This window comes from Kitasatospora sp. NPDC101108, from assembly GCF_055584725.1.
This window is the reverse complement of the sequence record NZ_JBVJLM010000001.1, coordinates 263893-494578: the sequence shown is the minus strand read 5'-3', so window position 1 is coordinate 494578 and position 230686 is coordinate 263893. Positions and strand designations below refer to the sequence as shown.

The window sequence follows — 230686 nt, the reverse complement described above, 5'->3', positions numbered from 1 at the left end:
GTGCGGCTGGCGTCGAAGGCCTCGGCCGTCCGCTCCAGCGGGAAGGTCCGGGCGACCTCCACGGTCAGCGCGCCGCGGTCCACGAGCGCCGCCAGTTCGGCCAGCTCGGCGCCGTCCGGGCGGACCCAGATCCAGTGGCCGCCGTGCCGGGACACCTCGGGATCGGCGACCGAGACGTGCCGTCCGCCCTCGGCGAGTACGGCCAGGGTCGTCTCCAGTTGGCCGCCGACGAAGTCCGCGACGGTCGACACGCCGCCGGGTGCCAGTGCGCGCACCCGCTCGGTCAGGCCGTCGCCGTACGTCACCGGCTCGGCGCCGAGGCCGCGGACGAACGCGTGGTTGCGCTCGGAGGCGGTGCCGATCACCCGGGCCCCGCGGTCGCGGCCGAGCTGCACCGCAAGGCTGCCCACGCCGCCGGCGGCGCCGTGAACCAGGAGGACGTCGGAGGGACCGACGTCGAGCCGGTCCAGGCTGCGCAACGCGGTGAGGCCGGCCAGCGGGAGTCCGGCCGCCTGGGCCCAGTCGAGCCCGGACGGCTTGCGTGCCACCGCGGGCGCGGCGACCGCGACGTACTCGGCGAAGGTGCCGGCCTGCACCACGTCCTTGCGGGCGTAGGCCATCACCTCGTCCCCCGGGGCGAACTCGGGCGTGTCCGGCCCGGTGCGGGTGACGACGCCGGCCACGTCCCAGCCGGGGATGACGGGGAAGACCGCGTCCATCATGCCGTCCAGGCCACCCGCCATGACCTTCCAGTCGACCGGGTTGACGGAGGCGGCCCGGACCTGGATCAGCACCTGCCCGGGGCCGACCTTGGGGTCGGGCACCTCGCCGTACTTCAGCCGGGAGTTGTCCCGGGCGTACGAGTCGTAGGTCACGGCGCGCATGAACTGACCTCCAGGGAAGCGGGATTGCGGCCTCACGAACCGCCACCGGGGCGGGTGCCGTCGCCCACGCTATGCCGGGGCGCTGCGCCCGGCATCCTCGAAGCGCCGGACGGGGCCGGCGCGCACCGGGGTCCGTCCGGAGGGCGCCTCCAGCTTCGGACAAAGTCTGTTAGCGCTCACAGGATCTTTGGCCGAAACCCGGCGAGGTGTCATGAAATAGCGGGTCAGAACGATCGTGAGCGTTCACCGGCGATGTTGACGCTCACAAAATCCGCTCATACGCTCCGGCACCGGATCCCCGTGGCCGTACTCCGAACGGAGCGTTGATGTCCAAGCCCCGCCCCCGTCCCCCCTTCCTCCGGTCAGCCCTCGTGGGTGCGCTCGGCGCGGCCACCGCGCTGGGCGGCCTGCTCGGTGCGCCCGCTGCGCAAGCCGCCGCCGACGCGCCGGTCGCGCAAGCCGCTGCCGGCGCGCCGGTCGTCCAAGTCGCTGCCGCGGGCGGATCGTTCTCCGCGCTCACGTACAACGTGGCCGGCCTTCCGCAGGTCTTGTCCAGCGCCTCCACCGACCGGCAGAGCAGCACCACCGCCATCGGCGGCCGGCTCGCGCCGTACGACGTGGTGAACGTCCAGGAGGACTTCAACTACCACGCCGCGCTGTACGCCGCCGACTCCCACCCGTACCGGACCGCCACCAGCGGCGGGGCGGGCATCGGCAGCGGCCTCAACACCCTCTCCGACCTCAGCTACGACACCGACGACTTCCAGCGGGTCAAGTGGAACGACTGCCAGCTGGACTCCGGGGACTGCCTCACGCCCAAGGGTTTCACCTTCATGCGGACCCGGCTGGCCGAAGGCGTGTACGTGGACTTCTACAACCTCCACGCGAACGCGGGCACCGAGCCCGGTGACGAGGCCGCCCGCGCCGCCAACCTGGCCCAGCTCACCGGCTTCATCAGGACCCACTCGGCCGGGAACGCCGTCGTCGTCATGGGTGACACCAACACGCGCTACACCCGCGCCGACGACACCATCGCCGGCTTCGCCGCCGACAACGGGCTGACCGACGCGTGGGTGCAACTGGAACGCGGCGGAGTAGCGCCGACCCGCGGCGCGGACCCGCTGCTGTGCGACCAGAACGCGCCCACCGACACCTGCGAGATCGTCGACAAGGTCCTGTACCGCAGCAGCGCCCTGGTCTCGCTCACCGCGACCTCGTACGCGAACAAGCACGCCGACTTCCTCGACGGCTCCGGCAGCATGCTCTCCGACCACGACCCGGTCGCCGTGGGCTTCACCTGGACCCGGAACCCGGCCTACCTGGCGAGTGACCAGTTCGGCGGCCCGCACGGCGACTTCTACGACGACATCGACCGCCTCCCGGCCGGTGCGCGGGCCACCACGGTCGGTCTGCGGGCCGGCACCCGGGTCGACCAGGTCGGCCTCACCCTCGCCGACGGCACCTCCCTCACTCATGGCGGCTCCGGCGGCACCGCCTCCTCGCTCACCCTGGGCAGCGGCGAGTACGTGAACTCGGCAACTCTCTGCCAGGGCTCGTACAACGGACACACCCGCATCTTCTACGCCTCGTTCGGCACCAATCTGGGCCGCACCCTGTCCGGTGGCACCACCACCGGCGACTGCGTGACCCGCACCGCGCCGGACGGCTGGCAGTTCGCCGGGTTCCACGGACGCGCCGGCGACGAGGTCGACAAGCTCGGCTTCCTGTTCACCCGTCTCTGAAACGCGCCGGTGTGCCGCCCCGGAACCGGGAAGGCACACCGGGCCCGCGGCGGACGGAACCCCGGCCGCTACGGCGGCCGGGGTTCCTCGTGCCTCGTCGTGACGGATCGGGTCAGCGTTGCAGGGTGAGGAGGCCCGGCCGCCAGGGGAGCTGGTCGTAGGGGCCGGTGGCGGTGGGGGACTTGCCCTGGTACAAAAGCTGCAGGTTGCAGGGGTCGATGGTCATGGTCTGGTCGGGGTTGTTGCGGACCAGGTCGCCGTGGCTGATGTCGTCGGTCCAGGTGGCACCGCTGTTGGCCTTGCCGGCGAAGGGGTTGTTCTCGCTGGCGGCCTGCGGGGTCCAGGAGCCGTTCAGGCTGGTGGCGGTGAAGGAGCGGAAGTAGCGCTGCTCGTTCGCGCCGCGGGCCTCGACGATCATCAGGTACTGGTTCCGGTCCTTGACCTTGTAGACCTGCGGGGCCTCGAAGAGGTTCTTCACCGAGTCGCTCATGACCGTGGTGTACGAGGAGCCGAAGTTACCGGGGAAGTTGCCGATCGGCATGCTCGCCCGGTAGATGCTGCCGTTGTCGCCGGCGAAGAACAGGTACATGTTCTGGTCGTCACCGATCAGCGTCTGGTCGATCGGGCCGGTGCCGGAGTTGGGGATGCTGCCGGTGAACAGCGGCTGGGGCGCGGACCAGCCGTTGGGGTTGGTCGGGTCGCTGGAGGTGCGGTAGATGAAGGGCCACTGGCCCCACTGGTAGGCCAGCACCCAGATGTTCTTGGGCGCGAAGTAGAACAGGGTGGGCGCCACCGCGGCCTGGTTCATCCCGGTCTGGGGGGTCGAGGCCATGTCGGACCAGTTGGTGAAGGGGGCGAAGGCCATCGAGCCGTACGAGGACCCCGAGACGTTCGACGCGTAGACCAGGTGCTTGCCGTTGTAGACCACGTCGGTGAAGTCCTTCACCGCGGCCCACCCGTTCGCCGGCTGGGCCAGCGCGCCCGTCGAGGACCACCGGTACGTCGACGGAAGCGCGCACGAGCCGCCCGGCGGGGCGGAGGAGGACAGGCCGGTCCAGTTCTGATTGCTGCCGCCGTTGCACGGCCAGATGTCCACCGCCGTGCCGTTGGCCGTGCCGGCGCCCTCGACGTCCAGGCAGAGCCCGGACTCCACGCCGACCACCGTGCCGTCGGCGTTCACCCGCCACTGCTGGTTCGCGGCTCCGGTGCAGGTCCAGATCTGCACCCGGGTACCGGCGGTGGTGGCGTGGCCGGGAACGTCCAGGCACTTGTCGCCGTACACGGTCAGCCGGTTGTCGGGGGTCGACGTCCACTGCTGGTTGGTCCCGTTCCAGCAGTCGTAGATCTGGAGGGGAGCGCCGTCCGTCCGGCTGGCGTTCGCCACGTCGAGGCACCGGCCGGAACCGGTGCCTCGGAGGGCGCCGCTGGTGGCGGCCTGCGCCGGGCCGGCGACCAGTACGGCCGCCAACGCCGCCACGGCCGCGACCACGGCGACGAGCATCGTGTGCGGTCGCCGGCGATCGGACCTTCGTTCACGCATGGGGATACTCCTTCACGGCCGGGTGGGGCCGACAGACGGACATGTGAGCGCTAACAAAGACTGGCGCTGAGGGCGACGCCTGCCCCGGGGCCCGGCTCAACCGAAGTTCCAGTGCTGGTTGGCGCCGCCGTTGGAGTCCCAGACCTGGACGGGCGTGCCGTTGGCGGTCTGACCGCCGGGGAGCTCCAGCGCCCGGCCGGAGGCGACGTTGGTCAGGGTGTAGGAGCCGTCGCCGTTCCGGTCGGCCCGCCAGTGCTGGTTGGCGGCGCCGCTGGAGTCCCAGACCTGGACGGGCGTGCCGTTGGCCGTCCGGCCGCTCGGCTCGTCCAGCGCCCGGCCGGAGGCGACGTTGGTGAGCGTGTAGGAGCCGTCGTCGTTCCGGTCGGCCCGCCACTTCTGGTTGGCGGCACCGCCGCCGGCGTCCCACACCTGGAGCGGAGTTCCGTTGCCGTTCTGCCCCGCGGGCTCGTCGAGCACGCGACCGGCGGCAGCGTCCGTGAGCGTGTAGACGGTGCCGGAGGCGATGCCCCCGCCAGGCGTGCCGCCGCCGCCCCCGCCGGGGGCGCTGCCCACCGTGAGGTCGGAGCTGCCGCTGCTCCGGTAGCCCTCGGTGGCCAGGATCTCGTAGTTCAGGGTGCCGAGGTTCATGCCGTGCCCGGCCCAGGCGTCGAAGTGGTTCCCGAGGGTGATGGTCCCGCCGGTCCGCCTGTCCCGGCGGACGCTCCAGTACTGGTTGAAGGTCCTGATCCCCTCGATCGAGGGGGCGTTGTAGCGGGTCGTCTCGTAGATGTCGTAGGTGCCGCCGTCACTGGTGACGGTGCCCTTGTACGTGCCGGTGGGCTTGTAGGAGCCGTAGTTGTCGACGACGTAGTACTCGACGAGCGGATTGGTGCTCCAGCCGTAGAGCGAGAGGTAGGCGTTGCCGTTGGTGCTCCAGGTGCCCGAGTACGTCACCGGATTGCGGGATCCGGTGCTCCAGCCCTTGCCGGCGACGAAGTTGCCGGCGTTGGTCCAGGACGTGCCGTAGTGACCGCCGCCGTTCAGCGACATCGAGACCGAGCCGGTGCCCTCGGTCCAGAACGAGTAGAAGTATCCGCCGTCGGTGCCGGTCCGGTTCGTGGTCACGGTGTCGGCGTCGGCGGTGCCGGGCAGGAGCAGGACGACCGCCAGGGCCGGTGCGAGAACGGGTACCTTGCCGACGGACCGCCGGAGGCGGCCGACCTTGCGGCTCTTGAGGTGGGAAGGATTCACAGGGTGATCCGTTCTGCCGATGGGTGGGGTTTGGGGAGCGGCGGCCCTGCGCCACCCCGGTGACCGCCGACGGAAGGGTGGGTCGAACGGCATCGAACGGCGGCGCAGGGAGCCGACGGGCCGTCACCGCCGCTCCGGCGAACGGCGAGAGGTGATCGGCGGCACGCGACATGTGACCCGGATCCTGGGCCACGGCGGTGCACAGGTGTCGACGGCGACAGTGTTGGCCTGCTCCCGACAAGCTGTCAACTCTTTCGGCGGAGAAGGCGAAAGAGTCGGCCAGGGAGCGGTCCCGCCTCTTTCTTCAAAGGCCATGGTCACGCCCCTGGTGACCGAGCAGGCCGACGGGGATCCCGGCCGCCCCGCGCAGGGCAAGCGGTGGGTCGCAGGAACAGAAAGCTCGAAAGTTTCGGGCGGTACGGACGACCGCTCCGCGGCGCGCTCAGCCGGATGCCCGGACGACCAGCCGCGTGGGGAGCACCACCGAGTCGCCGCGCGCCGGGTTCCCCAGCAGCAACTCCAGGGCGCGCGAGCCGAGTTCCTCGACCGGCTGGCGGACGGTGGTCAGGGCCGGCCGGCAGCGCGCCGCGACGGGGGCGTCGTCGAAGCCGATCAGCGCGACGTCCTCCGGAACCCGCAGGCCGTGCCGCCGCAGGGTCCGGAGGGCGCCCGCGGCCATCTGGTCGGAGGCGGCGAACACCGCGTTCACCTCGGGGTACTGGTCCAGCAGCCGCTGCATCGCGTGCTCACCCGAGGCACTGCTGAAGTCGCCGTAGACCACGGCGGGCCGGACCGCGGCCACCGCGGCCGTCACCTGGCGGTAGCCGGCCAGCCGGTCCGCGCCGGCCGCGGTGTCCGGCGGTCCGGCGATGGTGGCCACCGAGCGGCGCCCGGACGCGCACAGCCGCCGCACCGCGTCCCTGGCGCCGGCGAGGTTGTCCGCGTCCACGAACGCCACGGTGCCCGGCTCCGGCGGCCGGCCCAGCGACACCACGGGCACCCTGGCCGCGTGCAGCAGCCTGACGAGCGCGGTGTCCCCCCAGGGGCCGACCAGCAGCACGCCGTCGACGTGACCACCGCACAGGTAGCGGACCAGTGGTGGCCGCCGGGAGCGTCTCGGCACCGTGAAGACGGCCAGCTCCCGCTCCGCGCCCGGCAGGGAGCGTCGCAGCCCGGACAGCAACCGCGCAGGGAAGGCGTCGGCGTGGTACCGCGCCGGATCGGCGAAGACCACGACGGCCACCACGCCGGTCCCCCGGGCACTGGCCGCCCGGAGGCGGACGTACGCCAACTCGCGGGCCGCCCGTTCCACCCGGGCCGCCACGTCGGTGGACACCGGGGCGGAACGGTTCAGCACCCGGGAGGCGGTCGCGGTGGAGACACCGGCGCGCCGGGCGACCTCGGCCAGTGTCGGAGCGGGGTCGTTGCTGCGCAAGGGCTGGGGCATGGGGGCCGTCCTGGATCGATCCTCGACACGGGAACCGCACCCCGAACCGGTCGTGCTCCGGTCCACCCACCGGCTGCCAGCTTGGAGGGTTGAACGGTCTGCGTCAAGGGATCCGGCACCCTCAGCCGGGCAGGTCGGGCAGTGTGTTCCGGCGGATCACCTCCGCGTACCACCGGGCGCTGTCCTTGGCGGTCCGGGCCTGGGTGGCGTAGTCCACGTAGTACAGACCGAACCGTTTGCCGTAGCCCCACGCCCACTCGAAGTTGTCCATCAGCGACCAGAGGAAGTAGCCCCGCACGTCCGCTCCGGCGGCGATCGCCCGCCGGACGGCGTCGAGGTGTCCGTGCAGGTAGTCGACGCGCTGCGGGTCGTGCACCGTGCCCTCCGGCGTCAGCCGGTCGTCGAAGGCGGCACCGTTCTCGGTGACCATCAGCGGCAGTCCGGGGTGTTCGCGGTGGAGGCGCAGCAGCAGGTCGGTCAGGCCGGAGGGGTCGATCGGCCAGCCCATGACGGTGCGCGGGCCGGGCGCGCGGTGGAAGAGCACGTCGGCACAGCCGGCGAAGGGGGACTGGGCACTGTCGCCGTGACCCGCCTCGCCCGCGGTCGCGGGGTCCGGGTCCTGGCCGTGCGGGAGGGCCGAAACGACCGTCGGAGTATAGTAGTTGACGCCCAGCAGGTCGACCGGCCGGGCGATCGCGGCCGGGTCGCCGTCGTGGACCAGGGCCTGCCAGTCGACCAGGTGTTCCGTGTCGGTGAGCAGGTCGTCGGGGTAGGCGCCGTTCAGCATCGGTCCGGTGAAGACCCGGTTGCCCACCGCGTCGATCCGGCGGGCGGCCTCGCGGTCCGCGGCGGACGCGGTGAGCGGCCGCACCTCGTGCAGGTTGAGCGACACCGCGACCCGCGCGTCCCGGGGCAGCGCCGCGCGCAGCGCCTCGACCGCGAGTCCGTGGCCGAGGTTGAGGTGGTGGGCCGCGCGCAGGGCGGCCGTCCAGTCGGTACGGCCCGGGGCGTGCACCCCGGAGCCGTACCCGAGGAAGGCCGAGCACCAGGGTTCGTTGAGGGTGGTCCAGAGACCGACCCGGTCGCCGAGGGCGTCGGCGACCAGCGCGGTGTAGTCCGCGAAACGCTCCGCGGTGCTGCGGGCCGGCCACCCTCCGAGGTCCTCCAGCTCCTGTGGCAGGTCCCAGTGATAGAGCGTCACGGCGGGCTGGATGCCGTGGTCCAGCAGCTCGTCCACCAGGCGCCGGTAGAAGTCCAGGCCCCGTTCGACGGCCGGCCCGCGGCCGGTCGGCTGGACCCGGGGCCAGGAGACCGAGAACCGGTAGGCGCCCAGGCCCAGTTCGCTCATCAGCCGGACGTCCTGCCGGTAGCGGCGGTAGTGCTCGGTGGCGCGGTCACCGGTGTCGCCACCGGCCGTCCGGCCCGGGGTACGGCTGAAGGTGTCCCAGATCGAAGGGGTCCGGCCGTCGACGTCGACGGCTCCCTCGATCTGGTAGGCCGCCGTTGCGGCTCCCCAGAGGAAGCCGGCGGGGAAGGCGGAGGGGGAGGCGTCGACCGGGGCCGACCCGGTCCGTACGGAAGTCATCGCTGGATTCTCCGTTTCTGGCGGGGTTCATCGACTGACGATCAGTTCTTGACTGCGCCGGCGGTGATGCCGCCGACGACCTGCCTGCCCAGCAGGGCGAACACCAGCAGCAGCGGTGCGGTCCCGAGCAGCGCGCCGGTGAGGATGACGGCCTGGTCGGAGTCGTACGATCCGCCGCCGAGACCGGCCAGCGCGACCTGCACGGTGGGATTGCTCTGGCTCAGTGCGATCAGCGGCCAGAAGAAGTCGTTCCAGGACTGCACGAAGACCAGCATGCCGAGTACGGCCATGCCGGGCCGGGCGATCGGCAGCACCACGCTCCACAGGATCCGCAAACTGCTCGCGCCGTCCATCCGGGCCGCCTCGACCAGTTCGATCGGCAACGCCTCCGACAGGAACTGCCGCATGAAGAACACCCCGAACGCGGCCACCAGGTTGGGCAGGATCACCGACTGCAGCCGGTCGGTCCAGTGCAGCCGCGCCATGATCTGGTACAGCGGGATGACGCTCAGCTGGGCGGGCACCGTCATGGTCGCCACCACCAGGCTCAGCAGGGCGTTGCGGCCGCGGAAGGGCAGTTTGGCGAAGGCGAAGCCGGCCAGTGTCGCGAACAGCACGGTGCTGGCGGTCACGCAGCCCGCCACCACCACCGAGTTGAGCAGCGCCCGGCCCATGTGGACCTCGTTCCAGGCGATGTCGAGGTTGTGCCACAGGTTCCCGCCGGGCAGCAGCGGGGGCGGGGTCTGCGCGATCCTGCTGCCGGAGGTCGAGGCGCCGACCAGCGTCCAGTACAGCGGGAACAGGGAGAGGACGGCGACGAGGATCAGCACCGCGTACGTGAACGGCCCGGCTCCGGTGAGGCCGCGGGCTCCCGCGCGCCGTCGTCCCGGGTTGACGGTCATCGTTCTCAACCTCCGTTCCGGGCGCGGCGGATGCGGACCAGGGCGAGGTTGAGCGCGCCGATGGCCAGCAGGATCAGCAGCATCGTCCAGGCCACGGCGGCGGCCCGGCCGAGGTGGAAGGCGTACCAGCCCTGGTCGTACAGGTACAGCCCGAGGGTCTGGTACTGGTGGGCCGAGCCGCCGCTGTGGCCGGTCGCCCCGCCGCCGAACAGCAGCGGCTCGCCGAAGAGCTGGGTGGCCCCGATGCTGGAGACCACGACGGTGAACAGGATGGTGGGCCGGATGGACGGCACCGTGACGTGCCGGAACTGCTGCCACCGGTTGGCGCCGTCGAGCGCCGCCGCCTCGTACAGGTCGTGCGGGACGGTCTGCATGGCGGCGAGGTAGATCAGGGCGTTGTAGCCCGTCCAGCGCCAGGTGACGATCGTGGAGATGGCGATCCGGGAGGTCCATGTGCCGCCCTCCCAGTCGACGTGGCCCAGGCCGAGGTTGCCCAGCAGCCAGTTGACCATCCCGTAGTCACGCCCGAACAGCAGTGTGAACACCAGGGTCGCGGCCGCGATCGAGGTGGCGTACGGCGCGAGCATCACGATCCGGAAGAAGCCGCGGCCGCGCAGGCGGTAGTTCAGCAGGTGCGCCAGACCGAGGGCCATCAGCAGCTGCGGCACGGTGGACAGCAGGCCGATGGTGACGGTGTTGCGCAGGGCGTTCCAGAACAGGTCGTCGTGGAGCAGCCGGGTGTAGTTGTCGAAGCCGCGCCACTGCATCTGGTCGGAGGTCTGCAGGTCGACGCTGTGCAGCGAGACCCAGCCGGTGTAGAGCAGCGGGAACAGCCCGAAGGCGAGGAAGCAGAGGAAGAACGGTGTGACGTACAGGTACGGCGAGGCCTTGAGGTCCCACCGGTAGAGCCGGGCGCGCCAGGGGCGCGGCGGCGGGGGAGCGGGGCGTGGCCTGCCGAGGGGATTGGCCGGGACGGCCTCGTCGAGCATGGGTGAGGACCTCTCTGGTGGGTGGCGCCGTCCCGGCCCGGCCGGGGCGGCGGGGGCCGGGACGGGCGGACGGCGGGAGACCGGGTGTCAGTCGCTGACCTTGTCGTCGATCTCCTTGACCGCGTTGCTCCACGCGTTGGCGGGGTCGCTCTGGTGCTGCTCGATGCTGAGCAGGGCGCCGTTGGTCAGGGTGTCCTTGACCAGGCCGTCCCACTCGCCGATCACGGTCGGCTGGATGGACTGCGCGGTGGCGGCGTAGATCCGGCCGGTGGGCGTGTCGCCGAAGAAGTCGAGTGTGGCGTTCTGCACCTCCGGCTGACTCAGCGCCTTGGTGTTGGACGGCAGGTTGCCGACCGTGGTGAAGACCTTGGCCTGCTGCGCGGGTGCGGTGAGCCAGGCGACGAGCGCCTCGGCCTCCTTCTGGTGCTTGCCGGCCTTCGGTACGGTGAGGAAGGAACCGCCCCAGTTTCCGGCGGCCGGCGCCGTGGCGATGTCCCACTTGCCCTTGTTGGCGCTCCCGGACTTGTCGGCGACGATGGCGGTCATCCAGGACGGGCAGGCGACCGTGGCGAACTTGGAGTTGGCGAACGCCTGGTACCACGGTGTGTCGAACTGCTTGAGGCCGGCGCTGATCCCGGCCTGGACCGCGCCGGTGGCCAGGTTCCAGGCGTTCTTGACGCTGGGGCTGTTCTTGTAGTCCAGCTGGCCGTTGCTGTTGTCGTACTGGGTGGTGCTGGAGGACACCACGGCGTTGAACAGGCCGCCGGCGGAGTCGGTGAAGAAGGTGCCGCCGGGTGCCTTGGCCTGGTACTGCTTGCCCGTCTCGACGAACTTGGCCCAGTCGCCCTGCCAGAGCTTGGCCACCTCCTGGCGGTCGGTGGGCAGCCCGGCCTGCTGGAACAGGTCCTTGCGGTAGCAGATCGCCATCGGGCCGATGTCGGTGCCCAGGCCGATGGTGCGGCCGTCCGTCGTGCTGGCCTGCTGCGACTTCCACGGCAGGAAGGCGCTCCTGTCGACCCCGTCCGCCTTGCCGAGGTCGACGAACTTGGTCGCCTGCTTCTTCACCACCTGGGCGATCCGGCCGACCTCGACCGCCTGGATGTCGTCCAGGCCGCTGCCGGAGGCGAGGTGGGTCTGCAGGGCGGGGTAGTAGTCGGTCTCCTGCTCGACGGTGTGCTCGACGATGGTGATGCCGGGGTGTTCCCGCATGTAGGCGTCGAACAGGCCGGCCTGCTTGAAGCCGAAGGTGCCGTAGTCGCCGACGGTCAGGGTGATCTTGGCGTCCGAGGCCGCGGCGCCGCCCGAGCCGGAGCCCGAGCTGCTGCACCCGGCGACCAGCAGGGCGCACAGGGCGGCGGTCGCGGCGCTCAGCAGCGGCTTGGGGATCTTGCGCAGGGGGAGGCGGGCGGTGGCTCTGCCGCCGTGGGGTGTACCGGGGTTCCGCATGGCCGAATCTCCTTGTCCAGGCTGGGTGCGTGGCTGTGCCACGCCACGGGGGGCGGCACGGCCGTCGTGCTCGGAACTGGTGGGAGTGCGAGGGTGCGCGATCGCGAGGGCAGCAATGTGGGAGCGCTCCCACGTCGATGTGGGAAGATTGCTTCGCCGCGGGAGGCGTGTCAAGGGCGGGCAACGGCTCCGTTACCGGACCGTGTCGTCCGCACGCCCCGCCGCGGTCGTCGCCGTCCACCGTCCGTCCACCGCCCGCGGGGAGAACGATCATGAGTCGAGCCGAGCAGCCGCCGTCCGCTGCCCGTCCCACCCTGGAGGCGGTGGCAGCGCGGGCCGGAGTGGGCCGGGGCACCGTCTCCAGGGTCGTCAACGGCTCGTCCAAGGTGAGCGCCAAGGCCCGCGCGGCGGTGGAACAGGCCATCGCCGAGCTCGGCTACGTCCCCAACCAGGCGGCGCGCTCCCTGGTCACCTCCCGGACCGACGCGGTCGCCCTGGTCGTCCCGGAGAGCGTCGCGAAACTGAGCTCGGAGCCCTACTTCTCCGACATCATCACCGGAGTCTCCGCCGAACTCGCCGACTCCGACCTGCAGTTGCTGCTGGTGCTGGTCCGTGACGAGCACGAGCGGGAGCGGCTGACGCGCTACCTCACCGCCCGCCGGGTGGACGGCGTCCTCCTGGTCTCGGTCCACCAGGACGATCCGCTCCCCGAACTGCTGGAGCGACTGGAGCTGCCCGCCGTGCTCGGCGGCCGCCGCTCGGAGCAGGAACCGCTGAGCTACGTCCACGCCGACAACGCGGGCGGCGCCCGCGCGGCCGTCCGGCACCTGCTGTCCCGGGGCAGGACGGCCGTCGGGACCGTCACCGGGCCGCTCGACATCGAGGGCGCCGCGGCGCGCCTGGCCGGCTACCGGCAGGCGCTCGCCGAGGCCGGGGTGCCGGCGGACGAGGGGCTCGTGGCCCACGGGGACTTCACCGAGCGCGGCGGCCGCGAGGGCATGCGGGAACTGCTCGCCCGCCGGCCCGGTCTGGACGCGGTGTTCTGCGCCTCGGACCTGATGGCGGCGGGCGCTTTGCAGGCGCTGCGCGAGGCGGGCCGGCGGGTGCCGCAGGACGTCGCCGTGGTGGGTTTCGACGACTCCGTGGTGGCCCGGCACACCGAGCCGCCGCTCACCAGCGTCCGCCAACCCATCGAGGAGATGGGGCGGTTGATGGTCCGGTCGTTGCTCAAGGAGATCGCCCAGCCCGGCCGGTTCCGCCGGCAGACGGTCCTGCCGACGGAACTGGTGGTGCGGGAGTCCTCTTGACCGGGGCCGGTCCGGCGGCGTTACAAGCCGGCCAGGTGGGCGCGGTAGCCTGCGCCGAAGGCCGTCGGAGTGCCGTCGTAGGAACTGATCAGCGCCGGTCCGTTGCCGCAGTCCCAGGTGTTCCACGTCCAGGCGAGGTAGGAGACGCCGTGCCGGTCCAGCCAGGGCAGCAGGGTGTCCAGATAGCCGTGCGCACAGTCGTTCTCGCCCAACTCGCCCGCCACGACCGGCACCTGGGCGGCGAGCGGGGCGATCTGGGCGTCCCAGCAGGAAGCGGTGCTGCAGGCGTTGAAGTTGTACGAGTGCCAGGACGCGGCCAGGTTGTGCAGCGGGTCGGCGGGCTGGTGCGCGGCCCACTGGGTGAGGTCGTTGGCGTACTCCTGGCCGCCCAGCATCAGGACGTTGTCCGCGCCGGTCGAGCGCACCGCGTCGACCATCGCCTGCATCCCGGCGACCTGGTAGCCGATTCCGGGACAGCTGCCGCCGTCGCGCCAGCAGGTCCAGCCGCTGTCCTCGCTCCCGGTGGCGCGTGACGGGTACGGCTCGTTGAACAGGTCGAAGACCACCGCGTCGTCGCCCTTGAAGGTCTGCGCCACCGAGGTCCAGAACGGGACGGCACCGGCCGCGTCCGGCATGGGCTTCTGGCAGGTGGCGTTGGCGTCCGGGCAGCCGGCGGAGGGTCCGGTGTACACCCCGTCGGTCCAGTGCAGGTCCAGGACCGCCACCAGGCCGTTCCGCTCCAGCAGGTCGACGTAGCTGCGCACCGCACCGATGTAGGCCGCACCGGCGTAGGCGGGGTCGACGTTGGAATGGCCGAGCCAGCAGTCCTCGTTGAGCGGTACCCGGACGGAGTTGATGTGCCAGGACTTCATCGTGGTGACGGAGGCCTGGTCGGCCGGGCCGTCGAAGAAGCCGTGGCCCTGGACGCACATGAACTCGGCCCCGGAGCGGTCGACCCCGTGCAGGGTGATCGGGGTGCCGTCGGCCCTCGCCAGCGTCCGGCCCGCGACGTGCACGGCCGGGGCCGGTCCGTTCGGGGGCGGCGTGGTCGGCGGGGTGCCGGTCGGTGTGGGGGAGGGGCTCGGCGACGGGCTCGACCGCGGACCGCAGGGGATGCCGTTGAGGGTGAAGGCGGTGGGGGCGGTGTTGGTGCCGGTGTAGGAGAAGTTGGCGCTGGTGGTGTAGCCGGCGCCGGGGTTGATGGTGGGGGCGTAACCGGGGTTGGTGACGGTGACGGTGCGTCCGGTCTGGCTCCAGGTGCCGTTCCAGCCGTTCTGGAGGGTCTGGTTGCCGGTGTAGGAGTAGCCGAGGGTCCAGCCGTCGATGGGGGTGGTGCCGGTGTCGGTGATGGTGAGGTTGGCGGTGAACCCGCTGCCCCAGTCGTTGACGGCGTAACTCACGTCGCAGGAGACGCCGGAGGCGGGGGCCGGGGCGGAGGTGGTCGCGGAGGCGGTGAGGGGGAGCACGGCCAGGGCGGTGCAGGCGGCGGTGGCGGCCGCCAGTGCGGCCGTGCGGGGTGTGGCGTTCAGGGGCATGCCGGGTCCTCGTGGGTGGGGGCCGGGGCCGCCGGTGCGGCCCCGGCCGGGTGAGGTCAGCTGGCGGTGCGGGTCAGCTGGCGGTGCAGGTCAGCGTCGGAGCGGTGTTGCCGCCCGAGTAGCTCGCCTGGAAGCCGAAGCCGGTGGTGCCGTTGGGCGCCAGCGCGCCGTTGTAGCTCTGGCTGGCGGCCGTCACCGCGCTGCCGCTCTGGGCAGTGGTGGCGTTCCAGCTGTTGCCGATCTGCTGGTTGCCGCCCCACGTCCAGGTGACCGTCCAGGACTTCGTCGGCGTGGTGCCCGTGTTGGTGACCGTGACGTTGGCGGTGAAGCCGCTGCCCCAGTCGTTGGCGACCGCGTAGCCGGCGGAGCAGCCGGTGCTGCCGCCACCCCCGCCCGACGCCGTCGTGGTGGCGGTCACCGCGGCGGAGGCGGCGGAGACGTTCCCGGCGGCGTCCTGCGCCGTGACGGTGTACTGGTAGGCGGTGGCGGGGGAGAGCCCGGAGTCGGTGTAGCCGGTGGTGGTCACGGTGGCGACCTTGGCTCCGTTCCGGTACACCGAGTAGCCGGTCACGCCGGCCGGGTCGGTGGAGGCCGTCCAGCTGAGCGACACGCTGCTGCTGGTGGTGCCGGTGACGGTCAGTCCGCTCGGCACGCTCGGGCCGGTGTTGCCGCCGGAGCCGCCGCCGAACGCGGGGTAGGCGTTCTGCACCAGCTGCCGGAACTGGGCCGGGAACCACTGTCCGGCCGGGATGTTGCTGCCGGGGATGGCGTCCGTCGGGTAGGTGTTCCCGTTGCCGTCGCTCTGGGTGCCGTTCGGGTCGCAGTGCGGGTCGCCGTGGGGGTGGGAGGCGTCGGGGTAGTCGCCGTCCGACTCGCCCGGCGGCTTGACCCAGAGGAACGCGATGATCGGGCTGCCCGTGCCGTACGGCAGGGACTGCGGACGTTCCCCGATGCCCGCGCCGTTGACGTTGCACCAGTCGCCGCGGAAGGGCTTCCGGTCGACCTTGTTGGCCGCGACGTAGGCGTCCACCGTGGTCGGGGCGGAGTTGAGGGCGGTGGGCCGGCCGGAGCCGCCCCAGCCGTTGCGCGAGGTGTCGACCAGCATGCCGATGCTGCTCGGGAACCCGTTGGACACCAGGGTGGAGTACATCGCGGTGTCGTAGTGGTACTCGTCGAACGCGGGGTTGTACTGGTAGAAGTTCGCCGACTTGAGCGGCTGGCCGCCGACCGTCAGGTCGGGGTCGGTGAGGAACGGCTCGGTGAGCGGCGTGGTGTTGGCGGTGTCGCTGATGAAGCCGTCGATGCTGGCGAACCCGGCCGTGGTGGCCTGGGCGACCTTGGCGTACTCCTTGCCCGCCGGGACCATGTTGTTGGACCAGCCGAGCCAGCCCGCGTGGCCGATGTCCAGGTAGTTGTACACGTTGGGGATCGCGTGCAGCTTGTTGAGCGTGTACTCGATGCCCGACTCGTAGTACGGGGTCGCGGTGGCGCAGGGCGGCTTGGACTGGTTGGTCACGGCGTTGGGCAGCGAGTCCGGCTCGATGACGGCCGCGATCCGGAGACCGGCGTACTTCGGGTTGGCCAGCACGGCCGCGATCGGGTCGATGTACTGTGCCTCGTACGTGGCCAGTCCGGCCGCGGTGGCGGGGAGTTCGCCGTTGGAGGCGATCGCGGCGCAGTCCCGGCCCGGCAGGTCGTAGATCACGACCTGGAAGACCACCGGCGTGCCGCCCTGCTGTTGCTGGCTGAGTGCGTGGTCGAGGTGGGCCTGGAGGCCGAGGTGGGTGGCGTCGCCGGCGATCGCGCCGATGCGGTCCATCCAGACCGCGGTGGGGTTGGCGGCGACCTGGGTTTCGAGAGCGCCCAGGCTGCCGCCGTCGGCCGCGGCCTGGGCCTTGACCTCCGCCGCGAAGTCGGGGTTGAGGTAGCCGGTCGCACCGGCGAACGGGTTGGTGAGGTGAACGGCGGCCGCGGGCGCCGCGTGGGCGGGGGCGGCGGCGCCGATGCTCGGTAGCAGGCCGGTGGCGCCGAACAGCGTGGCGGCCGCTGCCGTGCGGAGCCGACGCAGGACGGGATGAGGCACGTCCGGGTCCTTTCCGATGGGTGGGGATTCCTGACGGGGGTCGCGGACATCGCGTGGGAACGCGCCCAAATGAGGCGCGGTGACCCCCGTCACATCAAGCCAGGGCCTGAGAATCGGCGTCAATAGGCGCGGGAGCGCTCCCAGAAGAGGCTGTAACTTACATGCCGCCGCACCGGGGAGGGCGCCTTGCCCGGGCCGCCAGGGCAGCCGGCAGCCTCCGGGGCCGCCGGTGCTCCGGGCGTCGGGCGGTGATTTCCGAAACATTGTCGAAACTTTCAACCACGTATTGACGGGTCTCGCGCACTCCGAGTTACCTAGCCCCGGGAGCGCAACCCACCCGGGCGCCGTCCGCCGGACGGTCGCCGCAGCGCTCCCGTTCCCCGAACCGACGGCCCCACCGCCGTCATTCGCTCGTGCGCCACGACCCGCCGTCAGCGCGGGTGTGCACCTTCCCTGGAGCGACGCTGGAGGGCGACCATGCCTCTTCGAAGGATACTGAACGGAATTCACCATGCCTGGACCGCCGTGGTGGTCCTGACGCTGGTGCTCGCGACCGGCGCGCTGGCCGCGACGACCCCGGCCGCGGCGGCCGGCAGCACGTTGAAGGCGGCCGCGGAGGCGAACGGCCGGTACTTCGGCACCGCCCTGTCGGACGGCGACCTGGGTGTCGGCGGGGAAACCGCCGTCGTCGGGGCGCAGTTCGACGCGCTGACCCCGACCAACGAGATGAAGTGGGAGACCACCGAGCCGTCGCCCGGCTCGTACAACTTCGGCCCGGGCGACCAGCTCGTGCAGTTCGCCCGGGCGCACGGCATGCGGGTGCGCGGCCACAACCTGGTGTGGCAGAACCAGCTCCCCGGCTGGATGTCGAACCTGCCGCTGAACCAGGCGCGTTCCGCCATGGAGGCGCACATCACCGCCGAGGCCGGCCACTACAAGGGGCAGGTCTACGCCTGGGACGTGATCAACGAGCCGTTCAACGGCGACGGTTCCCTCGTCCCGGACGTGTTCTACCGGGCGATGGGAGCGGACTACCTCGCCGACGCGCTGCGCACCGCGCACGCCGCCGACCCGGGCGCGAAGCTCTACATCAACGACTACAACATCGAGGGTGTGAACGCGAAGAGCAACGCCCTCTACAGCCTCGCCCGGTCGCTGCTCGCCCAGGGCGTGCCGCTGGGCGGCATCGGGCTGGAGAGCCACTTCGTCGTCGGCCAGGTCCCCGCCGATCTGCAGGCCAACATCCAGCGGTTCGCCGACCTGGGCCTGGACGTGGCCGTCACCGAACTGGACGACCGGATCCAGCTGCCCGCCTCCGCAGGCGCCCTCCAGCAGCAGGCCGCCGACTACGCCGCCGTGGTGCGGGCCTGCCTGGCCGTCTCCCGCTGCGTGGGCGTGAGCCAGTGGGGCGTGGACGACGCGCACTCCTGGATCCCCGGCACCTTCCCCGGGTACGGCGCCGCCACGATGTACGACGACAACGACCGGCCCAAGCCGGCCTTCTCCGCGACGCTCTCCGCCCTCGGCGGGTCGAGCACCGGTGGCGGTGGTGGCGGCGGCACGACGGGCGAGCTGCACGCGGTCGGTGCCGGCAAGTGCCTCGACGTGCCGAACGGTTCGACCACGGCCGGCACCCAGGTCCAGGTCTACAGCTGCTGGGGCGGCACCAACCAGATCTGGACGCACACCTCCGCCGACCAGTTGAGCGTGTACGGCGACGCGAGCCGGATGTGCCTGGACGCCTCCGGGCAGGGCACGGCGCCCGGCACCAGGGTGGTCGTCTGGCCGTGCAACGGACAGGCCAACCAGCAGTGGCACCTGAACGCCGACGGCACCGTCACGGGCGTCCAGTCCGGTCTGTGCCTGGATGTCGCCGGCAGCTCCACCGCCGACGGCGCCCCGGCGCAGCTGTGGACCTGCAGCGGCCGGAGCAACCAGCAGTGGAGCCTCGGCTGACGGATTGGTGCGGTGCGGTGCGGCCGGACGTCGCCGGGTTCCCCGGCCGTCCGGCCGCACCGCTTTCCGCGGTCCCACGGACCGCGAGGTCCGACGGCTCGGACGGTCCGACGGCCCGACGGTCCGGACCGGCGGCCCGCCCGGACGCCCGTCAACCGCGCTCCACCTGGCCGGGCAGGGCCGTTCGCGGCGGGGCGGTGCTGCTGCGCTGGACCAGGCTGGTGGCCAGGTCCACCCGGAGCGTGCCGGGCTGCACCCCGCGGGCCAGGTCGATCACCAGACGGGTCGCCACCTCGGCCATCTCGGTCAGCGGCTGGCGCACGGTGGTCAGCGGCGGCCCGACCCAGCGGGCCAGCGGCAGGTCGTCGAAGCCGACCACGCTGAGGTCCTCCGGAATGCGCAGTCCCAGCTCGCGGGCGGCCTCGTACAGGCCGAGCGCCTGGAGGTCGTTCCCCGCGAACACGGCGGTCGGCCGCTGCGGCAGACCGAGCAGTTCCAGTCCGAGCAGGCGTCCGGACTCGTGGTGGAAGGAGCCCTCGCGGACCAGGTCCGCGTCGTACGGGATGCCCGCCATGTCGAGCGCCGCCCGGTAGCCGTCGGCCCGGGCGCGGCTGCACATCATCCGGGCGGGGCCGCCGATCAGGCCGATCCGGCGGTGTCCGAGGTCGAGCAGGTGCCGGGTGGCGGCGAGACCGCCGTCCCAGTTGGTGGTGCCGACGGCGGGCACGTCCTGGCCGGGGTCGCCGGCCGGGTCCAGCACCACGAACGGGATGTCCCGGCGGGCCAGTTGCTCGCGCAGCGAGCGGTCCAGGTCGGACAGTACCAGCACCACGCCGGTGGGGCGGCGCGCCAGCACCCCGTCCACCCAGGACTGGCCGGGACCGTGCCGTTCGGCGGACTCGGAGAGCACGATGCTCAGCCCCTCCTCCCGGACGGCGTTCTCGACACCCCGGATCACCTCCACCGCCCAGGCGCTCTCCAGCTCGTGGAAGACCAGCTCCAGCAGCGGGCTGGACCGGCGGTTGCCGCGCCGCCGCCGGTAGCCGTACCGCTGCAGCAGCTCCTCCACCCGCTCGCGCGTGGCCGGCGCGACGTCGGCGCGCCCGTTCAGGACTTTCGAAACAGTCGGCGCGGAGACTCCGGCCTCCTGCGCGATCTCGGCGAGCGTGGCCGCTCTGGTCACGGGTTCCTCCTGCACTGCCCCTGCTGGGCGAACTCCGTCGTGGATGGCTGTACGGGACGACCGCGGGTGGCCGTACCGCACGGATGCTAGCCCCCCGGACGAGTCGCGGGCCGATCCCGTCGGGGCTCTTGACGGTCGGTCAGCGCGGATCTAGGTTTCCCACAACATTCGGCAACTTGCTCGAAACATTCGAAACAGAGGGCAGGATATGCGATCGAGAGTCGCCGCGATCACCGCGGTCACCGCACTCGTCCTGGGAACGTCCGCCGCCTGCGGCTCGGGGGATTCCTCCTCCGCCTCCGGCGACGGCACGATCCACGTACTGGTCTACGGGGACGCCGCCAACAAGGTCGAGAAGCAACTCGTCGACACCTTCAACAAGACCTCCAAGGTCAAGGCCGTGCTGGACACCATCCCCGGCGCGGACTACCAGCAGAAGCTCCAGACCGTGATCAACACGCCGCGGGCCCCCGACGTCTTCTTCAACTGGGGCGGCGGCTCCATCCAGCCGTTCGTCAAGGCAGGCCTGCTGCTGCCGCTGGACGACTTCGTCGCCAAGGACCCGGGCCTGAAGGACAACTTCCTGCCCTCGGTCTTCAACTCGGCGGTGGTGGACGGCAAACCGTACGGGGTTCCGATGCGCGGCACCCAGCCGGTGCTGCTGTTCCACAACAAGCAGGTGCTCGCGGACGCCGGGCTCACCCCGCCGAAGACCTGGGACGACCTGGTCGCCGCCACCAGGACCCTGAAGGCCAAGGGCGTCACCCCGATCGCGCTCGGCGGCGGCGACCAGTGGCCCACCCTGATGTGGTTCGAGTACCTCTACGACCGGATCGCCGGCCCCGGCCTGTTCCAGCGGGCGCTGGGCGGCGACCGCGAGGCCTGGGCGAGCGAGGACAGCCGCAGGGCGCTGACCACCCTCAAGCAGCTGGTCGACGCCGGCGCCTTCGGCAGCAACTACGACTCCGTCAAGTTCACCGACGGCGGATCCCCGGCCCTGGTCGCCAAGGGCAAGGCCGCCTTCGAGCTGATGGGCTCCTGGTACTACTCCACCCAGCAGGACGCCAACCCCGACTTCGCCAGGTCCGGCCTCGGCTACACCGGCTTCCCGGCCCTGAACGGCGGCAAGGGCGACCCGGCCGACGTCGTCGGCAACACCAACAACTTCTACTCCGTGCTCAAGAGGACCAAGCACCCGGAGGCCGTCGCGGCCTTCCTCCAACTGATGTACTCCGACGAGTTCGTGAAGGCCCAACTGGCCATCGGCAACCTGCCGACCACCACCAGCACCGTCAAGTTCCTGGACCTCTCGGCCAGCCCCGGGTACTCCAAGGACCAGTACGAGCTGGTCAAGGCCGCGCCGTCCTTCCAGCTCTCCTGGGACCAGGCCTACCCGCCGGGCGCCATGACCCCCATGCACACCGCCGTCCAGCAGTTCTTCGACGGCAGGCTCGACACCGACGGCTTCATCAAGGCCATGCAGGCCTTGCCGACGTCATGACGCGCGCCGCGCGCCCGGGCGCGGCGGCGACCCGCCCGGGCTTCGTCTGGGCGCTCCCCGCCGCGGTGTTCTTCCTGATGTTCGCGCTCACACCACTGCTGCTGGTCGTCGTGCTCTCCTTCACCAGCTGGGACGGCATCGGCGAACCGCGCTTCAACGGCCTGGACAACTGGACCGCCCTGCTCCACGACCCGGTGATGCTCCAGTCCGTCTGGACCACCCTCCTGCTCACCGCCCTCGGCGTGGTGACCCAGACGCCGGTCAGCATCCTGCTCGGCGTCTGGGCCGCCGGACAGCAGCGCAACCGGGCCGTCCTCTCGGCGGTCTACTTCGTGCCGCTGCTGCTCTCGGCCACCGCCGTCTCGGTGGTGTGGCGGGCCGTCCTCGACCCCAACTTCGGCGTGCCGGCCCAGCTCACCTGGCTGTTCGGCGACGGCAACCTGCTCGGCAGCAAGGGCGGCGCGATCGGCGTACTGACCTTCGTCGGCGTGTGGCAGTTCACCCCGCTGCACGCGCTGATCTACCAGGGCGGCGCCCGGGCGATCCCCCAGGTTCTCTACCAGGCCGCCGCCGTCGACGGCGCGGGCCGGGTGCGGCAGTTCCTCCACGTCACCCTGCCGCAGCTGCGCAACACGATCATCACCTCGGTGATCCTCATGGTGGTCGGCGGTCTGACCACCTTCGACACGGTGCTGATCCTCACCCAGGGCGGCCCCGGCACCGACACCACCGTCACCGCCTACTACATGTACCAAAAGGCCTTCAAGGGCTTCGACTTCGGTGTCAGCTCGGCCATCGCGCTGGTCCTCGTGGTGGTCGCCACCCTGATCTCGCTCGCGGTCGTCCGGCTCTCCGGCTACGACCGGATGCGCGGCACGGCGGAGGGCCTGTGATGCGACGACGCCCCAACGTCCTGGCCGGGTTCGGCTCCCTGGTGTGGCTGGTGCTGGTGGGCCTGCCGCTGTACGTCCTGCTGATCGCCACCTTCCGCACCCGCTCCGACTACTCCACCGAGGGCCCGCTGAAGCCGCCCGCGCAGTGGACCGTGCAGAACTACCTGACCGACCTGTCGAACGGCTTCGGCCAGGACTTCCTCAACACCCTGACCGTCACCGCCGGTGTGGTGGCCATCGTGCTGCTGGTCGTCCCCCCGCTCGCCTACGCCATCGTGCGCGCCCGCGGCCGGGCGACCGGCTGGGTGTTCCGGCTGTTCCTGCTGGGCCTGGCGATCCCCGCCCAGGCGGTGATCGTGCCGATGTTCTACGTCATCAGCCAGACCGGCCTGTACGACCACCTGATCGGCGTCATCCTCCCGACCGCGGCCTTCTGCCTGCCGGTCTGCACCCTGGTGCTGACCGGTGCGATGCGCGACATCGGCCCCGAGCTGTACGAGGCGATGGCGATGGACGGCGCGTCCCCGGCGCGGGTGTTCCGGCAGCTGGTGCTCCCGCTGTCCAAGGGCGGACTGGCCTCGATCACGGTCTTCGCCGCCCTCCAGGCCTGGAACGGCTTCCTCTTCCCGCTGATCCTCACCCAGTCCGACTCCACCAAGGTCATCACCCTCGGCCTGTACGACTTCCAGACCGAACACGGTGTGGACGTGCCCGGACTGCTCAGCGCCGTGGTGCTGTCCATGCTCCCCGTCCTCATCGTCTACCTGTTCGCCCGCCGCGCCCTGGTCCAGGGCCTGACGGGGGTCGGAGGAAAGTGAACGACCACCGGAACCCCGAGCCCGTACCCGCCTGGCAGGACACCTCGCTCACCCCCGAGGCCAGGGCCGACGCCCTGATCGCCGCGATGACGCTGCGGGAGAAGACCGCCCAACTGGTCGGCGTCTGGGTCGGCGCCGACGCCGACGGCGAGGAAGTCGCCCCGCACCAGCACGAGATGGAGCCGCCACCCGACCTCGACACCCTCCTGCCCTTCGGGCTGGGCCAGCTGACCCGGTCGTTCGGCACCGCCCCGGTCGACCCGGCGCTCGGCGCGCTCTCGCTGCTGCGCACCCAGCAGCGGATCGCCGCCGCCAACCGCTTCGGCATCCCGGCCCTCGCCCACGAGGAGTGCCTGGCCGGCTTCGCCGCCTGGGGTGCCACGGCGTACCCCGTCCCGCTGTCCTGGGGCGCCACCTTCAACCCGGAGCTGGTCCGGACGATGGCCGCCGCCATCGGGCGCGACCTGCGGTCCGTCGGCGTGCACCAGGGCCTGGCGCCGGTGCTCGACGTGGTCCGCGACGCCCGCTGGGGACGCGTCGAGGAGACGATCGGCGAGGACCCGTACCTGGTCGGCACCGTCGGGACCGCCTACGTCCAGGGGCTGGAGTCGGCCGGGATCGTCGCCACGCTCAAGCACTTCGCCGGGTACTCGGCCTCCCGCGCCGGCCGCAACCTCGCCCCCGTCTCGATGGGCCCGCGCGAGCGCGCCGACGTGATCCTGCCACCCTTCGAGATGGCCGTGCGGGAGGGCCGCCCCCGGTCCGTCATGCACGCCTACACCGACACCGACGGCCTGCCCTCCGCCGCCGACCGGGACCTGCTCACCGGGCTGCTGCGGGGCACCTGGGGCTTCACCGGCACGGTCGTCGCCGACTACTTCGGCATCGCCTTCCTCCACACCCTGCACGGCGTGGCGGAGGACCGGTCCGCCGCCGCCGCACTGGCCCTGGAGAGCGGGGTCGACGTCGAACTGCCCACCGTCGACACCTTCGGACAGCCGTTGTTCGACGCGGTCGTCTCGGGCACCGTCCCGGAGCGGCTGATCGACCGGGCGCTGCGCCGCGTCCTCGTCCAGAAGGCCGAACTCGGGCTGCTGGACGCCGACTGGTCGCCCGTACCGGCCGCCCTCGCCGACGTGGACCCGAGCGAACCGCGGGCGCTGCGCGGCCTGGTCGACCTGGACCGGCCCGCCAACCGGGCGCTCGCCGCCGAACTCGCCGAGCAGGCCGTGGTACTGCTGCGCAACGACGGCCTGCTGCCGCTGCGCGAGCCCGGCCGGATCGCGCTGATCGGTCCGAACGCCGACGAACCCACGGCGGTCCTCGGCTGCTACTCCTTCCCCGTGCACGTCGGCAGCCGGCACCCGGACATCCCGCTCGGCATCGGACTCCCCACCCTGCGCGAGGCGCTGGCGGCGGAGTTCCCCGACAGCGAGCTGTGCACGGTGCGGGGCGTGACGGTCGACGGCGAGGTCGACGGCAAGGTCGACGGCGAGGACACCGCCGGCATCGCCGAAGCTGTGCGCGCCGCCGAGCGGGCCGACGTGGTGGTGCTCGCCCTCGGCGACCGGGCGGGGCTGTTCGGCCGCGGCACCAGCGGCGAGGGCTGCGACGTCGCCTCCCTCGAACTGCCCGGCAGACAGGGGCAGTTGCTGGACGCGGTGCTGGACACCGGGAAGCCCGTGGTGGTCACCCTGCTGGCCGGGCGCCCCTACGCCCTCGGGCGGGCCGTCACCGAGGCGGCCGGGATCGTCCAGTGCTTCTTCCCCGGGGAGGCCGGGACGGAGGCGCTCGCCGGCGTGCTCAGCGGACGGGTCAACCCGTCCGGGAGGCTGCCCGTCTCCGTCCCCGCCCACCCGGGGGTCCAGCCCTCGACCTACCTGGCCGCGAGGCTGGCCCAGGCGGGCGGGGTCTCCAGCACCGACCCGACACCCGCCTACGGTTTCGGACACGGGCTCGGATACAGCGAGTTCGCGTGGTCCGGCCCGGACGTGCAGGTGGCCGAGACCGGCACCGACGGCGCCTTCCGGCTCTCCTTCGAGCTGCGCAACACCGGCCCGCGGGCGGGCACCGAGGTGGTGCAGCTGTACCTCCACGACCCGGTGGCCTCCGTCGTCCAGCCGGTTCAGCGGCTGGTCGGCTACCGGCGGATCCCGCTGGACGCCGGGGCGGGCTGCCGGGTGGAGCTGACCCTCCCCGCCGACCTGGCCTCCTTCACCGGCCGCGACGGCCGCCGGATCGTCGAACCCGGCGCCCTGGAACTGCGGATCTCCGCCTCCAGCACCGACCCCCGCCTCACCGTGCCGCTGCGCCTCACCGGCCAGGTCCGCCCGCTCGACCACACCCGCCGCCTGCACCCGACCGTCACCGTCCACGGCCTCCCGCCGGCGGTCACCTCGTAAGGGCGGAAGCCCCCGCTCCCGCCGACTTCCCCCGGCGGGCGGATGCTCCGGGGCCGGTCCCGCGGCGGCGGCGACCGGCCCCGAAGCGCTGTTCAGCTGCGGTCCAGCCCCATGAAGTGAACGGCGTAGGCGGCCATCGGCGTGCCCTGGACCGGCAGCTGGTGGCCGGCGCCGGTGACGCTGTACGCCTCGACCTGCGTGACACCGGAGCGGTCGGCGTACCGGGCGCGGTTCCAGTCGGCGGCCGGGGTGTCCGTGGACGACGGGGTCTGGCGCACCCCGAGGACGTTCGTCCACTGCTTGGTCTCCTCGCCCAGGTTGCGGTGGTTCAGGATCGGGTCGGCGGTGCCGTGCCACAACTGCACCCGGGGGCGCGGCCCGGTGTAGCCGGGGTCGGCGCGGCGCACCAGGTCGCCCCACTGCTGCGCCGTCATGGAGACCTGGCCCCCGGCGCAGGGGCCGTTCCAGCCGCGCACGGTGCCCGTGTGGAAGCAGTGGTAGGGCACGCCCATGAACGCGGAACCCGCCTTGAAGACGTCCGGGTAGTCCGCGAGCATGACGTTGGTCATCATCCCTCCCGAGGACTCGCCGGTGACGTACACGGCGTCGGGGTTCGCGCCGTAGTGCTGCTCGGTGTACCTGATCATCGACATCAGCCCGACCGGGTCACTGCCGCCGTTGCGCGTCAGCGCCTGGTCGGACGAGACGTCCCAGCAACTGCCGCCGGGGCTGGTCGAGGGGTAGACGACGATGAACCCGTACCGGTCGGCCAGCGCTCCGAAGTCGGTGCTGGAGTACAGGTAGGGCCCGGAGCCCTGGCAGCCGTGCAGCGCCAGCAGGACCGGTGGACGTGCCTTGGCACTGTTCGGCACGTACACGTACATCTGCAGGCCGGTCGGATTGTCGCCGAATCCGGTGATCCGGGTCAACGAGGCGGCGCCGGCCTGGGGCGCGGCGGACAGGCTCACCCCGAACGCGGCGCCGACCGCCAGCAGTACGGCGAGCAGGCGGGACTTCGAGTACCGGGAACGCAGCATGGGACCCCTTTCCGCGGACGTGGACGCCGGTGCGTTGAGCAGGCGACCAGGTTGCCCCGGAAGGGCCTGCCGCTCATGTGAGCGCTCACATTCACGGCGGCGTTCCCGGCACCTGCTCCTGTTCCGGTGTCGCTTTCGCTTGCTGACGCTGCAGCAGTGGCCTTCGGCTGTCAAGGAGTGACCGGGCCGCCTCACGATCTCCCTGCGGACACGGCCGGCGGGTCCGGTCGCACCGGTGAAAGTTTCACGGTGGCGGCGTTCGCCCCTCGTCCGGTCCGTGGCGCCGCCACCGCCGGTGTGCCGGTGGCCCGGAGGGTCAGGCGCACCAGAAGAGGAACGGCTTGCAGGACGGCGTCGCCGTTGCCGTGGGGGTGGTCGGGCCGGGGGAGTGCCGGGTGGGCGTCGGCGTGGTGGGCGTCGTGGGCTGGGAAGGGATGGCCTCGGTCGGGGCGGCATGTGACGGCGTGGCCGTCCTTGACGCGCTGGGCCGGGTGCTGGTGACCGACGGCTGGGCCGGAGGACTCGCCGTACTCGGTGCGGCCGTCGCCGTGGTGGGTAGGCTCGCGGGCCCGTGGGTGGACGGCGCGGCCGTCGAGGTGGCCGCCGCCGTACCGCCCGACGGGACCGGGAGCGCCTCGCCATCGCCCTGCCCGAGGGCCACCACCGCGGTGGCCAGTCCGCCCGCCGCCACGCCGAGCACGGCCAGGGCGAGCCGGGCGCCGCGCCGACGGGCGGTTCGCCGCCGGGCCCTGCGGGGTGGGGGAGCAGCGGTGGGCGGGTGCGCGACCGGGTATTCGGGCTCGTGCTGGGGGAGCGCCTCTTGCGGCCGCCCGCAGCCGGGGCAGGAGAGTGCGCCGTTGAGATGCCGTTGGCAGAGCGTGCAGTAACTCATTCGATCTTCCGTAGGTGCCCGCATGCCGCGACGGGCGGTCTGCGGAGCCTATGCAGATCCGCCCCGCTCGCGACACCGGCCCGGAGCGAGGCTTCTGCGGAGATCACGTGTGGTTCGCGTGAGGAGCACTCGGCCGTCCGCGCGGACGGGCGGCCTTCCGACGGCAACGTCGTCGGCCGCGAGTGCGCGGCCGGCCCTGGTCCGCTCACCGTCACCTCGGCGGTCGATCGATGGGATTGATCCGGTTTCGGTGGCCCGGATGTGTCCGGAAGACGATCGGCGAACCCAGGCCGGACAGGCCAGTCGGCGGGGGAGGAGGTCGGCGGCGGCGGTGCGCGGAGGCGATGCACCGCGGAGAGGCACGGCACCGGCCGCGTGGGCGGGGGATCACTCCTGCGCGGCGGGCGGCTGCGCCTGTGCTTCGATCACCAGCGCGTGGCCGGGGCGGTCGGCCAGGTTCGGAGCGGCCAGACCGAGGTGGTCCAGGTAGCGGCCGGTCAGGGTGAGGGCGGTGGTCCGCCGTGCCCAGGCGGGCCAGGTCTCCTCGGGGGAGGAGACCTCGGGGCGCACGCGCACGGCGTAGCGGGTCGCGGGGTCCAGGCCCGGGAGACGTACGGGCGCCCCGTTCTCGGCGACGGAGGTGTCCAACTGGACGTAGGCGAAGACGGCGTGGGCGCGGTCCCGGGAGACGACGCCGTGGACCCAGGCAGCGGGGTCGGGGTGGTCGGTGCGGACGACGTCGCCGCCGTGGAGCAGCGGCCGCAGCTGCTTGTAGGCGCTGACCCAGGCGGTGAGCGCGGTCAGGTCGTCCTTCGACCAGCCCGAGAGGTCGGACTCGATGCCGGCATGGCCGAACAGCGCGGTGGCGCAGCGGAAGGCGAGTCCGGTGTCGCGGCGGCTGATGTGGGCGGGCGCGGAGCCGACGTGGGAGCCGATCAGCTCGTAGGGCAGCAGCAGGCCGGTCCAACGCTGGATGGCCTGGCGTTCGATCGGGTCGATGTTGTCCGATCCCCAGATCCGGTCGGTGCGGTCGAGGATGCCGAGGTCGGCGCGGGCGCCGCCGGAGGAGCAGGACTCGATCTCCAGCTCGGGGTGGCGGGCGCGCAGTTCGTCCAGGAGCCGGTAGACCGCCGTGGTCTGCGCGTGCACGCCGGGCCGGCCGTCGTGGACGGCGTCGGCGAGGTCGCGGTTGTGGTCCCACTTGAGGTAGTCGACGCCCACTTCCCCGACCACGGAGCTGATCCGCTCCAGCAGGTAGGCGTGGGCGTCGGGGTGCGCGACGTCCAGGACGTGCTGGCTGCGCTGCTCGAACGGGAGGCGTTCGGGGTCGGCGAGGAGCCAGTCGGGGTGGGCGCGGGCCAGGTCGGAGTCGGGGTTGACCATCTCGGGCTCGAACCAGAGACCGAACTGCATGCCGAGCCGGTGGACGTGGTCGGCGAGCGGACGGAGACCGTCGGGCCACACCTCCTCGTCGACGTACCAGTCGCCGAGGCCGGCCCGGTCGTGGCGGCGGTGCCGGAACCAGCCGTCGTCCACGACGAACCGTTCCACGCCGACGGCGGCCGCGGTCTGCGCGAGGGCGTGCAACCGCTCGGGATCGTGGTCGAAGTAGACCGCCTCCCAGATGTTCAGGGTGACCGGCCGGGCGGTGGCCGGGTGCCCGGGCCGGGCCCGGAGCATGTCGTGGAAGCCGTGGCTGATCCCGTCCAGGCCCGCCCCGGAGGTCGCGAAGTACACCCACGGGGTCCGGTAGGACTCGCCCTCGGCCAGTCGGATCTCACCGGCCGCCAGGAGCTCTCCGCCGCCGAGGACGGTCGTTCCGTCGGCCAGCCGTTCCGCGTAGTGGACGTGGTTGCCGCTCCAGGCGGCGTGCACGCCCCAGACCTGGCCGTGCCGGAAGCCGAAGCCCGCGGTGCCGGCGAGCAGGAGCCCGGCGTCGAAGCCGGTGCGGCCCCGGCGGCTCTCCCGCGACCACACGCCCTGCCGCAGCGGGGCGCGCTGCGGGGAGCGTTCGCGGGCCCAGCGGCCGGCGAAGTCCAGCAGCTCCACGGCCTGGGCGGGGACCGGCAGCACGCACGCCAGCACGTCCAGGGTGTAGGTGTCCGTCGCCGTGTTGGTCAGGGCGTGGCGCAGCCGCAGCACGCCGTGCTCCGTCATCTGCAGCTCGGTGTCCAGCGCGAGTCCCGCGCCACGGTCCAGGGCCCGCGCGTGGACGGTGCCGCCGCGGCCGTCCACGGCGCGCACGGCGACCGGTTCGACGAGCTCGAAACGCGGGGGGCGGACCCGGCCGTCGCGGTGCCCGGTCAGGGCCGGACGTCCGAACCAGCCCTGCCCCTGGGAGGGCATCAGACTCCCGGCCTGCTGGCCCGGGGTCCGGCCCATGGCATCGAGCAGCTGGGCGGCCCCGTCGGCGCGGAGGCCGGGATCGGCGCCCCAGTGCAGCACCCGGGGCACCTCGGGTCCGGTGGTGTCGAGCGCGATGGCCGCGTCACCGGCCGACAGCACGACGAGGTTCGACTCTGTCATGGGGTCCTCGTTCGGGGGTGAAGCGGTCAACGTTGCGGTCAACGAGCCTTGCCGGGCGCTGCCTTGCCGTGCCGGCCAGGGGCGCCGCCGCTGGGCATCCTATGCTTCTGTTAGCGCTCACAAAACGGTTTCCCCGGCAGTGTCCTCAAACAGTCGGCCCTGGGGTCGCGGCCGCCACCTGCACGCACCCTCGACAGCACCTGGAGTGCGAGGCTAGGCTCTCGCGCAGGAAGATATTCAATTTGTTGACTATGGAGCCCGCCGTGCACCCCTTCCGCGCAGCCGTCGAGGCCGGTGACCACGACGCCATCGAGGCCCTCCTGGCCGAGGACGTCGTCTTCACCAGCCCCGTCGTCTTCAAGCCCTACCCCGGCAAGGCCATCACCGCCGCGATCCTGCGCGGTGCCGGTCGGGTCTTCGAGGACTTCCACTACGTCCGCGAGATCAACGGCGCCGACGGCCGCGACCGCGCCTTCGTCTTCAAGGCCGTCGTCGACGGCCTTGAGGTGCACGGCTGCGACTTCCTCCACTTCGACGAGGACGGGCTGATCGACGAGTTCACGGTGATGGTCCGCCCCCTCTCCGGCGCGCAGGCACTCGCCGCCGCGATGGGCGCGCAGTTCGAGCGGATCACCGCCGAGGCGCTGGGCGTGTCCGAGGCGTGAGTGCGACGACGGGCTTCCGCCGCTACGTCGCGGTCGGCGACAGCCAGACCGAGGGCCTGGGCGACGGTGACGGGACGACCGGCTGGCGTGGCTGGGCGGACCGACTGGCCGAGACGATCTCCGAGCGGGAACCCGGCCTGCTCTACGCCAACCTCGCCGTCCGCGGCCGGCTCGCCGGCCAGGTACGGGCCGAACAGCTCGCGCCGGCCCTCGCGTTGCGGCCGGACCTGGTCACCGTGGTCGCCGGGATGAACGACCTGATGCGGCCGGGCTTCGACGCGGGCGCGGTCGTGGCGGAGCTGGACGCGATGTTCGCCGCCTTCACGGCCACCGGGGCGCGGGTGCTCACCTTCACCTTCCCCGACATCGGGCGGATCGCGCCGTTGGCCCGCGGGCTGCGACCCCGGGTCCTGGACCTCAACGCACGCATCCGGGCCGCGGCCGACCACCGCGGCGTCGTGGTCGTCGACTTCTTCCCGCACCTGGTGACGACCGATCCACGCATGTGGAGCGCGGACCGGCTGCACGCCAGCCCGCTCGGCCACGCCGGGATCGCCGCCGCGGCGGCCCACGCGCTCGCGGTGCCGGGCAGCGACGACGGGTGGGCGGAACCGCTGCCGCCGCTCCCGGCGGCGGGAATCCGGCAGCGGGCCACCGAGGAGGCCGCCTGGATCGGCACCTTCCTCGGACCGTGGCTGCTGCGCCGGCTGCGCGGCCGCTCCTCCGGCGACGGGCGGGTCGCGAAGCGCCCCGAACTGCGGCCCGTCGAGGGTTCCCGCCGGCCGCACTGACCGGCCGGCCCCGGCGACCGTCAGGCCGGCTCCTCCGCGGGGGCCGGCGTGGCGGCCCGCCGCTCCAGGACCGCGAGCGCCTGCTCGCACCAGCGCCGGTTCTCGTGCTCGAACGACAGGCCGCGCATCAGCGTCAGGTACGGCCCGATCCGTTCGGCCGTGGCGAGGTACTCGTCCTCGAAACGCCCGTCCAGCAGTCGCGCCCGCAGGCGCTCGTAGCGGTCGATCTTGGCCTGCGCCCACGTCAGGCGTTCCAGCAGCGCCGCGCGCACGGCGTCCGGGTCGCCCGCGTCCACGGCCTGCACCTGGACGAGGAGCTCGTCCCGGATCGCGGACGGCCGCGGCGGCGTGGCCGTGAACGCGCGCAGCGCGGCGCGGCCCGCCGAGGTGAGCGAGAACAGCCGCTTGTTCGGCCGGCGCTCCTGCTCGACGACCCGGGCGCTGATCAGCCCCTCGGCCTCCATCCGGTCCAGCTCCCGGTAGAGCTGTTGCGGTGTGGCCATCCAGAAGTTCGCCACCGACGCGTCGAACGCCTTCGCCAGGTCGTAGCCGGACGCCTCGCCCTCCAGCAGGGTCGACATGATCGCGTTGCGCAGTGCCATGCCGCCAGCCTAGCGAGCGCCCTTCACGACGGCCACTGATGCGATTAATCAAGAAGTTGCCTGTCGACCGGACCGGCGCGGCGAGCAGGGACGGACCAGGGCGTTCGCCCCCTACCGGGCGAATCCCCGAGGTTTACCGATCTTTCAAGGAACGGATCTTCTCCTAGTGTTCCGAAAGATCCGACCGGGACGGCCGATCCGCCCGTCCTGTCGTCACCGAGCAGAGGGGCCACCGGAGTTGAAGAGCGACGACAGCCCGCCCCACCCGGACCGGGCCGCCGGTGCCGTCCGGCTCGAAGGGCTGGCGAAGTCCTTCGACGGCCAGGTCCGCGCGGTCGACGGGGTGGACCTGGAGATCGGCGAGGGCGAGTTCTTCGCGATGCTCGGACCGTCCGGCTCCGGGAAGACCACGGTGCTGCGCATGATCGCCGGCTTCGAGCGGCCGACCGCCGGCCGGGTGCTGCTCGGCGGGGCCGACGTCACCGGGCTCCCGCCGTTCGACCGGGACGTCAACACGGTGTTCCAGGACTACGCCCTGTTCCCGCACATGACGATCGAACGGAACGTCGGCTACGGCCTGATGGTCCGCCGGGTGCCGAAGGCCGAACGGGCGGAGCGGGTGCGTGCGGCGCTCGCCATGGTCCGCCTGGAGGGCTTCGAGCGCCGCCGGCCGGCCCAGCTCTCCGGCGGCCAGCGCCAGCGGGTGGCCCTGGCCCGGGCGCTGGTGAACCGCCCGAAGGTGCTGCTGCTCGACGAGCCGCTCGGCGCGCTCGACCTGAAGCTGCGGCACGAGATGCAGGCGGAGCTCAAGCGGATCCAGCGCGAGGTCGGGATCACCTTCGTGTTCGTCACCCACGACCAGGACGAGGCGCTGACGATGAGCGACCGGGTGGCGGTGTTCAACGCGGGGCGGATCGAGCAGGTCGGCTCTCCCGCCGAGGTGTACGAGCACCCGGCCACCGCCTTCGTCGCCGGTTTCGTCGGCACCTCCAACCTGCTGGACGGCGCGGCGGCCGAGCGGGTCGTGGGCGAGGCCGGGCTGTTCAGCGTCCGGCCGGAGAAGATCCGGATAGCGCACCCGGACGACCCCGCGGGGCCCGACGAGCTGTCCGCCCCCGGGCGGGTCGCCGAGGTCGTCTACGCGGGCGGCCACACCCGGTTCCTGGTGGACCTGGAGGCCGGCGGGCGGCTGACCGCCGTCCGGCAGAACCGCGACGAGGGCTCCGCCGACGTCCAGCGCCACCGCGGTACGGACGTCGTCCTGGCCTGGCACCGCAAGCACACCGTCCGCGTCGGCGGGTAGCCCGAACAACCCTCACCACCCTCACCACCCTCACCCCCCGAAGACCCGAAGACCCGAAGACCCGAAGATCGGAACACCTCGCATGCGTATCTCCCGGATCGCCCGCACCGCGGCCGCCGCCACCGCCGCCGCCCTGCTCGCCGCAGGGTGCGGCAGCGGCGGCACGGCCGGAACGACCGGCGGCCACGGCGGCCTGAACCCGCCGAAACTGCCGGTGCTCCAGTCCCTCGGCCCCGGCGAGGGCCAGGTGAACCTGGTCGCCTGGGCCGGCTACGCCGAGGACGGCTCGGACGACAAGTCCGTCGACTGGGTCCACCCCTTCGAGCAGCAGACCGGCTGCAAGGTCAACACGAAGATCGCCGGGACCTCGGACGAGATGGTCTCGCTGATGAAAACCGGCCAGTACGATGCCGTCTCGGCCTCCGGCGACGCGACCCTGCGGCTGATCGCGGCCGGCGACGTCGCCCCCGTCAACACCGCCCTGGTCCAGAACTACGCCGACGTCTTCGACGGTCTGAAGAACCAGCCGTGGAACTCGGTGAACGGCCAGATGTACGGCATCCCGCACGGCCGCGGCGCCAACCTGCTGATGTACCGCACCGACAAGGTCACCCCGGCCCCGGACTCCTGGAGCGTGGTCTTCGACGGCGCCTCGCCCTACAGCGGCCACGTCACCGCCTACGACTCCCCGATCTACATCGCCGACGCCGCGCTGTACCTGATGAAGTCCAGGCCGGAGCTCGGAATCAAGAACCCCTACGCCCTGGACCAGGACCAACTCAAGGCCGCCGTCGACCTGTTGAAGACCCAGCACAAGGCGGTCGGCGAGTACTGGAGCGACTTCCAGAAGTCGGAGAACTCCTTCAGGACCGGTGACACCGTGGTCGGTACCACCTGGCAGGTGATCGCCAACATGGCGCAGGCCGACCACGCCCCGGTCAAGGCCGTGCTGCCGAAGGAGGGCGCCACCGGCTGGTCGGACACCTGGATGGTGTCGGCGAAGGCCGCGCACCCCAACTGCGCCTACCAGTGGATGAACTGGATCGTCTCACCGACCGCCAACGCCCAGGTCGCCCAGTGGTTCGGCGAGGCCCCGGCCAACGCCAAGGCCTGCGACCGGACCACGGACAAGGACTTCTGCACCACCTTCCACGCCGCCGACGAGGCCTACTGGAAGGACGTCCACTACTGGACCACCCCCGTGAAGACCTGCCTGGACGGCCGTACGGTGGCCTGCACCGACTACGCCGCCTGGACGGCGGCCTGGACCGAGATCAAGGGCTGATGGTCCAGCCCCTCACGGCCGCCCGGCCGCTGCGCCGGGCGGCCTCCGTCCTGCACCGGTACGCCGGACTGCGGCTGGCGCTGCTGCTGTCGGCGCCGATGGCCTGGCTGGTGCTCGCCTACCTGGGCTCGCTCGCCGTCCTGCTGCTGTCCGCCTTCTGGGCCGTCGACGACTTCACCTACGAGGTCGAACGGGTTTGGAACACCGCCAACTTCACCACCGTCCTCACCGAGCCGGTCTACCGGGCGATCGCCCTGCGCACGCTGGGCATCGCCGTCGCGGTCACCGTGATCGACGCCGTGGTGGCCTTCCCGATGGCCTTCTACATGGCCCGGGTCGCCCGGCCGCGCACCCGCAAGCTGCTGGTGGTCGCGGTGCTGACCCCGCTGTGGGCCAGCTACCTGGTGAAGGCCTACGCCTGGCGGGTCATCCTCAGCCAGGGCGGCTTACTCGACTGGCTGGGCCGCCCGTTGGGGCTCTCCAGTCCTGGGTACGGCACCACGGCGGTGATCGTCGTCCTCGCCTACCTGTGGCTGCCGTACATGATCCTTCCGATCTACTCGGGCCTGGAGCACCTGCCCGCCAACCTGCTCGACGCCTCGGCCGACCTGGGCGCCTCCGCCGGACGGACCTTCCGCTCGGTGGTCCTCCCGCAGGTGCTGCCCTCGGTGTTCGCCGGGTCGGTGTTCACCTTCTCGCTCAGCCTGGGCGACTACGTCACCGTGCGGATCGTCGGCGGGAAGACCCAGGTGCTGGGCACGGCGATCGCCGACAACGTGACGCTGAACCTGCCGCTGGCCGCCGCGCTGTCCTGCGTACCGGTGGCGCTGATCGTCGGCTACCTGCTCGCCGTGCGCCGCACCGGCGCCCTGGACTCCCTGTAGGGGGGGCGACTTCCGTGATCCTCTCCCGCCGTGCCCGGATCGCGCTGCGCCTGGCCATGGTCGCGGGCCTCGCCGTGGTCTACCTGCCGCTGCTGCTGGTCCTGCTCAACTCGCTGAACCGGGACCGCTCCTTCGCCTGGCCGCCGGCCGGGCTGACCGCCGAGTGGTGGGTACGGGCCTGGCGGTCCGAGGGCGCGCGCAGCGCCGTCCTCACCTCGCTGCAGGCCGGGGCCGGTGCCACCCTGGTGGCCCTGGTGCTGGGCACCATGACCGCCTTCGCGGTCCAGCGTCACCGGTTCTTCGGCCGGCAGACGGTGTCGTTCCTGGTGATCCTGCCGATCGCGCTGCCCGGCATCGTCACCGGCATCGCGCTGAACGCCGCGTTCCGGACCGTCCTCGGGCCCGCGGGCATCGGCTTCGGCCTGCTCACCGTGGTCATCGGCCACGCGACGTTCTGCATCGTCGTGGTCTTCAACAACGTCGTCGCCCGGCTGCGCCGGATGTCCCCCTCGGCCGAGGAGGCCTCGGCGGACCTCGGCGCCCACACCTTCCAGACCTTCCGGTACGTCACCTTCCCGGCCGTCCGGTCGGCGCTGCTGGCCGGCGCGCTGCTGGCCTTCGCGCTGTCCTTCGACGAGATCGTGGTGACCACCTTCACGGCCGGCCCGGGCGTCCAGACCCTGCCGGTCTGGATCTACGCCAACCTGGCACGGCCCAACCAGGCCCCGGTGGTCAACGTGGTGGCCGCGGTGCTGGTGCTGCTCTCCGTCGTCCCGGTGTACCTGGCCCAGCGGCTCTCGGCGGACAGCCCCGGCGGGCGGCTGTAAGGGGAGGCGGTAACGGGCGGTCGCGGCGGGCGGTCGCCCGGTCGTAGCCGAACCGACCGTTCCCACTCGTGAAGAAATGTTGAAACAGCGACGTTTTCACTGAATGCGGAAACAGTGTTCTGACTGTTATTCAGTGAATGTCGGACTCTTCGGAAGGGTTCTGGATCAGGGGCTTCAGCTGCGCGAACTCCGTTCTTAATATTTCCTTACCCCTGGCCGTTGACCTGCGTTCATCAACTCTGCTTTCCTCATGCCCAGCAGGCAGCTCCGCCGAAAGACAGTCAATTCCGGTTGCCCGGAAGAAATGACCGGATTTGGCGTTCGGGTGGATTCCGCCGTCTGCTCCTTCCCCACAAAGGGATCGTTCGCGGCCCCCCATGGCCGTGCGGGCGATCGGTAGAGAGAGGCACCCTCACCTCATGGGTCACTCCCACAGATTGCGGCGTGCGAAGTACGCGGCGCTCACCGGCATGGCGTCCCTCGCCCTCGCCGCCGCCGGCCTGGCCGGTGCGGCCGGCCCGGCCGCCGCGCAGGACACCCCCAGTTCCTCGGGCAGCATCGGCAACGAGTTCAACCCCTGGAGCCCGCAGAACGGCCACCCGTACCGCCACGGCGCGGTCCCGGGCAAGCAGCAGCAGGAGAAGTACAAGAAGTGGCTCGCCGCCAAGAACCAGGCGGCGGCCACCGGCCAGGAGACGCTGTCCTACGGTGGCGGCGTCGACGGCATCGGCGTGCAGAGCGGCCACTCCAAGGTCTACCTGGTCTTCTACGGCACCCAGTGGGGCACCCAGACCACCGACGCCAACGGGAACGCGAAGTTCTCCGGCGACTCGGCCGGCGCCGCCGGTGCCACCCAGCAGATGTTCAAGGGCATCGGCACCAACGGTGAGACCTGGTCGGCCGACCTGACCCAGTGGTGCGACGGCCCCAACGTCGCCACCGGTGCCACCAGCTGCCCGTCCAACGCCAACTTCATCCCGTACCAGAGCGGCGGCGTGCTGTCCGGCGTCTGGTACGACAACGCGGCCGCCTCGCCCGCCCAGGCCACCGGCAACCAGCTGGCCCAGGAGGCCGTCAAGGCCGCCGGCCACTTCGGCAACACCACGGCCGCCGCCAACCGCGACGCGTACTACGTCATCCTGTCGCCGCACGGCACCAACCCGGACGACTACCAGAACCCGACCACCGGGTACTGCGCCTGGCACGACTGGAACGGCGACACCACCCTCACCGGTGGCGCGGCCAGCTCGCCCTACGGCGACATCGCCTTCTCCAACCAGCCGTACAACATCGACCAGGGCAGCACCTGCGGCGTCGGCTTCGTCAACTCGCCCGGCACGCTGGACGGTTACACGATGACCCTCGGCCACGAGTGGCACGAGATGATGTCGGACCAGAACCCGGCCGGCGGCTGGACCAACCACGTGAGCGGCAGCTCGTACAACGGCCAGGAGAACTCGGACGAGTGCGCCTGGATCCAGCCGGGCTCGGTCGGCGGCGCCGCGAACATCTCCTTCGGCTCCTACGGCACCTTCGCCGAGCAGGCCAGCTGGTCGAACGACACCAACTCCTGCGCGATCTCGCACGCCATCCTGACCCACGGCAACACGGTCACCGTCACCAACCCGGGCAACCAGTCCGGCACCGTCGGCACCGCGGCCAGCCTGCAGATCCACGCCACCGACTCGGCCTCCGGCCAGACCCTGAGCTACTCGGCCACCGGCCTGCCCGCCGGCCTGTCGATCAACTCCTCGACCGGTCTGATCTCCGGCACCCCGACCGCCGTCGGCACCTCCAGCGTGACGGTCACCGCGACCGACTCCACCGGCGCCGCGGGCAACACCACCTTCACCTGGACCGAGTCGTCCACCTCCGGCGGCGGCAACGCCGTCACCAACGGCGGCTTCGAGAACGGCAACGCGACCGGCTGGACCACCAGCGGCAGCGCCTCCGTCCTCGGTGCGGCCGCGCACAGCGGCAGCTACGGCCTGCAGCTCGGCTCCAGCAGCCCGAGCACGGACTCCTCCGCCGCCCAGACCTTCACCGCGCCGACCGGCTCCAGCAAGCTGTCCTTCTGGTACAGCAACACCTGCCCGGACACCGTGACCTACGACTGGGCCACCGCGACGCTGAAGGACAACACCACCGGCACGACCACCACGGTCCTCGCCAAGACCTGCTCCTCCGCCGCGACCTGGACCAACCAGAGCGCGACCGTCACCCCCGGTCACTCGTACACGCTCACCCTGAGCAACCACGACGACAACTACGCGGGTGACCCGACCTACACCTACTACGACGACGTGACCGTCTCCTGACGATCGCCTCGGCTCGACGCACCGGGGTGGGCCTCGCGCCCGCCCCGGTGTGTTTCTTCGGTTTCGGGGGGATCCGATCCGGCCGCCGGTGCGTCGAACCGGTACCGCTCCCACCTCTGCACCAAGGAACCACCGTGAACCTGAGAAGACCCGCTGTTTTTGTTTTGACCTGCGCCGCCGCCCTGCTGGCCCTGACCGGCTGCGGCTCCAAGGGGGCCGCGACGGCCGCGTCCGCCCCGGCGCCCACCACCACGGCCCTGACCACCCCGGCCGCCGTGACCGCCGACGAACACGCCAACCACACCACCCTGAAGGTCGCCGTCGGCGCGACCCTCTCGGTCCAACTGCACGGCACCTACTGGTCCGCCGTCACCAGCTCGGCCACCGACGTCCTCGCCCCGGCCGGCGCCCCGACCACCGCACCCGCCCCGTCCTGCCACCCGGGCGGCGGCTGCGGCACCGTCACCACCTCCTTCGCCGCCCGGACAGCGGGCACGGCGCACCTCACCACCTCGCGCACCTCCTGCGGTGAGGCCGTCAACTGCGCGCCGGACCAGCGCAGTTACGACGTCACCATCGAGGTCACCGGCTGAGCGCAGCCCGTGGGCCCCCCCCCCGGACCGTGAGCCGGGACACACTTGAGCCCTCCCCTGGGGCAGGGTGGAGATTCGTCGCACCAGCCGGACACCGATCCGGACCCGACGGACTCCGAGGAACACCATGTCCACCACCCTCCCCACCGCCACCACCTCCTCCGGCCAGGACCGCCCGGAACTGCGCCGGGCGATCGAGGATCTCGCCGGATCCGGCTTCCTCGGCGTGCAGCTGCGGGTGACCGACGAACGGGGGGAGTGGGTCGGCAGCGCCGGGGCCCGCGAGCTGGGCTCCGGCGCCGAGCCGCTGACCGACGGGCACTTCCGCATCGGCAGCAGCACCAAGAGCTTCGTCGCGAGCACGGTGCTGCTGCTGGTGGCGGAGGGCCTCGTCACGCTGGACGCCCCGGCCGACGACTACCTGCCCGAGTTCGGCCTCGACCGGCGGATCACCGTGCGGATGCTGCTGCAGCACACCAGCGGGATCTTCAACCACACCGGCGAGCTCTACGAGGACGGGACGATCGTGCTGGGGGTCCCCTGGCAGGGCAAGGAGTGGGTGGACAACCGGTTCAGGACCTACCTGCCCGAGGAACTGGTTCGGCTTTCGCTGTCCAAGCCGGCCCGGTTCGCGCCGGGTGCGGGCTGGAGCTACGCGAACACCAACTACGTGCTGGCCCGGCTGGTGGTCGAGAGGGTCACGGGCCGTCCGTTCGCCGAGGAGTTGCAGCGGCTGATCCTGGGGCCGCTGGGGATGACCGGCACCGTGGCGCCGGGCTCCTCGCCGGAGATCCCCGAGCCGCACAACCACGGCTACTACCGCTACCAGGACGCCGGGCAGGAGCGGACGGTCGACGTCACCCGGCAGAACCCGTCCTGGGTCGGAGCCGGTGGCGACATGATCTCGACCACCCGGGACCTGCACACGTACTTCTCCGCCCTGATGGGCGGCAGGCTGCTGCCGGCCGGGCTGCTGGACGAGATGCGCACGCCGGAGGCGACCGTCGGCTACGGCCTGGGGCTCTTCGCGCAGGAGACGGAGAGCGGCACCGTCTTCCACCACAACGGCGCCACCATGGGCTCGGCGGCGCTGATGTACGGCACCCCCGACGGCAGCAGGACCCTGACCGCAGGGCTGACCTGGGTGGACGACGCGGAGCTCACCATCGCCGGGGCCTTCCAGAAGGCCCAACAGCTGCTCGTCGCCGAGGTGTTCTGCGGTGCCACGCCGAAGTAGGGGGGCGCGTCCCCGGTCGGTCCGCACGCACGAGAGGGTGGGCGGATGATGAGCGGAGTCACGATCGGTCAGGCCGCGGGGTTCCTCGGCGTCTCGGTGAAGACGGTGCGGCACTACCACGAGCACGGCCTGGTCGACGAACCACGGCGCGACGCCTCCGGCTACCGGCGGTACGGCTCGGACGAGTTGCTGCGGCTGGTGCAGGTCCGGACCCTGGCCACCGCCGGGGTGCCGCTGGCCGAGATCGGGCCCCTGCTCGACGCCGACGCCGAGGAGTTCGCCGCCGCCCTGGCCGACGTCGAACGGCGGCTCGCCGAACGGATCGCCGAACTGGCGGTGCGCCGGGAGACGCTGCACCGGCTCGCCGAGGGCGACCGGGCCCTGCTGCCCGACCGCGCCTGCGTGATCCTCGACCGGATGCCCGCCCTCGGCTTCGAGCCGGACTACGTGGCCGCGCAGCGCGAGGCGCTGGTGCTGGCCCGGGTGCTGGTGCCCGACGGCTTCGACGGCTTCCTGACCCAGCTGGAACACCAGCTCGACGACCCCGGCTTCGTCGAGCTGGCCCAGCGCGGCTGGGAGGCCCGGAACTGGGACCCGGACGATCCGAGGATCGAGGAACTCGCCACGGCCATGGCCGACCGCTACCTCGCCAACCCCGGACTGCTGGGGGACCGGGACAGCCTGGAGGCCTGGAGCAGGGCCGCCACCCAGTACCGGCTGATCGACCGGCACCGCGAGGAGCAGGCGCCGGTCGCCGCCCGGCTGACCGCGCTGACCGAGGCGAAGCTCCGGTCCGCCGGCGTGGCAGGACCACGCCTGCCACGCCGGTGAACCGGAGCCGCACGGTTCACGCGCTCGGGGCCGTCCACTGCGCCGGGCGCCGCCCATTCTTCCGCCCCGGGTTCGGGCCCCGCGCGGTGAACGGAACGGCCCCGGCCCGGTGGGCTCCGGCGTCACGAGCGGTCGGCGTCAGGGGTGGTCGGCGGCAGAGGTGGTCGGCGGCAGTAGCGGTTGGTGTCAGAGGTGGTCGGCGTCAGAGGTGGTCGGCGTCGACGACGGCCTGGGCGAAGGCGGTCGGCGCCTCCTGGGGGAGGTTGTGGCCGATGCCGGGCAGCGTCCGGTGCTCGTACCGGCCGGTGAACATGGCGCGGTAGCCGGAGCCGTCGCCGGGCGCCGGGGTGAACGGGTCCAGCGCGGGGTCGAGGGTGACGGTCGGCACGCCGATGGTCGGCTTGCGGGCCAGCAGGTGCTCGACGTGGTCGTAGCGGCGCTCGCCGTCGGCGATGCTGAGCCGCCAGCGGTAGTTGTGGAGGACGACCGCCGCGTAGTCGGGGTTGTCGAAGGCGGCCGCGGTGCGCTCGAAGGTGGCGTCGTCGAACCTCCAGGTGGGGGAGACGGACTGCCAGACGAAGCGGGCCAGTTCGCGCCTCAGGTCCTTGTCGCGCAGGGCCGCCGCACCGCGCTCGGTGGCGAAGTAGTACTGGTACCACCAGGTGTGCTCACCGGCCGGGGCGATCGGCTTCAACTGGGCGTCGCGGTTGGTGACGAGGTAGCCGCTGACCGACACCAGCGCCTTGACGCGCTCGGGCCACAGGGCGGCCAGGATGTCGCCGGTGCGCGAGCCCCAGTCGAAGCCGGCCACCACGGCGCGGTCGATCCGCAGCGCGTCCAGCAGGGCCACGGCGTCCTGGGCGACGGCCGCCTGCTGGCCGTTGCGGAAGGTGCGCGGGGACAGGAAGCGGGTGCTGCCGTGGCCGCGCAGGTAGGGGACGATCACCCGGTATCCGAGGTCGGCGAGCAGCGGGGCCACGTCCACGAAGCTGTGGATGTCGTAGGGCCAGCCGTGCAGGCAGAGCACCACCGGGCCGTCGGCCGGGCCGAGTTCGGCGTAGCCGACGTCAAGCAGGCCGGCCGTGACCTGCTTCAGCACCGGGAAGGAAGTGTGGGTGCCGGGGGCGATGACGGGCACCACCGGTGCCGGGCCGTCGGGAACGGGCGCGGCGGCGGCGGTGCCCTGGAGGCCGGTCAGCGAGAGGGCGGCCGCCCCGGCGCCGAATCCCAGGGTCTTGTGGAAGCTACGCCTGTCGATCATGAGATGCCTTCCGGAAGTGCGGAGCCCGGTCCGCGGACCGAGCCGGGCAGAACGTTACTGGTCTGGGAAGTGACGGAAGCCGCAACACGGCGGCCCGTCGGCGGAGTCTTCAGCGGGAGCTCCGGGCGTTGCGCTTCGGGCAGTGACTGGCCAGTATGGTGACGTGATACACGCCTTTCCCTGCGGGACCCTGCCCCTCGACTTCGTCGGCACGCTGCGCGCCCGGCGCAACGCCGCGCCGCTGGAGAAGCTGGCCTCGCCCGAGCAACTGGACGCCTGGTTCCTGGAGTCCGGGATGCTCGACAGCGCGCCCGGCGCCGACGAGACCGACCTCGACATCGCGGTGGACCTGCGCGAGGCGATCTACTCCCTGGTCGCCGCCCGGCTCGACGGGCAGCCGATGCCGGCCCGGGCGATCGCCGAGCTGAACCGGCACGCGGCCGGGCTGCCGGTGACGCTGCGGCTGCGCCCCGAGGGCGCGTCCAGGACCGGATCCGTCTCCCAGGGCCTCGCCGCGCTCGCCCGCGAGGCCGTCGAGATCCTCGGTGGCGACGACGCCGCCCTGCTCCGCGAGTGCGCCCGCCCGGAGTGCACCCAGGTCTACCTCGACCGCTCGCGCGGCCACCGGCGCGAATGGTGCGCCATGCGGACCTGCGGCAACCGGGTCAAGGCCGCCACCTACCGGGCCCGCCAGCATGGGAGCGCCGACGACAACTGACCTGTCCGCCAACCTGGCTGACGCCCCCGCCCCGGTCGCTGCCGCGCCCGTCGGGCGGGGGTTCCGCGTTTCTGCGACCCCGCGGGGCGCGCCGTCGCGTCAGCCGTTCACCGCGGTGGCGTTGACCGTGATTGGGACGCGGCGCTCCGGCCGAACTCCTCGCCGTCGCCGTGGGGCAGGGTCAGGGCCGGTGGCTGTCGCCGGAGGCGACGTGCCCGCCGTTCCGGCCCTCGCCCGCCACGACGACCGTTCCGGTGCAGCTGACTTCCATGGCCGTCTCTCCTCATGAGTGCCGGTCCGATGAGCCGCCGTTGTGGTCACCGCTCTAACTGGTGACGAGTATGGGCAGGAGTTTTCGACTGCGTCAAGGTTGATCCGCCGGCCCCGGTGGCAATATGCCGGATCTGTCAGGGAATTGACCCTCTCGCTCCCCGAGATTCGTCACCGTCTTGATCGGTTATCTGAATGAGTGTCACACTCATCGGCCCGATGATCCGGCGGACCAGCAGGAGCAGGTCCGCCGGTACATCGCCCTCGGCCTGGACGAAGGGCGCCCGGCTGGTCACCGGTGGCCCCCATGTCCCCGCGGGCCGACGAGGAGCACGCCCTGGCGGTCGCCCGGCGCCTGCGCACCGGCACGGTCACCGTCAACGGCGCCCCCGTCGGCTTCGACGGCCCCTTCGGCGGCTTCAAGGCCAGCGGCATCGGGCGCGAGTTCGGTTCCGTCGGCCTCGGCACCTCCACCGAGTACCAGACCGTCACCGTCTGAGCCGTCAGCAGCCTCCGAGACGACCGTCAGCTGTTCCATCGGTGTTCAACCACGCGGTCTCGACTCCGTACCGTCAACCCCCTAACTTCCCTGGGGGACTGCGAGAAGGAGCCATGGAAGACACGCAACCTGCCGTACGGGCACGCGGACTGACGAAGTGCTTCGGTGATGTCATGGCGCTCGACGAGGTCGGACTGGAGCTGGTGCCCGGGCGGATCCACGGGCTGGCCGGGCCGAACGGCGCCGGGAAGACCACCCTGCTGGGACTGCTGCTCGGGCTGGCCGTCGCCGACAGCGGCGAGCTGGAGGTGCTGGGCACACCCGTCGGACGGGCCCTGGCCGCACCGGACGGGGTCGCCGGATTCGTCGACGGCCCCGGCCTGTACCCGTCGCTGACCGCCCGGAAGAACCTGGCGGCACTGGCGGCGCTGCGCGGTCAGGACACCGGGGCCCGGCGGGTCGACGAGGTGCTGGCCGAGGTCGGGCTCACCGACGTCGCCGACGACCGGGTGCGGGGCTTCTCGCTGGGCATGCGCCAGCGCCTCGGACTGGCCGCCGCGCTGCTCACCGAACCGCGGCTGCTGGTGCTCGACGAGCCCTCCAACGGCCTGGACCCGGCGGGCAAGCAGCACGTCCACGGGGCGCTGCGCCGGCTCGCGGACGGCGGCGTGACGGTCGTGCTGTCCAGCCACCGGATGGACGACCTGGAGGCGCTCTGCTCCGAGGTGACGATCCTCGCCACCGGGCGGGTGCGCTTCTCCGGCCCGCTGGGCGGCCTGGCGGCCGAGAGTCGCGAACTGGACCACCGCCTGCTCACCTCCGACCCGCCGACCGCCCACCGGGTGGCCGCCGGGACGGCGGGAGTGCGAGTGGTGGACGGCGCCGGGGCGTGGCGCGGCACCGAGGCGCTGGTGGTGCGCGCCTCCGGGCCCGCCGTCGAGCAGTTGGTGGCCGCGCTGGTGCGGGAGGACGTCCGGGTACGGGAGGTCGCCCCCGTGGTGTCGCCGCTGGAGGCCGCGTACCTCGCCCTCATCCAGGAGCAGCTCACGGCGGAACAGCGGGAGGGCGGGCGATGAGCACGGTCACGGCCGGAAGGGCGGTGGCCGGAACCGGCTCCGCCGCCGCAGTCGGGGCACGCCGGGTGCCGGTGGGCCGGGTGTACCGATTCGAGCTGGTCAAACTCGTCTCGCAGTGGCGGATCCGCCTGCTGGCACTGGCCTGTTGGACGCTGCCCGGGCTGTTCGTGGCGGCCGTGGCCCAGCAGGGGACGCTGCCCTCCGATACCCTGTTCGGCCGCTGGATGCACGCCAGCGGCTGGGCCGGCCCGCTGGTGGTGCTGGGCTTCGCCGGCTCCTGGGCGCTGCCGCTGCTGACCTCGGTGGTCGCGGGTGACGTGTTCGCCGCCGAGGACCGCCTCGGGACGTGGCGGCACCTGCTGGTCGCGGTCCGCTCGCCGCGGCGGATCTTCCTGGCCAAGATCCTGGCGGGCGCGACCGTGCTCGCGCTGCTGGTGGCCGGACTGGTGGCCTCCGGCACCGTCGGCGGACTGGCGGCGGTCGGAGACCAGCCGCTGGTCGGCGTCGACGGGCACCGGCTGGCGCCGTCCGACGCGGCCGCGGGCGTCCTGCTGGCCTGGGCCTGCGCGCTGGCGCCCACCCTGGCACTGGCGGCGCTCGGGCTGCTCGGCTCCGTCATCCTGGGCCGCTCCCCGATGGGGCTGCTCGTTCCCGCGCTGTCGGCCGTCGCGATGCAGCTGGCCCAGATGCTGCCGCTGCCGGTGGCGCTGCGCCTCGCCCTGCCCGGCTACGCCTTCGTCTCCTGGAACGGGCTGTTCGCCGATCCGGCGCGGCTGACCGAGCTGCTGATCGCCGTCGCGGTGAGCCTGGTGTGGGCCGTGGTGGCGACCACCGCGGCGTACCTGCTGTTCGTCCGGCGGGACTTCACCAACGGCAGTGAGGACGGAGGCGGACGCCGGGCGCTCGCCTTCGGGGTGGCGCCGCTGGCCGGGCTGCTGGTGCTGACCTTCGGCGCGGTCGCCGTGGCCACGCCCTCGACCGGGTCGGGGATCACCCAGGCGAAGGTTCAGCGCACCGTGGCCACCGTGTTCGCGCACCTGTACCGGCTGCAGACCGAGCAGTTGCACCGCCCCGCCGTCACCGAGGCCGACCTGCGGGTCACGGCCGACTGCGGCCGGGGCGACGGCCAGGTCGACCCGGAGGGCCCGGGCAACGACTGGCGCTGCGCCGTCACCTGGCACCTGCCCGGTACGGCGGCGCCGGGGACGGCGGTCTACCAGCTGGACGTCGCCTCGGACGGGCGGGTGATGGCGGACGGCGACGGCCCGAAGGAAGTGAACGGCTACTTCCTGGTGCACACCGGGGCCGGCGACGCGCCGAACCCGCTGTGGCAGTTCGACGGCCAGATCGATCTGCTCGCCCCCGAGACCGGCTGACCGGGCCCGTCGCCCGAAGCCCCCCGCACCCCCACATCCCCAGGCGCAACCGCGCACTCACAACGAAGGGCTGAGGCCATGCAGGTAACGCGTCGTCGACGTGTCCAGAAGGAGCAGCCGGTGCTGCCCGCCCGGCGGGTGGGCCGCCGGGCCACCCTGGCCACGGCGTGCATCACGGCGGTGGCCGTGGCCACCGGCACGGCCTTCGCGGCCACCCACCAGTTCGGCACCGACCAGGTCGGCCAGGTCACCGCCGACGGCCAGGTGATCTCCAGCGACCAGTACATCGCCCCGTACGGCGACCGGCTGGTGATCAACAACGGCAAGCTGATGGGTTCCCGGGTCAGCCCGGACGGCACCCACCTGGCCGCCTCGCTCGCCGACGGCGACGCCTCGCTGGTCGTGGTGGACCTGAGGACCGGTCAGGTGCAGCAGCGGGCCGGCAAGGCCAAGACGGCCGACCTCAAGCTGACCGACGGCTCGGTCGGCCAGGAGGCCCCGGTCTACTCGCCGGACGGCAAGCAGCTGTGGCTCGGCCAGCTCAACGGCTACACCCGGTTCACCGTCAAGGCCGACGGCTCGCTCGCCGACCCGGTGAAGGTGGCGATCCCGGCCGACGGCGACAAGCACGCGCTGGCCTCGGGCGCGGTGTTCTCCGCCGACGGCTCGACGCTGTACGCGGCCGTCAACGGCCAGAACCGGGTGGTCGCGATCAACACGGCCACCGGCGCGCTCGGGCAGAGCTGGACGGTGGGCAACGCGCCGCGCGGCATCGTGCAGGTCGGGCACAAGCTGTACGTCAGCAACGAGGGCGGGCGCCCGGCGACCGCCGACGACGACACCCTCAACTCCTACGGCACCCAGGTCCCGGCCGACCCGGACACCGGCGCCGCGACCTCGGGCACCGTCAGCGTGATCGACCTCTCCGCCCCGTCCGCCGCCGTCGGCTCGATCGACGTCGGCCTGCACCCGACCGCGGTGTACGCCAAGAACGGAACGGTCTTCGTCGCCGACACCGCCTCCGACCAGGTGTCGGTCATCGACACCAAGCACGACAAGGTCGTCCAGCGGATCTCCACCAAGCCGTGGCCGGAGGCCTCGGTGGGCTACGAGCCGACCTCGGTGACGCTCACCGACGACGGCCGCCTGCTGGTCACCCTCGGCCGTGCCAACGCGGTGGCCGTCTACCGCTTCACCAGCGCCCAGGAGCCGGTGAGCTACGTCGGTCTGCTGCCCACCGACTACTTCCCGGCCGAGGTCACCACGGTCGGCTCGAAGGTGGTCGTCTCCAACACCCGCGGCATCGACGCCCGGCGCCCCAACTCCACGGGCGCCCACAACACCCACGACACCACCTCCAGCCTGACCCGGTTCACCCTGCCGGGTGACAAGGAGATCCGTTCCCTGACCGACAAGGTCTTCCAGCAGAACGGCTGGACCAAGAACGCGGTCCGGACCGCCGACCGGCGCGGGGCGAAGCCCGTCGCCGTACCGGCCCGGATCGGCGACCCGTCGACCATCAAGCACGTCTTCCTGATCGTCAAGGAGAACCGGACCTACGACCAGGTCTTCGGCGACATCGGCAAGGGCAACGGCGACCCGAAGCTGGCCCAGTTCGGCGCCGACGTGACGCCCAACCAGCAGGCGCTGGCCAAGCAGTTCGGGCTCTACGACAACACCTACGACATCGGCACCAACTCCGCCGAGGGCCACAACTGGCTGATGCAGGCGGACAACCCGGAGTACACCGAGTCCTCGGCGGGCGAGTACGAGCGCAGCTACGACACCGAGGACGACGCCCTGGGCCACCAGCGCTCGGGCTTCCTGTGGACGGGCGCCCAGGCGGCCGGCAAGGACGTGCGCGACTTCGGCGAGTTCCACCAGTTCCTGACCAAGCCCGCCGGCGCGAACTGGCAGAACCTGTACTGCGATGCCAAGCACATGGAGGCGACCGGCGACGGCACCGCCTACCCGCTCAACTCCTCCTCGCCGATCCCCTCGCTCAACGACGTGTCGGTGCCCGGCTTCCCCAAGTTCGACCTCGATGTGCCGGACCAGTACCGGTACCAGATCTGGAAGCAGGACTTCGAGCAGAACGGCCCGGCGGCGCTCAACATGCTCTGGCTGTCCAGCGACCACACCGGCGGCCCGGCCGGCCCGGCCGCGCAGGTCGCCGACAACGACCTGGCGGTCGGCAGGATCGTCCAGGAGATCTCGCACAGCGAGTACTGGAAGGACTCCGCGATCTTCGTGGTCGAGGACGACTCCCAGGCCGGCCTGGACCACGTGGACGGCCACCGCGCCCCGATCCAGATCATCAGCCCCTGGGCCCAGCACGGCGCCGTCGACAGCCGCTACTACTCGCAGATCACCATGGTCCGCACCATCGAGCAGATCCTCGGGATCCACCCGATGAACCAGAAGGACAGCGCGGCCACCCCGATGGCCACCGCCTTCACCGACAAGCCCGACTACACCCCGTTCACCGCGGTGCCCAACCGGACCTCGCTGACCGACGGCCTGAAGACCCCGCCCTCCTGCGGCGTCGACGTCCCCGGTGCCCAGGACCGCAGCGCGGCGGCGGCGCCGGTGACCACCGCCCCGCCGGCGGCCGAGCAGGGCGTCGCCGCCCAGTGGGACACCTGGAAGTCCCAGCAGCACCTGACCGGCCCCAACGCCGCCCCGGACCGCGCGAACCCGGCCCAGATGAACCACCTGACCTGGTACCAGACCCACAACTGGACCACCCCCTACCCGGGCGAGGACGAGATCCACGCCCCGAACGACGTCCCCGGCGCCTACATCCCCTCCGCCGAGAACGACGGCTGAGGCGGCTGACCCCTCGCCCCGAGGACCCGTTGAACAGGCCCCGGACCGGCTGCGGCCGGTCCGGGGCCCGTTCGTCCCGTCACGGGAGTCCGAGGACGAGGCCCTACGAGCGGACCGCCGCCCCCGTCCAGGCCCGGTTGCCGAGGAGGGTCTTGATGTCCGAGGCGAGCCCGTTGTCGGGGTTCACCAGGAAGCCCAGCTCGTAGAGGGTGTTCTTGTCCCAGTTGGTGGTGAGCAGCCGGATCGGGACGTCTCCGGGGTGGGCCTGGAGGGCGAGCTTGAGCTCGGCGACCATCTGGGGGGTGATCCGGTGGACCGGCACGGTGATCTGGACCGGTGGCTTGGTGCCCAGTTCGGCGGAGGAGACGTCGAGCGTGGAGATCTCCTGGCCGAAGATGCTCAGCGAGCCGTCGCGCTCGTTGAGCCGGCCGCGGACGGAGATCACGTTGTCCTCGACCATCTGGTCGGCCATCAGGTTGTAGGTCGCGGGGAAGAACAGCACCTCGACCGAGCCGTCGCGGTCGGCGAGGGTGATGATCGCCCAGGCGTTGCCCGCCTTGTTGATCCGCCGGTCGACGGCGGTGATCAGCCCGGAGAGCCGGACCTCGCCCTCGGAGCGGCCGGAGCCGAGGAGTTCGGCGATCGAGGTGTCGCGGTTCTGGGAGAGGATGTGCTCGGCGCCGTCGAGCGGGTGGCTGGAGACGTACAGGCCGAGCATCTCCCGTTCCAGGGCGAGGAGTTGGCGCCGGGGCCACTCGTTGTCGGTGAGCTGGAAGTCCAGTCCGATGCCGGGCCCGCCGCCGTCGCCGGGGTCGAGGGCGCCGAACAGGTCGTCCTGGCCGATGGCCTGCTGCTTCTTGAGTCCGGTGACGGAGTCGATCGCGCTCTCGTGCACGCTGCTGAGCGAGAGCCGGGTGTGGCCCAGTGAGTCGAAGGCGCCGGCCTTGATCAGGGAGTCGACGGTGCGCTTGTTGCAGACCACCAGTTCGACCTTGTCCAGGAAGTCGGCGAAGGAGGTGTACTTGCCCTTCTCCTCCCGGGTGCCGACCAGCGACTCGATCACCGGCACGCCGACGTTGCGCACGGCCTTGAGGCCGAAGCGGACGTCGCTGCCGACGGCGGTGAAGTCGACCACCGACTCGTTGACGTCCGGCGAGAGGATCTTGATGCCCATCTGCCGGCACTCGGCCAGGTAGACGGCCATCTTGTCCTTGTCGTCGGCGACGGAGGTCAGCAGCGCGGCCATGTACTCGGCCGGGTAGTTGGCCTTCAGGTAGGCGGTCTGGTACGAGACCAGGCCGTACGCGGCGGAGTGCGATTTGTTGAAGGCGTAGCCGGCGAACGGGACCAGGACGTCCCACACCGCCTGGATGGCCTCGTCGGAGTAGCCGCGCTCCTTGCAGCCCGCGTGGAAGGGCACGAACTCCTTCTCCAGCACCTCCTTCTTCTTCTTGCCCATCGCGCGGCGCAGCAGGTCTGCTTGGCCGAGCGAGTAGCCGGCCAGCACCTGGGCCGCTCGCTGGACCTGCTCCTGGTAGACGATCAGGCCGTAGGTGGGGCCGAGGACGTCCTTGAGCGGCTCCTCCAGCTCGGGGTGGATCGGGATGATCTCCTGCTGGCCGTTCTTGCGCAGCGCGTAGTTGGTGTGGGAGTTCATGCCCATCGGGCCGGGCCGGTACAGCGCGGAGACGGCGGAGATGTCGGCGAACTCGGTGGGCTTCATCAGCTTGAGCAGGGCGCGCATGGGCCCGCCGTCGAGCTGGAAGACGCCCAGGGTGTCGCCGCGGGCGAGCAGTTGGTAGGTGGTGGGGTCGTCGATCGGGATCTTCTCGATGTCGACGTCGATGCCCCGGTTGGCCTTCACGATCTTGATGCAGTGGTCGATGATGCCCAGGTTCCGCAGACCCAGGAAGTCCATCTTGATCAGGCCCATGGCTTCGCACGACGGATAGTCGAAGCCGGTGATGATCACGCCGTCCTTGTCCCGCATGTGCAGCGGGATCAGGTCGAGCAGCGGGGTGGAGGAGAGGATGACGGCGGCCGCGTGCACACCGGTGCCGCGGATCAGGCCCTCGATGCCGCGCCCGGTGTCGATGATCTTCTTGACGTCCGGTTCGTTCTGGTAGAGCGCCCGGATCTCGGTGCCCTCGTTGTACCGGGCGTGCTTCTCGTCGAAAAGGTCGGCCAGCGGCACGCCCTTGCCCATGACGTCCGGCGGCATCGCCTTGGTGATCCGGTCGCCCATCGAGAACGGGTAGCCGAGGATGCGGTTGGCGTCCTTGACGGCGGCCTTGGCCTTGATCGTGCCGAAGGTGTTGACCTGGGCGGTGTACGCGGCGCCGTACTTCTCGGTCACGTAGCGGACCATCTGGTCGCGCTGGCGGTCGTCGAAGTCGATGTCGACGTCCGGGGGGTTGATGCGCTCGGGGTTGAGGAAGCGCTCGAACAGCAGGTCGTGCTCCAGCGGGTCCAGCTGGGTGATCCCGGTGAGGTAGGCGACCATCGAGCCCGCCGCCGAGCCACGGCCCGGGCCGACCGGGATGCCGTTGTCCCGGCCGTACTGGCAGATGTCGGCGACCACGAGGAAGTAGGCGTCGAACCCCATCGGGGTGATCACGCCCATCTCCAGCTCGATCCGGTCCAGCACCTCCTGGCTGGGGTTGTCGCCGTAGCGGTGCTTCAGCCCGATCTCGATCTTCTTGCGCAGGTAGGAGGCCTGGGTCTCGCCCTCGGGCACGTCGAACTGGGGCATCCGGTCGACGTAGGTGAAGACCTCCTCGTACGACTCGACCCGCTCGGCGATCGCCAGGGTGTTGTCGCAGGCCTCCGGCAGCTCGCGGAAGAGCTCGCGCATCTCCTCGGCGGTCTTCACGTAGTAGCCGGTGCCCTGGAACTTGAAGCGGTTCGGGTCGTCCTTGTTCTTGCCCACGCCGACGCAGAGCAGGCTGTCGTGGGCGTCGGCCTGGTCGGCGGTGACGTAGTGGGAGTCGTTGGTGGCCAGCAGCGGGATGTTCAGCTGCTTGGCCAGCCGCAGCAGGTCCTCGCGGACGTCGCGCTCGATGTCCAGGCCGTGGTCCATCAGCTCCAGGAAGTAGTTCTCCTTGCCGAAGATGTCCTGGTACGCGCCCGCGGCCTTGACCGCCTCCTCGTACTGGCCCAGCCGCAGCCGGGTCTGCACCTCGCCGGAGGGGCAGCCGGTGGTGGCGATGATGCCGCCGGCGTTGGCGGCGATCAGCTCGCGGTCCATCCGGGGCTTCATGTAGTAGCCCTCCATCGACGCGAGCGAGGAGAGCTTGAAGAGGTTGCGCAGGCCGGTCGCGTTCTGCGCCCACATCGTCATGTGGGTGTAGCGGCCGCCGCCGGAGACGTCCTTGCCGCCCTCGCCGTCGGCGCCGGTCGGGCGCTGGCCGCCCGGCGACCAGAACACCTGCTTCTTCAGGAAGCGCGAGGCCGGCGCGACGTACGCCTCGATGCCGATGATCGGCTTCACCCCGGTCTTCGCCGCCGCGTGGAAGAACTCGTACGCGCCGAACATGTTGCCGTGGTCGCTCATCGCGATGGCGGGCATGCCCTGTCTCTCCGCCTCGGCGAAGAGCTTGCCGTTCTTCGCCGCCCCGTCCAGCATCGAGTACTCGGTGTGGACGTGCAGGTGCGCGAAGCTGTCGGACACGGCGCTGCTCTCCTCGGTGGACCTCGGTGGGGGCGAAGCGGTCCACGCTAGCGGGTCGGCGCGCGCGGCGCACAACGGGCCGGCGGACCGCGCCGCGACGGCCCGGCAGCCCGTGCGGGGGAGCCGTCAGGCGCCCGGCCGGGCCTCGGCGAGGGCGGGGATCTCGGCGGCGCTGGCCAGCACGTGGGTCTGCGGGTGCCCCTCGAAGTCGGCGCGGGTGAGCTCCCCGGTCAGCACCCCGACGACCACGCCGGCCCCGGCGTTGCGGCCGGCCTCCACGTCGACCACGGTGTCGCCGGCGGTCAGCACCCGGCGGGTGTCGATGACCCCGGTCTTCTGCATCGCCCGGTGGATCATGTACGGCGCCGGGCGGCCGCGCGGGACCTCGTCCGAGGTGACCACCGCGTCCAGGTTGCCGCCCTCGCCGGTGGACCAGCCGAGCGACTCCAGCAGCGGGTACGCGACGTCGTCGCTGAAGCCGGTGGTGAGCGCGACCCTGATCCCGCGCCGCCGCAGTTCGGCCAGCGCCTCCTCGACCCCGGGGATGGCCTGCGGGGGAGTGGTCCGGTAGGCCTCGCGCAGGTACTCCGCGAAGGCCGCGTAGCTCTCCTCGACCAGCTCCGGGGTCGGGGTGCCGCCGCCGAGGCGGACCAGGGCGGCGATCGCCTCGCGCTTGTCGGTGCCCATCCAGGTCTGGAGGTCGGCCTCGGCGACGGCCACCCCGTTCCGCTCGACGGCGGTGCGCAGCGCGCGGTAGACGGCGCCGGACTCGTTGATGGTGGTCCCGGCCATGTCCAGGGCGGCGAGCTCGATCACGGTGTCAGTCCTCTTCGGTGCGGTAGCGGCCGATGACGGTACGGCCTTCGATGGTGTTCTCGATGGTGAAGGTGGCCATGGCGGGCAGGTAGCGGTCGTCGGCGTCCTCCAGCGGCACGCCCAGGCGTGAGGTGGTGAGCCGGCGCACCCGCAGCAGCGGCGCTCCGGCGTCGACCCGCAGGAGTTCGGCGTCGCGCGGCCCGGCGGCGACGGCGTCGATGGTGTGCCGGGCGCGGTGCAGGTCGACCTCCCGGCGCAGCAGTTCCTGGTAGACGGAGCCGGTGTCCGGGTCGAAGTCGAACAGGATGCGGCCGACCTCGTGGACGAAGGTGGAGCGCTCCAGCATGGCCGGGACACCGTCCAGCAGCCGCAGCCGGACGAGTTGGACGACCGGCTCGCCCTCCGCCAGGCCCAGCCGGGCCGCCGCCTCCGGGGACGCCGGCCGGCGGGCGACCTCGACGGTCTGCTGCCCGGGTTCGCGGCCGATGCCGCGGGCCCACTGGGTGAAGGACAGGAAGGTGTCGAAGGGCTGGGAGGGCGCGGTGCGAACGGCGACGGGTGGCTTGCCGCGCCCGCCGACCAGGCTGCCCGCGGTGCGCAGCATGGCCAGGGCCTGGCGGACCGGCCCGCGGGAGGTGCCGAACTCGGCGCAGAGCTGCGACTCGCTGGGCACCGGCTCGCCCTCGGGCCACTCGCCGGACTCGATCCGGCGCTGGAACTCGGCGCCGAGCCGTTGGTGGAGAGGGAGGTCCTCACTTGTCTTCACAAGTCGACTATGACACCCGGGCCCGGAACTTCTCAAGGCCGGTCCAGCTGCGGTTTCTCCTGTTCACCAGCTGATCCCGGTGATCGTCGGACGGATGAACAGCCGGTGACTTGTACATACAGGTCTTGACCGCAGGGCCCGGAAGTCCGGAAGCTTGACCCATGAGCAGCAGCACCCCACCCGTGTCCCCCTCCACCACCCCCCGCAGCGACGTGGTGATCGTCGGCGCCGGCATCATCGGCCTGGCCCACGCCTTCGAGGCGCTGAGCAACGGACTCTCCGTCACCGTCGTCGACCGCGACCGGCGTCCGGTCGGCGCCTCGGTCCGCAACTTCGGCCACTGCTGCATCAGCGCCCAGGACGGCGAACTGCTCGCCCTCGCCCAGCGCTCCAGGCCGGGCTGGCTGCGCGCCGCCGAGGCGGCCGGCATCTGGGCCGCGGAGGCGGGCACCCTGGTGGTCGCCCGCTCGGCGACCGAGGCGGCCGTCCTGGAGGAGCTTCGCGCCGAACGCGGGGGCGACGCCGTCCAGCTGCGCAGCGCCGCGCAGACGGCCGAGGCGCTCGGCCGGGCGGCGGGCCGGGACGGCGATCTGGTGGGCGGCGCGGTGCTGCCCGCCGACCTGCGGGTCGACCCGCGCGAGGCGGCGCCCGGCCTGGCCCGCTGGGTGGCCGAGCAGCCGCGTGGCCGCGTCCTGTGGGGCACCGCCGTCACCGGCGTCGAGTCCGGCACCGTGCACACCACGCGCGGCCCGGTCCACGGCGAGCGCGTCCTGGTCTGCGTCGGCCACGACCTGGACCACCTGCTCCCCGACATCGCCGAGGACCACGGGATCGAGCGCTGCCGGCTGACCATGGCCCGGGCCGCCGCCCCGGAGGGCTTCCACACCGACTCCGCGGTGCTGACCGCCACCTCGATGCTGCGCTACGACGCCTTCACCGCCCGGCCGTCGGCCGCCCGGCTGCGGGAGGAGGTGCTCGGCCACAGCGCGGAGCTGCTGGAGATCGGCGCCAACGTGATGTTCACCCGCCAGCCGGACGGCACCCTGCTGATCGGCGACTCGCACCACTACGACGCCACCACCCCGCCGTTCGTCGACGAGCGCACGTACGAGCTGCTGATCGACGCCGTCGCCCGGGTGCTGGGCGTGCCGCGCCTGCGGATCCTGGAGCGCTGGCAGGGCGTCTACGCCAGCAGCCCGCGCGGTCCGCTGCTGGTGCGCGACCTCGCCCCGGGCGTCCGGGCCATCTCGGTCACCTCCGGCATCGGGATGACCCTCTCCTTCGGCCTCGCGGCCGCCACCTTCGACGGCACCCTCGCCGCGACGGCCTGAGCCGCTGCCCGCCGGGGGCTCAGAAGGACGAGTGGGCGAACCAGTGCGCCAGCAGCTCCTGGTCGCCGGAGAGCTCGATGCCGGCGGTGTTGCGGTCGAGGCGCCCGTACAGCATGAGCAGCAGTTCGGCGGCGGAGGCCCGGACGGTGGCGTCGGCATTCCCGTCGGCGCCCCCGTCGGCATCGCCCTCGGCGTCGTCGAGGCCGAAGCCGTCGGGGCGCAGCCGGACCAGCCAGTCGCCCTCGCCGTCGGTACGGGCGAAGCGGATGGTCCGGTTCTCCGCGCGCAGTTCCGCGGTCCCGGGGGCGAAGAAGGCCGCGAAGGGCAGGTTGGTCAGGAACTCGTCCACCCCGTCGGCCGCGAGGGCCGGGTCGAGGTCCGGCTCCAGACCGAGCGCGAGTTCGGCGTCGACCCGGTGGACGAGGGTCTCGAACAGCATCCGGCGCACCCAGAACCGGGCGTGCTGGTCGGCGCCCCAGGCCCACATCGGCGCGCCGAGGTCGCCCTCGGCGAAGGCCGCGGCGGCCTCTTCGGCGGCCTCGGCCAGCCAGGCGGGGTAGTCCTCGGGCCGCTCGGGGAGCCGCAGGTCGACGTCCCGGCTGCGCGGCGGCTCCTGGATCCGCTGCCGCAGCAGCACGGTGAACCAGCGCTGCACGCTGCCGGTGTGGCGGACCAGGTCGGCCAGCGTCCACCCCGGGCAGCCGGGCACCGGGAGGGCGGGGTCGGCCTGCCGTACGGCGGCGACGAAGCGGGCGGTCTCGGCGGCGACGGCGGTGCCGTGGTCCTGCGGGGTCATCAGGGCTGTTCCTCAATCCTTCATCAGGTGAAGCAATTGGCGACGACGCTAGGCCTGAAAGGTTGAGACTGTCAAGTAACTCGCCCCGGGCGCCCGAGGGACCCCGTCCGCCGTGGGGCCTACCCGAGCGGCGCCGAGCGGATGGACAGGCCGGGCCGGCGGCGGTGGACGGTGAGGTAGACCAGCCCGTTCCCGCCCGCCGAGACCGACCGCCGCGCGCCGTGCGGCAGCCAGGCCGTGCACCCCGCGGAGAGCTCCTGCCGGCCGTTGTCGGTCTCCAGGAGGCCGCTCCCGTCGAGCACCTGGACCAGGACGTCCAGGTCGGGCTCCACGTGGGCGGCCACCTCGGCGTTCGCCGACAGGCGGATGATGTTCGCGTCCAGCTGCCGGCCCTCCTCCTGGAGGCGCCACAGCGCTCCGCCGCGGTCGGCGGGAGCCTGGTGGAGCAGGGACTCCAGGTGGGTGAGCACACCGGGTCCGGGGTGGGACGTCAACGCGGCCTCCTGCGGGGGAGTGGGATCGGCCCGTGGATTCTACGGAGGACCGCGTGCGATCGAGGGGTCGGCCGGAGGGATGGGCCGACGGGCTCGGCCGGTGGGCTCAGCCGCTGGTCAGGAGTCTGGTCAGGGCCGCGTCGATGTCCAGGTGCTCGGGCTCGGATCCGGCGGGCACCAGGGTGAAGGAGTCCGAGAGGAAGGCCGTGACGAGGTCCTCCGGCGCGCTGACCAGGGACCCGCCGCCGGGCCCCCGAAGGGTGATCAGGACCTCGCCCGCCGACCCCGGACGGACCTTCACGTCACCGCTGCCCACCGGGCCGAGCCGGCCCTCGTTCAGCAGCTCCCGGCTGAAGTACCAGCACACCCGGGCGGCGTCCCCGGTGCACTGGCACGGGGTCAGCGGAAAGGCCAGGCAGGCCGCGTACGGGAGGCTCGCGTCGAAGCGGAGTTCCGCCTGGACCGGGACGTCGGGCGCCGCGCTCTCGGGGAAGGTCACGGGCACCGGGCGGACGGTGGACAACTGCATCGGTACGGCCTCCTGTGATCGCCACGCGCTGGACCGGGACGGCCCGGCGTGCCCGGGGCGTCTACCCGGCGCGTCCACAGGCAGCCAGGGGCGGACGAATCTCCACAATTCCCTTGCATCCGCTGCCTGCACCGCCCGCCGGCACCCGTCAACTCCTGGCCTTCGCTTTCACTCCTACGAAGGAAATGGCGGGCTGTCCGGAGCCCTGGACCAGGTCGCGACGGTCACCCGCCGGAGGAGGCTGGGGTGCGGGCCGCTCCCGCCGCCCCCCTCCCGAACGGAGCCCGAACGTGACCAGACCCCGGCCCCTCCAGGCAGCCGCCGCACTGCTGCTCCCCGCCGTCCTCGCGGCCTGCTCCAGCTCGGGTTCCGGCTCCGGTACGCCGACGACCGCCGCGACGAGCCCCGCGCAGGCCAGCACGATCGTGACGAGCCCCACGCAGAGCAGCGCCGCCGCCCTCCAGGTCACCATCAAGGACTTCGCGTTCACGCCCGCGACCCTGAAGGCGGGCCCCGGCCAGACCGTCACCGTGACCAACCAGGACACCACCGCCCACACCCTCACCGCCGCCGACAAGTCCTTCGACACCGGCACGATCGCGCCCGGCGCCACCGCGACCTTCACCGCGCCCCAGCAGACCGGCGACCACCCGTACATCTGCACCATCCACCCGTTCATGCACGGCACCCTCACCGTGGGCTGAGGCCCTGTGGCCACCCCCGCACCCGCCCGCCGCCACGGCCCGGTCCACCTCCTGCTGCGCGTGGTGGCCGCCGCCGGCCTCGCCGTGGACGCCGTCGTCCACGCCCGGCTCGCCGACCGCTACGACGCCGTCGGTGACAGCCTCAGCCAGGGCACCCTGTTCCGCGCCGAAGCCGCCGCCGCGAGCCTCGCCGTCCTGGTGGTGCTCCTCTGGCGCCACCGCACCGGCGACCTCTACGCCTGGCTCGTCGCCGCCTCCGGTCTCGGCGCGCTGCTGCTCTACCGCTACGTCGACGTCGGCACCCTCGGCCCGCTGCCGAACATGTACGAGCCGGTCTGGTTCGCCGAGAAGGCCCTCGCCGTCTGGGCCGAGGGCATCGCCATCGCCGCGCTCACCGTCCTGCTGCTCGACCACCGCCGTCGCCGTATCCAGGGAACGCCGGCACCGGTCCCCGCCGCCCGGGTGAACGGGCGGCGCGGCGGGCTTGGGCGGGCCGGGTGACGGGCGGGCCGGAGGCGATGATCGCCGGAATCCCGGGCCCTCACCGTCGGAGGCGGACATGCGGATCCTGCTCCTCGCCAGCGCGTTCAACAGCCTCAGCCAGCGGCTGCACGCCGAACTGCGCGACCGACGCCATCAGGTGGAGTTCCAACTCGCCGGTGACGACGAGGAGTTGTCCGCCACGCTGGACCGGTTCCGGCCGGACGTGCTGCTCGCGCCGATGCTGCGCACCGCGATCCCCGAGGAGGTCTGGTCCCGGCTCACCTGCCTGATCGTCCACCCCGGCCCGCCCGGCGACCGCGGCCCCTCCTCGCTCGACCGGGCGATCCAGGAGGGCCGCACCGAATGGGGCGTCACCGTGCTCCAGGCCGAGGCGGAGCTGGACGCCGGGCCGGTCTGGGCCGCGGAGCCCTGCGGGCTGCCCGAGCGCGGCAAGAGCGACCTCTACCGCAACGAGGTCTCCGACGCCGCCGTGGCCGCCGCCCTGCTCGCCGTGGAGCGCGTCGCCTCCGGCACGTACGCGCCGCAGCCGCAGCACGGCCCGGGCTGGCGCGAGGCCGTCCGCACCCGGCCCTTCCTGCGCCAGGAGGACCGCCGGATCGACTGGGCGACCGACCCCACCGAGACGGTGCTGCGCAGGCTCCGCGCGGCGGACTCCCAGCCCGGGGTACTGGACGAGCTGTGCGGCGCCGAGTGGTACCTGCACGGCGGCCACCACGAGCCGCGGTTGCGCGGCCGGGCCGGCGAACTGCTCGCCACCCGGGCCGGCGCCGTCTGCCGGGCCACCTCGGACGGCGCGGTGTGGATCCCCGAACTGCGCCGCCGCCGCGCCCCGGGCGGTCCGGCGACCTTCAAGCTCCCGGCGGTCACCGCGCTCGGCCCCCTGCTCCCGCCGCTGCCCGAGGACCCCGCGCCGCTGATGCCGGACGAGGGCGGCCAACTCGGGTGGTCGGACATCCGCTACCGCGAGGACGGCCCGGTGGGCCTGCTGCGGTTCGCCTTCCCCGGCGGGGCGATGTCCACCGAGCACTGCCGCCGGCTGCTGGCGGCGTACCGCTTCGCGCTCGGCCGCCCGACCACGGTGCTGGTGCTCGGCGGCGGCCGGGACTTCTTCTCCAACGGCATCCACCTCAACGTCATCGAGGCCGCGCCGGACCCGGCCGCCGAGTCCTGGGCCAACATCACCGCGATGGACGACCTGGTCGCCGAGGTGCTCACCACCACCGACCGGCTGGTGGTGGCCGCCCTCGGCGGCAACGCCGCGGCCGGCGGGGTGATGCTGGCGCTGGCCGCCGACGAGGTGTGGTGCCGCGGCGGCTCCGTGCTCAACCCGCACTACCGGCTGATGGGCCTGTACGGGTCGGAGTACTGGACGTACACCCTGCCGCGCCGGGTGGGCGCGGCCGAGGCCGGACGGCTGACCGACCGGGCCCTCCCGGTGTCCGCGGCGGCGGCCGAGCGGATCGGCCTGGTCGACCGGGTGCTGGACTGCGGGCCGGGCGAGTTCGGGGCGAACGCGGCCCACCTGGCCGGGCTGCTCGCCGCCTCGCCCGCCGCCCAGCAGCGGATCGCGGCGAAGAAGGCCGCGCGCGAGGCCGACGAGCGGGCGAAGCCGCTCGCCGCGTACCGGGAGGAGGAGCTCGCGGTGATGCGCGGACAGTTCTTCACACCCGAATCGCCGTACCACGCGCTGCGGTCCGCGTTCGTCCGCAAACGCCCGGTGCCCGCCGGGCTCCTCGCCCGGACGTGACCCGAACGGCCGCGCCCGGCTCGCGCGCTCCGGGCGGTCCGCCGGGCCCGCGGACGGGCGGGCGGTCCGGACCGTTGTTATGACTGGATCCGAGCCATTTCCTCCGGCTCCCATCCCCGAGGAGGCATCCTCATGGGTGCTGCAACCGCTGCCAACGCCGCAACTGCCGCAACCGCCGCGACAACCGACACCGACGTGGTGCACATTCTCTGGATCAACGCCGGCCTCAGCTGCGACGGCGACTCCGTCTCGCTGACCGCCGCGATGCAGCCGAGCATCGAGGAGATCGTCACCGGCGCGCTGCCCGGCCTGCCCAGGGTCGCGGTGCACTGGCCGCTGATCGACTTCGAGTGCGGCCCGGTCCAGGGCGCGGACAACTTCATCGAGTGGTTCTTCAAGGCCGACCGCGGCGAACTCGAACCGTTCGTCCTGGTCGTCGAGGGGTCCATCCCCAACGAGAAGATCAAGAAGGAGGGCTACTGGTGCGGCTTCGGCGACGACCCCGCCACCGGACAGCCCATCACCACCAGTGAGTGGCTGGACCGGCTCGCCCCCAAGGCGACGGCCGTGGTGGCGATCGGAACCTGCGCCACGTACGGCGGCATCCACGCGATGGCCGGCAACCCGACCGGCGCGATGGGCGTGCCGGACCACCTCGGCTGGGACTGGAAGTCCAAGGCCGGGCTGCCGATCGTCTGCGTGCCCGGCTGCCCGATCCAGCCCGACAACTTCGCCGAGACGCTGGCCTACCTGCTGTACCAGCTGGCCGGCTCCGCGCCGATGATCCCGCTGGACGACAAGCTGCGGCCCGCCTGGCTGTTCGGCGCCACGGTGCACGAGGGCTGCGACCGCGGCGGCTACTACGAACAGGGCCAGTTCGCCACCGACTACGGCACCCCCGAGTGCCTGGTGCGGCTCGGCTGCTGGGGCCCGGTCGTCAAGTGCAACGTCACCAAGCGCGGCTGGATCAACGGCGTCGGCGGCTGCCCGAACGTGGGCGGCATCTGCATCGCCTGCACCATGCCGGGCTTCCCGGACAAGTTCATGCCCTTCATGGACCCGCCGCCCGGCTCGCGCGTGTCCACCGGCGTCAGCGGCACCTACGGCTCGCTGATCCGCCGGCTGCGCGCGATCACGCTGAACACCGTCGACAAGGAACCGAAGTGGCGCCACACCGGCCGCCACCTGACCACGGGCTACCGCCCGCCCTGGTGACAGGGAAGGGCCGCACACCGCCCCGGTGTGCGGCCCGTCGATCTCGCAGAGAAGGACACGCGGACACGATGGCAACACCGACCACCAGGGCGACCGGCGACGGCAGCGGTCTGACCGAGATGTCCTGGGACCCGATCACCCGGATCGTGGGCAGCCTGGGCATCCACACGAAGATCGACTTCAAGCAGAAGAGGGTCGCGGAGTGCTACAGCACCTCCTCGGTCTTCCGCGGCTACAGCGTCTTCATGCGCGGCAAGGACCCGCGCGACGCCCACTTCATCACCAGCCGGATCTGCGGGATCTGCGGCGACAACCACGCCACCTGCTCGGTCTACACCCAGAACATGGCGTACGGCGTGAAGCCCCCGCACCTGGGGGAGTGGATCATCAACCTCGGCGAGGCCGCCGAGTACATGTTCGACCACAACATCTTCCAGGAGAACCTGGTCGGGGTCGACTACTGCGAGAAGATGGTCAGTGAGACCAACCCGGGTGTCCTGGAACTCGCCGAGCGCACCGAGGCCCCGCACGCCGGCGACCACGGGTACAAGACCATCGCCGACATCATGCGCTCGCTCAACCCGATCGAGGGCGAGTTCTACCGCGAGGCGCTCCAGGTCAGCCGGTACACCCGGGAGATGTTCTGCCTGATGGAGGGCCGCCACGTGCACCCCTCCACGCTCTACCCGGGCGGCGTCGGCACCGTCGCGACGGTGCAGCTGTTCACCGACTACCTGACCCGGCTGATGCGCTACGTCGAGTTCATGAAGAAGGTCGTGCCGCTGCACGACGACCTCTTCGACTTCTTCTACCAGGCGCTGCCCGGCTACGAGGAGGTCGGCCGGCGCCGCGTCCTGCTCGGCTGCTGGGGCAGCCTCAACGACCCGGACCACTGCGACTTCACGTACCGCAACATGACGGACTGGGGCCGGCGGATGTTCGTCACCCCCGGGGTCGTCGTGGACGGCAAGCTCGTCACCAACGACCTGACGCAGATCAACCTCGGCATCCGCATCCTGCTCGGCTCCTCCTACTACGAGGACTGGGAGGGCAAGGAGCTGTTCGTCACCCACGACCCGCTGGGCAACCCCGTCGACCCCCGGCACCCGTGGAACCAGCACACCATCCCCCAGCCGCAGAAGCGGAACTTCGACGACAAGTACAGCTGGGTGATGTCCCCGCGCTGGTTCGACGGCAAGGAACACCTCGCCCTCGACACCGGCGGCGGCCCGATCGCCCGGCTGTGGTCCACGGCGCTGTCCGGCCTGGTCGACATCGGCTACGTCAAGGCCACCGGCCACAGCGTGCAGATCAACCTGCCCCGCTCGATGACCAAGCCCGAGGTCACCTTCGAGTGGAAGATCCCGCAGTGGAGCAACGCGATCGAACGCAACCGCGCCCGCACCTACTTCCAGGCCTACGCGGCCGCCGCCGCCCTGCACTTCGCCGAGAAGGCGCTCGACGAGGTCCGCGCCGGGCGCAGCCAGACCTGGGAGCGCTTCGAGGTGCCGGACGAGTCGATCGGCTGCGGCTTCACCGAGGCCGTGCGCGGGGTGCTCTCGCACCACATGGTGATCCGCGACGGCAAGATCGCCAACTACCACCCGTACCCGCCCACCCCCTGGAACGCCAGCGTGCGCGACAGCTACGGCACGCCCGGCCCGTACGAGGACGCGGTGCAGAACACGCCGATCTTCGAGGAGAACTCCCCGGAGAACTTCAAGGGCATCGACATCATGCGCGCCGTGCGCAGCTTCGACCCCTGTCTGCCCTGCGGCGTCCACATGTACGTGGGCAACGGGCGGACCCTGAAGACCATGCACGTGCCCACCGGCCTGAGCGGGCTCACCGCATGACGGCCGAGCAGACCGGGCTGCGGATCCAGCAGGCCCTGGACGCCCTGGCCGGCAGCGGTGCCGAGCAGACGGGCGAGCAACTCGTCCGCGACCTCATGGAGTTCTACGGCGAGGGCCTGGCCAGGCTCGTCCCCGCGCTGCCCCCGCCCGCCCTGGAACGGATGCTGGACGACCCGGTGGTGGCCGGGCTGCTGCTCCTGCACGACCTGCACCCCGAGGACGTGAGCGCCAGGATCGACCGGGCGCTCGCCACCCTGCCCGAGCGGGTCGAGGTGCTCGGCTTCGCGCCGGAGACCGGCACCCTGCGGCTGTGCCGCACGGCCAGCGGCTGCGGCTGCGGGGAGCAGGAGGTGGAGGCCGCCCTCGCCTGCCACGCGCCCGAGGTGACGGCCCTGGAACTGGAGCGCGCCCCCCAACTGCTCCAGATCGGCACCCGCCCGCCGCGGCCCGCGGAGGTGCGATGAACACCCGACGGGTCTCCCGGGACGGCACCGCCCTGCTGCGCCGGCTGCGCGAACCGGCCCCGCCGCGGCCCGAGCAGTGCGCCCTCTGCGGCCACGACCTGCCGCCCGGCCACCGCCACCTGGTGGACGTCGAGGAACGCGCCCTGGCCTGCACCTGCACCGCCTGCGGCCTGCTGTTCCGGCAGCCGGGCGCGGCCGGAGGCCGCTACCGCGCCGTCCCGGACCGCTACCTGAGCGACCCGGACGGCGAACCGGACGAGCGCGCCTGGTCGGTGCTGGGCGTCCCGGTCGGCACCGTGTTCCTGTTCCGCAACGCCGTGCTGGACCGGCTGCTCGCCTTCTACCCCGGGCCGGCCGGCGCCACCGAGAGCGAGCTGGACCAGGAGGCCTGGGAGCGCGCCCTCGGCACCAGCCGGCTGGCCGGCGCCCTGGAGCCGGACGTGGAGGCGCTGCTGCTGCGCCGCGCCGAGGGACGGGTCGAGTGCTTCCTGGTGCCGATCGACGTCTGCTACGAGCTGGTGGGCCGGCTGCGGCGGTGCTGGCACGGCTTCGACGGCGGCGCCGAGGCCAGGGCCGAACTCGACGCCTTCTTCGAGCAGTTGGCCGTCCGGACCCGCCCGCTGCCCGCGGAGGTGAGGGCGTGACCACGCTTGCCTTCGCCTGCACCGGCGTGCGCTCCGACCCGTACGCGGCCGTGCCCACCCTGGTGTTCCGGCTGCGGATCACCGCTCCCGCCGACACCCGGGTGCACGCCCTCGCGCTGCAGTGCCAGCTGCGGATCGAACCCGGCCGCCGGTCCTACGGCGACGCCGAGGGAGAGCGGCTCGGCGACCTCTTCGGCGAGCGGGAGCGCTGGGCCACCACGCTCAACCCGATCCAGTTCGCGACCGTGCCGCTGCTGGTGCCCGGATTCACCGGGGAGACCGAGGCCGACCTCGCGGTGCCGTGCAGCTACGACCTGGAGGTGGCCTGCGCCCGGTACTTCCGGGCACTGGAGGGCGGCGAGGTGCCGTTGCTGCTGCTCTTCTCCGGCACCGCCTTCGCCGGGCCGGGCGGCTTCCAGGTCACGCCGGTGCCGTGGGACAAGGAGGCCAGGGTGCGGATGCCGGTGGCGGTCTGGCGGGAGGCGGTCGACCGGCACTTCCCCGGCTGCGGCTGGCTGCGGCTGCCCGAGGACCTGATGGACGAGCTGCTGGCCTACCGCTCCCGGCGGGCGCTGCCCTCCTGGGAGGCGACGGTGCGCGAGCTGCTCGCCTCGGCGACGGTCGGAGAGGGGGTCGGATGAGCGAGCAGAGCTTCCCCGAGGGGATCGAGCGGGGCTTCGCGGCCGCCCGGCATATCGCCGACGCGGTGCTGATGGAGGGCTACGTGCTCTACCCGTACCGCGCCTCCGCGGCCAAGAACCGGCTGCGCTGGCAGTTCGGCGTCCTGGTGCCGCCCGAGTACACCAGGCAGGGCGGCGAACACTCCCACCAGCGCACCGAGTGCGTGATGGAGGCGCGGCGCGACGACCGGCTGGCGGTCGAGCTGCGCTTCCTGCGGGTCCAGCGGCGCACCGTCGAACGGGCCGTCGAGGAGGGCGGGTTCGAGCCGGTGGAGGAGCTGGAGCTCGCCGACCGGGTGCTCGTCGAGTGGGACGAGGCCGTCGAGGAGCGGGTCGAACTGCTGCTGGACGTCGAGGAGTTGACCCGCGAGGGGCTGCAGCACGGGTTCCGGCTGCCGGGCGTCGGCAGTACGGAGCTGCTGCACGAGCACGGCAGCGCGGTCGGACGGCTGGTGCGCCGGCGCGAACAGCTCGACGGGGTGGTGCGGTTGCGGGTCGAGGAACTGCCCGGCCCGTACCGGGCGCAGCGCCTGACGGTCGAGGTGGAGAACGCCTCCGACTGGACGCCGGGCCGCGGGGCCGGCCGCGACGAGGCGCTGCCGCGCTCGCTGGTCTCCACCCATCTGCTGCTCGGGCTGGAGCACGGCCGCTTCCTGTCGGTCGCCGACCCGCCCGAGTGGGCCCGGGCGGCCGTCAAGCGCTGCCGCAACGAGCGCACCTGGCCCGTGCCCGCCGGGCCGGACGGCGGGTACCAGGTGGTGCTGTCCTCGCCGATCATCCTGGAGGACCACCCGCGGATCGCCCCGGAGAGCCTCGGGGCCCTGTACGACGCCACCGAGATCGACGAGATCCTGGCCCTGCGGACGGCGGCCCTGACCGACCGGGAGAAGCGGGAGGCCCGGGGCACCGACGAGCGGGCCGGCGCGGTGATCGACCTGGCCGAGTCGATGCCGCCCGAGGTGCTGGAGCGGCTGCACGGCGCGATCCGCGGGCTGCGCGAGATCACCGGCTGCGGCCCGGACCCGCAACAGCCCTGGTGGGACCCGGGCAACGACCCCGAGGTCGACCCCGAGCACGACCGGGTGCTGGTCGACGGCCGGCAGGTCGGCGCGGGCAGCCGGGTGCTGCTGCGGCCCGGACGGCGGCGCACCGACGCCCAGGACCTCTTCCTGGACGGGCGCACCGCCGTGGTGGAGGCCGTGCTGCACGACCTCGACGGCTCGGTGCACCTCGCCGTCACGGTGGAGGACGACCCGGGCGCGGACCTGTGGCGCGCCCAGGGGCGCTTCCGGTACTTCCAGCCCGACGAGATCACCCCGCTGGAGGAGTCGTGACCCGGCCGACGGTGCTGGTCGCCGGGGTGGGCAACATCTTCCTCGGCGACGACGGGTTCGGGGTGGAGACCGTCCGGCGCCTCGCCGCCCACCCGCTGCCGGAGGGCGTCGAGCTGGTCGACGTCGGCGTGCGCGGCGTCGACCTGGCGTACCGGCTGCTCGACGGCTACCGCACCGCCGTCCTGGTCGACGCCACCTGCCGCGGCGGCCCGCCCGGCACGGTGTACCTCATCGAGGCGGCCGCCGAGCCGCTGGAGGTGCCCGTCCTGGACGGGCACCGGATGGGGCCGGACGCCGTGCTCGGACTGCTCGCCACGCTCGCGGCCGGCACCGGCGGCGAGCCGCCCGGGCGGGTGCTGGTGGTCGGCTGCGAGCCGGCGTCGCTGGAGGAGGGCATCGGGCTGAGCGAGCCCGTCGCCGCCGCCGTGGAGGAGGCCGTCCGCGTGGTCCTGGGGGCCGTGGCGGAGGCGCTGCCGGTGGCGGAGACCCTGTCGGTGGAGGAGACCCGGTCGCCGGAGAGGAGGACGACACCATGCTGAGGAAGCTCATCGGCGCGGCCCTGCTGGCGGGGATCGGCGCGCTGGTCTGGCAGAGCCTGCCCGACCTCAAGCGGTACCTGAAGATCTCGCGGATGTGAGCCGCGGATTGCTGCGAACGGTGCAGCCCCGGACACGGTGGCGGCGCGGCTTCGAGCCGCCGCCGCCACCGCGCCCTGTAATGGGGCGCGTCGCCGGCCGCCGTGGAGAGGGACCGATGCACGAGATGTCGATCGCCGCCGCCGTCGTCGAGCAGGTGGACACGGCCGCGCGCGAACACGGGGCCGCCGCGGTGGCACGAGTACGGCTGCGGGTCGGCGAGTTGGCGGGCGTCGTCCCCGAAGCCCTGGACTTCTGCTTCGAACTCGCCTGCGCCGGCACGCTGGTGGCGGGCGCGGCGCTGGAGACCGAGTCCGTCCCGGCACGGGCCCGCTGCGCGCCCTGCGGCGTCGAGTGGGCCGTCGGCATGCCGCCGGACCTCGCCTGCCCCGGCTGCCGCACCGGCGGCGGCGTCGAGCTGCTGTCCGGGCGCGAACTCCAGATCCTCGACGTCGAGTGGGCCGAACGCCCCGGCGTCCCGGCCGAACGGAAGGGCTGAAAGCCGATGTGCCAGAGCGGACACGCGGGCCGGACGGCCGACCTGCGGCGGGCGGTGCTCGCCCGCAACGACGACGGCGCCCGCGAGCTGCGCGCCGCGCTGACCGCCCGCGGGACGGTCGCGGTGAACCTGCTCTCCAGCCCCGGCAGCGGCAAGACCGCCCTGCTGGAGGCGGAGCTGGGGCTCGCCCGACGGCGCGGGGTGTCCGTCGCCGCGCTCACCGCCGACCTCGCCACCGAGAACGACGCGCTGCGGCTGGCCCGTTCGGGCGCGCCGGTGAAGCAGGTGCTCACCGACGGGCTGTGCCACCTGGAGGCGCGGATGCTCGCCGGGCACCTGGACGGCTGGCTGCCCGGGGACTGCCGGCTGCTGTTCGTGGAGAACGTCGGCAACCTGGTCTGCCCGGCCTCCTACGACCTCGGCGAATCGCTGCGGGTCGTGCTGGCCTCGGTGACCGAGGGCGAGGACAAGCCGCTCAAGTACCCGACCGCGTTCGGGCTGGCCAACCTCGTCCTGGTGACCAAGGCGGACCTCGCCGCGGCGGCCGAATTCGACGAGGCGGCGTTCCTCGCCAACGTCCAGCGGGTCAACCCCGGCGTGGAGGTGGTGACCACCTCGGCCCGCACCGGCAACGGCGTGGGCGCGCTGCTGGAGCGGGCGCTCGCCGTGCTGGACGGCGCCGCGCCGCACCGGCCGGTGATGGCTGCACAGGTTCGTGAGGGAGACCAGGGCCACCACCACCCCGTGCCGGAGCCGTCGTGACGGCGCTCGGCGTCGAACGGCGCAGGGTCGCCGTCCGGGGCCTGGTGCAGGGCGTCGGCTTCCGGCCGTTCGTCTACGCGCTGGCCGGGGAACTCGGACTGGCCGGCAGCGTCACCAACACCGGCGAGGGCGTGCTCGCCGAGGTCGAGGGCAGCCCGGAGGCCCTGGACGCCTTCTGCCGGCGGGTGGCTGGCGACGCCCCGCCGCTCGCCCGGGTCGCCTCCGTCGAGCACCAGCCGCTCGCCGCCACCGGCGCCACCGGCTTCACCATCACGGCCTCCCGCACCGACGGCCCGCGCGCCACCCTGATCCCGCCCGACGTCGCGGTCTGCGCCGACTGCCTGGCCGAACTCACCGACCCCGCCGACCGGCGCCACCGGCACCCCTTCATCAGCTGCACCAACTGCGGCCCCCGGCACACCATCGTCACCGGCCTGCCCTACGACCGGGCCAACACCACGATGGCCGGCTTCCCGATGTGCGCCGACTGCGCCCGGGAGTACACCGACCCCGCCGACCGCCGCTTCCACGCCCAGCCCGTCGCCTGCCACGGCTGCGGACCACGGCTCACCCTGACCGTCCCCGGGCACGCCGACCGCCGGGACGAGGACGCCCTCGACGGGGCCCGGCGGCTGCTCGCGGACGGGGCGATCCTCGCCGTCAAGGGCATCGGCGGCTACCACCTGGCCTGCGACGCCCGCGACCGCGAGGCCGTCGCCCTGCTGCGCCGCCGCAAGCGGCGTGGCGACAAGCCCTTCGCCCTGATGGCCCGTGACCTCGCGACCGTCGAGGCACTGCTGCCGATCGGGCCCGTCGAACGGGAACTGCTCATCGGACCGGTCCGGCCGATCGTCCTGCTGCGCCGCCCCGGCGGGTTCGCCGCGGAACTCCCGGCTGTCGCCCCGGGCAGCCCCGACCTCGGGGTGATGCTCCCGTACACCCCGCTGCACCACCTGCTGCTCGCCGCGCCCGGGCCGGACCTGCTGGTGATGACCAGTGCCAACCTCTCCGGAGAGCCGATCGTCACCGACGACCGGGAGGCGCTGGACGCACTCGCCCCGCTGGTCGACGGCTGGCTCGGCCACGACCGGCCGATCCGGGTGCCCTGCGAGGACTCCGTGGTGCGGGTGGTCGACGGCGAACAGCTGCCGCTGCGCCGCTCGCGCGGGTACGCCCCGCTGCCGCTCCCGCTGCCGGTGCCCGTCCGGCCGGTGCTGGCCGTCGGCGGGGACCTGAAGAACACCTTCGCGCTGGCCGCGGACGGCTACGCCTGGCTGTCCGGCCACGTCGGCGACATGGACGACCTGGCCACGCTGCGCGCCTTCGACCGGGCGGTGGACCAGCTCGGCACGGTCACCGGGGTGCGGCCCGAACTGCTGGTCGCCGACCGACACCCGGGCTACCGCTCGCTCCACCACGCCGAGCGCACCGCCGCCGGCCGACCGGTGCGCCGGGTGCAGCACCACCACGCCCACATCGCGGCGGTGATGGCCGAACACGGCCTGGACGGCGGCCGGCCCGTCCTCGGGGTGGCCTTCGACGGGACCGGCTACGGCGAGGACGGTGCGATCTGGGGCGGCGAGGTGCTGCTCGCCGACTACGACGGATTCCGCCGGCTCGCCCACCTGGGGTACGTGCCGCTGCCGGGCGGCGACGCGGCCGTCGAGCGCCCGTACCGCACGGCGCTGGCGCACCTGCGCGCGGCCGGGCTGCCCTGGACCGCCGGGCTGCCGCCGGTCGGGGCCTGTCCCTCTGAGGAACTGCGGCTGCTGGAGCGGCAGTTGCAGCGCGGACTGAACTGCGTGCCGACCTCCAGCATGGGCCGGCTGTTCGACGCGGTCTCCTCGCTCGCCGGGATCTGCCACCGGGCCGGGTACGAGGCCCAGGCGGCGATCGAACTGGAGGCCGCCGCAGTGGAGTTCGGCCCGGCGGGGGGCTACGGCTTCGGGCTCGCGGAGCGGGCGGGCGGCTGGGTCGTCGAACCCGGGCCGGTGCTGGCCGGGGCGGTGGCGGATCTGGCCGCGGGTGCCCCGGCCGGGCTGGTCGCCGCGCGCTTCCACGCCGGGGTGGCGGAGGCGGTGCGGCAGGTCTGCGCGGCCGTCCGGGACCGGTACGGCATCACCACGGTGGCGCTCAGCGGCGGGGTGTTCGCCAACGCGCTGCTCTCCTCGGCCTGCGCCGGTGGCCTCGGGGAGGACGGCTTCACCGTGCTTCGGCACCGCCGGGTGCCGCCCAACGACGGAGGGCTGGCGCTTGGCCAGCTGATGGTGGCCGGCCGCGCGTCGGCCGACCGGGAGGAGTGAGAGCGGATGTGCCTGGCGGTGCCCGGCAGGGTGACGGAGATCGGGGAACGCGACGGGACCAGGATGGCGGTGATGGACTTCGGCGGGGTGGTCAAGGACGTCTGCCTGGAGTACCTGCCCGACCTGGCGGTGGGGGAGTACGCGATCGTCCACGTGGGGTTCGCACTGCAGCGTCTGGACGAGGAGTCGGCCCGGCGGACCCTCCGGCTGTTCGAGGAACTCGGGCTGCTGCAGGAGGAGTTCGGCGACCCGTGGGAGGCGGCCGAGGCGGCAGGAACGGCTGAGGAGGCCGAGCGGTGAAGTACCTGGAGGAGTTCCGCAACCCCGAGCTGGCCGAGGGCCTGCTCGCCGACATCAGGGCGACGGTCACCCGCCCGTGTGCGCTGATGGAGGTGTGCGGCGGCCAGACGCACAGCATCATCCGGCACGCCATCGACCAACTCCTGCCGGACGAGGTCGAGTTGATCCACGGCCCGGGGTGTCCGGTGTGCGTCACCCCGCTGGAGGTGATCGACCGGGCGCTCGCCATCGCCGCCCGCCCTGAAGTGATCTTCTGCTCCTTCGGGGACATGCTGCGGGTGCCCGGCACCGACCGCGACCTGTTCCGGGTGCGGGGCGAGGGCGGCGACGTCCGGGTGGTGTACTCGCCGCTGGACGCGCTGAGGATCGCCCGGGAGAACCCGGACCGGGAGGTGGTCTTCTTCGGCATCGGCTTCGAGACCACCGCCCCGCCGAACGCGATGGCCGTCCACCTCGCCCGGAAGCAGGGCGTGCGCAACTTCAGCATGCTGGTCTCGCACGTCCGGGTGCCCCCGGCCATCGAGGCGATCATGGCCTCGCCGGACTGCCGCGTCCAGGGCTTCCTGGCCGCCGGGCACGTGTGCAGCGTGATGGGCACCGCCGAGTACCCGGAGCTCGCGGAGCGCCACCGGGTGCCGATCGTGGTCACCGGCTTCGAGCCGCTGGACATCCTGGAGGGCATCCGGCGGACCGTACGGCAGTTGGAGCGCGGTGAGCACACCGTCGAGAACGCCTACGCCCGGGCCGTCCGGCCGGAGGGCAACCCGGCGGCCCGCGCCATGCTGGAGGACGTCTTCGAGGTGACCGACAGCGCCTGGCGGGGCATCGGCGTGATCCCGCGGAGCGGCTGGCGGCTCTCGCCGCGCTACCGGGAGCACGACGCCGCGCACCGCTTCGACGTCACGGGCATCCGCACCCGGGAACCCGCCCAGTGCCGGGCCGGCGAGGTGCTGCAGGGGTTGCTGAAGCCCCACGAGTGCGAGGCCTTCGGCACGGTCTGCACCCCGCGCACCCCGCTGGGCGCCACCATGGTCTCCAGCGAGGGCGCCTGCGCCGCGTACTACCTCTACCGGCGGCTGAGCACGCCGAACCCGGCCCAGGAGGCGAGCCCCGTTGGCTGACACCGAACTGCTCACCGACCCCGCCGCGCCCGACTTCTCCGGCTGGAGCTGCCCGCTGCCGCTGCGCGACCACCCCCGGGTGGTGATGGGCCACGGCGGCGGCGGGGCACTCTCCGCCGAACTGGTGCAGAACCTCTTCGCGCCCGCGTTCGGCGGCCCGGTGCTGGCCGGGCTCGGCGACTCGGCGGTGCTCGAACTCGGCGGCGCGCGACTGGCGTTCTCCACCGACTCCTACGTGGTGCGGCCGCTGTTCTTCCCCGGGGGCTGCATCGGCGACCTCGCCGTCAACGGCACGGTCAACGACCTCGCCATGAGCGGGGCCCGGGCGGCCTACCTGTCCTGCGGCTTCATCCTGGAGGAGGGGGTGGAGCTGGCCGCCGTCGACCGGATCGCCCGGGCGCTCGGCGAGGCCGCCCGCACCGCCGGGGTCGAGGTGGCCACCGGGGACACCAAGGTGGTCGAGGCCGGGCACGGGGACGGCGTCTACCTGAACACCGCCGGGATCGGGCTCGTCCCGGCCGGGGTCGACATCCGGCCGCAGCGGGCCCACCCGGGCGACGTGGTGATCGTCAGCGGACCGATCGGGCTGCACGGGGTGGCGATCCTGAGCGTCCGGGAGGGCCTGGAGTTCGGGGTCGAGGTGCGCAGCGACTGCGCGGCCCTCGGCGGCCTGGTCGAGGCGATGCTCGGCGCCACCCGCGACCTGCACGTGCTGCGCGACCCCACCCGGGGCGGGCTGGCGGCGGCGCTCAACGAGATCGCGTCGGCGGCCGGGGTCGGCGTGGTGCTGAGCGAACGCGCCGTCCCCGTCCCGGACCCGGTGGCCAACGCGTGCGCCGTGCTGGGCCTGGACCCGATGTACATCGCCAACGAGGGCAAGCTGGTCGCCTTCGTCCCGCGCACCGAGGCCGACGCCGTGCTCGCCGCGATGCGCGCCCACCCGCTCGGCGCGGAGGCGGCGGTGATCGGCGAGTGCGTCGAGGACCACCCCGGCATGGTCGTCGCCCGCACCGGCTTCGGCGGCACCCGCGTGGTCGACCTGCCGATGGGCGAACAACTGCCCCGGATCTGCTGACCCGCGCCGTCTCCGGGGCGTTGGGGGTGTGCGGGGAAACCGATTTCCGTTTCGGCGGGGTCATCGCCTATGGTGGTCTCACCGACGCGGGGTGGAGCAGCTCGGTAGCTCGCTGGGCTCATAACCCAGAGGTCGCAGGTTCAAATCCTGTCCCCGCTACCAACGGAAGCCGGGGTCGACACGATGATCGTGTCGACCCCGGCTTCTTCGCGTTCCGGCGCGCGCGGCGTTGTCGATGTGCGCATCGGCCCGGGACTCGTCGGCCTTTGCGGCGGCGAGTGGCAGCAGGACGTGACCGGCACCTGCCCGCCGATGCCCCGCTACGACGTGCGGCTCTTCGACCTGCTCGCAGGCAAGCTCGCGGACGGCGTGAAGGTGCGCATCGTGGTCAGCGACCCCGGCAACCGGGGCGCCGTCGGCAGCGGCGGCTACTCGCAGATCAAGTCCCTGAACGAGATCAGCGACACCCTGGCCGCCCGCCTCACCGCCCGCCTCGGGGACCCGGGCAAGGCCAAGACGGCGATGTGCCAGAACCTGCAGCTCGCGCCGTTCCGCGCCTCCTCGGCCCCGACCTGGGCCGACGGCCACCCGTACGCGCTGCACCACAAGGTGGTCTCGGTCGACGGATCCGCCTTCTTCATCGGCTCCAAGAACCTCTACCCGGCCTGGCTGCAGGACTTCGGCTACGTCGTGGAGAACCGGGCCGCCGCCGGGCAGCTCGACCAGCAGCTGCTCACCCCGCAGTGGCAGTACTCGCAGGCCGCCGCGACCTTCGACTACAGCCGGGGCCTTTGCAAGGGCTGACGGATCGTCAAGTGAGCCGTGGTGAGAGCCGGGCGCCGAGCCCGCCTGTCCTCCGCGGCAGCCGCTGACTGCCGTCCGGGGCCCGGCGCCCTGGACGGCAGGTCAGCGGCTGCGCCAGCATGGGGCGCATGCCCGAGACGCCGAAGTCCCCCCGCAGGATCGCCGACGACCACGTCGCCCGGGTCGCGGAACTCGACCCGGCGACCTCGACCAGACTCGGCCTCCATCCCGAGGACGACCGGCAGCCGGACCTGTCACCGGAGGGCTTCGAGGCACTCGCCGAACTCGCCCGGCGGACCCTGACCGCCCTCGGCACCGCGGCGCCCGTCGACGACCCCGCCGAACTGGACTGCGCCCGTCTGCTGCGCGAGCGGCTCACCGCCGAACTCGCCGTCCACGAAGCCGGGGACCACTACCGCCAGCTGCGCAACGTCAACTCGCCCCTGCACAAGGTCCGCGGCGTCCTCACCATGATGCCCACCGACACCCCCGAGCAGTGGGCGGCCGTCGCCGGACGGCTGCGCAACATCCCCGGCGCCCTGGACGGCTACCGGGCGACCCTGGCCGAGGGCATCGGCCGCGGACTGCTCAGCGCACCCCGGCAGGCCCGCGCCGCCATCGCCCAACTCGACGCCTGGACCGGGCGATCAGGCGGCGGAACGAGCTGGTTCACCGGCTTCGTCGCGGACGGCCCGGCCGCGCTGCGCCCCGAGCTGGATGTCGCCGCCGAGCGGGCGACCGCCGCCGCTGCCGCCTTCCGCGACTGGCTCGCCGACACCTACCTGCCCGCTGCCGAGGGCACCCCGGACGCCGTCGGCCGCGAGCACTACCTGCGCTCCGCCCGCTGGGCCAACGGCGCCGAGATCGACCCGGCCGAGGCCTACGCCTGGGCCTGGGAGGAGTTCCACCGGACGGCCGCCGAGATGCGGGCCGAGGCCGGGCGCATCCTCCCCGGCGCCGGCGTCCGGGCCACCATGGACCACCTCAACGCCCACGGCCACGCCGTCGACGGCGAGGAGAACGTCCGCGCCTGGCTGCAGCAGATCATGGACGAGGCGATCGACGCCCTCGACGGCACCCACTTCGACATCGCCGGGCCGATGCGCCGGGTCGAGACCCTGATCGCGCCGCCGGGAAGCTCGGGCGCGCCCTACTACAACGGCCCCAGCCTCGACTTCAGCCGCCCCGGCCGCACCTACCTGCCCGCCCTCGGCCGACGCACCTTCCCCACCTGGCAGCTCGTCAGCACCTGGTACCACGAGGGCGTCCCCGGCCACCACCTGCAGACCGCCCGCTGGACCGCCTGCGCCGACCGGCTCAGCACCTACCAGATCACCCTCGGCGCGGTCAGCGCCAACAAGGAGGGCTGGGCGCTGTACGCCGAGCGCCTGATGGACGAACTGGGCTTCCTCACCGATCCCGCCCGGCGCCTCGGCTACCTGGACAAGCAGATGCTGCGGATCATCCGGGTGATCGTCGACATCGGCATGCACCTCGAACTCGCCATCCCGGCGGACTCCGGCTTCCACCCGGGCGAACGCTGGTCCCCGGCCCTCGCCCTCGACTTCATGGCCGCCCACCACGGCAGCGAACTCCCGCGCCGCACCAGCGAGATCGACCGCTACCTCGGCTGGCCGGGCCAGGCCATCGGCTACAAGCTGGGCGAACGGGCCTGGCTCCAGGGCCGGGAGGCCGCCCGGCGCCGCCAGGGCGCCGCCTTCGACCTCCGGACCTGGCACACCGCCGTCCTCGCCCAGGGCTCCCTCGGCCTCGACGACCTGGCCACCCGCCTCGCCGAGGCGTAGCCGACGATCCGTACTGAGAACGGGAGCCCCGCCCCTGCCCGCGGGGGCCGGGAGTAGCGAGGGGCGAGGCGGGTAGCAGAGGGATCTCCGCGGGTTCCGGACGGCGGTCCGGGCAGGTGGTGCGGGAGGGAGCGCAACGGGAGGGGACGGGTCGACGTGCTGGGTCAGTCGCATGCGATCAGCGGGGCACTGCTCTACGCGGCGACCGCGCCGTTCCTGCCGGAGGCCCTGTTCGGGGTGCAGCCGCGGCCGAGCGAGATCCTGGTCGGCACGCTGCTCTGTGCCGGGGCCGCGCTGCTGCCGGACCTCGACCACCACGACGCGACGCCCGCGCACCTGCTGGGCCCGCTGTCGAAGGGGTTGTGCCGCCTGGTGGGCAGGTTGTGCGGGGGGCACCGCCATGCGACGCACTCCCTGCTCTTCGTGGCGCTCACCGGCTGGGGCACCTGGATGGGCGTCACCCGCCTCGGCGGTGGCTTCACCCTGGGCCTCACCTTCGTGCTCTTCGGTCTCGCGGCGCGGGCCCTGCACCTGCACCCGCCGGGGAACGGGCTGACGGCGTGGGTGACCTCCGTCGGCCTGGCCGGTGTCGGGACGGCGACGGTGGCCGCCTGGTTCACCGGTGTCGCCGTCTGGCTGCCCTACACGGTCTGCCTGGGGACCCTGTCCCACCTGCTCGGCGACTGCCTGACCCGCCGGGGCGCGCCCCTCCTTTGGCCCTGTCCCAAGCGCTTCGAACTCGTGCTGATCCGGCGCACCGGCGGGAAGCTGGAAACCCGGCTCCTCGTGCCCGCGATGACCGTCGCCACGTTCGCGGCCCTGTGGTTCTCGGCCTTCGCCCCGCGCCTGGCCGCGAACTGAGCACCACCACGACGCCGCCGGGCCGACCGGGGGGCCACGCCCTGTACGAGGCCGGGTCCTCCGGTGGCACGCCCGGCGTGATTCGCATGCGATCGGCCGGGGTAGTCGTGCGGCATGACGACTCCCACCCGACCCCTCGCCGTGGTGACCGGCGCCTCCAGCGGCATCGGCTACGAACTGGCCCGCCAGTTCGCGGACCACGGCTTCGACCTCCTGATCAACGCGGAGGACGGCGGCCTCGCCGCGGCCGCCGAGAGCCTGCGCGCCGACGGCGCCGTCGTGACGGACGTCCACGCGGACCTGCGCACCCGCCACGGAGTGGAGACCCTGTGGTCGGCGATCGCCGCCACCGGCAGACCCGTCTCGGCGGTCGCCCTCAACGCCGGTGTCGGCCGGGGCGGCGCCTTCGTCGACACCGACCTGTGCGACGAACTGGAGATCATCGACCTCAACATCACCTCGACCGTCCGCCTGGCCAAGCACCTCCTGCGCGACATGACCGCCCGCGGCGAGGGCCGGGTCCTCATCACCTCCTCCATCGCCGCGACCATGCCCGGCCCGTTCCAGGCCGTCTACAACGCCTCCAAGTCCTTCCTCCAGTCCTTCGCCCAGGCCCTGCAGAACGAGCTGAAGGACACCGGCGTCACCGTGACCGCGCTGATGCCCGGCCCCACCGAAACCGACTTCTTCCACCGCGCCGACATGACCGACACCGAGCTCGGCCAACAGGACAAGGACGACCCGGCCCAGGTCGCCCGGCAGGGCTTCGAGGCCCTCATGGCCGGCAAGGACAAGGTGACCGCCGGCTCCCTGAAGACCCGCGCCCAGGCCGCGGCCAACAAGGTGCTGCCCGACAGCACCAAGGCGGAGATCCACCGCAGGATGGCCGAGCCCGGCTCGGGCGACGACTGACACCCCTCGGCGAGGTCCTGACCCGAACCGGAGTCCACCGGCGTGCGACTGCTCCTCACCTCCGACACCCACGTCCCCACCCGGGCGCGCTCCCTGCCCGCCCCGCTGCTGCGCGCCCTCGACGAGGCCGACGCGGTGTTCCACGCCGGGGACTGGGTCGACACGGCCACACTCGACCTGTTCGAGGCCCGGGCCCGGCGGCTGGTCGCCGTCCACGGCAACAACGACGGGCAGGCGCTGCGCGACCGGCTGCCCGAAGTGGCCCGGGTCGAACTGGCGGGCCTGCGCTTCGCGGTCGTCCACGAGACCGGCCCCGCCCCGGGGCGCGAACAGCGGTGCCGGTCGCGCTTCCCCGACACGGACGTTCTGGTCTTCGGGCACAGCCACATCCCGTGGGACAGCCACGCCCCCGGCGGCCTGCGGCTGCTCAACCCCGGCTCCCCGACCGACCGGCGCCGCCAGCCCTTCGCGACCTACCTGACCGCCCGCGCGGACGACGGCCGCCTCACCGAGGTACGGCTCCACCGGCTGCCCCCGCGTTCCTGACCCCGGCCCTGGCCCTGCCCAGGTGGGGCCGGGGCCGGGGTCCGGGCAGGGCCCGGATGGGGGTCAGCCGCTGGAGTCGGCCCGCAGACGGACCTGCTCCTCCAGCCGGGCCAGGCTGTCGTCCAGCGCCTGCTCGACCTCTTCGCGCGGCGGGGCCGACCGCGGGTCGAAGAACGACAGGTGGACGGTCACCTGGCTGGTGCCGGTGTCCAGGCCCGCCACCTGGAGCCAGCCGGCGTACCGGCCGTTCTCCCGGGTCCCCCACTCCATCCGCATCTGGTCCTTCTGCGCCCGCAGGAGTCCGCGTTGGTCCTCGCCGGTGCGGTCCTCGTGCACGGTCACCGCGGGCGGATCGTCGACCCGCACGTGCAGATCACGGGGCATCCACGCGTCGAACCGCCCAGGGTCGGAGGCCTGGTCGAAGACCAGTTCCGGCAGGGCCGGCATGGTGCGGGTGCGCTCGTACTCGGTCATCGGCCACTCCTCGGGTCCTGTCCGCGCCGGCAGCGGGCCGAGCGGTCCGCTGCCCACCCTCGGCCCCGCCCGGCGATACCGCGACCAGGGGGCCGCCGGCCGACGGACGCCGGGGTCCGGTCCGGTCGCAGCCGGTCCCGGGTGGCCGGGGCGCCACGGGCGGGACAGAATCGTCGGGGTGGCGCGACATCCGCCATGCCGCCGGTGGGGCGGGTACGGACCGGGAGGCGACTGTGACCGGCGTGACCAGCACCGATCTTCTCGTGGACGCGTTCGACAGGATCCGTGAAACGGTCGCCGACGTGGTCGAGGGCCTGACCCCCGAGCAGCTGGCGTTCCGGGTGCGGGACTCGGCCAACTCGATCGCCTGGCTGGTCTGGCACCTCACCCGGGTGCAGGACGACCACCTCGCCGACGCGGCCGACCGCGAACAGGTGTGGACCGCCGACGGCTGGGCGGGCCGGTTCGGGCTGCCGTTTACCGCGTCCTCGACCGGCTACGGGCACCGGCCCGCGCAGGTCGCCAAGGTCACCGCCACCGCCGACCTCCTCGTGGGCTACCACGAGGCCGTCCACGCCCGGACCGTCGCCTACGTGCGCGGCCTCGACAACCGCTCCCTCGCCAGGATCGTCGACGAGTCGTGGCAGCCTCCGGTCACCCTGGGCGTACGTCTTGTCAGTGTGATCGCCGACGACCTCCAGCACGCCGGCCAGGCGGCCTACGTACGGGGCCTGCTGGCCCGGCGGTGACGGGGGCCGCAGCCGACCGGGGCCGTTCCGGAGGAGCCCGCCCCGGTTCCGCCTTCAAGAGGCGACCCCGGCGAGGGCTCCGCCTACTCCACGTGGGTGGCGATCACGGTCCAGGCTCCGGTCGACGTGTCGTCCCTGCGGAGGTCGAACGCGAAGCTGATCGGCCTGCGCCGGCGTGCGTCGCCGCGGAGCACCTGCTCGCTGCGCCGGTCGACCTCGTAGTAGACGCCCTCCGCGTCGACCGCGACACGGAAGACGATCGGGTCACGTGAGACCAGCGAGCGCACCATGACCGACCTGACGACGGCGTCACGCATGACGGTTCGATCGACCGTGCGCACGGACGTGAAGTCCAGACTGCCGTCGTTCATGACCCACTCCTCCAGGAACCGCTCGACGGCGACCTCCAGAACCGCCTTGTCGAACCGGCCGTCGAGCACGCTCAGATCGCCGACGGCGGCGTCGGCATCCGTGCTCCACGAAATGTTGGTGAGCGACAGGATGTCGCTCACCCCCTTGACCGCGGTCTTCCCGGCGACTTCGAGCACCGCCTCGCGAGCGACCTCCTTCTGGTCCCAGCCGTCCGTCTCGATGGCGCTGGTCAGGTGGTGCGCACCCTCGGCCGCCTGCTCCACCGAGGACACGATCCACTCTCCGTCCCGGCTCTTGCGCAGCGTCCAGTACTCGACCGGGCGTGTCGAACCGTCCTTGCGCACGGCATCCGGGCCGTGGCTGCGGCGGACGTAGTCGTTGAGCGTCGCGGTGACCCGGAAGGTGACGGTGTCGTTCACCTCGCCCGCGCGGTTCGCGACGTCGACCAGCTCGACCACCGGGCCGGAGACGATCTCCACGACGTTGACCTCGCCGCGTGATTCGTAGTCGCGCAGCTCGTCGGCCCACTTGCCGTAGAGCACCGGGGACAGGATCTGCCGCAGGGTGGCGTGATCGTGTTGGGTCCAGGCACGCTGGGCGGTCACGTACAGCCAGACGGCTCGGCGCTCGATCGCGGCGCGATCGAAGCTCGGATCCGTGTCGGCAATGGCATCGACCCGGGCCCCGACCTGGGCGGCGCGCTCACGCGCCTGCGCGTCCGCGCGGTGCGCCGTACGGTCCGACACGGTGTTCAGACCGACTGTCTGCCCCGCTTTCCGGCGCCGGTACACGAGCCACAGGATGAGGAGGACGACGACCACGATCACCAACAGGGGGACGATCTCACCGCCACCGGATCCGTAACCGAAACCGGAGCCGCCGCCGGTCGAACCGTGGAAGCCGCCACCATGGCTACCCCCGCCACCATGGCTGCCGCCGCTGCCCCCGAACCCGTGGCTACCGCCCCCGCCGCGGGCGTACGCGACGGTCGGGCTGCTCAGCGCGACGACTCCAGCGACCACAGTTGTCCACCGACGGGCGCGCACCGGGCTCCCCCTTCAAGAAACAGAGCTTTTCGGACGCGAGCCTACAAGCCTGGTCACCCGGGCGGCCCAGGGGTCGGCCGGTGGCCCGACAGGGCGATGGCCTCGGGGGCTGCGGAGACGGCGGGACGGGAGCTGTCGCCGAACTGGGCGGTGTGTGGGGCGAGCGCGGTCGGCCGGTGGGTCGAGGCGCCCGAGAACGGGCCCGAGCCGCCGTCGACGGTCAGCCGGGCCGGTCGGACCGGCGGCCGCCCCAGGGGCAGTTGCCGGCCGGCCCGGGCGTGCGAGCATGACCGGATGACTGCGAGTTCCCACGAGCTGTACGAGCTGCACCGGGTGACGACACCGGTTCTGGAGATCGCCTACCACCGGACCGGCCGGCGGCGCCGGAAGGCCGACGCCCCGGTGATCCTGCTGCACGGTTTCCCCTACGACGTGCGGGCCTACGACGAGGTGGCGCGGCTGCTCGCCGAGGCCGGGCGGGAGGTGCTGGTGCCGTACCTGCGCGGTTACGGGCCGACCCGGTTCCGGGAGGCGACGACGATGCGCAGCGGCCAGCAGGCCGCGCTCGGCCAGGACCTGGTGGACTTCATGGACGCGCTGGGGATTGACCGGGCCGTGGTGGCGGGCTACGACTGGGGCGGGCGGGCGGCCTGCGTCGTCGCGGCGACCGGTCCCGAGCGGGTCCAGGGGCTGGTGACGGCGGGCGGCTACAACATCCAGGACATCGCCCGCGCGATGGAACCTGCCGCCCCCGAGGCGGAGTTCAACTTCTGGTACCAGTACTACTTCCACTCCGAGCGGGGCCGCCTGGGGCTGGAGCGCAACCGTGAGGAGCTGTGCGGGCTGCTCTGGCGGTTGTGGTCGCCGACCTGGGCGGATGCCGGGAAGGCGTTCGCCGCGTCCGCGCCCAGCCTGCACAATCCGGACTTCGTGGAGGTCGCGATCCACTCCTACCGGCACCGGTACGGGCTGGTGGACGGGGATCCGCGCTACCGGGCGCTGGAGGAGCGGCTCGCCGGTCAGCCGCCGATCGGGGTGCCGACGGTGGTGCTGGTGGGTGAGGAGAACGGGGTGATCCCCGCCGCGGACCAGACCGGCACCGAGCGGTTCACCGGGCCGTGCGAGGTGCGGACGCTGCCCGGGGTGGGGCACAACGTGCCGCAGGAGGCGCCGGAGGCGTTCGTCGAGGCGGTGCTGGGTCTGGTGGGGTGAGCGGCGGCGGGGCCGCCGGGAGGGCGGCGGCCCCGCGCAGGACACTAGCCGTGCGTGACGCACTTGTTGGCGCTGTTGGACCACAGGCCCTGGAGGTCGAAGGTGCCGGTGCTCAGGGTGACGTAGGCGTCGAGGTTCTCGCACTCGTCGCCGATCTCCCCGCCGCCGCCGTTCCAGCCGATGCTGGGCCAGAAGTCGGTGACCGTCTCGGCGTACTCGTGGGTCTCGGTGGACTCGATGCCGGAGAGCATCCGGCCGTCGGTGAAGGTGGTGCAGGCGCCCGCGCCCATGTCCGGGATGTACGGCAGGTTGGTGTAGGCCAGCGTGCCGTAGGAACTGCTGGTCTTGTCGTGCCAGGCGCAGAAGCCGCTGTTGGGGAAGCCGTCCGGGTGGGTGCCGGTGGGGGAGAGGACCACGTACTGGGCGTTGAGGTTGGGCGCCTGGGTGGTGTTGCCGAAGTGGGCGGCGGCCTTGCCGGCCTCGGCGCCGAGCTGGGTGCTGGTGGCGCTCGCGGGCGCGGCGGCGGAGTTGTCGAACCACACGCCCGCCAGCGGGGTCGAGGCCGGGTGCTGGACGTGGACGCCCTTGGTGCCGCAGCTGGTGGTGCCCTTGGCGACGCCCTCGCAGTACTGGTCGAGCACGGTGCCCCAGGTGTCCTGGCTGCCGTAGAGGCCCTTGAACATGTTCTGCATGTCGGCCGCCACCCCGGCCGGGTCGGAGGACCACTGGCTTCCCCAGAAGACCAGGTACACCTTCGGGGTGGGGGACACCACGCCCTGGGTCGCGGAGGAGCGGACCGAGAGGGTGTTGTTGGTGGTCGCGGCCGGGTGCGGGGCGGTGCTCGGGCGGAGCGGCTTGGTCCCGAAGTGGGCGGTGGCCGGGGCGGGTTGCGCCTCGGCTCCGTTGGCCAGTGCGGTGGTGCCGAGGGCGGCCAGGGCCAGCGCGGTGAGGGTGTGCGCGGCGGCCTTGAGCGGTGTGCGCATGCGTCTGCTCCCGGGTGTGAGGGTGTGGGAGGTTTGTCGGTGCTCGTCGAGCCCGGACACCACATCAACTCGGCGGCGGTGCCGTCCAGATGGCGGACGCAGCGGTGCGAAGCCTTTGCCGTGGTCATACCAAGTCCTTGTCGCCGAAAGGCCGGTGGACATGTTCGATGGGGCACCGAGGGGGAACGATGGAGAAGCGGCAGCACGCCGAGCCCTGGTACGCCACCGCGCTGCGGGCCGGGCTGGAGCTGGTCGGCTGGATCGGCCTGCCGATCGCGCTGTGGCCGCACTCGGTGGTGCTGGCGATCGGCGTGGACGTGCTGCTGATCGGCCTCCCGGCGGTCCTGCAGACGCCCGGGGACAAGCCGGGGACGGTCGTCGCGGTGCCCGGCTGGGTCACGGTCCTGATGGTGCTCGCCGAACTCGCCGGTGCCGTCACCGCCGCCGGGCTGCTCCTCCCGGGCTGGGCGGCGGTGCTGGTCGGGCTCCTCGCCCTCGTCTGCTGCGGCACCGAACTGCCGCGCTGGCGGCGGCTGTTGCGCACGTAGACGGGCCCCGGCGGTACCGCCGGGGCCCGTTCGACGGGGCTGCCGTCAGTGCAGGGCGTGCAGGGAGTCGGTGCGGCTCAGGTCGCTGCGTGCCGGAACATCCGGCGTAGGGGGGACGGCCGACGGTGGGTCATCGGCCCTGGACCGTGGGCGGTGGACCGTGGTTGACGGCGCGCCGGTCAGCCCGCGGCGTCGTGCGGGCCGTGCCGGCGCAGCAGGACGGCCGCCTCCCGGTCGGTGACCTCGTGGAACTCGCCGTACCACGGCCCGGCGGCGTGGGCGTAGGGCGGCAGGTGGAGGCAGACCAGGGCGTCGACGTCCCGGCGCAGCTCGTCGGCGAGCCGGGCGTCGCACAGCGGCGCCGCGAGGACCAGCCGGTCCGGGCGGTCCGGGCGGTCGCGGAGCAGGGCGCGGACGGCGGTGTGCGCGGTGAGGGCGTCGGTGAGACCGTCCGAGACCAGGACGACGGTGCGGCCCCGGAGGCACAGCGGGGCCCGCCCGTCGCGGTAGAGCGCCTCGCGGCGGTGCACCTCGGCGCGCTCGCGCTTGACGCTCTCGCCGACCTCGACCGGGGTGACGCCGAGGATCTTGAGCGACTCCCGGTCGAACAGCGGCGGGTTGCGGTCGGCGATCGCCCCCACCGGGCGGTCGTAGCCGGGCACGTTCAGCTGCCGGACCACGGTGGCGTCGAGCGGGGCGTCCAGGGTCTCGGCGACCTCGGCGGCGACCGGCAGCCCGCCGGGGGCCAGGCCGAGCACGACCACCCGGTCGTCGGTCCGGTCGCCGACGAACGGCAGGACCGCCCGGGCGAGTTGGTGCCCGGCGGCGCTTCGGTCGAGGAATCTCACGGGGGCATCCTTGTCATCGGCCGCCCGGAGTTCCCGGGTGGTGTTGCCGACGGTGAGGTGCCCGTCCGTGTCGTCGGCGAGTGCTCGGCATGCCGGTCAGCGGTTGGGGCGGCGGCTCGGGGCAGCGGCTGGGATCAGCGGTTGGGGTCGCGATCGGGTGCACGGCCCCGCGGGCGGCCCGCGCGAGGACGCGTCTGCCCGACGGCGGCGCGGGGAAACGGCTGCCGTGGTCACCGGGGCGTGGCTCCGGGGCCGCAGGACGTCCCGCAGGAGTGCGGGGCGAGCGGCGGCCGGGAAGGGGGCCTTCCGGCCGCCGCGGGACGTCGAGGGATCGGGCCGTGGCGAGCGCCACCTCGGTCGACTCGATCAAGGCGGGCCGGTCGGGCCGACGCGCTGATGTTTGAGCCGGCGCTGGTGGGCAGACGCAGGGGTGGACACGTGGACCCGCGGGTCGTGCGCGCGTACGCGCGCGGCAGGCCCGGGGCCGGAAACAAGCGCGATCGGAAGCGGCCATGAACGACCAGGAATCGACTTCATCAGCTCCGTCGACGGGCCCGGCCCGATTGCTGCGCCCGGTGGAGTCCGCCGCCTCCGCCGTGCGGCGCGTGCCGGGTGTCGGGGCCGTGGGCGGAATGGTCGACGGAGTGCTCGACACTGTGGGACTGGTGTCGCCGCGGACCCGCCGGATCGCCGCCTACACCGGCGCCGGACTGCTGGGAGCGCTGGGCGCGGTCGAGTGGCCGGTGGCCGCGGCCGGTGCCGCGGCCGTGTGGCTGACCCAGGCGCGGCCGAGGAGTTCCACGGGGTCCGCCGCCTCAACCGCTCGGACGGGAGATCCGGGAGGTGGGAGCGGAGCGGCCAGGACGGCGAAGCCGCGCACCCGGGGCACTCCGAGCCGCCGCCGGACCACCGTCGCCGCGTCCGCCGGGTCGTCCCGGCGGAAGAGCGGCTGACCCGGCGGATCGGGGCCGAGCCGTGGTGCTGCGCCGACTGACCCGACTACCGGCGACGGGCCTGGGACTGACCCTGGCCGTACCGGTGGTCCTCGCACGCTCCGCCGTGCCCACGGCCCGCGCCGCCGCCCGGGTGGCCGCCGAGGCCGGGCGCGTCGGGGCCCGCACCACCGTCCGCAGCACCGTCCGGACCGCCTCCTCGGCCGCCGGGACGGCGATCCGGGTGGGCAGGGTCGCCCGGAGCGCGGCCGAGGCCGGCACCGGCTACTGGCACGCGGGCTCGCGGATCCAGCTGCCGCTGCGCCCCCGGGGCGCCGGCACGGCGCGCAACGTCGAGGCGGCGGCCCGGCGGGTGGCGCTGGGGCTGGCCCGCCGACCGGACGTGATCGCCGCCTACTGGGACGGCGGCCTCGCCCGGCTGGTGGTGCAGCTGACCCAGGACGCGGCCACCGACCGCGTGGTGGAGCGGGCCACCGAACTCGCCGCCGGACAGCGCCTGGAACGGGTGGACGAGGACGTCCTGGAGACCGCCCACCCCGGGCGGACCGGCGGCGTCCGCGCCCAGGCGGTCGCGCTGGCCTGCGACGCCGTCGGATTCGTCACCGCCGTGGGAGCCCGGGCGGTTCCGCTGCGCACCGGGCCCCGGCTGGCCACCGCCCTGGTCTCCCTGGTCCGCGAGGACCCGGACGTCCGCGCCCTGCTGCGCCGCCGGCTCGGCGAGGCCGGCGCCGACCTGGCGATGGCGGCCGCGGGCGCCGCGGCGTACGGCGCCGGGCAGTCTCCCGGCGCGCTCGCCCTGGACGCGCTGCTGCGCACCGGGCGGCTGATGGAGACGATCGCCGGCGCCGCCGCCTTCGACGCCGCGCACGACACGGTCTGCGCGCCCGGACGGCTGAGCGTCGCGGGTGCCGGAACCGCCCGGCCCGCGCTGCGCCCGCTGCCCGGCGAGGAGTTCGCGGACCAGGCGGTCGGCAGCACCCTGCTCGGCACCGCCGCGGCCCTGCTGTTCACCCGCGACGTGGCGGAGGCCGCCGAGGGGCTGGTGGCGGGCAACCCGAAGGCCGCGCGTTACGGCCCCGCCGCGTTCACCTCCGCGCTGGGCACCGCGCTCGCCCGCGAGGGCGTCCTGGTCCGCAACCTGGAGCGGCTGCGCCGACTGGAGCTCGTGGACACCGTGGTGCTGCACCCCGACTCGCTGCGCGGCACGGGCAGAACGGTCCTGGAGGCCCATCCCACCGTGCCCGACTGGGACCACGACCGGCTGTGGCAGGCGGCCGTCGCCGCCCTGGACCGGCCCGGGGCGGACCTCGAACTCCGGCCGGTGCCGGACCGGGCCGGCCGGCCGGACGCCGGGACGGGGCTGCTGGTCGCGTCCGCCGGGGGCGTGGACGTCGGTACGGTCCTGGTCGGCCGGGAGATCGCCCCGGTGGCCGAGGCCGCGCTGGACGCCGCCCGCCGGGCCGGCCTGCACGTCGTGGTGGCCGACGACGGGACGCTCGGCGACTTCGGTGCCCTGGCCGACCAACTGGTCGGCGCCGAAAGGCCGTTGGCTGACGTGGTGCGTGAACTCCAGCGTGAGGGAAGGGTGGTGCTCACCATCGCCCGCGTTCCGGCGCACGGGGCAGCGGAGTTGACGGAGGAGGCCCGCGAACTCCTCGCCGGACTGCTGCGCGGCGACCTCGCGGTCGCGGTGACCGACCCGGACAGCGCGGTGGTGTGGGGCGCGGACCTCCTCCTGCTGAACGGCCGGAGCGGCCGGAGCGGCCGGAACAGCCCCAACGGGCAGGAGGACCCGACCGGCCAGGAGCACCCGCACGGCCCGGACGGCCTGACCGGTCTCGACGCCGCCTGGCGGCTGCTGGCCGCGATCCCCGCCGCCCGTACCGTCGCCCGCCACTCCAAGACCCTGGCCGAGGCGAGCGCCGCGCTGTCCGGTCTCCTGGTCGTCACCCGGGGCCGGCGCCCGCACGGCACCCTCCCGCTCGCCGCCCGGCTCTCGCCGGTCAACGTCGCCACCGCCGCGGCCCTGCTCTCGGGCTGGCGGGCCGCCCTGCGGGTCAGCACCCGCCGGGCGCCCCACCCGCCGCCGCGCGTCCCCTGGCACGCGCTCGCGCCCAAGGAGGCGCTGGCGCGGCTCACGGCCGCCCGACGTCCGGCTCACCGCGACGCGCCGTGGGTTCGGCGGCTCACCGCCCACCCGCCGCTGCGCCGTGTCGGCCGGATGGTCGGCGCGGTGCACTCCGAGCTCGACGATCCGCTGACGCCGGTCCTGCTCGTCGGGGCGACGGCCTCCGCCCTGCTGGGATCGACCGTGGACGCGGCGCTGGTCGCCGGAGCCCTCACGATGAACGCGCTGATCGGCGCGTTCCAGCGGCTACGCTCCGAACGGGCGCTGTCCGCCCTGGAAGTGACGCAGCATCAGCGCGTCACGGTGGTCGACGGCGAGCGGACCCGGAGGATCGGCGCCGCCGACCTGAGGCCGGGTCAGCTCATCGACCTGAGCACCGGAGAGGTGGTGCCCGCCGACGCCCGGCTGATCGAGGTGGACGAGCTGGAGGTGGACGAGTCCGCGCTGACCGGTGAGTCCCTCCCGGTCGCGAAGCAGCTGGACGCCACCCCCGAGGCGACGGTCGCCGACCGTCGCTGCATGGTCTTCGAGGGCACCACCGTGGTGGCCGGACACGCCCGGGCCGTCGTCGTCGGCACCGGAGAGGACACCGAGGCCGGACGGGCCGCCCACCTCGCCGCCCGCACCCCGCCCGCCGGGGGAGTCCAGGCCCGGCTGCGCGAACTGACCGACCGCAGCCTGCCGTTCACCCTGCTCGGCGGAGCCGCCGTCGCGGGAATCGCGGTGCTGCGCGGCAGCCCGGTGCGCGAGGCCGTCCGGGGCGGGCTGGCCGTGGCGGTGGCCGCCGTACCCGAGGGCCTGCCGCTGGTGGCCACCGTCGCCCAGCTGGCCGCGGCCCGCCGGCTCAGCCGTCAGGGCGTGCTGGTCCGCACCCCGCGCGCCCTGGAGGCGCTCGGCCGGATGGACACCGTCTGCTTCGACAAGACCGGCACCCTGACCGAGAACCGGCTGCGGGTGACCCGCGTCGCCACGGCCGACGGCACCCGCCACCCGGCCGACGACCCCACGGCCGTCGACGTCCTGCGGACGGCTGCCCGGGCCTGCCCGCCCGCCGACGAGGGTGAGGCCGTGCACGCTCACTCCACCGACGAGGCGGTGCTCGCCGCCGCACCGGACGACCTCGGCTGGACGCCCGCCCAGACGCTGCCCTTCGAGGCCAGCCGCGGCTACGCGGCCGCGACCGGGACGGCGGACGACGGACGGGCGCTGCTGGTGGTCAAGGGCGCGCCCGAAGCCGTGCTGCCGGCCTGCGCGGGCGCGGCGGAGACCGGGGAAGCGACCGTGGCGGCCCTGGGCGCCGAGGGCCTGCGGGTCCTCGCCGTCGCGCTGCGACCGCTTCCCGACGCCGACGACGCGGCGCTCGACCGGCCGTTGGAGGGGCTGGAACTGGTCGGCTTCGTCGCTCTGGCCGACACCCCGCGATCCGGATCCGCGGCGCTGATCGAGGGGCTTCGCGCCACCGGCGTACGGCCCGTGATGCTCACCGGCGACCACCCGGCCACGGCCCGCGCGGTCGCCCTCGCCCTCGGCTGGCCCGAGGACCTCACCCTGGCGACCGGCGACGAGCTGGCCGGCCTCGACCGGACCGGCCGCGCCCGGGCGCTGGGCGACTGCGACGTCGTCGCCCGGGTCGCCCCCGAGCAGAAGGTGCTGGTGGTCGAGGCGCTCCGGGAATCCGGGCGGGTGGTGGCGATGGTCGGGGACGGCGCCAACGACGCCGCCGCCATCCGCTCGGCCGACGTCGGGATCGGGATCGCCGCCCGGGGTTCGGCGGCCGCCCGCAATGCGGCCGACCTGGTGATCACCGACGACGAACTGACCGTGCTGACCGACGCCGTGGACGAGGGCCGGGCGCTGTGGCGCAGCGTCGCGGACGCGATCACCATCCTGATCGGCGGCAACGCCGGCGAGATCGGCTTCTCCCTGCTGGGCACCCTGCTGTCCGGGCGCGCCCCGATGTCCACCCGGCAGATCCTGCTGGTCAACCTGCTCACCGACATGTTCCCGGCGATGGCCGTCGCGGTCACCCCGCGGGACGATGCCCCGGACGGCGAAGCCGCCCAGCGGGTCGGTACCGCCGCGCTGGACGCCCCGCTCGCCCGGCAGATCCGCCACCGCGGCCTGGTCACCGCCCTCGGCGCGGCCACCGCCTGGCTGATCGGGACCGCGACCCCCGGCTCGGTCCGGCGCACCAGCACGATGGCCCTGTGCGGCGTTGTCGGCGCCCAGCTGGCCCAGACCCTGACCGGGCGGGCCCGCAGCCCGCTGGTGCTGGCGACGGTGCTGGGTTCCGCGGCCGCGCTGGCGCTGATCGTGCAGACGCCGGGCGTCAGCCGGTTCTTCGGCTGCACCCCGCTCGGCCCGGTGGCCTGGGCGGGCGTGGCGGCCTCGATCGCGGTCGCCGTCGCCGCGCCGCCGCTGATCCCGCAGGCCGAGCGGCTGGTGCTGGTGGCACTGGCCCGCGCGGTGTCGGCCGTACGGGGCAAGCGGTCGTGAGCGGGGCCGGGCGGCCCGGTCGAGCGTTCCGTTCACGTATCAGTGCCGACGGGCGTCGCGCCCCTGCCCGGCGGCCAGGCGGCGGCGGATCACCCTCAGGTCGAGCGCGCTGATCCCCGCGAAGGCCAGGCACACGGCGGCGAGGACGGCGTACAGGCCCCGGTTGGGCGGCGGGCCCGGGGCGGCGAGTGCGGCCAGTACGGCGAAGGCCACCGTCCCGCAGAGGAACAGCACCAGGGAGATCCGGGACAGCAGCCGTCGCAGCTCCAGGTTGGACCGGGCGTTCACCGGCTCGGTGCCCCGGCGCACCCCGGGCTGGGGCCGCAGTTCGGGCGTCGTCCGGCCGGGGCCGCTCGGGGTGTGCGGGAAGTCGTGGCGCTCACCTGCCCCGCGTCGCGTGTGTCGTCCGGCCATGGTGGCTCCCGTGGATGTGTCCGGCCAGTGGTTCCGTCGCCGTGCGCCTACCCGGCATCGTCCGCGGGACACCCGAGCCGCAGGCGGACGGTCAGCTGTGGGCCCTGCTCCTGGCGGTCCTCCTCGTCCACCCGGCAGAGCGCGGAGAGCGCCCGCAGCATCGTCTCGACGTGCTCGGGCGCGCCGAGCAGCTCGGCCGTGGCCTCGCCGGTCAGAGCGGGCGGCCCCGGTGGCGGGGCCGGGCTCTGGACGTCGAAGGCCTGCGAGGTGCTCACCGCCGGCCCCGGCCCGGGGATCGCCTCGGTGCCCTCGGGCCCGGCCTCGGCGACCGTCCAGGTGCTCTCCGAGGTCAGGGTGGGCGGTACGTCCCACGCGTTGCCGATCCGGGTCCGGCCCCGGCCGGTGTGCGTCGGGAAGGCCGCCTCCAGGGCGTCGAGGACGGCCCCGGCGACCTCCGGCGCGCCGTCCGTGAGGCGAACGAGGACATGGCCGGCGAGCAGGGGCAGGCCCATCGACTTCTCCGTTCTGTCCGCTGCGTCTGTTCTGTCCGAGATCGGTTCTGTCCGGTCCGTTCGAGGACCAGGGACGCACACCGGGCGGGCCGCCGCACCTTCAGCGTTCCCGCCGGAGCCGGGACAGCAGCTCCGGCAGGTCCGCCACCGAGTCGAGGACGTGGTCCGGGTCGCCGTCGCCGCGGCGCGGGGCGCCCGGGGCGGCCTTGCCGGTGCGCACCAGGACGCCGGTGATCCCGTACCGCTGGGCGGCGAGCACATCGGACTCGATGTCGTCGCCGACCATCAGCGCCCGGTCCGCGGCGAGCCCGAGCCGGTCCAGGGCGGCGGTGAAGAACGCCTCGGCCGGTTTGCCGAGCACCTCGGCCCGCACCCCGGCCGCGTACTCCAGCGCGGCGACGAAGGCACCGCCGTCCAGCCGCAGCCCGTCCCCGGTCCGCCAGTAGGCGTTGCGGTGCATGGCGACCAGTCGGGCGCCGCGCTGGAGGGCCGTGAAGGCGCGGTCGAGCGCCGGGTAGTCGAACTCGGGACCCGCGCCACCGGTCAGGACCACCTCGGCCTCGGCCGGGTCGTCGACCAGGGAGACGGGCTCCAGGTCCGCCCGGATGTCGCCGCTGTTGAGCAGCAGGCAGCGGGAGCCCGCCAGCCGGGCGGCGGTGGCGGCGGGCGCGGTGAGCACGGACTCGACGCCGACCGGGAACCCGGCCGCGGCGAGGGCCTCGGCGACGGACCGCCGGGTGCGGGAGGTGGTGTTGGTCAGCAGCACGTACGGCAGGCCCTCGGTGTGCAGCCGGCGCAGCGCCGCCACGGCTCCGGGGAGCGGCTGCCAGTCCACCGTGAGCACGCCGTCGATGTCGAGCAGCACGCCTTCGGGTCGTCCCATGACCCGAACATAGCGCCGCCGCGGGCGGGGGGCCCGGCGTCCGTCCGTCAGCCGATGAGGCCGAGGCGCGGTCCGCCCCGGTCGTGCAGCCGCCGCAGGAAGCCGAGGACCCCGGCGGAGCCGCCCGCCCAGGTGGCGCTCGCCCGGGCGAGACCCGGGTCCGGGAAGACCGGGCGGGCCGGGGCGCCGCCGCTGCGGCTGAGGATGACGGCCGCGACGGCCCGGGCGGCGTCCCAGAACTCCTCGGAGGCGGAGGATCCCGGGGTTCCGGAGGCGACCGCGACGTCCACCAGGAGGTCGCCGACGCCCGCGAGCCCGCAGCACTGGCCGACCAGCGGCATCCGCGGCGCGAGCGCGGCGCAGGTGCGGGCGGCCTGCTGGGCGAGGGCGAGGTACCCGGGCTCGCCCAGTCGGTCGGCGGCCCGGACGAGCACCGTCCCGACCCCGGCGAGTCCCCGGCACCAGGAGCCGTAGCGGCGGGTCGCCCCCGGGGCGGTGGCCCGGGCGAGGAGCTCCGGGGTGACGGCGGCGAGCTCCGCGCAGGCCTGCCCCGCCCGGCGCAGGTCGGCCGGATCTCCGCTCGAACTCCCGTATTCCAGAAGGAAGTAGGCGACACCCGCGGTGCCGTGCGCGAGCCCCTCGCGCAGGGCGGCCCGGCCGACGGTGTCGGCGCCCGCGGGCGACAGCCGGGCCCGGCCGGAGGCCAGCATCCGGGCGCACTCGGCGGCGACGGCGAGGTGCCGGGCGCGGTCCGCCGGGGAGCACCGGGCGAGCAGCAGGCGGCCGATGCCGATCCCGGCGACGCCCTCGATCAGGTCCGCCTCGGGCGGCCCGCCGTCCGGGCCCCGCGTCGGCAGGTCCTCGGCCCTGTTCACGACGGCGCCACGCACGGCGGCCCCGTCCGGGCTGGCCCCGCCCGTGCCGATCCCGGCCGTGCCGATCCCGCCCGTGCCGATCCCGGCCTCGGCGAGGAACAGGTCGACGCCGGTACGGCCTGAGTAGAAGCCCGGCGACAGGCTGCGGGACCGACCCGCCGTCCACCGCGCCAGCGCCTCGACGGCCTCCGGCACCCCGGGCCGGTGGAGGTGGTGGAGGAGCTCCAGGCCGAGGCCCGCACTCCCGCCGTAGACGTCGACCGGGGTCGGCACGGCCGTGCGCGCGGAGAGCACCGGGTCGACGATCCGCCCGGCCTCGGCGACGCAGTACCCGGTGGTGTGCTCGACGATCTCCCGGAGCAGGTCGGCGTCGACCCGCGGCGGCTCGGCCTCCCGGGACGCCGCCCGGGGCTTCCCAGTGCGCAGCCGGTCGGCGCCGGCGGTCCGTACGGCCGGATCGAGGCTCGTCAGCTCGGCGATCAGCTCGCGGAACCGGCGGTGGTCGTCGCCGGGGAGCGCCCGGGCCAGCCCGGCCAGGGTGCGGTCCCGGTTGACGGCGGGGTCGGCGTCGACGATGACCGGGTCCAGGCCGGTGGCGGCGAAGCCGAGGGTCGCGCCCAGCGCGTAGTAGTCGTCGGCGGGCCGGGCCGGCTGCCCGGCCGGGCGCCGTACCGGTTCGCTGTAGCCGGGCGTCGCCCCGTCCGGGGCGGCGCCGTCGATGGCGCTGATCCCGAAGTCGACCAGCCGGCACCGGCCTTCGGCGTCGAGTGCCACGTTGTCGGGCTTCAGGTCGCGGACCACCACGCCCCGGCGGTGGATGGCGTCCAGCAGCCGCAGCAGCCGGGCGGCCAGTCCGGCCAGCCGGTCGGCCTCGTACGGGCCGCGCTCCAGGACCTCCCGCCGCAGGTCCCGGTCGCCGCAGCTGCTCATCACCAGGTACTCGTCCGCGCGGTGCCGGAAGGAGTCGATGACCCGGGGCACCCCGGGGAGGCCGTCGAGCGCGGTGAGCACCGCCCGCTCGTTGCGCAGCCGGTCCCGGGCGTCCGCCCCGGACTCCTCCTCGGCGACGAAGGCCCGGGCCTGCTTGACCACCACCGGCAGTCCGGTGGTCAGGTCGACCGCCCGGTAGACGTTGCCCTGCGGCTTGCGCGCGATGCCGGCGGTGACCCGGTAGCGTCCGCCGCCGAGTCGGGGGGAGGCCTGCGGTCGGGCCGCCGCGGCCGCCCGCCGTTCGAAGGGGTCCTCGGCCCACGGCGGGCACCGGTAGGAACCGGCCGCCAGGCCGTCGAAGACCCGGCCGTCCGGGCCGACCATGACGGATTCCAGCCGCCCGCTCCGGCCGGTCCGGTAGTCGCCGGTGAAGGGCCCGTAGCGGTAGTGGACCGGCGCGTCCGGATCGACCCGCCGGTCGCTCACCACCGTCGGCCCCTCGCGCCCGCGCAGCACCGCGACCAGCTCCTCGGCGAGCGCGACCACCGTGCCGGGCGCCGGGTACACCGTGATCGCCTTCCCGACCGAACCCGCGCCGCGCGTCCCGGAGTTGAGCTCCCGCAGGACCTCCGGGCCGCTCGCCCACTTGGCGTGGCAGACGTACCGCAGCAGCACCGGCCGGACGAGTCCGATCACGGCCGCCAGCTCGCCGGGCCGCGCCGAGACGTGCAGCTTCCATCCGTGTTCCACCGCCGGCATCCGCGGATCGTTCAGGTAGGTCCAGGTGTCATCGGACCACCCGCGGCGGCCGGCGGCGGAACCGGTCACGTCAGGAGTTGAAGTCGCAGGCGAACCGGGTGGTCGCCGTCACCCACGGGTCGGCCAGACACGCCGTGGCCTCGCGGTCGGTGCGGTCGTCGTCCTCGAACGCGATGGTCTCGTCATCGACCAGCAGCGGACCCGCGTCGCGGATCTCCTCGATCATGGTTCCGGGCATGGGAAACCTCCAGATCTTGTCGTGCCTCCGGTGATGGTGCGGGCCGCGGCCCGTGCGACTGGCGCAGTGGGCCGGGATCCCGATCCACGAAGGTAGGGAGGAAGGTTCCGCCTGACAAGGGGTCAGGACGCATCAACTCCACTTCCTGAGCACATCCGTGGAGGAACCGTAAACATGCCTCTGGGCGCGGCGGCCGCCCGGCTCAGGAGCTGACGCCGACCGCGTGCCGGAAGCTCGTCCGGTCGGGGACCAGGTCCAGCATGGCCCGGGCCACGTCGGCGCGCGGGATGCTGGAGCCGGCCGGTCCGGCCTCGACGGCGTGCCGGTAGCGGCCCCGGCCCGGCCGGTCGGTCAGCCGCGGCGGGCGGACGGCCGTCCAGTCCAGGTCGCTCTCCCGCAGTACCCGTTCCATCGCCTCCAGGTCGGTGTACACGTCCCGGAGCACCGCCCAGAGCAGCGGGCTGAAGGCCTTCGCGGTGAGGAAGGGCTGCCCGGCCCCGGAGCGGTTGAGCGGTGCGGCGCTGACCACCAGGATGCGGCGCACCCCGACGGCCGCCATGGCGGTGGCCGCCGCGCGGGCCGAGTTCGAGGCCGGCTTGAGCGGGTCGGTCCGGCCGGCCTGGCCGATGCCGGACAGGACCGCGTCGGCGCCGTCGATCACGGGTTCCAGTGAGGCGGGGTCGAGCGCGTCGGCCCGCACCACGGTCAGCCGCTCGTGCTGGACGGGCAGCCGGGCCGGGTCGCGGACGGCGGCCGTGACGTGGTGCCCGTCGGCGAGGGCGAGGGTCACCAGGTGGCGGCCGATGCCGCCGGTGGCGCCCAGAACGGCGAGTTTCATGACCCCTCCAGGGGGTGGGCGGGTGTGAGGTGGGTGAGTGCTCACTTCCTTCTCGCCTCCAGGGTGGGTGAGTGCTCACTCACCTGTCAAGGTAGGCTGGTGCGCATGACCGAGGACGGGGCACACGAGGAAGACCGGCCGCTCACCGGAGCGGCGCTGACCAGGGCGCGGGTGCTGGACGCCGCCGCCCGGCTGATCGGCACCGTCGGGTTGGTCCGGGCCACCACCAAGGAGATCGCCCGGGAGGCCGGCTGCTCGGAGGCGGCGCTGTACAAGCACTTCCGGGACAAGGAGGAGATCTTCGTCCGTGTGCTGCGCGAACGCGCCCCGCGACTGGCCGCCGCCGTCGCCGAGCTCCCCGACCGGGCCGGACAGGGCACCGTGCGCGAGCACCTGGAGGCCGTGGTGGTGGTCGCCGTGCCGTTCTACCGGCAGTCCTTCCCGATGGCCGGCGGGCTGCTCGCGAGCCCCGAGCTGCTCGCCGCCCACCGCCGCAAGCTCGACAACGCCGGTCCGCACCACGTCAGTTCGCACCTGGCCGACTACCTGCGCGCCGAACGGGGGCTCGGCCGGGTCGCCGCCGACGTCGACCCGGACGCCGCCGCGATGCTGCTGATCGGCGCCTGCTTCCACCGTGCCTTCCTGGAGGTCTTCTACGCCGGCGAGGCCCCGCCCGGGGCCCTGCGCCCCGCCGCCCTGGAGGACTTCGCCCGCACGACGGTCCGCGCCCTGCTCGGCGGCATCGAGGCCGGGGACGCCTGAGCACCCGGCGCCTCCGCCGGGACGGGGTGCGCAGCCCGGGCCGGCCGGGTCGATCGCCCGCTGTCCGAAGGCGGCCGAGGCGGCTGGTCAGCGCCCCAGGTAACGGCGGCCCGGTATCTGTTCGAAGATCAGGTTGGTGCGGGTCTGGGCCACCGCCGGGTGGGTGGTGAGGTGGTCCACGACGAAGTCGCGCAGTTCCTCGGGCCCGGCGACGCCGACGTGCAGCAGGTAGTCGTCCGAGCCGGCCATGTGGAAGACGGCCAGCACGCCGGGCAGGTCGGGGGCGGTGCTGCGGAAGCTCTCGTTCTGCTCGCGGGTGTGGGCGCGCAGCCGTACCGAGATCATCGCCTGGAGCGGCAGCCCGATCGCGGCCGGGTCGAGTTCGGCCCGGAAGCCGCGGATGATGCCGCGCTCCTGGAGCGCCCGGACGCGGGCCAGGCAGGTGGAGGGGGCGATGCCGACGGCGGCCGCGAGGGCGTTGTTCGGGAGGCGGGCGTTCTCGGCCAGGGCGCGGACGATCGCCCGGTCCACGTCGTCGAGCGGCGCCCGGCGGGCCTGCGGATTGTTCGGCATGCCCGCCAGGATGGCAGTCCGTTCCGCAGATCCGCAAACCTGATCGGGCCTGGACCGAATGTTCTTCGGACAGGCTTCCGGAGAGCGCCCAGAAGTTCCATCCTTGCGGACGGTCCTCACCGACCACCGTCGTCGACGCAGACGACGGCCCGTCGCCCCACCGCACCCCCGGAGCGCCCCGCCCATGAGCCCGACCGCCTTCCCCTCCGCCGAGACCGAGACCGCGACCGCGCGCGCGACCGCGATCGCCGTCGATCCCGGTCCGGAGCTGGACGGCGGCGACTTCACGCTTCCCGAGGGCGGACTGGACGACGACCGGCGGCTGCGCGCGCTCGACGCCGTGGACGAGTACCTGACCCGCAAGCGCAAGCACCTGGTCGGCTACCAGGCCACCCAGGACATGCAGGGCACCGCGCTGGACCTCGCCCGGTTCATGCCGAACAACATCAACAACCTTGGCGACCCGTTCCAGAGCGGCGGCTACAAGCCCAACACCAAGGTCGTCGAGCGGGCCGTGCTCGACTACTACGCCAAGCTCTGGCACGCCGAGCGCCCGCACGACCCGGCCGACCCGGAGTCCTACTGGGGCTACATGCTGTCCATGGGCTCGACCGAGGGCAACATGTACGCCCTCTGGAACGCCCGGGACTACCTGAGCGGCAAGGCGCTGATCCAGCCGCCGGCCGCCCCCTTCGACGCGGTGCGCTACGTCAAGGCCGACCCCGACCGGCGGAACCCCAACGCCCACCACCCGGTGGCCTTCTACTCCGAGGACACCCACTACTCCTTCGCCAAGGCCGTCGCCGTCCTCGGCGTGGAGACCTTCCACGCCGTCGGCCTGGAGAAGTACGCCGACGAGTGCCCGCTGGTCGACCCGGTGACCGGCCTGAACACCTGGCCCACCGAGGTGCCCTCCCGCCCGGGCCCGTCCGGCCTGTCCTGGGACGGCCCCGGCGAGATAGACGTCGACGCCCTCGCCGTACTCGTCGAGTTCTTCGCCGCGAAGGGCCACCCGGTCTTCGTCAACCTCAACCTCGGCAGCACCTTCAAGGGCGCCCACGACGACGTCCGCGCGGTCTGCGAGCGGCTGCTGCCGATCTTCGAGCGGCACGGGCTGGTCCGGCGCGAGGTGGTGTACGGCAGCTGCCCGCGGACCGGCCGGCCGCTGGTGGACGTGCGCCGCGGTTTCTGGATCCACGTGGACGGCGCGCTCGGCGCGGGCTACGCGCCGTTCCTGCGGCTGGCCGCCGAGGACCCCGAGCAGTACGGCTGGACGCCGGAGGCGGAGCTGCCCGAGTTCGACTTCGGCCTGCGGCTTCCCACCGCCGGGCACGGTGAGGTCGACATGGTCTCGTCGATCGCGATGAGCGGCCACAAGTGGGCCGGCGCGCCGTGGCCGTGCGGCATCTACATGACCAAGGTGAAGTACCAGATCTCGCCGCCGTCCCAGCCGGACTACATCGGCGCCCCGGACACCACCTTCGCCGGCTCCCGCAACGGCTTCTCCCCGCTGATCCTCTGGGACCACCTGTCCCGGTACTCCTACCGGGACCAGGTGCACCGGATCCGCGAGGCCCAGGAGCTGGCCGCCTACCTGGAGCGGCGGCTGACCGCGATGGAGCGCGAACTCGGCGTCGAGCTCTGGCCGGCCCGCACCCCGGGCGCCGTCACCGTGCGGTTCCGCAAGCCGAGCCCGGAGCTGGTGGCCAAGTGGTCACTGTCCTCCCAGGACGTGCTGATGGTCCCGGGCGACGAGGCCACCCGGCGCAGCTACGTGCACGTCTTCGTGATGCCCTCGGTCGACCGGGCCAAGCTGGACGCCCTGCTGGCCGAACTCGCCGAGGACCCGGCGATTCTGGGCGCGTCCTGACCGTCGTCAGAGGTTGGTCAGCCGGTCGCCCTTGGCGTCCTGGAGCACGTGGTCCACGCAGACCGCGAGGATGACCAGGATCAGGGCGTCCTGCTGGCTCATCACGTCCACGGCGTAGGCGTCGCGGACGGTGAACCAGCGGCGGGAGACGTGCGCCAGAGTGGTGCCCTCGTGGCGTATGTCGAACTCGCGGTCCCACAGGTTGCCGTTGATCCTCAGCTTGCGGCCGTCGCCGAGGCGGACCTTGAAGCGGTCGCCGAAGAGCTTGAACAGCTTCTTGCTGACCTTCGCGGTGGGCTGCCCCTCCTGCTTGATCAGCAGGGTGTGGTGGAAGGTGAAGGCCTTGCGGACGATGCTCGCGACGTGCTCGCCGCGGGTGTCGACCAGGCGGAAGGTTCGGCGCAGCCGGAAGAACTTCCGGTTCACGCGGTAGAGCTTCTCCCGCTGCTCGGTCTCGATCCAGGCCTCCTCGTGGAAGGCGAACATGCGGTCGCGGACCAGGTAGCGCACTGTGGTTCCCCCGTGGTGGATCCGCCGGCCCCCGTGGCGCGGCGCGGCCCAGAGCGTAGCGGCTGGTCAGCGAGGGGGAGGGGCAGGGGGTGGTGCTCTTTACCGGTCCGCGACCTTCCGCCGGCCGGACGCGGAACGCGGGACGGCGGGGCTCATTCGAGCAGCCCGTAGACGTTCAGCGTCCCGGAGGCGGTCGCCAGGTACACCTTGCCGTTCGCAACGGTCGGCGGCACGAACTTGGCGAACAGGCCGACGTCGTCCCGGGCGGCGTTCATCTTGCTGTTCCACAGCTCCTTGGTCAGGTCGGAGGCCTGGTAGACGCGGAAGACGCCTTCCACCACCGCATGGTTGGCATCGTCCTTGAGCACGTGCGAGGCCCACAGCAGTCCGGAGGCGGGATCGCTGCCGTCGGCGGAGAGGGAGAGGAATCCGCCGGGCATGATGAGCCTGGGCGGCTCGGGGGTGGTGCTGGTGGAGGCGGGGACCGTCTGCAGCAGCCCGCCGGAGAGGCGGTAGGCGCGCAGCGGCACGTTCTCCGGCCAGACGTAGACCCACGGGCCGTCCTGGAAGTTCCAGTACACCGGCCCGCCGTGGATGTGGTTGTTGGTGTGGTTCTGGGTCAGCCAGAAGCTCTGCACGATCTGACTGTCGGAGCCGGCCTGGAAGTGGCCCATCGCGCCGGTGTTCAGCAGGTAGAACTTCGCCTCCTTGCCGCCGCCCAGCAGGAGGTTGGTGTTCGGGATCAGCAGCGGACCGGCCGAGCCCAGGTCCAGATCGGCGGGGCCGTTCAGGTAGGCCTGGTTGAACGGGGCGAACCAGTCCAGGAGTTGGAGGTCGGGGCTCAGCTTCACGATGCTGCAGGAGAGGTTCGACCCGTCGGCGCGGAAGCCGCCGTTGCCGGTCATGAAGTACAGGTCGCCGTTCTCGTCCGCGGCCAGCCCCTGTCCCGCCTGCCAGATCCCGCCCATGCCGGTGTCGGGTGTGGTGACGTACACGCCGGTCTGCCGCAGGTCGTCGGCGTCGAAGCCGAACACCCAACCGTGGTAAGGGCCCTGGTCGCCGTAGGCCGCGAAGGCGACGTACAGCCGGTTGTTCACCAGGGTCAGCGCGGCCCGTTGGATCTGGCGGTTGCTGGTGAAGGTGATGGTGCCGTTGACACTGCCGTCGCCCGTTCCCGGGATTGTGGCGGCGATCCGCACCGGACCGCCGAGGGCTTCCTGCCCCGACCGCAGGTCGAGGGCGTGCAGGGTGTGGTGGTAGGTGTTGCCCTCCTTGGTGAAGGCGACGACGTAGATGAGGTTCCGGTCGGCGCGGATCACGGGTGTGCTGAGGATGCCGATCTCGACGGCGATGTCCGCGTACCCGGGCGGGCCGATGTTGGGATCGGGCACCGCGACCGACGGGCCCAGCTGGGCGTGCCACAGCGGCGCCGAGGCGTTCGGGTCGTCCGCGTCGAAGGCGTACACGCTGTTGTGCATGGTCGCCACGTAGACGACGTTGCGCTGCCCGACGCCGGCCACGTCGACCTGGCAGAGGTAGAGCGGCTGGCCGTAGATCTCGCCGTCCACCGCCCTGGTGAAGAGCTTGCCGAAGGTCTGCGGGCCGACGTTCGACTGTCGCAGCGTCACCTCCAGCAGATTGGCTCCGGTACGCCGGTTGTCGTTGTGCTGGGTGGTGACCGACACCGGGCCGAAGGCCACCGTCGCGGACGGGCCGAACCCGGTCACGGTGGTGCAGATGCGCTGACGGGCACTCACCTTGTCGTACAGCCGCAGCGGTCCGGAGACGCCCACCTGGACGCTGGGGGTCGTCGAGGTCGCCGTCCCCTGCCACTGGCCGTTGACGTAGACGTCCACGTCGGCGCCCGGGACCACACCGTCCACCCGCACCCAGCGGGTGCACTCGGTGAGCGGGGTGCGCACGGTGGGCGGCTCGACGGCGCCCAGCTTCTGCACCGTCACCAGGGCCGACCTGGGGCTGGTCCGGCCGCAGCCGAGCTGCACCGCGTAGACCTGGTCCCCGGCGGTGAGCAGCGGTGCCACCGGGATGTCCGCCTGTCCCGCGTAGACGTACTGGAGGCCGATCGGCGCGCCGAGTGCCGCGGAGCAGACGAGGACCAGGGCGCCCGGGTGCACGTTGGCGACCCGGACCCGGGAGGCGCACTCGAACAGCGGTGGGACCACGGCCGGGGCGGGCAGTCCCGCGGGCTGCGGGTCGACCCCCACCTTCGCGGACTCGGGGCCGGTGTACCCGCAGAGCTCCTGGCGCGCGGTGACGGTGCCGCCGCCGATCAGCGCGGGGACGTCGAGGTCGGCGCTCGACTCGAAGGCCTGCGCCGTGCCGAGCACGACGCCGTTCTCCAGGACCGTGACCAGCGCGCCCACCACCAGCCCGGTGACCCGGACCGAGGTGGCGCCGGCGCACAGCGGAGCGACGACGGCCGGCGCGGGAACCTGGTCGGCGGCCCCGACCTCCACGCCGGCCGAGGTCCCGCCGAGCGCCTGGCACGTGGCGAAGGCCTGGTCGGCGGTGACCAGCTCGCCCTGCACCAGCGGCGGGACCCGGAACGTCAACGCGCCGAGGTCGAAGCAGCCGCGCGTCGTGTTGGGCACGCCGGTGCGGTGCAGGGTGACCTCTGCTCCCTCGGACACGCCGCTCACCGGCACGCCGGTCTGGCAGGCCAGCAGCGGACCGTGGACGACCGGTGGTGGCAGCTGCTGGGGCGGAGCGTCCGGCACCGGGCTGGGCGTGGCCGTGCCGGAGTCGCCGCAGGCCTGCTGCTCGGCCGTCAGCGCCTGACCGGCGGCGATCGCGGTACCGAGCTGGACGCGGGCGGTGCCGTCCGGGGCGGTGGCGCTGCCCAGGAACTTCGCGCCCTGCATCACGGTGACGGTGGCACCGGGCACCGCGCCGTCGATCCACAGGCACTGTCCGCACACGTACTGGTGGCCGCCGTAGTGCACGGTGCCGATGACGGCCGGCTTCTTCTGGACGGCGACCGGCTGCGCGGAGGCGGCGCTGACCTCGCCACCGAGCAGCTGGGTCGCGGCGACCTGGTCGCCGGCCTGGAGGGCGACACCGGGGTTGAGCGGGAACTCCTGGTCGGGCCAGGTCGCGACGCCGCCGCCGACCAGCCGGTCGCCGACCGTGTGCGAGCCGTTCACGAGCAGGGTGACGGTGGAGCCGACGAGCTGGTTGCGGACACGGACCGAGGTGCTGCACTCGGACAGCGGTCCGACGACGGTGGGGGGCAGCAGGGGCACGCTACGACCTCCGGAGGATCGGACGGCGACGGGGCAGGCCGGACGGGCGGCGGGCCAGGACTAGGCGGTGGTTCCGGCGGCTTCTTCGGAAGCGTGTTCGATGGCGTCGAGCATCGACCAGAGGACATCGCACTTGAACGACAGCGCGGCGAGGGCGGAGTCCTGCTCCGCCCGCGTCACGCAGTAGGTGGTGACCAGGCCCAGCGCGTGCTCGGCGTCCTCGGCGGCGACCGGCGGTCGGGCCGTGAAGTAGGCGTGGCCGGAGGGGTCGATCCAGGTGTAGTGGGTCTTGATGGCGTCGAGCCGCCGGCGCATCAGGTCCGGGGAGAACAGCTCGGTCAGCGAGGCGGCGACCGACTCGGTCCACGGACGGGTGCGGGCGAAGTCCACGTACGCGTCGGTGGCGAAGCGGACCCCGGGCAGCAGCAGGCTCCCGTCCAGTACGGCGCTCCGCTTGAGCCCGGCGGCCTCGGCGAGCCTGAGCCACTCCTCGTGGCCGCCCTGACCGTCGGCCGCCCCGTCCTGGTAGACGATCCGCTGGGTCCAGCGCCGCCGCACCTCGGCCACAGGGCAGTTGGCGATCACGGCCGCGTCCTTCCGTGGGAGGCAGGCCTGGTAGTACCAGCGGTTCGCGATCCAGAGCCGGAGCTGACCGGGGGGCAGCCTGCCCTCGTGGAGCTTGAGGTGGAAGGGGTGGCGGTGCCAGTACTTCTCGGCGTAGGCGTGCAGGTCCGCGGTGAACTGTGCTGGGGTCCGTGCTGGGGCGGTCATGCGCACAGCTTCGTTTGCGTACGGTGTTTTTTCAATCACTGAGCGTGCCCGTTCCGCTACTCGGGCGGACTCTAGGCGATGCCCTGTCCGTCGATGTCCGCACCCCATTCGTCCTCGCCGGTGGCGCCCACGCAGTACCCGCCGCCCTGGACGGTGCCGCCGTTCTCCTGGCACTGCTCGGCGGTGACGTCGTGGGGGAGGGCCCGGGCCGGGGCGGAGCCGACGAGGACGAGGACGGCGGTGGTGGCGAGCGGGACGGCCAGGCGGGCCAGCGATGAAGTGATCATGTGCCTTACGAGAGCACGCGCCCGCTGCGGCGGCGAGCCGGACGCGTCCGTTCGCAGGCCACGACCCGTCAGCGCGGGCCGGCGGCCTCCGGGGGCCAGGTGTCGGGGGCGAGGACGCCGAGGGCGTAGGCGCGGGCCACCAGGGCGGTGCGGTTGGGCAGGTGCCAGCGGCGGGAGAGCCGGCTGAGGTGGTAGTTGACGCCGTCCGTGGTGAGCCCGACCTCCTTGGCGATCCGGGCGGTGGTGGCGCCCCGGGCGGCCGCGGCGAGGATGCGGGCCTCGATCGGACTGACCTCGGCGCCCGGGCCGGGCTGCCGGGGGACGGGCGGGGCGGGGGGCTCGGCGAGGGTGCGCAGCGAGATCAGCAGGTTCGGGGTCTCCTCCGGGGAGTCGCTGATCAGCTCGACGGTCATCTCGCCCTGCCGTTCGCGGCCGTCGGCGGGCGTCCAGGAGACCTTGGCCGGGTACTGCGAGCGGCGGTGGAGCCGGACGGCCTCGGTGAGCGCCTGGAGGGTGGCGCGGTCCCGGAGGGTGAAGAACTCCAGGATCCGCTGGTGGCGCAACTGGCCGGGAAGCAGGCCGAACTCGGCGGCCATCGCGCGGTTGACGATCAGGATCCGGCCGCCGTACTCGCACACCGCGATGGGCAGCGGCACGTGGTCCATGAGCCGCAGGGCGCGGTTGCGCCAGATCACCGCCGGGTCCTGCCTGGTCACCGGCGCGGGGCGGCGGCCCTCGATCGGTCGCATGCGTCGTTCTCCTCCTGTCGCACCGGGCCGCAACTGATGGGGCGTAGGCAAGTCTCCGGACGGTGCGAGCACTACACAATCATGTAGTGATCACTGTCGGGCGGCGGCCGCGGGGGCTCAGAGTGGAGGAACCGAGAAGTTTTTCCGCCGTGGGAGGGACCCACCGATGACCGACACCACGACCGAGGCAGCGAGCAGCGCCGGTACCACCACCGCGGGACCGACCGTCCCCCTGGTGGACATCTCCGCGGCGCCGGTCAGCGTCCCCGTGCTGCGGAGCATGGAGCTGGCCAGAGAGCACGGCCCGGCCTTCGTCCAGCGCCTGCACGGCCGCGAGGTGCTGATGGTCAGCAGCCTGGAGCTGGTCGAGGAACTGGCCGACGAGGAGCGCTTCACCAAGGCGATCGGCCCGGCGTTGGAGAACGTCCGCGAGTTCACCGGGGACGGCCTGTTCACCGCCTACAACGACGAGCCGAACTGGGCCAGGGCGCACGACATCCTGATGCCCGCCTTCGCGCTCGGCTCGATGCGCACCTACCACCCGGTGATGCTGAAGGTCGCCCGCCGGGTCATCGAGGCCTGGGACCGCCGCTCGGCCGCCGGGCTGACGGTGGACGTGCCCGGCGACATGACCCGGATGACCCTGGACACCATCGGTCTGGCCGGGTTCGGCTTCGACTTCGGCTCCTTCGAGCGGGACGAGCCGCACCCCTTCGTCGAGGCCATGGTGCGCTGCCTGGACTGGGCGATGACCAGGCTGACCCGCAACCCGGCGCTCGACCACGGCGAGCGCGACGCCGCCTTCCGCCGGGACGCCGACTACCTGGCCGGCGTGGTGGACGAGGTGATCGCCGCCCGGGTGGAGAGCGGCGCCGGGGACGGCCCGGCCGAGGACCTGCTCGGCCTGATGCTCGGCGCGGTCCACCCCGTCGACGGCACCCGGCTGGACATCGAGAACATCCGCAACCAGGTGATCACCTTCCTGATCGCCGGCCACGAGACCACCTCGGGTGCGCTCTCCTTCGCGCTGCACTACCTCAGCAAGCACCCCTCCGAACTCCGGCGCGTTCAGGAGGAGGTGGACGCGCTCTGGGGCGACCAGTCCGACCCGGAGCCCTCGTACGAGGACGTCGGCCGGCTGCGCCACACCCGTCAGGTGCTCAACGAGGCGCTGCGGCTGTGGCCGACGGCGCCCCTGTTCAGCCGGGAGGCGCGGGCGGAGACCCTGCTCGGCGGGCGCATCCCGGTCCGTCCGGGGATGCCGATCTTCGTGCTGACCCCGATGCTGCACCGCGACCCGGCCTGGGGCGACAACCCGGAGCTCTTCGACTCCTCCCGGTTCGACCCCGAGCGCGAGGCGGCCCGCTCCCCGCACGCCTTCAAGCCCTTCGGGACCGGCGAACGCGCCTGCATCGGACGGCAGTTCGCGCTGCACGAGGCGACCATGCTGCTCGGCATGCTGGTCCACCGCTACCGGCTCATCGACCACGCCGACTACCAGCTGACCCTCAAGCAGACGCTCACCATCAAGCCCGACGGCTTCACCCTCGCCCTCGCCCCGCGCACCCCCGCCCCGCCGGCCCGGTACGCCCCGCCCGTGCAGCCGGTCGTGCCGCGGCAGGCCACCGGCGCCGCCGAGCGCCCCGACGGCCCCGGCCGGGTCCGCCAGGGCACCGGCCTGCTGCTCCTGCACGGCTCCAACTACGGCGCCTGCCGCGACTTCAGCCGCCAACTCGCCGAAGTCGCCGCCGGACTGGGCTGCGACACCGAGACCGCTCCGCTGGACGCGTACGCCGACGGCCTGCCCACCGACCGCCCGGTGGTGATCACCGCCGCCTCGTACAACGGCCAACCGACCGACGACGCTGCCGAGTTCGTCCGCCGCCTGGCCGAGGCCCCGGACGGCGCGGCCGACGGCGTCCAGTACGCGGTGCTCGGCATCGGCGACCGCACCTACGCCGCCACCTACCAGCGCATCCCCACCCTGATCGACGACCGGCTCGCCGCCCTCGGCGGCACCCGGCTGCTCACCCGCGCCGGGGCCGACGCCTCCGGCGATCTGGCCGGTACCGTACGGGAGTTCACCGAGGCACTGGCCGACCTCCTGCTGACGCGCCACGGCGACGCCGACGCCGAGGCCGCGGCCGCCCCGCAGGAGGAGGCCGGGTACACCGTCACCGAGCTGACCGGCGGCCCGCTGGACGCGCTCGCCGCCCGGCACGGCATGAGCGAACTGACCGTCACCGCCGTCGGCAGCCTGACGGACCCCGACTACCACCGGGTGAAGCGGCTCGTCCGGCTCGCCCTGCCGGCCGGCGCCGAGTACCGGACCGCCGACCACCTGACCGTGCTGCCCGCCAACGACCCGGTCCTGGTCGAGCGCGCCGCCAAGCTGCTCGGCGCCGACCTCGACACGGTGCTGAGCATCGTCGCCCACCGGCGCACCGGCCTCGCCGTCGACCGCCCGCTGACCGTACGGGAACTGCTCACCCGCCACGTCGAGTTGCAGGACCGCCCGACCGCCGAGCAGCGCGCCTCGCTGGCCGCGCTCAACCCCTGCCCGCCCGAGCAGGCCGCGCTGCGGGCGCTGCCCGAGGACGACCCGCGCACCCTGCTCGACCTGGTCGAGGACTTCCCGGCCCTGCGGGAGGCGCTCGGTTGGCCGGTACTGCTGGAGCTGCTGCCGCCGATCCGGCCCCGCCACTACTCGATCTCCTCCTCGCCCGCGAGCGCCGCGCCCGCGGCCGGGGGCGTACAGGAGGTCGACCTGATGGTCTCGGTGCTCAGCGCCCCGGCACGCTCGGGCCGGGGCACCTTCCGGGGCACCGGTTCCGGCTACCTCGACCGGGTGGGCGTCGGCGACACCGTGCTGGCCCGGGTCCAGCCGTGCCGGGAGGCGTTCCGGATCGGGCACCGCACCCCGGTGATCATGATCGCGGCCGGGACCGGACTGGCGCCCTTCCGCGGCGCCGTCGCCGACCGCCGGGCGCTGCTGGCCTCGGCCGCCGAGGGAGCCGAACTCGCCCCGGCGCTGCTGTACTTCGGCTGCGACGCCCCGCAGGCGGACTACCTGCACCGGGCCGAGCTGGAGGAGGCCGAGCGGGCGGGGGCGGTCTCGATGCGGCCCGCCTTCAGTGAGCAGCCCGAGGGCGGGCGGCGGTTCGTCCAGGACCGCATCGCGGCCGAGGCCTCGGAGGTCTGGGCGCTGCTGGAGGCCGGTGCGGAGGTGTACGTGTGCGGCGACGGCGCCCGGATGGCGCCCGGCGTGCGGGAGGCCTTCCGGACGCTCTACCGGGAGCGCACGCCGGGGGCCGACGAACAGCGGGCGCAGGAGTGGCTGCGGGGCCTGATCGAGGCCGGGCGCTACGTCGAGGACGTGTACGCGGGCTGAGGGCCCGGCCGGTGGCGTCCGGCCGCTGAGGAACGCCTGCCCGCCCGCCGCTCACGTCGAGTGGCGGGCGGGCGGCCGGTGCGTCGGTGTGGGCAGGGCGTGGCCTTCGACGGCGGGGCGGGCGTGCCGCTACGGGCCCGGAGGCCGTCGACGACGGACCCTACGGCCGGGCGTGGACCTGGATGACGGCGTGGCGGCCGCTGACGCGCCACCCCGTCCCGGTCCCGTCGAGCCGGGCGACGGTGGCGGCGTCCAGGCCGACGATCACGTCCGACTTCAGCGTCCGCAGGGCGGCGACGCTCGACGGGAAGTGCCCGGCCGTCTCGGCGAAGGGGGTGGTCGGGGGCCAGAGCCGGTCGCCGACCAGGCGGCGGTAGTTGAGGTCGCCCTTGAGGATCGTCAGCGCCGCGCCCGCGAGTTCGGCCCGGAGGTCGGCGGGCAGGTCGTGGTACGGAAGCGGCGCGCAGAAGAACGGATGGGTGCGGATCACCAGCGTGCCGAGGTTCAGCGCCCGCCACAGCCGCTCGCCGACGGCCCCGGCCGCCGGTGACGGCGCGGTGCGCAGCCGCTCGACCGAGGCGAGGACGTCGGCGGTCGTGGCGTCCGACACGTAGTACGGCTGGGGCTTCACGTACAGGGCCACTTCGGCGGCCCGGCCCTCGGCCAGCAGATGGTCGATCAGAACGAGGTCCGACAGCAGCTCCCGGCCCGCGTTGTCCGCGACGAGGCAGACCAGCCCGCCGCCGGCCCGCTCCAGCTCGGAACGGAGCAGTGCGCTGTCGTCGGCGAGCAGATCGGAGGAGGCGCGGCCACCGGGCCCGGCGGTGAGCTGGAAGCTGAGGTCCGCCCGGTTGCCCCACAGCGCCGACGAGAGCAGTGGGTCCGCCCGTCGGGACGGCGGCAGGCCGTCGAGCCGGTCGAGCGCCGCCAGCTCCTCGTCCACCGCCGCTCCGGCCAGTTCGGCGTCCTTGAACGGCGCGAACGGGTCGATGCCCTGCCAGGCGCCGGGCCGGAAGTACCCGGTGGCGTCGAGCAGTCGGCGGTAGAAGTAGCTCTCCGCCCACAGGAACGGCGCCTCGCCCCAGGGCCTGCCCCACACGGGTCCGCCCCACTCCCGCCACCGGGCAGCGTCCGGGGTGTCCTCCTCCGGCGGCTCCAGCAGGCCGGTGGTGCTCTCCACCAGCAGCGCCTCGATCGCCGCCCGCTCGGCCGGGCCGTACGGCAGGGCGTCGAGGACCCGCCGGACCAGCACGGGGTGGCGCTCGTGGAAGACGGCCCAGGGGAAGGAACCGGGGACGTCACTGCGGATCACGGGTGCGTGCGGCACGGTGGGGCCTCTCGGCGGGAGCTGCTGGCTGGACCGGGGGCTCAGGCCTGTCCCCGTCGGCTTCAGCCGAGACTAGACGATCACCGGCGCGGCGGCGGGTGGGGAGAGAGCGAGCGGAAAAGTGTTATCCGGCCGCCGGTCAGGCGGTCTCCTGGGCATGGGAACGAACGCGGGAGGCCGTGGCAGAGGGTGCGCGGCCGGCACGCGGGGTTCGAGATGGGGCGCTCCGCGCGGGGACGGCAGTCCCCGGCCCGCGTTCGTTCCCACGGCGCCCGGCCGGATCGTCCCGTCCGTCCGGCGTCGCCCGGCGGTCCGCACGCACCCCACGGCGGCGGACCGTCGGGCACCGTTCGTCAGCCGCGCCGGAGCCGCCAGATCTGCTCCTCGCCGGTCTCCGCCGGGGCGAGCGCCTCGGCGGGGCGGCGCCGGTACTCGGTGAAGCCGAGCCGGGCCGGGACGGCGGCGCCGGCGAGGTTCGCGGGGTCGTGCACGATCTCCACGAAGTCCACGCCGGGGAGGCGGAAGGCCTGTTCGGCCAGCGCCCGGGCCGTCCGGGTGGCGATGCCGCGGCCGGTGGCGGCGGGGTGCAGCCAGTAGCCGATCTCCCGGCCGTTCTCCTCGGTGTCCTCGCGCCGGAACAGCCCGCAGGTGCCCACGATCGCGCCGTCCAGCAGGATCGCGTAGGTGAAGTCCTTCCCGCTCTCCCACAGCTCCGGCCGCTCCGCCAGGAAAGCGGCGGTCTTGGCCTCGCTGTGCTCGGCGACCCACGGCATCCAGGGCCGCAGGTGCTCCAGCGACTCCTCGATGACCCGGAAGAACTCGGGGAAGTCCGCCTCGCCGCGGAAACGGCGCAGCGTCACCTCACCCAGAACGATTTCCTGCTCTGCCAGCTCCATCCAGGGATGATGTCCGTCACCCCGCCGCCGGCGCAACGGGATAACGGCGCCTCCGCAGCAGGTGGAGCAGCGCGCCGAGGCCGGCGGTGGCGGCGGTAACGGTGAGCAGGCAGACGTCGGCGAGGCCGGCCATCGCCAGGTCGAACCGGGGGTTCTCGGCCGCCGCGGTGAACTCCGGTTCCACCAGGCCGTCCGGGTCCTCGGTGACGCTCACCCGCTCGCCGGTCGTGTCACCGCTGCCGCAGGTGACGGACCGGGTGCGCCCCGGGGCCTCGTCGTAGCGCACCGCGCAGCTGTAGCTGGTGCTCTTGCCGTGGGTCACCGTGATGTCGGTGACGGTACCCGGGTGGATGGTGCCGCGCATGGACAGCACCGTGGCCTGGACGGTGTTCATGCTCATCATCGGGACGGCGATCACCGGGGCGATCATCAGGAGCATTGCGGTGGTCTGCAGCGCCCTGAACTGGCAGAGGCACAACACGGCGTAGATCAGCCCGACCACCCCGGTCAGGATCAGCGCCGCCGCGGGGACGAGGAACCACGTGCCGAGCGCCCCGAGCGCCCCGCCGAGCGGGAGCAGCACGGCGGCGGCCGGGATCCACAGGGCCGTCAGCAGCGGCCGTCTCGGCCACGGCGTGTCGTTTTTCCCGGACTTCCTCCCGGACCTGGCGGGTTCGCCGGACTCGCCGGGTCGTCCGTCCGGGCCGGGTCGCCGCCCCGGCCCGGACGTCTCGTAGTGCGTCATGGCGGGAGATCCTCTCAGGTCGAACCGGGGACGGGCAGCGGAGGGGGCGGACCCTTTGCCGGGCCGGGCGGCTTGTGGAGGCCGGCGGCAGGAGTGGTGGACGTTGCCCAGGCTTCGGGTGGCAGGCCCGTTGGCCCGCCACGGATCCATCACGGCGCCGCGGTGTCGGAGGCACCGGGCATGATCAGGGGACAGGGCCGGGAACGAGGAGGTCGGGTTGAGCGCCACGGGGTTGTGGGTCATCGGTACGGTGTCGGACGAGGAGTTGCGGCAGCTGCTGGGTGCGGCGGCCGAGGCCGGCCCCGCCGCCGCCGCCGCGTCCGCGCCCGGGCCGGCGGCGCCCGGGGTGGCCGAGGAGCTGGCCTGGTGGCGCGGGGTGGCGGGCGAGTCCCTGTTCGGCGAGCCGGCCGCCGGTGACGGGAGCGCCGGGGAGGACGCCCTCCGGCTGTGCGCGTTCTTCGACAGCTGCCGGGACGGCTCCGACGCGGTGGAGGACCTCCGGGAGGCCGTCATGGGCCGGTTCCGGCCGGAGGAGAAGGAGGGCCTGTTCTCGGCCGCGGCACGCAAGGCCAACCCGTTCTGGGCCCTCGCCTACGCCCTCGGACCGGACGCGACGCTCCAACTGCCCGGCTGGTTCGGCGACTTCCTGCTCGACTCCCGGCAGGTCCGCGCCTGCCTCCCCGACGCCGAGGAGGCACTGACCCTGACCGGGGCCCGCCGGACCGAGGCGGTCCAGCGCATCCACGCCTGGATGACCGGCCTCGGCGACGACCCGTACCACGACGCCGACGCCCTCCTCGACGGCCCACTGCGCGTGCTCCGCCACGCCGCCCGCACCGGCCGGGGCGTGGCCGGGCACACCCTCTGGTACTGACGACGGGCCGGGGTGGAAGAACCACGGCCCGCTGACCGGCAAGGGCCGCGACTCCACCGACCTCAGCCGGTCCGCCGCACCGCTGCTCCTGCTGCTGCGCCTCCGACCACTTTGGCGACCGGCCGGCTGACCAGGCATGATCGGGGCATGGTCGAACGAGTCATTGCAGCGTGTGACGGAGCAGCCAAGGGCAACCCGGGGCCGGCGGCCTGGGCCTACGTGGTGGCGGACGGCGCCGGGGTGCCCCAGCGCTGGGAGGCCGGGCCGCTCGGGCACAGCACCAACAACATCGGCGAGCTGACGGCGCTTCAGCAGCTGCTGTCCGCGACCGATCCGGCCGTCCCGCTGGAGGTGCGGCTCGACAGCACCTACACCCGCGACTCGGTCACCAAGTGGCTCAAGGGCTGGAAGCGCAACGGCTGGAAGACCGCCGCGGGCAAGCCGGTGGCCAACCGCGAACTGATCCAGCGGATCGACGAACTTCTGGAGGGCCGGGACGTCACCTTCGTGTACGTCCCCGCCCACCAGGTGGACGGCGACCCGCTGAACGCCATCGCGGACAAGGCCGCCAGCGACGCCGCCCGCACCCAGCAGGCCGCCGCCGGGACGGCCGCGGACCTGCCGGTGCCCGACCCGGCCGCGGCCGCGAAGACGCCGAAGGCGCCCAAGGCGCGCAGCACCGGGTCCGCCGCCACCGGCACCGCCAAGCGCAGCGGCGGATCGCGCACCCTGAACGCCCGCTTCCCCGGGACCTGCCCGTGCAGCCGCCCGTACGCCAAGGGCGACAAGATCACCAAGGTGGGCGGCAGCTGGGGCCACCCGGAGTGCGCCGCCGCCCACGCCTGAGCCCCGATCGCCCGCGCCTGAGCCCCCGCACGCCGCCGCCTGAGTACCCGTACTCAGGCGGCGGTGCCGCGCGGCGGTGCACGATGACGATCATGAGGAAGAACAGGCAGAGCCGCCGGAAGGCCGTGCGGGTCGGGATGATCACGGCGGCCGCCGCGGGAGCGATGGTGCTCGGCACGGTCGGCTACGACGCGGCCGCGACGCTGGCGGATGCGCTGCCCCGGGCCTGGTCGGGGACGCCGTACCCGGTGGCCGACCCGGCAGCCGTCGCCAGGCATCTGGACACCCGGGCCCAGGCCGTCTACGACGCCCTCGCCCTGCCGCCGGGCGCCACGCTGACCAGCGGGAGCGACGGCGACGGCATCACGGCCCGCAGCTACGGCGCCTGCCGCGCCCGGGGCCTCACCCACCTTCTGGAGCGCATGGGCGACACCGGCGCCGACCAGCCCCGCACGGCCGCCCTCGGCGCCCGCTTCACCCTGGCCGGGGTCAGCCGGCCGCAGTGGCAGCAGGCCCGGCAGCGGGCCCGGCGGGCCCTGACCGACCAGGGCTGGACGGTCGCCGCCGACGACGAGTCCGCCCCCGCCCCCGGCCTGACGCTGACCCCACCGGCCACCGGACCCGGCTCCCTGGTCGAGAGCGTCTCGATCAGCTTCGACCCGGTGGCCGGCACCCTCGCGGTCGCGGCCGCCACCGAGTGCGCCCACTACCCGGACAGCACTCCGACGGGCCCGCTCGGGGAGCCCACCGATCTGCCGGCCATCACCGCGCCGACCCAATTGCGCATCCGGTGAGTCCGGAGCCGCTCCCGCCCGTACAGACAAGTGGGCCTGCCGGAGCGGAGGTGAGTGCGGTGATCGTGTCCGAGACGCTGGAGTTCCACGTCGGCGACCAGGTGTGGGTCTACCGCGACTCCTCCTTCGGCACGGTCGAGAGCGCGGTCGTCGTGGACGCCCCGGCGGACCACAGTCTCCGGCTGGAGTTCACCGACGGCCACCGCAGCCACCTGCGGGACGGCCGGGTCGAGTTGCACGTCGGACCGCCTGACTGAGCGGTGCCGGACGAGCGCGACCGGACGAGCGCGACCGGCCGACCGCGGGTGCGGCCGGCCGGTCGGTGGGCGACGACAATCAGGAGGGGATCACTTCTCCTGCGCCATGGACTTGATGTCCTCGAAGCCCATGCCGACCTTGTTGAGGGCACGAGCCTGGTCCTCCGGCACGCCGAGCGCGGTCAGCTCCTTGAGCTGGGCGTCGGTCAGCGGGGCCGCGTCGGTGCTGAACGGCGGGACGGCGCCCGGGCCGGTGCCGTCGCCGAGGCCGGAGTCCGCGCCACCGGCGGCCACCATGAAGAAGGTCTTCATGAGGTCCTCGGCGGTCATCTTGTTCGGTACGGGCGACGGGGCCTCGACCTTGGGCGCGTCCTGGTCGAAGGTCAGCTTCACCGGGAACTCGACGCCCGGCTCGACCTTCTTCGCCAGCTGCGCCAGGTCGAAGGTGGCCGAGGAGAGCGAGCCGTCCTTGAGGTAGAGGTCGGCGCCGACCTGGCGGTCCGGGACGCCGGTCGGGGCCTCGGTCGGGAACTTCTTGAACTGCTGGGGGAACTTGGTCGAGAGCGGCTTGAGGGCCTTGTAGAGCTCGTCCACGGCCTGGCGGGCCGGGGCGCTCATCCAGATGTGCTCGGTGCCGTCCTTCTTGCCCTTGTCCTCGAAGGTGACCGTGCGGTTGAAGACGTCCTTCAGCGAGTTGAAGAGCTCCTGGCCGGTCTGCGGGTCGACCGAGGGCACCGCCTCCGGCTTGCCGCCCTTGGCGCCGTCGTCCTTCTTGGCCGCGTCGGCGAGCTCCTGGAGGTCGAAGGACGTCCAGTTGCCGCTCAGCAGGCTCTTGGCGGGGGCCATGTCGGACGGGAGGCCCTCGGTGACGTCGTCGACCTCGGCGGCGTCCTGGCCGGTGAGCTTCAGGGCGGTCTTCAGGTCGATCCGCAGGTATCCCTTGGCCTCGACCTGGCGGTACTCCAGGAGCGGGGTGCCCTTCTTGTCGGCGATGCGGTAGGAGACCCGCACCGACTTGTCGAGCGTGACGTCCTTCTGGGCCTGCTGGTCCTTGGCGGTCGCGTTCTTGAAGGCGTCGACGTCCTTGAGCGGCTTGTCGGCCGAGACCGCCACGGCTATGGAGAGGCCGGACAGCGCCTTCGCGCTCTTCTCGTCGGCGGCCTCGTCGCCGGTGGCCTTGCTGAAGGCGACGATCTGCTCGGGGGTGGCGTCCACGGAGAGCGTGAAGCCGGCCGACTTGCCGTCACCGATCTTGCCGAAGGCCTTGGACACCTTCTGGCCGGCCGAGATCTGCTCGGCGGTCCCGCAGGCGGTGAGGCCGGCGGCGAGGACGGAAGCGGTGACCGCGACGGGCAGCGCACCGCGCGCGGCCTTGCGGATGGCGGTGTTGATGGTGCATCTCCTGCGTGACAGGGCCTGAACGAACGACGTCAGGCCGACCCTCCCCTGCGGCGAAGTGCACCGCAGCGCATACACATGTGAGCACAGTATCAGCAAGGACGCACACGATTTTTTGACCCCGGCTTTAACGGATCTGTCCGGGACGATGGCTCTTTGGCCGGATTTCGCCCCCGCCGGACCCATCGGACTACCCCTTGGACGACCCGGAGTTGGCCCCGCGCACGAAGTGACGCTGGAACAGGAAGAACAGCACCGCCACCGGCACGGTCGACACCAGCGCCGCCGCCAGCTTGAGCGGGTACTGCGTCCCCGAGCCGAGGCCGCCGGAGACGAGGTGCGCGAGACCGGTGGTCAGGGTGTCGTGGTCGCTGGACTGGGTGGCGACCAGGAAGTGGGTGAACTCGTTCCAGGAGCCCTGGAAGGAGAGCACGGTGAGGGTGATCAGCGAGGGCCGGGACATCGGCAGCACGACCGACCGGAAGATCCGGAACGTCCCCGCCCCGTCGATCCGCGCCGCCTCCTCGATCTCTCGCGGCACCGACTCGAAGAACTGCTTCATGATGAAGATCCCGGCGGCGTCGACCAGCAGCGGCAGGATCATCCCGCCGTAGGTGTCGAACATCCCGAAACTCTTCAGCACCAGGAACTTCGGGATCAGCAGCACCACGCCCGGCACCGCCATCACCGCCAGCACGAAGCCGAACAGCAGCCGCCGGCCGGGGAAGCGGATCCGGGCCAGGGCGTAGCCCGCCATCGAGTCGAACAGCACCCGCCCGGCCGTGACCAGGACGGTCACCAGCACGCTGTTGCCCAGCCAGCTCAGGAACGGGACGCTCTCCACGCCCCGCGCCAGGCCGAGCAACCGCCGGTAGGAGTCGAGCGTGCCGCCGTCCGGCAGCAGGGCCATCGGGTGGGCGGCCGCGTCCGGGTCGGTCTTGAAGCTGTTCGCCAGCTGCAGCAGGAACGGCAGCACGTAGACCAGCGCGAAGCCGAGCAGCGCGGTGTACCCGAGGAGGCGCAGCGGGCGGGGGAAGCGGCCGAGCACGGGCTTGTCCGGGCCGGCACGGCCGGCCCTGTCCGGTCCGGCGGAGCGGTCAGCGTGCCGCACGGCGGCCTCCCTTCGGGTACCGCCGCTGCTTGTCGTCCCGTTCCCGCAGGACGAACCGCTGCACGGCGGTGAGCAGCAGGATCAGGCCGAGCAGGACGAACGCGATGGCGGCGCCCTGCCCGTAGTCGGCGTTGTCGAAGCCGGCCGTGTAGGAGAGGTAGGCGGGCGTGAGGGTGGTGTTGCCGGGGGCGCCCCTGCCCATCACGTAGACCTGGTCGAAGACCTGCCAGGTGGATATCAGGCCGAGCGTCAGCACCAGGAACAGGACGGGCCGCAGGGCGGGAAGCGTGACGTGGCGCAGCAGTTGGCGCCGGTTGGCGCCGTCGAGGGCGGCGGCCTCCTCCAGTTCGCGCGGGACGTCCTGGAGCGCGGCCAGGAAGATCAGCATGAAGGTGCCGGAGGTGGTCCACACCGCCATCAGGATCAGGGTGCACATCGCGACCGAGGGCCCGGCGAACCACTCCGACCAGGGCAGTCCGAGCGGGCCGCCGCCCGACGGCGCGGGCCGGTCGACGCCGAACCGGGCGAGGACCAGCCAGACCAGGCCGCGCGGATCGGCGAACCAGTTGGGGCCCTCGACCCCGAACCGGGCGAGCGCCCGGTTGACGGCTCCGCTGCCCTGGAACAGGAACAGGAAGACCGTGGAGACGGCGATCGAGCTGGTGACGGAGGGGAAGTAGAAGACGGTGCGCAGGGCGCTCCGGCCGCGCAGCATCCGCTGGTTGACGGCGATGGCGAGGAACAGCGCCAGTGCGGTCTGGAGGGGGACGGTCAGCAGCACGTAGTAGAGGGTGTTGCGCAGCGAGGTGGCGAACAGCGTGCGGTCCAGGCCGTCCTCGGTGAACAGCCGGCGGTAGTTGTCCAGGCCGACGAAGTCCGCGTCGCCGTTGAACGGGTCGGACTGGCCGTTCCAGTGCAGCAGGCTGACCCACAGGGCCATCGCGATCGGCAGGACCAGGAAGAGGCCGAGGACCAGGACCATCGGGCCGGTGAACAGCCAGCCCCAGGCCCCCTCGCGCAGCCCGCGCCCGGCCCTGGTACGGGCGTCACCCGGCATTCTTGAGGGCCTGCTCGCCGTTGCGCTGGAGGGCGGCCAGGACGGCGGCCGGGTCGCCGGTGCGCAGGGACTGGAGGTCGGTGTCGAACTGGGTCAGCACCCGGTTGAACCCGGGCACGGTGACCGGCGGTTGGGCGTGGGCGACGCCGTCGACCCAGGCCTTGGACTCGGGGTACGTCGCGGCGTAGGTCGCCAGGGCGCTGGTGCGTGAGGGCATCACGCCGAAGGCCTTGGCGAACTCCAGCTGCTGGTCGGCCGAGGTGAGGTGCTTGACCAGGTCGATGCCGGCCGCCCGGTGGGAGCTCTTGGCGGCGATGCCCCAGCAGTTGCTGAAGGAGAGGGTGCCGGGCCCGGCCGGTCCGGCGGGCAGCGGGAGCACCTTGTACGGGACGTTCGGGTAGTCCTTGGCCATCGCGCCCTTGAGCCAGTTGCCCTCGATGGTCATGGCCGCCCTGCCCTTGCCGAGCGCCTCGCCGCCCCAGCCGGCGTCGACCTCGGAGACGTACTTGGCGGAGCCGGCCTTCAGCAGGCCCTGAAGGTACTCCAGGGCCTGCCGGTTGGCGGGGCTGTCGGCGGTCATCGTGCTCTGCGCGGGGTCGGTGATCCAGCCGCCGGCCTGCTTGAGCAGGGCGCCGAGACGCTGGTGGTCGGGGGCGGTGACCAGGCCGGTCACGCCGTCCTGGGTGAGTTTGCCGGCGTCGTCGGAGAGTTGCTGCCAGGTGGTGGGGTAGTCGGCCTCGGTCAGGCCGGCCTTCTTCCACAGGTCGGTGTTGACCGCCAGGGCCAGGGTGGAGCTGTCCTTGGGCAGGCAGGTGAGCTTGCCCCGGTAGCTGAAGGCCGTGCGCAGCTGCTCGGAGAAGTCGGCGGCGTCGGGTATCTGGTCGCCGTAGGCGTACAGCGAGCCGCCCTTGGCGTAGTTGGCGAACTGGTCGGAGTTGACGTAGAAGAGGTCCGGCGGGTTGCCGCCGGCGAAGGCCTGGCCCAGTTGCTGGTTGATGTCGGCGGCGATCTGCACGGTGACGGTGTTGCCGGTCCTCCCGGCCCAGTCGGCGGTGGCGGCCTTGACCGCGGCGGTCTCGGCCTCGCCGGAGCTGGCGATGAGCACGGTGAGGTTCTGGTTCGCGCCGGAGGACTGCTCGGCCGATGAGTCGCCGAAGCCGCCGGAGGAGGAGCAGCCGGTGGCGGCGCCGAGGGCGAGGGCCGCGCAGACGGCGGCCGCGGCGAGGGTGCGGGAGGTGGCCATGCGGATCTCCTTGCGAGGGGCGGGTTTGGCGGAGGACCTTCGGGGAGCGGTGTCACACGCTTTCGCGGAGGACCAGCTCCGGTTCCAGCAGGATGTGTTCGGTGGGCCGGTCGCGGTCGCCGAGGCGATCCAGCAGCAGCCGCATGCAGGCACGGCCGACGGCGTCGAGCGGCTGGGCGAGGCTGGACAGCGAGGGGAACAGCAGCGGGGCGATGGGGGAGTCGTCGAAGCCGATGACGGCGGCCTCCGGGCCGGGGCCGCGGCCGGCCCGGCGCAGCGCCTGGTACCAGCCGAGGGCGAGGGTGTCGCTGGCGGCGACGACGGCGGTGGCGCCGGTGGCGAGCAGTTTCTCGGCGGCCTCGGTGGCCTGCTCGGGGTCGTCCGGGCTGGCGACCCGGCGGCCGCGGGTGGGCAGGCCCAGTTCACGCATCGCGCTCTGCCAGCCGCGGGCCCGGTCGTCGCCGACGCCGGAGCCCCTGGGCCAGCCGAGGAAGCCGATCCGGCGGTGGCCGAGGCCGGCGAGGTGGCGGACGGCCGCGGAGGTGCCGGCGGCGCCGTCCACGTCGACCCAGTCGCCGACGTCCTTGCCGGACCAGGTGCGGCCGAAGGCGACGAACGGAACGCCTCGCTCGTGCAGCCAGCCCTGGCGGCGGTCGCCGCGGTCGGTGCCGCTGAGCACGAAGCCGTCCGCGCCGTGCTCGTCCAGCAGCTGCTGGTAGCTGGTGAGTTCGTCGTCCCCGGGGGCGACGGCGAACAGCACCACCCGGTAGCCGGCCCGGTCGGCGGCCTCGGAGAGCGAGTGGAGGAACTGGTCCAGGACCGGGGTGGGCACGCCGGTGCTGCTGGAGCGGATGCCGTAGCCGATCAGCCGGCTGGCCCGGGTCTTGAGCGCCTGCGCGGCCCGGTGCGGGCGGTAGCCGAGTTCGTCGATGGCGCGCCGGACCCGCTCCAGTGTCTGCGGGCGCAGCAGCTCGGGCGAGTTGATCGCGTTGGACACCGTCTGACGGCCCACGCCGGCCCGGGCGGCGACCATTTCGAGGGTCACGGCGGACCCCGTCCTGGGCCTGGGCGATGAGTGTGGATGCATGACGGTGATCCTAGGTTCTGTCGTCATCGAGACGGTGTTGGAGCGTTCCAAGCGGGGGTTCCATCAATCCCACCAGGAGAGTTAATGTCTTGGAACGCTCCAACCGCAGAAAGGTTGCGCCCGGGGGGAAGCAACTGTCAAGCCCCGCACCGAGAACGAGGAGACCATGCCAGCGACCGAGCTGCAGCCCTTCCTGCACGACGCCCGGCTCTCCGTGGCCGCCCCCAGCTTCTGCGCCGCCCGCCCCGACGGCCGGATCTCCGAGGGCGCCGACGGCTTCTACCACGGCGACCGCCGGATCCTCTCCCGCCTGGAGGTCGGCGCCCCCGGCGTCCCCAACGCCCCCGTGGCCACCACCGACGGCGCCGACGGGCACACCGCCTTCGTCACCGTGCTGCGCGGCCTCGCCGAGAGCACCGCCGACCCCGCCACCACCCTGGAGCGCCGCCGCGAACTCCACCCCGGCCGCCTGGTCGAGCGCTACACCGTCCGCAACGCCGGCGGCCGAACCGCCCGACTGCGCCTGGAGGTCCGCGCCGAGAGCGACTTCGCCGCCATGGACACCGTCAAGGCCGGCCGCAGCGGTACCGCCGCCGTCCCCGAGGCGGAACCGGACGGACTGCGCTGGAGCCGCGGCCCGCTCACCGCCCGCCTCACCCTCACCCCGGCGCCCGACCACCTCGACCCCGGCACCGGCACCCTCGGCTACGACCTCGAACTCGCCCCCGGCCGGAGCTGGCAGGCCGTCCTGGAGTGCACCGCCGACCACCGCGACGGCGACCTCTTCCCCGCCGCCCCCAGCACCCCCTGGACCACCCCCAGGATCACCGGCCGCGACCACGACCTCGCCCGCTGGATCACCCGCTCCCACCAGGACCTGCGCGGCCTGCTGCTCACCGACCCGCTGCACCCCGCCGACACCTTCCTCGCCGCCGGAGCGCCCTGGTTCCTCACCCTCTTCGGCCGCGACTCGCTCTGGGCGGCCCGGATGCTGCTCCCGCTCGGCACCGACCTCGCCGCCGGCACCCTGCGCACCCTGGCCCGCCGTCAGGGACGTGCCGTCGACCCGGCCACCGAGGAACAGCCCGGCAGGATCCTGCACGAGGTCCGCCGCGCCGAACAGCACCTCGACACCGGCTCCAGCCTTCCGCCCAGCTACTACGGCACCGCCGACGCCACGCCGCTGTGGCTGGTCCTGCTGCACGACGCCTGGCGCTGGGGCCTGGCCGCCGAGCAGGTCGAGGAACTGCTGCCGAACGCCGAGGCCGCGCTCGGCTGGCTGGAGCGGTACGCCGACGCGGACGGCGACGGCTTCCTGGAGTACGTCGACGGCACCGGCCGCGGCCTGTCCAACCAGGGCTGGAAGGACTCCTCGGACGGCATCCGCTTCCGCGACGGCCGGATCGCCCAGGCCCCGATCGCGCTCAGCGAGGTCCAGGCCTACGCCCACGAAGCGGCCGTCGGCGCCGCCGCCCTGCTGGAGGCCTTCGGCCGCCCCGGCGCCGCCCACTGGCGCCACTGGGCGCACGGCCTGCGACAGCGCTTCCGCGCGCGCTTCTGGACCGGGGACGGCGACGGCCGGTACCCGGTGGTCGCCCTCGACCGCGACAAGCGCCCGGTCGACTCGATCGCCTCCAACCTGGGCCACCTGCTCGGCACCGGTCTGCTCGACCAGGCGGAGAGCGCGCTGGTCGCCGAGCGGCTCACCGCCCCCGGCATGGACAGCGGCTTCGGCCTGCGCACCCTGGACGCCGCCACCGCCGGCTTCAACCCGCTGGGCTATCACACCGGTTCGGTCTGGCCGCACGACACCGCCGTCGCCGTGCACGGCCTGGCCCGCGCCGGACTGCACGGCGCCGTCGCGCCGCTGGCCGCGGGGCTGGTGCGGGCCGCCGCCGCCTTCGACCACCGGCTGCCCGAGCTCTTCGCCGGCCACCCGCGCGAGCGGTACGCCCGCCCCGTCCCGTACCCGGCCTCCTGCCGTCCCCAGGCCTGGGCGGCCGCGTCCTCCGTGCTCGTCCTCCAGTCGCTGCTCGGGCTGACGGCGGACGCCCCCAACCGCCGTCTGCGGGTGCGCGACCGGGTCCCGGCCGGCTACGAGTCGCTGCGGATCGACGGGCTGACGGTGGCCGGGCTGCCGATCGAGGTGGAGACCGACCACACCGGGGCCGTCCGGCTGCGGGCGCCGGAGGGCTTCACGGTCACCACCGTGCGCTGATCCGCGCGCCGGGCGGCTGTCACCCGGGCCGCCCTTGGACGGTCCGTGTGCCGACTCCGTCCCACCGGGCCGCGGGCCCGGCGGGACCCAGGGGTCGGCGGGGACGGGGGTGTTCGAATTGTCATCACCACCTGCTAACCTCAGCCGATTTCCCGCCACACCGAGTCGGCGGACAAGACGGGGTAAGAGGTACAGAAGACATGGCATTCCTCCGGGCCAAGCAGAAGGCCCAGGTCATCGAGAAGCTCTCGCAGGTGGCGCCTCCCGGCGAGACCTTCATCGCCTGCGTGCACGCGGAGAGCGGGCCCAGCCCGTGGCTCGCCGCGGCGCTCGGTGAGATTCCGCTCGTCGGCCTGATCATCGTGCTGACCCGCAGGTACTACTTCCTGACGCTCACCAACAGCCACGTGGTGATCAACTCGGCGAACCGCTGGAACAACCGCCCCGGCGACGTCGTCGCGGCGTTCCCGCGGCACGCCTTCCCGGTCAACCGGGTCAAGCGGGCGAGCATCTGGAGCTCGATGTACATCCAGATGCCGGGCAACAGCAGTCCGACGCGCCTGAACATCCACCGCATCTGGCGCGCCGAGATGGACCAGCTGAGCGCCGCCTTCCCGCCCGGGTCGATCGACCCGAGCTCGCAGCCGTTCGACACCCCGCAGGGCCAGGGCTACCCGATGCCGGGTCAGCCGATGCCCGGTCAGCCGGTGCCGGGCCAGCCCGGTGTCCCGCCGCAGCAGGGCTTCGGCGCGCCCCAGGGCCAGCCGTACCCGCCGCAGCAGCCGTACCCGGCCCCGCACGCGGCCCCGCAGGGCCAGCCGTACCCGGCTCCGCAGGCCTATCCGCCGGCCCAGCCCTACCCGGCGGCCCAGCCCTACCCGCAGCAGCCGGGTGCCCCGGTGCCGCCGCAGGGCCAGCCGTACCCGCCGCAGGTCCCGAACGTGCCCTACCCGGGTCAGTCGGGCCAGCAGGGCTACCCCGGCCAGCGCTGACCACGCCGTTCGGCCCCGGCTCCCGCCCGTGCGGGAGCCGGGGCCGAGGCCGTTCCCGGTCACCCGCGGTGACCGTCCGGTGGTCGTGCGTGGCCCCCACGGGCTCGGCGCGCTGGCGGCGGTGGACTCTGCCAGGCTGGGAGGGAAGCTACCTCGACCGGAGGAGGCCCGCAGCCATGTCAGCGCAGAAGCCCGGGCCGTCCGGGCGGCGGGCCCGCGTCGCCGCGCTCCGGGCGGCGGAGGTCCGGCACGCGCGGGCCCGGCGGTGGCTGGTGGGCGGCCTGATCAGCCTGCTCGTGCTCGTCGTGATCGGCGGGATCGCCGTGGTGATCGCCACCAACCAGGAGTCCACCGCGCCCAGTGGCGTCCCGGCGCACCCGCGGACCACCGCCGAGGGCCGCACCACCCCGCCGCCCTGGGACGCACCCGCCGACGCCGCCGCGGCCGTCAAGGCGGCCGGCCTGCCGATGCTCGGCGCCGAGGGCACGGCCCTGCACATCCACGCCCACCTCGACGTCTACGCCGACGGACGGGCCGTGACGGTGCCCGCGCTGGTCGGCATCGACGAGAGCGCCCAGAAGATCAGCCCGCTGCACACCCACGACACCACCGGCGTCATCCACGTCGAGTCGCCGGTGAACGCCGGTTTCACCCTGGGCCAGTTCCTGACCGAATGGCAGGTCTCCGCCTCCGCCGACCACCTCGGCGGACTGCGCACCGACGCCACCCACACCCTGACCGCGTACGTCGACGGCAAGGCGGTGAGCGGGGACCCGGCGGCGATCCCGCTGAACGCCCACGACGAGATCGCCCTGGTCTACGGCACGGCCGCCGAGAACGCCGCAGTCCCGGTGCCGAGCGGCTACAACTGGCCGGCCGGGCTCTGACCGCCGCGGCGGCGCGCGGTGAGCCCGTGGGCGGGGCCCCCACCGCGCCCCGCCCGTACAGAAGACCGCCGGCACTCAGGCCAGTTCGCGCATCCGCCGCACCGGGCCGGCCAGCAGGATCGCCGGGCTCGCCACGCTCACGATCGCGACCAGCAGCAGCGCCGTTCGCGGCCCCCAGGCCGCGGCGGCGGCGCCCGCGGCGAGGGCGCCGACCGGGATGGCACCCCAGGAGACGAAGCGGACCGTGGCCATCACCCGGGAGAGCAGCTCCGGCGGGGTGTGGGTCTGCCGGTGGGTGCGGGTCACGATGCTGGTGACCACGACCCCGGCCGAGAACCCGGCGTTGCCGAGCGCGAAGACCAGCGTCCCCCAGCCGGACCCGGCCGCCGGGAGCAGCAGGGCGAAGACGGTGGAGACCGCGGCCGCCCAGCGCAAGGAGGGGCCGCCGCCGAAGCGGGACACCAGGCGCGGCGTGGCGGCCGCGCCGAGCAGGCTGCCGAGGCCGCCGGTGGCCATCAGGGCGCCCACGGCGGCGGCCGGGGCGTCGAGGGTGCGGACCAGGAAGACCGGGGTGAGCGTCATCAGGCCGCCGCAGACGAAGTTCACGGCGGTCGCGTCGGCGACGCACGGCCGGATCACCGGGTGCCGGGCGACGAAGCGCCAGCCCTCGCGGATCTGCTCGCGCATCCCGGCGCCGCCGGTCGGCCGGGCAGCGGGCTGCCCGGCCTGCGGGAGGCTGCCGAGCAGCGAGGCCGAGACCAGGTAGCTGACCGAGTCCAGCAGCATCGAGGCCGCGCCGCCGAGGAGTTGCACCAGCACGCCGCCCAGCGAGGGCCCGGCCAGGTCGGTGGCCGCGATGCTGCCGGAGACCAGGCTGTTGCGGGCGGTCAGCTGCTCCTTGGGGACGACGGTGGGCAGGAAGGTGGAGTTGCCCACGTCGAAGAGGACGCTCGCGAAGCCGACCACCAGGGCCACCACGACGAGCTGCGGCAGGCCGAGCACCCCGAGGGCGGCCGCCAGCGGGACGGAGGCGACGGCGGCCGCGCGGACCAGGTCCATCGCGACCTGGGTGCCGCGCAGCGGCAGGCGCTGGACCAGGACGCCGGCCGGCAGTCCGATCACCAGCCAGGCGACGTACGCGGCGCCGGTGATCAGTCCGACCTCGAAGGCCGAGGCGTGCAGGGTGACCACCGCGATCAGCGGCAGCGCCACCGTGGTCACCTGGTCGCCGAGCCGGCTGACCGTCGAGGCCGTCCAGTAGCGCCAGAAAGCCGCCGCCCCGCCGCCCCCGCGTCGCCCGGGCCGCACCGCGCCCGCCTCTGCCGCCGTGTCCGCTGTCCGCGTCGTCACGCCCACCCCTTCGCCACCGGTCCGCTTGCGACCTAGTGAGTTCCTTTTGGGAACTCACTATAATGGGTGATCATGCGGCACACGGAAGCGGCTGACCCCGACTGCGCGATCTCCCAGGCCCTGGCGGTGGTCGGGGACACCTGGACCCTGCTCCTGATCAGGGACGTCGCCGGTGGCACCCACCAGTTCGACGCCCTGCAGAACGGACTCGGCATCAGCCGCAAGGTGCTCACCGAACGCCTCAAGGCACTGGTCGCCGACGGCGTCCTGGAGAAGCGGCTCTACCACCCCCACCCGCCGCGCTACGAGTACCACCTGACCGACCGGGGCCGTGGTCTGCTGCCCGTGCTGGTCGCCCTCCAGGACTGGGGCGGGCGCTACGTCCTCGGCGACGGCACGCTCAGCGGTACCAGCACCCCCGACTCCGCCGAGACCCGCCGGGTACTGGCGCTCACCGGCCACCGGCTGCCCGCCCTGGAACTCGACGCCGCCGCCGGTGGACACGCCGACCCGGTCGCCGCGGACCGCGCCTGGACGGTGCTCTACTGCTACCCCGGCGCCTACGCCCCGGGCGGCCTGGACTACCCGCCCGGCTGGGGAGAGGTCCCGGGCGCGCCCGGCTGCACCCTGGAGTCCTGCACCTACCGCGACCGGATGGGCGAGTTCGCCGCCCGCGACGCCGCCGTCCACGGCGTCAGCACCCAGCGCCCCGACCAGCTGGCGGCGTTCGCCGACCACGCGCGGATCCCGTTCCCGCTGCTCTCCGACGCGGGACTCGAACTCGCCGCCGCCCTGCGGCTGCCCACCTTCCGCGCCGCCGGAGTCGAACGCCTCAAGCGGCTCACCCTGGTCCTCGACGCCGACCGCACCGTCCGCGGCGCGCTCTACCCGGTCCTCGACCCCGCGGGCTCGGTCGAGGACGTCCTCGCCCTGCTCGACGGCCTGCGCGGCGACTGACCGCACCCCGGACCTGCCGGCCCGTCACCTGCCGCCGCGCCGAAGCCTCAGCGGCGGCCCCGTCCGCGCAGGGAGCGGCGGGCCGCGCCGAAGGTGAGGGCGGCCCACAGGACGGCCGCGGCACCGGTGACGTAGACCCCGGCGCCGCGGAAGGACAGGTCGTCGTCCAGGGTGGCCGGCGGTGCCCAGCCGTCCGGGTCGGCCAGCACCGTCGTGGTCCGGCCGACGGAGCCGCCCGAGCAGCCGGTGCCGCCGATGGTGCCGTGCGGCAGCGGGCGGCCGTCCTCGCGCCGGACGCCGCAGGTCCAGCTCACCTTGCCCATCCGGTCCTTGCCGCTGTGCGCGGAGGTGATCACGACCCGGGTCTCCACCCCGCGGTGGGCGATCAGCTGGGCGCGCAGCGAGGCGGTGGGGATCACCAGCAGCAGCACACCCAGGAACACGGCCGGCCAGATCACCCACCCGGTGCTGCGGATCATCATCAGCCCGACCACGGCCGCCATCAGCACCAGCACGGCGAGGATGGTGCAGGCGGCCTGGTAGTCCGGATCGGTGGCGAGCGCGAGCAGGCCGACGATCAGCAGCGGCGCGAGCAGCCCGACCAGGAGCGCCGTACGGCGCACCGTGCGCGGCGCGAGCTGGATGTCCTTGCCCGGGCGGCGCCGGCGGACCGGCTTCGGCGGCCGGCCGGCGCCCGCGGCGAGCGGTCTCTTCTTTTTCTTGTTCGGACGACTGGCCATGCTGCCCCCGTTTTCCGGTGCTTCCGTTCGTGCTCGCGCCAGTGTGACGGCAGCCCCGGAGCCGGGGAAGACCGGGGTGGCCGGCCGGGCAAGGACATCCAACTCGCGCCGCGCACGGGGAGCAGTACGCCCTCCATCGAGGTGCGGGCGGGCGGCACGTCCGGTGCTTGCTTCCGGCCGGAGGCGCGGATGCCGTGATGATCCGCGCCTCCGGCCGGAAGGCGGGGCTCACGTCCCGGCGTTCGGGGCCTCGCGGGCGAAGTCGGGCAGGAGCCGCAGGAGCGCGCGGTTGACCCGGAGGCGGTTGCGGGCCTGCTGCAGCACGCGGCTGCGGGAGGAGTCGAGGAGGGCGCTGGTGACCTCCTCGTCGCGGCGGGCCGGGAGGCAGTGCAGGAAGACGGCGTCCGGGTCGGCGTGGGCGAAGAGCTTCTCGTTCACCTGGTAGTCGGCGAACTCGGCGAAGCGTTCCTCCTGTTCGTGCTGGTCGTCGGGGACCATCGAGCGCCAGACGTCGGTGTAGACGGCCTTGGTGCCGGAGACCGCCTCGGCCGGATCGGTGAGCAGTGTCAGGGAGCCGCCTGACAGTTCGCAGGCGTGCCGGGCCCGTTCGACGGCGAATCCCGCGGGGCGGTGGTCCGGCGGAGTGGCCACCCGGACCTGGAGCCCCAGGGCACAGGCGCCGAGCATGACCGAGTTGCAGATGTCGTTCCCGTCACCGACGAAGCTGATCGGCAGGCCCCGCAGGTCTCCGAACTCCTGCTGGAGGGTGAGCAGGTCGGCGAGGATCTGGGTGGGATGCCACAGGTCGCTGCCGGCACTGACGGTGGTCCTGCCGAACCCGGTCGCGAACGCGTCGATGTCGTCCTGGTAGGCGCGGATGAAGGCCAGATCGGTGTACTGGGCCATGACCCGGCCGGTGTCGGCCAGGGTTTCCCCGTCGGCGAGCCGGCTGCGGAGGTTGTCGAGGAGGACGGGCGAGCCTCCCATGCTGCTCACGGCGACCTCCAGCGAGACCCGGGTGCGGGTGGAGCGTTCGAGGAAGACCAGCAGCACACTCCGGCCGGCGAGGGCGTGTCCGGCGGGTTCGTCCGCCGTGGCCAGGCCCAGCACCCTGGTCATCTGCTCAGCGGTCAGGTCGTCGTCCTTCAGCAGGTTGAACATGATTCCTCCTGGTGGGGGTTCAGGCGGGGGACAGGGCCGAGTGGAGGACGAGCCAGGCGGCGAGCGGCTCCGCGCCGTCCGGGACGGTGGTCGTGGCGCCGACCGGCAGGGCCGCGAACTCCCGTAGCCACGGGGCGTTCCGGGCCGGGAAGCGGCGGGCGCGGCCGTGGGTGGCGACCAGCAGTTCGTCGCCGTCACGGCACCAGAGCAGCGGTGCGTGGGTGGTGGCGGTCACCCGGGTCGGCGACGGGAGGTCGGCGACGGCGCGGTCCGGGTCGGCGCCGGGGATGCCGTAGGCGGAGGCGGCGGCGAGGGCGGAGTCGGCGGTCAGGTCGTCGGTGCGGTAGGCGCGGTAGGCGGCCAGCCAGTCGGGGACGACCTCGCCGTCCGGCCCGGCGTCGAGGCGGAACGCGCTCTCACCGGGGTCGAAGGAGGACATGTAGCGGGCGAGGTTGATGGCGAGGGCCGGACCGGCGTCGGTCTCGCCGACGTGCCAGACGCCGTTGTCCCATGCGAACAGCTCGCCGGGGCCGGCCGGCAGCGCGGTGCCGTGCGCGGACACCGACTCGACGCCGAGCGAGGGCAGGTACTCCTCCTCGCTGTCACCGACCGGTCCGCCGGCGTGGTCGCGCTCGGTGCCCGCCGGTATCCATGCGTCCCCGTTCCAGAAGTGCATGAACTTCCTTCCGGCGAGGACGAAGTGGCTGTTGGCGCAGTACTCGCGGTGGATCCCGCCGGGGGTCGCCCGGTACTCCCCGTAGAACAGCTCCACGTCGACGTCGCGCCGGGACAGGCCGGAATCGGCGAAGACCGGGCCCGCGGCGGACAGCAGGATCTCGAACAGGGCCCGGTCGTGGCGGGGGAGGTCACGGGCGTAGAAGAGCACCGACGCGCCGGGAGCGTGCGCGGCCCGGATCCGGCGGAGCCACGTCTCGGGGCTCTCCGGACCGGTGGCGCCCGGCATGGCCGAGGGGTCCGGGAGGATCTCACCGGCGACCATGACCTTCGCCAGGTCCGGCGGCCCGCCGGCCGCTCGGGCGGCGACCGTGGCCAGGCCGCCGCGCCAGGCGGCTTCCGGCGTGAGGGAGCCGCAGCTCCAGGCGGCTTTGCCGAACCGGGGGGAGGCGGAGGGGGCGGGGCGCAGGGTCAGAGTGGGCAGGGTCAGAGTGGGCAGGGGCATGGGGGCGTCCCTCCTGATGGGATGCGGGGGGTCATCTCGTCGGAAGCGCGGTGGACGGGCGGTCAGTCGCAGGGATCGGGGGCGACGGCCGCCTGCGCGGCGCGCTCGGTCAGCGGCTTGAGGTAGAGGTACTGGGGCATGGCCCTGGTGCCGCGCAGCAGCTTCGCCTCGTCGGTGCTGATGCCGTACTCCAGCACCGTGACATCCGGGTCGTCGCAGCCGTGGGCGATGGGCAGGTGGTAGCCCAGTACGGAGTACATGGGAAGTCCCGCGCCGAGCTCGTAGTCGAAGCCGGCATGGAATCCGTACATGCGGCCCTGATGGTGCAGCCACATGCTCATGGCGAAGTCCCGCCCGTCCAGCCGGGCCGTGAACACGGTGGTCGGAACGTGTTCGGCGATGGCGGCGAACCACGGGGTCAGCTGTTCGGCGGTGGTCGTCTGGTCGTACCTGTGCTCCAGGCGCCAGGCGAGATGGGCGATGCGCTCCACGTTGGAGGCGTCCAGCGGCTGGTGCGAGGTGACCGCCCCCGCCTGCTCGAACTTGCGCAGCTCCCCGCGGATGCGGACGCGGCGCCGGGAGGGGAGCGAGGCCAGGTAGTCGGCGTGGCTGGGGTAGTCGCAGTCGAGGACGTGCCGGGCCAGGGCGGGGAAGCGGATGAAGCCGGCCTCCTCCAGGGCCGAACGCAGCGCGGTCTCCTCGGCGTTGACGTACGGGAAGAACACGCAGGCGCTGCCCTGCCGCCGCCCCGTGGCGACGGCCCGGGCGACGAGCGCCCGGAGGACCGCGGGGTCCGCCCGGGTCGCCGTCGGGTCTGCCGTGAGCACCCGCGAGTTGAACCAGCCGCCGCACATCAGGGAGGGCAGCAGGGCGTCGGCGAGCCCGTCCCCGTCGCGGCCGGCGTGGTCGGGGAGGGCGAGCAGCATCTTGTCGACCCGGACGGTCACGTCGTCCACCCCACGGTCGAACTGCTGGAGGGTGAGCCCGGCGGTGATCCGGCCGGCCTCGTCCGTGTGGACCAGGCACGCGCTGTCGGCGGGTACCCACGGCCCGCGGCGGTCGAGTTCCACCTCCAGCCAGGCCGGGGTGCAGAACAGGTCCGCGGGGCCGCAGAGCCGGGACCAGTCCTCGCGGGCGGCCGCTTCCGGGAGGGCGAGCGTGCGGACACCGGTCATGGTCGTCACGGGATCACTCATCGGCGGCCTCCGTCGGATCGACCTCGACCGTGCGGCCGAACCAGTCGGCGACGGCGGCGAGTTGTTCGCGCGCGACGGCTTCGCTGGGCGCCCGCACCAGGGCCTTGGCGACCAGCAGGTGTGAGCCCAGGCGGTGGTCACCGATGGTGTCACCGGGTTTGGCCCACACCTGGCCCTCGACCACCCCGGGCCGCGCCTCGATCTCCTCCCGGCCCGGAAGGACGCGCAGCCGGCCCTGGCGGGCGGGCAGGTTGACCCACCCGAAGGAGTCCTTCAGCGCGCGGACCTCCCGGGCGGCGGCGGGGGACGGCAGCCCGAGCGCGGCCGCCGCCCACTCGTCGTAGAGGTCGACGCCGTACTTGGCGAGGACCGTCTCGTGGATCAGACCGCCGCCGATGCGGCCGGCGCACTCGCCGAACGTCAGCCGACCGTCCTCGTGGAAGGCCTCCAGGTGGTAGACCCCGTCCCGGTGGCCCAGAGCCGCGAGCACGCGTTCGGTCAGGGCGGCCACCTCGGCCGCGAGGGCGGAGTCGGTGTCGTCCAGGGTGGCCGAGGCGACCAGCCGGCCGTCGTGGACCTCGATGACGTTGTGCAGGTAGCGGCTGACGGAGGCCAGCAGCAGCCGCCCCTCGCGCACCACGCCGTCGACGTGCAACTCCTCGCCCGGGACGAAGCGTTCGACCAGCCACGGACCGCTCCGCGGCTCCTCGACGTCCAGGTCCGCGGGCCCGTGCACGATCCAGGTCTGCTGCGATCCCGCACCGGCGGGAGGCTTCACGACGAAGGGCGGCTCGACGGGGCACGCACGGACGGCGTCGAGGTCGGGGCAGCGGAACCAGTCGGCCACCGGAACACCGGCCGCGCGGGCCCGCTGCTTCTGGTAGGCCTTGTCCCGTAGGGCGAGTGCGGTCGGCACCGCCGCCTCCCGCGCGCCGCTCAGCGAGCTGAGCACCGCGGCGGCGACGACGGCGAACTCGTCCTCGGTGCAGACGACCGCGAAGTCGGCCGGTTCCAGGCCGAGTTCGGCGAGGGCACCGAGCGCATCCTCGGTGTCGGTGTGGTCCCGGGCGACGGCCAGCGGCCCCTCGAAGCCCTGCTCCTGTGCGGTGCACCGGAGTTCCGGGGTGACGAGGCAGGTGACATCGGCGCCGAGGCGTCGCAGCGACTCGACCGGCTCGCGCTGCCAGCCGAGGTACAGAACGGCCCGGCCGGCCGGTGCCGACGGGCCGGGGAAACGGTCACGGGTCACGTCGCTCCTTTGTTCTGAGGTGGAACCAAGGGAGGGAACCTGAGGCGCGCGCACCGGGCGCGGCCCCCGTCCGATCGCGGCGTCAACTCGCTTTCGGCGGGGGGATATGCGGTGCGGCAAGGTGCTGATCTGTGCCTGTCACAAGACCCTTCCATAGATCGACTTGATATGGCAACATCGGGATCACGCTGACCCAGACCGTCATGACCTGACAGGAGTTGATTCAGTGTGAGGCCGATTTCCGAACCGGCCGGTGAGTGCCGGACATGACTGTTTCCGGGATGGTCGAGGAATCGGGTGCGACTGTTCCCCTGACCTACCGTCAGGTCCTGACCAGTCGAAACGTCCCGCAACTCCTGCTGGCGGCATCGCTATCGCGGCTGGCCGGCAGCATGCTCCTTTTCGTCACCGTTCTCTACGTCCTCGCGGAGTTCGACTCCGCGTCCGTGGCAGGTCTGAGCGGTCTCTTCCTGACGCTGCCCGGCTTCCTGATCAGCCCGGTCGCCGGGGCCGTTCTGGACCGGCTCGGTGCCGTTCGGGCGGTGGCCCTGGACACCCTGTCCAGCGCCGTCTTCATCGGCGGCATCGCCGTGCTCTCGGTGAGCGACGCGCTGACCGAACCCGCGCTGTTCTGCCTGCTCGCGCTCTACTCGCTGACCAGCCCGCTCACCGCGGGCGGTGTCCGCACGCTCTTCCCCCGGTTCGTGCCGGAAGCCGCGTACGACAAGGCCAACGCCCTGGACCTGAGCACCTTCTCGGTGATCGACGTGGTCGGCCCGCTGCTGGCGGGCACACTGTTCGCCGCGATCGGCCCCAACCCCACCCTGTTCAGCGTCGCGAGCATGTACGGCCTCGCCGCGCTCAGCCTGACCATGCTGCGCGGCGGCACCGCCGCAGAGCCGGCCGCCCCCCGCACGCAGCTGCTGCGCTCGGCCTGGGAGGGCATCGCCTACCTGTTCCGCAGTCCCACCCTGCGTGGCCTCGCCGCCTCGTACGCCTTGTACCAGGCCGCCGCGGGCATGCTGATCGTGATCGTGCCCGTCGCCGTGGCCGACCGGTACGGCGAGGGCGGTACGGCGCAGCGCTACGTCGGAGCGATGTGGGCGATCATGGGCCTGGCCGGAGCGGTCGGCGCGCTCTTCGCCGGCAAGGTGCTGCGGGCGGGGGTCGAACGCCGCTACATGGTCGGCGCGACGCTGGTCTGCGCGGTCGCGATCTTCCCGGTGACCGCGCTCGGGTCCCTGGTCACCCTGGGCCTGGGGCTGGCGCTGGTGGGCCTGGCCGAGGGCACGGTCAACGTCAGCCTGCTGTCGCTGCGCCAGCGCCGGACCGAACCGGCGTGGCTCGGCCGCATCATGACCGTCTCGATCAGTGTCAACCTGATCGGCTTCCCGGTCGGAACGGCGCTGGGCGGTGCGCTCGTCACCCACTCGGTGACCACGGCGCTCGCCACCGCGGGAGTCCTGGCGGGCTGTTCGGCGCTGCTGGGCCGGCTGCTGATCCCCCGGGAGGCCTGATGGCCCTGCCACTCGCCGACACCCGCTACGGCGCCGGCCGGACCCTGGTCTGCCACCCGGGCGGTCCCGGCATGCACCCCCACTACATCGACCAGCTCGCCGCGCTCGCCGGCGACGACCGCCGTGTGGTGCTGCTGCACCCGCGCGGCACCGGGGACAGCCCCCGGCCCGCCGACCCGCTGGCGTACGCCGTCCAGGACTACGCGGACGACCTCGCGCACTGGATCCGGCGGGAGGCGGACGGGCCGGTCGACCTCCTCGGGCACTCGCACGGCGGGGTGGTGGTGGCCCGGGTAGCCGCCCGGTACCCCGAACTGGTCCGCAGCGTCGTCCTGCTGGCCACGCCGGCCTACGGTGGCGACCGCGCGGTGCAGGAGGCCCAGGCGCTCCAGCGGGCCCGCGCCGGTGAACCGGACTGCGCCGACGCGCTGCGCGCCCTGGAGGAACAGGGCGACGACTACCCCTTGGAGGAAGGGCTGGGCCGGCTGATCGCCCGGGTCGTCCCGCTCTGGGTCGCCCCGATGACCGGACGGCTGCGCCGCTGGCAGGCGCGGGTTGCCGCGCAGCCCGCCAACGTCGATGCGCTCAGGTACTTCAACGAACGGGTCTTCCCCGTCCTGGACGGGGTGCCCGCGGACGTCGCCCAGGCCCGCTGCCCGGTGCTCGTCCTCACGGGCGAGCTGGACGGCTGGGCCGGCCCCGGCCACCTGGCCCTGCTCGGGAAGTCCGCTCGTGACGCCGTATCGGTGACGATCCCGAACTCCGGCCACATGTGCCAGGCGGACGCCCCCGGGGCCGTCGTGACGGCAGTCGCGGAATTCCTGGACGGCCTTTCCCCCCTGCGGTAATCCGCTGCGGTGACCCGCTCCGGCGCGACCCCTTTTCCGGTCGGCCGGAGGACATCAGCACGTACCCGAAAGAGACCCCCTTCGGCATGCCCGGAATCGGCCGCCGAACGGTTTTCCACGCGCATTTTCGGATTCCCCCACGAAAGAACCGATTCGAAAGGACGAACAATCCCGTGAACGACCAGCAGGAATGGCAGGAGCAGGATTCCGACGACTTCATCGAGCTCGGCGAGTACTTCGTGCCCGAGCGCCAGGTGCAGATGGACGTCATCACCTCCGTCATCCCCGAACCGCAGGAGCCGGGGGAGATCCTCGACCTCTGCTGCGGCCAGGGCCGTCTGAGCGAGGCACTGCTCAAGGCCTTCCCCAAGTCCACCGTCGTCGGGCTCGACCTCAGCACCGCCATGCTCGGCACGGCCAGCCGGGAGCTCGCCGGTCACGGCACCCGCTTCCGCACCGAGCAGTTCGACCTGGCCGAGCGGAACTGGCGCACCCGGGCCGAGGCGCCGGTCGCCGTGGTGTCCTCCCTGGCCGTCCACCACCTCGACGGCCCCGGCAAGCGCGAGCTGTTCCGGGACGTCCACGCCATGCTGCGCCCCGGCGGCAGCCTGGTCATCGCCGACCTCGTCCAGCCGGTCGGCGCACGGGGACTGGAGCTGACCCGCCGGATGTGGGACGAGTCGGTCCGCGACCAGAGCCTCGCCGGAACGGGCGGCCTGAGGCCGTACGAGCGCTTCCACGAGCTGGAGTGGAGCTGCTACCAGTACCCCGACGAGCTGGACAAGCCCTCCCCCGTCCTCGATCAGCTGAACTGGCTGCGCGAGGCCGGGTTCATCGAGGTCGACCTGTACTGGATGAAGGCCGGGCACGCCATCTTCGGCGGCGTCAAGGCCGGGAAGTGAGGAACCCGATCATGAAGCGCGACTACCCGCTGGTGATCTTCGGCAACTTCGTCAACGAGTTGATGGTCACCGTCCCCGTTCCCCGGCACAGTGCCGCCCTGGTAGCCGTCTCCCCGCGCAAGATCTGGCTGACCCAGCCGGGCGACGTCCTGGTCATCCCCACGCAGATGTCGCAGCCGCTGCGCACCTACGCCTGCGAGCTGCTCGGCATCGACCCGGGCGAGGTCGAGGTGCTGGCCGCCCCGACCGAGGGGCTGGCCACGCTCACCGAGGCCGTCCGGAAGAACGGCCTGGTCGAGCGGCTCCGTGAGCTCGCCGCTGAGCGGCCCGGTATCCGCCTGCAGCCCTTCGCCCAGGACCGACCGGCTCTGGAGACGGCCGCCGAACTCGGCCTGGCCTTCGAGGGGTACGACTCCGGGACCGTCCCGCAGAGCGCCACCGAAGCGGCCTACCGGATCAACACCAAGCCCGGATTCCGCTCGGTGGCGGCCGAGTTGGGCATCCGCACCGCCGAGGGACGCTCCTGCGGGACACCGGAGGAGCTCGCCGCGGCCGTTCGGGAGCTCGTCACCGCCCACGGCGGCGCCGTCGTCAAGCCCGCCCGCGGCTCCAACGGCTACGGCGTCGTCTTCCTCGGCCCGCAGGACCTGCCGGAACTCGACAGCCGGCTCGACGCCTACCTGCCGACCGTCGCCGAGCAGCCGCCGGGCTGGGTCGTCGAAGAACGCCTCGACTTCGCCCGCGTGGTGACCGTCGAGATGGCCGTCGGCGAGGCCGGACCGTACATCCTGCACGTCGGTGAGATGCGCACCCCCAACGGCGCCTTCAGCGGCCAGATCACGCCCCTGGTGGCCACCACCGGCGCGGTCCGGGAACTGAAGGCCGCGGGCATGGCGCTCGGGGCGTACCTGCACCGGGCCGGCTACCGCGGGCCGTTCGACATCGACGGCGGCATCACCGCCGATGACGTGCTGTACGCCACCGAGAGCAACGTCCGCAAGACCGGTGCCACGTACCTCGATCTGATGGTCCACCGCCTGCTGGGAGACGAGCAGGCGGAGCGGGCGGTCTGGCTCGCCGACTCCCGGGTCGGCGGTGTGGAACGGGACTTCGACGCCGGCCTGGCCCGCGTCCGGGCTGCCGGGCTGGCCTTCGAGCCCGGCGGCACCGAGGGCGTGGTCCTCACCTCCGACACCCTGGCCTTCGACGGCAAGTGGCGCTACCTCGTGCTCGCGGAGAGCCACGCCCGGGCCGAGGAGATCGAGGCCGGCCTGGCCGCCGCCCTGAAGCTGGCGTGATCCCGTGCTAGCCGGAGGAATCGACGTCCAGGCGAGCTCGACCCACAACGTCGGGCTGTTCTCCGTCCGGCCGATCCCGGCCGGCACGGTGATCTGGCTGCCGTGCCCCAAGTGCTCCCGCTGGTCGACGGAGGAGATCGCCGAACTGCCCGAGGAGCGCTTCGCCGCGCTCGACAAGTACGGCCACCTGCTGGCCGACGGCAGCCTGCTGCTGCCCTGTCTCGGCGCCTACCTGATGAACCACTCCTGCGAGGCCAACGTCCTCGACCTCGGCCTCGACTTCGGGCTGGCCGTGCGGGACATCGCCGCGGGTGAGGAGGTGACCTGCGACTACGCCACCTTCGTCGAGGACGAGGGCTGGTCGATGGAGTGCAACTGCCGCACCGCCTCGTGCCGTGGCCAGGTCACCACCGCCCAAGGGGCGGATCAGCGGCTCAGGGACCTGTGGCGCGACCGGATCGACGCCGTGCTCCCGCTGGTCGCGTCCGTGGAGCAGCCGCTCCACGACGTCCTGGACGGGCTGAGCACGCCCTACCGCCGCATTCTGCGGGGCGGCAGCGCGATCGCCGAGGTGACGAGCGGAGCCAGCGTGTGCGCGCCGGCCTTCCTGACGCTCTGACACAGCGGCCGGGCCGACCCCACGAACACCGTGGCAGCGGGACCTTCCGCTCGCGAGAAGCCCCGCTGCCACGGCCGGAGCCCGACAGCCGAGGCTCCCCTGTACGAGAGGAAGCACGTGCATTCCGACCTACAGCAGCCCTACCACTACCGTTACCGCGAACCCGTCGAGCCGGACTGGCGTCGGCTGCCCGGCTGGCGCGAGGTGACCGAGCAGGACTGGCGCTCGGTGCAGTGGCAGCGCTCCCACTGCGTCAAGAACGTCCGCCAACTGCGTGCCGTGCTGGGCACGTCGGTGTCCGACACGTTCTACGCGGACCTGGAACGCGATCAGCGCGAGACCGCGACCATGCCCCTGCTGATCACCCCCCACATGATCAACACCATGGTCCCCGAAGAACGTTGGGACGGGCGGCCGGACACCCTGACCGACGCGTACTACGCCGATCCGATCCGCCGCTACATGCTGCCGGTGCGCTCCGACCGGCTCGCCGACTTCCCGTCGCACCCGTACGCGGAGCGCGACTCCCTCCACGAGCGCGACATGTGGGCCACCGAGGGGCTGACCCACCGCTATCCCACCAAGGTCCTCGCCGAACTGGTCGCCACCTGCCCGCAGTACTGCGGGCACTGCACCCGGATGGACCTGGTCGGGAACTCCACCACGCAGGTCACCAAGACCAGGTTCCTGCTGCGCCCGGACGCCCGCTACCAGGCCATGCTCGACTACCTGCGCAAGAGTCCCGGCGTGCGCGACGTCGTGGTCTCCGGCGGCGACGTGGCGAACGTGCCGTGGCCCCGGCTGGAGTCCTTCGTCTCGGAGCTCCTGGACATCGAGTCGATCCGGGACATCCGGCTGGCCAGCAAGGCACTGATCGGCCTTCCCCAGCACTGGGGGTCCGACGAGGCACTGGCGGTCGTGGAGCGGCTCAGCGCCAAGGCCCGCTCCCGCGGCGTCCAGATCGCCCTGCACACGCACGCCAACACCGCCCAGCAGATCACCCCGCTGGTGTGCGAGGCCTCCTCGCGGCTGCTGTCGGCCGGGCTGCGTGACATCCGCAACCAGGCGGTCCTGATGCGCACCGTGAACGACACCCCCGCCGCGCTGCTCGACCTGTGCTTCGACCTGCTCGACGGCGCCGGGATCATGCCCTACTACTTCTACCTCTGCGACATGATCCCCTTCAGCGAGCACTGGCGCACCTCCGTCGCCCAGGCGCAGGACCTCCAGCACGCGATCATGGGCTACCTCCCCGGGTTCGCCACCCCGCGGATCGTGTGCGACGTCCCCTTCGTCGGCAAGCGCTGGGTGCACCAGCTCAGCAGCTACGACAGGGTCCGCGGCATCTCGTACTGGTCGAAGAACTACCGGACCGGCTTCGACGACACCGCGCCGGAGGACCTGTCCCGGACCTACGAGTACTACGACCCCATCGACACCCTCCCGCCCGACGGACAGCAGTGGTGGCGCGACCACGCTCCGGCGGCGCAGGAACACCACGCCGGCCCCAGGAGCCCGAAAGAGGTCCCGTCATGATGAACGTGCTCGTCACCGCGACCCCGCCCACGCCCAACGGAGAACTCCACCTGGGGCACCTCTCCGGCCCGTACCTGGCCGGTGACGTCCACCGCCGGCACCGGTCCAGGTCCGGCGAACCGGTGGCCTACCTGTCCGGGATCGACGACCACCAGAGCTACACCGAGGCCCGGGCCGTCCGCGACGGCCACACCGCGGAGCACGTCGCCGACCACTACGGCGAGCGGATCGAACGGGCCTGGGCCGACACCGGGATCGGCTTCGACCTGATCGGCCACCCCCGCCGCTCGCCCCGCCACGCCGAGCTGACCCGGGAGGTGTTCGCCGCACTGCACGAGCGCGGTGACATCGTCGCCCGCACCCGCCCGTTGCCGTACTGCCCGACCTGCGACCGCTGGGCGTACGAGGCGTACGTGACGGGTGCCTGCCCGCACTGCGGCACCGCCTCCTGCGGAAACGCCTGTGAGGTGTGCGGGCTGCCCAACGACTGCGCCGACCTGGCCGATCCGCACTGCACCGTCTGCGGCGACCCGTGCGAACTGCGCGACTGCGAACGGCTCTACCTGCAACTCGAACCCCAGCGCAAGACCTTGGAACTCTTCTGGGAGCAGGTGCGGATGGGCGGGCACCTGCGCGCGCTCTGCCACCGCATCGCCGACGGCGGGCTGCCCGAGATCGCGGTCTCGCACCCGGCGGACTGGGGCCTCACCGTCCCGGTGCCCGGCTTCACCGAGCAGCGCATCTACGTGTGGTTCGAGATGGCGACCGGATACCTCGCCGCCGCGGAGGAACTGGAGCGCCTCCGGCCGGGCAGCGACACCTGGCGCGGTGGCGGTCGGACCGTCCAGTTCTTCGGCTACGACAACGGGTGGTTCCACGCGGTCCTGTTCCCGGCGGTCATGAAGGCGTACGACCCGGAGATCACACTCCCGGCCGCCTTCGTCTCCAACGAGTTCTACCGCCTGGACGGCCTCAAGTTCTCCACCAGCCGCCGCCACGCCATCTGGCTGCTCGACGCGCTCCGCGACGTTCCCGCCGACCACCTGCGCCTCCACCTCTGCTGGGACCGGCCCTCCGCCACCCAGACCAGCTTCACGTGGTCGCGGTTCACCACCTTCCTGCGCGACGACCTGCTGGCACGCTGGCACGGCTGGCTGGCCGACCTCGGCAGGCGCCGGGCAGCCGCGGCGAACCGGCCGGGCGAGCCCGACGGGGCGCGGCAGCCCGTCCCGCTCGCGCCGTCCGCCGCCGGGCTGCGGGAGCGGGCCGCGGACACGCTCCGGCGGATCGACGCCGCCTACTCCGCCGAGGAGTTCTCGCCGCGGCGCGCCCTGCAACTGCTCGACCAACTGGTCCGGGACGCGGCCGAACTGGGCGACCACCACGAGCACCTGCGAGGACTCGACGGGCTGCACGCCGAGTTCGTCGCGGGCGTCCGCGCCGAGCTCGCCGCCGCGGCGGCCCTCGCCGCCGGGCTCTACCCCGTTGCCCCGACGATGGCCCAGCAGCTCTGGTCGGCGCTCGGCCTGCCCGGCGCCGTCGCGGAGCACGACTGGCGCGAGGCCGTCGCCGTCCCCCTCGCGGCGGGCGAACTCGCCGACGCCTGCCCGCTGTTCGACCCTGCCGCCGTTGTGCAGAAAGGCCAGTGATGGGACCCACCGACGTCCTCGGTCTCGGGCTCGGCCCGGCCAACCTGAGCCTGGCCGCGCTGGCAGCCCCCGTCGCCGGTCTGCGGACGAGGTTCCTGGAGGCCAAACCCCACTTCCAGTGGCACAGCGGCATCATGCTCCCCGACGCCCAGCTCCAGGTCTCCCACCTCAAGGACCTGGTCAGCCTCGTCGACCCCACGAGCCGCTACTCCTTCCTCAACTTCCTGGTCCGGACCGGCCGGATCTACCGTGCGCTGGTCGCGAACGGGATCAGCTGCTCACGGCAGGAGTTCGAGCAGTACTACCAGTGGGCCGCCGACCAGCTGGACAGTGTCCACTGGAAGCAGCGGGTGGAGTCCGTGTGCCTCGCCGGGAACCGCTTCGAGGTCTGCACCTCGACCGGCGAACGACACACCGCCCGAGCGCTCGTCCTCGGCACCGGGCGGACGCCGAAGCTGCCGGAGTTCGCCGTGCCGCTGCGGGGGCGGCAGGTGCTGCACGGGGCCGAGTTCCTCCACGTCTCTCCCGAGACCCGGGGCAAGGACGTGATCGTGGTCGGCGGCGGCCAGAGCGGCGCCGAGATCGTCAACCACCTGCTCGCCGACGACCAGGACCTGCCCGCCTCGCTCACCTGGCTCTCCAGCCGGGCCGGCTTCCTGCCCATGGACGACTCACCGTTCACCAACGAGTGGTTCACGCCCTCGTACGTCGAGTACTTCCACGAGCTGCCCGCCGACCGCCGGACCAGTCTGCTGGCGCAGCACAGGCTGGCCAGCGACGGCATCTCCGAGTCCCTGCTCCGGGAAATCTACCAGCGGCTCTACCACCTGGACATGGTCGTCGGCGCCCCGGTACGGCACCAGCTGCTCGCCGGCCGCCGCGTGGTCGACCTCACCCGCGACGGCGGCCGGATCACCGCGAAGCTGCACGACGAGGACGGCGACCGGATCGAGTCCCGCACGGCCGACGTGGTCGTCTTCTGCACCGGATACCGCAGTTCCCTGCCCGAGTTCCTGGAACTGCTGCGGCCCAGGCTGGTCGACGAGCACGGCGCGCTGCGGATCCGGCGCGACTACTCGCTCGACTGGGACGGCCCGCAGGAACTGCGCATCTACGTGCAGAACGCGGCCGAGACCACCCACGGCATCGCCGACCCCAACCTGAGCCTGGCCGCCTGGCGCAGCGCCCGGATCGTGAACTCGCTCGTCGGGCGCGAGGTCTACCGACTCGGCCACTTCTCCACGACGGTCGCCTGGGACCGGTCATCCGAGCACGACAAGAACCCCGCCTACGTCACACCGTGAGTCCGCCGGCGCGGACATCCGGCGGGGCGGCCGCGGATGTCCGCGACGGGCCGCCACGACCGTGTCAGCGGTCCGCGGCCGGGTCGGTCCGGGACCGCTCGGATCGACACCGTCACCGGACCAGCTCCCGACTCTTCGAAGGCAGGCACCGATGAACGAAGCCACGAAAGCGCAGTACCTGGACGGCGAGGTGATGCCGTCCGGGATGGTGGTCGAGGAGGTGGCCGGCGGCCCCGGAACGCCGCTCGCCGGCTGGCCGTTCGAGGCCTCCCGGTTCACCGTCCCCCCGGGCGCCACCAGCGAGCTCGACCGGCACCGGGTGGCCGAGGTCTGGATGGTTCGTGCGGGTACCGGGACCGTCCGGAGCGAGGACAGGAGCATCGAGCTGGCCGCCGGGGACTGCGTGTACTTCCCGTCCTTCGTGCCGCACCAGGTCACCAACTCCGGTGACGGCCCGCTCGATGTGTTCAGCCTCTGGTGGTCGGAGGAGGAGCGGTGATCGTCGACCTCGCCGTGGTCGGCAGCGGCATCATCGGCTCATTCGTCGCCCACGAGGCCCGGCGGCTGCGTCCCGACTGGGAGATCCTCGTCCTGGACAAGGGGGCCGTCGCCGGGGGCGCCACCACCTGGTCGGCCGGCGCGAGCTTCCCGATCGCGCCCACCCCGGACCACCGCGAGCTCCACCGGGTCAGCGCCGAGCGCTTCGCCGCATTGGCGGGCACCCGCAACGAGGTGTTCCTGCGGACCGTACCGATGGTCTACGTCCTGAGGCAGGAACGGATCGCCGCGTTCCAGGACCGGGTCGTCGCACCGCTGCGCGCGCTGGAGCCGTCCGGCCAGGACCGGATCCGCGAGTACCTGCCCGACCTGGTGGTCGGAGCGGACGAACGGTTCGTCACCCACGACGGAGAGGGCTTCGCCGTCTGGGCACGGCCGCTGGCCGACTCGCTCCTCGTCGACCTGATCGCCGACGGGCACCTGCGGGTCGAGACCGGTCAGCACATCGACCGGGTCGTCCGTGCGGACGGCGACTACCTGCTGGAGGCCGGGGACGTCACCTGGAGGTCGCGGCGGGTGGTGCTCGCCACCGGCCCGTGGCAGCCGCCGCTGACCGAGCTGCCGCCCGGCGGCGATGCGCCGGCCCGGGTCAAGCGGGTGGCGGCGCTGCACGCCGACCTGCCCGTCCGGGTCGGTGATCCGCTCGTCTACTTCGTCGACGACGACCTGTTCCTGCTTCCCCTCGCCACGGGCTCGGCCCTGGTCAGCTTCCGCAGCGAGGTCTGGGACGCGGTGCCGGACACCCTCGACGGCCGCCTGGACGACGGGGACCTGCGTGACGGCACGGCCGCGCTGGCGGCCCGCAGCCACCTGGCCGCGGCGTCGGTCACCGGCGGCCGGGCGTTCTGCGACCTCTACACCCCGGACCGCCTCCCGCTCGTGCACACCGATCCCGGCCTGCCCGGGCTGGCCGCCGTCCTGGGCGGCTCCGGCTCGGGTGTCCGGCTGGCCCCCGGCCTCGCCGCCAGGGCGGTCCGCGCGGTCATGGGCTGAGTCCGGACCGTACGGGGCGACCGCTCGTCCCCGGTGCCGCCGTCCGGTCCGACTCCGGGCGGCGGCACCGGCACGTGATCGGCCGTCCGGACCTCGGCACCGGCACGTGACCGGCCGGCCCGGCCGCGGCCGGAGGTGTGTGGGGCGCATCACAGCTCCGGGGGCCGTTCGGACTCCTACGATCGTGATCGCGGACGCCCGCCACGAGCCCGGCGTCCGCTGTACCACCGCGATCCGGCCCGAGGAGAAGCGCACCTTGACCACCCCCACCGCCGCGCCCGACAGCTACTACCAGCGCACCGGCGAACACAGCTACAAGCCGACCGCCCACGCGCAGGGCGCCTGGCACCCCGACGAGCAGCACTTCAGCCCGGTGGGCGGCCTGATCGCCCACGCGATCGACCGCCACCGGGCCGACCGCCCTGCCGACGGGCTCGCCCTGGCCCGGATCAGCTACGACATACTCGGCCTGATCGCCCTGGACGAGCTGGAGATCACGGTGGAGACCCTCCGCCCCGGCCGCACCATCGAACTGGTGGAGGCGGTGGCCTCGGTCAACGGCCGGGCGGTGGTCCGGGCCCGGGCCTGGTTCCTGGCCGAGCAGGACACCAGCGCCGTCGCCGGCACCCACGACGAACGGCTGCCCGCACCGGAGGAGTTCGAGCCGTGGCCGATGGGCGACCAGTGGGGCGGCGGCTACATCGCCTCGGTCGAGGTCCGCCGCCGGTCCACCGCCCCCGGCCGCGCCGCCGCCTGGCTGTCCACCCCGCTGGAGATCGTCGCGGGGGAGGGGAGCAGCCCGCACGCCGCCTTCATCGCCCTGGTCGACACCGCCAACGGCATCGCCGTGCGGGAGCAGCCCACCGCGTGGATGTTCCCCAACACCGACCTGACCATCCACTTCCACCGCCGCCCCGAGGGCCGCTGGACCGGCCTGGACACCGCCGTCAGCTTCGGCCCGTCCGGGCACGGCGTCACCAGCACCGTGCTGCACGACGTCCACGGGCCGGTCGGCCGGGCCGAGCAGATCCTCACCGTCCGCCCGATGCCCGGCAGTTGACGCCCGCCGGCGGACCGGCGGCGCCACCCCGAGCCCGGGACGGCGCCGTCGTACCGGCTCAGCCCGGCAGCGAGTCCATGAAGGAGCTCACCGAGAACACCGCCCTGCCCGGCCCGGCCGGCCCGTAGCCGGGCGGGGAGGACAGGCCGAACTCCTCCAGGGTGGCCCGGTAGGTCTGCAGCAGCCGGATGTGGTACTCCAGCGGCGCGCCCTGCGGATTGGCCTTGCCCAGCGGGGTGGTGGGCTCGGGGCACCAGGTGGTGAAGCGCGGCACCACGCCGTGGGACATGAAGAAGCGCAGCCCCTCCCGGGTGGAGGCGATCGCCTCGTCGACCGTGGTGAAGCCGAAGGGCTCGGCCATCTCCACGCCCGCCACGAAGTTGGGGATCACGTTCTCCGCGCCGAACACCTCGGTGGAGTCGAGGATCCGGCGGTGCCACTCGTCCCGGCCGACGTAGCGCTCCTTGCCGGGGCAGTAGAGCTCGAACAGCCGCTTGTCCCACACCTCGAAGTTGGGGTGGTAGATCTTCACGCCGTGGTCGCGGAAGCGCTGGACGTCATCGCGCGGCAGTGCCTGGGCGACCACCTTGCCGATCCACCGGTCGGGGAAGCGCTCCTCGATGGCCTTGGCGTACTGGCCGTAGAAGTCCGCCTCGTCCCGCCCGCCGACCTGCGAGGTGATCGCCCCGCCGGTGAGGGTGTACGCCCGGGAGGCCCGGGCCGTGTCGTGCCGGTCGATGATCTCCAGCGCCTCCAGCACCTCCTCGACCGGCTTGACCCCGGTGTACGGGCGCCCGGCGGCCTTGTGCTGGCGCCAGTTGTGGTTGATGTCGCAGTACTGGCACTCCTCCTTGGCGCCGAAGTACTGGCAGACCCGGAACACCGTGAGGTAGATCAGGTAACCCCACTGGATGGTCGGCGCGACCTCCATCACCGACTTCCCGTTGGCCAGCGTGTGCCGGTAGTAGTCGGGCATCGGCGGCAGGCCCACGTCGGCGATCCGCGCGCCGTCCAGGTAGAGGCCGAGCGAGCCGTCCTCGCCCGCGCGCACCCGGTACGGCGAGTCCGGGTTGACCCGCACCGACACCACCGTGCGGCGCAGCCCGTACGGCCCGCCGGTCAGCACGATCTCCTCCGGCGGCCGGTTCAGCGCGGCCGCGCCGAGCTCGGGCAGGGTGCGGTGGTCGAAGGAGAAGATGAAGTACGACTTCGGCTTGACCTCGCCACCCCCGTCGGCGCCGGTGCTGCCGCTGAGGGCGGACTCGTCGAAGGCCATCCCGCCGCGCAGCAGGTCCTCCTTGATCACCGCCTCCCGGGGCACGTCGGGGAAGCGCTCCATGAGGTCCTCGACGACTGCGGTCCGGCTGCGGGCCTGGCTCTCCATGCGCTGCTCTTCCTTCCTGGCCCCGTTCCTCGCACGGCGCTGCGCCCAGTTTCCTCCCCCTTACGCGGGTGGCGCGGACAGGCCCGCCCGGCGGGAACGATCGGGGGCGCAACGCCGGTGGGCGGACCGGGACACGGGTGGGGTTCACCGGGTTGACGCGGCGGCGGAGCGGGGAGGGGTGACCGGTTCGGGAACGGGCGCCGAACAGCGGGGTTGATCGATGCATGACTCGGGAGCGGGCAAACGCCGTCAGTCTGAACGTTCACCCTATCGGGTGTAGAAGATCGCCCGTTGCGATCCGGAACGGGCTTTCGCGCCTACGGTTGGGAACCGAGCGAGACGGGGCCCGCGGCGTGGAGTTCCCCATCGCGTCAGGCGGGATGACGACCCGTCACATCATGCGATCCCTCTCAGAGGAGGCTCCATGCCCCTGCGCACCAGAACGGGCACCCGGCCCGGGCCCGCACCCGCCCCGGCGGTGGGCCCATGAGCTCCCCGTCGATCGAACGGATTCTCCGCGGTCCCACCGGACTGGGCACCTCCGGGCTGCAGTTGAGGCCTCAGGCGCCGACGCCCGAGACCGCCGGGCCCACGGTTCACGCCCCCGGGGTCCCGACCGCGGAGACCGCGGACACGGTGGTGGTCGAGACCAGGCTGGTCGAGACCATGGCACTGGAGGCCGTCGTGACCGAGACGGCGGCCCTCGGGGCAGCGGCTCCGGACGTCCAGAAGTCGTCCCTGCCCGTCCCCTCGCTGCCTGTGCCGTCCCTGCCCGGTCCCTCGCTGCCCGTGCCGTCCCTGCCCGTGCCGTCCCTCGCCGCCGCGCTGACCGCGCCGCGGGCCGCCGCGGCGCCGAGCGGCGGGAAGCCGAAGCTCGGCGACCCGATCCCCGGCCTCTACCACCACCCGATCGCCGAGCCCGACCCCGTCCGGGTGGAGGAGCTCAGCCTCAAGCTCAAGGCCTGGGCGGTCGACGAGATCGAGCTCTACCCGCCGGAGTGGGAGAAGGACTTCGACGGGTTCTCCACCGGGCGCTACATGGTGGCCTGCCACCCCGACGCGCCGAGCACCGACCACCTGATGCTCGCGGCCCGCCTGATGGTCGCCGAGAACGCGGTGGACGACTGCTACTGCGAGGACCTCGGCGGCTCGCCGATCGGTCTGGGCAGCCGCCTGCTGCTCGCCCACACCGCGCTGGACCCGCTGCACACCACCCCGGAGTACCACCCGGCCTGGGAGGCCTCGCTCTCCGAGGACGCGCCCCGGCGCTCGTACCGCTCGGCGATGGACTACTTCGTCCGCGCCGCCACGCCCTCCCAGTCGGACCGCTTCCGGCACGACATGGCGCGGCTGCACATGGGGTACCTGGCCGAGGCCGCCTGGGCCGAGACCGACCACGTCCCGGAGGTGTGGGAGTACCTGGCGATGCGCCAGTTCAACAACTTCCGCCCCTGCCCGACGATCACCGACACCGTCGGCGGCTACGAACTGCCCGCCGAGCTGCACGCGCTGCCCGCCATGCAGCGGGTGATCGCCCTGGCCGGCAACGCCACCACGATCGTCAACGACCTGTACTCGTACACCAAGGAGCTCGCCAGCCCCGGGCTCCACCTGAACCTGCCGGTGGTGATCTCCGAGCGCGAGGGTGTCTCCCGCAAGGAGGGCTACCTGAAGGCGGTCGAGGTCCACAACGAGCTGATGCACGCCTTCGAGGCCGAGTCGGCCGCGCTGGCGCTCGCCTGCCCGGTGCCGACGCTGGTGCGGTTCCTGCGCGGGGTGGCCGCGTGGCTCGACGGCAACCACTACTGGCACCAGACCAATACCCACCGTTACAGCCTGCCGGACTTCTGGTAACCACCAGGCCCTACCAGGCCGCAAGCCGCTATTGCCCGATGTCCCGACAACCGCCCATGAGAAACCTGGAGTTGACCCCCATGTCCCTGACCGACGACATCACCACCCCCGGCAGCGCCATCCCCGGCCCGGCGACTCCGTACCAGGGCGACATCGCGCGCTACTGGGACCACGAGGCACGTCCGGTCAACCTGCGCCTGGGCGACGTCGACGGCCTCTACCACCACCACTACGGCATCGGCGAGATCGACCAGGAGGCGATCGGCGACCCGGCGGACAGCGAGCGCGAGAAGAAGGTCATCGCCGAGCTGCACCGCCTGGAGTCCGCCCAGGCCGACGTCCTGCTCGACCACCTCGGCGACATCCGGGCCGAGTCCACCCTGCTCGACGCGGGCTGCGGCCGCGGCGGCTCGATGGTCATGGCCCACCAGCGCTTCGGCTGCCGGGTCGAGGGCCTGACCCTCTCCACCCAGCAGGCCGACTTCGGCAACAAGCGCGCCGCCGAGCTGGGCATCGGCGAGTTCGTCCGCTCCCGGGTCGCCAACATGCTGGACATGCCCCTGGAGAACGGTTCCATTGCCGGTTCCTGGAACAACGAGTCCAGCATGTACGTCGACCTGCACGACCTGTTCGCCGAGCACTCCCGGGTGCTGGCGGTCGGCGGCCGGTACGTGACCATCACCGGCTGCTGGAACCCGAAGTACGGCCAGCCGTCCAAGTGGGTCTCGCAGATCAACGCGCACTTCGAGTGCAACATCCACTCCCGCCGCGAGTACCTGCGGGCGATGGCCGACAACCGCCTGGTGCCGCAGGCCGTCATCGACCTGACCCCGGACACCCTGCCCTACTGGGAGCTGCGGAACACCACCTCGCTGGTCACCGGCATCGAGGAGGCGTTCATCGAGTCCTACAAGGACGGCTCCTTCCAGTACGTGCTGATCGCGGCCGACCGGGTCTGACCGGATCAGCCCGGGCCGGACGGGCCTGAACCGCGTCCGACCGGCCCCCGGACCGACGGGCGGCCTCCTCGTGTGGGTGCGAGGAGGCCGCCCGTCTGCCGTCGCGCGGTGCCGTCTGCCGTCTGCCGTCAGCGGTCGGCGGTCAGCGGTCAGCGGTCAGCGGTCAGCGGTCAGCCGCCACCGGCGCCGGTGACCGTCATGTAGTGCCGCGGCGGGTGAAGGTGAGGTGGGTGACGCCGCTCGGGCCGGTCACCGCCTCGGTGTCGAAGCGCTCCTCCAGCCCTTCGAGCCCGGCCCAGAGCGACTCGCCCCGCCCGAGCACGATCGGCACCACGACCACGTGCAGGTGGTCGATCAGGTCGGCCTCCAGGAAGGCCCGGACGGTACGCGGGCCGCCGCCGATCCGGACGTCCTTGCCGCCGGCCGCCTCCCGGGCCTGCCGCAGGGCCTCCTCGGGGGTGGCGTCGATGAAGTGGAAGACCGTCCCGCCCTCCATCTCCAGGCTGGGGCGCGGGTGGTGGGTGAGCACGAAGACCGGCGTGTGGAAGGGCGGGTTCGCGCCCCACCAGCCCTGCCAGTCCTCGTCCTCCCAGGGCCCGCGCTGCGGGCCGAACTTGTTGCGGCCCATGATCTCCGCGCCGATGTCCTCGCCCCAGGTGCGGGCCATCACGTCGTCCAGCCCGGTGCTGCCGCCCTCCTTGCCGTGCATCCGCCGGAAGGTGCGGGTGCCGAAGAACCACCTGTGCAGCCGGTCGGTGGCGTGCCCGAAGGGGCTCTCCAGGCTCTGGCCCTCGCCGGTGCCGTAGCCGTCGAGGGAGATCGAGAAGTTGTGGACCCGGACCAGGGACACGGTGCTGCCTCCACTGCTCTTCGTTGAATGCGGCCGCTCGCGACCGTCCACCACACCACCGCTTCCGGCCGTCCGCTCGCGGGCCACGCTAGCGCCCGGGTCCGACAAATCTGACGTTGCGTCACCGGTGGGGCGTGGCGGCCGCCGGCAGGGGAGGGGCGGGGCAGGGGTGGAGAAGTCGTCACGCTATTGTCGTGCCTTCTTCACGAGGTGCACGCTCCGCCGGGCGATGCTGCCTCCGGCGGCGCGCACGGGCGGCCGCCACGACCGACCCCGGGGGGAACGATTCCGATGACCGCACGCCGTACGACCGCACGCCGCATGACCTCGGGCCGTACGACCGCCCGCCGTACCACCGCGCGCAGCACGACTTCCGGCCGCGCCCTGGCCGGCCTCCTGGCCGCGGGCCTGCTCGCCGGTGCCGCCGCCCTGGTCCCGACCGCGGCCCCGGCGGCCGCCGACACCGGCACGGACGACCTGCCGTTCGGCTCGGCCACCACCGTCGGCCTGCACAACACCTACGACCCGGCCGCCTACCAGTACCTCGCCCAGAGCCTGGACACCCGCACCGGCATGATCGAGCTCGACCTCTGGACCGACGTCATCACCAAGGAGTGGAAGGTCAGCCACTCCAACCCGCTCGGCAACTCCAACAACTGCACCGCCGCCGACAACCCGGGCCAGCTCTACGGTGGCGGCACCAACAAGAACCTGGAGCACTGCCTCGACGACATCCGGGTCTGGCTCGGCGCCCACCCGGCCGCCGGACCGCTGGTGGTCAAGCTGGAGCTGAAGGGCGGCTTCGCGGCCAACATGGGGATGGGCCCCGACCAGCTCGACGCACTGATCGCCGCGCACCTCGGCGACGCGGTGCTGCGCCCGGCCGACCTGCTGGCCAAGCCCGGCGGCGGCTCGTACGCCACCGTCGACGAGGCGGTGCGGGCGGGCAACTGGCCGAGCCGCTCCGCCCTCGCCGGGCGGGTGCTGCTCTACGCGATACCGGGGACGGTCGAGGAGAACAACCCCTTCGACACCCTGCACACCGACGTCGAGTACGGGCGGCACCTGCGCGACCTCGCCGCCGCCGGGCGGATCGGCCAGGCCCAGCTGTTCCCGGCCGTGCACGGCGCGGCGGCCGGTGACCCGCGCAGCAAGTACACCGGCGCGGACGCCGGGATCCGCCCCTGGTTCGTGGTCTTCGACGGCGACGCCGCCGCCTATCTCAACGGCATCGACACCGCCTGGTACGACCGCTCCCACTACCTGGTGGTGATGACGGACGCCCAGAACGTCGCGCCGCAGATCAGCGCCACCGACCCGACCGCCGACCAGGCGAGGGCCCGGACCGAGCAGCTGGCCCGGGCGCACGCCAGCATCGTGTCCAGCGACTGGCGCAAGCTGCCGACGGTGCAGTCCCTGGTGCTGCCCCGCGGCTGACGCTCCGCGGCGGCCCGACCCGACCCGATCCCGGCCGGACCGGCCGGGCTCAGCGGCGACGGCCCCCGCCGAGCCGGTCGACGTGGGCGAGGACGGCCCCGGCGCCGTCCTCGCCCGCGACGAGCCCGGCGAGCTCGGCCGCCCGTCGGCGGACCGGCCCGGCCAGCGCGGCCGTGACGGCGGCGGCGAGGCGCTCGGCGGTGAGTTCCGAGAAGGGCACGGTCTGCGGCGCGACCCCCAGCCGGTGCAGCCGCGCCGCCCAGAACGGCTGGTCGATCATCACGGGCACCGGCACGGCGGGGACCCCGGCACGCAGCGCGGCGCCGGTGGTCCCGGCCCCGGCGTGGTGGACGACGGCGGCCGTACGGGGGAACAGCCAGTCGTGGGGCAGGTCGCCGACGGAGAGGACGCCGTCACCCGCCGCCGTCAGCCCGGCCCAGCCCGCCTGGACCACCGCGCGCACACCCGCCCGCCGCACCGCCGCCGTCACCAGCTCACCGAGCCGCTCGCCCTCCTCCGGCGCCATGCTGCCGAAACCGATGAACACCGGAGCGGGCCCGGCCTGGAGGAAGTCGACCAGTTCGGCCGGCGGCCGCCAGTCCAGCGGCCGGGCGGGCCACCAGAAGCCCGCCACCTCCACCGGTGCCGGCCAGTCCGCCGGGCGCGGCTCCAGCAGCGGGCTGTAGCCGTGGACGACCGGCCGGGTGTGCCCGAGCGGTTCCGGCGCGGCCGCGCCGGGCAGGCCGAGGCGCTCGCGCAGCCGCGCCACGGCCCCCGAGAACAGCCGCTCCGCACTGCGCAGCCGCTCCCGGCCGGCGGCGAGGTTGCCCGCCGGACCGAGGTCATCGGTGCCGGCGGGGCCGGGCAGGGGGAACCGCGCGGTGGCGAAGGCGGGTGTGAGGTAGGTGCCGAGCACGGGCACGCCGAGGGCCTCGCCCGCGGTGAGGGCCAGCGGCGCCGGGGCGAAGGCGGTGAGCAGGAGGTCGGCCCCGCCCGCCACGGCCTCCGCCACGCCGTCGGCGAGCCCGTTCACGAACGCGGTCACCAGTGCCCGGGTCTCCTCCGGGGAGGTCGCCCGCGACCGGCCGAGGACGAACTCCCTGGGGTCCCCGGGGAGCGAGCGGAACTCCAGGCCGCAGGACTCGATCAGGGTGGCGAAGGTCGGGTGGGCGAGCACCGAGACCCGGTGCCCGGCCTGCACCAGTCGCCGGCCCAGGCCGGTGAACGGTGCGACGTCTCCGCGGGAGCCGGTGGTGACGATCAGGATGCGCATGGGGCCGATTCTGCCGCCGACCCGGTGCGGCCCGGCCTGCTTCCGCCTTGTGGCGCCGATCAGTTGGGGCCTTCCCCGGGCGCGGCGCTGCTTCGCCGGACCGCGACGGCGGCCGGCCTGCCGGTTGAAGTCATCGACGGGTACGGCGAGTTGACCGGAGATGAAGACTCCGAACGGGGCTTCCGGGGAGCCCCGGGGCTCGCCATCCTGGTTGGCATGACCCGAACTCTACGCGCGTGGAAGTCCCGTGCCGTCGCCGTCGCCGTCCTCTCCCTGGCCACCCTCGCGCCCGTCGCCGTCGCCACCGAGGCGCAGGCCGCGGTGAGCGGCAAGGTGTGCGTCTCCGCCCTGCCGTCCCAGGCCCGGACCACCCTCGGCCTGATCGCCAGGGGCGGGCCGTTCCCGTACCGCCAGGACGGCGTGGTGTTCACCAACAAGGAGGGCGTGCTGCCCGCCCAGCGCTCCGGCTACTACCACGAGTACACCGTGGTGACCCCCGGTGCGCCGACCCGCGGCACCCGCCGGATCGTCACCGGCCAGCGGTCCCAGGAGGACTACTACACCAGCGACCACTACGCGACCTTCCGTCTGATCGACTTCGGCTGCTGACCGCACCCACCGCCCCGCCGGGCCCCGGCCGCCGGAACCCACGGCGTGCCGGGGCCCGCTCGCGTTCCGGGTGGTGCCGGTGGAGATCAAGATCCTGGCCGGCCGGAGCACCGCCCGGCGCGCAGAACCGACCGCCCGGGTGCGCGACGTGCCGGGCGCGCACATCGCCGTCCCGGCCGCGATCGGCGTCCAGGTCACCGAACTCGACCGCGACACGTACCGCTTCGTCCACCACCCGGGCCGTTGACGGCCGCTGACCTCCCGCGTCCTCCCGGGCCGCCACCGCCCCGCGCCGCTCGGCTACCGTCCGGTCGAGCACCGACGGTAAAGTGGCAGGCCGCGGAGGGGGGCGCAGATGGCGAAGGCGGCAGTGGGCGACGGAACGGGCGGGCCGGAGCAGCCGGGGGAGCCGGGGGAGCGCGCCTCGGCCATCGCCCGCCGACTGGACCGGCTGATGGCCCGTGAGGCGGCGAGGTCCGGCGGACGCCCCCCGGCCTACCGTGAACTCGCCGACCGGATCAACCGCCTGGCCGGCCGGGACGTCATCTCCCGCGACACCGTCCGCAACCTCCACCTCGGTCTGAACCAGAAGGGCCAGGCCTGCAACCCGACCGTGGACACCCTCGACTGGCTGGGCCGGGGCTTCGGGATCGGTGCCGGTGCGAGCTACTTCCTGGACGACGCGAAGGCCGCCGTGGTCGACGAGCAGCTCGAACAGCTCGAACGGGTCGCCGAGTTGAGGCAGGCGCTGGGCAATGACGGAGTGGTCAGCCTGGTCAGGCGGGCCTCGGCGCTCTCCGACGGAAGCCTGCGGGTGCTGCTCTCGCTCGCCGACAACCTCCGGAAGCTCGAACAGGACGCCGCGGGGGAGGGGGCCCCGTGAGCCAGGACGGCCGGCCCGAGGGCCCCGTGGGCCACGACGGCCGGCACGCCACCCCAGCCGACGGAAGATGACGGGTGCGCGCCGTGCACCCCTCGGATCCGCACCCGTAGAACGCCCCCGCCCCTAAGGAACACCCTCGCCTTGGTCTTCCCCCGTGGCCTGCGCCGACGCTGCGAACAGCGGCTCTCCGGCCTGAGCCTGCCCGTCCCCTTCACCGTCGAGGGCTTCCGCGCCGCGCTGGAACGCGAGCGGGGCCGACGCATCGTCATGGAGCCGCTGCCCGCGCTCGGCCCCGACCTCCCCTGCGGCCTGTGGATCGCGCTGCCCAGCATCGACGTCGTCTACTACGAGGAGCGCACCAGCCCGGCCCACCAGGACCTGATCAAACTGCACGAACTCGGCCACGTCCTGTGCGGCCACACCGGCACCCTGGAACTCACCCGGCTGGCCGCCCTGTTGCCCGACCTGACGCCCGAACTGATCGCCCAGCTGATGGGCGCGGGCCGGACGAGCTACCAGACCGCCGACGAGCAGGAGGCCGAGATGATCGCCCTGCTGCTGGCTGACCTGGTCGACGCCACCACCGACCCGAGCCCCGACTCCGACCGCCTTGCCGCGAGCCTGCTGCACCCGATCCGCCGGCCCCGGTGGAGGAGGCCCTGATGCGCCCCCTGTTCACCTGGCTGATGCCCGCGCTGATCTGGGCCGTCGTCATCTGGCGGGCGCCCTCGGCCTTCACCTCCCGGGCGAACCGCGCGCTGTGGGCGGCCTTCACCGCGATCGCCCTCGGGCTCAGCTGCCGGCCGGCGTTCGTCGAGCGGGCGCTCGGCGAGGTCACCGGCATCCGGGACGTCACCCAGCTGCTCAAGCACCTCGCCGGGGTCGCCGCGGCGTACTTCCTGCTGGAATACGTCCAGGCGGTCCGGCGGCGCCCGGAGCGGCCGGGCGCCGCCCGCGTGCGACTGCTGCTCACCGTGGCCGCGGGCCTCGCCCTGACCCTGCTGTTCGTCTTCGCCCTCCCGCACGACGCCGACGGCGCCTTCGGCATCGACGCACACTTCGGCGAACCAGGGGTCAAGGTCTACCTCTGCGTCTTCGACACCGTCTTCGCGCTGGCCAGCGCCCGGGCGATGATGCTGTTCTGGTCGAGCCGGGAGGCCGTCCCGCCCGGGGCGCTGCGGGCCGGGCTGACCTGCCTGGCCGCGTCCGGGGCCACCGGCCTGGCCTACGCGCTCTACCGCTACCACTTCATCATCACCAGCGGCAACGCGAAGGAGTTCGACGCCGACGGCAAGCCCGTACCGCTGCAGGACACGCTCAGCGAGCTGCTGCCCGCGCTCATGCTGGTGCTGCTCGTCCTCGGGGTCACCGTTCCGCCCGCCCGGACCCTGGTGGGCTACCTGCGCGACCAGTACGCGCTGTGGCGGCTGCACCCGCTCTGGGCGGACGTGGTGGCCGCCGTCCCGCAGGTGGTGCTCGGCACCCCGAGCAGCCGGTTGCGCGACCTGCTGACCGTCCGCGACCGCTCGGTCGAACTCGCCCACCGGGCCTTCGCCATCCGGGACGCGGCCCTGGTGCTGCGCGAGGACACCCCGGTGCCCGAGGCCGCCTCGACGGCCGGCGACGGTCCGGCGGCCGGGATCGCCTCGACGGCGGGGGACGGTGCGACGTCGGCCGGCGACGAGGACCTCGCCCGGGTCGAGGCCCGCTGGTTGCGCACCGCCGTCCGGCACCGGGCCCGGGCCCTCCCCGCCCCAGCCCCGCCCGCGGCCCTGGCCGCCACCACCGGCGGCCGCACGCCGCGCGAGGAGATCGCCTGGATGCTCAGCGTGGCCGCCGCCTACCGGCAGCTCGGTACGACCGAGGACGACCGACACTCCACCCCCTGACGCGAAGTCACTTCCCTGCCGCTGACCGTCCGCGCCGTCCGGCCCCGGACGGGAGGTGCCGTTTTCCCTCCGTGGCGATTATGATCGTCGCGCGGTGGGGGAGCCCGCCGCTACCAACCTGGGGGCGGGGATGTGCGGTTCGGGAAGCGGACGTGGCGGACGCCGATCCCGTGACACCGGTTGGAGCTAGCGGGCCGTAAGCGCCCGAAGAGTACGGCGGCCCCGGGGAACCGGGCCGACCGGCGGGGCGCTCCCGACCTACGGGGGTGGGCGGGAGCGCCGGCCGTCGGTCCGTCGAGGACTTGTCAAGGACCGGACAAACGATCAGGCTGTGTGGCCGGTTCCACCAACCCTCACGGACACCATGAACATCGGAGACCTGATGTCCCACGACATCGAAGCCCCGACCGACCCTCATCGGCAGCAGATACGCCGCACCCGGCGGATCCTCCACGCGATGACGGCGGTGGCGGTGCTGATCTCGGCCGCCCTCGGCGCCGAGGCGATGGCGGCCTCGCCCGCCGACGCCCCGCAGCCGCCCTCGACGGCCGACCAGGAGCACGGCATGCGGGCAGGCACGCCGTTCCAGGACCCGCCCGTCGCGGACACCACCGGCCACGGCGACCAGAACGTGACGATCACTCTGGACGCCACCCGCGGCCGGTTCGACGTCTCCGGGCGGGAGGCCTACGGCGCCTCCTACACCGGCTCGTACGTCGCCCCCACCCTCCACGTGAACCCCGGCTCGACCGTCACCATCCACCTGGTCAACCACCTTCCGGTGGCCACCAACCTGCACTTCCACGGGCTGCACGTCTCACCGGAGGGCCAGTCCGACGACCCGTTCCTGTGCGTCGCGCCCGGCGCCGACACCACCTACCGGCTGACGATCCCCGCTGACCACGCCCAGGGCACCTTCTGGTACCACAGCCACGCCATGGGCACCGCATGCCCGGGGCCGGGAGCCCAGGGCGTGCCGGGCACGACCGGGATGACGGGGCCGGGCATGGCGGGCATGACGGGCGACGTGGAGAACCAGATCTTCGCCGGCCTCTCCGGCGCCCTGGTCGTCGGCGACGACCGTACCCTGCTCCCGCCGGACCTGCGTCACATCACCGCGCACACCGTCGTCCTCAAGGACGTCCAACTGGACCGGGCCGGGAACATCCGGCAGAACGCCGGCACGACGTCGATCGACTCGAACAACCCGACCGTGCGCCTGGTCAACGGCCGACTGTGGCCGGTGCTGTCGATGCGGCCGAACGAGACCCAGCTGTGGCGCCTGGTCAACGCCGGGGCCGACATCTTCTACCGGCTCCGGCTCGACGGCTACCACTTCACCGTCGTGGGGGAGGACGGTACCCCGGTCGCCCGGGTGACCACCGCGGACGACCTGCTGCTGCCTCCGGGCAAGCGCTACGACGTCCTGGTCACCGCCGGCCCCCGCCCCGCCAGGACGAAGCTGCGCACCCTCGCCTACAGCAACGGCCCCCAGGGCGACGGCTACCCCGACACCGAGCTGGCGACGATCAGGATCGCCGGAGACCCGACCCACCGCCTCCCGGATCCCACCGGCAGCCTCCCGACCGCCCCCGCCGACCTCGCCGCCGCGCCCGTCGCCCAACGCCGCACCGTCGACCTGTCCGAGAGCGCCGACGGCGACACCTTCTACATCAACGGCCGGCAGTTCGCGGCGGGCGACTCCGTCTTCACCACCCCGGCGAAGCTCGGCACCGTCGAGGAGTGGACCATCGTCAACCACTCCGGCGAGGACCATCCCTTCCACCTCCACACCACCGCCTTCCAGGTCCTCTCCGTCAACGGCAGCCCCCGCCCCTACACCGCCCGCCAGGACACCGTCCCCGTCCCCCACGCCGTCGACGGCACCCCCGGCACAGTGGTCATCCGCATCCCCTTCGCCGACCACCCCGGGAAGTGGATGTTCCACTGCCACATCGCCGCCCACGAGGACCACGGCATGATGAGCTTCATCGACGTGGTCCGCTAGACGGCCTCTGACCTGCGGAAACGCCCGCAGGCCGAGCCGGCGGCGCGGTTGGCGAGTACGGCGGCGGTGACCTCCGGCACGGTAGGGCGCGCACCGAGGGGCAGAGGGTCAGGACCTCTCAAGGCGGCTGGACCCGACACGGTCGAGCCGGTCGCTCATGGCAGTGTTGCCGCCGCCGAAACGCCCGGGCCGTCCGCTGGGTGCACCTCCTCGTCGGCCGGGCCAGGCCAGATGGCCGAGATGTCGTCGCGGTGCTCGTGCGGCAGCAGTACCGGGCGTACGGGCACCGGCGCGGTCACGCCGCGTCGGGTCGCGGTCCAGGGGCGGCAGCGACCGGTGTAGCTCATGGTGACCAGGACGAAGACCTCGTCCGCGTACACCTCGACGTACTCGCCGATCGTCAGGATCCGCAACGAGCTCGGCTCACGGCCGAGTTCGGCTTCGTTGAGCAGGCTGCCGCCGGGGCCGTGCACCTGGACCCGGCCGTCCGTGCAGTCCACGGTCAGCGCCGGCTCGCCATCCTCGGACCGCAGGACGACGGAAGTCGGCCCGTCGATCGCCACGTCCCCGACCGCGTGCAACACCGGTCGGTCGGTGGGCCGGCCGAGCCAGTGGTCCAGGCCGTGCCACCACTGCAGTCGAGGAGCAGCGCCGTCCGGAAGCACCAGGGCCTTCGGCTGGGCGAGCATGCCACGGCAGGACGCCCCCTTGTCCTGCAGTCCAACCCGGCGGGGCACGGTGTGCAGCACCACCCGGGCCCCGTCCGGAGCGCCCACCACGCGTGGGGCGTAGGCGCCGGACGGGCCGACGGGGCCTCGGCGCTCCCAAGGGCCGTCCAGGCGCGGCGCGGTCCAGGCTTCGACCTGCCGGGTGGCGCCGATGCTGCCGAGCAGCAGCCAGCCGTCGTCCACCCGTTCCAGCACCGGGCACTCCAGCTCGTCCACGTCCCCCGGAGAGATCAACGGCGGGTGCACCTCCCAGTGTTCGAGGTCCGTGGAGGTGGCCAGCCCGACGCAGCCGCTGCGCGCCACGGGGAGGGAGGCGTCGCTGGCGCAGACCACCATGGTCCAGCCGGTGCCGTCGTCGTTGCGGACCACGAACGGGTCGCGCCAGGCCATGCCCTCGCCGGTGCGGTACCAGCGCGCATCGGCGCGGACCACCGGCTCGGCGCCGTGCCGCCGCCACCCGGTGCCGTCCGTACGGTCCGACCAGGCCAGGCCCACCGCCTGGAGAGGCCAGTTGGCGGGCGTGAGTCCTGAGACGCCGGTGTAGAACATCGCCATCCCGTCCCCGTGCGGGAGGGGATGCATGGTCCACACGGCCTGCTGGTCGAAGCGGCCGGGCAGGCCGGCGCCGAACGCCGTGCCCTGGGCCTGCCACCGCACCAGGTCGCGGGAGGTGGCCCGGCCGTAGGAGGTCTCCATCCGGGCGGCGTCGAAGTGCTCCGTCCACGGGCCCTGGAGGTGCAGGACGGTGTAGCCGTCACCGTCGGGGAGCACGGCGAAGTCGTTGAGGCAGAGGCCGGGCGGTGCGTAGCGCAAGGAACAGCTCCTGTCGGGCGATGGAAGCAAGCGCGTGCGTACGGAATTACCTCGCATCCTTGCCTCCGGCGAAGTGCCCTTAGTAGAGCCCAACGCAAACGCTTGCGCAACTGCCTTGCCCGGTTTACGGTCTGGTGACCTGCGGATCACAGCGATGTGTCCGAGCCGAAAGGAGCCAGAACCGTGACGGTGAGCATCACCGATGTCGCGAAGGCGATGGGAGTCTCCGCCTCGACCGTCTCCCGCGCGCTGCGCGGACGAGAGGGCGTGTCGGAGGAACTCCGCGCGCGGATCGTGGCCGTGGCCGCCGAACTCGGCTACACGGCCTCGCACAGCGCGTCGAGCCTGGCAAGCGGCCGGACGTCCAGCATCGCCGTCCTCGCGCCGTACGTCGGCCGATGGTTCTTCGGCACGGTGCTGGACGCGGCCGAGCGGGTGTTCAGCGCCGCCGGGTACGACGTGGTGCTGTACAACCTGGGCTCGGCGGAGACCCGCAACCGGTTCTTCGCCGAACTCCCGCTCCGCAAGCGGGTGGACGCGGTGCTGTCGATGCTGCTCCCGACGGAGGACGAGGCCGAGCGGCTACGCTCCCTCGGCATCCCGCTGGCGATCACCGTCGGCGGCCCCCGGCCCGGCTTCACCACCGTCGGCATCGACGACCGCGCGAGCGCCGAACTCGCCGTCCGGCACCTGGTCAACCTCGGCCATCGCCGGATCGGCCTGATCGGCACCCGTTCGACCGCCCCGCTGCACTGGACCACCCCCGACCTGCGCCGCCGCGCCTACCTGGACGTTCTCGCCGATGCCGGCATCGAGTACGACCCCGCCCTGGAGGCGGACGGGCAGTACACGGTCGACGGCGGCGAGCGCGCGATGACCGATCTGCTCGCCGCCACCCGGCAGCCACCGACCGCCGTGTTCGCCGAGTCCGACGAGATGGCCATGGGCGCGTTGCGCGCCCTGCGCGCGCACCGGCTCCTCGTACCGGACGACATCTCGATCGTCGGCTTCGACGGCCACGAACTCGCCGACGTCGTCGGTCTCACCACCGTCGCTCAGCCGGTCGCCGACCACGGCACCGAGGCCGCCGGTCTGCTGCTGCGGCGGCTCCAGGCCGCCGACGACGTCCCCGACTACCTCGAACTCCCCACCCGTCTGATCGTCCGCAACACCACCGCCCCCCACCGCAACTCCCTTGACGGAGGAACCTCATGACCGATTCCGGACGAACCGTCCGGCTGGGCCTGCTGCTCACCCTCACCGCCGTCACCCTCACCGCCTGCGGCGGCACCGGCACCGCGGTCAGGACCAGCGCGGGCAGCGGCACCGGCACCATCAGCATCTGGGCGCACCAGGGCCAGGACAGCGAGAACACCGCCCTGCAGAACGCGGTCGCCTCCTTCAACAGCTCGCAGAGCGAGGTCAAGGCGACCCTCAAGTTCGTTCCCGAGAAGGACTACACCAAGACGCTGACCGCCACCAGCGCCTCCGCCCTCCCGGACGTCCTGGAGTTCGACGGTCCGACCATGGCCAGCTTCGTCTACGACCACAAGCTCGCCCCCGTCGCCGACTTCCTCTCGCCCGGCACCGTCGCCAACGCCACCGACGCGGTGAAGGCCCAGTCCACCCTGGACGGCAAGCTCTACGGCCTCGGCATATACGACTCCGGTCTCGGCATCTACGGCAACAAGAAGCTGCTCGACGCCGCAGGGGTCAAGTACCCCACGGGACTTGACGACGCCTGGACCGCCGCCGACTTCACCGCCGCACTGCAGAAAATCGCCGCCGCCGACCCCGGACACAAGGCGCTCGACGTCAAGGAGGACTACGGCCTGGCCACCGAGTGGGGCAGCTACGGCTTCTCCCCGATCGTCTGGTCCGCCGGCGGCGCGCTGATCAAGCAGGGCAAGGCCGCGGGCGCTCTCGACGCCCCGGCCGTGGCAGGCGCGTTCAAGACCTTCCAGTCCTGGAAGCCGGTCATCGACCCCGACACCGACGGCAACGCCTTCGCCAACGGCCGGGTCGCCCTCAGCTGGTCCGGCCACTGGAGCTACCCCGCCTACAGCAAGGCGATCGGCTCCGACCTGGTGGTACTGCCGCTGCCCGACTTCGGAAGCGGCCCCAAGACCGGCCAGGGTTCCTGGGCCTGGGGAATAGGTGCCGGATCGAAGAACGCCAAGGCCGCCGGCAAGTTCCTGGACTACCTGATGGGCGACGCCACCATCAGCGCCATGACCGACGCCAACGGCGCGGTGCCCGCCACCAAGACCGTGCTGTCCAGCAGCCCGCTGTACAAGCCCGGTGGCCCGCTCCACCTGTTCGCCCAGGGCCTCTCCCAGCCCTGCGGCGACAGCACCATCAGCAAGTCCTGCGTCGCGGTCACCCGGCCCGTCACCGCCGGATACCCGGTCATCACCGCCCAGTTCAGCCAGGCGCTCAACGCCGTCTACGGCGGCGCGGACCCGCAGAGCGCCCTGACCAAGGCCGCCCGGGCGATCGACCAGGACTTCAGCGACAACAACGGATACTCCCTCAGCAAGTAGCCTCACGCGGCCGGGCGGCCCGTCCCCTCGGGCCGGCTGCCCGCCGGGAACAGGACCCTGTCCATGTCCATCACCGCCAGATCCCGAACCGTGCCGACACCGGCACCCGCCGCCGTTCCCGAATCGACCGCCCGGCGCCGGGCGGGCCGGGACGGACTGCACGGCCTGCTGATGTCGGTCCCCGCCCTGGCCGGACTGATCGCCTTCGTCGCCGTCCCCTTCGGCTACGCCGTCGTGCTCTCCCTCTACAACGCCCGGCTCGGCTCCGACCGCCCGCCCGTCTTCCTCGGCCTGGAGCAGTACCGCCGGATCCTCACCGACCCGGACCTCTCCGGCCAGTTCCTGCACGCCCTGCTCAACAACCTCACCTTCGCCCTGGCCGTCGTCCCGCTCCAGACCGGCCTCGCCCTGGCCCTCGCCGTGCTGCTCAACCGCAAGCTCAAGGGGATCGGCCTGTTCCGCTCGGTGTTCTTCCTGCCGGTGGTCTTCCCCATGGCCCTGGTGGCCGTCATCTGGCGGCTCATCCTCGCCCGCAGCGACCAGGGCATGCTCAACTCCCTGCTCCAGCACCTGAGTCTGGGCCACTGGGGGGCCTTCGACTGGCTGGGGTCCTCGCTGACCGCCATGGCCTCGGTCGCCGTCCTGTCCATCTGGCAGGGCGTCGGCTTCCAGATGGTCATCCTGCTGGCCGGGCTCCAGTCCATCCCCGGCGAACTCTACGAGGCCGCCACCCTCGACCGGGCGTCCCGCTGGCAGCAGTTCCGGCACGTCACCCTGCCCGGCATCCGCAACACCCTGGTGTTCGTCGCGCTGCTCACCTCGGTGCTGTCCTTCCGGGTGTTCGACCAGATCTACATCCTGGTCCGCGGCGGCGGCCTCAACGAGAACGCCACCCGGACCGTGATGTACGAGGCGGTGAGCACCGCCTTCGACGAGAACAACATCGGCCGGGCATCCGCCGTCACGGTCGTCTTCTTCCTGATCGTCCTGGCGCTGACCCTCGTCCAGCGCCGCCTCGTCCGACCCGAACAGGAGGACGCATGAACCCGCCGATCGGTGGCGGCTCCACCGCGGGCAGGACGGCCCGCCGGATCGCCGACTACACCGTCCTGAGCGCGCTCAGCCTGGTCTTCGCCCTGCCCGTGCTCTACCTGCTCATCGGCAGCTTCAAGCCGTCCGACCAGGTGCTCGCCGGCCTGTCCGGCTTCCTGCCGACCCACCTGTCCTTCCACAACTACGCGGCCGTGCTGCACAGCCTGTCCTCGGACAGCACCGGGTACTTCTGGCAGTTCATGGCCGTCTCGCTGATCGTGGCGTGCATCGTGGTGGCGGGCGGACTGGTCGTCAACTCGATGGCCGCGTACGCGCTGTCCAGGCTGCGCTGGCGCGGCCGGAGGCTGGTGCTCACGCTGGTCCTGCTGCTGATGCTGATCCCGTTCGAGTCGGTGGCCGTGCCGCTGTTCTACCTGTTCGACGGCCGGCGGAACACGGTGTGGATCCAGGCCATGCCGTTCATCGCCAACGCCTTCTCGATCTACCAGTTCCACACGTTCTTCCGGGCCATCCCGGCCAGCATCGAGGAGGCGGCGCGGATCGACGGCGCGGGACCGTGGCGCATCCTCTTCCGGATCGTCTACCCCATGAGCAAGCCCGCCTTCGCTTCGGTCGCGATCCTCACCTTCCTCACGCAGTGGGGCTCGTTCCTGTGGCCGGTGCTCATGGTGGACGACCCGGCCGTACGGCCCCTGCCGCTGGAGATGAGCGTGTTCCAGGGCCAGCAACCACCGGACTGGGGACAGATCCTGGCCTTCGGCGTCCTGCTCGTACTGCCCGTGCTGATCGTGTTCGCCTTCTTCCAGCGCTGGTTCATCCAGGGCGTCGCCAGCTCGGCCGTCAAGGGCTGACCGGCGGTTCCGGACGCGGCTGTCTCATCGACCGTTCGGCTATGGTCACCGGTTGGTTGACGTATCGTCAGTGCACGAGAGCCGTTCCGGCCATGGTGGACAACCGGGCCGGTCGGCCCTCGAACAAGGCCGTGGCGATGACGGGCAGGATCGACGGCCGGCCGGCCGGCCGGCGCGGCAGCGGACGGCATGGCGGCAGCTACGTGCCGCATGTCTGGCGGAGGTGTCCCGGGTTGCCCTCGGGCACGAGGTTCTTGTCCCGGCGCACGATGCTGACCTTGTCTCCCCAGCCTCGGCACGCGGTCTTCATACCGGAGTCGGTGTACTCGATGACGATCACGTTGTCGCCGAACGCGGCGGTGTAGTCGCCGCATTCGTTGTACTGGCCGCACTCCTCCACCACGGCGAAGTCGACGCCGACCTCCTTGCGGACCGGGGCGAGCTCCGGCGTGTTCTTCTGGCCGATGGCCAGGCCCTTCTCGTGCGCGTGGGCCGCGAGCAGGGAGAGGAACGCCTTGGCGTCGTCCGCGGTCAGCAGCCCGCCCGGCACCCGGGTGTAACTGTCGTAGTTGTCGGGATCGACGGCCCGGTATCCCTTGGCCGCGCACTCGTCGATCCAGGTGTTCACCTTCTGCGCGATCCGCTTGCGCTTGGCATCGGTGTGGACGTCCAGCACCGCCTCCCCCCACTCCTTGTCCATCACGACCGCGTCCGCCGCGTCACGGAGCAGCAGGTCGGCGTCCCACTCCTTCTCCGCACCGGGCTGGGCCTGGAAGCCGTTGACGTAGCAGATGTTGTAGAGGCCCTGCGCGGGCGGCGCCGTGTGGTCACGGGCGACGACGGTCACGCCCGGCGCAGGGGTGGAGGGACCACCGAGCTGGTAGTCGAAGCCCGCGTGTACCGGGGGAAGCGTCACCTGGGACGGTCGCCCGCCGGGTTCACCCGACGGCGTGCCGGGCGCAGTCGGCGCCCCCTGGGACGACGAGGGCGCCTCCTCGGGACTCCCGCCGCTCGAACAAGCGGTGGTGAGAAACGAGGTGAGGACGGCCGACAGCGTCAGCGCCACGACCGAGCGCGGGGAGAGAACCCTGTTCACATGCATGATCGATATTCCGGTTGTAGGGGGACCGAGTCTGCTTCGGACGCCGCGACCGGCCGGTGCACAGCCGCTGCCACCTGGCGCGTCATCGCCTCCTCCGATCCCTTGGAACGAGTGGACGGCTCTACTGTGTCCGACGCCGGATGAGCGGAGGATGAGGTACCGGAACGGGAGTCACCGGCGCCCGGCCGGCCCTCACGGTTCAGCCGCTCGTCCGCTCCGGCAGGAACAACTCGGCCACGGTCCCGCCTCCGGGGGCTTCGGACAGCCGAGCGGTGCCACCGTGGAGTTCGGCCACCCAGCGCACGATGGCCAGTCCCGTGCCGGTGCCGGTGCTCCCCGCTCCGGCGACCCTGCGCTCGAAGACCCGCTCGTGCTTCCCTGCCGGCACGCCGGGGCCGTGGTCGCGCACCGCGACCCGGCCGGCGGTGACCGTGACCTCGACCGGAGTGCCGCCGCCGTGGCGGAGGGCGTTCTCGACGAGGTTGCGGACCGCCTGGGCCAGCAGTTCGGGATCTCCCTCGACGACGACCGCCTCGGCGCTGACCGTCACTCCGTCCGTGTCCGGCAGCTCCTCCACGGTCTGCTCGACCAGTTGGTCCAGACGCAGTGGGGTGCGTTCGATCTCCTGGGTGCCCGCCTCGACCCTGGCCCGGGCCAGCAGTCCGGTGACCAGGCGCCCCAGCCGGTCGACCAGCCGGGTCGCCTCGTCCAGGGCTGCCGGTGCCCCACCCTCGGCGGTGTTGCCCTGCTCCACCACCACGCGCAGGGTGGCGAGCGGCGTGCGCAGTTCGTGTGCGGCTTCGGCGAGGAACTGTTCCTGCTGTTCGAGTCCGCGCAGGGCGGGTCGCATGGCGCGCCCGGTCAGCAGGTGGCCCACCGCGGCCGCCACCAGCACGAGCACGGCGCAGCCGGCGGCCAGCCACTCGACCAGCCGTACATGGTCCGCCTCGCTGCGCGCGGGGTCGGTCCCCACCAGGACGGCGGAGCCGAGGACCTTGCCGTCCCAGACCGGGGCCACGGCCCAGCGGTACGAACGGCCGTCGGCGGCGGGGGCGGTGACCACCACGGTTTCCTGCTCGTGCTGGACCGTCCGCCAGAGCTCCTCCAGCCGGGGCTGGTCCGGCAGGGCGGTTCGTGCGGGCTGGGCGTGGCGGAGCTGCGGAGCCGCGCCCGGGGCGGCCTGGATCACGCCGAGGGCCATGGCGTCGTCGGCGAGGCTGTCGTCGTAGATCCCGTCGAGGCGCAGTGCCCCGCCGTCGTCGTAGTAGAGCACTCGCGCCAGGCCGTCGGCGCCGTGGCTCACCGTGTCGTCCAGGCCACGGGCACGGGACCGGCCGTCGGCGTGGACGGCGATGGCGGCGAGCACCACCAGGCAGGCCGCGGTCGTGGTGGCGAAGAGCAGGGTCATCGCCCACCGGACGCGGTACAGGCGTGCGACGGCGGGCGTACGCCCGGTCACGGGCGATCGGCCGGATCGGCGAGGCGGTACCCGGCACCGCGGACCGTCTCGATGAGTTCGGGCGGCCCGAGCCGGCGGCGCAGTTGGCCGATGAGGACGTCGACGACGTTGGAGAGCGGCTCGGTGTGCTCGTCCCAGCAGCGCTCGATGAGCTCGCTGCGGGTGACCACCTCGCCGGCCCGCAGCATCAGCACCTCCAGCACCGCGAACTCCTTCGCGGTCAGGGTGAGCAGCACACCGGCGCGGCGCACCCGACGGCGGGGGAAGTCGAGTTCCAGGTCGCCGACCCGCAACTCGGGCAGCCGCGCGGGCTGGTCCCGGCGGCACAGCGTCCGCACCCGGGCGTTCAGTTCGGCGAACGCGAACGGCTTGACGAGGTAGTCGTCAGCGCCGTGCTCGAAGCCGGCCACCCGGTCGGCGACGGCATCGAGCGCGGTGAGCAGGAGCACCGGAAGGCGGGAGCCCGCCCTGCGCAGTGCGGCGACCAGTGTGAGCGCGTCCCCGTCCGGCAGGGAGCGGTCGGCCACCACGCAGTCGTAGGCGTTGACGGCCAGTTTGAGGTCGGCCTCGGCGAGATCACCGGCCAGGTCGACGGCGAATCCTGCCTCCCGCAGCCCCCGCACAAGCACCGGGGCCAGCCCCGCATCGTCCTCGATCACCAGTACGCGCACGACAGGTGAGCCTACCGGGTGAAGATCGGCCGCACGCTCGGCCGGGCGGTCCGCACCCGTGGAACGGACCCGGACCAGCGGCACCGCCCCAGCGGCACCGTCCCGGCGGCCGTTGCGATGGCGGCCACCCTCCTCGTCGCACTTCCCCTGGGCGGGGCGGTCGCCGTCCCAGGACGTTGCTCAGGGTTCGGCCCCGCCCGGCCTCTCCGTCGGGAGGCCGGGCGGAACCTTACCGGGCGGGGGCGAAGCCGCCCGAGACGGACGCGGTGCCGCCGGCCGACTGACTGTCGACGCGGTAGGCGTCGCCGCCGGCCGCGCGCACGCCGGTGGCGTGGTTGAACTGACTCGCGAACTCATACTGACCCGCCGGTACCGTGCGGCCCGGCTTGAGGACCCAGCGGTAGACCACCGCGCCGCCGGACTCCTGCACGGTGACGGTGAAGTCGTCGTTCGGCAGGGTCAGCCAGCTGCCCGTGCTCCGCACGTCCCCGGTCTGGGCGACGCGCATCTCCACGGTGAGCGAGGTGATCGGCTGGCCGGTCCTGAGGAGGAGGTTGTCCTGGCCCCAGTAGACGGTGCTGTGCGAGTCGACCGATCCCTCCGACCAGAGCGGCCCGTTCTGGGTCCGTCCGGTGGCCGACGGCCTCGGGGTCGGCCGCGCGGTCGGGGTGGAGGGTGCCGGGGCCGGTGCCTGGGTGGTGGCGGCCGGGGGCTCCGACGGGGTCGGCGTCGGGGTGCCCGTGGGGGTGGCCGGCACGGCGGTGGGTTCCGGCGACGCCGGGAACGTGCCGATTCCCGCCATGGCGAGACCACCGGTGGCCAGGATGCCGGCTGCCGCCAGGGCGGCGATCGCGGCCTTGGGCCAGGATCGCAGGCCCGAACGCGTGCGGTGGCGGCCGGCGGGGCCGGCCATGCCGCGCTGGACACGGGCCAGCATCCTCGCGCGGTCGGGCTGGTGGGCCCCGGCGGCCTCGCGCAGTTGCTGGGAGATGTAGTCGTTCACCGGTTCCTCCTTCCTGTGATCAGTTCGCCGACCGATCGCACTCCGAGTGCGCGTTGCAACTCGGCCATCCCCTTCGAGGTCTGACTCTTCACCGTACCGACCGATATGCCGAGCGCCGCGGCGGTGTCCTTCTCCGACAGGTCGAAGGCGTGGCGCAGCAGCACGCAGGCCCGCTTGCGGAACGGCAACCGGTCGAGCGCCGCGCGGACGTCGAGCACGGCCGCCGTGTCCGGTCCCGAGGTCTTCTCCGGGGTGCGGGACCAGAACAGCAGGACCCGGCGGCGCTCGCGGACCGCGCTTCGGATCCGGGCCCGGGCCATGTTGGCGACCACCCCGCGCGCGTAGGCCAGCGGGTGGTCGGCCGCACGGAGCCGGTCCCAGCGTTGCCACAGCGCGATCAGTGCGTCCGCGGCGATGTCGTCGGCCGCATCCGCCTCGCCGGTCAAGAGGTAGGCGAGACGGGCGAGTTCGGCGTAGTGGCGTTCGAAGAAGTCGTTGAACTCCGCGGACGCATCATTGAACGCATCATCGAGGAGCATGCCCCCTGACCGCCCTCTCCCTGCAATGTGATCGTTAACAAGCGGCATGAGCCTAGCAGTGCTCCGATCTGGGGCGGGGTGATGGTCACCCCCGTCGGCGACCACCCGCCGCCGGGCGAGCGGCGTGGTCAATGCCGGGCGAACTGGACGCGGGTCGGCTGGACGACGTCCGGTTTCACCGCGATCCCGTCGACGGTCACCTGCTCCCCGTAGATGTCGGTGACCCTGAGCGGTCCGCCGCACCCGGTGCCGTCGGGGGAGAGGAAGTAGTTGTAGTCGGTGCGGGTCAACTGCCGCCAGCCGCCGCCGGCCTGGACCTCCAGGGCGGCCACCGGGTTCCGGTGACCGATCACCTGGATCCCGCACCACCACTGGGAGGAGCCGGCCTTGTACCGGACCGACATGGTGGCGGGCGCCGTGCCCGGGCTCAGCAGACTCCAGGTGATGGGCAGGCGGCCCACCGAGAGGTCCGCGAGCTTGCTGAACGCCTCGTGGCTCAGGTCGAGCTGCCCGGGTGCGCAGGGCAGTGGGCACTCGTTGACGATCCGCACCGTGATGCTCGCCCCGTTGGCGGCCCGCACCAGCACGGAGGCCCCGCAGGCCTTGGACGTCTCGTAGTCGGTGAAGTTCATCGCCGCGATCATCATGTCGCCGGACGGCCCGAACGAGCAGGCGCCGTTGCCGTCGGCGGCGTCGTAGGAGGTCGCGACGCCCTGGTAGCTCGCTCCGGGCTTGATCCGCCCGGCCGGCGACACCGTGGCTGGGACGCTGCGGGCCTTGCCGGTGTCGGGGGACGGGGACGGGGTGGCTGTGGTGGCCGAGGGCTTCGGCGTCGGGGTGGTGACCGACGGCGAGGGAGTCGCCGTCGGCGAGGCCGTGGGGGTGGTGGCCGACGGCGTCGAGGGCGTCGGGTCGGCCGAGGCGCTGACGGCGGGCGGTGCGCTCGCCTCAGTGGCGGCGACGGAGGCGGCGGCCGGCTCGGCGGAGACGGCGCCGCCCCCGCTGCTCGGCAGCAGTGCGAAGGCCAGGAAGACCAGCACACCGACCGCCACCAGCGCCAACGGTATGCCCATGATCAGCCCACGCCTGGGGTACGGCTGTGGGGCGGCATGCTTCGTTGCCTTCATTCCCGTCCGTTCGTTCGACTCGGTGTTGCGCTGGTCAGTGGTCGCCGGAGCGGGAAAGGTTGCCGCTCCGGCGAAGGTTTTTTCCGGGCCCCGTGGGCGCCTCGCCCTCGGTGCCACCCGTCGGTTGCCGCCGTCGGCGGAAAGGTTGCCGCGTTCCCTGCGGGAGATGCGGGAGGGGTGCCTCTCGGGAGAGAGGCACCCCTCGACGGGTGGTTCCGGGCGGTTCCGGGCTCAGCGGGCCAGCAGCACCAGGACGAGTACGACCAGGGCCGGCACGGTCTGCACGAAGAGGATCTTCCGAGAGGAGGTCACGGCGCCGTACACCCCCGCGACGGCGACACAGGACGTGAAGAAGACCCGCGTCTGGAATCCGATCGGGTCGTCGGCGAACGCCCCCCAGAGCAGCCCGGCCGCCAGGAAGCCGTTGTACAGGCCCTGGTTGGCGGCCATCGCCTTGGTCGAGACCGCGAACTCCTGTGTCGTCCCGAAGGAGGCCCGGGCCTTGGGAGTGGTCCAGAGGAACATCTCCAGGACCAGGATGTAGACGTGCAGGAGGGCGAGCGCGACAACCGCAATCACGGCAACTGTGGACATAGCGGGCATACTATGCGTCAGCGCGGGCCGGAACCGGCCACGATCGGAATCCGCCCGGAACCACTCCGCATCGGATCCCGTACGGCCGCGTTCCCGCCACGTTCACGCGGGGCCGAGGGAACGCGGCAGGACGGGCGCGGTGTGGGAACACCGCGCCCGTCCGCTTCTCACTACCGGAGCCGGGTCAGGAACCGGCCCGGCGCTTGTTGTAGACGTCGAAGCCCACGGCCGCGAGCAGCACCAGGCCCTTGATCACCTGCTGGTAGTCGGTGCCGACGCCGACCAGCGACATGCCGTTGTTCAGCACGCCGAGCACCAGGCCGCCGATGATCGCGCCCATCACGGTGCCGACACCGCCACTGGCGGAGGCGCCGCCGATGAAGGCGGCCGCGATGGCCTCCAGCTCGAAGTTGATGCCGGCCTGCGGGGTGCCGGCATTGAGTCGAGCCGCGAAGACCAGACCGGCCAGCGCCGCGAGGACGCCCATGTTGGTGAAGGCGAGGAAGACCACCCGCTTGCTCTTCACGCCGGACAGCTTGGCCGCCGCCTCGTTGCCGCCGATGGCGTAGGTGTGCCGGCCGATGATCGAGTTGCGCATCAGGTAGCCGAAGCCGACCAGCAGGGCGCCGAGGATCAGCAGGACGATCGGCACGCCGTGGTAGCTGGCGAGCAGCAGGGTGAACACCAGCACGGCCGCCGTGATCACCGCGAGCTTGGCGAGGAACAGCCCGAGCGGGAGCACCTCCAGGCCGTACGAGGCGGTCTGCCGCCGCCCGCGCAGCTCCTGGACGACCGCGACGACCAGCACCGCGAGACCGATCAGCAGGGTGAGGTTGTGGTAGTTGGTGTGCGGGCCGACCTCGGGGAGGAAGCCGCTGCTGATGTTCTGGAAGCCCTTGGGGAACGGCGCCACCGACTGGCCCTGGAGCAGGATCTGGGTGCCGCCGCGGAACAGCAGCATGCCCGCCAGGGTGACGATGAACGACGGGATCCCGAGGTAGGCGATGAAGAAGCCCTGCCAGGCGCCGGCGAGGGCGCCGATCACCAGCGCAGCCAGTGCGGCCACCGGCCACGACACATGGTGCTCGACCATCATCACCGCGGCGGCGGCCCCGACGAAGGCGGCCAGCGACCCGACCGAGAGGTCGATGTGCCCGGCGATGATGACGATCATCATGCCGATCGCCAGGATCAGGATGTAACTGTTCTGCTGGATCAGGTTGGTGATGTTGAGCGGCTGGAGCAGGATGCCGTCGGTCCAGATCTGGAACAGCACCACGATCAGCGCGAGGGCGACCAGCATGCCGTACTGGCGCACGTTGCCGCGCAGCGCGCGGGTCAGTACGGCGCCGATGGACGGACTGGGGGCCGACTCGGGCCCCTTCTGGGTGGAGTCCGGGATGATGTCGGTCTGGGCCATGCCTCACACCTGCTCGTTGCTGGATGCGGCGCTCATGGTCATGAGCCGCATGAGGGATTCCTGGGTGGCGTCGGCGCGGGCGACCTCGCCGGTGATCCGGCCTTCGGCCATGGTGTAGATCCGGTCGCACAGACCCAGGAGTTCGGGGAGTTCGGACGAGATGACGAGCACGGCCTTGCCCTGGGCGGCCAGCTCGGCGATCACGGTGTAGATCTCCGCCTTGGCGCCGATGTCGATGCCCCGGGTGGGCTCGTCGAGGATCAGCACCTCGGGTTCGGCGAAGATCCACTTGCTGAGGACGACCTTCTGCTGGTTGCCGCCGCTGAGCGTGCCGGTCCGGGTGAACACCGTCGGGGCCTTGATGTTCATGGTCCGCCGGAACGATTCGGCGACCTTGCTCTCCTCGTGCCGGTCGACCTTGCCGAACCGGGCGACCTTGCCGAGCGCACTCAGCGAGATGTTCCGGCTGATGTCGTCGATCAGGTTGAGACCGAAGTGCTTGCGGTCCTCGGTGACGTAGGCGATGCCGTGCCCGATGGCCTCCGGCACCGTCCGGGTGCGGATCTCCTGGCCGTGCATCAGCACCCGTCCGCCGCTCCAACGCCCGTACGAGCGGCCGAAGACGCTCATCGCGAGCTCTGTGCGGCCGGCGCCCATCAGGCCGGCGACGCCGACGATCTCGCCGCGCCGCACGTTCAGCGAGGCGCCGTCCACGACGGTGCGCTGCTGGTCGATCGGGTGCCGGACGGTCCAGTCCTCGATCTCGAAGGCGACCTCGCCGATCTCGGGGGTGCGCTCGGGATAGCGGTGCTCAAGGTCCCGGCCGACCATGCCGCGGATGATCCGGTCCTCGGAGATGCCCTCCGGGCCGATCGCGATGGTCTCGATGGTCTGTCCGTCGCGCAGGATGGTGACGGCGTCGGCGACCCGGGCGATCTCGTTGAGCTTGTGCGAGATGATGATGCAGGAGATGCCCTGCGCCTTGAGCTCCAGGATGAGGTCGAGGAGCTTGCGGCTGTCCTCGTCGTTGAGCGCGGCGGTCGGCTCGTCCAGGATGAGCAGCTTGACCTTCTTGGCCAGCGCCTTGGCGATCTCGACCAGCTGCTGCTTGCCCACGCCGAGGTCGGCGATCCTGGTGTGGGGGCTCTCCTCAAGGCCGACCTGCCGGAGCAGTTCGGCGGCGTGGGTGAGGGTCTTGTGCCAGCTGATGATGCCCCGGGAGGCGTGCTCGTTGCCGAGGAAGACGTTCTCGGCGATGGAGAGGTAGGGCACCAGGGCGAGTTCCTGGTGGATGATGACGATGCCGCGCTGTTCGCTGGCGCGGATGTCCTTGAAGCGGCAGGGCTCGCCCTCGAAGAGGATCTCGCCCTCGTAGCTTCCGTGCGGGTAGACGCCGCTGAGCACCTTCATCAGGGTGGACTTGCCGGCGCCGTTCTCACCGCAGATGGCGTGCACCTCGCCGGCCGCCACGGTCAGGTTGACCTCGGAGAGCGCCTTGACGCCGGGGAACGACTTGCTGATAGACCGCATTTCGAGAACGGGTCCAGCCATGGTTCTGCGTCCGTATCGTTCGGGGCGGTGCGTTGGGGAACCCGTTGGGCGCCCGGGGGTTCGTCCGGGCGCCCGACACACCGCCGGTTCGGCTCGGGGCCCGTCGGGCGGGCCCCACGGGCTACTTGAGCTGGTCCGCGGTGTACTGACCGCTGTCGACCAGGACCTTCTGGTAGTTGTCCTTGTCGACGCTGACCGGCTGGAGCAGCTGGGCAGGGACCACCTTCACGCCGTTGTTGTACTGGGTGGTGTCGTTCACCTCGGGCTTGCCGCCGGTCAGCAGTGCGTCACCCATCTGGACGGTGACCTTGGAGAGCTGGCGGGTGTCCTTGTAGACGGTCTGGGTCTGCTCGCCCGCGATGATCGACTTCACCGAGGCCAGCTCGGCGTCCTGGCCGGTGACGATGGGCAGGGACTTGGCGGAGCCGTAGCCGACGCCCTTGAGCGAGGAGAGGATGCCGATCGAGATGCCGTCGTACGGCGAGAGCACGGCGTCGACGTGGGCGTTGGTGTAGGCCTTGCTCAGCAGGTTGTCCATCCGGGACTGGGCGACGCCGCCGTCCCAGCGCAGCGTGGCGACCTGGTTGAAGTCGGTCTGCCCGCTCTGCACGACCAGCTTCTTCTGGTCGATGTACGGCTTGAGGACGCTCATCGCGCCGTTGAAGAAGAAGCCCGCGTTGTTGTCGTCCGGCGAGCCGGCGAACAGCTCGATGTTGAACGGGCCCTTGCCGTCCTTGAGGCCGAGCTTGTCGGCGATGTACTGGCCCTGCAGGACGCCGACCTTGAAGTTGTCGAAGGTCGCGTAGTAGTCGACGTTCTGGGTGCCGCGGATCAGCCGGTCGTAGGAGATGACCGGGATGTGGGCGTCGGCCGCCTTCTGCAGCACGTTCGTGAGGGAGGAGCCGTCGATCGCGGCGATCACCAGCAGCTTGGCGCCCTTGGTGATCATGTTCTCGACCTGGGAGACCTGGTTCTCCACGACGTTGTCGCCGTACTGGAGGTCGGTCTTGTAGCCCTTGGCCTGGAACTCCTTGACGATGTTGTTGCCGTCGTCGATCCACCGCGCCGACGACTTGGTCGGCATCGCGATGCCGATGAGTCCGCCCTTGGCGTCGCCCTTGGCGGCCCCGTCGCCGACTCCGTTGGAGCTCTGGCCGCAGGCCGCCAACGAGAGCGTCAGGCCCACCGCGACGAGACCCGCTGAAAGCTTCCGCACGTGATTCCTCCATGGTGATGATCCGCGACCGGGACAGCACACCCCTGACTGGGAGACTGGGAGTGGTCGGGCAGGGCCGGTCGGAGCGGTCTCCTCACGCTGTTGGGCGTCGGGGTGGCGATACCTCTGACCTGGCGTGAAATGAAGTGTTAACGCTCACAAGAGCGGCGTCAAGGGTCCTTGGGTCACCGTTGGATCGCGATGTACCGACAGCCGGTCAATCGGGGTGCGCGCCGGCTGCGCCGGGTGCTCCGGAGCGGTCCCGGGGTGAACGTTCGGTGAATGACGCTTGAAGATCGAGGCCGGCAAGGCGAGGCGTCCGCCTCCCGTCGAGGTCGGGAAACGGGCGTTCGCCTGCCGGTCCGGGGGGCCAGCCGGTGGCGAGGGTCAAGCCGCAGGCGCCGAGGGTGGGGTTGACGGGCCGGAAGGAGCTGGTGCCGCCGGAGGTGCGGTCGCCGGAGCCGCCGGAGGTGACCCCCGAGGCCTGGCTGCCCGAGATGCACGAACCGCCGGAGCCGCCCCGACCCTCAGGGTCTGCCGGCCGCGCGTCGGGACTGTGGGGGGTGATCCCGGTCGTCGTCAATCTCCTTGCCTGGCCAGGTATCTGCCGGAACATCGGAGCGCGGCTTTCCGGAGCGCGGCCTTCCGGGGGCGGCGTCCGGCGTGATGTGTCGGAGGTCTTGACGGGGCGCGGTCCGGGCGGGCACTGTCCCGGCCAGGAACCTCCACCTCCCGCCATGGCCGCCACCCGCTGCCGTGGCGCGGATTGTTAGCGCTCACTTCCCTTCGGCCGCGTTCGACGATGAGCAGGGAGACACCATGAGTGAGAACAACGGGACGACCCGGAGGCGCGGCGCGCTGCGCAGCCTCGCCCGGGCCGGGGCGGCGCTGGCCGTCCTGGTCGGCGCCCTGGCCGGCACCACCGCGACGAGCGGCGTGGCCCAGGCGGCCGCCCAGGGGCCGTGCGACCTCTACGCCGCCGGCGGCACGCCCTGTGTGGCCGCGCACAGCACCACCCGCGCGCTGTACGGCGGCTACAGCGGGGCGCTGTACCAGGTCCGGCGTGCGTCGGACCAGGCGGTCCGGGACATCAAGCCGCTGAGCGCCGGCGGCTACGCCGACGCCGCCGCGCAGGACGCCTTCTGCGCCGGAACCACGTGCCTGATCACCGTGATCTACGACCAGAGCGGTCGGAACAACCACCTCACCCAGGCGCCCGGCGGCGGGGCCGCGGGCGGCCCGGACAACCTCGCCGACGCGACCCTGGCGCCCACCACGCTGAACGGCCACCGCGCCTACGGCGTGTACGTCGCACCGGGCACCGGCTATCGCAACAACCACACCTCGGGCGTCGCCACCGGGGACCAGCCCGAGGGGATGTACGCGATCCTCGACGGCACCCACTACAACGGCGGTTGCTGCTTCGACTACGGCAACGCCGAGACCAGCAGCAACGACACCGGCAACGGCCACATGGAGGCGATCTACTTCGGCAACATCAAGGTCTGGGGCTACGGCTCCGGACCCGGCCCCTGGGTGATGGCCGACCTGGAGAACGGCCTGTTCTCCGGCGCCGACCCGCACTACAACGCCAACGACCCGACGGTGAACCACCGCTACCTGACGGCCATGGTCAAGGGCGCGCCCAACCAGTGGGCGATCCGGGCCGGCGACGCCCAGTCCGGCGGACTGTCGACCTTCTACTCCGGGCCGCGCCCGAACGCCTCGGGCTACAACCCGATGCACAAGGAGGGTGCGATCATCCTCGGCATCGGTGGTGACAACAGCAAGGGCGCCCGCGGCACCTTCTACGAGGGCGTGATGACCTCCGGCTACCCGACGGAGGCCACCGAGAACGCCGTCCAGGCCAACGTCGTCGCCGCCGGGTACGCCAACGCCCCGGCGGTGGGCACGGGGGCGCTGCGGGGCACCGGGTCGGGCAAGTGCCTGGACGTCCCGGGCGCCTCCACCACGCCCGGAGTGCAGGCGCAGATCTACGGCTGCTCCGGCGGGGCGAACCAGACCTGGACCCGCACCGCCGCCGGACAGCTCACGGTGAACATCTCCGGCACCACGCTGTGCCTGGACGCCTACGGCGGCGGGACGGCCGACGGCACCAAGGTGGTCACCTGGCCGTGCAACGGCGGCGCCAACCAGCAGTGGCAGGTCAACTCGGACGGCAGCGTCACCGGCGTCCAGTCCGGCCGCTGCCTGGACGTCGCCGGTGCGCTCACCGCCGACGCCACACCCGTTCAGCTGTGGAGCTGCTGGGGCGGCGACAACCAGAAGTGGACCCTCGGCTAGAGCACATCAGACCCTGCCCGGGTCGGCCCCGGCCCTGGCCCCGGCTCCGCGCGCTCGCGGAGCCGGGGCCAGGGCCCGTCTTCGAACTCCCGCCTGCGGGGCGACGTCGGGGGCACTCGCCTCGCCGTGTTGTCGTCGGCCGCTGATGGCCCCCGGCCTCCGGCCGGGAGGTGCCCACCGCATGGACTTCCTCCTCCGCCGTGCGACGCACGCACCCCGACGCCGCCCCGCCCGCCCTCCGCGCGGACGACGGGAGTTTTGAAAGACGGGCCCTGGACTGCCGGGACGGCCATGAACGAGGGAACAGCCTGCTACCCGGGCGACTTCCACGTGCCCGCCGCCGCCTCGAACGGTGGGAGCTGACGCCGCGACAGCCGTTGGTCGCCGTACGCGGGCGGGGCTCGACTTCGTCGTCGTCACCGAGTACAACTCCTCGTGTTCGCAGGCTGGTTGGAATCAGAGCGTGGACGGCGACCCGCTGGTGGTACCGGGCCAGGAGGTGACCACTCGGGACGGGCGTCGGCTCGCCCTCGGGCTCCGGTCGGGGCAGGCGGCCGACCGGAGGTACGGCGCCGAGGACGGCGCGATCGAGCGGCAGCTGGCGGAGGTCCGCCGGGGCGGCGGGCTGTGTGGGGCCGCGCACCCGTTCGCGCCGTACGACTCGGGCACCTTCCGGTGCCCGTACCACGGGTTCGAGCCGGTCGAGGTGCGGAACGGCCGTGGCGCTCGGACCCGCTCCGGCAGGTGGACAACGAGGCGGCGATCGCGGAGTGGGGGGCGAAGCCTGGCCGCCGCCCTCCAGAGGGGCGGCGGGCGCCGGCGGCCGGCGATCGGGAGCAGTGACACCCACCTCGCGGGCCGGATCGGGATCCCGCACACCGTGGTCCTGCCGCACGGGCCGGAGCCGGCGGCGATCCTCGCCGGGCTCCCGGGCGGGCCCCAGCCGGATCGCCGCGGGGAGTGCCGTCGACCTGTCCTGCACGCTCAGCGGCGGTGGCCGGACGGTAGGGATCGGTGAAGCGCCGGCGGTCGGCGACAGGCCGGGCGTCGTCGTACGGGCCGAGCTGCGGGGCGTGCCCGCCGGCACGGTGAGCCCGCGCACCGCGAGGGGCCGGGTGCACGATGCCGCACGGCCCCGCACCGGCGCGGGCACCGTCGAATGGCGGCTCGGCGCGGCGGGGCGGCGGAAGCACTCTCCGTCCGCGGCGAGGTCCGTAAAGCCGAAGGCGCCGTGGCGGCCCTCAGCCACCCCGCTCCGCTCGACCCACGCCCGTGAACCGAGCGGCACCGAGCGGCACCGACCGGCACCGACCGGCACCGAGTGCATCGAGTGCGCTGCGTTCCGGGCCAGGGGTCCGGACATGCACCCCCGCGGATGAGCCAGGAGCGTCAACTTGGCGGTATTGGCACATGTCACCGCCCTGAGAGACTGGTATGAAGAGAAACCGCAGGTTGAACCGAGGGTGACGGATTGGCCCGGACCTGGTCGCGTACTGTGGTCAACAGCCTAGGAGGGGACGACGAGTGGGAACCGAAAGCACCGGGGCGGAACAGCGCCAGCCCGTGATGGCGGACGTGGCGAAACTGGCGGGTGTCTCCCACCAGACGGTGTCCCGGGTGCTCAACGGCGCCCCGCACGTCCGGCCGGACACCCGGGACCGGGTGCTGGCCGCCATACGGGAACTGGACTACCGGCCGAACTCCGCGGCCCGGGCCCTGGTCACCCGCCGGTCGCAGACCCTCGGGGTGATCAGCTTCGACTCGACCCTCTACGGTCCCGCCTCGATGCTGGACGGCATCGAGCGGGCCGCGCGCAGCGCCGGGTACTTCGTGAGCGTGAGCAGTCTGCGCTCCCTGGACGGCCGTTCGGTCCAGGAGGCCGTCGACCGGCTGCGCGACCAGGGGGTGGAGGGCGTCGTGGTGATCGCCCCGCAGATCTCGTCGGTCAGCGCGGTGGCCCGGCTCTCCAGTTCGGTGCCGATCGTCGCGGTCGGGTCGGGCGACCAGACCCGGGTGCCCATGGTCTCGGTGGGCAACCGGTACGGCGCGGGAGAGGCTACCGGGTACCTGCTGGACCTGGGCCACCGCACCGTGCACCACGTGGCGGGGCCGGCCAACTGGCTGGAGAGCCAGGACCGGGAGGAGGGCTGGCGCCTCACCCTGCGGGCGGCCGGAGCCCCCGTACCCGAGGTGGAGCGGGGTGACTGGAGCGCCCGCTCGGGTTACCAGGCGGGGCTGCGGATCGCCCGGCTGCGCGACGTCACCGCCGTCTTCTGCGCCAACGACCACATGGCCCTCGGCCTGCTGCGGGCCTTCCACGAGGCCGGCCGGCACGTCCCGCAGGAGATCAGTGTGATCGGCTTCGACGACATTCCGGAAGCCGCCTACTTCACCCCGCCACTGACCACGGTGCGGCAGGACTTCGGCGAACTCGGCAGACGGGCCTTGGAGCTGCTCGTCGGAGAGCTGGAGGGTGCCGCGTCCGCTCCGGCCCAGGTGCAGGTCTCCCCGGAGCTGGTGCTGCGGCGCAGTGTGGGGCCGTCCGTCCGTCGTTGAGCCGGTGTCCGGCGGCCGCGTGCACCGGACGGGCACCGGTCGGCCGGTGCCCGTCCAGCTCTTCGGTTCCGCCTCGTTCACATCCCTTGACATGCAGATTGTTAGCGCTAACAATCTCCGTGAGCGTTAACAACAACGCTTTTCCACTCCGCCGGCCGGGCCACCCAACCCGCTTCCGGGTGCCCGGCCGACGGCCCCCGTTCCGCTACCCCTTGAGGGTGGGGTGGCGGAATGAAGTCTGTCGCCGGTGCGGTGCGCCCTGCCCCGGTCGAGGACCGCACCGGCGACAGCCCAACGCAGGCCTCCCGTACGAAGGATGAGCACGTGACCGTGACCCCTGCCGCCCACGACGCCGACCGGGACGACCGCTACGTCGTCGGTGTCGACTTCGGTACCCTCTCCGGCCGCGCGGTCGTGGTCCGGGTCCGCGACGGCGAGGAGCTGGGCACCGCCGTCCACGACTACCCGCACGCCGTCATCGAGCAGGAACTGCCCGGCACCGGCCACCGGCTCCCGCCGGACTGGGCGCTGCAGCACCCGGAGGACTGGCGCGAGGTGCTGCGCACCGCCGTCCCGGCCGCGCTCGCCGACGCCGGCGTCGACCCCGCACTGGTCATCGGCATCGCGACCGACTTCACCGCCTGCACCGTCCTGCCGGTGACCGCCGACGGCACCCCGCTGGCCGAGACGCCGGAGTGGGCCGCCCGCCCGCACGCCTGGCCCAAGCTCTGGAAGCACCACTCCGCCCAGCCCCAGGCCGACCGCATCAACGAACTGGCCCACGCCCGCGGCGAGAAGTGGATCTCCCGCTACGGCGGCAAGATCTCCGCCGAGTGGCAGTACGCCAAGGCGCTGCAGGTGCTGGAGGAGGACCCGGCCGTCTACGGCGCCTGCGAGCGCTGGATCGAGGCCGCCGACTGGATCGTCTGGCAGCTCACCGGCGCCGAGAGCCGCAACACCTGCACCGCCGGCTACAAGGGAATCCTCCAGGACGGGAGTTACCCGAGCGAGGACTACCTCGCCGCGCTCCACCCGGACTTCGCCGACTTCGCCCGCACCCGCCTGGAGCACCCGCTCTCCCCGCTGGGCACCCGGGTGGGCTCGCTCACCGCCCAGGCGGCCGAGTGGACCGGACTCCCGGTCGGCACCGCCGTCGCCGCCGGCAACGTCGACGCCCACGTGGCCGCCCCGGCCGCCCGCGCCGTCGAGGACGGCCAGCTCCTCGCCATCATGGGCACCTCCACCTGCCACGTGGTCAACGGCGCGACCCTCGCCGACGTCCCCGGCGTCTGCGGCGTGGTCCAGGACGGCATCGTCACCGGCTCCTACGGCTACGAGGCCGGCCAGAGCGCCGTCGGCGACATCTTCGCCTGGTGGCTGCGCCAGGGCCTGCCCGCCGACTACCTGGCCGAGGCCGAGGCCAACGGCGAGAACGCCCACCAGCTCCTCACCCGCAAGGCCGCCGCCCAACCCGTCGGCGGACACGGCCTGGTGGCGCTCGACTGGATGAACGGCAACCGCTCCACCCTGGTCGACCACCACCTGTCCGGGGTGATCGCCGGACTCACCCTGGCCACCCGCCCCGAGGAGGTCTACCGGGCGCTCCTGGAGGCCACCGCCTTCGGCACCCGGGTCATCGTCGAGGCCCTGGAGCAGGGCGGCGTCCCGGTCACCGAGTTCATCGTCACCGGCGGCCTCAAGAAGAACGCCCTGCTGATGCAGATCTACGCCGATGTGCTGCGCCGCCCGGTCTCGGTGGCCGACTCGGAGCAGGGCCCGGCGCTCGGCTCGGCGATCCACGCCGCCGTCGCCGCCGGGGCCTACCCGGACGTGCGGACCGCGTCCGCCGCGATGGGCCGGGTGCAGAAGGACGCCTACCGCCCCGACCAGGCCGCCGCCGACGCCTACGACCGCCTCTTCGCCGAATACCGCGCCCTGCACGACCACTTCGGCCTCGGTGCCGACAAGCTGCTGCACCGCCTGCGCGACATCCGCAACGCCGCCCTCACCACCCCGAGCGAGGACCTGTGAACGCGACCATCGACCTCATCCGCCGCCAGGTCAGCGATCTGCACGGCGAACTGGTCCGCTACAACCTGGTGGTCTGGACCGCCGGAAACGTGTCCGCCCGTGTCCCCGGCGAGGACCTGCTGGTCATCAAGCCCAGCGGCGTCTCCTACGACGAGCTGTCGCCCAAGAACATGATCCTCTGCGACCTGGACGGCAACGTCGTCGAGGGCGAGCACGCGCCCTCCTCCGACACCGCCGCGCACGCCTACGTCTACCGCCACATGCCCGAGGTCGGCGGAGTGGTCCACACCCACTCCACCTTCGCCTGCGCCTGGGCGGCCCGTGGCGAGGCCGTCCCGTGCGTCCTCACCGCGATGGCCGACGAGTTCGGCGCGGAGATCCCGGTCGGCCCGTTCGCCCTGATCGGCGACGACTCGATCGGCCGCGGCATCGTGGACACCCTCAAGGGCCACCGCTCACCCGCCGTCCTGATGCAGAACCACGGCGTCTTCACCATCGGCAAGGACGCCAAGGCCGCCGTCAAGGCCGCCGTGATGTGCGAGGACGTCGCCCGCACCGTCCACCTCTCCCGCCAGCTCGGCGAACCCCTGCCGATCGCCCAGGCTGACATCGACAGCCTCAACTACCGCTACCAGAACGTCTACGGCCAGCCCCAGGCCCGGTAAGGAGCCACCCCGTGAAGAACCCATTGGACGGACGCCAGGTCTGGTTCCTGACCGGCAGCCAAGGGCTCTACGGCGAGGACACGCTGCGCCAGGTCGCGGAGCAGTCCCAGCGGATCGCCGAAGCCCTGAACCGCGAGTCGGCAGTGCCGGTCGAGGTGGTCTGGAAGCCCGTCCTGACGGACGCGAGCGCCATCCGCCGGATCTGCCTGGAGGCCAACTCCGCGGACGACTGCATCGGCCTGATCGCCTGGATGCACACCTTCTCCCCGGCGAAGATGTGGATCGCGGGGCTCGACGCCCTGCAGAAGCCGCTGCTCCACCTGCACACCCAGGCCAACGTCGACCTGCCCTGGCAGTCCATCGACATGGACTTCATGAACCTCAACCAGGCCGCCCACGGCGACCGTGAGTTCGGCTTCATCCAGTCCCGCCTCGGTGTCGCCCGCAAGACGGTCGCCGGGCACGTCAGCGACCCCGCCGTCGCCGCCCGGATCGGCTCCTGGGCCCGCGCCGCCGCCGGCCGCGCCGAGCTGCGCAGCCTCAAGCTCGCCCGCTTCGGCGACAACATGCGCGACGTCGCCGTCACCGAGGGCGACAAGGTCGAGGCCCAGCTCCGCTTCGGCGTCTCCGTCAACACCTACGGCGTCAACGACCTCGTCGCCGCCGTGGAGGCCGCGGACGAGAACGACGTCACCGCCCTGGTCAAGGAGTACGAGGACGGCTACCGCCTCGCCCGGGCGCTGCGGGCCGGTGGGGAGCAGCACGAGTCGCTGCGCTACGCGGCCCGGATCGAGCTCGGTCTGCGCGGCTTCCTGGAGCAGGGCGGCTTCAAGGCCTTCACCACCAACTTCGAGGACCTCGGCGGGCTCCGCCAGCTCCCCGGCCTCGCGGTGCAGCGGCTGATGGCCGACGGCTACGGCTTCGGCGGCGAGGGCGACTGGAAGACCTCGACCCTGCTGCGCACCCTCAAGGTGACCTCCGCCGGGCTCGCCGGCGGCACCTCCTTCATGGAGGACTACACCTACCACCTGGAGTCCGGCCGTGAGCTGATCCTCGGCGCGCACATGCTGGAGGTCTGCCCGAGCATCGCCGCCGACACCCCGTCCTGCGAGATCCACCCGCTGTCCATCGGCGGGCGCGAGGACCCGGTCCGCCTGGTCTTCGACGCCGAGCCCGGCCCGGCGGTCGTGGTCGGCCTCGCGGACCTCGGCGACCGGTTCCGGCTGGTCGCCAACGAGGTGGACGTCGTCGCGCCGCCGGAGCCGCTGCCCCACCTGCCGGTCGCCCGGGCGGTCTGGAAGCCGCGCCCGGACCTGCGCACCTCCACCGAGGCCTGGCTGACGGCCGGCGCTCCGCACCACACCGTGCTCTCCAGCGCGGTCGGCGCCGAGGAGCTGGAGGACCTCGCCGAGATGCTCGCCGTGGAGCTGCTGGTGATCGACGGCGACACCGACATCCGCCGGTTCACCAAGGAACTGCGCTGGAACCAGGCCTACCACCGTCTGGCCCAGGGGTTCTGAGCCCCACGACGAGCGCCGTCCGCACCACCCGCAGTACCCGCACCACCCGTACTACCCGCACCACCGGACGTCCGACGCCCGCCCGCACGGGCGGGCGTCGCCGCTTTCCCGCAGTCCCGGGAAGAAACGGAGCAATCCCGTGCCGAACGACGCACTCGTGTCCCCGGGCGAACTGACGGTCTCCCAAGGGGTGGCCGGCACCCTGCCGGACGGTCGGTCCGTCATCCGCTGGACGATCGGCTCGCCGTCGGGCGTGCGGGCGGAGGTGCTCAGCCTGGGCGCCCGCCTCCAGGCCCTGCACATGCCGGACCGGGAAGGGCGGCGGTCCAACGTCGTCCTCGGCTGCGAGCGGGTCGGTGACCTGCTCGGGGAGGGCGCCTACTTCGGAGCGACGGTCGGCCGCTACGCCAACCGGATCGCCGGCGGCGTGCTGCCGGTCGACGGCACGACGCACCGGCTCAGCACCCAGGAGACCGGCCACACCCTGCACGGCGGGCGGGACGGCTTCGCCACCCGGCTCTGGGAGGGCGTGCCGGTCCGCCAGGGCCGACGGGCCGGAGTGCGCCTGCGCCTGCACAGCCCCGACGGCGACCAGGGGTTTCCGGGGGCGCTCACCGTCGACGTGACCTACCTGCTCGACCCGACCGGGCAGCTGCGGATCGGCTACCGGGCGACCACGGACGCCCCGACAGTGGTCAACCTCACCAACCACGCGTACTTCAACCTGGCCGGCGAGGGCAACGGCACGGTGCTCGACCACCTGCTGAGCGTCGACGCCCGCGGCTACCTCCCGGTGGACGCGGAGCTGATCCCGATCGGGCCCGCGGAACGCCTCCTGGGCACGCCCTTCGACCTGCGCGAGGCCCGGCGGATCGGGGACCGCGTCACCGATCCGGACCAGCAGATCCGCCGGGCCGGTGCCGGCTTCGACCACAACTTCGTACTGAACGGGAGCGGCCTCCGGCAGGTCGCCGTCCTGAGCCACCCGGCCAGCGGCCGACGGGTCGAGTGCCTGACCACGGAGCCGGGACTGCAGGTCTACACCGGCAACCACTTCGACGGCGCGCTGAGCGGTCCGTCCGGCCGCCCCTACCACAGGTACGCGGGCATCGCGCTGGAGACCCAGCACTACCCGGACTCGCCGAACCGCTCCGAGTACCCCTCCACCGTTCTGCGCCCGGGGGAGGAGTTCCGCTCGATGACGGTGTACCGCTTCTCGGCCGAGTAGCCGAGTAGCCGAGTAGCCGATTAGCCAGGTCACCGAGTAGCCGGGTCATCGAGCAGCGGACGGCAGGTGAGGGGGCGGCGGGCCCGGTGGGCCCACCGCCCCCTCGGCGTTCAGTGCACGGCGAGGACCCGTACGCCCCAGGCGCCGAGGGTGGGTGGCCGGTCGGCGCGTACCGGGGGGTGCCGTCCACGACGTCGGTCAGCACGCGGCCGCCGTTCGCGGCGCTCCCGGAGTCGGTGTCAGGCGTGGTACGGGGCCGGGGCGGTGCTCTCGCGGATGATCAGTTCCGGTGCCATGAGGTGGAGCTGGTCCTCGGGTTGGCTGCCGGTCGCGGTTGCGGTGATTCGTGCCATGACCTGTTCGACGGCGATCTGTCCGAGGTCCTTCCGGGGGCCGGTGACGGAGGTGAGGCGGGGGGAGTGCTGTTCGGCCAGCGGGTCGGGGCAGATCGCGATGACGGAGGTGTCCTCCGGTACGGTCCGCCCGCCGGCGCGCAGGAGGCTGAGGAGGGGGCCGATGGCGGTTTCGTTCTGGACGACGAAGGCGGTGGTGTCGGGGCGGTCGGCGAGGATGCGGGCGAGGGTGCCGGCGGTGCTCTCGTAGGTGCCCTCGCAGGGGCGGTGAACGGTGCGGAGCCGGCGTTGCCGGGCGCGGGCGCGGAAGCCGTCCAGCGTGCGTTGGGCATAGCCGGCGTGGCGTTGGTAGACGGTGTTGCTGTAGCCGATGAAGGCGATGTCGCGGTGGCCGAGGTCGGCGAGGTGGTCGGCGCACAGGGCGCCGGCGGTGGCGAAGTCGTGGTCGACGCAGGAGAGTCCGGTGGGGTCGTCGGGCAGTCCGATGAGTGCGGCGGGGATGTTCTGGGTGTGAAGGACGGGGATGCGGTCGTCGTCGAGGCGGACGTCCATGAGGATGACGCCGTCGGCGAGTCCGGTGGCGGTGACGCGGCGGAGGCCTTCGGGGCCTTCGTCGTTGGTGAGCAGGAGGACGTCGTAGCCGTGTTCGCGGGCGGTGACCGTGGCGGCGATGGCGATCTCCATCATGGTGGGCACGTGCACCTCGGGGTTGAGCGGCACGACCAGGGCGATGATGTGGGAGCGCTTGCCGGCGAGGGCGCGGGCACCCGCGTTGGGGTGGTAGCCGAGGTCGGTGACGGCCTGCTCGATGCGGAGCCTGGTCTCGTCGGAGATGGGGCGCTTGCCGCTGAGGGCGTAGCTGACCGTGCTGGACGAGACGCCGGCGTGCCTGGCCACATCGGCGAGTGTCACCATGGTTGTGCTTCCTTCGTGTCGGTTCGGGTGAGGTGTGTTCCCGTTCGTGCGGTGGAGGAGGCCCGAGGAGGGACTGCTCCGGTGCGTGGGGCCCGTGGGGCCGGGTGCGGACTGCTCAGCCCTTGATCGCGCCGGTGCGGACGCCGGTGCGCAGGTGCTTCTGTACGAACGGGTGCACGATCACCAGTGGTACCAGGGTGAGGGCCACGATCGCCATCCGGTGGCCGTCCGCGCAGAAGAGCGCGGTGACGGTGACGGCGGTGACGGCAGAGCGCGTTGACGTCGGCCGCGCAGTCCCTGGGGTGATGCCGCGGGGATCGCTGATCCTGCGGTTCGACCGGATCGCATAGTGGTGCGGCCCCTCCTCACCGAAGCGTCGAAGCGCTTGAATGTTTCGGCGAGACTAACGACGCGTCACCAGTTGGGCAAGGGGCTGGACGCAGCAGATTCCATTGCTTCCCAGGACAGTTGACAGGCCCGTACAGGGCGTGTCAGCGTCGAGGCGCTTCGACTCGTGACGACCGAGCCCGGCCCGGACCCGAACTCCCAGAAACCTCATGAGGTGACGTGACTACCCAGGCCTTCCCGGAACTGCCGCCCGGTTTCCGGTTCGGCGCGGCCACCGCCGCCTACCAGATCGAGGGCGCCCACGACGAGGACGGCCGGGGCCCGTCCATCTGGGACACCTTCAGCCACACCCCGGGCCGCACCCTCGGCGGCGCCACCGGCGACACCGCCTGCGACCACTACCACCGCTACCCCGAGGACGTCGCCCTGCTGCGCGAACTCGGCGTCGACGACTACCGCTTCTCGATCTCGTGGTCGCGCCTGCTGCCGCAGGGCACCGGCCCGCTCAACCCGAAGGGCCTGGACTTCTACGACCGGCTGATCGACGAACTGCTGGCCGCCGGGATCGCGCCCGCCGCCACCCTCTACCACTGGGACCTGCCGCAGGCCCTGGAGACTCCGTCGAACAGCGGCTCCGGCGCGGGCGGCGGCTGGCGGGTGCGGTCCACCGCCGAGGCCTTCGCCGAGTACGCCAACGTCGCCGCCGACCGCTACGGCGACCGGGTCGAGCGCTGGATCACCCTCAACGAGCCGTTCTGCTCCGCCTTCGTCGGCTACGCCGAGGGCCGGCACGCGCCCGGCGCCCGGGAGGGCCACGGGGCCCTGGCGGCCGCCCACCACCTGCTGGTCGGCCACGGGCTGGCCGTGCGGGAGCTGCGTGCCGCCGGCGCCCGCGAGGTGGGCATCACGCTCAACCTCGACCGCCTGCACGCCGCCTCCGACCGGCCCGAGGACCTCGCCGCCCTGCGCCGGGCCGAGGTGCTGCACAACGAGGTCTGGACCGAGCCGCTGTTCGCGGGGCGCTACCCCGAGCACGAGGCGCAGACCTGGGAGGGCCTGGCCGACGGCCCCTGGCGCCGACCGGGCGACCTCGAACTCATCGGAGTGCCACTGGACTTCGTCGGCGTCAACTTCTACCGGCCGGTCACCGTCGGGGCCGCCCCGCACCGCGCGGTGGAGCCCGGGCTGCGCACCGCCACGGACATCGGGGTCGCCGAGACCGACCCGTACGGCACCCGGCACACCACCATGGGCTGGCCCGTCGTCCCGTCCGCGTTCACCGAACTGCTCCGCGACCTCGACGCCCGCTACCCGCAGCTCCCGCCGGTCTGGATCACCGAGAACGGCTCCGCCGAGGCCGACAGTCTCACCCCCGACGGCCGGATCCACGACGCGGAACGGATCGACTACCTGGCCGGCCACCTCGCCGCCGTCGCCGACGCCGTCGCCGCCGGTGTCGACGTGCGCGGCTACTACGTCTGGTCCCTGCTGGACAACTTCGAGTGGGCCCGCGGCTACGAGCAGCGCTTCGGCCTGGTCCGCGTGGACTACGACACCCTGAGCCGAACCCCCAAGGACAGCTACCACTGGTACCGGGGCCTGATCACCGCGCACCGCGCGCGGACGGAGGACACCGCCCGATGAAGTTCACCGACGGCTACTGGCTGATGCGCCCGGGCGTCACCGCACGCTACGCCACCGAGGTCGCCGACGTCCGCACCGGCGAGGACCGGATGACCCTGTACGCGCCCGTCAGACATGTGCGCGGCCGCGGTGACACGCTCAACAGCCCACTGCTGACGGTGGAGTGCTGGTCCCCGGCCGAGGGGGTGATCGGGGTGCGGGCCACCCACCACGCCGGATCGGTGCGGGGCGGACCGGAGTTCGCACTGCCCGGAGCCGAAGCGGGCAGCGGAAAGGTGCGCCGGGACGGCGAGGTGGTGGAACTGAGCTCCGGCGAGCTGACGCTGCGGGTGGACACCTCCGCGCCCTGGCAGCTGGAGTTCTCCGCCGGCGGCCGGGTGCTCACCACGGCGGGCGAGCGCGGCACCGGCTTCGTCACCGACGCCGACGGCCGTCACCACATGCTCGGACAGCTCGCGCTGGGCGTCGGCGAACTGGTCTACGGCCTGGGGGAACGGTTCACCCCGTTCGTCCGCAACGGTCAGGTGGTGGACATCTGGCAGGCGGACGGCGGCACCAGCAGCGAACAGGCTTACAAGAACGTCCCGTTCCACCTGACCAACCGGGGCTACGGCGTCTTCGTCAACCATCCCGGCAAGGTCGGCTACGAGATCGGCTCCGAGTCGGTGGGCCAGGTGCAGTTCAGCGTCGAGGACCAGTCGCTGGAGTACTTCGTCGTCCACGGCCCGACTCCCAAGCAGGTGCTGGAGCGCTACACCGCGCTCACCGGCCGGCCCGCGCTCCCGCCGGCCTGGGCCCTCGGCCTGTGGCTCACCACCTCCTTCACCACCGACTACGACGAGGCCACGGTCAACCGCTTCGTCGGGGGGATGGCCGAGCGTGGGATCCCGTTGAGTGTCTTCCACTTCGACTGTTTCTGGATGCGGGGGTACCAGTGGAGTGATTTCCGCTGGGACGAGGAGACGTTCCCGGATCCGGCGGGCATGCTGGTGCGGCTCAAGGAGCAGGGGCTGCGGGTGTGTCTGTGGATCAATCCGTACATCGCGCAGAAGTCCGAGCTGTTCGCGGAGGGCATGCGCGAGGGCTACCTCGTCCGGCGGGCGGACGGCACCGTCTGGCAGTGGGACCTGTGGCAGCCGGGCATGGCCCTGGTCGACTTCACGAATCCGGCCGCCACGGCCTGGTACCTCGGCAAGCTGCGCGCCCTGCTGGACATCGGGGTGGACTGCTTCAAGACGGACTTCGGCGAGCGCATCCCCACCGACGTGGTCTGGCACGACGGTTCCGACCCGGAGCGGATGCACAACTACTACACCCAGCTGTACAACCGGGCGGTGTTCGAGCTGCTCCGAGAGGTACGCGGGGAGGGGGAGGCGCTGCTGTTCGCCCGTTCCGCGACCGTGGGCGGGCAGCAGTTCCCGGTGCACTGGGGCGGCGACTGCGAGTCGCACTTCAACGCGATGGCGGAGTCGCTGCGCGGGGGGCTGTCGCTCGGTCTGTCCGGCTTCGGCTTCTGGAGCCACGACATCGGCGGCTTCGAGGGCACCCCGACCCCCGCCGTCTTCAAGCGCTGGACCCAGTTCGGCCTGCTCTCCTCGCACAGCCGGCTGCACGGCAGCAAGTCCTACCGGGTGCCGTGGGAGTTCGGGGAGGAGGCCGTCGAGGTCACCCGTGAGTTCACCCTGCTCAAGCACCGCCTCGCGCCCTACCTCCAGCGCGCGGCCCAGCAGGCCCACACCACCGGCCTCCCGGTCATGCGGGCCATGGTGCTGGAGTTCCCGGACGACCCGGCCACCGGCACGCTCGACCGGCAGTACATGCTCGGCGACGACCTGCTCGTCGCCCCGGTGTTCACGGAGGACGGCACGGTCGAGTACTACGTGCCCGAGGGCACCTGGACCAACGTCCTGACCGGCGACCAGGTCACCGGCCCGCGCTGGGTGCGTGAACAGCACGGCTTCCACACCCTGCCGCTGCTCGCCCGCCCCGACTCCGTCATCCCCTTCGGTGCGGACGACCAGCGCCCGGTCTCCGCCTGGGCGGAGGGCGTCGAACTGCGCATCCACGCCTTCGCCGACGGCGCCGAGCGCACCGTCGTGATCCCGCGCCCCGACGGCCCCGGCGAGACCGCCCGGTTCCACCTGCGCCGCACCGGCGACCGCCTCCGGGTGACCACCGACAGCCCGCACCCCTGGCAGCTGCGCATCGGCGGCCCGGACGGCGCCCTGCACGTCAGCCCGGCCGGCACCCGCGAGGCCGAGCTGCCCTACCCGGCCTGAGGCCGGCCCCGTACGCGGGGTCCCGCACGCCACCCCAGGGGGTGCGGGGCCCCGCTCTCCGAACCCGGCGCCCGGAGGTGCCCGTGCGGAGCCGCACCAAACGCCACCTGACGCCCGACGCGCTCGACGCCCTGCTGCGGGCCTCCGCCGGGACGGGGTGCCGGCTCGAACAGGAACTCACCGACGGCTGGTTCAACAGCGCCTACCGCGTCCGGCTGGACGACGGGCGGCCCGCCGTCGTCAAGATCGCCCCGCGACCCGGCGCACCCGTCCTTCGGACCAGAGTCGACCCGCCGTCACCGGGAGGCCCTCTACCGGCTCTACCTGGGCCTGCTGCTGGTCGCGGAGTGCGCCCCGCGCGGCTTCGGCGAGGACCACCTCGGGTTCTGCCGCCGGATGCTCTCCGAGGCGGTCGCCGGGCTCCGGTCGCCGGGACAGCCGCCGCTCCACGAGCACCCGGGCATCCGCCCGCACCCGTTGGCCACGTGAACGGAGGAACCACCTTGTCCTACAGCATCCGCGCGGGCGGCCTGGAACGGCACACCGGCGCAGAAGTCCTTCGCATCGAGCCCTGGGGACCGGACGCCCTGCGGGTGCGTGCCGCGTCCGGGACGATCGACCCCGCCGCCCCCGGCGCCCTGGAGGCCCCCTCGCCCTGCCCGCACGCCGAACCGTCCGTCTCGGACGACGGAAGCGCCCGCCTGGTCAACGGCCGCATCGCCGTCGAGGCCTCGGCGGACGGCCGGCTGAGGTTCCGCGACGCCGCGTCGGGCCGCGAACTCCTCGCCGAGCGGAGGCCGGAGACGCACCACACCGGCCCTCGCGTACACGCGCCGGGCGGCCGGACGGAACAGTCCTTCGCGGCGTACGACGGCGAACGGCTGCACGGCCTGGGGCAGCACCTGCACGGGCGCCTGGACCAGAAGGGCTGCGTGATCGACCTCGTCCAGTCCAACACCGTCGCCGCCGTCCCCTTCCTGCACTCCTCGCGCGGCTACGGACTGCTGTGGAACAACCCCGCCACCGGCCGGGTGGAACTGGGCGCCGATGCCACCCGGTGGACCGCCGACGCGGGCGGGCGCATCGACTACTGGATCACCGCCGGCGACACCCCGGCCCGGATCCTGGACTCCTACACCCGGGCCACCGGTCGCCCGCCCCTGCTCCCCGAATGGGCCTTCGGCTTCTGGCAGTCGAGGCTGCGCTACCGCACCCAGGACGAACTCCTGGCGGTGGCACGGGAGTACAAGGAGCGCGGCCTGCCGCTGTCCGTCATCGTCTGCGACTTCTTCCACTGGCCGAGGATGGGCGACTGGCGTTTCGAGGAGAGCGAGTGGCCCGATCCCGCCGCCATGGTCAAGGAGTTGTCGGACCTCGGGGTGAAGCTCGCCGTCTCGGTGTGGCCCACCGTCGAGCCCGACAGTGACGCGTACGACGGGCTGCGCTCGGCCGGGCACCTGGTACGGGACGCGGGCGGCGGCCTGCTCACCTTCCCCTGGCCGTCCCGGTACAGCAGTGAGGCGCTGATCCGCCCGATGGCCTACTACGACGCCACCCACCCCGGCGCCCGCGCCGCGCTGTGGCAGCGGCTGAACGACAACTACCGTTCGCTGGGCGTGGCCTGCTTCTGGCTGGACGCCTGCGAGCCCGACCTCCCCCCGGACATCGCCGAGCGCGCCGTCTACGCGGCCGGGCCGGCCGCCGAGGCCGCGAATCTCTACCCGCTGGAGCACGTCCGCGGCGTGGCCGAGGGTCTGCGCGCGGCGGGCGAGGACCGGCCGCTGTCGCTGGTCCGCTCCGCCTGGGCGGGCAGCCAGCGGCACGGGGCCCTGCTGTGGTCCGGCGACATCCCCACCACCTTCGACTCCCTCGGGCGCCAGATCAGGGCGGGACTGAACGTCGCGATGAGCGGCATCCCCTGGTGGAACACCGACATCGGCGGCTTCTTCGGCGGCGACCCGGACGACCCCGGGTACCGGGAGCTGCTGATCCGGTGGTTCCAGTACGGCACCTTCTGCCCCGTCATGCGGCTGCACGGCGACCGCGAGCCCAACTTCCCGGCCTTCTCCACCGACATGACCGGCGGGCCCAACGAGGTCTGGTCGTACGGCGAGGAGGCCTACGGCATCCTCCGCGACCACCTGGCGCTGCGCGAGCGCCTGCGCCCGTACCTGCACGGCCTGTCCGAGGAGGCCCACCGCACCGGCGCCCCGCCCATGCGACCGCTGTTCTTCGACTTCCCCGAGGACGAGCGCGCCTGGGAGGTGGACGACCAGTTCCTGCTCGGCCCCGATCTGTTGGTGGCACCCGTGTACGAGGCGGGCGTCCGGGCCCGCCGGGTGTACCTGCCCTCCGGCACCCGCTGGCTCGACCCGGCCACCGGCGGCGTGCTGGAGGGCGGCACGACGCTCGACGCCGAAGCCCCGCTGGAGCGCATCCCGGTCTTCGTACGGGAAGGCGCCGACGTCGCGGGCCCGCTCGCCTGAGGGCGGCCGGGGCCGGTCAGCTCCCGCCCATGCCGCCCTGGGCGGCGATCATGGTCAGGTTCAGCCCGCCCACCGCCCTCGCCAGCCCCGGGGTCCCGTCGGCGAGCCGGGCGGTGAGCGCGGCGATCCGCTCGCCGTGGGCCCGGCGCTCGTGCGCGGAGAGCACCAGCCGCAGGTGTCCGTGGGCGGCCAGCGCCGCGAGGACGGCGTCGGTGAACGGCACCGCGGCGACCGGGACGCCGCCGCGGACGGCCTCGGCCACCCGCACCTGGAGGTCCAGGGCCTCGCGCGGGTCGTCCACCGCCACCGTCCGGTGCGGTGCGACCGGGCCGTAGGGGTCGCGGTCGGCCACGGTCACCACACCGAGCGCCGCGAGCCGCTCCTCGACGGCCTCCAGGGTGTCCTCCCGGCCGCGCCTGATCCACGCCTTCCAGGAGCGGGGCCGCTCGGCCACCTCCGCGAGCAGCGCGTCCAGGACCGGATCCCCGGTGGCGGCGGCGGAGACGACCCGCACCCGGCCCGCCCCGTCCTCGTCGACGGAGCCCCGGTGGGCGAGCTCGGCCAGCGCGGCGGCCCGCACCAGGAAGCCGGCCCGGGTGCGGTCCTGCAGCGACTGCGCCCGGGTGTCGAACGCCAGCAGATAAGTGTCCAGATGCAGTCCTCGGCTCATGACACCGACGATACGGCGCACCGGCCCGTCCAACCGGGGCGCGTCACGGCGCCGAAGCGTCGACGATCCGTTCGAAGAAGAACTCGTGCTTGAGGAAGGACACGTCGTACTCGTGACCGGGGTACGGCGGGATCAGCTGAGCGGCCTGGAACAGCCGCCAGCCGTCCCGGAGCGCCGCCACTCCCGTCTCGTACGGCGGCTCGTCGCTGTCGCCGGTCGTGGGAGAGGTGCGGCCGGTGCCGTCGTACCTCGCCCAGCCGACGACGGAGGAGTCCAGTGCGGAACTGGACAGGTAGAGCACCAGTACCTGCTGCCGGGCCGAGTCGGTCGTGGCCGTCGTGCCGTTCGTCATGACGCCTTCTCCTCGGGGCGGTTGGAGACCCTGGTCACCCAGTGGTCGAGGTCGTAGCTGTCGTCGCCGGTCAGCGCCCGCCACAGCAGGATGCGGTTGTACCGCTCCAGGCGTCCGGTCGCCCCCTCGTACCACGGGAACATCACGTCCAACTCTGCGTTCACCTGCGGATCGTGGAGGTCCGAGGTGTCCCACAGCCGCTGTTGTCGCACGGTCGGATTGAAGCGGATCTTGAACATGTAGCGCAGCGTGTCGCTGTCGTTGCGCCGGCCCCCGTGCCAGAGGCCGTGGTGCAGGAACACCACCGTCCCGGCCGGGCAGACCAGCCGGTCCTGGCCGCGCAGGTTCTGGTACCGGCCGGTGTCCGACTCGTTGGTCCGGCGCAGATGGCTTCCCGGCACGCTCAGGGTGCCGCCCATCTCCAGCGTCACCGCCTGCGGGTAGTACATCAGTTGCACGTCGAACGCGTCCTGCCGGACGTCGATGATGGCATCCCCGTGCAACGCCTGGGCGTCGCCGCCGCGCGGTTCGCGGGTGTGCACGAAGTGGTGGTCCACCCACGGCTCGGGGCCGACCAGGCTGCGGAGCGCCCCTGCGACCCGCGGCAGTTCGAGCAGCCTGCGGACGAACGAGCCCTCGGGGTAGGCCGCGGACAGTGGCGTTCCGTACGGCACCGGCGGTACGTCGTCGGCCAGTACCTTCAGGCCCTCGGCGTTCAGCTCCGGTGGGACCACCGCGTCCAGCCGTAGCGATCCGTGCGCGACGAAGCGCGCCATCTGTACTGAGCTGAGCAGTTCCTGTTCGTTCTCCATGGCGGCCACGCTAGGCCTGCCCGCGGCCCCGGCGCGTGGGCCGGGTTCACCCTGTCGTGGTTGATTCTCACCATGCCGCCCCGTGGTGGATCGAGGTTCACGGCCCTGGAACGGGCCGCGGACGCCGTGGTAGAACACGTGACCATGCATACGGCCACCGCCCATCTCGACGAGCCGCCGGAACTCGCCGCCGTGGGCATCGCCGTGCACGGGCCGGCCGGCCACGTGGACGTGTTCTCGCTGCCGGACCTGTGGCAGCTCCATCTGTACAGCTACGAGGCCGACTTGACGGTCGACGGCACCGAGCACTCGATCCGTCCCGGCCGGGTCAGCCTCGTACCGCCCGGCACCGAGGTCCGCTACCGCTACCGGGGCCGCTCCGAGCACCTCTACGTCCACCTCCGGCTGGGACGCGGGGGAGCGGCCACGAGCATCCCGGTGATCCAGCAGGCCGGTCCGGAACTGGAACTGCTCACCGCGCAGCTGCAACAGGCCTTGGCCGCCTGGCCGCACACGCCGTCGCGGGCGGTCGCCGAGGTGTGGGGTGCGCTGTGGCGGGTCGCCACGCTCACCCCGCCACGGGAGCGGAGCGCGCAGGCCGTCCATCCTGCGGTGGCAGCCGCAGTGGCCCTGATCGAGGCGCGGCTGGGCGGGCCCCTGACGGTGCCGGAGATCGCGGAGGCGGTCGGCATCTCCCACAACCACCTGACGCGGTTGTTCCGGGGCGCCACGGGGGAGACGGTGGTCGGCTACATCCGGGCCCGGCGGATGGAGCGGGCACGGCACTTCCTGCGCGCCACCACACTCTCCATCCCCGCCGTCGCCGCCTCGGTCGGCATTCCCGACCTGCAGGCCTTCAACAAGACCTGCCGTCGTGAACTCGGGGCGTCTCCACGCGGCATCCGTGCCGCCCGTCCCCTCCCGTAGGGCGCGGCGGACCGCGCGTCGGGGCCGATGCTGCCCTCCTCGGCCCTCATGTCCAGGGGAGGGCTTCTCCCGAACGCAGGTGTTCGCTCAGCCAGAGCGAGGTGTTGCTGACGTGCATCAACGCAGCGGCCTGACTGAGGGAGGCGTCGCGGATCGACAGTGCCCGGAAGATCGCCTCGTGCTCGGCGATGGTCCGGCCCGCGGCCTGGGTGTCGACCAGACCTCGCCAGGTGCGGGCGCGCAGCGTACGCCCGGAGATGCCCTCCAGGACCGTGACCAGGGTCTCGTTGCCCGTGGCCGAGATGACGGCGCGGTGGAACGCGGCATCATGCGCGTTGAGGAGCTCCACGTCGTCATGGGCGTCGCGCATGGCCTCCAGATGCCGTTCCACCTCTGCCAGCTGCTCGTCGGAGATCCGGGTGGCGGCCAGCGCGGTGGCGACCGGTTCCAGGAGCCGCCGCACCTCGATGAGGTCCTGCACAGCGGCGGAGTCGCCCTGCAGCAGCTCCACCGCGCCGCCGAGCCCCTCCAGGAGCAGGCTCGGCTGGAGGCTGGTCACGTAGGTTCCGTCGCCCCGCCGGACCTCCAGGACGCGGGCGACGGCCAAGGCCTTCACCGCCTCCCGGGCCAGGTTGCGGGAGAGGCCGAGCTGGGCGGCCAGCTCCGGCTCCGGCGGGAGCTTCGAACCCGGTGGCAGCGCTCCGCTGCGGATCAGTTCCCGGATCCGCGCGATGGCCTTGTCCGTCAGAGACACCGCGCACTCCTTCCGGGCCCGTCCGCGACAGGCACGTCCGACCTGATGAGTCCCTGGGCGCGGAGATCGTCCCAGAGGGCCTCGGGGAGGTGCTGAGGATGGAGTTCCACGTTCCGTTCGACCTGTTCCGCAGTCCGCATGCCGAGGGTGACGTTGATGATACTGGGACGGCTGTACGGGACCGCGACCGCTGCCGCGGGCAAGGTCGTCCCGTGCGCCGCGCAGGCCGGCCAGGTGCCGCCGACGGCGAGGACGGCGGGGCGGGTGAGGTGGACGGCGCCGGCGGTCGGGCCGGTGGTCGGGCCGGTGGTCAACGGCCCAGCCATCCGCCGTCGACGGGCAGGACGGTGCCGTGGACGTAGGCCGCGGCGTCCGAGGCGAGGAACACGGTGGCCCCGGCCAGGTCCTCGGCCCGGCCCCAGCGCCCGGCCGGGATCCGCTCCAGGATCGCCCTGCTGCGCTGCGGGTCGTCCTGGAGGGCCTGGGTGTTGTCGGTGGCGATGTAGCCGGGGGCGATCGCGTTGACGTTCACGCCACGCCCGGCCCACTCGTTGGCGAGCGCTTTGGTGAGGCCGGCGATGCCGTGCTTGGCGGCGGTGTAGCCGGGCACCGTGACACCGCCCTGGAAGCTGAGCAGCGACGCCGTGAAGATGACCTTCCCCTGGCCGCGGGCGAGCATCGCGGCGCCCACCGCGCGGGTGAGGGCGAACTGTGCGTTGAGGTTGACCTGGAGCACCAGGTCCCAGTCGGCGTCGGCGTGTTCGGCCGCGGGTGCGCGGCGGATGGTGCCGGCGTTGTTGACCAGGATGTCCACCGGCCGCTCGCGCCCGGCGAGGTCCGCACCCAGGGCCCGCACCGCGTCCGGGTCGGCGAAGTCGGCGCGGATCGCCTCGAAGGCGCGGCCCGCGGCCGCGACGTCCTTGCCGACGTCGCTGCCGCTCTCCTCCAGGTTGGCGCTGACACCGATGACGTCCGCGCCGGCCTCGGCCAGGGCGCGGGCCATCGCCCGGCCGATGCCCCGGCGCGCTCCCGTGACCACCGCGAGCCGGCCGGTCAGGTCGAAGGCGTTCACGCGACGGCTCCCTCGGTGTCGGCGGTGCAGTCCACCAGGATCTTCATCACGTCGCCGCCGCCCTCCAGGGCCTCGAAGGCCGCGGGTGCCTCGGTCAGCGGCACGACCCTGCTGATCAGCCGCTCGGCCGGGACCGTGCCGTCGGCGACCAGCTCCACCGCCCGCTCGAAGTCGCCGCGGTCGTACAACCGTGCGCCCACCAGGGTGAGTTCACGCCAGAAGAAGCGGTGCAGGTTGACCTCGCGGGGCCGGGGGTGGATCGCCACCAGGCACAGCCGGCCCCGCACCCCCAGCACCTCCACCGCGGTCTCCACCCCGCCGGCCGCACCGGACACCTCGAAGGCGACGTCCGCGCCCGCGCCCTGGGTCCACTCCCGCACCGCCTCGACGACGCCCCCGGCCGCCGGGTCCCAGCTGGGCAGGCCCAACTCCTCGGCCAGCTTCCGCCGGTGGGCGCTCAGCTCCACCACCCGCACCTCGGCCCCGGCCGCCCGCGCCACCAGCGCGATCAGGATCCCGACCGGACCGCCGCCCACCACGACGACCCGCTCACCCGCCCTCACCTGGGCCCGCCCCACATCGTGCACCGCCACCGCCGTGGGCTCCACCAGCGCCGCCCGCTCCAGCGCGAGCGAGCCCGGCAACCGCACCAGCGTGGCAGCAGGCACCGTCCAGCGCTGCTGCATGGCCCCCGGCGAGTCGATCCCGATGAAGTCCAGGTTCTGGCACACATGCCGGTTGCCCTTCACACAGGCCGGACAGGTGCCGTCCCAGCGCAACGGCATCACCGTCACCGTGTCCCCGGGCCGCCAGCCCTCCACCCCGGCACCGACCGCCACCACCCGGCCGGACATCTCATGACCCAGCACGGCCGGGGCGGCGACCCGGGCATCCATGTCCCCGTGAAAGATGTGCAGGTCCGTGCCGCAGATCCCGACGAACGCGGGAGCCAGCACGACCTCCCCAGGACCGGGCTCGACGAGCTCGGCCGGAGCCGTGTCCAGCGTCCGGGCAGCCGTGTATCGCACAGCAAGTGTCATCGTCGCTCCCAAGTCTCTTCAGCGCGGACGCCGATGGTCAGCAGCAGGTTGGCGTAGGTGCGGGTGTCGGCGGTGACGACGGCGAGGGCCAGGTCGGGTGAGCGAGCGGCGTCGTAGAACTCGAAGCGGCCGAGCGTCCCGACGGGGACGGGCGCCAGCATCGAGCGGTACTCGGCGACGGCCGGCGGCTCCGGTTCGCCCTCGGGCGGCACCATCACGTGCGCCGCCTCGACGGGCAGGGCCCGCAGCAGCACGTCGAGCACGGTGGTGACATCCAGCAGGCCCGGCGCCAGGTTGAGATGGACGGTCGCGGCTCGCGGGCCGGTGGCCGTACTCGCCGGATAGTGGCCGTCGGCGAGCAGGACCCGGGCTCCGTGCCCGGCACCCGCCAGGGCTGCGAGGATGCCCGGGTGCAGTAGTTCGGTCAGTAGCACGAGGTGCTCTCCTTCCTTAGTGGCGCGCGTCGACGAGGACCTGGGCGTCAGACACGGGCCGTCCAGACCGGGCCGTCGGGGTAGGCGTACTCCTTGAGCGAGCCCGGACGCATCTGTGCGCTCAGCCCGGGCAGGGCCGGCGCGAGATAGCGGCCGTCGGAGATGCGGACGGGGTCGACGAAGTGCTCGTGCAGGTGGTCGACGTACTCGATGACCCGGTCCTCGGTGGTGCCGGAGACGGCGACGTAGTCGAACATCGACAGGTGCTGGACCATCTCGCACAGCCCCACACCCCCGGCGTGCGGGCAGACCGGCACCCCGAACTTCGCGGCCAGCAGGAGGATGGCGAGGTTCTCGTTGACGCCGCCGACCCGGGCGGAGTCGATCTGCACGATGTCCACCGCGCCGGCCTGCAGCAGCTGCTTGAAGACGACCCGGTTGGCGACGTGCTCACCGGTGGCGACCTTGATGGGGCCGACGGCCTCGCGGACGGCGGCGTGGCCGAGGATGTCGTCGGGGAAGGTGGGCTCCTCGATCCAGTACGGGTCGTAGGGGGCGAGGGCACGCATCCAGTCGATCGCGGGTGCCACGTCCCACCGCTGGTTGGCGTCGACGGCGATGCGGATGTCCGGACCGACCGCATCGCGGGCGACGCGCATGCGCCGTACGTCGTCCTCCAGGGACGCGCCGACCTTCAGCTTGATCTGGGTGAAGCCGTCGGCGACGGCCGCGCGGGCCAGGCGGGCCAGCTTCTCGTCGGAGTAGCCCAGCCAGCCGGGCGTGGTGGTGTAGGCGGGGTAGCCCTCCGCCAGGAGACGGGCGGTGCGCTCCTGGCGGCCCGGTTCGGCACGGCGCAGGATCTCCAGGGCCTCTTCGGGGGTGAGCGCGTCGCTGAGCCAGCGGAAGTCGACCTGGGCGACCAGCTCCTCGGGGGCCATCTCGCCGAGGAACCGCCAGACGGGCTTGCCCGCGCGCTTGGCGGCGAGGTCCCAGGCGGCGTTGACGACGGCTCCGGTGGCCATGTGGATGGCGCCCTTCTCCGGGCCCAGCCAGCGCAGTTGCGGATCGTGCACGAGCGCGCGGGAGAAGGAGCCGAGGTCGGCGCAGACGTCCTCGACGGACAGGCCGACTACGTGCGGGGCGAGGGCCGCGATGGCGGCGGCCTGTACGTCGTTGCCGCGTCCGGTGGTGAAGGCGAGGGCGTGGCCCTCCAGTCCGTCGCCGGCGTCGGTGCGCAGCACCGCGTACGCGGCGGAGTAGTCGGGCTCCGGATTCATGGCGTCCGAGCCGTCGAGGTGTTCGGAGGTGGGGAACCGCACGTCCAGGACGTCCAGGGCGGTGATGCGGGCGGACGCGGGCACGGGGGATGGCATGACGGCGACTCCTGTGAGGAACACGGGGGCGATCCCCCCGCGACGGGACGTGAAACCGGCGGAGGACGGGCGACGGGCGGCGGCCCGCCCGGGTCACTCCTGGACCTTGCCGCCGGTGATGCGGGAGATGGCGAGGGCGATCAGGATGATCAGGCCGTTGAGAGCACCGATCCACTGTGCGGGGACGCCCGCCAGCGTCAGCACGTTCTGGATCATGAAGAGCAGGAGGATGCCGCAGAACGCGCCGAACATGGTCCCCCTGCCGCCGTTCAGGCTGATCCCGCCGATGACCGCGGCGGCGAAGACGGTGAAGATGTAGCCGTTGCCCTGGGCGGAGGCGACCGAGGCGAGGCGCCCGGACAGCATCAGGCCGGCGAGGGAGGCGAGCACGCTGCCCGTCACGATCACGATCCACAGCACCCGGCTGGTCCGGATGCCGGCCGCCTTCGCCGCGTCGGCGTTGCCGCCGACGGCGTAGAGCGAGCGGCCGAAGTTGGTCCAGCCGAGCACCACGATCGCGATCGCGAACAGGACCAGGCACGTCCAGATGGAGGCGGGCATCCCGAACCACTCGGCGGTGCCGAGATAGAGCATCGAGTCCGGCAGCTGGAAGAAGGTCTGCCCACCGGAGATGCCGGTGAGGATGCCGCGCAGGACGATGAGCATGCCGAGGGTGACGATGAAGCCGTTGAGGCCGAAGCGAATGATCATCAGGGAGTTGATCACGCCGACGAGTACGCCCACGGCGAGGGTGACGGGGATCGCCCAGGCACCGGGGAGCAGGCCGAGCCCGTGTCCCGCGCCGGCGGGGACGACCAGCCAGGCCGCCACGCCGGGCGCGAGGCCCATCGTGGACTCCAGGGACAGGTCCATCTTCCTGACGATGAGGATCATCGTCTGGGCGAGGACCAGCAGGGCCATCTCGGACATGGTCTGCAGGACGTTGATGAGGTTGTCGGCCTGCAGGAAGACGGGGTTGACGATCTGACCGACGATCGCGATGACGACGATCGCGGGGACGAGGGCGAGGTCGCGCAGCCGGGCCAGGGGTATCCGGCCGCCGAGCAGCGCCGTGCGCGGTGGCTTGGGCTCCGGGGTCTTGGCGGCCGCGTCCGCGAGGACGGTTTCAGGCATCGAGGTCCACTCCTTCCATCGCGGCCACGAGCTCGTGGTCGTGCCAGCCGCGGGCCATCTCCGATGTCACCCGGCCCTGGAACATCACCAGGACCCGGTCGCACATGCGGAGGTCGTCGAGTTCGTCGGAGGCGATGAGCACTCCCGTGCCGGTCCGCGCCGTCTCCTCGACCTTGCCGAGGAGGAACTCCTTGGAGCGCACGTCCACGCCTGCGGTCGGGTTGATCAGCACCAGCAGGCGGGGGTCGTCCGCCAGCGCCCGCGCCATGACGACCTTCTGCTGATTGCCGCCCGAGAGCGCGGAGACGGGCAGCTCGGGTCCTGGCGTCTTGATCGCGAGCTTCTCGATCATGTTGCCGGCGAGCCGGTCGCGTCGGCCACGGCTGAGGAATCCGTTCCTGCCGATCCGGTGGGGAACGGACAGTGTGGCGTTGTCGGCGATCGACATGTCGGGCACGAATCCCTGGTGGTGCCGGTCCTGCGGGACGAACCCGGCACCTGCGACGAGGGCAGCGGGAACACTGCCGGGCCGAGGCCGCCGCCCGGCGATCGTCACCTCGCCCGCCTGGGCCGCCCGCAGCCCCACCACGGTCTCGGCGACCTCGGTGCGACCGCTGCCGGCGGCACCCGCGAGTCCGACGACCTCCCCGGCGCCCACCTCGAAAGTGACGTCACCGTAGGCGGCACCGCCGCTCAGTGCCTGCACCGAGAGCGCCGGCGTGGCGGTGGGGTCGAGGCTGCTCGATCGCACCTGAGGCCGGTCGACCGCCGCCTCGCCGGTCATCGCGGCGACCAGTTCGGTGCGGGGGAGTTCCGCGACCGGAGCGGTCACGATGTGCCGGGCGTCGCGGAACACCGTCACCATGTCGCAGATGTCGTAGACCTCCTGGAGGTGGTGGCTGATGAACATGAAGGTCACGCCCTGGTGCTGCAGGTCGCGGATGCGCTCGAAGAGGCGGGTGATGGCCGCTCCGTCGAGCTGGGCGGTCGGCTCGTCGAGGATGATGAACCGGGCGCCGAAGGACAGCGCCCTGGCGATCTCCACGAACTGCCGCTGCTCCACGCTCAGATCGCCGGCCGAGGTCTGCGGGTCGACGTCGACGGACCACTCCGCCAGCAGTTCCCGCGCCTGCCGACGAACAGCCGGCCAGCTGATGAGCCGGCCGCGGCCGCGGCTGTGCCGGTTCAGGAACAGGTTCTCGGCCACGGTCAGGGTCGGGATGATCGTGGACTTCTGGTAGACGCAGGCCACGCGTTGTCGCCAGGCGTCGCGATCCGCCAGCCGTGGCGCTGGGCTGCCGCCGAAGGCGACCGTTCCGTCGTCGGGGGCCTGCAGGCCGGTGAGGACCGACACGAGCGTCGACTTGCCGGCCCCGTTGCGGCCGACGAGTGCGTGGGTCTCGCCGGGCCTGATGGTGATCCGGGCGCCGTCGAGGGCCACCGTCGGACCGAATCGCTTGACTATGCCCGTCGCCTCGACGACGGGCGGGCCTGCCTGGGACCGTCCGTCGTCCGCCGGGGCGGGGCCGGGGCTGACTGCTCGCTCCCCGTCGCTCATCACAACCGCCTTGGAATCGTTCGCCGTTGGGGCCTGACCGGGCAGGTCAGCCCAGGTTGTTGCCCCACAGGGAGGTGTCGTCGCTCTTGACGCTGGGCACACCGCCGTAAGTGCCGCCGTCGCGGGTGACCAGGGGAGCGGGGAGCTGGTCCTCCAGCAGACCGGGACGGACCTGGATGATGGTGCTGCCGTGGTCGGTCGTGCCCGGGGCGAACGTCTTCCCGCCGATCGCCGCCTGCACGTAGTACAGGGCGTACTTGGCGTACAGGTCGGCCGGCTGGGAGACGGTGGCGTCGATCTTGCCCGCCGCGATGGACTTGAGTTCCTCGGGGATGCCGTCGTTGGACACGACGAAGACATGCTTCTTGTCCGCCGGGTCGACCAGCAGGCCCTTCTGCTTGAGGACCTGGAGGGTGCCGGCCAGCGCGAAGCTGGACTCCATGTAGACCCCCTTGATGTCCGGGTTGGCGGTCAGGTCGGTCTGGAGCTTCTGCGCGGCGACCGCGCCGTCCCAGTTGGTGGCCTCACCGAACACCTTGATGCCGGGGTAGTTCTTCTTCATGCAGTTGTTGAACGCCTCGGTGCGGTCCCGGCCGTTGATGGAGTCCAGGCCGCCCTCCAGCATGACGACCTTGCCCTCGCCGCCCAGCTTCGTGCCGAGGTACTGGCAGGCCTTCTCGCCGTAGGCGCGGTTGTCCGCCCGTACCACCATGAACACGTTCCCGTTGTCGGGGCGGGTGTCGATGGTGACGACGGGGATCTTCTTCGCCTCCAACTGCGCCAGCGTCGGCGCGATGGCGGCGGTGTCCTGCGGCGCCATCGCGATCCCCTTCACACCCTGGCTGATGAAGGTCTGTGCGTTGGCGGTCAGCTTGGCGACGTCGTTCTGCGAGTTCGTCGTCTTGAGCGACAGGCCCAGCTGTCCGGCGTATCCGGGCGTGTACTTGATGTACGAGTTCCAGAAGTCGGTGTCGGAACGCGGGTAGTCGACCCCGACGAGCGGCGCGTCGCCCGACGCGGCTTTGGTGCCCGAGCCGCCGCTGCAGGCGCTGAGCAGCGCCAGGGCGGACAGGGCCGAGACGGTGGAGCAGAGTGCGGTCCTGAGTCTCATCGGTACTTCCTCGCGCTGGTCCCTTGAGCGGGAGAGAGTTGTGCCGGGCGGCAGTTGGTGGGGTGACCGCCACACCGGAGAGATGGGATGTATGTATAGGCGGCGGTTGGGGTGATGTCCAGGCATCGCGCAAAATTGCTGGATGGAGAGTCCGATCGAGCGGTGAAGGATGGGCGGGGAGACAGAGAAGTCCCATCAATGGCTCGGCTCTGACGCACCGGCGGCCCGCCCGCGGACTCCGGCGTCGCGTTCCTGCTCATGCCCGTGGCGGTCGAGTGCGAAGAGTCGCCACGGGGTAGGTGCCCAGGGGGTGCTCGGGGCGACGGCGGTGAGCGTGGTGTGGCGGTGGGCCACCCGGTTGCGAAAGTCGTTGCCGACATCTTGACGTGCCCGGGCGGGCGGGTATTGACTCCGCTCACATTGAAGATCTCGCCGTCTCCCGACCAGGAGGGCTCACTTCGACCCTGAATTGTTAGCGCTAACATTCTTCGCCGTACTGAGCCTCCGCCGACTTGTCGACGGCAGCGCCTTCACGCACGGCCGGCCGGGGGTGCACCTCTGCGCCCGCCCTCGCCCCTGCCGGGGGACGCACCCGTCCGGGGCTTCCGAAGTCCGACGGGCGGCGGTGAGGCTTCCCCGCCAACCGACCCTAACTCCTGGCGCGCGCCGTCAGGTTGCACGCAGGTAAACACAACGAGCCGTGTGACAGCCGCACGCCTCGGACAAGGAGATCCCCATGCACAGACAAGGTTCCACCCGCAGGCCCCTGTCCCTGGTGCTCACAACCGTCGTCGCGGCCCTCGTGGCGTTGGCGTCGACGCTCGTCGCAGCCCCGGCGCAGGCGGCCACCAGCGGCGCCTTGCGCGGTGCGGGTTCCGGCCGGTGCCTCGACGTGCCGAACGCCAGCCAGACCGACGGAACGTTCCTGCAGATCTGGGACTGCTCGGGCGGGACCAACCAGCAGTGGACGGTGACGTCCGCCAACCAGCTAACCGTGTACGGCAACAAGTGCCTGGACGTTCCGGGCCACGCCACCGCGGCCGGCACGCGGGTGGAGATCTGGTCCTGTACCGGCGGTGCGAACCAGCAGTGGCGGGTGAACGCCGACGGCACGGTCGTCGGCGTGGAGTCCGGGCTGTGCCTGGACGTGTCGGGCGCCGGTACGGCCAACGGCACGGCGGTGCAGCTGTGGAACTGCATCGGCACCAGCAACCAGCAGTGGACCGGCCTGTCCGGGACGGGCACCACCTGTGCGCTTCCGTCGACGTACCGGTGGACCTCGACCGGTCCGCTGGCGCAGCCGGTGAACGGGGGAGCCGCGCTGAAGGACTTCACCGACGTGGTCTACAACGGCAAGCACCTGGTCTACGCGACCTACTCCGACGGAACGTCGTGGAAGTCGATGGGATTCGCTCCCTTCACGAACTGGTCGGACATGGCCTCGGCCACCCAGACCGTCATGTCCTCGTCCGCGGTGGCGCCCCAGCTGTTCTACTTCGCGCCCAAGAACACCTGGGTGCTGGCCTCGCTGGGGTGGGGGACCGCCTGGCCCTTCACCTACCGCACGTCCAGCGACCCCACCAACCCCAACGGCTGGTCCGCGCCGCAGGCGCTGTTCACCGGCAGCCTCCCCACCGGCGGCCCGATCGACCCGACCCTGATCGCCGACGACCAGAACATGTACCTGTTCTTCGCCGGTGACAACGGCAGCATCTACCGCGCGAGCATGCCGATCGGGAACTTCCCCGGCAGCTTCGGCTCCTCGTACACCACGGTCATGAGCGACACGGTGCAGAACCTGTTCGAGGCCCCGCAGGTCTACAAGGTCCAGGGCCAGAACCAGTACCTCATGATCGTCGAGGCTCGGGACGCGAACGAGCACCGCTACTTCCGCTCCTTCACCGCCACCAGCCTGAACGGCTCCTGGACCCCGCAGGCCGCCACCGCGAACAACCCCTTCGCCGGCCTGGCCAACAGCGGTGCCACCTGGACCAACGACATCAGCCACGGCGACCTGGTCCGCAACAACCCCGACCAGACCATGACCGTCGACCCCTGCAACCTGCAGCTCCTCTACCAGGGCAGGAACCCCTCCTCGGACGGCACTTCCTACATCCAACTGCCGTATCGGCCGGGTGTGCTCACCCTGCAGCGCTGACCCGCCCCGCTCCACCCGAGAACCGGTACCCCACGCCTTGAGTAACCCCGGCCGCGCGGCGGTCGGGGTTTGGGCGCGCGGTGCGTGGACAGCCGTTCTCGGGCTTCCAGGTCGAACACACGGATTCGCCGATGCACCTCGGGACGTGGGGGAGCCCCGGCCGCCGGTGGCACCGGCGGCCGGGGCGGGGAGGACGGAGGTCAGGAGGCGGTGCCGGTGACCGTGTTGCCGGACTTGGTCAGGTGGTAGGTGACGGTGTCGCCGGTCCAGAAGCGGAAGGTGAGCGTGACCGGGGCGCCGTCCTTGAGGGACTTGAGGAAGTCGGTCTTGACGGTGGTGGTGTCGGCGCCGTAGTCGGCGCGGTAGTTGTCGAAGGTCTGGTAGGTGGTCCAGGAGGCCGGTCCGGCGGCGGTGCCGTCGGCGTAGGTGGACTGCACGTTGGCCATCAGCGCGCCGTTGAACCGGGTGGGGATGGTGAGTCCGTCGGCCGTTCCGGTCGCGTCAGCCATCGTCGGCTTGTCGTACGAGCGCACGAAGAGCTTCCAGGGGACGCCGTCGGAGTAGCGGACCTCAAGGGTCGCGTCGATCCCGGCGGCACGGTCGCCGGCGAGCCGGGTGAGGGCGTCGGCGGTCAGGGTCAGCCGGTCGTCGTCGAGCGTGTAGTCGATGTACGGGATCAGCGGGCGGTCTCCCTGCCACAGGCCGGCGAACCAGAGGCCGTTGCGGTTGAGGGTGATGGTCTGGGCGCCGATCGGGCCGGACTTCGGCAGGAAGATGTTGTCGGTGGAGGCCGTGCCCGAGCGGGTCCGCCAGGAGCTCTGGATCAGGGCCTTCATCTCGGGGACCTGCCACTGCATGGTGCCGCGGTTCAGGAAGTCGTTGGCGGCGTCCCAGACAGCGGAGGTCATGCCGTTGCGCCGCGCCTCGTAGTTGACCTGTTCGAAGTACTTCAGCATCTCGCCGCGCTCGACCACGCCGGAGTAGGGCGAGGTGAGCAGACCGTACTCACCGAGGTAGACGGGGATGCCCTTGGCGACGAAGGTGTCGTGCACCCGGGCGAAGCCTTCGGTCAGGTCCTTCTGGGCCGTGGCGTCGTAGGTGGTCCCGTTGGCGATGTTCACGCTGAACGGGTACCAGCTGTAGTAGTGCACGGTCGCGACCAGGTTGCGGTCGTGCAGCGAACTCATGGTGGTGGACAGGTCGTCGAGCCAGTGCTGGGCGTTGTTGGTCTCCTCCGAGGGCAGGACGAGCAGGCGGTCCTTGTTCCTGCCGCCGGAGTGGCGGACGATGTCGTGGAACGAGGTGTTGAGTTCCCGCAGGTACTGGGTCTTCTGGGCGTCGGTCGCGTCGGCGAACTGCGGTTCGTTGATGCTCTCCATGAGCAGTGTGCGCGGCTCGTCCTTGAAGACGGTGGCGATCTGCTGCCAGGTGGAGTTGAACCGGGCCACGATGGTGTCGTGGTCGGTGGACATGTACTTGATCCACTGCCACGAGTCGTGGTGGACGTTGATCTCGACGTAGAGGCCGTCCTCCAGGGCGAGGTCGACCACCTGCTTGACCCGCTTCAGCCACACCGGGTCGATGGTGTACGGGGCGGTGGTGGACTGGTGCGGGTACCAGGTGACGGGGATCCGGACGCTGCGGAAGCCCTGGGCCCTGAGGCCGTCGAAGGTGGCCTTGGTGGTGAGCGGGTTGCCCCAGGAGGTCTCGTCGGGAATGGCGTCGAGGGTGTTGCCGAGGTTCCAGCTGGGCTGCATCTGTGCCACGGCGGCCATCGGGTCGTGCGGGACCCTCGCTCCGGCTGCCTCGCCCGCCGACGGGGCCTTCTCGGCGGGGGCGGCGATCGCCGTGCCGCCGCAGAGGGCGCCGGTGGTGACCAGGGCCACCAGGAGGCCGGCCGTCCGGTGGAGCCGGCGGTTGCGGGTGCGTGCGCTCTGCTGTGCGTCGTTCACGGGTCGTCCCTTTCGGGTGAACGGGTGGAATATCCCTGACGGGTGGTCAGGGAAGCGGGAGGGGCTCGTAGTCGAACCAGTCGAAGTGGACCGTTCCGGCGGCGGCGTACATGCCGATGACCCGGCCGGTGAAGCCGCCGGCCACCTCGGTGGACAGGTAGCGGCCGTCGAGGGTGGCGAGCACGGTGAAGGTGCCGTCGGGCTCCTCGACGCCGAGGAGGACGTCGTCGGGGCCGGTGCGCGGGCCGCGCGTCGGCCGCGGGACGACGTCGACCCCGAGCACCACGGCTCCGGCGGGCACCGGACGGGCGGCGACCTCGGTGCGCAGCGAGCCGATCCGGGCGAACACCTTCACCTCGCCGTCGGCCGCCTCGATCTCGTAGTGGTGGTCCTCGTCCAGGCGGACGGCGAGCCCGCCGCGGCCCCCGGTGGGGTCGATCAGGGTGCGGGCCCGGCAGCCGAGATGCTGCTGGCGCCGGCCGACGAAGACGGCGTCGTTCTCGTCCAGGGAGGCTCCGGCGGCGCGCAGGGTGAGCCAGCCGGAACGTTCCTTCGTGGTGCACAGGTGCTCGGGGCGCTCGCGCAGCGAGATCCACTGCGGGTGCAGCTCGGCCTGGTCGAAGTCGTCCCGGGCCGGTACGGCGGGGACGGGGTGCAGCGGCCAGGCCGGCGTGGGCAGTTCGGGGGTGACCGCGCCGACCACCGGCCAGCCGTCCACCCACTCGACCGGGGCGAGGAAGGTCTCCCGGCCGAGCACGTACCAGGCGGGTGTGCCGCCGCGCGGCCGGACGGCGAGCAGCACCATCCACCAGGAGCCGTCGGGCGCCTGGACGAGGTCGGCGTGCCCGGTGTTCTGGATCGGGCTGTCGGTGCCGCGGTGGGTGAGTACCGGGTTGGCTGGGCACGGCTCGAACGGGCCGGAGGGCGACGGACCGCGGGCGATGGAGACGGCGTGGCCGCGCTCGGTGCCGCCCTCGGCGATCATCAGGTACCAGTACTCGCCGATCCGGTACAGGTGCGGGGCCTCCGGGGCGGTGGAGCCGGGGGTGCCGGACCAGATCCGGTACGGCTCGCCGAGCGTTTCGCCGGTGGCCGGGTCGAGGCGCACCTGGGAGATCCCGGCGACGGTGCACCAGCAGGCGCCGTCCTCGTCCCAGGCGAGGTCCGGGTCGATGCCGTGGACGCCGGGCAGTCGGACCGGGTCGGACCAGGGGCCGGCCGGGTCGGTGGCGGTGAGGACCATGTTGCCGTCGCCGCTGACGTTGGTGACGATCAGCCAGAACCGGCCGTCGTGGTGGCGCAGGGTGGGGGCGTAGATCCCGCCGGAGGAGGGCGAGTCGAGGGGCAGGCGCAGCTGGCTCGGCCGGTCCAGGGCGTTGCCGATCTGCGTCCAGTTCACCAGGTCGCGGCTGTGGAAGACCGGGATGCCGGGGAAGTACTCGAAGCTGGAGCAGGCGAGGTAGTAGTCGTCGCCCACGCGGCAGACGCTGGGATCGGGGTGGAAGCCGGGGATCACCGGGTTGGTGACGGTGCCGCCGGGCCGGGACTGCTCTGACACGTGGGTCGGTTCCTTTCGGTGCTTCGGTTCGGGAGAGGGTGGTGCCCCGGGCCCTGGGGAAGCCCGGGGCACCACCGGTTCGGGTCCGGTTCAGCCGATCGCGCAGGAGGCGCCGTTGAACCAGAAGGCGGACGGGTTGGCGTCGCTGCTGGACCAGGTGGCCCGGAAGCCCCACTGGACGCTGCCGCCCTGCGGGACGGTGGCGTCGTAGGACACGTTCTGGGCGTTGACGCTCCGGCCGCTCTGCGACACCGAGGCGTTCCAGGCGTTGGTGACGGTGTTGTCGCCGGGGAAGGTGAAGCCGAGGGACCAGCCGTTGACCTGGCCGAGGCTGTTGTTGACGACGGTGGCGTTGCCGACCATGACGCCGGACCACTCGTTCTTGTTGTAGACGACCCGGCAGGGCGCGCTGGTCGGGTGCATCTGGACGACCGTGATGCCGTAGGCGGGCACGGTCTGGCTGGTCGGACTGCCGGACTGGGCCGTGCCGATCCCGTGGGCGTTCTTGAGGTAGGAGTGGACGGTCGGGGTGGCGGAGGAGGGGGTGAACCCGGTGTAGGAGAGGTTCACCGTGGCGTCGTTGTTCGGGTCCTTGTTGATCAGCATGACGTCCACGTCGCCGTTGGCGCGGCGGATGGCGTGCGCGGTGAGCAGTGAGGACGAGCTGGCGGCCTTGACGAGCGTGTCGCCGGGTGCGCCCAGCTTGCTGATCATCTGGATGCCGTAGTAGGCGGGGAAGGGCGTGTTGACGGCCGGCTCGCAGGGGGAGCCGCTGGAGACCATGCCGCCGTCGCCGTAGTCGGTGGCGCCCTCGACGGTGGTCACCTTGGTGCAGTCGGTGCCGTTGCGCAGGTCCCACCAGTCGACGTTGAACGCGCCGTTCTCCAGCCAGGTGAGGTAGTTGTCCGGGGCGAACAGGCCGTTGGGGGAGGTGTCGAGGTAGGCCTGGGCGTTCGCCTCGGTCACCGCGATGCCGACGTTGGGGGCGTTGGATCCGGCGTACTGGTTGATCAGCGAGCGCACGGCGCCGGTGATATTGGCGTTCTGGGCCTGCGGCTTGGTGAGCAGGTCGGCGGGGCTGGTGCTGGTGGGGTAGGCGTGCACGATGGCGAAGTCGATCTTGGAGCCGGCGATCGACAGGACGGTGTGGTTCCAGTCCATGCTGTCGCCCGGGCCGACGATCCCGTCCGGCCAGTAGCCGGGGGTGGTCAGTACGGCGCCGATCTTGACGCTCGGGTCGGCCGCCTTCATCGCCGAGATGTACTGGAGCACGTTGTCGGCGTAGGTCGTGGCGCTCTTGCTGCTGTGGGTGTCGTACTCCCAGGCGGCGTTGTACTCGCCGTTGCCGTAGACCTCGTTGCCGATCTCCCAGTACTTGACGCCGTAGCCCTTGGTGACGTTGGCGTACTGGACCCAGGCGGCGGCCTCCTGCGGGGTGCCGGAGCCGTAGTTGGCGGTGATGATCGGTTGCGCTCCGGCGGCGCGCACGGTGCCCATGAAGGCGTCGAAGCCGGTGTTCGGGGCGACGTACTGGCCGTTCTCGGCGGTGCCGGTCTGCCAGTGGTAGACGTCGGAGTGGCTGCCGCCGGGGTAGCGGACGGTGTTGATGCCGGCCGTGCTGAGCAGGCCGGGGGTGGCGGCGGCGTTCATGGTGGCGTCGTAGACCGGGATGTTCACGCCGACGCCGGTGGCGGGGACGGTGGCGAGCTGCAGGGCGGCGTCGACCGACACCGACACGGAGCTCGCGGCGGCCGCGGGCGGCGCGACGGCGGCGATCGCGCCGGTGACCGCGAGCGACAGGGCTGCCGCGACGGCTATGACGCGTTCGCGACATGCATGGATGGATGGTTTCACTGCGTCCCTCCAGGGAGTGGGGGTGCGTGGTGTTCGGGTGGGATCGAACTCCCGCGTTCTGGACGGTGGGGCCCGACGGCTGCTCGGGTTCGGGCCCCGGACGCGAAGCGTGTTCCGTTCGGTGCGCGGGCCGGCGCGGCGGGGCGCGCGCGGTCGCCGGCTGCATGGTCAACTCCCTTCGGAGTTCCCCTCGGTGAGGCGGAGGAGGACGGCGGACGGGACCGCCGGCAGGGTGAGGGTGAGTTCGGCGGTGTCCGGGTGCCAGACCGCGACGGCCCGGCTGGACGACGGGTAGAGCACCTCGACGCGGACCTCGGCTCCGGCCAGGTGGGGCAGGTCGAGATCCCTGACGGCCTGCTCGCCGGAGCGGCGCCAGGCGGTGACGTAGGTGATGTCCGGGGTGCGCAGCGCCAGGGCCGTCCACGGGTCCTCCCAGCCCGGGAGCCCGAGCGGCCAGGCGGGCAGTGCCTCGGGCAGGTCGGCCCGGACGGACTTGTACAGGGCCACCGCCTCGTGGACCAGGTGCCGTTTCTCCGACGACAGTTCGTGGATCCGGCCGGAGAGGTGGATGCGGCCGAGGAGTGCGTTGGCCATGGTGAGGGCGACTTCGTCGGGGGAGTCCTCGGGCAGCGGGTAGGCCCAGACGGCGCCCTGCTCGGGCGTGACGGCGGTGGGGGCCGCCGCCGCTGTCGGTGCGTAGCGCAGCAGGTCCTGCTGGTCGCTGGTGGACTGCAGCTGGAGCCGGGAGAGCAAGGCGTGGTCCATCCGCATGCCGCCGGAGGCGCAGTTCTCGATCACCAGCTCCGGGTACCGGTCCAGGATGCCGTCCAGCCAGTCCAGTTGGGCCCGGTTGTGGCCGAGCAGACCGGCCGCGGGGGCCTCGCCAGGGTGGCTGCTGGTGCCGGAACCCGGGTCGGTGTTGTGGTCGAGCTTGAGGTATCCGACGCCCCACTCGCCGACCAGGCGGTCCACCACGGCGTCCAGGTGGGCGCGGGCGGCCGGGTGGCGCAGGTCCAGGTGGTAGCGGCCGCCGCCCTCCTCCACCCGGAGGCCGTCGCGGCGGAAGAACGCCTCCTCCGGCAGGGAATCGGCGATCGGACTGTCCACCCCGACGGCCTCCGGCTCCAGCCACAGGCCGGGGACCATACCGCGCTCCCGGATGCGGTCCAGGACCTCGTGGATCCCCTTCGGCCCGGGGAAGCGGGACACCGACGGTTCCCAGGCCCCGACCGAGCTCCACCAGTTGTCGCCGTCGTCGTACCAGCCGGCGTCGATGACGAAGTACTCCGCGCCGGCCTCGGCGGCGGCGTCCACCAGTGGCAGCAGTTTGGCCGTGGTCGGGTCGCCCATCAGGCAGTTCATGTAGTCGTTGAAAACGACCGGCAGCCGGCGGTGGTCGGAGTGCGGCCGGCGGGTGGCCCGGCGGTAGCGGGTGAGGGCGGCGAAGGCGGCGTCGGGCCCGCCGTCCGCGCAGAACGCCAGTGCCACCGGCACCGTGCGGAACTCGGCGCCCGGCTCCAGCGGGTGGCGCCAGCCGTGGTCCGCGCCGGTGGGCCCGTACAGCGCCGCGTACGCGGTGTCGTCGCGCACGCCGCACTCCCAGCGCCAGCCGCCGCCGTTGTGCTCGATCTGCCACAGCCAGGTGCGGCCGGACTCCCGGTCCGTCAGGCCGCCCATCGGCAGGTGCCCGCAACTCGACCACACGCCCTGACCGGCCACGACGCGGGTGCTGCGGCCGGCCGTGGTGGGGAAGCGGCGGCCGCGATCGGGCGAGGAGACCCGCAGCGGCCGGCGCTGCCAGCGGCACTCGGCGAACCACTCGTTCTCCGCCCAGAGCAGGTCGGCGTCGTCCAGCGCCGCCGGGGCACCCCCGGTCAGGCAACCCGCCACGAGCGAGCCCACCGACTCCAGGCGCAGCGTCGCCTCCCCCTCGTTGCGCAGCAGCACCTCGCTGCGCAGCACCGGCAGGCCGTCGAGCGACCGCAGGACCAGCTCGGCGGTCAGACCGGTCTGCGGGTCGTGGAGTTCGACGGTGAGCAGATGCCGGTCGCCGTCCCGGGTCGCGCGGTGAGAGCGGTGGCGCAGCCGCCCGCCGAGCACGGTGTTGATCAGGTGACGGCCCGACCAGTAGCGGCCGAGGCCGGCGGTCGTCACCTCCACCAGCGGCAGCGGTGCGCCCGGGCGCGGGAGGCCGGAGGGCTTCTCACCGGGCGCGCCGATGCGGACCAGGCGGGCAGGGCCGTGCTCGTCCACGGCGATCTCCAGCTCCAGGGCGTCGTGGCCCCAGCGGATCGTCTCGTGCGGGTCGGTCATGGTGCCCTCCTCGGGAGGGAGACGCGGCGGGAGGTCAGTGCGCGCGCAGGACCGCGCAGCCGCCGGGCGGCAACTCGTCCAGCGGCCCGGCGGTGAGCAGGTCGTGGCCCGGCCGGGGCAGCGGTACCGCCTCGGCGCGGTGGTTGAGCAGCAGGTGCCAGCCGCGGCCGTCCGGGGCGTGCCGGGTGACGGCCTCGACCCCGGGCGCCAGGCCCGGAAGCTCGGGGACAGCACCGGCCTCGGCGAGGAGCCGGTCGACCAGGGCGGTGTAGCCGGCGTCGTCGAGGCGGGTGGAGAGGTACCAGCCGTGGCCGGAGCCGAAGGCGTGGCGGGTGAGCGCCGGGCTGCCGGCGAGCATGCCGTGGGTGTAGGCGGCGAGCGCCTCGGCGCCCTCGGTGCGCAGGGACTCGCTCCAGGAGGTGGCGGTCGAGCCGTCGGAGAGCACGATCTCCTCGCCCTTCGGCAGCGGGCGGTACTCCTCGACCCGGATGCCGAGCGCGGCGCGCAGCGGTGCGGCCGGGTAGCCGCCGAGCCGGGCGTGGAGGCGCTCGTCGACCACGCCGCTGAAGTGCTGGACGAGCAGGGTGCCGCCGTCGGCGACGTAGCGGCGCAGGTTCTCGGCACCCGCGTCGGAGAGCAGGAACAGGGCGGGGGCGAGGACCAGCCGGTAGCGGCTCAGCTCGTGCGTGGGGTGGGCGAAGTCGACCGTCCGGCCGGCGTCCCAGAGCGCCCGGTGCGCGCGGCGCAGGGCGGCGAAGTAGTCGAGTTCGGCGGACGGCAGGCCGTCGGCGCCCATCGCCCACCAGGCGTCGGAGTCGTGCAGCACGGCGACCTCGGCCCGGACGGTGGAGCCGGCGAGTTCGCCGAGCCGGGCGACGGCCTCGCCGGTGGCCGCGACCTCGCGGAAGGTGCGGCTGTCCGGTCCGGCGTGCGGGACCATGGCCGAGTGCCACTGCTCGGCGCCGGCCCGGGACTGGCGCCACTGGAAGAACAGCGCGCCCTCCGAGCCGCGGGCGATGTGGGCGAGCGAGTGGCGCAGGATGTCGCCCGGCTCCTTGGCGAGCACCCGGTCGCCGGTGTACACGGTGTTGGTGCCCTGTTCCATCAGCAGCCAGGGGGAGCCGCCCGCGAAGGACCGGGCCCGGTCGGCGTCGAAGGCGGCCTGCGCGGCGGCGTCGACGCCCGGTGCGCCGGGGTAGTGGTCGATGGCGACCAGGTCGACCTCGCGGCCGAAGGCCCAGAGGTCCAGGTTCTGGTAGGAGGGCACCATGAGGTTGGTGGTCACCGGGCGGTCGCTGTGGGCGCGGATCGCGTCCCGCTGCTCGCGGTAGGCGGCGAGCGTCTCGTCGGACCAGAAGCGGCTGAAGTCCAGCCGCTGCCCGGGGTTGTGGTGCCACTGGGTGGCCCGGGGCGGGAGGATCTGTTCCCAGGAGGTGTAGTGCTGGCTCCAGAAGGCCGTGCCCCAGGCCTCGTTGAGGGCGTCGAGGGAGCCGTGGCGGGCACGCAGCCAGACCCGGAAGGCGGCGGCGGTGTGGTCGCAGGGGCAGAGGGTGACGTACTCGTTGTGGACGTGCCACAGGGCGAGCGCCGGGTGGCCGCCGTAGCGTTCGGCCAGGGCGGCGGCGATGCGGCGGGCGGCCCGGCGGTAGGCGGGGGCGGTGAGGCAGTAGGTGTCCCGGCTGCCGTGGGTCAGACGGGCGCCGTCGGGGCGCACCGGCAGGGCGTCCGGGTGGGCCAGGGTGAACCAGGGCGGTGGGGAGGCGGTCGGGGTGGCCAGGTCGACGGCGACGCCGTTGGCGTGCAGGCGGTCGAGGTGGGCGTCGAGCCACTCGAAGTCGTACCGGCCCTCCTCGGGCTCCAGCAGGGCCCAGGAGAAGACGCCGACGGTGGCGAGGTTGACCCGGGCCCGGCGCATCAGCTCGTCGTCCTCCTTCCAGACTTCGGCGTCCCACTGCTCGGGGTTGTAGTCCCCGCCGTAGGCGAGGCCGCCGAGGCGGTCCGTGAGCCGGCGGATGTCCATCTGGGAACCGTCCTTCGGGGAGTCGCGGGAGTGCCGGGAACGGACGGTTCAGCCCTTGATCGCGCCGGTGAGGACACCGGTGCGCAGGTGCTTCTGCACGAACGGGTACACGATCACCAGCGGTACCAGGGTGAGGACCACGACCGCCATCTGCAGTGACAGCGGCGCGGTCTGCACCTGGGTGTTGCCGAAGCCGGAGTTGACGGACCCGGGCAGACCGTTGGCCCGGTTGACGTAGGTGAGCAACACGTACTGCAGCGGCCATTTCTGACTGTCCGTCGGCATGTAGAGCATGACGTTGAAGAAGGAGTTCCAGTAGCCCACGGCGTAGAACAGTGCGGTGACGGCGGTGACGGCGCGTGAGGTGGGCAGGACGACGGACCACAGGATCCGCCAGTCTCCGGCGCCGTCCATCCGGGCCGCGTCGATCAGTTCGGACGAGGTCTCCTGGTAGAAGGCGCGCAGCACCAGGATGTTGAAGACGGAGACGGCGCTCGGCAGGATCAGGGCCCACCACTGGTCGTAGCCGCCGAGGCCGGTGACCACCAGGAAGCTCGGGATCAGGCCGCCGCTGACGAACATCGTGACGATCAGCAGCAGCAGGACGAAGCGCTGCCCGAACGACCGCGGCCGGGAGAGGCCGTAGGCGCAGAGGACGGACACGGCCATGGACACCGCGGTGCCGACCACGGTGATGCCGAGGCTCACCGTCAGTGCGGTGACGACCGTCGGGTCGCTGAGCATCTCGTGGTACGTGTCGGTGGTCAGGCCGTCCGGCCAGATCACCAGGCCGCCGGCCCGGTTGATGGCGCCGGGGGTGGAGAAGCTGGTCAGGACGATGATCCAGAGCGGGACCAGGATGACGGCGAGCGTCCCGCCGAGGGTGAGCCCCTTGGCGGCCTGGCCGACGGCGGTGGGCGGCTCCTCCCAGGGCGGGCGGGCGGAGCGGGCCCGGCGCCGGGCGGCCACGGCGGCCCGGCGGCGCTTCTCGCGGCGGGAACCGATGGTGAGTGCGTTCGTCATTTGCGATACAGCCCGTCCTCGCCGAAGGCGTGCGCCAGCCGGTTGGCACCCCAGATGAGCAGCAGGGAGACCACGCTCTTGAAGAGCCCGGCCGCCGCGCCGTAGCTGTAGCCGCCGGTGGAGATGCCGTAGTAGAAGGAGAAGGTGTCCAGGACGTCCGCGGTCTCGTGGCCGACGGCGTCGCGCTGGATCAGGAACTGCTCGAAGCCGACGGACAGCGCGTTGCCGAGCCGCAGGACCAGCATCAGCACGATCACCCCGCGCAGGCCGGGCAGGGTGATGTGCCACATCCGCCGGAACCGCCCCGCGCCGTCCGCCGCCGCGGCCTCGTACAGTTCGCTGTTGATCGCGCTCAGCGCCGCGAGGAAGACGATGATCCCCCAGCCGGCCTCCTTCCAGACCGCCTGGGAGGTGACCAGCAGCGCGAAGGTGTGCGGGTTGGTCATGATGTCCCAGGTGCCGATGTCGTGCTGGCGCAGGAACTGGTTGAGCACGCCGGCGCCGCCCAGCATCTGCTGGAAGATCGTGACCGCCAGCACCCACGAGAAGAAGTGCGGCAGGTAGACCACGGACTGGAAGAAGTTGCGGATCCGCTCGCTCATCACCGAGTTGAGCAGCAGGGCCAGGGCGATCGGGACCGGGAAGAACAGGACCAGCTGGACGAAGCTCAGGTACAGCGTGTTCTTCAGCGCGGCCCAGAACGCCGGGTCGCCGAACAACTGCTGGAACTGGTCGAAGCCGACCCATTCGCTGTGCCAGACCCCGACCAGCGGGTCGTACTCCTGGAAGGCGGTGACGACGCCGAACAGCGGCACGTAGTTGAACACCAGGAGCAGGACGACCGCGGGCACCGTCATCAGCAGGAGCGACTTGTCGCGCCGCAGCCTGATCCGCCAGTTGAGCCGCGCGTGGCCGGCCGGGCGCTTCGGTGCTGCGGTGCTCACTGGCCGGTGCCGTACTTGTCGAGGACGTTCTCGGTCATCCACTGCTTGAGCCGCCCGCCGGGCCCGGACCGCCAGCTCGCGACGGCGTCCTGCACGTCGGAGACCTTCTTCTTGCCGTGGTAGCAGTCCTTGAGCGTGTCGTTGACGTTCGGCGCGGCCGCGGCGGTGGCGAGCGCCTGGGGCATGCTGAAGTTCATGCCCCAGAAGGGCGGCTTGGTGAGGTACTTGACGTTGGCGGCCGCCCAGCTCGTGTAGTCCCTGGTGACCTGCTCGCCGCCCGGGTTGCTGATCACGGAGGCGGGGGCGGCCAGGAACGGGAAGGTCGTCGCCTGGACGTCCTTCTTGCCCTCCTCGGTGAAGGTCGGCGCGCCGTTGACCCGGGTGTGGTGGACGCCTTCGACGCCGAAGTTGACCAGGGTGTACTCGGCCGTGCCGTAGGGGGCGGCGAGGTAGTTCGCGACGGCGAGCAGTTCCTCGATCTGCGCCGGCTTCAGACTGGCGTTGAGATAGCTGATCATGCTGGCGGCGGCGCCCATGTAGATCACCGGCGTGCTCTTGCCGTCGGCGCTGATGGCGTTGAACGCGCCGCGCCGGTAGTTCTGGTCCGCGGCGATGCCGGACTGGTGGTCGGACAGGTTCCAGGCGCCCAGTCCGCCGCCCCCGACGAGCGTCTTCCCGCTGTAGAAGCGGGTGGACCCGTTGGCGACGTCACCGGCGAGCGCGTCCGGGTGCATGTAGCCCGAGTTGGCCAGGCGGTAGTGCCAGTCGACGGCCTCCAGGAACTCCTGGGTCTCGAACATGTGGACCAGCTTGCCGTTGTCGACCCTCCAGTTCATCGGTACGTTCCAGGCGGTCTGGAGGTAGACCCACACGTCGTCGAAGGCCCACACGCCCCGCTTGGGGTCGGTCAGTTCCTTGCCGAGGTTCATCAGGTCGTCGGCGGACTTCACCTGGTCGGCGGTGATGCCCCGGGCTTCGAGGACGTCCCGGCGGTAGAAGGTGGCTCCGGGCATGCCGAAGCTGGTGGAGAAACAGGGTATTCCGTAGAGCTTGTCGCCCCAGACCCCGTTCTGCCAGGCGCCGGTGGGGAGGGCGGCCAGGTTGGGGTACTTCTTGACGTTGTCACCGGACAGGTACGGGGTCAGGTCCGCGATCTGGCTGCCGACCAGTCCGCCGGTGTTGAAGTTGGAGTTCCACCAGGCGGGCAGGTTGATCCAGTCCGGCAGCTTCTCGGCGGCGGTCATCGTCGGGACGATGGTGTTGTAGTTGATCCCGTCCGCCGGCTTCATGGTCAGCTCGACCCCGAGCGCCTTGTTCAGCGCCTGGTAGAAGGAGTTGCCGACCGGAGGGGCGGTGCCCCACAGCGGGGTGACCGCCGTGTAGCTGCCGCCCCTGCCCGGGACACCGGAGACGCTGACGGGCGGGGAGGCCGGGTAGGAGAGGAAGCCCGGGTCGGTCGCGGCGTCGGATCCACCCTGCACCGGGGCCATGTCCGGCTTGACCGCGCTGGCGTTGGGTACGAAGGTCGGGAGGGCGGCCTTGAGGCCTTCCTTGGTGTTCGCCGCGGCCTTCTTGGTGGAGCCGCCGCCGCAGGCGGACAGCAGGGGCGCCATCCCGGTGGCTCCCGCGACCGTGGCGGCGGTGGTCAGGAAGCTCCTGCGGTTCATCCCGGATCTCATGGTGGCATGGCCCCTCTCCGTCGAAGCGCGGTCCAAGCGCCGAGCGCCGAAGCGTCGAAGCGCTTGAATGTTTCGGCGAGACTAACGACGCGTTTCCGGTTGAGCAAGAGGCTGAACAAAAGCAAAATCCTTTCGTTCCTGGGTAGTTGACAGGCCCTTTGGGTCGTGTCAGCGTCGAGGCGCTTCGACTCGACCACTGCGCCCAGTCCGCCCGAGGGGTATTCCACGTGAGTTCCGTGCCGGCATCCGCAGCCGACCTGCCTGCTTTCCGCAACCCCACGCTCGCCCTGCGCAAGCGTGTCGACGACCTGCTCCAGCGGCTCACCCTCGACGAACGGCTCGCGATGCTGCACCAGTACGCGCCGGCCGTGCCGCGCCTGGGCGTCGGCCCGTTCCGTACCGGCAGCGAGGGCCTGCACGGGGTCTCCTGGCTCGGCGTGGCGACGGTCTTCCCGCAGGCCGTCGGCCTCGGCGCCAGCTGGGACGAGGACCTGGTGCGCGAGGTCGCCGAGGCGGTCTCGACCGAGCTGAGGGCCTTCCACCACCACCGCCCGCCGGCGGTCGGCACCCGCGAGGAGCGCGGACCCAACTCCCTCCAGGCCTGGGCCCCGGTGCTCAACCTGCTGCGCGACCCGCGCTGGGGGCGCAACGAGGAGGGCTACTCCGAGGACCCGGTGCACACCGCGCGGGTCGGCGAGGCGTTCTGCCGCGGCCTCTCCGGCGACCACCCGACCTACCTGCGGACCGCCCCGGTGCTCAAGCACTTCCTCGCCTACAACAACGAGGACGACCGCTGCACCACCTCCTCCGGACTGCGCCCGCGTGTCCTCCAGGAGTACGACCTCGCCGCCTTCCGCCCCGTCGTCGCCTCCGGCGCCGCGACCGGCGCGATGGCCGCGTACAACCTGGTCAACGGCCGCCCCTGCCACGTCAGTCCGCTGATCGAGACGGAACTGCGCCGCTGGGCGGAGCCGACCGGCCATGAGCTGTTCGTGGTCAGCGACGCCGAAGCCCCCTCCAACCTGGTCGACCCGGAGCACTACTTCGACGACCACGCCGAGTCCCACGCGGCGGCGCTCAAGGCCGGCATCGACAGCTTCACCGACCACGGCGAGGACACCGACATCCCGGTCGGCCGACTGCGCGAGGCGCTGGAGCGCGGCCTGATCGACGAGACCGACGTGGACCGCGCCGTCCGGCGACAGCTCGAAGTGCGCTTCCGCCTCGGCGAGTTCGACCCCGAGCTGGACCCGTACGCGGGCACCGGCCCTGAGGTGATCGACAGCCCCGAGCACCGCGCCCTGGCCCGGAGGGCCGCGATCGAGTCGACCGTCCTGCTCAAGAACGACGGCCTGCTGCCGATCGACCCGGCCCGCACACCGCGGATCGCCGTCATCGGCCCGCTCGCCGACACCCTCTTCGAGGACTGGTACAGCGGCACCATGCCGTACCAGGTGAGCGCCGCCGCCGGCCTGGCCGAGGCCCTCGGCGCCCACGGCGGCGAGGTCGTCACGGTGGAGGGCTCCGACCGCGTCACCCTGCGCTCGCGCACCACCGGCGAACCGCTGGGCAAGTCCGCCTTCGACGTGACCGACTGGGGCGGCGGCGCCTCCACCCTGCGCGCCGCCGACACCGGACGCTTCCTGAGCCTCCAGGACGACGACACCCTGGACGACGGCCAGGACATCATCAAGAGCTGGTTCGTCAAGGAGACCTTCCGGCTCGAACCGGCCGGCCCGGACACCGTCCTGCTGCGCTCGGTGTTCACCGGACGCTACGCCGCCGTGGACCCGACCGACGGCCGGGTCCACGTCACCGCCGAAACCGCCGAGGACGCCGAGCACTGGCAGCGCGAGCTGGTCCGCGACGGCGCCGCCGAGGCCCGGGCGGCCGCCGCGGCGGCGGACCTCGCCGTCGTCGTCCTCGGCAACCACCCGCTGATCAACGGCCGCGAGACCGAGGACCGCGCCGACATCGACCTGCCCGAGGGGCAGGAGGAACTGCTGCGCGCCGTCGCGGCCGTCCGCCCGGACACCGCCCTGGTCGTGATGAGCAGCTACCCGTACGCCCTCGACTGGGCCGACGAGCACCTGCCCGCCGTGGTGTGGACCTCCCACGGCGGGCAGGAAACGGGGAACGCGCTGGCCGACGTCCTGCTCGGCGGGGCCGAGCCCGCCGGTCGCCTGCCGCAGACCTGGTACCGGGGCGACGACCCGCTGCCCGCCCCGCTCGACTACGACATCATCAAGGCCGGCTGGACCTACCAGTACCACCGACCCGCCCCGCTCTACTCCTTCGGCCACGGGCTGTCCTACACCGACTTCGCCCACCGCGACCTGCGCCTGTCACAGCCGTCGATCGGCCAGGACGGCTCGGTCGACGTGACCGTGACCCTGGACAACCGCGGACCGCGCTCCGGCAGCGAGGTGGTCCAGGTCTACGTCCGTGCCCTGGAAGCCCGCTACGAGGCGCCCCGGCTGCGGCTGGCGGACTTCCGCAAGGTCCGCCTGGAGGCGGGTGGCAGCAGTGAGCTGACGTTCCGCCTGTCGGCCGAGCAGTTCGCGCACTGGTCCGTGGCAGCCGGGGCCTTCACCGTCGACCCCGGCAGCTACCAGGTGATCGTCGCCCGCAGCGCCGACCGTCCGGTCCTCACCGCGCCGCTGACCGTGCTCGGTACGGCCGCCGCGCCCCGGGCGGGAGTCGACCGCCGGCTTCTGGCCGTCGACTTCGACGACTACGAGGACGCGACCATCGTCGACGCCACGCGCACCGACGGTGACGCCGTCACGCCCACCGACCCGGCCCACCCGGCGACGCTGCTGTTCCGCGACGTCGACCTCCTCGGCGCTCGCTCGATCGAGGTCGAGACCTCCCGCGAGCAGGCCGGGGAGCACCCGGCGCGGCTCGAACTACGGGCAGGCGGGCGGTTGCTGGCCGAACTCGACGTGCCGGTGACCGGGGACCGCCACGCCTGGACCACCACTGCCGCGGAACTCGCCGCCCCGCTCGACGGCGTGCACGACCTGAGCCTGACCCTGCACGGCGACTTCCGGCTCACCGCGTTCCGCTTCGGCGTGGTCGGCTGACGACTGCCGTCCCACGGACCGGCGGTCCGCCCACGGGGGGCGGACCGCCACCCCTCCCGGCCCGGCTCCCCGGCCGCGGGAACCACCGCGCGAACCACTGCGCGAACCACCGCGCGAACCCGGCCGCCGCTCTGACCCGCCCCCCGGCGGTCACCCGCCGCCCGGATGTCACCGCGCACTGCCCCCAGCACGTGACTTCGCCCCCTCAACACCCGGAGGAAGCCCACCATGCCGCTCGATGACTTCGGAGTCGCCGAACTCCGCGACTACCGGCCCGAGCCGACCGTGCCGCAGGACTTCGACGAGTTCTGGCAGCGCACCCTCGCCGAGGCCCGCTCGCACGGCGGGGCGGTCAAGGCCGAACGCGTCACCGCACAGTACGGACTGCGCACCGTCGAGGTCGACGACGTGCGGTTCCCCGGCTGGAACGGTGAGCCGGTGGCCGCCTGGCTGCTGCGCCCGCGCGGCGCGGACGGCCCGCTGCCGGTCGTCGTCACCTACATGGGCTACTCCGGCGGCCGCGGCCTGCCCACCGAGCACCTGTTCTGGTCCGCCGCCGGCTACGCCCAGCTCGTCGTGGACAACCGGGGGCAGGGCCACGACACCCCGGACCGGACCGCGGGTGACGGCACGCAGTGGATCGAGGGCTTCATGACCCGTGGCATCGACTCCCCGGAGAACCACTACTACCGCCGGCTGATGACCGACTGCGTGCGCGCCGTGGACGCCGTCGCGGAGCTCCCCGGTCTCGACACCGACCGGATCGTCGTGACCGGGATCAGTCAAGGCGGCGGAACGGCCCTCGCCGTCGCCGGGCTCACCGGGGACCGGGTGGCCGCGGTGATGCCGGACGTGCCGTTCCTGTGCCACTACCGCGAGGGCGCGCGGCTCTGCCTGGACGGTCCGTACCAGGAGCTCGTCAAGTACCTGCGCTGGCACAGCCAGCACCGGGTGCAGCCGACCTTCGCGACCCTCGACTACTTCGACGGCGTCCACTTCGCCCAGCGGGCCACCGCACCGGCGCTGTTCAGCGTCGGTCTGATGGACCCGGTCTGTCCGCCCCGGACGGTCTACGCGGCCTTCAACCAGTACGCGGGCGAGGACCGGACCATGACGGTGTGGCCGTTCGCCGACCACGCCGGCGGCTGCGGCGCCAACCCGCCCGTCCAGCTGGCCTGGCTGCGCGAGCGCGGGCTGACGCCGACGTGGTGACCGCACCGCCGCGACCCGCACCCGGCTCACCGAGAGACCTCATGAGGTGAGCCGCACGATCGTCCCGACGTCGGCCACGAGGGTGACTGGTGGAGCTGTCCGCCGGTGAGTTGACGTTGCGGGTCAACCTCGCCGAGCCGTGGCGGTTGGAGGTCGGCGGTGGGTGGTCGGGTGCTGACCTCGGCGGGGGAGCGGGGGGACGGGGTTCCGTCACGGACGGGGAGGGGCGTCACCACCTGTTCGGCCGGTTGTCCCTGGGGTGGGGGAGCTTCTGATGTGTGCGCTAACACGCAGCCATCTTGACGGTGCCTCAGTGTCTGGCCATAGTGATGGGCGGTGCAGCCCGGCCAGGAACTTTCTCGGCGTCCGGGTCAGCCTTTTCCGACGCCATTGTTGTTAGCGCTAACAATATTGGGCGCCTTCTTCCTTCCCCCACCCGCGAAGGAGTTCGTTCATGACCACGCGAACGCGGCTGGGCCGCGCCCGGCGAACGCCGGCGATTGTCGGAACGAAGTCCGTCAACAGCCCGTAGAGCTACGTCCGCCTCTACCGCTTCGCCGGCCACGTCGCGAGCGACGGCGGCACCAAGCCTGGGACGGCCTTTCGCCGTGGGCCCAGGACACCGGCCGGCTCGCCGCCGCCCCCTGGAACTGACCGGCAGCCCCCGTGCCGGGTCCGGTGCCCCGAAGGGCAGAAGCCGTACCGGACCCGCAGGCGTCAGCGCGAACCCGAGCCGTCCGCACAGCCGGACACCGGGAGGTTCGTCGGCGCCTGCCCACCCCCACCCCACCCAGTGAAGGAACTCCTCGTGATCAAACCGTGGATGAACCGCCTCCGACACGCGTTCCTCGCGGCCGGTACCACCGCCGCGCTCGCCGCAGGCCTGCTCACCGCCACGGCCGGGACGTCGCAGGCAGCCACCCAGGGGCCGTGCGACATCTATGCCGCGGGCAACACTCCGTGCGTCGCCGCGCACAGCACCACCCGGGCCCTGTACGGGGCGTACAACGGCCCGCTCTACCAGGTCAGGCGCGCCTCCGACAACATGACCAGGGACATCGGCCCGCTGAGCGCAGGCGGCTACGCCGACGCCGCCGCGCAGGACTCCTTCTGCGCCGGCACCAGTTGCGTCATCACCGTCCTCTATGACCAGTCCGGCAAGGGCAACCACCTCACCCAGGCGCCGGCCGGCGGGGCGGCCGGCGGGCCGGACAACCTCGCCAACGCCGTCGAGGCGCCGGTCACCGTCGGCGGGCACAAGGCGTACGGCGTCTACATCGCCCCCGGGACCGGCTACCGCAACAACAACACCAACGGCATCGCCACCGGCGACCAGCCCGAGGGCATGTACGCCATCTTCGACGGCACGCACTTCAACGACGGCTGCTGCTTCGACTACGGCAACGCCGAGGCCAACAGCCTGGACACCGGCAACGGCCACATGGAGGCCCTCTACTTCGGCAACAACAAGAGCTGGGGCTCGGGCAGCGGCAACGGCCCCTGGGTCATGGCCGACCTGGAGAACGGCCTGTTCTCCGGGGTCAACCGCGGCTTCAACGCCAATGACCCCAGCGTCAACAACCGGTTCCTGACCGCGATGCTCAAGGGCGGCCCGAACCAGTGGGCCCTCCGCGGCGGCGACGCCCGGTCGGGCGGCCTGTCCACCTTCTACAACGGCGCACGCCCCAACGCCACCGGCTACAACCCGATGCACAAGGAAGGCGCGATCATCCTCGGCATCGGCGGTGACAACAGCAAGTGGGCCCAAGGCACCTTCTACGAAGGGGTCATGACCCAGGGCTACCCGTCGGACGCCACCGAGAACGCGGTCCAGGCCAACATCACCGCCGTCGGCTACAACAGCGGCTCGACCGGCACCGGCACGCTGACCCCCGGCTCCCGGATCTCCTTGCAGGCCACCACCGCGCCCTGCTGCACCTCGCACTACCTCCGCCACGACGACGCCGACAACAAGGTCGTCATCTCCAGCACGGACTCCTCCAGCTCGGCCACCGACAAGGCCGACGCCACCTGGATCGTCCGCGCCGGCCTGGCCAACAGCTCCTGCCTCTCCTTCGAGTCCGCCAACAACCCCGGGCAGTTCCTGCGCCACTTCAACTACGAGCTGTACCTGGACTTCGACAGCGGCGCCGGCGCCTTCGCCCAGGACGCCACCTTCTGCCCCACCAGTGGCAACAGTGGGGTCGGCACATCCTTCCAGTCCGTCAACTTCCCGACGAAGTACCTCCGGCACTACAACTACACGGCCTACATAGCGAGCAACGGCGGCTCCAACAGCTGGGACAGCTCGACCAGTTGGGCTGCAGACACCAGCTGGCTGGTCGCCCAGCCCTGGGGCTGAGCCGCCGGGGCACCGGCGGTCGTCCGCGGCGCGATGCCGCGGACGGGCCGTGGTGCCGACGGTCCTGACGGGTGCCGAGTTCAGGGGCGAGACCGCCCCTGAACTCGGCACAGCCATTTCTTCGGTCGGGGCCCGCGCGTCCTGGCCACGGTCGGCGGAGCCGCCGAGATGCCGGCCGCCCTGGTCCGGCGCGGGCCTGCCGTGCCGACAGCCTCACCGATCCGGAGCGGCACGGGCGGCGGTCGGCCCCGCCCGGCCTCGACCGTCGAGGCATTCGATCGTGCCCTGATGACCTGCTGCGACCTGCCCTGATCGGGTCCGAGGCCTACCCCCCGGTTGCGGTCCCGCACACCCGGGGCGGGTTCCTCCGAGCGTCAACTGGCCGTCGTGGTTACGGGGCTGAGAGAACGTCCGGTTGCCGGTCGCGGGCTGGTCAAGATTGGGTAACACGGCGCGGAGGCCTTGCCGGTGCCAATTGTTAGCGTTAACAATCGGTCCCGAGCGAAACGGCGACGATACCTGGCGTTCACGCAGCCGGTGCCGTTCGCGCGATCGACGATCCCGAGAGGAAGTCCCCACATGTCCAAGAGAGCTGCGGCGGCCCTGGTCGCCGGTGCGATGGTCACCGTCCTCACCGCGTGCGGTTCCGGCGGCGGGGGCTCCGCCGCCAAGGGCTCCGGCGGCAAGCTCGTGGTGGGCTTCTCGCAGGTCGGCGCGGAGAGCGGCTGGCGCACCGCCAACACCAAGTCGGTCCAGGACGCGGCGAAGAAGGCCGGCATCGACCTGAAGTTCTCCGACGCGCAGCAGAAGCAGGAGAACCAGATCAAGGCGATCCGCTCGTTCATCCAGCAGAAGGTCGACGTGATCGCCTTCTCGCCGGTGGTGGAGTCGGGTTGGGACACCGTCCTCAAGGAGGCCAAGGACGCGCACATCCCGGTCATCCTGACCGACCGCGCGGTGGACTCCAAGGACGAGTCGCTGTACGCCTCCTTCCTGGGCTCGGACTTCGTCGAGGAGGGCAAGAAGGCCGGCGACTGGCTGGTGAAGGAGTACCAGGGCAAGTCCGACGAGGTGAACATCGTCCAGCTGGAGGGCACCACCGGCTCCGCGCCCGCCAACGACCGCAAGTCCGGCTTCGCGGACGCCGTCAAGGGTGACCCGAAGTTCAAGGTGGTCGCCTCGCAGACCGGTGACTTCACCCGCGCCAAGGGCAAGGAGGTCATGCAGGCCTTCCTCAAGTCCCAGTCGAAGATCGACGTGCTGTACGCCCACAACGACGACATGGCGCTCGGCGCCATCCAGGCGATCGAGGAGGCCGGCAAGAAGCCCGGCACCGACATCAAGATCGTCTCGGTGGACGGTGTCAAGGACGCCTTCACCGCGATGAGCCAGGGCAAGATCAACTACGACGTCGAGTGCAACCCGCTGCTCGGCGACCAGCTGATGGACCTGGTGAAGAAGGTCAAGGCGGGCGAGCAGGTGCCGCGGCGGATCAAGACCGAGGAGGGCACCTTCACCCCCGAGCAGGCCACCGCGGCCCTGCCCACCCGCCAGTACTGACCGGCCCGGCCGGCCCGGGGAGCGATCGGCGGATCGCTCCCCGGCGGGCCGGATCGCACGAGGAGAGGAGAGCCGGGGTGCGGCAGCAACCGGTCCTGGAAGTCCGGGGTATCCGTAAGGAGTTCCCCGGGGTGGTGGCACTGGACGGGGTCGACTTCCGGCTCTTCCCCGGTGAGGTGCACGCCCTGATGGGCGAGAACGGCGCCGGGAAGTCCACGCTGATCAAGGTGCTCACCGGCGTCCACCCGTCGGACGGCGGCGAGGTGGTGCTGGCCGGCGAGCAGGTGTGGATCGCCGGGCCGCTGCAGGCCCAGGAGGCCGGCATCAGCACGGTCTACCAGGAGGTGAACCTCTGCCCGAACCTGTCGGTCGCGGAGAACATCTTCATCGGCCGCGAGCCCCGCCGGTTCGGCCTGATCGACTGGGCGGCCATGCGCCGCCGGGCCGCCGAGCTGGTCCGCGAACTCGACCTGGACGTCGACGTCAGCGCGCCGCTGAACAGCTACTCCATCGCCGTCCAGCAGCTGGTGGCGATCGTCCGCGCGGTCGACGTCTCCGCCAAGGTGCTGATCCTGGACGAGCCGACCTCCAGCCTGGACCGCGACGAGGTGCGCCAACTCTTCGCCGTCATGCGGAGGTTGCGCGACCAGGGCGTGGCGATCCTGTTCGTCTCGCACTTCCTCGACCAGATCTACGAGATCTGCGACCGGATGACCGTACTGCGCAACGGCCGGCTGGAGGGCGAGTACCTGACCAGCGAGCTGAACCAGGTCGAACTCGTCTCCCGGATGATCGGCGCCGAACTCGCCGGACTCGACCAGATCGGTGGCGGCAAGCGGCGCGAGCGCACCGCACCGGCCGACGGGGCGGCGTTCCTGCAGGCCGACGGGCTGACCCGGCGCGGCGCCGTCGAGCCGTACGACCTGGCCATCCGGCCCGGCGAAGTGATCGGCCTGGCCGGGCTGTTGGGCTCCGGACGGACCGAGGCCGCCCGACTGCTGTTCGGCGCCGACCAGAGCGACGGCGGCACGCTGCGGATCGAGGGCGCCGCGACCGCGCTGCGCAGCCCGCGCGACGCGATCGCCCACGGCATCGCGTTCTGCTCCGAGAACCGCAAGACCGAGGGCCTGGTCGGCGAGCTGACCGTCCGCGAGAACATCGTGCTGGCGCTGCAGGCCGCCCGCGGCTGGACCCGCCCCCTGTCGCGCACCGCGCAGGAGCAGTACGCGCTGCGCTGGATCCGCGCCCTGGACATCCGCCCCGACAACCCCGAGGCGCTGGTGCGCAACCTCAGCGGCGGCAACCAGCAGAAGGTGCTGCTCGCCCGCTGGCTGATCACCGACCCCAAACTGCTGATCCTTGACGAACCCACCCGGGGCATCGACATCGGGGCCAAGGCCGAGATCCAGAAGCTGGTGGCGAAGCTCGCCGAGGACGGCATGGCGGTGCTGTTCATCTCCGCCGAACTGGAGGAGGTGCTGCGGCTCAGCCACCGGATCGGCGTGCTGCGCGACCACCGGATGGTCGCCCAGCTCGACAACGACGACGAGCTCACCCCGGAGCGCGTCATGGCCACCATCGCGAGCGGAGCGCAGGAATGACCACGGCACCGACCACCCCGCGGACCAGGGCGGTGACCAGGTCCCGGCTGTTCTGGCCGGCCGTGGTGCTGGCCGTGCTCCTGGTCGCCAACCTCGCCTTCACCCCCGACTTCTTCTCCGTCCACCTCCAGGGCGGCCACCTCTACGGCTCGCTGATCGACATCCTGCACTTCGGCGCCCCGCTGATCCTGGTCTCCCTGGGCATGACCCTGGTGATCGCCACCGGCGGCATCGACCTGTCGGTCGGCTCCACCGTCGCGATCTCCGGTGCCCTGGCCTGCCTGCACATCAGCGATTCGGCCGACCCGGGGAGCCTGGGCACCGTGCTGACCGCCCTCGGCATCGCGCTGGGCACCGCCCTGGTGCTCGGCGCGGTCAACGGGGTGCTGGTGGCCAGGGTCGGCGTCCAGCCGATCATCGCCACCCTGATCCTGATGGTCGCCGGGCGCGGTGTGGCCCAGCTGATCACCGACGGCCAGATCATCACCGTCACCAGCGACCCCTACAAGATGATCGGCGGCGGCTACTGGCTGACCATGCCGTTCGCGATCCTGCTCAGCGCCGTGGTGGTGCTGGCCGCCGTGCTGCTGACCCGCTCCACCGCGCTCGGGCTGCTGCTGGAGTCCGTCGGCGGCAACCCGGTGGCCAGCCGGCTGGTCGGCATCCGGGCGATGCGCCTGGTCGCCCTCGTCTACGTGTTCAGCGCGCTGTGCGCGGCACTGGCCGGCCTGATGGTGTCCTCCAACGTCTCGGCCGCCGACGGCAACAACGCGGGCCTCTGGATCGAACTGGATGCCATCCTCGCGGTGGTGCTCGGTGGGACGTCGCTGAACGGTGGCCGGTTCTCCATCGGCGGCACCGTCCTGGGCGCGCTCATCATCCAGACCCTCTCCACCACCGTCTACACCATCGGCATCCCGCCGGAGACCACCCTGGTCTTCAAGGCGTTCGTGGTGATCGTGGTCTGCCTCGTCCAGTCGCCCACGTTCCGCGCGAAGCTGGCCGCCCGTGGCCGGCGGACCCGGCCCAGCACCCGGTCGCACGCCGCGGCCCCCACCAACCGGGAGGTCGGCGCATGAACGCCAACGCCCTGCTGACCCGCCTGCGCGGCCAGATCCCGCTGCTGGTCACCGCAGTCCTGCTGGTGTCGATGTTCGGCGCCGGCTCGGTGCAGTACGACGGCTTCTTCTCCGGCCAGGTCGTGCTCAACCTGCTGATCGACAATGCCTTCCTGCTGGTCGTCGCGGTCGGCATGACCTTCGTCGTGCTGACCGGCGGCATCGACCTGTCGGTCGGCGCGGTGGTGGCGCTGTCCACCATGGTCTCCGCCTGGCTGGTGGAGCAGCACGGCTGGCCGCCGCTGCTGGTGATCCCGCTGGTCCTGTTGATGGGCACGGCCGGCGGCTGGCTGATGGGCTGGATCATCCACGTCTTCGAGATCCAGCCGTTCATCGTCACCCTGGCCGGCATGTTCCTGGCCCGCGGCCTGTGCTACACGATCAGCGTCGAGTCGATCTCCATCACCGACCCGCAGTACACGGCGATGGCGCAGACCCGGATCCCGCTCGGTGACCTGTTCGTCTCGCCGAGCGCGCTGGTCGCGCTGCTGGTGGTCGCCGCCGCGTTCGTCGTCCTGCACTACACCCGGCTCGGCCGCAACGTGTACGCGCTCGGCGGCAGCGAGCAGTCCGCGCTGCTGATGGGCCTGCCGGTGCAGCGCACCAAGACCGCCGTCTACGCGATCAGCGGCTTCTGCTCCGCCCTCGGCGGCGTCCTGCTCACCTTCTACATGCTGTCCGGCTACGGCCTGCACGCGGTGGGCCTGGAACTCGACGCGATCGCCGCGGTCGTCATCGGCGGCACCCTTCTGACCGGCGGCTCCGGATACGTCCTGGGCACCCTGCTCGGCGTGCTGGTGCTCGGCCTGATCCAGACCGTGATCAGCTTCCAGGGCACCCTCAGCTCCTGGTGGACCAGGATCGTCATCGGCGCCCTGCTGTTCGTCTTCATCGTCCTGCAGCGCCTGATCACCGCCCGCCGGCGGTAGCACCGCGCCGCCCCGGCACGGCCCGTCCGTGCCGGGGCGGCGCGGCGTTCGAACACCAGGCGGTCGCGTCGAGGCGCCTGGCCGCATGCGTCGGGGCGGGGGGGGGGGGGCCCCCGGTGGGTAAATACAGCTGCGTGGCGAGGACACTAGAAGCCCAACAGCGCGCCCCCCGGGCGGACAGGCAGAAACAAAATG

The 230686-nt window shown here is 72.5% G+C and carries 187 protein-coding genes, 1 tRNA gene and 2 pseudogenes (1 of these 190 cut by a window edge); 103 read left to right on the top strand and 87 right to left on the bottom strand.

What is annotated here, in order from left to right:
- A protein-coding gene (locus tag ACZ6Z8_RS02210; RefSeq protein WP_465605450.1) for an NADP-dependent oxidoreductase crosses the window boundary here: on the bottom strand, positions 1–884 show its 5' portion. 37 nt of this gene lie to the left of the window's left edge; 884 of the gene's 921 nt are visible here — the first part of the coding sequence; the start codon lies at positions 882–884; its stop codon lies beyond the left edge, outside the window.
- Between the two features lie 326 nt (positions 885–1210).
- Between ACZ6Z8_RS02210 and ACZ6Z8_RS02205 the strand changes: the two genes are divergently transcribed.
- Positions 1211–2626, top strand: a complete 1416-nt coding sequence (locus tag ACZ6Z8_RS02205; RefSeq protein ID WP_465605448.1) for a jacalin-like lectin — start codon at positions 1211–1213, stop codon at positions 2624–2626.
- A gap of 112 nt (positions 2627–2738) precedes the next feature.
- Here ACZ6Z8_RS02205 and ACZ6Z8_RS02200 read toward each other — a convergent pair whose 3' ends face one another.
- From ACZ6Z8_RS02200 to ACZ6Z8_RS02170, 7 genes are all read right to left on the bottom strand, one after another.
- Positions 2739–4166, bottom strand: a complete 1428-nt coding sequence (locus ACZ6Z8_RS02200; protein WP_465605447.1) for a non-reducing end alpha-L-arabinofuranosidase family hydrolase — start codon at positions 4164–4166, stop codon at positions 2739–2741.
- Positions 4167–4262: 96 nt separating this feature from the next.
- Complete coding sequence (locus tag ACZ6Z8_RS02195; protein ID WP_465605445.1) at positions 4263–5417, bottom strand: glycoside hydrolase family 11 protein; 1155 nt, start codon at positions 5415–5417, stop codon at positions 4263–4265.
- A gap of 442 nt (positions 5418–5859) precedes the next feature.
- Positions 5860–6864 (bottom strand): LacI family DNA-binding transcriptional regulator, encoded by a 1005-nt coding sequence (locus ACZ6Z8_RS02190; protein ID WP_465605443.1) that lies wholly within the window; start codon positions 6862–6864, stop codon positions 5860–5862.
- A gap of 121 nt (positions 6865–6985) precedes the next feature.
- Positions 6986–8449, bottom strand: a complete 1464-nt coding sequence (locus ACZ6Z8_RS02185; RefSeq protein ID WP_465605441.1) for a GH1 family beta-glucosidase — start codon at positions 8447–8449, stop codon at positions 6986–6988.
- 41 nt (positions 8450–8490) lie between these two features.
- Entirely contained in the window at positions 8491–9351 is an 861-nt protein-coding gene (locus tag ACZ6Z8_RS02180; RefSeq protein ID WP_465605439.1) for a carbohydrate ABC transporter permease, read from the bottom strand.
- A 5-nt stretch (positions 9352–9356) separates the two neighbouring features.
- Entirely contained in the window at positions 9357–10340 is a 984-nt protein-coding gene (locus ACZ6Z8_RS02175; RefSeq protein ID WP_465605437.1) for a carbohydrate ABC transporter permease, read from the bottom strand.
- An 87-nt stretch (positions 10341–10427) separates the two neighbouring features.
- The gene (locus tag ACZ6Z8_RS02170) at positions 10428–11786 is read right to left on the bottom strand and encodes an ABC transporter substrate-binding protein (protein WP_465605435.1); all 1359 of its coding nucleotides are present in this window, start codon (positions 11784–11786) and stop codon (positions 10428–10430) included.
- Positions 11787–12058: 272 nt separating this feature from the next.
- Between ACZ6Z8_RS02170 and ACZ6Z8_RS02165 the strand changes: the two genes are divergently transcribed.
- Positions 12059–13093 carry a LacI family DNA-binding transcriptional regulator gene (locus ACZ6Z8_RS02165; RefSeq protein ID WP_465605433.1) on the top strand — a complete coding sequence of 345 codons (1035 nt, stop codon included), beginning with the start codon at positions 12059–12061 and terminating at the stop codon, positions 13091–13093.
- Between the two features lie 20 nt (positions 13094–13113).
- Here ACZ6Z8_RS02165 and ACZ6Z8_RS02160 read toward each other — a convergent pair whose 3' ends face one another.
- Both ACZ6Z8_RS02160 and ACZ6Z8_RS02155 read right to left on the bottom strand, forming a co-directional pair.
- The gene (locus ACZ6Z8_RS02160; protein ID WP_465605431.1) at positions 13114–14628 is read right to left on the bottom strand and encodes a cellulase family glycosylhydrolase; all 1515 of its coding nucleotides are present in this window, start codon (positions 14626–14628) and stop codon (positions 13114–13116) included.
- Positions 14629–14701: 73 nt separating this feature from the next.
- Entirely contained in the window at positions 14702–16711 is a 2010-nt protein-coding gene (locus ACZ6Z8_RS02155) for a glycoside hydrolase family 6 protein (protein ID WP_465605430.1), read from the bottom strand.
- Positions 16712–17188: 477 nt separating this feature from the next.
- On the opposite strand from ACZ6Z8_RS02155, the gene ACZ6Z8_RS02150 reads away from it, so the two are divergent.
- Positions 17189–18667 carry an endo-1,4-beta-xylanase gene (locus ACZ6Z8_RS02150; RefSeq protein WP_465605428.1) on the top strand — a complete coding sequence of 493 codons (1479 nt, stop codon included), beginning with the start codon at positions 17189–17191 and terminating at the stop codon, positions 18665–18667.
- A gap of 151 nt (positions 18668–18818) precedes the next feature.
- On the opposite strand, the gene ACZ6Z8_RS02145 is transcribed toward ACZ6Z8_RS02150, so the two are convergent.
- On the bottom strand, positions 18819–19850 hold the full coding sequence (locus tag ACZ6Z8_RS02145; RefSeq protein WP_465605427.1) for a LacI family DNA-binding transcriptional regulator: 1032 nt from the start codon (positions 19848–19850) through the stop codon (positions 18819–18821).
- Positions 19851–20058: 208 nt separating this feature from the next.
- On the opposite strand from ACZ6Z8_RS02145, the gene ACZ6Z8_RS02140 reads away from it, so the two are divergent.
- From ACZ6Z8_RS02140 to ACZ6Z8_RS02125, 4 genes are all read left to right on the top strand, one after another.
- Entirely contained in the window at positions 20059–21351 is a 1293-nt protein-coding gene (locus ACZ6Z8_RS02140) for an ABC transporter substrate-binding protein (RefSeq protein ID WP_465605425.1), read from the top strand.
- Complete coding sequence (locus tag ACZ6Z8_RS02135) at positions 21348–22244, top strand: carbohydrate ABC transporter permease (RefSeq protein WP_465605423.1); 897 nt, start codon at positions 21348–21350, stop codon at positions 22242–22244. The genes ACZ6Z8_RS02140 and ACZ6Z8_RS02135 overlap by 4 nt, the downstream gene beginning before the upstream one ends.
- The gene (locus ACZ6Z8_RS02130) at positions 22244–23062 is read left to right on the top strand and encodes a carbohydrate ABC transporter permease (protein WP_465605421.1); all 819 of its coding nucleotides are present in this window, start codon (positions 22244–22246) and stop codon (positions 23060–23062) included. Before ACZ6Z8_RS02135 ends, ACZ6Z8_RS02130 begins: the two co-directional genes overlap by 1 nt.
- A gap of 86 nt (positions 23063–23148) precedes the next feature.
- Positions 23149–25464: a beta-xylosidase/alpha-l-arabinosidase gene (locus tag ACZ6Z8_RS02125; RefSeq protein WP_465606305.1), complete on the top strand. Its 2316-nt coding sequence runs from the start codon at positions 23149–23151 to the stop codon at positions 25462–25464.
- Positions 25465–25556: 92 nt separating this feature from the next.
- On the opposite strand, the gene ACZ6Z8_RS02120 is transcribed toward ACZ6Z8_RS02125, so the two are convergent.
- The 3 genes from ACZ6Z8_RS02120 to ACZ6Z8_RS02110 form a co-directional block, all read right to left on the bottom strand.
- Positions 25557–26501 carry an extracellular catalytic domain type 1 short-chain-length polyhydroxyalkanoate depolymerase gene (locus tag ACZ6Z8_RS02120; protein WP_465605419.1) on the bottom strand — a complete coding sequence of 315 codons (945 nt, stop codon included), beginning with the start codon at positions 26499–26501 and terminating at the stop codon, positions 25557–25559.
- 316 nt (positions 26502–26817) lie between these two features.
- The gene (locus tag ACZ6Z8_RS02115; RefSeq protein WP_465605417.1) at positions 26818–27393 is read right to left on the bottom strand and encodes a hypothetical protein; all 576 of its coding nucleotides are present in this window, start codon (positions 27391–27393) and stop codon (positions 26818–26820) included.
- A 387-nt stretch (positions 27394–27780) separates the two neighbouring features.
- On the bottom strand, positions 27781–29919 hold the full coding sequence (locus tag ACZ6Z8_RS02110) for an alpha-galactosidase (RefSeq protein WP_465605415.1): 2139 nt from the start codon (positions 29917–29919) through the stop codon (positions 27781–27783).
- A 263-nt stretch (positions 29920–30182) separates the two neighbouring features.
- Here ACZ6Z8_RS02110 and ACZ6Z8_RS02105 point away from each other — a divergent pair, with 263 nt between their 5' ends.
- Both ACZ6Z8_RS02105 and ACZ6Z8_RS02100 read left to right on the top strand, forming a co-directional pair.
- Positions 30183–30584 carry a nuclear transport factor 2 family protein gene (locus ACZ6Z8_RS02105; RefSeq protein ID WP_465606303.1) on the top strand — a complete coding sequence of 134 codons (402 nt, stop codon included), beginning with the start codon at positions 30183–30185 and terminating at the stop codon, positions 30582–30584.
- Positions 30581–31375, top strand: a complete 795-nt coding sequence (locus ACZ6Z8_RS02100; RefSeq protein ID WP_465605413.1) for an SGNH/GDSL hydrolase family protein — start codon at positions 30581–30583, stop codon at positions 31373–31375. The genes ACZ6Z8_RS02105 and ACZ6Z8_RS02100 overlap by 4 nt, the downstream gene beginning before the upstream one ends.
- 20 nt (positions 31376–31395) lie before the next feature.
- Here ACZ6Z8_RS02100 and ACZ6Z8_RS02095 read toward each other — a convergent pair whose 3' ends face one another.
- A complete protein-coding gene (locus tag ACZ6Z8_RS02095) occupies positions 31396–31977 on the bottom strand; it encodes a PadR family transcriptional regulator (RefSeq protein WP_465605411.1) in 582 nt (193 codons plus the stop codon).
- Between the two features lie 238 nt (positions 31978–32215).
- On the opposite strand from ACZ6Z8_RS02095, the gene ACZ6Z8_RS02090 reads away from it, so the two are divergent.
- The 8 genes from ACZ6Z8_RS02090 (at position 32216) to ACZ6Z8_RS02055 (ending at position 41255) form a co-directional block, all read left to right on the top strand.
- Entirely contained in the window at positions 32216–33280 is a 1065-nt protein-coding gene (locus ACZ6Z8_RS02090; protein ID WP_465605409.1) for an ABC transporter ATP-binding protein, read from the top strand.
- 82 nt (positions 33281–33362) lie between these two features.
- The gene (locus tag ACZ6Z8_RS02085) at positions 33363–34565 is read left to right on the top strand and encodes an ABC transporter substrate-binding protein (protein ID WP_465605407.1); all 1203 of its coding nucleotides are present in this window, start codon (positions 33363–33365) and stop codon (positions 34563–34565) included.
- On the top strand, positions 34565–35449 hold the full coding sequence (locus ACZ6Z8_RS02080) for an ABC transporter permease (RefSeq protein ID WP_465605405.1): 885 nt from the start codon (positions 34565–34567) through the stop codon (positions 35447–35449). Before ACZ6Z8_RS02085 ends, ACZ6Z8_RS02080 begins: the two co-directional genes overlap by 1 nt.
- Before the next feature lie 14 nt (positions 35450–35463).
- Positions 35464–36276, top strand: a complete 813-nt coding sequence (locus ACZ6Z8_RS02075) for an ABC transporter permease (RefSeq protein WP_465605403.1) — start codon at positions 35464–35466, stop codon at positions 36274–36276.
- Positions 36277–36695: 419 nt separating this feature from the next.
- The gene (locus tag ACZ6Z8_RS02070; RefSeq protein WP_465605402.1) at positions 36696–38594 is read left to right on the top strand and encodes an Ig domain-containing protein; all 1899 of its coding nucleotides are present in this window, start codon (positions 36696–36698) and stop codon (positions 38592–38594) included.
- A gap of 134 nt (positions 38595–38728) precedes the next feature.
- The gene (locus ACZ6Z8_RS02065; RefSeq protein WP_465605401.1) at positions 38729–39187 is read left to right on the top strand and encodes a hypothetical protein; all 459 of its coding nucleotides are present in this window, start codon (positions 38729–38731) and stop codon (positions 39185–39187) included.
- Between the two features lie 127 nt (positions 39188–39314).
- Positions 39315–40424, top strand: coding sequence for a serine hydrolase domain-containing protein (locus tag ACZ6Z8_RS02060; protein WP_465605399.1), 1110 nt, complete (start codon positions 39315–39317; stop codon positions 40422–40424).
- 45 nt (positions 40425–40469) lie between these two features.
- Positions 40470–41255, top strand: a complete 786-nt coding sequence (locus ACZ6Z8_RS02055) for a MerR family transcriptional regulator (RefSeq protein ID WP_465605397.1) — start codon at positions 40470–40472, stop codon at positions 41253–41255.
- 202 nt (positions 41256–41457) lie between these two features.
- Here the strand turns inward: ACZ6Z8_RS02055 and ACZ6Z8_RS02050 are convergent, their stop codons facing one another.
- Complete coding sequence (locus ACZ6Z8_RS02050; RefSeq protein ID WP_465605396.1) at positions 41458–42516, bottom strand: alpha/beta fold hydrolase; 1059 nt, start codon at positions 42514–42516, stop codon at positions 41458–41460.
- Positions 42517–42679: 163 nt separating this feature from the next.
- Between ACZ6Z8_RS02050 and ACZ6Z8_RS02045 the strand changes: the two genes are divergently transcribed.
- The 5 genes and pseudogenes from ACZ6Z8_RS02045 to ACZ6Z8_RS02025 all read left to right on the top strand — a co-directional run bounded on the left by ACZ6Z8_RS02045 (position 42680) and on the right by ACZ6Z8_RS02025 (position 49284).
- Positions 42680–43234 carry a CGNR zinc finger domain-containing protein gene (locus tag ACZ6Z8_RS02045; RefSeq protein ID WP_465605394.1) on the top strand — a complete coding sequence of 185 codons (555 nt, stop codon included), beginning with the start codon at positions 42680–42682 and terminating at the stop codon, positions 43232–43234.
- A 474-nt stretch (positions 43235–43708) separates the two neighbouring features.
- Positions 43709–44003: pseudogene (locus ACZ6Z8_RS02040) on the top strand (aldehyde dehydrogenase family protein); the annotation flags it as partial.
- A gap of 113 nt (positions 44004–44116) precedes the next feature.
- Positions 44117–45079: an ABC transporter ATP-binding protein gene (locus ACZ6Z8_RS02035; protein WP_465605393.1), complete on the top strand. Its 963-nt coding sequence runs from the start codon at positions 44117–44119 to the stop codon at positions 45077–45079.
- On the top strand, positions 45076–46455 hold the full coding sequence (locus ACZ6Z8_RS02030) for an ABC transporter permease (RefSeq protein WP_465605391.1): 1380 nt from the start codon (positions 45076–45078) through the stop codon (positions 46453–46455). Before ACZ6Z8_RS02035 ends, ACZ6Z8_RS02030 begins: the two co-directional genes overlap by 4 nt.
- 78 nt (positions 46456–46533) lie before the next feature.
- Positions 46534–49284 (top strand): alkaline phosphatase family protein, encoded by a 2751-nt coding sequence (locus ACZ6Z8_RS02025; RefSeq protein WP_465605389.1) that lies wholly within the window; start codon positions 46534–46536, stop codon positions 49282–49284.
- A gap of 103 nt (positions 49285–49387) precedes the next feature.
- Here the strand turns inward: ACZ6Z8_RS02025 and dnaE are convergent, their stop codons facing one another.
- The 3 genes from dnaE to ACZ6Z8_RS02010 form a co-directional block, all read right to left on the bottom strand.
- On the bottom strand, positions 49388–52954 hold the full coding sequence (gene dnaE / locus ACZ6Z8_RS02020) for a DNA polymerase III subunit alpha (RefSeq protein WP_402813615.1): 3567 nt from the start codon (positions 52952–52954) through the stop codon (positions 49388–49390).
- A gap of 126 nt (positions 52955–53080) precedes the next feature.
- On the bottom strand, positions 53081–53770 hold the full coding sequence (locus tag ACZ6Z8_RS02015; protein WP_465605386.1) for a phosphonatase-like hydrolase: 690 nt from the start codon (positions 53768–53770) through the stop codon (positions 53081–53083).
- 4 nt (positions 53771–53774) lie between these two features.
- On the bottom strand, positions 53775–54536 hold the full coding sequence (locus ACZ6Z8_RS02010) for a GntR family transcriptional regulator (RefSeq protein WP_465605384.1): 762 nt from the start codon (positions 54534–54536) through the stop codon (positions 53775–53777).
- A gap of 161 nt (positions 54537–54697) precedes the next feature.
- On the opposite strand from ACZ6Z8_RS02010, the gene ACZ6Z8_RS02005 reads away from it, so the two are divergent.
- The gene (locus ACZ6Z8_RS02005; protein WP_465605382.1) at positions 54698–55867 is read left to right on the top strand and encodes a TIGR03364 family FAD-dependent oxidoreductase; all 1170 of its coding nucleotides are present in this window, start codon (positions 54698–54700) and stop codon (positions 55865–55867) included.
- A gap of 19 nt (positions 55868–55886) precedes the next feature.
- Here the strand turns inward: ACZ6Z8_RS02005 and ACZ6Z8_RS02000 are convergent, their stop codons facing one another.
- The 3 genes from ACZ6Z8_RS02000 to ACZ6Z8_RS01990 all read right to left on the bottom strand — a co-directional run bounded on the left by ACZ6Z8_RS02000 (position 55887) and on the right by ACZ6Z8_RS01990 (position 57686).
- Positions 55887–56663, bottom strand: coding sequence for a maleylpyruvate isomerase family mycothiol-dependent enzyme (locus tag ACZ6Z8_RS02000; RefSeq protein WP_465605380.1), 777 nt, complete (start codon positions 56661–56663; stop codon positions 55887–55889).
- Between the two features lie 119 nt (positions 56664–56782).
- Positions 56783–57157 carry a cupin domain-containing protein gene (locus ACZ6Z8_RS01995; RefSeq protein WP_465605378.1) on the bottom strand — a complete coding sequence of 125 codons (375 nt, stop codon included), beginning with the start codon at positions 57155–57157 and terminating at the stop codon, positions 56783–56785.
- 106 nt (positions 57158–57263) lie between these two features.
- A complete protein-coding gene (locus ACZ6Z8_RS01990; protein WP_465605376.1) occupies positions 57264–57686 on the bottom strand; it encodes an SsgA family sporulation/cell division regulator in 423 nt (140 codons plus the stop codon).
- 290 nt (positions 57687–57976) lie between these two features.
- Here ACZ6Z8_RS01990 and ACZ6Z8_RS01985 point away from each other — a divergent pair, with 290 nt between their 5' ends.
- From ACZ6Z8_RS01985 to ACZ6Z8_RS01875, 23 genes are all read left to right on the top strand, one after another.
- Positions 57977–58390 (top strand): cupredoxin domain-containing protein, encoded by a 414-nt coding sequence (locus tag ACZ6Z8_RS01985; protein ID WP_465605374.1) that lies wholly within the window; start codon positions 57977–57979, stop codon positions 58388–58390.
- A gap of 6 nt (positions 58391–58396) precedes the next feature.
- Positions 58397–58891, top strand: a complete 495-nt coding sequence (locus ACZ6Z8_RS01980; protein WP_465605372.1) for a hypothetical protein — start codon at positions 58397–58399, stop codon at positions 58889–58891.
- A 58-nt stretch (positions 58892–58949) separates the two neighbouring features.
- A complete protein-coding gene (locus ACZ6Z8_RS01975) occupies positions 58950–60641 on the top strand; it encodes a hydrogenase maturation protein (protein ID WP_465605370.1) in 1692 nt (563 codons plus the stop codon).
- Positions 60642–60773: 132 nt separating this feature from the next.
- Positions 60774–61856, top strand: a complete 1083-nt coding sequence (locus ACZ6Z8_RS01970; protein WP_465605368.1) for an NADH-quinone oxidoreductase subunit B family protein — start codon at positions 60774–60776, stop codon at positions 61854–61856.
- Between the two features lie 68 nt (positions 61857–61924).
- Positions 61925–63712 (top strand): nickel-dependent hydrogenase large subunit, encoded by a 1788-nt coding sequence (locus ACZ6Z8_RS01965; RefSeq protein WP_465605366.1) that lies wholly within the window; start codon positions 61925–61927, stop codon positions 63710–63712.
- Entirely contained in the window at positions 63709–64176 is a 468-nt protein-coding gene (locus ACZ6Z8_RS01960; RefSeq protein ID WP_465605364.1) for a thioredoxin, read from the top strand. The genes ACZ6Z8_RS01965 and ACZ6Z8_RS01960 overlap by 4 nt, the downstream gene beginning before the upstream one ends.
- Positions 64173–64820, top strand: coding sequence for a DUF5947 family protein (locus tag ACZ6Z8_RS01955; protein WP_465605363.1), 648 nt, complete (start codon positions 64173–64175; stop codon positions 64818–64820). Before ACZ6Z8_RS01960 ends, ACZ6Z8_RS01955 begins: the two co-directional genes overlap by 4 nt.
- Entirely contained in the window at positions 64817–65461 is a 645-nt protein-coding gene (locus ACZ6Z8_RS01950; RefSeq protein ID WP_465605361.1) for a DUF6084 family protein, read from the top strand. The genes ACZ6Z8_RS01955 and ACZ6Z8_RS01950 overlap by 4 nt, the downstream gene beginning before the upstream one ends.
- Positions 65458–66834, top strand: coding sequence for a hypothetical protein (locus tag ACZ6Z8_RS01945; RefSeq protein ID WP_465605359.1), 1377 nt, complete (start codon positions 65458–65460; stop codon positions 66832–66834). Before ACZ6Z8_RS01950 ends, ACZ6Z8_RS01945 begins: the two co-directional genes overlap by 4 nt.
- Complete coding sequence (locus ACZ6Z8_RS01940; RefSeq protein ID WP_465605357.1) at positions 66831–67373, top strand: hydrogenase maturation protease; 543 nt, start codon at positions 66831–66833, stop codon at positions 67371–67373. The genes ACZ6Z8_RS01945 and ACZ6Z8_RS01940 overlap by 4 nt, the downstream gene beginning before the upstream one ends.
- Entirely contained in the window at positions 67367–67471 is a 105-nt protein-coding gene (locus ACZ6Z8_RS01935; RefSeq protein ID WP_402813656.1) for a DUF6893 family small protein, read from the top strand. Before ACZ6Z8_RS01940 ends, ACZ6Z8_RS01935 begins: the two co-directional genes overlap by 7 nt.
- A 116-nt stretch (positions 67472–67587) precedes the next feature.
- Positions 67588–67968, top strand: a complete 381-nt coding sequence (gene hypA / locus ACZ6Z8_RS01930; protein WP_465605355.1) for a hydrogenase maturation nickel metallochaperone HypA — start codon at positions 67588–67590, stop codon at positions 67966–67968.
- 6 nt (positions 67969–67974) lie between these two features.
- A complete protein-coding gene (gene hypB / locus ACZ6Z8_RS01925; RefSeq protein WP_465605353.1) occupies positions 67975–68730 on the top strand; it encodes a hydrogenase nickel incorporation protein HypB in 756 nt (251 codons plus the stop codon).
- A complete protein-coding gene (gene hypF / locus ACZ6Z8_RS01920) occupies positions 68727–71033 on the top strand; it encodes a carbamoyltransferase HypF (RefSeq protein WP_465605351.1) in 2307 nt (768 codons plus the stop codon). The genes hypB and hypF overlap by 4 nt, the downstream gene beginning before the upstream one ends.
- A gap of 6 nt (positions 71034–71039) precedes the next feature.
- The gene (locus tag ACZ6Z8_RS01915) at positions 71040–71333 is read left to right on the top strand and encodes a HypC/HybG/HupF family hydrogenase formation chaperone (RefSeq protein WP_465605349.1); all 294 of its coding nucleotides are present in this window, start codon (positions 71040–71042) and stop codon (positions 71331–71333) included.
- Positions 71330–72454 carry a hydrogenase formation protein HypD gene (gene hypD / locus ACZ6Z8_RS01910; RefSeq protein ID WP_465605347.1) on the top strand — a complete coding sequence of 375 codons (1125 nt, stop codon included), beginning with the start codon at positions 71330–71332 and terminating at the stop codon, positions 72452–72454. The genes ACZ6Z8_RS01915 and hypD overlap by 4 nt, the downstream gene beginning before the upstream one ends.
- Positions 72447–73529, top strand: coding sequence for a hydrogenase expression/formation protein HypE (gene hypE / locus ACZ6Z8_RS01905; protein ID WP_465605345.1), 1083 nt, complete (start codon positions 72447–72449; stop codon positions 73527–73529). Before hypD ends, hypE begins: the two co-directional genes overlap by 8 nt.
- Before the next feature lie 85 nt (positions 73530–73614).
- A tRNA-Met gene (locus tag ACZ6Z8_RS01900) sits at positions 73615–73691 on the top strand.
- Between the two features lie 75 nt (positions 73692–73766).
- On the top strand, positions 73767–74333 hold the full coding sequence (locus tag ACZ6Z8_RS01895) for a phospholipase D-like domain-containing protein (protein ID WP_465605343.1): 567 nt from the start codon (positions 73767–73769) through the stop codon (positions 74331–74333).
- 128 nt (positions 74334–74461) lie between these two features.
- Positions 74462–76138 (top strand): DUF885 domain-containing protein, encoded by a 1677-nt coding sequence (locus ACZ6Z8_RS01890; protein WP_465605341.1) that lies wholly within the window; start codon positions 74462–74464, stop codon positions 76136–76138.
- Between the two features lie 156 nt (positions 76139–76294).
- Positions 76295–76999 (top strand): metal-dependent hydrolase, encoded by a 705-nt coding sequence (locus ACZ6Z8_RS01885; protein WP_465605340.1) that lies wholly within the window; start codon positions 76295–76297, stop codon positions 76997–76999.
- Positions 77000–77113: 114 nt separating this feature from the next.
- A complete protein-coding gene (locus ACZ6Z8_RS01880; protein ID WP_465605338.1) occupies positions 77114–77911 on the top strand; it encodes an SDR family NAD(P)-dependent oxidoreductase in 798 nt (265 codons plus the stop codon).
- 42 nt (positions 77912–77953) lie between these two features.
- On the top strand, positions 77954–78457 hold the full coding sequence (locus ACZ6Z8_RS01875) for a metallophosphoesterase family protein (RefSeq protein WP_465605336.1): 504 nt from the start codon (positions 77954–77956) through the stop codon (positions 78455–78457).
- A gap of 63 nt (positions 78458–78520) precedes the next feature.
- On the opposite strand, the gene ACZ6Z8_RS01870 is transcribed toward ACZ6Z8_RS01875, so the two are convergent.
- On the bottom strand, positions 78521–78931 hold the full coding sequence (locus ACZ6Z8_RS01870) for an SRPBCC family protein (RefSeq protein WP_465605334.1): 411 nt from the start codon (positions 78929–78931) through the stop codon (positions 78521–78523).
- A 242-nt stretch (positions 78932–79173) separates the two neighbouring features.
- On the opposite strand from ACZ6Z8_RS01870, the gene ACZ6Z8_RS01865 reads away from it, so the two are divergent.
- Positions 79174–79680, top strand: a complete 507-nt coding sequence (locus ACZ6Z8_RS01865; RefSeq protein ID WP_465605332.1) for a mycothiol transferase — start codon at positions 79174–79176, stop codon at positions 79678–79680.
- Between the two features lie 83 nt (positions 79681–79763).
- On the opposite strand, the gene ACZ6Z8_RS01860 is transcribed toward ACZ6Z8_RS01865, so the two are convergent.
- A complete protein-coding gene (locus tag ACZ6Z8_RS01860) occupies positions 79764–80879 on the bottom strand; it encodes a TIM44-like domain-containing protein (protein ID WP_465606301.1) in 1116 nt (371 codons plus the stop codon).
- 513 nt (positions 80880–81392) lie between these two features.
- Between ACZ6Z8_RS01860 and ACZ6Z8_RS01855 the strand changes: the two genes are divergently transcribed.
- Positions 81393–82310 carry an alpha/beta fold hydrolase gene (locus ACZ6Z8_RS01855; RefSeq protein ID WP_465605331.1) on the top strand — a complete coding sequence of 306 codons (918 nt, stop codon included), beginning with the start codon at positions 81393–81395 and terminating at the stop codon, positions 82308–82310.
- Between the two features lie 44 nt (positions 82311–82354).
- Here the strand turns inward: ACZ6Z8_RS01855 and ACZ6Z8_RS01850 are convergent, their stop codons facing one another.
- Positions 82355–83293, bottom strand: coding sequence for a hypothetical protein (locus tag ACZ6Z8_RS01850; protein WP_465605329.1), 939 nt, complete (start codon positions 83291–83293; stop codon positions 82355–82357).
- Positions 83294–83481: 188 nt separating this feature from the next.
- Here ACZ6Z8_RS01850 and ACZ6Z8_RS01845 point away from each other — a divergent pair, with 188 nt between their 5' ends.
- Positions 83482–83841: a hypothetical protein gene (locus ACZ6Z8_RS01845; RefSeq protein ID WP_465605327.1), complete on the top strand. Its 360-nt coding sequence runs from the start codon at positions 83482–83484 to the stop codon at positions 83839–83841.
- Positions 83842–84020: 179 nt separating this feature from the next.
- Here ACZ6Z8_RS01845 and ACZ6Z8_RS01840 read toward each other — a convergent pair whose 3' ends face one another.
- Entirely contained in the window at positions 84021–84689 is a 669-nt protein-coding gene (locus ACZ6Z8_RS01840; RefSeq protein WP_465605326.1) for a phosphoribosyltransferase, read from the bottom strand.
- A gap of 975 nt (positions 84690–85664) precedes the next feature.
- Here ACZ6Z8_RS01840 and ACZ6Z8_RS01835 point away from each other — a divergent pair.
- Complete coding sequence (locus ACZ6Z8_RS01835; protein WP_465605324.1) at positions 85665–90266, top strand: HAD-IC family P-type ATPase; 4602 nt, start codon at positions 85665–85667, stop codon at positions 90264–90266.
- A 39-nt stretch (positions 90267–90305) separates the two neighbouring features.
- Here the strand turns inward: ACZ6Z8_RS01835 and ACZ6Z8_RS01830 are convergent, their stop codons facing one another.
- The 6 genes from ACZ6Z8_RS01830 to ACZ6Z8_RS01805 form a co-directional block, all read right to left on the bottom strand.
- Positions 90306–90680 (bottom strand): DUF6343 family protein, encoded by a 375-nt coding sequence (locus ACZ6Z8_RS01830; RefSeq protein WP_465605323.1) that lies wholly within the window; start codon positions 90678–90680, stop codon positions 90306–90308.
- A gap of 47 nt (positions 90681–90727) precedes the next feature.
- Positions 90728–91192, bottom strand: coding sequence for a hypothetical protein (locus ACZ6Z8_RS01825; protein ID WP_465605322.1), 465 nt, complete (start codon positions 91190–91192; stop codon positions 90728–90730).
- A gap of 100 nt (positions 91193–91292) precedes the next feature.
- On the bottom strand, positions 91293–92075 hold the full coding sequence (locus ACZ6Z8_RS01820; RefSeq protein WP_465605320.1) for an HAD-IIA family hydrolase: 783 nt from the start codon (positions 92073–92075) through the stop codon (positions 91293–91295).
- A 47-nt stretch (positions 92076–92122) separates the two neighbouring features.
- Positions 92123–94708 carry a class IV lanthionine synthetase LanL gene (lanL, locus tag ACZ6Z8_RS01815; protein ID WP_465605318.1) on the bottom strand — a complete coding sequence of 862 codons (2586 nt, stop codon included), beginning with the start codon at positions 94706–94708 and terminating at the stop codon, positions 92123–92125.
- Position 94709: 1 nt separating this feature from the next.
- A complete protein-coding gene (locus ACZ6Z8_RS01810; RefSeq protein ID WP_396478598.1) occupies positions 94710–94877 on the bottom strand; it encodes an SflA family class IV lanthipeptide in 168 nt (55 codons plus the stop codon).
- 202 nt (positions 94878–95079) lie between these two features.
- Positions 95080–95715, bottom strand: a complete 636-nt coding sequence (locus ACZ6Z8_RS01805; protein WP_465605314.1) for an NAD(P)-dependent oxidoreductase — start codon at positions 95713–95715, stop codon at positions 95080–95082.
- A gap of 105 nt (positions 95716–95820) precedes the next feature.
- On the opposite strand from ACZ6Z8_RS01805, the gene ACZ6Z8_RS01800 reads away from it, so the two are divergent.
- On the top strand, positions 95821–96477 hold the full coding sequence (locus ACZ6Z8_RS01800) for a TetR/AcrR family transcriptional regulator (protein WP_465605311.1): 657 nt from the start codon (positions 95821–95823) through the stop codon (positions 96475–96477).
- A gap of 87 nt (positions 96478–96564) precedes the next feature.
- Here ACZ6Z8_RS01800 and ACZ6Z8_RS01795 read toward each other — a convergent pair whose 3' ends face one another.
- Positions 96565–97050 carry an Lrp/AsnC family transcriptional regulator gene (locus ACZ6Z8_RS01795; RefSeq protein ID WP_402813729.1) on the bottom strand — a complete coding sequence of 162 codons (486 nt, stop codon included), beginning with the start codon at positions 97048–97050 and terminating at the stop codon, positions 96565–96567.
- A 184-nt stretch (positions 97051–97234) separates the two neighbouring features.
- On the opposite strand from ACZ6Z8_RS01795, the gene ACZ6Z8_RS01790 reads away from it, so the two are divergent.
- Entirely contained in the window at positions 97235–98920 is a 1686-nt protein-coding gene (locus ACZ6Z8_RS01790) for a PLP-dependent aminotransferase family protein (RefSeq protein WP_465605307.1), read from the top strand.
- 6 nt (positions 98921–98926) lie between these two features.
- On the opposite strand, the gene ACZ6Z8_RS01785 is transcribed toward ACZ6Z8_RS01790, so the two are convergent.
- From ACZ6Z8_RS01785 to ACZ6Z8_RS01765, 5 genes are all read right to left on the bottom strand, one after another.
- Positions 98927–99430 carry an LURP-one-related/scramblase family protein gene (locus ACZ6Z8_RS01785; RefSeq protein WP_465605304.1) on the bottom strand — a complete coding sequence of 168 codons (504 nt, stop codon included), beginning with the start codon at positions 99428–99430 and terminating at the stop codon, positions 98927–98929.
- Between the two features lie 152 nt (positions 99431–99582).
- Positions 99583–102693 (bottom strand): hypothetical protein, encoded by a 3111-nt coding sequence (locus ACZ6Z8_RS01780; protein ID WP_465605301.1) that lies wholly within the window; start codon positions 102691–102693, stop codon positions 99583–99585.
- A gap of 60 nt (positions 102694–102753) precedes the next feature.
- Complete coding sequence (gene pqqC, locus ACZ6Z8_RS01775) at positions 102754–103464, bottom strand: pyrroloquinoline-quinone synthase PqqC (protein ID WP_465605298.1); 711 nt, start codon at positions 103462–103464, stop codon at positions 102754–102756.
- Between the two features lie 71 nt (positions 103465–103535).
- A complete protein-coding gene (locus ACZ6Z8_RS01770) occupies positions 103536–103751 on the bottom strand; it encodes a hypothetical protein (protein WP_465605295.1) in 216 nt (71 codons plus the stop codon).
- Positions 103752–103819: 68 nt separating this feature from the next.
- Positions 103820–104500: a PAS domain-containing protein gene (locus ACZ6Z8_RS01765; RefSeq protein WP_465605292.1), complete on the bottom strand. Its 681-nt coding sequence runs from the start codon at positions 104498–104500 to the stop codon at positions 103820–103822.
- 166 nt (positions 104501–104666) lie between these two features.
- On the opposite strand from ACZ6Z8_RS01765, the gene ACZ6Z8_RS01760 reads away from it, so the two are divergent.
- Positions 104667–107891, top strand: a complete 3225-nt coding sequence (locus ACZ6Z8_RS01760; protein ID WP_465605289.1) for a cytochrome P450 — start codon at positions 104667–104669, stop codon at positions 107889–107891.
- 160 nt (positions 107892–108051) lie between these two features.
- On the opposite strand, the gene ACZ6Z8_RS01755 is transcribed toward ACZ6Z8_RS01760, so the two are convergent.
- From ACZ6Z8_RS01755 to ACZ6Z8_RS01745, 3 genes are all read right to left on the bottom strand, one after another.
- The gene (locus ACZ6Z8_RS01755; RefSeq protein WP_465605286.1) at positions 108052–109203 is read right to left on the bottom strand and encodes a damage-control phosphatase ARMT1 family protein; all 1152 of its coding nucleotides are present in this window, start codon (positions 109201–109203) and stop codon (positions 108052–108054) included.
- Positions 109204–109571: 368 nt separating this feature from the next.
- Complete coding sequence (locus tag ACZ6Z8_RS01750) at positions 109572–110114, bottom strand: GNAT family N-acetyltransferase (protein WP_465605283.1); 543 nt, start codon at positions 110112–110114, stop codon at positions 109572–109574.
- Between the two features lie 16 nt (positions 110115–110130).
- Complete coding sequence (locus ACZ6Z8_RS01745; RefSeq protein WP_465605280.1) at positions 110131–110859, bottom strand: hypothetical protein; 729 nt, start codon at positions 110857–110859, stop codon at positions 110131–110133.
- Between the two features lie 217 nt (positions 110860–111076).
- Here ACZ6Z8_RS01745 and ACZ6Z8_RS01740 point away from each other — a divergent pair, with 217 nt between their 5' ends.
- The 4 genes from ACZ6Z8_RS01740 to ACZ6Z8_RS01725 all read left to right on the top strand — a co-directional run bounded on the left by ACZ6Z8_RS01740 (position 111077) and on the right by ACZ6Z8_RS01725 (position 113630).
- Positions 111077–111733 (top strand): hypothetical protein, encoded by a 657-nt coding sequence (locus ACZ6Z8_RS01740; RefSeq protein WP_465605277.1) that lies wholly within the window; start codon positions 111077–111079, stop codon positions 111731–111733.
- Positions 111734–111880: 147 nt separating this feature from the next.
- The gene (locus ACZ6Z8_RS01735; RefSeq protein ID WP_465605275.1) at positions 111881–112579 is read left to right on the top strand and encodes a ribonuclease H family protein; all 699 of its coding nucleotides are present in this window, start codon (positions 111881–111883) and stop codon (positions 112577–112579) included.
- Positions 112580–112671: 92 nt separating this feature from the next.
- Positions 112672–113373, top strand: coding sequence for a hypothetical protein (locus tag ACZ6Z8_RS01730; protein ID WP_465605273.1), 702 nt, complete (start codon positions 112672–112674; stop codon positions 113371–113373).
- A 59-nt stretch (positions 113374–113432) separates the two neighbouring features.
- On the top strand, positions 113433–113630 hold the full coding sequence (locus ACZ6Z8_RS01725) for a hypothetical protein (protein ID WP_465605270.1): 198 nt from the start codon (positions 113433–113435) through the stop codon (positions 113628–113630).
- Between the two features lie 90 nt (positions 113631–113720).
- Here ACZ6Z8_RS01725 and ACZ6Z8_RS01720 read toward each other — a convergent pair whose 3' ends face one another.
- The 5 genes from ACZ6Z8_RS01720 to ACZ6Z8_RS01700 form a co-directional block, all read right to left on the bottom strand.
- Complete coding sequence (locus tag ACZ6Z8_RS01720) at positions 113721–115106, bottom strand: hypothetical protein (protein WP_465605268.1); 1386 nt, start codon at positions 115104–115106, stop codon at positions 113721–113723.
- A gap of 112 nt (positions 115107–115218) precedes the next feature.
- Positions 115219–116139 (bottom strand): carbohydrate ABC transporter permease, encoded by a 921-nt coding sequence (locus ACZ6Z8_RS01715; protein WP_465605265.1) that lies wholly within the window; start codon positions 116137–116139, stop codon positions 115219–115221.
- On the bottom strand, positions 116126–117121 hold the full coding sequence (locus tag ACZ6Z8_RS01710; RefSeq protein ID WP_465606299.1) for a carbohydrate ABC transporter permease: 996 nt from the start codon (positions 117119–117121) through the stop codon (positions 116126–116128). Before ACZ6Z8_RS01710 ends, ACZ6Z8_RS01715 begins: the two co-directional genes overlap by 14 nt.
- Positions 117122–117185: 64 nt before the next feature.
- On the bottom strand, positions 117186–118439 hold the full coding sequence (locus ACZ6Z8_RS01705) for a sugar ABC transporter substrate-binding protein (protein ID WP_465605262.1): 1254 nt from the start codon (positions 118437–118439) through the stop codon (positions 117186–117188).
- Positions 118440–118491: 52 nt separating this feature from the next.
- Positions 118492–119484, bottom strand: coding sequence for a LacI family DNA-binding transcriptional regulator (locus ACZ6Z8_RS01700; RefSeq protein ID WP_465605259.1), 993 nt, complete (start codon positions 119482–119484; stop codon positions 118492–118494).
- 208 nt (positions 119485–119692) lie between these two features.
- Between ACZ6Z8_RS01700 and ACZ6Z8_RS01695 the strand changes: the two genes are divergently transcribed.
- From ACZ6Z8_RS01695 to ACZ6Z8_RS01685, 3 genes are all read left to right on the top strand, one after another.
- Complete coding sequence (locus ACZ6Z8_RS01695) at positions 119693–121744, top strand: amylo-alpha-1,6-glucosidase (protein ID WP_465605256.1); 2052 nt, start codon at positions 119693–119695, stop codon at positions 121742–121744.
- A gap of 200 nt (positions 121745–121944) precedes the next feature.
- Positions 121945–122736 (top strand): hypothetical protein, encoded by a 792-nt coding sequence (locus ACZ6Z8_RS01690; protein WP_465605253.1) that lies wholly within the window; start codon positions 121945–121947, stop codon positions 122734–122736.
- A 176-nt stretch (positions 122737–122912) separates the two neighbouring features.
- The gene (locus ACZ6Z8_RS01685; protein WP_465605251.1) at positions 122913–123623 is read left to right on the top strand and encodes a hypothetical protein; all 711 of its coding nucleotides are present in this window, start codon (positions 122913–122915) and stop codon (positions 123621–123623) included.
- A 75-nt stretch (positions 123624–123698) separates the two neighbouring features.
- Here the strand turns inward: ACZ6Z8_RS01685 and ACZ6Z8_RS01680 are convergent, their stop codons facing one another.
- Positions 123699–124973 (bottom strand): MFS transporter, encoded by a 1275-nt coding sequence (locus tag ACZ6Z8_RS01680; protein ID WP_465605249.1) that lies wholly within the window; start codon positions 124971–124973, stop codon positions 123699–123701.
- 72 nt (positions 124974–125045) lie between these two features.
- Between ACZ6Z8_RS01680 and ACZ6Z8_RS01675 the strand changes: the two genes are divergently transcribed.
- Positions 125046–125930: a winged helix-turn-helix transcriptional regulator gene (locus tag ACZ6Z8_RS01675; RefSeq protein WP_465605246.1), complete on the top strand. Its 885-nt coding sequence runs from the start codon at positions 125046–125048 to the stop codon at positions 125928–125930.
- Positions 125931–125977: 47 nt separating this feature from the next.
- Here the strand turns inward: ACZ6Z8_RS01675 and ACZ6Z8_RS01670 are convergent, their stop codons facing one another.
- The 5 genes from ACZ6Z8_RS01670 to ACZ6Z8_RS01650 all read right to left on the bottom strand — a co-directional run bounded on the left by ACZ6Z8_RS01670 (position 125978) and on the right by ACZ6Z8_RS01650 (position 131456).
- On the bottom strand, positions 125978–126670 hold the full coding sequence (locus ACZ6Z8_RS01670; protein ID WP_465605243.1) for a hypothetical protein: 693 nt from the start codon (positions 126668–126670) through the stop codon (positions 125978–125980).
- A gap of 228 nt (positions 126671–126898) precedes the next feature.
- Complete coding sequence (locus ACZ6Z8_RS01665) at positions 126899–127831, bottom strand: ornithine carbamoyltransferase (protein ID WP_465605241.1); 933 nt, start codon at positions 127829–127831, stop codon at positions 126899–126901.
- Between the two features lie 19 nt (positions 127832–127850).
- The gene (locus ACZ6Z8_RS01660; protein ID WP_465605237.1) at positions 127851–129011 is read right to left on the bottom strand and encodes a hypothetical protein; all 1161 of its coding nucleotides are present in this window, start codon (positions 129009–129011) and stop codon (positions 127851–127853) included.
- 62 nt (positions 129012–129073) lie between these two features.
- Complete coding sequence (locus ACZ6Z8_RS01655; RefSeq protein WP_465605234.1) at positions 129074–130207, bottom strand: GNAT family N-acetyltransferase; 1134 nt, start codon at positions 130205–130207, stop codon at positions 129074–129076.
- Complete coding sequence (locus ACZ6Z8_RS01650; protein ID WP_465605231.1) at positions 130200–131456, bottom strand: ATP-grasp domain-containing protein; 1257 nt, start codon at positions 131454–131456, stop codon at positions 130200–130202. The genes ACZ6Z8_RS01655 and ACZ6Z8_RS01650 overlap by 8 nt, the downstream gene beginning before the upstream one ends.
- A 266-nt stretch (positions 131457–131722) precedes the next feature.
- On the opposite strand from ACZ6Z8_RS01650, the gene ACZ6Z8_RS01645 reads away from it, so the two are divergent.
- From ACZ6Z8_RS01645 to ACZ6Z8_RS01595, 11 genes are all read left to right on the top strand, one after another.
- Positions 131723–132973 carry an MFS transporter gene (locus tag ACZ6Z8_RS01645; RefSeq protein ID WP_465605228.1) on the top strand — a complete coding sequence of 417 codons (1251 nt, stop codon included), beginning with the start codon at positions 131723–131725 and terminating at the stop codon, positions 132971–132973.
- Positions 132973–133821: an alpha/beta fold hydrolase gene (locus tag ACZ6Z8_RS01640; RefSeq protein WP_465605225.1), complete on the top strand. Its 849-nt coding sequence runs from the start codon at positions 132973–132975 to the stop codon at positions 133819–133821. The genes ACZ6Z8_RS01645 and ACZ6Z8_RS01640 overlap by 1 nt, the downstream gene beginning before the upstream one ends.
- 173 nt (positions 133822–133994) lie before the next feature.
- Positions 133995–134723 carry a class I SAM-dependent methyltransferase gene (locus ACZ6Z8_RS01635; RefSeq protein WP_465605223.1) on the top strand — a complete coding sequence of 243 codons (729 nt, stop codon included), beginning with the start codon at positions 133995–133997 and terminating at the stop codon, positions 134721–134723.
- 11 nt (positions 134724–134734) lie between these two features.
- Entirely contained in the window at positions 134735–136021 is a 1287-nt protein-coding gene (locus ACZ6Z8_RS01630) for a preATP grasp domain-containing protein (RefSeq protein WP_465605220.1), read from the top strand.
- Positions 136022–136025: 4 nt separating this feature from the next.
- Entirely contained in the window at positions 136026–136640 is a 615-nt protein-coding gene (locus ACZ6Z8_RS01625; RefSeq protein ID WP_465605217.1) for an SET domain-containing protein, read from the top strand.
- A gap of 117 nt (positions 136641–136757) precedes the next feature.
- The gene (locus tag ACZ6Z8_RS01620; RefSeq protein WP_465605215.1) at positions 136758–138176 is read left to right on the top strand and encodes a KamA family radical SAM protein; all 1419 of its coding nucleotides are present in this window, start codon (positions 136758–136760) and stop codon (positions 138174–138176) included.
- Positions 138173–139825: a class I tRNA ligase family protein gene (locus ACZ6Z8_RS01615; RefSeq protein WP_465605212.1), complete on the top strand. Its 1653-nt coding sequence runs from the start codon at positions 138173–138175 to the stop codon at positions 139823–139825. The genes ACZ6Z8_RS01620 and ACZ6Z8_RS01615 overlap by 4 nt, the downstream gene beginning before the upstream one ends.
- Complete coding sequence (locus ACZ6Z8_RS01610; protein ID WP_465605209.1) at positions 139825–141129, top strand: lysine N(6)-hydroxylase/L-ornithine N(5)-oxygenase family protein; 1305 nt, start codon at positions 139825–139827, stop codon at positions 141127–141129. The genes ACZ6Z8_RS01615 and ACZ6Z8_RS01610 overlap by 1 nt, the downstream gene beginning before the upstream one ends.
- 151 nt (positions 141130–141280) lie before the next feature.
- Entirely contained in the window at positions 141281–141628 is a 348-nt protein-coding gene (locus tag ACZ6Z8_RS01605; RefSeq protein ID WP_465605206.1) for a cupin domain-containing protein, read from the top strand.
- Positions 141625–142680: an NAD(P)/FAD-dependent oxidoreductase gene (locus ACZ6Z8_RS01600; RefSeq protein WP_465605203.1), complete on the top strand. Its 1056-nt coding sequence runs from the start codon at positions 141625–141627 to the stop codon at positions 142678–142680. The genes ACZ6Z8_RS01605 and ACZ6Z8_RS01600 overlap by 4 nt, the downstream gene beginning before the upstream one ends.
- Positions 142681–142936: 256 nt before the next feature.
- On the top strand, positions 142937–143740 hold the full coding sequence (locus ACZ6Z8_RS01595) for a thioesterase family protein (RefSeq protein ID WP_465605200.1): 804 nt from the start codon (positions 142937–142939) through the stop codon (positions 143738–143740).
- A 58-nt stretch (positions 143741–143798) separates the two neighbouring features.
- Here the strand turns inward: ACZ6Z8_RS01595 and ACZ6Z8_RS01590 are convergent, their stop codons facing one another.
- Positions 143799–145124, bottom strand: coding sequence for a radical SAM protein (locus ACZ6Z8_RS01590; RefSeq protein ID WP_465605197.1), 1326 nt, complete (start codon positions 145122–145124; stop codon positions 143799–143801).
- 486 nt (positions 145125–145610) lie between these two features.
- Here ACZ6Z8_RS01590 and ACZ6Z8_RS01585 point away from each other — a divergent pair, with 486 nt between their 5' ends.
- Positions 145611–146978: a family 2 encapsulin nanocompartment cargo protein terpene cyclase gene (locus ACZ6Z8_RS01585; protein ID WP_465605194.1), complete on the top strand. Its 1368-nt coding sequence runs from the start codon at positions 145611–145613 to the stop codon at positions 146976–146978.
- An 80-nt stretch (positions 146979–147058) separates the two neighbouring features.
- Positions 147059–147937, top strand: a complete 879-nt coding sequence (locus ACZ6Z8_RS01580) for a geranyl diphosphate 2-C-methyltransferase (protein WP_465605190.1) — start codon at positions 147059–147061, stop codon at positions 147935–147937.
- Positions 147938–148133: 196 nt separating this feature from the next.
- On the opposite strand, the gene ACZ6Z8_RS01575 is transcribed toward ACZ6Z8_RS01580, so the two are convergent.
- A complete protein-coding gene (locus ACZ6Z8_RS01575; protein ID WP_465605187.1) occupies positions 148134–148787 on the bottom strand; it encodes a dihydrofolate reductase family protein in 654 nt (217 codons plus the stop codon).
- Positions 148788–149108: 321 nt separating this feature from the next.
- Here ACZ6Z8_RS01575 and ACZ6Z8_RS01570 point away from each other — a divergent pair, with 321 nt between their 5' ends.
- The gene (locus ACZ6Z8_RS01570; RefSeq protein WP_465606297.1) at positions 149109–150224 is read left to right on the top strand and encodes a phosphatidylinositol-specific phospholipase C domain-containing protein; all 1116 of its coding nucleotides are present in this window, start codon (positions 149109–149111) and stop codon (positions 150222–150224) included.
- Positions 150225–150273: 49 nt separating this feature from the next.
- Here the strand turns inward: ACZ6Z8_RS01570 and ACZ6Z8_RS01565 are convergent, their stop codons facing one another.
- Entirely contained in the window at positions 150274–151497 is a 1224-nt protein-coding gene (locus tag ACZ6Z8_RS01565; protein WP_465605184.1) for a glycosyltransferase, read from the bottom strand.
- 216 nt (positions 151498–151713) lie between these two features.
- Here ACZ6Z8_RS01565 and ACZ6Z8_RS01560 point away from each other — a divergent pair, with 216 nt between their 5' ends.
- From ACZ6Z8_RS01560 to ACZ6Z8_RS01535, 6 genes are all read left to right on the top strand, one after another.
- Entirely contained in the window at positions 151714–152106 is a 393-nt protein-coding gene (locus ACZ6Z8_RS01560; protein ID WP_465605181.1) for a ribonuclease, read from the top strand.
- 79 nt (positions 152107–152185) lie between these two features.
- Positions 152186–152353 carry a hypothetical protein gene (locus ACZ6Z8_RS01555; protein ID WP_465605179.1) on the top strand — a complete coding sequence of 56 codons (168 nt, stop codon included), beginning with the start codon at positions 152186–152188 and terminating at the stop codon, positions 152351–152353.
- A 108-nt stretch (positions 152354–152461) separates the two neighbouring features.
- Positions 152462–152989 carry a hypothetical protein gene (locus tag ACZ6Z8_RS01550; protein ID WP_465605176.1) on the top strand — a complete coding sequence of 176 codons (528 nt, stop codon included), beginning with the start codon at positions 152462–152464 and terminating at the stop codon, positions 152987–152989.
- A gap of 141 nt (positions 152990–153130) precedes the next feature.
- A complete protein-coding gene (locus ACZ6Z8_RS01545; protein ID WP_465605174.1) occupies positions 153131–153652 on the top strand; it encodes a hypothetical protein in 522 nt (173 codons plus the stop codon).
- On the top strand, positions 153652–154878 hold the full coding sequence (locus tag ACZ6Z8_RS01540; RefSeq protein ID WP_465605171.1) for an MAB_1171c family putative transporter: 1227 nt from the start codon (positions 153652–153654) through the stop codon (positions 154876–154878). The genes ACZ6Z8_RS01545 and ACZ6Z8_RS01540 overlap by 1 nt, the downstream gene beginning before the upstream one ends.
- 364 nt (positions 154879–155242) lie before the next feature.
- Positions 155243–156886: a multicopper oxidase family protein gene (locus ACZ6Z8_RS01535; protein WP_465605168.1), complete on the top strand. Its 1644-nt coding sequence runs from the start codon at positions 155243–155245 to the stop codon at positions 156884–156886.
- A 155-nt stretch (positions 156887–157041) separates the two neighbouring features.
- Here ACZ6Z8_RS01535 and ACZ6Z8_RS01530 read toward each other — a convergent pair whose 3' ends face one another.
- Entirely contained in the window at positions 157042–158427 is a 1386-nt protein-coding gene (locus ACZ6Z8_RS01530) for a glycoside hydrolase family protein (protein WP_465605165.1), read from the bottom strand.
- A 183-nt stretch (positions 158428–158610) separates the two neighbouring features.
- Between ACZ6Z8_RS01530 and ACZ6Z8_RS01525 the strand changes: the two genes are divergently transcribed.
- From ACZ6Z8_RS01525 to ACZ6Z8_RS01510, 4 genes are all read left to right on the top strand, one after another.
- Positions 158611–159642, top strand: a complete 1032-nt coding sequence (locus tag ACZ6Z8_RS01525) for a LacI family DNA-binding transcriptional regulator (RefSeq protein ID WP_465605163.1) — start codon at positions 158611–158613, stop codon at positions 159640–159642.
- Positions 159639–160970, top strand: coding sequence for a type 2 periplasmic-binding domain-containing protein (locus tag ACZ6Z8_RS01520; RefSeq protein ID WP_465605160.1), 1332 nt, complete (start codon positions 159639–159641; stop codon positions 160968–160970). The genes ACZ6Z8_RS01525 and ACZ6Z8_RS01520 overlap by 4 nt, the downstream gene beginning before the upstream one ends.
- 63 nt (positions 160971–161033) lie before the next feature.
- On the top strand, positions 161034–162014 hold the full coding sequence (locus ACZ6Z8_RS01515) for a carbohydrate ABC transporter permease (protein WP_465605157.1): 981 nt from the start codon (positions 161034–161036) through the stop codon (positions 162012–162014).
- A complete protein-coding gene (locus ACZ6Z8_RS01510) occupies positions 162011–162874 on the top strand; it encodes a carbohydrate ABC transporter permease (RefSeq protein WP_465605155.1) in 864 nt (287 codons plus the stop codon). The genes ACZ6Z8_RS01515 and ACZ6Z8_RS01510 overlap by 4 nt, the downstream gene beginning before the upstream one ends.
- 199 nt (positions 162875–163073) lie before the next feature.
- Here ACZ6Z8_RS01510 and ACZ6Z8_RS01505 read toward each other — a convergent pair whose 3' ends face one another.
- The 10 genes from ACZ6Z8_RS01505 to chvE form a co-directional block, all read right to left on the bottom strand.
- The gene (locus tag ACZ6Z8_RS01505; protein WP_465605152.1) at positions 163074–163976 is read right to left on the bottom strand and encodes an endo alpha-1,4 polygalactosaminidase; all 903 of its coding nucleotides are present in this window, start codon (positions 163974–163976) and stop codon (positions 163074–163076) included.
- 199 nt (positions 163977–164175) lie between these two features.
- Positions 164176–165384 (bottom strand): sensor histidine kinase, encoded by a 1209-nt coding sequence (locus ACZ6Z8_RS01500; RefSeq protein WP_465605149.1) that lies wholly within the window; start codon positions 165382–165384, stop codon positions 164176–164178.
- Positions 165385–165431: 47 nt separating this feature from the next.
- Positions 165432–166106, bottom strand: coding sequence for a winged helix-turn-helix domain-containing protein (locus ACZ6Z8_RS01495; protein WP_465605146.1), 675 nt, complete (start codon positions 166104–166106; stop codon positions 165432–165434).
- 229 nt (positions 166107–166335) lie between these two features.
- Positions 166336–167109 (bottom strand): hypothetical protein, encoded by a 774-nt coding sequence (locus ACZ6Z8_RS01490; protein WP_465605143.1) that lies wholly within the window; start codon positions 167107–167109, stop codon positions 166336–166338.
- Positions 167106–167648 (bottom strand): SigE family RNA polymerase sigma factor, encoded by a 543-nt coding sequence (locus ACZ6Z8_RS01485; protein WP_465605140.1) that lies wholly within the window; start codon positions 167646–167648, stop codon positions 167106–167108. Before ACZ6Z8_RS01485 ends, ACZ6Z8_RS01490 begins: the two co-directional genes overlap by 4 nt.
- A gap of 128 nt (positions 167649–167776) precedes the next feature.
- The gene (locus ACZ6Z8_RS01480) at positions 167777–168721 is read right to left on the bottom strand and encodes an expansin EXLX1 family cellulose-binding protein (RefSeq protein WP_465605138.1); all 945 of its coding nucleotides are present in this window, start codon (positions 168719–168721) and stop codon (positions 167777–167779) included.
- Positions 168722–169006: 285 nt separating this feature from the next.
- Positions 169007–169369, bottom strand: a complete 363-nt coding sequence (locus tag ACZ6Z8_RS01475) for a DUF1304 domain-containing protein (RefSeq protein WP_465605135.1) — start codon at positions 169367–169369, stop codon at positions 169007–169009.
- Between the two features lie 184 nt (positions 169370–169553).
- Positions 169554–170789, bottom strand: coding sequence for a multiple monosaccharide ABC transporter permease (mmsB, locus tag ACZ6Z8_RS01470; RefSeq protein WP_465605132.1), 1236 nt, complete (start codon positions 170787–170789; stop codon positions 169554–169556).
- Between the two features lie 3 nt (positions 170790–170792).
- The gene (gene mmsA / locus ACZ6Z8_RS01465; protein ID WP_465605129.1) at positions 170793–172340 is read right to left on the bottom strand and encodes a multiple monosaccharide ABC transporter ATP-binding protein; all 1548 of its coding nucleotides are present in this window, start codon (positions 172338–172340) and stop codon (positions 170793–170795) included.
- A 121-nt stretch (positions 172341–172461) separates the two neighbouring features.
- The gene (chvE, locus tag ACZ6Z8_RS01460) at positions 172462–173556 is read right to left on the bottom strand and encodes a multiple monosaccharide ABC transporter substrate-binding protein (RefSeq protein WP_465605126.1); all 1095 of its coding nucleotides are present in this window, start codon (positions 173554–173556) and stop codon (positions 172462–172464) included.
- Positions 173557–174375: 819 nt separating this feature from the next.
- Between chvE and ACZ6Z8_RS01455 the strand changes: the two genes are divergently transcribed.
- From ACZ6Z8_RS01455 to ACZ6Z8_RS01430, 6 genes are all read left to right on the top strand, one after another.
- The gene (locus ACZ6Z8_RS01455; RefSeq protein WP_465605123.1) at positions 174376–175860 is read left to right on the top strand and encodes an arabinofuranosidase catalytic domain-containing protein; all 1485 of its coding nucleotides are present in this window, start codon (positions 174376–174378) and stop codon (positions 175858–175860) included.
- A gap of 1524 nt (positions 175861–177384) precedes the next feature.
- Positions 177385–178416 (top strand): LacI family DNA-binding transcriptional regulator, encoded by a 1032-nt coding sequence (locus tag ACZ6Z8_RS01450; protein ID WP_465605120.1) that lies wholly within the window; start codon positions 177385–177387, stop codon positions 178414–178416.
- Positions 178417–178740: 324 nt separating this feature from the next.
- A complete protein-coding gene (locus tag ACZ6Z8_RS01445) occupies positions 178741–180447 on the top strand; it encodes a ribulokinase (RefSeq protein ID WP_465605118.1) in 1707 nt (568 codons plus the stop codon).
- The gene (locus ACZ6Z8_RS01440; RefSeq protein WP_465605116.1) at positions 180444–181112 is read left to right on the top strand and encodes an L-ribulose-5-phosphate 4-epimerase; all 669 of its coding nucleotides are present in this window, start codon (positions 180444–180446) and stop codon (positions 181110–181112) included. The genes ACZ6Z8_RS01445 and ACZ6Z8_RS01440 overlap by 4 nt, the downstream gene beginning before the upstream one ends.
- A gap of 11 nt (positions 181113–181123) precedes the next feature.
- The gene (araA, locus tag ACZ6Z8_RS01435; RefSeq protein WP_465605113.1) at positions 181124–182632 is read left to right on the top strand and encodes an L-arabinose isomerase; all 1509 of its coding nucleotides are present in this window, start codon (positions 181124–181126) and stop codon (positions 182630–182632) included.
- Between the two features lie 139 nt (positions 182633–182771).
- Positions 182772–183860, top strand: a complete 1089-nt coding sequence (locus ACZ6Z8_RS01430) for an aldose epimerase family protein (RefSeq protein WP_465605110.1) — start codon at positions 182772–182774, stop codon at positions 183858–183860.
- Positions 183861–184099: 239 nt separating this feature from the next.
- On the opposite strand, the gene ACZ6Z8_RS01425 is transcribed toward ACZ6Z8_RS01430, so the two are convergent.
- On the bottom strand, positions 184100–185128 hold the full coding sequence (locus ACZ6Z8_RS01425) for a LacI family DNA-binding transcriptional regulator (RefSeq protein ID WP_465605107.1): 1029 nt from the start codon (positions 185126–185128) through the stop codon (positions 184100–184102).
- A gap of 567 nt (positions 185129–185695) precedes the next feature.
- Here ACZ6Z8_RS01425 and ACZ6Z8_RS01420 point away from each other — a divergent pair.
- From ACZ6Z8_RS01420 to ACZ6Z8_RS01410, 3 genes are all read left to right on the top strand, one after another.
- The gene (locus tag ACZ6Z8_RS01420) at positions 185696–187120 is read left to right on the top strand and encodes a GH1 family beta-glucosidase (protein ID WP_465605104.1); all 1425 of its coding nucleotides are present in this window, start codon (positions 185696–185698) and stop codon (positions 187118–187120) included.
- Positions 187117–189399 (top strand): alpha-xylosidase, encoded by a 2283-nt coding sequence (gene yicI, locus ACZ6Z8_RS01415; protein ID WP_465605102.1) that lies wholly within the window; start codon positions 187117–187119, stop codon positions 189397–189399. Before ACZ6Z8_RS01420 ends, yicI begins: the two co-directional genes overlap by 4 nt.
- Positions 189400–189902: 503 nt before the next feature.
- The gene (locus tag ACZ6Z8_RS01410) at positions 189903–191885 is read left to right on the top strand and encodes a glycoside hydrolase family 31 protein (protein WP_465605099.1); all 1983 of its coding nucleotides are present in this window, start codon (positions 189903–189905) and stop codon (positions 191883–191885) included.
- 16 nt (positions 191886–191901) lie between these two features.
- Here the strand turns inward: ACZ6Z8_RS01410 and ACZ6Z8_RS01405 are convergent, their stop codons facing one another.
- The 3 genes from ACZ6Z8_RS01405 to ACZ6Z8_RS01395 are packed head-to-tail and all read right to left on the bottom strand — an operon-like array spanning position 191902 to position 193719.
- The gene (locus ACZ6Z8_RS01405; RefSeq protein ID WP_465605096.1) at positions 191902–192555 is read right to left on the bottom strand and encodes a GOLPH3/VPS74 family protein; all 654 of its coding nucleotides are present in this window, start codon (positions 192553–192555) and stop codon (positions 191902–191904) included.
- A gap of 43 nt (positions 192556–192598) precedes the next feature.
- A complete protein-coding gene (locus ACZ6Z8_RS01400; protein ID WP_465605093.1) occupies positions 192599–192907 on the bottom strand; it encodes a hypothetical protein in 309 nt (102 codons plus the stop codon).
- Positions 192904–193719: a phytanoyl-CoA dioxygenase family protein gene (locus ACZ6Z8_RS01395; protein WP_465605091.1), complete on the bottom strand. Its 816-nt coding sequence runs from the start codon at positions 193717–193719 to the stop codon at positions 192904–192906. Before ACZ6Z8_RS01395 ends, ACZ6Z8_RS01400 begins: the two co-directional genes overlap by 4 nt.
- A 144-nt stretch (positions 193720–193863) precedes the next feature.
- On the opposite strand from ACZ6Z8_RS01395, the gene ACZ6Z8_RS01390 reads away from it, so the two are divergent.
- Complete coding sequence (locus tag ACZ6Z8_RS01390; RefSeq protein ID WP_465606296.1) at positions 193864–194646, top strand: helix-turn-helix transcriptional regulator; 783 nt, start codon at positions 193864–193866, stop codon at positions 194644–194646.
- A 46-nt stretch (positions 194647–194692) separates the two neighbouring features.
- Here ACZ6Z8_RS01390 and ACZ6Z8_RS01385 read toward each other — a convergent pair whose 3' ends face one another.
- The 9 genes and pseudogenes from ACZ6Z8_RS01385 to ACZ6Z8_RS01345 all read right to left on the bottom strand — a co-directional run bounded on the left by ACZ6Z8_RS01385 (position 194693) and on the right by ACZ6Z8_RS01345 (position 203122).
- Entirely contained in the window at positions 194693–195400 is a 708-nt protein-coding gene (locus tag ACZ6Z8_RS01385) for a FadR/GntR family transcriptional regulator (protein WP_465605088.1), read from the bottom strand.
- Positions 195391–195624, bottom strand: a pseudogene (locus ACZ6Z8_RS01380) (aldo/keto reductase); the annotation flags it as partial. The pseudogene ACZ6Z8_RS01380 and the gene ACZ6Z8_RS01385, both read right to left, overlap by 10 nt.
- Positions 195625–195710: 86 nt before the next feature.
- Complete coding sequence (locus ACZ6Z8_RS01375; protein WP_465605085.1) at positions 195711–196472, bottom strand: SDR family oxidoreductase; 762 nt, start codon at positions 196470–196472, stop codon at positions 195711–195713.
- Positions 196469–197512 (bottom strand): zinc-dependent alcohol dehydrogenase, encoded by a 1044-nt coding sequence (locus tag ACZ6Z8_RS01370; protein ID WP_465605083.1) that lies wholly within the window; start codon positions 197510–197512, stop codon positions 196469–196471. The genes ACZ6Z8_RS01375 and ACZ6Z8_RS01370 overlap by 4 nt, the downstream gene beginning before the upstream one ends.
- Entirely contained in the window at positions 197509–197946 is a 438-nt protein-coding gene (locus ACZ6Z8_RS01365; protein WP_465605080.1) for an RbsD/FucU domain-containing protein, read from the bottom strand. Before ACZ6Z8_RS01365 ends, ACZ6Z8_RS01370 begins: the two co-directional genes overlap by 4 nt.
- A 47-nt stretch (positions 197947–197993) precedes the next feature.
- Positions 197994–199319, bottom strand: a complete 1326-nt coding sequence (locus tag ACZ6Z8_RS01360; RefSeq protein ID WP_465605077.1) for an enolase C-terminal domain-like protein — start codon at positions 199317–199319, stop codon at positions 197994–197996.
- Positions 199320–199412: 93 nt separating this feature from the next.
- Complete coding sequence (locus ACZ6Z8_RS01355; protein WP_465605074.1) at positions 199413–200453, bottom strand: ABC transporter permease; 1041 nt, start codon at positions 200451–200453, stop codon at positions 199413–199415.
- Complete coding sequence (locus ACZ6Z8_RS01350; protein ID WP_465605071.1) at positions 200446–202011, bottom strand: sugar ABC transporter ATP-binding protein; 1566 nt, start codon at positions 202009–202011, stop codon at positions 200446–200448. The genes ACZ6Z8_RS01355 and ACZ6Z8_RS01350 overlap by 8 nt, the downstream gene beginning before the upstream one ends.
- Before the next feature lie 46 nt (positions 202012–202057).
- Positions 202058–203122, bottom strand: a complete 1065-nt coding sequence (locus ACZ6Z8_RS01345) for a sugar ABC transporter substrate-binding protein (protein ID WP_465605068.1) — start codon at positions 203120–203122, stop codon at positions 202058–202060.
- 736 nt (positions 203123–203858) lie between these two features.
- Here ACZ6Z8_RS01345 and ACZ6Z8_RS01340 point away from each other — a divergent pair.
- A complete protein-coding gene (locus ACZ6Z8_RS01340) occupies positions 203859–205280 on the top strand; it encodes a non-reducing end alpha-L-arabinofuranosidase family hydrolase (protein WP_465605065.1) in 1422 nt (473 codons plus the stop codon).
- 200 nt (positions 205281–205480) lie between these two features.
- Here the strand turns inward: ACZ6Z8_RS01340 and ACZ6Z8_RS01335 are convergent, their stop codons facing one another.
- The 8 genes from ACZ6Z8_RS01335 to ACZ6Z8_RS01300 form a co-directional block, all read right to left on the bottom strand.
- Complete coding sequence (locus ACZ6Z8_RS01335) at positions 205481–207232, bottom strand: cellulase family glycosylhydrolase (protein ID WP_465605062.1); 1752 nt, start codon at positions 207230–207232, stop codon at positions 205481–205483.
- A gap of 46 nt (positions 207233–207278) precedes the next feature.
- Positions 207279–208790 (bottom strand): glycoside hydrolase family 43 protein, encoded by a 1512-nt coding sequence (locus ACZ6Z8_RS01330; protein ID WP_465605059.1) that lies wholly within the window; start codon positions 208788–208790, stop codon positions 207279–207281.
- A 90-nt stretch (positions 208791–208880) separates the two neighbouring features.
- The gene (locus tag ACZ6Z8_RS01325; RefSeq protein WP_465605057.1) at positions 208881–210644 is read right to left on the bottom strand and encodes a cellulose binding domain-containing protein; all 1764 of its coding nucleotides are present in this window, start codon (positions 210642–210644) and stop codon (positions 208881–208883) included.
- A gap of 168 nt (positions 210645–210812) precedes the next feature.
- Positions 210813–212957: a glycoside hydrolase family 36 protein gene (locus tag ACZ6Z8_RS01320; protein ID WP_465605055.1), complete on the bottom strand. Its 2145-nt coding sequence runs from the start codon at positions 212955–212957 to the stop codon at positions 210813–210815.
- A 34-nt stretch (positions 212958–212991) separates the two neighbouring features.
- Positions 212992–214977, bottom strand: a complete 1986-nt coding sequence (locus tag ACZ6Z8_RS01315; protein ID WP_465605052.1) for a beta-galactosidase — start codon at positions 214975–214977, stop codon at positions 212992–212994.
- A gap of 48 nt (positions 214978–215025) precedes the next feature.
- Entirely contained in the window at positions 215026–216000 is a 975-nt protein-coding gene (locus ACZ6Z8_RS01310; protein ID WP_465605050.1) for a carbohydrate ABC transporter permease, read from the bottom strand.
- The gene (locus tag ACZ6Z8_RS01305; RefSeq protein ID WP_465605047.1) at positions 215997–216944 is read right to left on the bottom strand and encodes an ABC transporter permease; all 948 of its coding nucleotides are present in this window, start codon (positions 216942–216944) and stop codon (positions 215997–215999) included. Before ACZ6Z8_RS01305 ends, ACZ6Z8_RS01310 begins: the two co-directional genes overlap by 4 nt.
- Positions 216941–218611: a type 2 periplasmic-binding domain-containing protein gene (locus ACZ6Z8_RS01300; RefSeq protein WP_465605045.1), complete on the bottom strand. Its 1671-nt coding sequence runs from the start codon at positions 218609–218611 to the stop codon at positions 216941–216943. The genes ACZ6Z8_RS01305 and ACZ6Z8_RS01300 overlap by 4 nt, the downstream gene beginning before the upstream one ends.
- Before the next feature lie 248 nt (positions 218612–218859).
- Between ACZ6Z8_RS01300 and ACZ6Z8_RS01295 the strand changes: the two genes are divergently transcribed.
- From ACZ6Z8_RS01295 to yjfF, 7 genes are all read left to right on the top strand, one after another.
- Positions 218860–221709, top strand: coding sequence for a glycoside hydrolase family 3 C-terminal domain-containing protein (locus ACZ6Z8_RS01295; protein WP_465606295.1), 2850 nt, complete (start codon positions 218860–218862; stop codon positions 221707–221709).
- 228 nt (positions 221710–221937) lie between these two features.
- Positions 221938–222921 (top strand): acetylxylan esterase, encoded by a 984-nt coding sequence (locus ACZ6Z8_RS01290; protein WP_465605042.1) that lies wholly within the window; start codon positions 221938–221940, stop codon positions 222919–222921.
- A gap of 823 nt (positions 222922–223744) precedes the next feature.
- A complete protein-coding gene (locus tag ACZ6Z8_RS01285) occupies positions 223745–225283 on the top strand; it encodes an alpha-L-arabinofuranosidase B (protein WP_465605040.1) in 1539 nt (512 codons plus the stop codon).
- Positions 225284–225862: 579 nt separating this feature from the next.
- Entirely contained in the window at positions 225863–226843 is a 981-nt protein-coding gene (locus ACZ6Z8_RS01280) for an ABC transporter substrate-binding protein (RefSeq protein WP_465605037.1), read from the top strand.
- 77 nt (positions 226844–226920) lie between these two features.
- On the top strand, positions 226921–228444 hold the full coding sequence (locus ACZ6Z8_RS01275) for a sugar ABC transporter ATP-binding protein (RefSeq protein ID WP_465605035.1): 1524 nt from the start codon (positions 226921–226923) through the stop codon (positions 228442–228444).
- The gene (locus ACZ6Z8_RS01270) at positions 228441–229523 is read left to right on the top strand and encodes an ABC transporter permease (RefSeq protein ID WP_465605032.1); all 1083 of its coding nucleotides are present in this window, start codon (positions 228441–228443) and stop codon (positions 229521–229523) included. The genes ACZ6Z8_RS01275 and ACZ6Z8_RS01270 overlap by 4 nt, the downstream gene beginning before the upstream one ends.
- Positions 229520–230491, top strand: a complete 972-nt coding sequence (gene yjfF, locus ACZ6Z8_RS01265; protein WP_465605029.1) for a galactofuranose ABC transporter, permease protein YjfF — start codon at positions 229520–229522, stop codon at positions 230489–230491. Before ACZ6Z8_RS01270 ends, yjfF begins: the two co-directional genes overlap by 4 nt.
- The last annotated feature ends 195 nt before the right edge of the window (positions 230492–230686 follow it).

What these genes read in the sequence shown, in the direction of transcription:
- ACZ6Z8_RS01850 (WP_465605329.1), bottom strand. Translation starts at nt 83,293, where the DNA reads ATGCGCACACCGCTCAAGGCCGCCGCGCACACCCTCACCGCGCTGGCC.
- ACZ6Z8_RS01690 (WP_465605253.1), top strand. Translation starts at nt 121,945, where the DNA reads ATGGCATTCCTCCGGGCCAAGCAGAAGGCCCAGGTCATCGAGAAGCTC.
- ACZ6Z8_RS02130 (WP_465605421.1), top strand. Translation starts at nt 22,244, where the DNA reads ATGCGACGACGCCCCAACGTCCTGGCCGGGTTCGGCTCCCTGGTGTGG.
- ACZ6Z8_RS02085 (WP_465605407.1), top strand. Translation starts at nt 33,363, where the DNA reads ATGCGTATCTCCCGGATCGCCCGCACCGCGGCCGCCGCCACCGCCGCC.
- ACZ6Z8_RS01660 (WP_465605237.1), bottom strand. Translation starts at nt 129,011, where the DNA reads ATGCCCCTGCCCACTCTGACCCTGCCCACTCTGACCCTGCGCCCCGCC.
- hypB (WP_465605353.1), top strand. Translation starts at nt 67,975, where the DNA reads ATGTGCCAGAGCGGACACGCGGGCCGGACGGCCGACCTGCGGCGGGCG.
- ACZ6Z8_RS02120 (WP_465605419.1), bottom strand. Translation starts at nt 26,501, where the DNA reads ATGCTGCGTTCCCGGTACTCGAAGTCCCGCCTGCTCGCCGTACTGCTG.
- ACZ6Z8_RS01685 (WP_465605251.1), top strand. Translation starts at nt 122,913, where the DNA reads ATGTCAGCGCAGAAGCCCGGGCCGTCCGGGCGGCGGGCCCGCGTCGCC.
- ACZ6Z8_RS01800 (WP_465605311.1), top strand. Translation starts at nt 95,821, where the DNA reads ATGACCGAGGACGGGGCACACGAGGAAGACCGGCCGCTCACCGGAGCG.
- ACZ6Z8_RS01565 (WP_465605184.1), bottom strand. Translation starts at nt 151,497, where the DNA reads ATGCGCATCCTGATCGTCACCACCGGCTCCCGCGGAGACGTCGCACCG.
- ACZ6Z8_RS01355 (WP_465605074.1), bottom strand. Translation starts at nt 200,453, where the DNA reads ATGCCTGAAACCGTCCTCGCGGACGCGGCCGCCAAGACCCCGGAGCCC.
- ACZ6Z8_RS01270 (WP_465605032.1), top strand. Translation starts at nt 228,441, where the DNA reads ATGACCACGGCACCGACCACCCCGCGGACCAGGGCGGTGACCAGGTCC.
- ACZ6Z8_RS01455 (WP_465605123.1), top strand. Translation starts at nt 174,376, where the DNA reads ATGAGTGAGAACAACGGGACGACCCGGAGGCGCGGCGCGCTGCGCAGC.
- ACZ6Z8_RS01935 (WP_402813656.1), top strand. Translation starts at nt 67,367, where the DNA reads ATGCTGAGGAAGCTCATCGGCGCGGCCCTGCTGGCGGGGATCGGCGCG.
- ACZ6Z8_RS01570 (WP_465606297.1), top strand. Translation starts at nt 149,109, where the DNA reads ATGACCTCGGGCCGTACGACCGCCCGCCGTACCACCGCGCGCAGCACG.
- ACZ6Z8_RS01945 (WP_465605359.1), top strand. Translation starts at nt 65,458, where the DNA reads ATGAGCGAGCAGAGCTTCCCCGAGGGGATCGAGCGGGGCTTCGCGGCC.
- ACZ6Z8_RS01750 (WP_465605283.1), bottom strand. Translation starts at nt 110,114, where the DNA reads ATGGAGCTGGCAGAGCAGGAAATCGTTCTGGGTGAGGTGACGCTGCGC.
- ACZ6Z8_RS01370 (WP_465605083.1), bottom strand. Translation starts at nt 197,512, where the DNA reads ATGACACTTGCTGTGCGATACACGGCTGCCCGGACGCTGGACACGGCT.
- ACZ6Z8_RS01970 (WP_465605368.1), top strand. Translation starts at nt 60,774, where the DNA reads ATGGGTGCTGCAACCGCTGCCAACGCCGCAACTGCCGCAACCGCCGCG.
- ACZ6Z8_RS01960 (WP_465605364.1), top strand. Translation starts at nt 63,709, where the DNA reads ATGACGGCCGAGCAGACCGGGCTGCGGATCCAGCAGGCCCTGGACGCC.
- ACZ6Z8_RS01670 (WP_465605243.1), bottom strand. Translation starts at nt 126,670, where the DNA reads ATGGCCAGTCGTCCGAACAAGAAAAAGAAGAGACCGCTCGCCGCGGGC.
- ACZ6Z8_RS01560 (WP_465605181.1), top strand. Translation starts at nt 151,714, where the DNA reads ATGACCCGAACTCTACGCGCGTGGAAGTCCCGTGCCGTCGCCGTCGCC.
- ACZ6Z8_RS01710 (WP_465606299.1), bottom strand. Translation starts at nt 117,121, where the DNA reads ATGGTCCTGGTCCTCGGCCTCTTCCTGGTCCTGCCGATCGCGATGGCC.
- ACZ6Z8_RS01550 (WP_465605176.1), top strand. Translation starts at nt 152,462, where the DNA reads ATGGCGAAGGCGGCAGTGGGCGACGGAACGGGCGGGCCGGAGCAGCCG.
- ACZ6Z8_RS01765 (WP_465605292.1), bottom strand. Translation starts at nt 104,500, where the DNA reads ATGCGACCGATCGAGGGCCGCCGCCCCGCGCCGGTGACCAGGCAGGAC.
- ACZ6Z8_RS01300 (WP_465605045.1), bottom strand. Translation starts at nt 218,611, where the DNA reads ATGAACCGCAGGAGCTTCCTGACCACCGCCGCCACGGTCGCGGGAGCC.
- ACZ6Z8_RS02165 (WP_465605433.1), top strand. Translation starts at nt 12,059, where the DNA reads ATGAGTCGAGCCGAGCAGCCGCCGTCCGCTGCCCGTCCCACCCTGGAG.
- ACZ6Z8_RS01870 (WP_465605334.1), bottom strand. Translation starts at nt 78,931, where the DNA reads ATGACCGAGTACGAGCGCACCCGCACCATGCCGGCCCTGCCGGAACTG.
- ACZ6Z8_RS01975 (WP_465605370.1), top strand. Translation starts at nt 58,950, where the DNA reads ATGCGGATCCTGCTCCTCGCCAGCGCGTTCAACAGCCTCAGCCAGCGG.
- ACZ6Z8_RS01475 (WP_465605135.1), bottom strand. Translation starts at nt 169,369, where the DNA reads ATGTCCACAGTTGCCGTGATTGCGGTTGTCGCGCTCGCCCTCCTGCAC.
- ACZ6Z8_RS01890 (WP_465605341.1), top strand. Translation starts at nt 74,462, where the DNA reads ATGCCCGAGACGCCGAAGTCCCCCCGCAGGATCGCCGACGACCACGTC.
- ACZ6Z8_RS02095 (WP_465605411.1), bottom strand. Translation starts at nt 31,977, where the DNA reads ATGGCACTGCGCAACGCGATCATGTCGACCCTGCTGGAGGGCGAGGCG.
- ACZ6Z8_RS02160 (WP_465605431.1), bottom strand. Translation starts at nt 14,628, where the DNA reads ATGCCCCTGAACGCCACACCCCGCACGGCCGCACTGGCGGCCGCCACC.
- ACZ6Z8_RS02190 (WP_465605443.1), bottom strand. Translation starts at nt 6,864, where the DNA reads ATGCCCCAGCCCTTGCGCAGCAACGACCCCGCTCCGACACTGGCCGAG.
- ACZ6Z8_RS01425 (WP_465605107.1), bottom strand. Translation starts at nt 185,128, where the DNA reads ATGGTGACACTCGCCGATGTGGCCAGGCACGCCGGCGTCTCGTCCAGC.
- ACZ6Z8_RS01485 (WP_465605140.1), bottom strand. Translation starts at nt 167,648, where the DNA reads ATGCTCCTCGATGATGCGTTCAATGATGCGTCCGCGGAGTTCAACGAC.
- ACZ6Z8_RS01350 (WP_465605071.1), bottom strand. Translation starts at nt 202,011, where the DNA reads ATGAGCGACGGGGAGCGAGCAGTCAGCCCCGGCCCCGCCCCGGCGGAC.
- ACZ6Z8_RS01280 (WP_465605037.1), top strand. Translation starts at nt 225,863, where the DNA reads ATGTCCAAGAGAGCTGCGGCGGCCCTGGTCGCCGGTGCGATGGTCACC.
- ACZ6Z8_RS01695 (WP_465605256.1), top strand. Translation starts at nt 119,693, where the DNA reads ATGCCAGCGACCGAGCTGCAGCCCTTCCTGCACGACGCCCGGCTCTCC.
- ACZ6Z8_RS01830 (WP_465605323.1), bottom strand. Translation starts at nt 90,680, where the DNA reads ATGGCCGGACGACACACGCGACGCGGGGCAGGTGAGCGCCACGACTTC.
- hypA (WP_465605355.1), top strand. Translation starts at nt 67,588, where the DNA reads ATGCACGAGATGTCGATCGCCGCCGCCGTCGTCGAGCAGGTGGACACG.
- ACZ6Z8_RS01400 (WP_465605093.1), bottom strand. Translation starts at nt 192,907, where the DNA reads ATGACGAACGGCACGACGGCCACGACCGACTCGGCCCGGCAGCAGGTA.
- ACZ6Z8_RS02185 (WP_465605441.1), bottom strand. Translation starts at nt 8,449, where the DNA reads ATGACTTCCGTACGGACCGGGTCGGCCCCGGTCGACGCCTCCCCCTCC.
- ACZ6Z8_RS02140 (WP_465605425.1), top strand. Translation starts at nt 20,059, where the DNA reads ATGCGATCGAGAGTCGCCGCGATCACCGCGGTCACCGCACTCGTCCTG.
- ACZ6Z8_RS01630 (WP_465605220.1), top strand. Translation starts at nt 134,735, where the DNA reads ATGAAGCGCGACTACCCGCTGGTGATCTTCGGCAACTTCGTCAACGAG.
- ACZ6Z8_RS01505 (WP_465605152.1), bottom strand. Translation starts at nt 163,976, where the DNA reads ATGCATGTGAACAGGGTTCTCTCCCCGCGCTCGGTCGTGGCGCTGACG.
- ACZ6Z8_RS01880 (WP_465605338.1), top strand. Translation starts at nt 77,114, where the DNA reads ATGACGACTCCCACCCGACCCCTCGCCGTGGTGACCGGCGCCTCCAGC.
- ACZ6Z8_RS01645 (WP_465605228.1), top strand. Translation starts at nt 131,723, where the DNA reads ATGACTGTTTCCGGGATGGTCGAGGAATCGGGTGCGACTGTTCCCCTG.
- ACZ6Z8_RS01760 (WP_465605289.1), top strand. Translation starts at nt 104,667, where the DNA reads ATGACCGACACCACGACCGAGGCAGCGAGCAGCGCCGGTACCACCACC.
- ACZ6Z8_RS01745 (WP_465605280.1), bottom strand. Translation starts at nt 110,859, where the DNA reads ATGACGCACTACGAGACGTCCGGGCCGGGGCGGCGACCCGGCCCGGAC.
- ACZ6Z8_RS02125 (WP_465606305.1), top strand. Translation starts at nt 23,149, where the DNA reads ATGACGCTGCGGGAGAAGACCGCCCAACTGGTCGGCGTCTGGGTCGGC.
- ACZ6Z8_RS01770 (WP_465605295.1), bottom strand. Translation starts at nt 103,751, where the DNA reads ATGATCACTTCATCGCTGGCCCGCCTGGCCGTCCCGCTCGCCACCACC.
- ACZ6Z8_RS01290 (WP_465605042.1), top strand. Translation starts at nt 221,938, where the DNA reads ATGCCGCTCGATGACTTCGGAGTCGCCGAACTCCGCGACTACCGGCCC.
- ACZ6Z8_RS01520 (WP_465605160.1), top strand. Translation starts at nt 159,639, where the DNA reads ATGACCGATTCCGGACGAACCGTCCGGCTGGGCCTGCTGCTCACCCTC.
- ACZ6Z8_RS01735 (WP_465605275.1), top strand. Translation starts at nt 111,881, where the DNA reads ATGGTCGAACGAGTCATTGCAGCGTGTGACGGAGCAGCCAAGGGCAAC.
- ACZ6Z8_RS02025 (WP_465605389.1), top strand. Translation starts at nt 46,534, where the DNA reads ATGCAGGTAACGCGTCGTCGACGTGTCCAGAAGGAGCAGCCGGTGCTG.
- ACZ6Z8_RS01675 (WP_465605246.1), top strand. Translation starts at nt 125,046, where the DNA reads ATGCGGCACACGGAAGCGGCTGACCCCGACTGCGCGATCTCCCAGGCC.
- ACZ6Z8_RS01540 (WP_465605171.1), top strand. Translation starts at nt 153,652, where the DNA reads ATGCGCCCCCTGTTCACCTGGCTGATGCCCGCGCTGATCTGGGCCGTC.
- ACZ6Z8_RS02050 (WP_465605396.1), bottom strand. Translation starts at nt 42,516, where the DNA reads ATGATCGACAGGCGTAGCTTCCACAAGACCCTGGGATTCGGCGCCGGG.
- ACZ6Z8_RS01990 (WP_465605376.1), bottom strand. Translation starts at nt 57,686, where the DNA reads ATGCAGTTGTCCACCGTCCGCCCGGTGCCCGTGACCTTCCCCGAGAGC.
- ACZ6Z8_RS01665 (WP_465605241.1), bottom strand. Translation starts at nt 127,831, where the DNA reads ATGTTCAACCTGCTGAAGGACGACGACCTGACCGCTGAGCAGATGACC.
- ACZ6Z8_RS01315 (WP_465605052.1), bottom strand. Translation starts at nt 214,977, where the DNA reads ATGGACATCCGCCGGCTCACGGACCGCCTCGGCGGCCTCGCCTACGGC.
- ACZ6Z8_RS01795 (WP_402813729.1), bottom strand. Translation starts at nt 97,050, where the DNA reads ATGCCGAACAATCCGCAGGCCCGCCGGGCGCCGCTCGACGACGTGGAC.
- yjfF (WP_465605029.1), top strand. Translation starts at nt 229,520, where the DNA reads ATGAACGCCAACGCCCTGCTGACCCGCCTGCGCGGCCAGATCCCGCTG.
- ACZ6Z8_RS02175 (WP_465605437.1), bottom strand. Translation starts at nt 10,340, where the DNA reads ATGCTCGACGAGGCCGTCCCGGCCAATCCCCTCGGCAGGCCACGCCCC.
- ACZ6Z8_RS02135 (WP_465605423.1), top strand. Translation starts at nt 21,348, where the DNA reads ATGACGCGCGCCGCGCGCCCGGGCGCGGCGGCGACCCGCCCGGGCTTC.
- ACZ6Z8_RS02035 (WP_465605393.1), top strand. Translation starts at nt 44,117, where the DNA reads ATGGAAGACACGCAACCTGCCGTACGGGCACGCGGACTGACGAAGTGC.
- ACZ6Z8_RS01915 (WP_465605349.1), top strand. Translation starts at nt 71,040, where the DNA reads ATGTGCCTGGCGGTGCCCGGCAGGGTGACGGAGATCGGGGAACGCGAC.
- ACZ6Z8_RS02005 (WP_465605382.1), top strand. Translation starts at nt 54,698, where the DNA reads ATGAGCAGCAGCACCCCACCCGTGTCCCCCTCCACCACCCCCCGCAGC.
- ACZ6Z8_RS02200 (WP_465605447.1), bottom strand. Translation starts at nt 4,166, where the DNA reads ATGCGTGAACGAAGGTCCGATCGCCGGCGACCGCACACGATGCTCGTC.
- ACZ6Z8_RS01955 (WP_465605363.1), top strand. Translation starts at nt 64,173, where the DNA reads ATGAACACCCGACGGGTCTCCCGGGACGGCACCGCCCTGCTGCGCCGG.
- ACZ6Z8_RS02180 (WP_465605439.1), bottom strand. Translation starts at nt 9,351, where the DNA reads ATGACCGTCAACCCGGGACGACGGCGCGCGGGAGCCCGCGGCCTCACC.
- ACZ6Z8_RS01590 (WP_465605197.1), bottom strand. Translation starts at nt 145,124, where the DNA reads ATGGAGAGCCAGGCCCGCAGCCGGACCGCAGTCGTCGAGGACCTCATG.
- ACZ6Z8_RS02205 (WP_465605448.1), top strand. Translation starts at nt 1,211, where the DNA reads ATGTCCAAGCCCCGCCCCCGTCCCCCCTTCCTCCGGTCAGCCCTCGTG.
- ACZ6Z8_RS01480 (WP_465605138.1), bottom strand. Translation starts at nt 168,721, where the DNA reads ATGGGCATACCGTTGGCGCTGGTGGCGGTCGGTGTGCTGGTCTTCCTG.
- ACZ6Z8_RS01340 (WP_465605065.1), top strand. Translation starts at nt 203,859, where the DNA reads ATGCACAGACAAGGTTCCACCCGCAGGCCCCTGTCCCTGGTGCTCACA.
- ACZ6Z8_RS01605 (WP_465605206.1), top strand. Translation starts at nt 141,281, where the DNA reads ATGAACGAAGCCACGAAAGCGCAGTACCTGGACGGCGAGGTGATGCCG.
- ACZ6Z8_RS01805 (WP_465605314.1), bottom strand. Translation starts at nt 95,715, where the DNA reads ATGAAACTCGCCGTTCTGGGCGCCACCGGCGGCATCGGCCGCCACCTG.
- ACZ6Z8_RS01310 (WP_465605050.1), bottom strand. Translation starts at nt 216,000, where the DNA reads ATGACGAACGCACTCACCATCGGTTCCCGCCGCGAGAAGCGCCGCCGG.
- ACZ6Z8_RS02060 (WP_465605399.1), top strand. Translation starts at nt 39,315, where the DNA reads ATGTCCACCACCCTCCCCACCGCCACCACCTCCTCCGGCCAGGACCGC.
- ACZ6Z8_RS01820 (WP_465605320.1), bottom strand. Translation starts at nt 92,075, where the DNA reads ATGGGACGACCCGAAGGCGTGCTGCTCGACATCGACGGCGTGCTCACG.
- ACZ6Z8_RS02055 (WP_465605397.1), top strand. Translation starts at nt 40,470, where the DNA reads ATGATGAGCGGAGTCACGATCGGTCAGGCCGCGGGGTTCCTCGGCGTC.
- ACZ6Z8_RS01705 (WP_465605262.1), bottom strand. Translation starts at nt 118,439, where the DNA reads ATGGCCACCTCCCGCACCCTCGCCGCGGCCGCCGTCTGCGCGGCCCTC.
- ACZ6Z8_RS01580 (WP_465605190.1), top strand. Translation starts at nt 147,059, where the DNA reads ATGTCCCTGACCGACGACATCACCACCCCCGGCAGCGCCATCCCCGGC.
- ACZ6Z8_RS01640 (WP_465605225.1), top strand. Translation starts at nt 132,973, where the DNA reads ATGGCCCTGCCACTCGCCGACACCCGCTACGGCGCCGGCCGGACCCTG.
- ACZ6Z8_RS01825 (WP_465605322.1), bottom strand. Translation starts at nt 91,192, where the DNA reads ATGGGCCTGCCCCTGCTCGCCGGCCATGTCCTCGTTCGCCTCACGGAC.
- ACZ6Z8_RS02070 (WP_465605402.1), top strand. Translation starts at nt 36,696, where the DNA reads ATGGGTCACTCCCACAGATTGCGGCGTGCGAAGTACGCGGCGCTCACC.
- ACZ6Z8_RS01345 (WP_465605068.1), bottom strand. Translation starts at nt 203,122, where the DNA reads ATGAGACTCAGGACCGCACTCTGCTCCACCGTCTCGGCCCTGTCCGCC.
- ACZ6Z8_RS01285 (WP_465605040.1), top strand. Translation starts at nt 223,745, where the DNA reads ATGAACCGCCTCCGACACGCGTTCCTCGCGGCCGGTACCACCGCCGCG.
- mmsA (WP_465605129.1), bottom strand. Translation starts at nt 172,340, where the DNA reads ATGGCTGGACCCGTTCTCGAAATGCGGTCTATCAGCAAGTCGTTCCCC.
- ACZ6Z8_RS02170 (WP_465605435.1), bottom strand. Translation starts at nt 11,786, where the DNA reads ATGCGGAACCCCGGTACACCCCACGGCGGCAGAGCCACCGCCCGCCTC.
- ACZ6Z8_RS02080 (WP_465605405.1), top strand. Translation starts at nt 34,565, where the DNA reads ATGGTCCAGCCCCTCACGGCCGCCCGGCCGCTGCGCCGGGCGGCCTCC.
- ACZ6Z8_RS01965 (WP_465605366.1), top strand. Translation starts at nt 61,925, where the DNA reads ATGGCAACACCGACCACCAGGGCGACCGGCGACGGCAGCGGTCTGACC.
- ACZ6Z8_RS01855 (WP_465605331.1), top strand. Translation starts at nt 81,393, where the DNA reads ATGACTGCGAGTTCCCACGAGCTGTACGAGCTGCACCGGGTGACGACA.
- ACZ6Z8_RS01585 (WP_465605194.1), top strand. Translation starts at nt 145,611, where the DNA reads ATGAGCTCCCCGTCGATCGAACGGATTCTCCGCGGTCCCACCGGACTG.
- ACZ6Z8_RS01535 (WP_465605168.1), top strand. Translation starts at nt 155,243, where the DNA reads ATGAACATCGGAGACCTGATGTCCCACGACATCGAAGCCCCGACCGAC.
- ACZ6Z8_RS02110 (WP_465605415.1), bottom strand. Translation starts at nt 29,919, where the DNA reads ATGACAGAGTCGAACCTCGTCGTGCTGTCGGCCGGTGACGCGGCCATC.
- ACZ6Z8_RS02000 (WP_465605380.1), bottom strand. Translation starts at nt 56,663, where the DNA reads ATGACCCCGCAGGACCACGGCACCGCCGTCGCCGCCGAGACCGCCCGC.
- ACZ6Z8_RS01845 (WP_465605327.1), top strand. Translation starts at nt 83,482, where the DNA reads ATGGAGAAGCGGCAGCACGCCGAGCCCTGGTACGCCACCGCGCTGCGG.
- ACZ6Z8_RS01390 (WP_465606296.1), top strand. Translation starts at nt 193,864, where the DNA reads ATGCATACGGCCACCGCCCATCTCGACGAGCCGCCGGAACTCGCCGCC.
- ACZ6Z8_RS01610 (WP_465605209.1), top strand. Translation starts at nt 139,825, where the DNA reads ATGGGACCCACCGACGTCCTCGGTCTCGGGCTCGGCCCGGCCAACCTG.
- ACZ6Z8_RS01810 (WP_396478598.1), bottom strand. Translation starts at nt 94,877, where the DNA reads ATGCCCGGAACCATGATCGAGGAGATCCGCGACGCGGGTCCGCTGCTG.
- ACZ6Z8_RS02115 (WP_465605417.1), bottom strand. Translation starts at nt 27,393, where the DNA reads ATGAGTTACTGCACGCTCTGCCAACGGCATCTCAACGGCGCACTCTCC.
- ACZ6Z8_RS01515 (WP_465605157.1), top strand. Translation starts at nt 161,034, where the DNA reads ATGTCCATCACCGCCAGATCCCGAACCGTGCCGACACCGGCACCCGCC.
- ACZ6Z8_RS01510 (WP_465605155.1), top strand. Translation starts at nt 162,011, where the DNA reads ATGAACCCGCCGATCGGTGGCGGCTCCACCGCGGGCAGGACGGCCCGC.
- ACZ6Z8_RS01500 (WP_465605149.1), bottom strand. Translation starts at nt 165,384, where the DNA reads ATGACCCTGCTCTTCGCCACCACGACCGCGGCCTGCCTGGTGGTGCTC.
- ACZ6Z8_RS01360 (WP_465605077.1), bottom strand. Translation starts at nt 199,319, where the DNA reads ATGCCATCCCCCGTGCCCGCGTCCGCCCGCATCACCGCCCTGGACGTC.
- ACZ6Z8_RS01730 (WP_465605273.1), top strand. Translation starts at nt 112,672, where the DNA reads ATGAGGAAGAACAGGCAGAGCCGCCGGAAGGCCGTGCGGGTCGGGATG.
- mmsB (WP_465605132.1), bottom strand. Translation starts at nt 170,789, where the DNA reads ATGGCCCAGACCGACATCATCCCGGACTCCACCCAGAAGGGGCCCGAG.
- ACZ6Z8_RS01655 (WP_465605234.1), bottom strand. Translation starts at nt 130,207, where the DNA reads ATGAGTGATCCCGTGACGACCATGACCGGTGTCCGCACGCTCGCCCTC.
- pqqC (WP_465605298.1), bottom strand. Translation starts at nt 103,464, where the DNA reads ATGACCGCCCCAGCACGGACCCCAGCACAGTTCACCGCGGACCTGCAC.
- ACZ6Z8_RS02030 (WP_465605391.1), top strand. Translation starts at nt 45,076, where the DNA reads ATGAGCACGGTCACGGCCGGAAGGGCGGTGGCCGGAACCGGCTCCGCC.
- ACZ6Z8_RS02150 (WP_465605428.1), top strand. Translation starts at nt 17,189, where the DNA reads ATGCCTCTTCGAAGGATACTGAACGGAATTCACCATGCCTGGACCGCC.
- ACZ6Z8_RS01320 (WP_465605055.1), bottom strand. Translation starts at nt 212,957, where the DNA reads ATGACCGACCCGCACGAGACGATCCGCTGGGGCCACGACGCCCTGGAG.
- yicI (WP_465605102.1), top strand. Translation starts at nt 187,117, where the DNA reads ATGAAGTTCACCGACGGCTACTGGCTGATGCGCCCGGGCGTCACCGCA.
- ACZ6Z8_RS01790 (WP_465605307.1), top strand. Translation starts at nt 97,235, where the DNA reads ATGAGCCCGACCGCCTTCCCCTCCGCCGAGACCGAGACCGCGACCGCG.
- ACZ6Z8_RS01395 (WP_465605091.1), bottom strand. Translation starts at nt 193,719, where the DNA reads ATGGAGAACGAACAGGAACTGCTCAGCTCAGTACAGATGGCGCGCTTC.
- ACZ6Z8_RS01615 (WP_465605212.1), top strand. Translation starts at nt 138,173, where the DNA reads ATGATGAACGTGCTCGTCACCGCGACCCCGCCCACGCCCAACGGAGAA.
- ACZ6Z8_RS01405 (WP_465605096.1), bottom strand. Translation starts at nt 192,555, where the DNA reads ATGAGCCGAGGACTGCATCTGGACACTTATCTGCTGGCGTTCGACACC.